Below are 225264 nucleotides of genomic sequence, written 5' to 3'. Positions count from 1 at the left end.
TTCGACAGCAGATAGCCGTTGCCCTCTTTGCGCCACTGCGGGTCGAGAAACAGCGTGCAAAGTTCGCTGCTGCCGGTGTGATCGTTGCTTAAAAAGAGCGTCGGCAGCGCGTTATAGACATTCAGCTCTTTTGAGGCGTGCACCAGCGTGCCGACGCGGTAGTTATACCAGGGATCGTTCAGCCCCACCGCCACTTCAATCGCGCAGATGCCCGCCACCGCGCCGCTTTGCGTATCCTCCAGCACGAACACATAGCCCTGGTCAGCTTTCGGCAGCGTGCCGCGCCAGGTTTGCAGCGAGCGCTCAATGCGGGCGCTAAGGGTCGCTTCATCGACCGGGAGCGAGGTAAGCCCCCCGCCCGTTTTCCCGGCAAGCGCCAGCAGCGCGCCGAGGTCGTTATGCTCAATAGGGCGAATCACCATCATGATGAACCCTCCGCAAGAAAGCGGCTGCACGCGCGGGCGAAGCGTTCAAGCCCGGCGGCGATCTCCGCTTCGCTGATATTAAGCGCGGGCGCGAAGCGCACCACGTTGCCGCCGGCAATCAGCACCATGACGCCTTCCTGCGCGGCAAGCGTGGAGATGGCTTTCGCTTTACCGGCATACTCATCGTGAAGCACGCACCCGAGCAGCAGCCCGAGACCGCGAACTTCTTTAAACAGCTTCAGACGGTCATTCAACGCAGTAAGCTGTTCAATAAAAGCGTGATGCCGCGCTTTCACGCCCTGCAGCGTTTCAGGGGTGTTAATAAGCTCCAGAACACGCCCCGCCACTGCGCCCGCCAGCGGGTTGCCGCCGTAGGTCGTGCCGTGGGTGCCAACGCCCATGACCTTTGAGAAACGCTCGGTGGTAAGAATGGCGCCAATCGGGAAACCACCGCCCAGCGCTTTGGCGGTGGAGAGCACATCCGGCGTTACCCCGTAGTGCATATAAGCGTAAAGCGAACCGGTGCGCCCTACGCCGGTCTGCACCTCGTCAAAAATCAGTACCGCGCTATGCGCGTCGCACAGTTCGCGCAACCCTTGCAGAAAAGCGGGGTCGGCTGGCACTACGCCGCCCTCGCCCTGCATCGGTTCGACTATCACCGCGCAGGTATCGTCATTGATAAGCGCGCGGGCGGAGGCGAGATCGTTATACACGGCGTGAGAAATCTGCGGCGGCAGCGGCGCGAAATCCTGAGAATAAGCCGGCTGGCCGCCCGCCGAGACGGTAAACAGGGTGCGACCATGAAACGCGTTTTTGAAAGCGACAATGCCGCTTTTCTGCGGACCGAAATTATCGTGGGCGTATTTGCGCGCCAGCTTCAGCGCCGCCTCGTTGGCCTCTGCCCCCGAGTTGCAGAAGAAAACGCGATCGGCGAACGTGGCGTCGATAAGCTGTTTAGCCAGCTTTAATACCGGCTCGTTGGTATAACCGTTACCGGTGTGCCACAGCTTCGCCGCTTGCGCCTCCAGCGCTTTGCGCAGCTCCGGGTTAGCGTGCCCCAGCGCGTTAACGGCGATGCCGCCAGCGAAATCGATATACTCCTTGCCTTCCTGATCCCACAGCGTCGAACCTTCAGCCCGTACCGGAATAAACGGCGCCGGCGCGTAAACCGGGATCATCCATTCATCAAAGTTTTGACGGGTAATTGACTGCGACATAGCGACCTCTTCCGGTAAATTAATGGTTGTCGATTTGTTAATAAATATGATGTGTTTGCGCTCTTACAATAGATTGCAGGCTTCGTGCCAGCCAGCGTCAAAAATGCATAAGAGATGACAGCACAATTAAAATCAACAACTTACGAACCAGAATTATTCACTATTATTGCATAAACAGTGCATACTAACGTGATGCGCTGCGGTTGCAGAAAAATAAATAAGCAATGTTATGCATAAACCGAATATCCTTCTGGATTTGTGATCGCAGGCAGGATTCAGAGGAAAAAAACGCCCTTTTTTAGGGCGCCATGCGCTGAAACAGGGCGCTGTGCGCCGAAACGGGGCGTAGCGGCGAAAGCGAGCCATTCATCCGCGCAAGTAAAAGGATGGCCTCAGGGGCAGCGATGCGGGGGCTTTTCTGATATTCTCTGGCGCCTGACTTTCCGCAATGTGGCAGCGACTATGAAATTTGTCTCTTTTAATATCAACGGCCTGCGCGCCCGCCCCCATCAGCTTGAAGCGCTGGTGGAGCAGCATCAGCCCGACGTCATCGGTCTTCAGGAAACAAAAGTGCATGACGATATGTTCCCGCTCGAAGAGGTAGCAAAACTCGGTTACAACGTTTTCTACCACGGCCAGAAAGGACATTACGGCGTGGCGCTGCTGACAAAAGAGACGCCGGTCGCCGTGCGTCGCGGCTTTCCGGGGGATAATGAAGAGGCGCAGCGCCGTCTGATTATGGCGGAGATCCCCTCTGAAATCGGCAACATTACGGTAATTAACGGTTATTTCCCTCAGGGCGAAAGCCGCGACCATCCGACAAAATTCCCGGCTAAAGCGGCGTTTTATCAAAACCTGCAGGATTATCTGGAAAGCGAGCTTAAGCGCGAGAACCCGGTGCTTATTATGGGTGATATGAATATCAGCCCAACGGATCTGGATATCGGCATCGGCGAAGAGAGCCGCAAACGCTGGCTGCGCACCGGCAAGTGCTCGTTCCTGCCGGAAGAGCGCGAATGGATGGGCCGCCTGCTGAACTGGGGGCTGGTAGATACCTACCGCCATGCTCACCCGGAATCGACCGACCGCTTCTCCTGGTTCGACTATCGTTCGCGCGGCTTTGACGATAATCGCGGGCTGCGCATCGACCTGCTGCTGGCAAGCTCGCCGCTAATGGAGCGTCTGGTGGAAACCGGTATCGACTACGATATTCGCGCCATGGAAAAACCGTCCGACCATGCGCCGGTGTGGGCGAAATTTAAGCTTTAAGCATCGTTATATGCGTGCTCGCCTTTTTTCTTTTCAGGGCGAGCGCAAAGCGAAATCCGCAGACGACTCTGTCCGTCCCGCTCGCCGCTTCTCTCCCCTGAGGGGAGCGGTAAGGCGAGCACGGACGTCTCTTTTTTCATCTTGAGCTTATGAAAACGATTGATGTTGTCGCCGCCATTATCGAAAAGCAGGGCAAGATCCTGCTGGCGCAGCGGCCAGCCAGCGGCGACCAGCCGGGACGCTGGGAGTTTCCCGGCGGCAAAGTGGAAGCGGGAGAAAGCCAGCCGCAGGCGCTGGCGCGCGAGTTGGCGGAGGAATTAGGCATTCAGGCGCACGTGGGCCGCTATGTCGCGAGCCACGAGCAGGAAGTCAGCGGCAGACGCATCCGTCTGCACGCCTGGCATGTGGCCGATTTCGCAGGCACGCTGAATGCTCACTGCCACAGCGCGCTGGTGTGGTGCTACCCCGCCGACGCGTCGCGTTATGATCTCGCTCCGGCGGATATCCCCCTGCTCGCCGCGTTTATGGCTGCACGCGACGCCAGACCAGAGGGTTCGTGCTAACCGTTTTTTCATCGCGCTGGCATTGCAGCATGACGCCCTGAGCATTGACGACCGCCCCTTCCGAATAGTTTTGATCCTGATAAATACAGCACTGGTTACAGGGCGGCGGGCGATGACCGCCGCTGCTGAACACTTCCGGCGGTACGGCAACGCCAATATCCGAGGGGTAGCGCTCTTCGGGATACCCGTCGGAACCCGAATGATAACGCTCTCCCGCTGCGCAAAAGCCCGACAGCAGCAGTAATCCTCCCGCCAGCACTACGTTAATCCTGAGCATGCATTTTCTCCTGATGGTTACGGTTACGCCGCGCCGTTAACCGCTACTGCGCCATATCTCACAAGCTTCGTCAATATATCGCTTCTTGTCATAAGTTTTCATGATGATAACGAAAAAAAGCCACCGGGCAGCCGACAAAATTTGCTTGCTTTATCGCCTTAACTGAATGATATAGTCGCCGGGTTGGCGCATTTTTATTCATAAATTTCACAAATAAAATCATTTATCTATAAAAGGAGCTTATACCTTATGGGACAACATCTTACTCTGGAGCAGTTTCTTTCCTCTGCGCAGCAGCGCGACCCGCACCAGCCGGAATTCGCCCAGGCGGTGCGCGAAGTAATGACCACCCTGTGGCCCTTTCTGGATACCCATCCTCACTACCGCGACCACGCTTTACTGGCGCGCCTTGTCGAGCCGGAGCGGGTTATTCAGTTTCGCGTCGTATGGGTAAACGATCGTAATGAAGTGCAGGTCAACCGCGCCTGGCGCGTGCAGTTCAACTCCGCCATCGGCCCCTACAAAGGCGGCATGCGCTTTCACCCGTCCGTGAACTTATCGATTCTGAAATTTCTCGGCTTTGAACAAACGTTTAAAAATGCACTGACGACGCTGCCCATGGGCGGCGGCAAAGGCGGCAGCGATTTCGACCCCAAAGGCAAGAGCGAAGGCGAAATTATGCGTTTTTGCCAGGCGCTGATGACCGAACTGTGGCGCCACCTCGGCCCGGATACCGACGTTCCGGCGGGCGACATCGGCGTGGGCGGACGCGAGGTCGGCTATATGGCGGGCATGATGAAAAAGCTCGGCAACCATAACGCCTGCGTCTTTACCGGCAAAGGGCTCTCTTTCGGCGGCAGTCTGATTCGCCCGGAAGCGACCGGCTATGGACTGATTTACTTCACCGACGCCATGCTCAAGCAGCACGGCATGGCGCTTGAAGGGATGCGCGTGGCGGTCTCCGGCTCCGGCAATGTCGCGCAATACGCTATTGAAAAAGCGATGCTTTACGGCGCGCGCGTCATCACCGCCTCCGATTCCAACGGCACGGTGGTGGATGAAAGCGGCTTCACGACGGAAAAGCTGGCGCGACTGGCGCAGATTAAGGCAAGCCGCGACGGCCGCGTAGCCGATTACGCGCGCGAGTTTAAGCTGACGTATCTGGAAGGCAAACAGCCCTGGAGCGTGCCGGTGGATATCGCCCTGCCCTGCGCTACGCAAAATGAACTGGATCTCGAGGCGGCATTAACGCTCATCGCCAATGGCGTAAAAGCCGTGGCGGAAGGCGCGAATATGCCCACCACGATTGAAGCTACCGACGCGTTTCTGGCAGCGGGCGTGCTCTTTGCCCCAGGAAAAGCGGCCAATGCGGGCGGCGTCGCCACTTCCGGGCTTGAGATGGCGCAAAACGCCGCGCGTATGGGGTGGAAAGCGGAGAAAGTGGACGCCCGCCTGCACCACATCATGCACGACATCCACCACGCCTGCGTGACCTATGGCGAAGGCGAGCGCCAGGTAAACTATGTGCGCGGCGCCAATATCGCGGGCTTTGTGAAAGTGGCGGACGCGATGCTGGCGCAGGGCGTTATCTGAACGGCGGAGAATAAAAAAGCCTGCGTCGGCGCGACGCAGGCTTATCAAGGTCAGTTAAGCGGGCTGCCATTTACAGCGAACCGGGGAGACAATGCGCCCCTGCGCTTTCAGGTTCTTAAACGCCTTATCGATGGCTTTGCGCTCGAGCTCGCAAACCTTTTCAATTTCACCCGCCGAAACCGGCTTGCCAGCCTCTTTCATCAGTTGCAGTACTTTCGTTTCATTGTCCATTGAAAACACCTGTCGCGTTATCCGTTACGCCGCACCCGCGGCGCCGACATGATAAAGCAAAACCACACCTAAACAAGGGGTTTACTCCATTGCGCCGCCCGACGCGGGCGCGCCGGTTTTTTTACTGCGTCCGCCGCCTTTTTTGCCGCCTTTGAATTTCCGCGCCCCTTTGGCCTGCGGCGCCGCGAGGCCGCGGAACTGGCGAACCGGCGCGCTGCGCGCCTGGTCTATCAGCGCGTAGAGGGTTTGCACCAGCGGCGTCATAAAGTCCTGATAACGGCACTGCTTCTCGCTGATTTGCGTCAGCGTCGATTCCCACTGCGCCGTCATGTCCGGACGCGCCGCCAGCTCCGGCAGCGCATGGATAAGCGCCCGGCCCGGCTCGGTCGAGCGAATATAACGCCCCTGCTTCTCCAGAAAGCCGCGCTTAAACAACAGCTCGATAATCCCCGCGCGGGTGGCCTCTGTTCCCAGCCCGTCGGTGGCGCGCAGGATTTTTTTGAGATCTTTATCCTGCACAAAGCGGGCGATGCCGGTCATTGCGGAAAGCAAGGTGGCGTCGGTGAAATGGCGCGGCGGCTGCGTCTGCCGCTCCACCACTTCGCCATGCTCGCACAGCAGTTCATCGTCTTTGGCGACCACCGGCAAAGGCGAGCCATCGTTTTCTTCATCCCGCTCTTTCGCCCCAAGCAGTGTGCGCCAGCCCGCTTCCGCCAGAAAGCGGGCTTTGGCGATAAACTTGCCGCCTGCGATATCAAGGTCGATAACGCATTTGCGAAATACCGCGTCAGCGCAGAATTGCATCAGGTACTGGCGGGCGATAAGCCCGTACACTTTCGCCTCGCCGTCGTTAAGCGAAACGGAAGAGCTGCGGGCTGTCGGAATGATGGCGTGGTGCGCATCGACCTTTTTATCATCCCAGCAGCGGTTACGGCGCTCCGGGTCCACCGCCGGTTGCGGCAGCAGATCGCTTGCGTGAACGCCAATCGCCTTTATTACCGCGTGCCGTCCGGCAAAATGCTCTTCCGGCAGATAGCGGCAGTCGGAACGCGGGTAGGTAATCAGCTTGTGGGTTTCATAGAGCTTCTGGCAGATATCCAGCACGTTCTGCGCCGAAAGACCAAAGCGCTTCGCCGCTTCAATCTGTAATGCCGAAAGGGAAAACGGCAGCGGCGCGGCTTCCGATTCGCGTTTATCGCTGTAGGCCGTGACCCTCGCGGGCTGCCCGGCGATACGCTTGACGACATGCTCAGCAAGCGCCCGGTTAAGCAGCCTGCCCTCTTCATCCTGGTGCGGCTCGCACGCCTCGCTGGGCTGCCAGGTGGCGACAAAGCGCTCATCCTTCGGCGTGACGATATGCGCTTTCACTTCGAAATAATCTTTGGGTATGAAGTTTTCTATCTCTTCATCGCGTCTGACCACCAGCCCCAGCACCGGCGTTTGCACGCGCCCGACCGACAATACCCCCTGATAGCCGGCATTTTGCCCAAGGAGGGTATACGCGCGGGTCATGTTGATGCCATACAACCAGTCAGCGCGGGCGCGGGCCAGCGCAGAAGTGCTGAGCGGCACAAACTCCCGGTTTTCACGCAGGCGGGAGATGGCGCGCTCCACTGCCTGCGGGTTGAGGTCGTTTATCAGGCAACGTTGTACCTGCTTGCGTTTTTCCGCAGGGAGCTGCAGGTAGTCCAGCACTTCGTCTACCAGCAACTGTCCTTCGCGGTCCGGGTCGCCCGCGTGCACCACTTCGCTCGCTTCGCGCAGCAGCTTTTTTATTACGTTGAGCTGTTTGGTCACTGAGGCGCGCGGCTGCAACTGCCATTTTTCCGGCACGATAGGCAGGTCCGCCAGGTTCCAGCGCCCATAGCGACTGTCATACGCATCGGGTTGCGCCTGCTCAAGCAGATGGCCTACGCACCAGGTTACCACCTGACCGTTGCCACATTCGATGAAACCATCGCCTTTGCGGTGCGGCTTAGGCAGCACGTCGGCGATGGCGCGCCCGAGGCTGGGCTTTTCGGCGATGAACAACCGCATGGCGTTAGCGGATCTCAATCATCGGACGGCCTGCGCGGGCGTCTCTCAGTTCGCCGATGGCGCTCAGCGTAATGCCGTGCTCCGCCGCGATGGCAGCGACCTCCGCTTCGGCTTGCGGCGTGACGGCCAGCAGCAGGCCGCCGGAGGTTTGCGGGTCGCACAGCAGGTTGCGCCAGGCTTCCGGCATCTCGCCCATCAGGTGGCCGTAGCTGGCGAAGTTGCGCGCCGAGCCGCCCGGCACCGCGCCCTGGGCAATATAGTCTTCCACACCCGGCAGCTTCGGCACCTCCTGATACCAGATTTCCGCCTGTACGCCCGCCCCCTGGCATACTTCGCTCAGGTGGCCGAGCAGGCCGAAGCCAGTCACGTCGGTCATTGCCTTCACGCCTTCAACCCTGGCGAAATCCGCCCCCGCTTTGTTCATACGGCACATCACTTCAGCGGCCAGACCTTTATGCTCATCGCGCAGCAGCGACTTTTTCTCGGCGGTGGTCAGCACGCCGATGCCGAGCGGCTTGGTGAGGAAGAGTTTGCAGCCCGCTTCAGCGGTGCTGTTTTTCTTCACCCGCTCGGTTGGCACAACGCCGGTCACCGCGAGGCCGAAAATAGGTTCAGGCGCGTCAATGGAGTGGCCGCCTGCGAGGCTGATGCCCGCCTGCTGGCAGGCGGCGCGGCCCCCTTCAATCACATCGCGGGCAATTTCCGGCGCCAGCGTGTTAACGGGCCAGCCGAGAATGGCTATCGCCATGATCGGTTTGCCGCCCATGGCGTAGATATCGCTGATGGCATTGGTGGCGGCGATGCGGCCGAAGTCAAACGGATCGTCAACGATAGGCATGAAGAAATCGGTGGTGCTGATGATGCAGGTGCCGTTGCCCAGATCGTAGACCGCGGCGTCGTCGCGGGTTTCGTTGCCCACAAGCAGGTTCGGGTCGACAAACTTCGCCTGCTCGCTGTGCAGGATGGTCTCCAGCACTTTCGGGGAAATTTTGCAACCGCAACCGGCTCCGTGGCTGTATTGCGTCAAACGAATAGCTTGCTCACTCATGGACCTCTCCTGTTGATGAACGGTGTCGCACCCTGCGGGCGGGACGACGCGCGCCTATGGTAGCGCCAGAAAGAGAGGGTGATAAGTACGGCTGTCTGAATTGCGCCGCTTTTGCTCACAATCCAGACAGCCAGAGGCGTTTTTATTAAAAATGGCGAACAAAAGGCGCGGTATCGGGCACGCTGATGGTCGTGGAGGCTTTTAACTGCGGGGTGCCGAGATAGAGAAAACCGACAATCCGATCCTGCTCGCGGCATTCGAACGCTTCGCGAACCTGCGGGCTTTCCGTTAGCGCGCCGCTGCGCCAGATGCCGTTGAAGCCCTGGGCCAGCGCCGCCATCTGCATCGCCATGACCGCGCAACTCGCAGAAGCCACCTGCTCCCACTGCGGCACTTTCGGGTGCGCTTCGCAGTGCGCGACCACGGTGATAATCATCGGCGCGCGAAACGGCGCGTTGCGCGCTTTCTCGATAGCCTTTTCATCCTGCCCGGTTTCCCGTGCGGCTTTTTCCAGCAGCTGACTAAAGCGCTCACGCCCTTCGCCTTCGATAATAAAGAATCGCCAGGGTTGCAGGGTGCCGTGATCGGGGGCGCGCATCGCGGCGCGCAGGATATTTTCCAGCGCTTCGCCCGCTGGCGCAGGTTCGGCCAGCCGGGAGGCGCTACGGCGGTTAACGAGCAGTTCAAGTGCGTCCATCAGGTCTCTCCTGTCATGCATTTTGTTTACAAAATTAACACAGCGCCCTCTTTTGTTACAGCATCGCCCCTCTTTCCTGCTGACAAGCCGCCTGCCTCTATTTACACTTTGAGCGCCCCCGCGTTTGAGGCGGGCGGCTTACGGGATACCCCCGTTCACACGATTAGGGAGAGGATATGCGAACCCTGTGGCGAATTATTGCCGGCTTTTTTAAGTGGACATGGCGTCTGCTCAATTTTATCCGCGAACTGGTGATGAACCTGTTCTTTATTTTGCTCATCCTGGCAGGCGTCGGCATCTGGATGCAGCTTGGCGGCGGCGAGTCATCGCAGCCGGGTCGCGGCGCGCTGCTGCTGGATATTACCGGCGTGGTGGTGGACAAACCATCCGTCAACAACAAGCTTGGCGCGCTGGGCCGCCAGCTGTTCGGCGCCAACTCCGACAGGCTTCAGGAAAACTCGCTGTTTGATATCGTGGCCGCGATTCGCCAGGCGAAAAACGACCGCAATATCACCGGCATCGTGCTGGATCTGAAAGATTTCGCCGGGGCCGACCAACCCTCTATGCAGTATATCGGCAAGGCGCTGCGCGAGTTTCGCGACAGCGGCAAGCCGGTGCTGGCGGTAGGCGACAGCTACACCCAGGGCCAGTATTACCTGGCGAGCTTCGCCAATAAGATCTGGCTGTCACCGCAGGGTGAAGTGGATCTGCACGGCTTCGCCACTAACGGGCTTTACTATAAGTCGTTGCTCGATAAGCTGAAGGTGAGCACCCACGTTTTCCGCGTCGGTACCTATAAATCCGCCGTGGAGCCGTTTATTCGTGACGATATGTCGCCGCAGGCGCGGGAAGCGGATAGCCGCTGGATTGGCGAACTCTGGCAAAATTATCTCAATACGCTGGCGGCCAACCGGCAAATTCCTGCCTCGCAAGTCTTCCCGGGCGCGCAGGGGCTGCTGGCCGGGCTGCAAAAAGCAGGCGGCGACACGGCGAAATATGCGCTCGACAATAAGCTTGTGGATGCGCTTGCCTCCAGCGCCGAGGTGGAAAAAGCGCTGGTTAAGCAATTTGGCTGGAGCAAAAAGGATAAAGACTTCAGCGCGGTAAGCCTTTACGACTACCCGGTGAATAAGCCGACACAGCAGGGCGCGTCCGTCGCCGTGATTTTTGCTAACGGCGCGATTATGGACGGCGAAGAGACGCAAGGTAATGTCGGCGGCGATACCACCGCCTCGCAGATCCGCGACGCGCGCCTCGACCCGCAGGTAAAAGCGATCGTGCTACGCGTAAACAGCCCTGGCGGCAGCGTGACCGCGTCGGAAGTCATCCGCGCTGAACTGGCGGCCGCCAAAGCGGCGGGCAAACCGGTGGTGGTTTCAATGGGCGGCATGGCGGCTTCCGGCGGCTACTGGATTTCGACCCCTGCGAATTACATTGTGGCGAACCCCAGCACGCTGACGGGCTCTATCGGCATCTTCGGCGTGATCAACACCATGGAAAACAGCCTTGATGCTATTGGCGTACACACTGATGGCGTGGCAACGTCCCCGCTGGCGGACGTGTCCGTCACTAAGGCGCTGCCGCCGGAAGTGCAGCAAATGATGCAGCTCACCATCGAAAACGGCTATCAGCGCTTTATCAACCTGGTGGCGCAGTCACGCAGCAAAACGCCGCAGCAGATTGATGAAATTGCCCAGGGCCACGTCTGGACCGGTCAGGATGCGAAAAACAACGGTCTGGTGGACAGCCTCGGCGACTTCGACGACGCGGTGGCGAAGGCGGCGGAGCTTGCGAAACTGAAAAGCTGGCACGTCGACTATTACCAGGACGAGCCCACCTTTATGGATATGGTGCTCAGCGGCGTAAGCGGCTCGGTACAGGCGATGCTGCCGCAAGCGTTGCAGGCTTATCTGCCGGCGCCGCTCAGCGAGGCGGCCAAAACCGCGAAGGCGGAAAGCGATAAACTCGCCGCCTTTAACGACCCGCAAAACCGTTACGCCTTCTGCCTGACCTGCGGCAACGTGCGTTAACGCTATCCCGGCCCGGCTTTTGCCGGGCTGTTTTTTTCTCCCCGCGCCACTATACTGCGCCTATTTATGCACAACCTAAGCGATACCATGCAAAAGAAATCGATTTACGTTGCCTACACCGGTGGCACCATCGGTATGCAACGCTCTGAACAGGGTTACATTCCGGTCTCCGGCCATCTGCAGCGCCAGCTCTCCCTGATGCCGGAGTTTCACCGCCCCGAAATGCCGGATTTCACCATTCATGAATACGCCCCGCTGATGGATTCCTCGGATATGACGCCGCAGGACTGGCAGCATATCGCCGATGACATTAAAGCCCACTACGATGATTACGACGGCTTTGTTATCCTTCACGGCACCGACACCATGGCCTTCACCGCCTCGGCCCTCTCCTTCATGCTGGAGAACCTCAGTAAACCGGTTATTGTCACCGGCTCGCAGATCCCCCTTGCGGAACTGCGCTCGGATGGGCAAATCAATCTGCTGAACTCGCTTTACGTCGCGGCGAACTATCCCATTAACGAAGTCACGCTCTTTTTCAACAATCGTCTCTATCGCGGCAACCGCACCACCAAGGCGCACGCGGATGGTTTTGACGCCTTCGCCTCCCCTAACCTGCCGCCGCTGTTAGAAGCAGGCATTCATATACGTCGCCTGAATACGCCGCCTGCGCCTCACGGACACGGTGAATTGCAGGTGCACCCGATTACGCCGCAGCCTATCGGCGTCGTCACCATCTATCCGGGCATTTCCGCGGATGTGGTGCGAAACTTCCTGCGTCAGCCGGTGCGCGCGCTTATCCTGCGATCGTATGGCGTGGGCAACGCGCCGCAGAACGGCGAATTCCTCAAAGAGCTGGGTGAAGCGTGCGCGCGCGGTATTGTGGTGGTCAACCTGACCCAATGCATGTCCGGTAAAGTCAACATGGGCGGTTACGCCACCGGCAACGCGCTGGCGCATGCGGGCGTTATCAGCGGCTTCGATATGACAGTGGAAGCGACGCTGACTAAACTCCATTACTTACTGAGCCAGGGGCTGGACGCCAGCGAAATTCGCGACGCGATGATGCGCAACCTGCGCGGTGAGCTGACCCCGGACGAATAAGGAGGCTTTCATGACTGCACGCGCCCTGCTGCTGGTGGACTTGCAAAATGACTTCTGCGCCGGCGGCGCGCTCTCCGTCCCGGAAGGCGACAGCACGGTGGACGTAGCGAACGCGCTGATTGAGTGGTGTCAGGCCCGTGACATCCGGATTGTGGCAAGCCAGGACTGGCATCCGGCGAACCATGGTAGCTTCGCCTCGGTGCAGGGAACCGAGCCCTTTACCCAGGGCACGCTTGACGGTCTGCCGCAAACCTGGTGGCCAGACCATTGCGTGCAACATACCGAAGGGGCGGAACTGCACCCGCTGTTAAATAAAAAAGCCATTGAAGCGGTGTTCTACAAAGGCGAGAACCCTACTATTGACAGCTACAGCGCTTTTTTCGATAACGGCCACCGCCAGAAAACGGCGCTGGACAGTTGGCTTCGTGAGCGCGGCGTCAGCGAGCTGATAGTGATGGGGCTTGCAACGGACTATTGTGTGAAATTCACCACCCTGGATGCGCTGAAGCTTGGCTATGACGTAAACGTTATCACCGACGGCTGTCGCGGCGTTAACTTACAGCCGCAGGATAGCGCCCGCGCGTTTATGGAGATGGCGACGGAAGGCGCAACGCTCTACACGCTCGATGACTGGCGGGAAATGCAGGGTTAACGACCCGCGCCGTCGCGCTTCCTTTCAGGCCAGTAAAAAAGCCCTCCATACGGAGGGCTTTTTCGTTCAGCAACGCGTTCAGCTTTGCGTTCAGCTTACTCGGGCTTCATCCTGGCAATAGCAGGCGGCACAATGCCGAACTCTTCTTTAAGCTGCTGTTTGCTCTTCATGACGATAGCGCCGTCCGTGCCGATGGTCATATGCTGCGGCGCCGTGTTATTGCGCATTTGCCACATCATCACCAGCTGCAAACTGTTCTCTTTTTGCTCCGGCGTCAGCGCCACGCCGTCAGGCCATTTTCCCAATTCCACCGCCGTGGCGAGGCGCTGATAAACTTCCGGCGTCATGCTGCTGATGAGGTCATCCAGGTTCATAAAAGCAAGTCTCCAGGAATAATTTGCTGAATCGATTCTTCAGCCTTTAATTTGCTCGCCGCCGTCGTCATCAGAAAAGCTCAGTGAGGCGGAGTTGACGCAATAACGTTCGCCTGTCGGCTGTGGGCCATCCGGGAAAACGTGACCTAAATGCGCATCGCAGGTGCCGCAACGGATCTCAATACGCTGCATGCCGTGCGAGTAATCATTGAGATAGCGGATAGCATTTTCGCTTACCGGCTCATAAAAACTCGGCCAGCCGCAGCCAGAGTCATATTTGGATTGCGAGTTAAACAAAGGCGCATCGCACACCAGGCAGTGGTAGACGCCTTCCCGCTTGTTATGCAGCAGACGACCGGTGAACGGCGGCTCGGTGCCGTGGTTCTGGGTGACATAAAACTGCATTTCCGTCAGGGTTTTCTTCAGTTCATCCTGGGAGTTTTGATTGGCCATAATTCACATCTCGGGGCAGGGTTAAGCAGTCACATTATCTGGCAGATTCTAACAAAACATTAACAGTGACGTGTCATCTTTTAGACTAAACTTAGCGCTGAAAGAAAGCCCAGGGGCTAAATGTGATGGCGTTCACGTTTTTGGTTTAATGGGCCTTTAAAATTCACCGCAACGTCCCAATGTGGTGCTGTAGCTCAAAAGGAAGAGTGAGCGAGTCAGTCGAGCAAAGGTTGTGCACAGGATTGATTTGTCGCAATGATTGACACGATTCCGCTTGACGCTGCGTAAGGTTTTTGTAATTTTACAGCCAACCTTTTATTCACTAACAAATAGCTGGTGGAATATATGACTATCAAAGTAGGTATCAACGGTTTTGGCCGTATCGGTCGCATTGTTTTCCGTGCTGCTCAGAAACGTTCTGACGTGGAAATCGTTGCAATCAACGATCTGTTAGACGCTGACTACATGGCTTACATGCTGAAGTATGACTCCACTCACGGCCGTTTCGACGGTACCGTTGAAGTGCAGGACGGTCACCTGATCGTTAACGGTAAAAAAATCCGCGTTACCGCTGAAAAAGACCCGGCTAACCTGAAATGGGATGAAGTGGGTGTTGACGTAGTCGCTGAAGCAACCGGTATCTTCCTGACCGACGAAACCGCTCGTAAGCATATCACCGCTGGCGCGAAAAAAGTGGTAATGACTGGCCCGTCCAAAGACAACACCCCGATGTTCGTACGTGGTGCTAACTTTGATAAATACGCAGGCCAGGACATCGTTTCCAACGCATCCTGCACCACCAACTGCCTGGCGCCGCTGGCTAAAGTTATCAACGACAACTTCGGCATCATCGAAGGTCTGATGACTACCGTTCACGCTACCACCGCTACGCAGAAAACCGTTGACGGCCCGTCTCACAAAGACTGGCGCGGCGGCCGTGGCGCGGCTCAGAATATCATCCCGTCCTCTACCGGCGCAGCTAAAGCGGTAGGTAAAGTGCTGCCGGAACTGAACGGCAAACTGACTGGTATGGCGTTCCGCGTTCCGACCCCGAACGTATCCGTTGTAGACCTGACCGTTCGTCTGGAAAAAGCAGCCACTTACGAGCAGATCAAAGACGCGATTAAGAAAGCGGCTGAAGGCGAAATGAAAGGCGTGCTGGGCTACACCGAAGATGACGTGGTTTCCACCGACTTCAACGGCGAAATCTGCACTTCTGTATTCGATGCCAAAGCAGGTATCGCGCTGAACGACAACTTCGTGAAACTGGTTTCCTGGTACGACAACGAAACCGGCTACTCCAACAAAGTTCTGGACCTGATCGCTCACATCTCCAAATAAGACGAGATGAGAATCTGATCCTAAGGGCGACTTCGGTCGCCCTTTTTTATGGCTTCGAGACAGAGGATTGCCCGAAATGATGAATAAGATTTTTGCGCTGCCGGTAGTTGAACAGATTACGCCTGTCCTTTCCCGCCGCCAGCAGGATGAGCTGGAACTGATCGTGGTGGATCACCCTCAGGTTCGTGCCTCATTTGCGCTGCAGGGCGCGCATTTGCTCTCCTGGAAACCGGCCGGCGAAGAAGAAGTGCTGTGGCTGAGCGACATTACGCCATTCAAAACTGGCGTGGCGCTGCGCGGCGGCGTGCCTGTCTGCTGGCCGTGGTTTGGCCCGGCGGCGCAGAAAGAACTGCCTTCTCACGGCTTCGCCCGCAACCTGCCCTGGTCCTTAAGCGCTCATAATGAAGACGAAAACGGCGTCGTGCTGACGTTTGAACTGCACAGCAGCGATGCCAGCCGTCAGTACTGGCCGCACGATTTCACGCTCTACGCCCGTTTCAAAGTAGGCAAAACGTGTGAAATGGAACTGGAAGCGCACGGCGATTTCGAAACTACCTCTGCGCTGCACACCTACTTCAACGTAGGCGACATCAGCGCGGTTAAGGTCAGCGGCCTTGGCGACACCTATATTGATAAAGTGAACGGCGGGGAACAGGGCAAACTTAGCGATGGCGTCCAGACCTTCCCGGACCGCACCGACCGCGTTTATCTGAACGCCGAAGCGTGCAGCCTGATTCACGACGCTGCGCTCAAGCGCTGTATTGAAGTGGTGCATCACCACCACAGCAATGTGGTGGGCTGGAACCCGGGCCCGGCGCTCTCTGTCAGCATGGCGGACGTACCGGATGAGGGCTATAAGAGCTTTGTTTGCGTGGAGACCGCCTGCGTGACGACGCCGCAGAAAACACGCGTTGAGAAACCTTCCCGCCTGGCGCAGACGCTGCGCGTAGTGAAAAAAGGGTAAGCCTCGCTCCCCTCGCCTCCCGGCGAGGGGAAAACGCGCTTACACCACATCCAGCCGCGTTTTTCCTTTTGGCGCCGGAAATGCGTTATCCAGCCGGGCCAGTTCGTCGTCGCTTAAGCTTATCTCCAGCGCGGCCGCGTTTTCTTTCACATGCATTACGCTGCCCGCTTTAGGAATAGCCATTACCCCCTGATGGCTGATAACCCACGCCAGCAGCAGTTGCGCTACCGAAATGCCGCGCTCGCGGGCAATATCATTTACCACCGGGTCATGCATCAACCCTTCGCGCAGCCTGCCCGCCTGCGCCAGCGGACAGTAAGCCATGACCGGCACCTGATGCTGCTGGCACCAGGGTAGCAGGTCATGTTCTATGCCGCGGGAGGCGAGATGGTACAGCACCTGATCGGTAACGCACTCGCTGCCACCGCCGATGCGCCAGAGCGCCTGCATATCGTCGTAATCCAGATTAGAGACGCCCCAGCGGCGGATTTTCCCCTGCTGCATCAGCGTCTGCATGACGTCGACCGTCTCTTCCAGCGGGATATCGCCACGCCAGTGCAGCAGGTAGAGATCGAGATAATCGGTGCCGAGTCGCTTCAGGCTCGCTTCGCAGGCGGCAATGGCTTTCGCTCCGCCCGCATTCCACGGGTAGACTTTGGAAACCAGAAACACGTTGTCGCGCAGCCCGCGTATCGCCTCGCCCACCACTTTTTCAGCGCCGCCTTCGGCATACATCTCAGCGGTATCGATAAGCGTTAAACCGAGGTCGACGCCCGCGCGCAGTGCATCCGCCTCGCTCTTGCGCTGGCTCGCCTTTTCCCCCATGTACCAGGTTCCCTGGCCAATAGCGGGCAGCGCCAGCGCTTCAGGAAAGATAACCTCTTTTTTCGCCATCACATCCTCCGTAACCGTTGCCTGTAAACATTGCACCACGGAAATGCAAACGGGGCGCGAACGCCCCGTTATTAAGCAATATATGCACTACACAGGATCAGAAGGTGTATGTCACACCCGCTGATAACAGACCCGCCCAGGATTTATCCACCATCGGGCTGTCTTTGATCTCGTCGCTAAGACGGGTATAGCGCCCGGAGCCGTAAACTGTCCAGTTGTCCGACATACGATAGCTGGCGGTCAACTCAACATACGGGTTCCAGCCATCTTCCGGATCGTAATCGTCAAGGCCGCTGCGGCGAGACTCGTTGCGGCTCACGCCGAAGTAGTACTCGTTCATGTTATCGCTGTTCCACTCCGCGCCGATGCCAGGCGTCAGCGTCAGGTTGCCGTTGGTATAGCGATAAAGCCAGGCGATATCCCAGAGGATGCCGTTATTGTTATCCAGCGTGTCGCCTGCAAGAGAGGTGCGCAGGAAACCGTACTGCGTGAAGTGCGTGTAGGAAAGGCCCGCCATTAAGGTGGACTTGCGTTTATCCAGACGGCGAAGCTGTTCGTCATCGCTGTCCTTCGGCTTGAACTGGAACGGAAGATAATAGGCCATGATGGAGAGCTTATCCGTCTGGTCGTTCCAGACGTAATAGCCCGCGCCGAGGCCACGAACCCAGAAGTTATCCCCTTCGTAATTGATGACCGGAATAGGCACAACTTTCTGGTCATACTCTTTGTAGGGGGTGTCCGCCCAGCCCGCCCCTACGCCAATTGACAGCGGGCCTTCAGCCAGCGCCGCAGCGCTCATTGACGCCATCGCGACGCCTAATGCCAGAAATTTGAATTTGCTCACAATCCATTACGTCCTTTCATCAAATAATCAGCGAAGTGAAGTGTAACCGCGCAACCCCCTCATCCCAAAATTTTTCATCACTCTTTACATCACGCTAAACCTGGCAGGTTTACAAAACATCGTGACAAACGACTTGCAGTTTTATGACTCGTTGATGAATCAGCGCTTTGCCGCTTAAGTTGATAATGAAATGCTAAGGATGAGTTATTGATATGTATTTGAAAATCGCGTAAAGCGCCAGGCAAGTTTTATAAATGCCATCTACGCTTTAACTTAAGAAGGTGCATTACCCTGACCGCAGTAGCACAGCGCAACGCGCAAAAACGCATCAGTTGGCATAAGGGTTGCTGTACTCAGAATACGTCTTCCGGGAGCCTCCACTATTCATATGAACGGCTCTTAAACCTGTGCTAAAACGAAAGGACGGCATGCCATGAATATATTCGATCATTATCGCCAGCGTTATGAGGCTGCCAAGGACGAAGAGTTCACACTGCAGGAGTTTCTTACCGTTTGCCGGCAAGATCGCAGTGCTTATGCCAACGCGGCAGAAAGGCTACTGATGGCCATAGGTGAGCCAGTGATGGTGGATACTGCCCAGGAACCACGGCTGTCCCGTCTCTTTTCGAACCGGGTGATTGCACGTTACCCGGCGTTTGAGGAGTTTTACGGCATGGAAGACGCCATTGAGCAGATTGTTTCATACCTGAAACATGCCGCTCAGGGGCTTGAAGAGAAGAAACAGATCCTTTATCTGCTCGGCCCGGTGGGCGGCGGTAAGTCGTCGCTGGCGGAGCGTCTGAAAGCGCTGATGCAGCGCGTACCGATTTATGTGCTGAGCGCCAACGGCGAACGCAGCCCGGTCAACGATCATCCGCTGTGCCTGTTCAACCCGCAGGAAGATGCGCAGATCCTGGAAAAAGAGTATTCGATCCCGCGTCGTTACCTCGGCACTATCATGTCGCCCTGGGCGGCGAAACGGCTGCATGAGTTTGGCGGCGACATCACGAAATTCCGCGTGGTAAAAGTCTGGCCTTCCATCCTTGAGCAAATCGCGATTGCGAAAACTGAACCGGGCGATGAGAACAACCAGGATATCTCCGCGCTGGTGGGGAAAGTGGATATCCGTAAACTGGAAAACCACGCCCAGAACGATCCGGACGCCTACGGTTACTCCGGCGCGCTCTGCCGCGCCAACCAGGGCATTATGGAGTTCGTGGAGATGTTTAAAGCGCCTATCAAGGTGCTGCACCCTCTGCTGACCGCGACGCAGGAAGGCAACTACAACGGCACCGAAGGGATCTCCGCCCTGCCGTTTAACGGCATTATCCTGGCGCACTCCAACGAATCGGAATGGGTGCAGTTCCGTAACAACAAAAACAACGAGGCGTTCCTTGACCGCGTTTACATCGTTAAGGTGCCTTATTGCCTGCGCATCTCTGAAGAGATCAAAATTTACGAAAAGCTGCTTAACCACAGCGAGCTGACCCACGCGCCTTGCGCGCCGGGCACCCTGGAAACGCTGGCCCGCTTCTCGATTCTTTCGCGCCTGAAAGAGCCGGAAAACTCCAGCATCTATTCCAAAATGCGCGTCTATGACGGCGAGAGCCTGAAAGATACCGACCCGAAAGCGAAATCCTACCAGGAGTATCGCGACTATGCGGGTGTGGATGAAGGGATGAACGGCCTCTCGACCCGTTTCGCCTTTAAAATTCTCTCACGCGTCTTTAACTTCGACCATACCGAAGTGGCGGCCAACCCGGTCCACCTCTTCTATGTGCTGGAGCAGCAAATCGAGCGCGAGCAGTTCCCGCAGGAGCTGGCGGAGCGTTACCTGGAATATTTAAAAGGCTATCTGATCCCGAAATATGCCGAGTTCATCGGCAAAGAGATCCAGACCGCCTATCTGGAATCCTATTCCGAATACGGGCAGAACATCTTCGATCGTTATGTCACTTATGCGGATTTCTGGATCCAGGATCAGGAGTATCGCGACCCGGATACCGGCCAGCTGTTCGACCGTGAATCCCTGAACGCGGAACTGGAAAAAATTGAGAAACCGGCGGGCATCAGCAACCCGAAAGATTTCCGCAACGAAATCGTTAACTTCGTGCTGCGCGCCCGGGCGAATAACAGCGGCCGCAATCCGAACTGGACCAGCTACGAGAAGCTGCGCACGGTTATTGAGAAGAAAATGTTCTCGAATACCGAGGAGCTGCTGCCGGTAATTTCATTTAACGCTAAGACCTCGACCGACGAGCAGAAAAAACATGACGATTTTGTCGATCGTATGATGGAGAAAGGCTATACGCGTAAGCAGGTTCGCCTGCTGTGCGAATGGTATCTGCGCGTACGTAAATCGTCATAACCACAGCGGTCCGACACAGGCCGCAGGCGTGACCTGCGGCTTTGCTGCGCTGGCATATATGCAGTCTGGGGGAGATATGGCCTATTTTATTGACCGGCGGCTTAACGGTAAAAACAAGAGCATGGTGAATCGCCAGCGCTTCTTGCGCCGTTATAAAGCGCAAATCAAGCAGTCGATTTCCGAGGCCATCAACAAGCGTTCGGTAACCGACGTGGAGAGCGGCGAGTCCGTCTCCATTCCTACGGAAGATATCAGCGAACCGATGTTCCATCAGGGGCGCGGCGGCCTGCGCCACCGCGTTCATCCTGGTAATGACCACTTTGTGCAGAATGACCGCGTGGAACGCCCGCAGGGCGGCGGCGGCGGTTCAGGCAGCGGCCAGGGCCAGGCGAGCCCCGATGGCGAAGGCCAGGATGAGTTTGTCTTTCAGATTTCGAAAGATGAATACCTCGATCTGCTGTTCGAAGACCTTGCCCTGCCTAACCTGAAGAAAAACCAACACCGACAGCTTAACGAGTACAAAACCCACCGCGCGGGGTATACCTCTAACGGCGTGCCGGCCAACATCAGCGTGGTCCGTTCGCTGCAAAACTCGCTGGCGCGCCGCACAGCGATGACCGCAGGCAAGCGCCGCGAACTGCGCGAGCTTGAAGAAAGTCTGGATGAAGTGGCGAAGAGCGAACCCGCACAACTGCTGGAAGAGGAACGTCTGCGCAAAGAGATTGCCGAGCTACGGGCGAAAATCGAGCGGGTGCCGTTTATCGACACCTTCGATTTACGCTACAAAAACTATGAGAAACGACCGGAGCCTTCCAGCCAGGCGGTCATGTTCTGCCTGATGGACGTTTCCGGCTCGATGGACCAGGCCACCAAAGACATGGCCAAGCGCTTTTATATCCTGCTCTATCTCTTCCTGAGCCGGACCTATAAAAACGTCGAAGTGGTCTATATCCGTCATCATACCCAGGCGAAAGAGGTGGATGAGCATGAGTTCTTCTACTCGCAGGAGACGGGGGGCACCATCGTTTCCAGCGCCCTGAAGTTAATGGATGAGGTCGTTAAGGAGCGTTACGATCCGGCGCAGTGGAATATTTACGCCGCGCAAGCTTCGGATGGCGATAACTGGGCTGACGATTCGCCGCTGTGTCACGAAATTCTGGCGAAGAAAATCCTGCCGGTGGTGCGTTATTACAGCTACATAGAGATTACCCGCCGGGCGCATCAGACTCTGTGGCGCGAGTACGAACATTTGCAGGCGACGTTCGAGAATTTCGCTATGCAGCATATTCGCGACCAGGAAGATATTTACCCGGTATTCCGCGAACTGTTCCATAAACAATCGAGCGAAGCCTATAATTAACATCCAAAGCCAGCGCCAACCCGCTGGCTTTTATTTATCAGCCATTTAAGCGTTGCTCTCTGGCTTATTTAAGCATCGCTAAATAAATGGCAATAATTGGCGTTAAGTTCACCCTGATAATTAATGTTAGTTCAATAACCTGCATAAATAATTGCACCGGTCATTTCATTCGTTATAGTGCTAATTTTTCAGGCTCCATCACGCTGCGCTTCAGGATGATATGCTTCATGCTTCGCCGGATTAATCTCACCTTCAGTCATATGCTGGTTACGCTTTTAGCCATTTTATCCAGTCTGGCGTTGATTCTGGTCGTCGCCCAGACGATCGCATGGCGCCTTAGCGAAGCGAAAGTGGAAGCGTTCAGCACGACCGTGCTTGAGCGTAGCGTTTACCTGTTGCGCCAGGCGCAGGGCATCGCGCAGCAGAACGCCCGTAACGACAATACGCCGCCGTGCAGCGAGGCCGATCTCAGTCGTCTGCGTTCCCTGCTGTGGAATTACCAGTTAATTAAAGATGTGGGGCGGGTGAATCAGCAGGGCCTCATTTGTTCTGTTTTATGGGGACGGGTCACTCCACCGTTACCACTTATGCAGAAAGGGGAACCGACAAAACAGCTTGCCGGCGCCACGTTTTTGCATTTGCCCGTGGCGAACGGCGTTGAAGCCACGGCGCTGCGCCGTCACGGGCTTATCGTTTTTCTCTCCCCCTTCGCTTTTTCGCGCTTTGAAAGCGACCCCGACACCGCGTTATTCAGCGCGCTGACCATGAATAAAACGGGCACTGAACGCTATTTTTCCGTCGGCAGGGGCGCAGATGAATTAAGCCAGGCGCTTAACGGGCAAAGCCGCTGGAATTACATCGTCAAAAAAAGCTGCAGCCCGCATTATGATCTCTGCGCCATCGCAGGCTCCCATGCCGCCGGTTTTTTTAACGAGTCGCCGATTATTATTGGCTTTATTCTGTTTATGTCGGTCTTTACCGGCACCCTTATTTCACTGTGCTGGCATTTCTGGCGCAGTAAGAAAACGTCACTCTCCGCGAGGTTACAGCGCGCACTGGCGCAAGGTCGGCTAAGCCTGGTGTACCAGCCGGTTTTTGAAATACAAAGCGGCACGATGAGCGGCGTGGAAGCGCTGCTGCGCTGGGAAGATGACGATATGGGCGCGATATCGCCCGAGGTGTTTATCCCGCTGGCGGAAGAAACCGGGTTGATGCGCCAGATAACCGAGTACGTCACCGCCAGGGCATTCAGCGAGATGCGCGAGCTAATGCAGCGCCACCCTTTTACGTTAAGTATCAACATAAGCCTGATGGACCTGTTGGCCGATGACTATCTGCATTTTCTTAGCGAACAAGCCCGCCTGCAGGGCGTAACGCCTGGCCGGGTAATTCTGGAAATAACCGAACGCCAGGGCGGGGATCTGGAGAATATGTCCTGCGCTATCGCCCGCTTTAAACGCGCGGGTTTTCTTATCGCGCTGGATGACTTTGGCACAGGGTACTCGACTATTTCCTGGCTCTCACAACTGGACGTGGATGAGATAAAAATAGATAAAAGCCTTAGCGACTCTATTACCACCCACTCGCTGAATAAAACATTGCTGGTCAATTTGATCTTGCTGCTTAAATCGATGCCGCAGAAAGTTGTCTTCGAGGGGCTCGAAGAAGCGGAACAGGTTAATTATTTACGTTCACATTTCCCTCAAAGCTACGGCCAGGGTTGGTGGTATTCCCGGCCGCTCGATAAAAGCTCGCTGCAACAATTTCTTATATCTGATAAATAAAAACAGCAGCCTGAAAGGCTGCTGTTGTTTTCCCACGCTTGAGGATTTACTTACGGTCCTTATCGTGGCTATGCTGCCCCCCTTTCTTGCCCGCTTCGGAAGCGCGCTCAGGGTCGTTTTTAAAGTTGCCGCCGCTGCGCTGGCCGCCCTTGCGGCCCGCTTCAGAAGCTTTTTCGCGGTCTTCGGCAAAGTTGCCCGAACCGCCACGATGTTCTGCCATATCCTACCTCCGGAAACCCGATTTTGTTACCTGGACAGATGACGCATCGATGAAGTCAATAAAGCTTTATTAACCGTCAGGCTGAAGCGTGAAATAAAAGCGCTCGCCGCCGCTCCTTTTTATTGCCGTCCTGCGCCGCTTGCTATAAATAAGAGAGAAACCCTCCTGATTTATTCCGTTACCGTTTTGAATGGCATGCCCGGCCTGCAAAAATAATGTTTGCCCATAGCAAAAGCGTTATTTTCGCCAGCCATTCCACGATAATACAGTTCGCTCAGGTAAGCCAAACGTGTCAGGTCATTTTCTTACGCTCATTTCGCCATCTCTTTTATTTTGGAAGGTATTTTCTTTTGCCCGTTACGGGAATATTGCAAACCTCAGGCGCGCTGCGTATCGTAAACAGCACAATAATCAGTCAGCAACGGACGGAAAAATAATGACAGACAGAGGCGTGGCGGTGCATGAACAACTGGTGGAGTTGCTAAAAGATAACGAAGCGCGTTATCGGGTAATGGAACATGAGCCAATGGGCAAATGCGAAGCGGTCTCTCTGCTTCGCGGCACCGCCCTGGGCCAGGGCGCTAAGGCGCTGGTATGCAAGATCAAGGGCAACGGCGTAAAGCAGCACGTGCTGGCGATTCTGGCAGCAGACCAGCAGGCGGACCTGACCTTGCTGGCGCAACATGTCGGCGGGCTGAAAGCCTCCCTCGCAAGCCCGGCAGAGGTGGATGCGCTAACGGGCTGCGTCTTTGGCGCCATTCCACCCTTCAGCTTCCACCCGAACCTGAAGCTGGTCGCCGACCCGCTTATTTTCGAGCGGTTTGATGAAATCGCTTTTAACGCCGGTCTGCTGGAAAAATCCATTGTCATGGATACCGCCGACTACCTGCGTATCGCCCGCCCGGAGCTGGTGGCATTTCGCCGCAGCTAATCCCTTAACGCTGCAGCGCGAATCGATAAAAACCCCCGCTGCGGCTTTTCTGTGTTTCTCTTAAAAAGGCTCAGCAAGGAGCTGGTATGTTTGACAGCACGCTGCTGATTTTGCTGGCGCTGGCGGCGCTCGGCTTTATCAGCCATAACACCACGGTTGCGATTTCCGTTCTGGTGTTGATAGTCATCCGCATGACGCCGCTGCAGCAGGCGTTTCCGTGGATCGAAAAACAGGGGCTCACCCTGGGCATTATCATTCTCACCGTCGCCGTGCTGGCCCCCATCGCCAGCGGCACATTACCCACCTCCACGCTGTTTCACGCTTTCCTGAACTGGAAGTCGCTGGTGGCTATCGCGGTGGGGATTTTTGTCTCCTGGCTTGGCGGGCGCGGCATCACGCTGATGAGCGGCCAGCCCACCATTGTCGCGGGTCTGCTGGTGGGCACCGTATTAGGCGTGGCCCTGTTCCGGGGGGTGCCGGTCGGGCCACTTATCGCTGCGGGGTTAGTCTCTTTACTGATTGGTCGCCAGTGATCGGCGCGAAAAGCGTCGTGAAACCAGCAGGCCGAGCGCGCTGCACAGCAGGTAATAGACCACGCCGGTAAAGATAAATAGCGCCGCCGGGTAGACCTGCACGCGGTTATTAACCTGCCCGGCGACGGTGGTGAGCTCCGGCACGTTGACGATAAAGGCGAGCGACGTGTCTTTCAGCAGCGCGATAAGCAGCCCGATATACGACGGCAATACATTGCGCAGCCCCTGCGGCAGCAAAACAAACCGCAGCATCTGCCCGCTGCTGAACCCGCCCGCCAGCGCCGCTTCGCGCTGGCCTTTCGGCAAGGCTTCCAGCCCGGCGAGCGTGGTATGCATCACCGAAGCGGAAGTAAACCAGGCCAGCGCCAGCGTTACCGTCACCGCCCCCGGCATCTCTCCCCCCGTCAGCATCGGCAGCAGAAACCAGAGCCAGAAGATAACGAAGATGAGCGGAATGCCGCGGATTAACTCTGCCCACACGAACAAACCTCGCCGCACCGCGCCGCCGTAGCGCCAGGCCAGACAGGCAAGCGCGATGCCGCCAGGAAAGGCCAATAGCGCCGCGCCGAGGGTCATCAGCAGCGTCAGCAGCACACCGCCCGGCTCCCCTTGCGCCATCCGGCCCCACAGCAGGTAGTCCAGGTTATCGGCGATTACCGTGATGTTTTCCATTATGCCGCCCTCCCTTGCTTACGTTCGCCGCCTGACGGGCCAAACCAGGCAAAAAGCCAGCCCATCGCCAGCCCGAGCAGCAGGTAGAGCGCCGTGCCGATGGCGAACGCCTCCAGCGCGTGGGCGTTGTAGCTTTCAATCTGCCGCACCTGGTAAGTGAGCTCGGCAAAGCCGATGCCGGTTGCCAGCGAAGAGAGCTTCATCAGGTTGAGGTATTGCCCCACCACCGGCTGCCAGGCGTTGCGCAGCCCCTGCGCCAGCAAAATCCAGCGAAAAATCGCCTGTTCGCTAAACCCCTGCGAGCGCGCCGCTTCAACCTGCCCTTTTGCGACGGCCTGAAGCCCCGCGCGGATCTCCTCTACCAGAAAAGCCGCGCTAAAGAGCCCCAGCGCCCAGACCGTGCAGAGAAACTCCGGCGTAAACCACCAGACATCGCCGGGCAAAATGCTCCACGCATGCTCATCGTTAACCACCCCGCGAAACGCCTGCGGAAGAAAATTCCAGGCGGCGAAATACCAGAACAGCAGTTGCACCAGCAGCGGCGTATTACGAAACAGCGAGACCCATGCCGCCACCAGCCCGCGTCCTGCCGCCCCGCCAGCCAGCCGCAGCGCCAGCAACAGCACGGTAAGCAGGGTGGCGAGCAGCATGCCCGCAAGCGTAACCCAGAGGGTGGTAAGAAAACCGGAAATAAGCCACTGCAACGGTTGCCCGCTCAGCACGCCATGCCAGTCAAGGTGCAGATTCATGCGAGGTCCTTACGCTCCAGGTGCAGCGGGTCGAGCACTTTTTGCAGGAAGCGCTGCGCGCGAGGATGCGCGGGAGCGGTGAAAAACTGCTGCGGCGGCGCCTGCTCCAGGATCTCCCCGCCATCAATAAACACCACCCGGTCAGCGATTTCCCGCGCAAACTGCATCTCGTGCGTTACCACAATCATGGTGATGCCGCTGTGGGCCAGCGTTTTCATCACAAAGAGCACCTCGCCTATCATCTCCGGGTCGAGCGCTGAGGTCGGCTCGTCGAAGAGAATAATTTGCGGCTCGCTGGCGAGCGCCCGCGCGATGGCCACACGCTGCTGCTGTCCGCCGGAGAGCTGTGCGGGCAACTCGCCGGCTTTATCCTGCAAGCCTACCTGCGCCAGCAGGCCAAGCGCTCTCGCTGTCGCTGCCTGCGGCTTCCAGCCATGGACATGGGTCAGCGCCAGCGTGACGTTCTCCAGCGCCGTCAAATGCGCGTAAAGGTTGAACTGCTGAAAAACAAAGCCGACGCGGCTTCGCAGCGCGCGCAGCGCCCGTCCGCTCAGCCCGCGCGTGGGTTTGCCGTCGATATAAATCTCCCCTTCGCTTAGCGGCTCAAGCTGATTAATCAGCCGGATGAGGGTCGATTTGCCGGAGCCGGAAGGGCCAAGTATCGCCACCACTTCGCCCGGATTAACCCTGAGGTTGATGCCGTTCAGCACCCGGTTGTCGCCGTATCGTTTAGTCGCGTCGCGAAACTCAACGCTTGCCTGCTGCAAATGCGAAAAATCCGCGGCTCGGGCCGCGGACTGAGAAAAAAACGCCATATTACTTCGCTTCTATTTTGAAATTACGCGGTTGCGGCGTTTTGGTCGCAGGGCCGAACCAGGTATCGTAAATCTTCGCCGCTTCGCCGCTCTGTTCAAGCTTCACCAGCTCGTCATTCACCGCTTTCAGCAGCGCCGGCTCGCCTTTTTTCACCCCTACGCCGATATCCTCTTTGCTGAGCAAATCCGGCAGGATTTTAAACTGCGCCTTGTCCGGCGCTTGCGCCAGCAGCCCCGCCAGAATGGTGCTGTCCTGGGTGATGGCCTGCACGTTGCCGTTGCGCAGCGCCGTCAGCGCCAGCGGGATGTCGTCATAAGAGAGGACGCGCGACTGCGGGAAGCGCTGATGCAACGCCTGCTCGCCCGTGGTTCCCTTCACAGCGCCGATACGCGCTTTGCTGTAGGCATCAAGCTTATTGGGCGACCGCGCCGGCACCAGGAACTGCTGACCGGTCACAAAATAGGGCGTAGAGAAATCGACCACCTGCGCCCGTTCCGGGGTAATGGTGATATCCGCGACGATGAGATCCGCCTTGCCGGACTGCAGCAGCGGGATACGGTTCGCCGGGTTGGTTGCCACCAGCTCCAGCTTCACGCCGAGGCTTTTCGCCAGCGCGTTCGCGAAATCGACATCGTAACCAACGATGTTATGGGTTTTGGGGTCAATCGAGCCAAACGGCGGGTTGGCGTCAAAGGTCGCCACTTTTACCACGCCCGCTTTTTTAATTTCGGCGAGCTGGTCGGCCTGCGCTGCGCCGGTGAAGCCCGCCAGCGCCAGCAGGGCCAGCGCCACGATCTTTTTCTGTGTGTTAAGTACGGCTGCCATAGGTTTTCCTTGATATCCCTGTAGTTATTACGTCCTCTCTACGTTCCCACAGCGCGCGGTATCCTGGAAATTCCTTAATCGGCAATAGATATGCGCAAATGTTATTAAGCGCAACGGCTTAAAAGGAAACGCTTATGGCATGGCGCAAAGCAGCATAACCCACTGCCAGACGGAGAAAACTTCCCCGGCTGGCAGTCGTTTTTTATGAAAAAGAGGACAGCGCCTGCGTGTCGCGCAGATAACGCCCCGGCGTCTGGCCCAGCGCTTTTTTAAACATAGTGATAAACGCAGTGGTGGAGTCATAGCCCAACGCCTGCGCCACCTGAGTGACCTGTTGACCATTAATCAGCAACCGCAGCGCGACGATGAGCTGTAGCTGCTGGCGCCAGCGGCGAAAGTTTAACCCGGTCTCTTTCACCACCAGACGGGCCAGATTACGCTCGCTCATGGCGAACTGCGCCGCCCATGCGGCAAGCGTACGCCGGTCGTCCGGCCGCGCCGCCAGCGCTTCGACCATGACGCGAATTTTAGGGTGTCGGGAAACCGGCAACTGGAGTTGCTCAACCGGCTGGCGGGGAAGCTCATCGAACAGCACCTGCACCAGCCGTGCGGTCTCTCCGGTATCGCTCTGTGTTTTACGACGCTCTGCAAGCGTCAGGATAAGCTCGCGCACCAGCGGGGACACTTTCAGAGTGCAGCAGGTTTCAGGCAGCTTAACCGCGCCCGGTTCGATAAACAAAAAGCAGAGCCGGGCCTGCGCCGTAGCCCGGTTGCTGTGGGCAAGGCCGCCCGGCAGCCAGACCGCGTACTGCGGCGGCACCATCCAGACGCCCTGCTCCACTTCGCAGGCGATGCCGCCGTGCAGCGCCAGGATAAGCTGCCCTTTACGGTGCTGGTGAAAGGGGATCTCTTGCTCGCTTTCTCCTACGCGTATGCGAAACGCCACCGCCGGGTCGTGGTGGAGGTCCGGGTTATACCCCTCAAGTTCTAATCCCTGTTCCATTGCGCTTGTCCGAATTTAGCGATTATCTGGCATTTTAGCTTGATTCCATTCAGGCGAAGAAGCGCTATGCTCTGCATCTCGTTTTTTTGCTGAGAAAGCCTGATGACTTCCACGACGCTTGCCCGTCCCCGCGCCCTGCTTTTACTGGCGGGCATTTTGACTCTCGCCACCACGCTTCGCGTGACGTTTACCGGCGCGGCGCCGCTGCTGGACGCCATTCGCGACACGTTTACGCTCTCTACCGCCAGCACGGGCGTGCTGACCACGCTGCCGCTGCTCGCCTTCGCCGTGGTTTCGCCGCTGGCGGCAGGCCTGGCGCGCCGCTTTGGCATGGAGCGCAGTTTATTTGGCGCGATGCTGCTGATTTGTGCCGGCATCGCGCTGCGCTCAACGGGCGGCGCGGCCGGGTTATTCCTTGGCACCGCCGTCATCGGCTGCGGCATTGCGATTGGCAACGTCCTGCTGCCGGGCATGATCAAGCGCGATTTTCCAGGCCAGGTGGCGCGGCTCACCGGCGCCTACTCCCTGACGATGGGCGCGGCGGCGGCACTGGGTTCGGCGCTGGTGGTGCCGGTGGCCGCGCTCGGTTTTGGCTGGCGCGGCGCGTTACTGGCGCTGATGGTCTTTCCGCTACTGGCGATGCTGCTGTGGCTGCCGCAGCTGCGGCAAAAAAGCGCCTCGACGGTGCGCGGCCCGGCGCCGCGTGAACAGCGCGCGCTCTGGCGCTCGCCGCTCGCCTGGCAGGTAACGCTCTTTCTCGGCCTTAACTCGCTTATTTATTACGTGGTGATAGGGTGGCTGCCCAGCATGCTGATAAGCCAGGGCTACAGCGAGGCGCAGGCCGGTTCGCTGCACGGCGTGTTACAGCTGGCGACGGCGGCGCCCGGTATCGCGGTGCCGATTATCCTCTCGCGTTTGCGAGACCCGCGAGGCCTCGCCGTTGGCGTATCGCTGCTTTGCGCGGTAAGCGCACTGGGGCTGTGGTTAATGCCGGGTCATGCCAGCCTGTGGGTTGTGCTGTTCGGGTTTGGCTCCGGCGCGACCATGATCCTGGGCCTGACATTCATCGGCCTGCGCGCCAGTTCAGCGCATCAGGCGGCGGCGCTTTCGGGTATGGCGCAATCGGTGGGCTATCTGCTGGCGGCGGGCGGCCCGCCAGTCATGGGGAAACTGCATGATTTACTGGCAAGCTGGAGCCTGCCGCTTATCCTCTGCGCGCTGCTGTCGATAATCATGGCGATCTTTGGCGCGTTAGCCGGACGCGACAGAGAGATTCACGTCGGCTAACCGGGCCAGGGGCGCGCCCCTGGCTTTACCGTCTTAACGCTGGGCGGCGCGTAAAAAGGCCTGCACCAGCGGCGCGGGACGCCCGGCCAGTGCCGCGCGTTCGTGCTGAAACAGCGTGGCGACGAAGAACGGGTGCGTCACCAGCTCAACTGCGCGAATCTCCCCTTCGCTGTCCCAGCCGGTGACCTTCAGCGGCTGTTGTTCGAGCGCCCCGGCAAACAGCGGCGCAATGCCGTAGTTACAGTGGTAGCCCTCTTCAATTTCCAGTCTGCCGTAAGCTTTCGCGATGAGCGTATTGGGGCGAAGCTCAATAGTGTCGCTTTTTTCCACCAGCGCGCAGGTCAGCGGCGCGATCACCAGCCGCCCTTCGCTGTGCGTTTCCCCATGCGCGGCGTCGTCCCAGCCCATGACGTTACGAGCGTACTCGATAATGGCGTGCTGAAAACCGCCGCAGGTGCCAAGAAGCGGCACGCTGTTTTCGCGGGCGTAGCGGATAGCGTGAAAAGCCCCCTCTTCGTTCTTATAAGGGCTTGCTGGCACTACCCAGATGGCGTCATAGCCAACCAAGTCTTCCGTGCTTGCGATATCCGGCGTGGCGAGCCAGTCGTAGTCGGCGTTCACCTCCAGCACCGCGGCGGCGTCGTCTATCGCCAGCGGGATAGCCTGATGCGCCAGCACGTCGGGGTTATAGTCGCCAACCAGAGCGATACGCAGGGTGGATTTCAGGGGAGAGCTTTCCATGAGGAGTTCCTTATGCAGAGATCGGTGATGCACAACATAAGGAACCTCAGCATACAGATCTGCGCGCAAGCTAACAACACCAAAAAATAGCAGGCTTATCAGGCAGATTGCCGTTTGTGCCCTGACGATGGCGGGGAGTAACATGGCGTGATGAAAAGTCACATTCTGGTAAGCGCCTGCCTGATGGGGTTTTGTGTCCGCTATGACAGTCTCGATAAACCCGTTGTTCTCGACACGCTTTCGCGCAGGCAGGAGGCGCAGCGGAGAAAAGGTAAATGATCGTAACAAAGCGAGTGTATGAAGCGCCGGACCCGCAGGACGGCTACCGCGTGCTGGTAGACCGGCTCTGGCCGCGCGGCGTAAAGAAAGCGGCGCTGAAGTGCGATGAATGGTGCAAAACGATCGCCCCTTCAGCCGAACTGCGCAAGGCGTTTCACGCCGAAGCCATTGATTTCGCCGCTTTCCGCGAAGCGTATCGCCGCGAACTTGAGGCTTCGCCAGAGGCGGCCCGGCGGCTTGCCGCCCTCGCCCGCAAGCAGAGGCTGACATTGCTTTATAGCGCGCGGGACACAACGCAAAATCACGCCCGGGTGCTGGCAGATTTTTTACGCGAACTGGCTTAGTCGCTGCGACAAAAGAATTAGCCTCACGCCGTGTTGGCGCTGCCATACTGAGAAAGGTTCGATGGAGGAGAAAGAGATGGCGGCGCGTTGGTGGCAAACCGGACTGGTGGTGCTGGGCGGACTTGTCTGCCTGAATTTATTGCAGAATGGCGTCTCAGCGGGGCTGTTTTTCCTGCTGGCGATGGGATTGATTTTTCCGCTGGCGGTCTCGATACGCCTGCACCAGCTCACCGAATCGGGACTGGTGCTGATCCCGCTTGAATATCTGGGCAGCCAGAGCGCGCAGGACGGCTCCCGCCAGGCGCGGTTTCGCCGCAGCCTGACTAATCCCTGTTTTTTCAGCCCCGACCGTGCAAGGCAGTTTTTCGCCAGCGCGTTGAGCGTACGGCTCGCGCTTCAGGTGGGCATTATGGCGATGTTGCTGGTGCAGTCGCGCATGCTGACGCCGTCGCTCGCGCTGCTGAGCGTAGGGCTGGGCGCCGGCTGGCTGCTGTATGGCATGGTGCGCTCCTGCGTCAGTCTGCATGCGGTGCTGAACCGCAGCTGGAGCGTGGAGCAGCTGGTTTCCGACAGCCAGAGCGAATGGTATCGCGCCTACCTCTGGTGGCAGAACGCGCGAATGCCGGCGCTGGATACGCTGCTCGGCCTTAGCTGAGGGAAAGCGTCTCTTCTTTCGCCGGGGAAAAATCGCCCTCCAGCGGCATCAAATGTTCGGCGCGCACAAAGGCAAAGCCGTGCTGCCGGTCAAACGCCACCACGTCGCCGGTCACCAGCCACAGCGCCCGCCCGCCCTGTTGCGGCATCTGGGTTGTTACGCCGTTTACGGGATTGATAAAGCGCTCGCCAGGCTGGCACAGCGCAAAAAGCTCAACGGATTTACCGATATTCACCCGCCCGGCGGCGGTGCGCGCGCCAATAATCATGGCAAGCGAGCCCGGTTTTAACTGGAACATTGCTTCACTCACAAGAACAGAAAAAGAACGCGACGATCAGAACATTCCTAAAGGCTCTTGTAAATAATGCGTGCGCCGCAGGCCGCATTTTTTTCACGCCCGGCGACAAAATTCACTATTTCTCCATTTTTGCAGAGGGTGGCTGTTTTACGCTCAACGGGTTCTGTCGTTGAACCACAGGACGCCATTCTCAAATTTACTGAGTTAACGTTGCCCCGCGCACCCTGCGGGGCATTTTTTTGGCAAGCAGCGGAAAGCAACGTTGAGCTTTCAGGCTTTATCCCAGCCCAGCCGCTCACGGATGACGCGCCGGTATGGCGTTTCAAGCTGCGCCGGAACCTGCTCGACATAGGCGCGGGCGTGCTCCCGCACTTCGCCCTGCAGGCTATCAAGATACGCGACAGCCTGTTCCGCCGTCGGGATTTGCCCTTCGTTGTGCCCCACCCGCGGCGGCAGCGCCGTCCAGATAAGCGCATCGATATTGCGCTCGCGCGCCCAGCTGGCAAGCTCACCTGCGCCTTCGTGATGAATGAGCAGCAGACCGGTGCCATCTTTTCGCTCTGGCGGAATGGCCTCCCTTTCTCGCAGCGCGAGAATCGCCTCCTCCTGAGAATTCAACGCAAGCTGCGCCCAAAAAACCTGTACCTGCGGCGCATTCAGGCAGATAGCGGTAGCCAGTTCGCCGCCGTCGCTCATGCGCGAGAACTCCACCGGCAACAGCGGCCCGTCCTGCCGCCACGCTCCCGCCACCGGCAGCGGGCCCGGCTTCCAGATAAGCGATCCCCATCCCAGACAAGCAATATTCATCGGTACCGCTCCTTACGACAAGTCATTAGCGTTCTCTCTATTTATAGCCGCCAGGGCGAAGCGCAGAGTAAGAAATGATAAAACAGGCGACGGCGCGCGCTTTAAAAAAGAGGTTGCATTCCCATCTTTACCTTTGCGATGCGCGCGTTTATAGTGCATTCCCGCTGTATATAAACCCAGTACCAGAGGTTCCCTTAATGTTTGTTGAACTTGTCTATGACAAACGTAACGTTGCCGGTCTGCCCGGCGCCCAGGAGATTATCCTGAACGAGCTGACCCGCCGCGTTCACCGCATATTTCCTGACGCAGACGTGCGCGTAAAGCCGATGCAGACTAACGGCCTGAACTCCGACGCCAGCAAAAATGACCGCGAAAAGCTCAACCGCATGCTGGAAGAGATGTTCGAGGAAGCGGATATGTGGCTGGTGAGCGAGTAATCTGCGCGCTTCGGCTTCTCTTCGCTGATAATCCAGGGCGGGCCTCGCTTTGCTCCCGCCTTTGCTGTTTGCCTCTGTTGATTCGCTTCCTGCAATTGCTGTTTCCCCTGCTGATTTGTTTATCGCGCGGCGAAAAACGTGCGCGGCAAGGCTATTCCTGCCCTTACGGGTTGCAGGGGTTTGTTCTTTAATGGCATAAAAGCGCCTCCTTTGGGTAAACAGAACAAGGAAGCATAAGAATGAGAAAGACAACGCTGATTTTGATTGTGGTGGCGGCTATCGCCTGGGCGGGCGTAGGACTCGGCTGGTGGTAACGGCAGCCTGCCATTTATGGTGGGCAGACAATCCTCACCCGGGCGCTATACTCCAGAGACAAACAAAAAAGACCCCGTGTATTCTCCCGGCCTGGCCGGGTTTTTTTTCGCTGTTGTTGGCCAGGCGTTACGCCTTTTCAAGCGCCGCCTGAATGGCATCTGCAAGCGTCGCTATCTCTGTGGCGACCGACTGCAAATCATATTCGGTTCGCGCGCCGGAGATGCCGTTTCCCGCGCCCACCGAAGATTTAGCGATCTCCAGCGCCGCCGCGACAGCCAGCAGCCGTTTTCTTTGCTCATCAGTGGCTCGTTCGCCGTAATAGTTTTCCAGCATCGTTTTCTCCCGCAGTCTGACTACCCTGGGCATTAACTTACAGCGTCTCGATAAGCGCAAACCTTTCAAAAACCAACTCCATGGCAGGCGCAAACGTCCCTTCACGCTCAAAGAACGCCCGGTGCGCATCCTGCCAGTAACGCAGGCTTAAATCGCCCTCGCCTTCCTGTTGCGCCAGCTCAGCCGTAACATCGCAAAAGCGGATAAGCTGCATAGCGACCGTACGAATTACGCATGCCGGCTGCCGCGCGCCATTGAGCACAATGTGATAGCTTCCCACCCACGGACGAAGTTGCTCCTGCTCAAAGGCAGCCAGCGAGCAGCAGGTCGCCTTTTTCTTACCGGAGATTACCAGTGCTGCCAGCTCATCGGCCATGGTGGCGGAGTCGCCAAACGACCACCAGAAAGCGTGAGGGTATTTCTGGCGCAGCGCGTCCTCTGTCATCTTATTTGTCATTCCCTGTGCCTGAACAAAACGTAAAACGCTCATTAAACCGCAGGCTGGTTGACTATTCACCTACGAAATATAAGGGCGTGAGCTATCGGATGCAGGCGCTCGCCGTCACTCGCGCGGCCGTGGGTTTTAACCGGGTCCTGTTAAGGCACAACACATTCAGGGGCATAAAAAGGTTTACAACGAAAATGAGAATGATTATATTTTGCGTATCGAGTAGTTGAGTGTTTCACTCAGGTATTCGATACGACATTGCTCACATTGCTTCCAGTATTTCTGGCCCGCCTCGTTATCTGTGCGGGCTTTTTTTTAATCTGCCGCCTGAAAGATTGCGCTAAAGCGTTACCGTTAAAAAGGAATGGGGCCGCGCTGGTTCTACCCTTATTAATAACAGGGACAAATAATCACCTGGAGTAATTTAAGGCACAACGGTAAATCGCACTTTCGTCTGAATAAAAGGTCTAATAAAACGCAATCCGCCTTAGCGCATAGCCGTAAAAAACACTGACTTTTCCTGACAAATTTATCCGAAACCGGTTGCAGAATATTTAAGGTGGGTAATTAAGAGATTACGCTCGCAAAATTGCATGTGCGACACGGCAAATAACAACCTAACGCAAATTAACCGGCTTTTAGCCTGTTAAATTGGTTCAAATTCAGCCAGACTAAGAGTTCTGGAATACTTCCTGTATTCCTCCTGACTAAGGTCTCTATGAAATATCTTAATACCGAAACGGTATGCGCCATGACAGGCGTATTGCCGACTACGCTTAAAAACTGGAAGCGTGCAGGTTTAATCACGCGCGCTGAAGATCTTAAGCGCGGATATAGCTGGAGCCAGTACATCAGAATCAACCATATCCTTGTCCTGACTTCTCGCGGCGATACCTTACGCGAAATTTATAATCTGATTTATGCCCCTCGCCGTTATCACCACAGCGGCTGGAGTTATCGGCAGGAAGAGTTGCTGATGCTGCTCAGCTTTGCTGATGATGTCGCGCTGGATAAATATTTACGGCGAATGATGCGTGATTACAGCAGCGAGGATTGCGTAAATTATTTGTTGAAACCACTCAACGTTCTGCTGCATGAAGAGCATTCTCCCGGCAGCGCGTTAAGAAAAGCCTTGTTTCATCGTGCTGTTATGCAGCAGGCGCTGCGCGACATACAGGCAATTGGCAGACAAAAAGCGGCCCCGCTTTTTCTGGAGGCCGTAAGCGTCAACGATGAAAACGAAATCTGGCTGGAAGCCATCCGACTGACGGGGCTCGGCTTCCGTGTCGAAATATCGCCTCAGCCGGCGGCCATGCCTGCTGTCGCGACCCGTCGCTATGAACATCATTTTATGTGGTGCGGCGCCGGGATTAGCAAAACGATGAAGCGTTATTTTCAGCAACGCCTTGCAGAGGGCGAACCCATTATGCTTTGCGGCCCCGATAAATCCGAGCATGCGTAAAAAACGGGTTATTGCGATACATCGAATGAAAATCGCCTTTGGGCGGTTTCGTTTTTTGCAACCCGCCATTTCTTGTAATGCCCGCTTGCTGGACACCCCTGCGCGAAAAGCGTAACGTCACATTTTTTAAGATGGCGAGCGAAAGATGATTTCTAAAGCAACGGCGGAGCATTATCACTGGGGAGAACAATGCGACGGCTGGCATCTGCTCAAACGATCGGATATGAGCATTATTCACGAGCGTATGCCGCCCGTGACAAAAGAGGTTCGTCATTATCATTGCCAGTCGCGGCAATTTTTTCTGGTGCTGAGCGGTGAGTTAACCATGGAGCTGGAGGGGGAACTTCATACCCTTAGCGCGCATCAGGGCATTGAAATTCCGCCGCAGGCAAAGCATCAGGCGCAAAATCTCAGCCAACATGCAGTGGAGTTTGTGGTTATTTCCCACCCGACGACGCGTGGCGATCGTATTGATATTGCATAACGGCGCCTGATGGCGCGTCGGCAAATTTTCCTCTCGCCCACGCGCCTGCAAAAAAATACCAACAGGTGGAAGAGAGACAAAGCGCATAGCCGAAAAATTCCACGCCTTCTTCCACCATATTTTTGACCAACCGGTCATACCCTTCCTGCATCAGCTGCTGCCAGAGAAAATGCATGCCGAAAAGACGGGAAAAAACCAGAATGCAGAGCAAGCCGGAAAACATCATGCCGTAGGCGGGATGGCGCATAAAGCGAGCCAGCTGGCGCACCGTATCAACAGGCTTCCTGGCGCAGTAACCGATGCTCAGAAGCGCGGTGAGAAGCGCGAACCAAACCCATGCGCCGTGCCGGATTTGGTCAAAGAGAAAATCCATTTCGCGAATCAGCATACAGCCAAAAAAACCGGCGATCAGCACGGCGCCTTGTCTGATTTCACCTGGGCGGGATCCATAACGGAGAAACAGCATCACCGTAGCCGCCAGCATGAGTTCCTGCACAATTTCAGTGGCGGACATTTCTTTAATCCCATCCTGTAACCAGGCGATATCGATATACAACGCGCTGAGGGTGATAACGACAAGAAAAGCAGAGGCGAAAAACGCGAGAATATTTTTTAAAACAAATGCCATAACTATTCGCAATTAAGTAAATGCTTAATTGTACTGATGTTGCTGCTCAGAGGTTCGCGATAAGTGCGTAATATAGAGCATAACTTTAATAAAATGCTGCTTAATGCCGCTTTTTGCCAAATAATATTATCGTATCGCGGCCATTTTTAGACTCAGCATTAAGCGGTAGCGACAATGCGGGAGCAACCGGCTGGCTTACCTGTCTGCTGGCGGCATCAGCGGGCCGCTCAACACGGTGGCTTCCTGACGGGTGGCAATAAAATCGGAAGCGCCCATAAAATGCCAGACGCCCCTGATGCGCTCCCCGGTCAAATAATCCAGCGTTTCTTCATCAGCGTACCAGGCAATCAGCTTGGTCCCGGCGTAAAGCACCCAGTAAAATCCTTCTTCCATACTTACCTCCGTTAGCGCAGGTTCTTTTTATCGGCAGTATAGAACTGCGTACAAGCACCGGGACGTGAGCAGGATCGACTCCTGTTCCAGCCATCTAAAAAGGTTCATAAATCCTGGTTTCCCTGGCTGCGTCTGTCCCTCTGCTACACTTAAAACTTACCGAGTAACGTTTCAGGAGGGAAAGATGTTTGGTAAAGCCGACGATAAATTGAAAGAAGTTTCAGGTCTGGCCCAGGAAGCTTACGGGCGCGCAACCAACAGCCATCATGATGAAGCAAAAGGCGCCGCGCGCCGGTATGCAAACCAGGCAAGCTACGCCGTGCGCGATGCGGCTGACACCGTACGCGATCAGGTGACGTCTAACCCGTTAAGCGGCCTGGCCATTGCAGCCGCCGCAGGTGTCGTATTGGGTTACCTGTTGGCGCGTAAATAATTTCTCAGGGCCGCCATGCGGCCCTGCTTCTTTTCCCGTCCCGCTGTCTTCTCTTTTCTTTCTTCCCGTCAATTCATAAGTTTTTGTTATCTGACGTCTTTCATGAACCCATGCCCTCTTACGTCGTTTTTAAGCGCGAAAAAGATATATTCTACAGCCTGCACCATCACGGCTATCTATTTGTATTTAAAAGAAAAACAAGATAATGGCCGATGCAGATTATTCTTACTTCCCTAAGCGCAATCAGCTTCTATATTTAATCGTGTAGCAACGATGCAGTAGCATTTAACGCTACTTTTACTTTCCTGGAAGAAAAGAAAATCTGGAGGTTTATATGGCCGAACATCGTGGTGGTTCTGGTAACTTCGCAGAAGATCGTCAGAAAGCTTCTGAAGCAGGTAAAAAAGGTGGTCAGCACAGCGGCGGTAACTTCGCTAATGACCGCGAAAAAGCCTCTGAAGCAGGTAAGAAAGGTGGACAGAATAGCCATGGCGGCGGACGTAAGTCTGACTAAGTGCGCTAAATAGCTACCTTTCAGGGAAAGAAAGTGTATAAAGCCTCTTCCTGGATAAAACCTCCAGGGAGAGGCTTTAACGTTATGGCCGCCTGCTTGTTCGATCCCCCTCTTCTCGCCGCCTCATCCATAACTTAATTTGATGCTTGCCATCGTACCGTACGCAAGCGCAGCTATTGTCGCCGCGCCGCGCCGGTCGCTATTGCCGATTATTCGTCCTCTGTACGCTGCGGTTTGCGGTGGTCGTCATGGCTTAGCGTGTCGTCTTCCTCATAAGCGTTGCCTCCCTTCGGCGCCGCCTCGGGCAAGCCTTTGCTCGCCTCGCCTTCCTCTTTACGATGCGTATTGGAATCTTTGTCGACCATATAAACCTCCTGGCATGTTGGAGAAATAAGTGTAGCTGAGAAGCTCGTTTTGCCCGCTAACGGGGCCTGGTAAAAAAGCCAGGCATCGCCTGGCTTGCGCAGTTATTCTGGCGCGTCGCCGCCGCCCTGCTGCGAAGGCCACTTCCAGCCGCGCACCTCCGGCAAGTCTTCGCCATATTCCCGAACATAACGATGGTGAGCGGCTATCTTTTCCTGCAACTCATCCAGGATCTCATCCGCCTGCCCCTGTAATTTGTCAACGCGCAGAATTGCCGCCTGGGCCAGATGGAAGCGGTCGAGCTCGTTCATCACGGTCATATCGAAAGGCGTGGTGGTCGTGCCTTCCTCCATAAAACCGCGAACGTGGAAGCTGCGATGGTTATTACGCAGGTAAGTCAGGCGGTGGATAAGGCTCGGGTAGCCGTGAAAAGCGAAAATAACCGGTTTATCTTTGGTAAAGATGGCATCAAACGCTTCTTCACTCAGGCCGTGCGGATGCTGCTCCTGGGTCTGTAGCGCCATCAAATCCACCACGTTAACCACCCGTACGCTCAGGTCCGGCAGATAGTGGCGCAGCAAATCGACGGCGGCCAGCGTCTCCATGGTCGGCACATCGCCTGCGCAGGCCATCACCACGTCCGGCTCTTTGCCTTGCTGCTCATTGCCCGCCCAGGGCCAGACGCCAAGCCCCACTTCACAGTGCTTCACCGCCTCTTCCATGGTCAGCCACTGCGGCTCAGGCTGCTTGCCGGCCACGATGACGTTAATGCGGTCCCAGGTTTTCAGGCAGTGGTCCGCCACCCACAGCAGCGTGTTAGCGTCGGGCGGCAGATAAATGCGCACAATATCCGCTTTCTTATTCGCGACATGATCCATAAAGCCCGGATCCTGATGGCTATAGCCGTTATGGTCCTGTCGCCAGACATGGGAGGAGAGCAGATAGTTAAGGGAAGAGACGGGCTCACGCCACGGCAGCTTGCGGGTCACCTTCAGCCATTTGGCGTGCTGGTTGAACATCGAATCGACAATATGGATAAAGGCTTCGTAGCAGTTAAACAGGCCGTGACGGCCCGTTAACAGATAGCCTTCGAGCCAGCCCTGACACTGGTGCTCGCTCAAAATTTCCATGACGCGGCCATCCGGCGCCAGCTGCTCGTCGTAAGGCTCAACCGGCTCCTGCCAGGTGCGGTTGGTCACTTCAAACACGTTGCTGAGGCGGTTGGAGGCAGTTTCATCCGGGCCGAAGAGGCGGAAGTTATCCTGGTTGCGCGTGAAGATATCGCGCAGGTAACTGCCCAGCACTTCGGTAGACTGAACCTGCGGCTCGCCCCGGGTCGTCACCTCAACGGCATAATCGCTGATAGCCGGGGTTTGCAGCTCGCGCCGCAGCCTGCCGCCATTGGCATAGGGCGTTGCGCCCATGCGTTTATCGCCCTCCGGCGCCAGCGCCCGCAGCTCGGGCTTAAGCCTGCCCTGCTCGTCAAAAAGATCTTCGGGATGATAGCTGCGCATCCACGTTTCCAGGATCTGGCGATGTTCGTCGTTCTCCCGGCAGGAGGCGACAGGCACCTGATGCGCGCGCCAGAAACCCTCCACTTTTTTGCCATCGACCGTTTGCGGTCCCGTCCAGCCTTTAGGGCTGCGCAGAATGATCATCGGCCAGCGCGGGATAGCCTGCGCCTCGCCGCCGCTGCGCGCCTGTTGCTGATAGCGGCGGATGTTGTCCAGCGCCTGGTCCAGCGTCTGCGCCATCTGCTGATGCATTTTTTCCGGCTCGTTGCCGCTGACAAAAAACGGCTCGTAACCATAGCCGCTGAAGAGTTGTTGCAGGTCGTCGTCGCTGGCGCGTCCGAGCAGGGTGGGATTGGCTATTTTGTAACCATTAAGGTGCAAAATGGGCAGCACCGCGCCGTCGCGCGCGGCATTGAGGAACTTAATGCCATGCCAGCCTGAAGCCAGCGGCCCGGTCTCGGCTTCGCCGTCGCCGATAACACAGGCGGCAATCAGATCCGGATAGTCAAATACCGCGCCAAAGGCGTGCGAAAGCGAATAGCCTAATTCGCCGCCTTCATTAATGGAGCCCGGGGTTTCCGGCGCTGCGTGGCTTGGGATGCCGCCGGGAAAGGAGAATTGCTTAAAAAGCTTTTGCATGCCCGCGGCATCTTCGCTGATGTGCGGGTAGATCTCGCTATAACTGCCTTCAAGCCAGGTGTTCGCCACCATTCCCGGCCCGCCGTGACCGGGTCCGCAGATGTAAATCATATCAAGAGAGCGGTGGCGAATGACCCGGTTGAGGTGCGCATAGATAAAGTTAAGCCCCGGCGTAGTACCCCAGTGGCCGAGCAGGCGGGGCTTGATGTGCTCGGGACGCAGCGGCTCGCGCAGCAGGGGGTTATCCATCAGGTAGATTTGCCCAACGGACAGATAATTGGCGGCACGCCAGTAACGGTCTAGCAACTGCAGTTCTTCATTAGCGGCTGACGGTGAAGATGGTTGCGTCATGCTTTCCCTCCGGTAGTGGTTATGCAGACGAGGGGCGCTCGCCCCTGCGCATTTAAATACTGCTTTAACCCTACTAGAAGAATGGCGGACTGGCGAAAAAATGGCGGCGATTCAACGGAGCGGATAAAACGTTCTCTTTTGCACGCTGCTGCGCAAGGGCGTCTGCCTGCGTGGCGAAGCGTCGCTAAAGGGGTCCGCCGGCGAGGACTCGAACCTCGTACCCCCTGCTCAGTTGACAGTTACTCTTACCTGGTGAGCTACCGGCGGAATAAATTTACCATTTCGGAATTAAGCATCATTAATCGATTTAATCATCACGCAAATAATCAGCTAACCCACTGTCGTTATAACGTTAACAGGGGGCTGGTTAATGAACAGATTGACTTCATATCGATAAGCATGTCTTAAGAAACAGCAAAGCGCAAATAGCCGCACTACTTTTTATTTTACCCCTGCCTGAAACTGTACATGAAATTATAATGCGTACAGGATTGCGCTTATTTATTGGTCAACGGTAAAGAAAAGCAAAAAAAAACCCGCCTGAGCAGGCGGGCAATATCAGGAATAACTCTAAACAAGAGAGGAAAACCGACAAATTAAACATAGAGGGTTACGCCAGATATTCAATACTTAACTCAAATTAATGTGTCGAATATTAATTTAATTAACCATTTTTACATTTTATTGCTTTCTACTAATGCATTTCTACTCCTCAGGGAGTAGTTTTGCTGCTTCATGGCGTATCGCACCCGATCCTCTACAGCGCCAATCCCGCACCGTCATTTCTGGCTGGTTTGCCCGCAGGCGAAAACAGGCGGCGACCGGCAGATGGCGTAACGGGCAGGCAACGTCTGCTGTCAGGTGTATTTGCTGGCGGGCTACTCTTTTGTACCGCCTTTTATTTGTTTCTCTATTAATGCGCCGTTTAGGATATGTTGAAATAAATGCATGCTAAAAAGGGTATTATCGGCGCGGGGATGTCGCCGAAAATAAAAACGCCATCGCGAATGCGTTATTTTCATGCACGCCTTCATGCAAAACCACACGTAAAATCCGCCGCATTCACAATGAAACCTAAAATTTAGTAATCCATTGTTTTCGCTGACTTAAAAAAAGAAAATGATTTAATCATCTTTGCCTGCCCGACCATTATCGCTATTTCTAAATAAACCCTAAACGGCCCCGCGGATTATTTACGGCTTCTGTTAAGCTATTAAATGGCTGTCCTTATAATCATCGCAAACCCAGAACGAGATGATTATTTTGACTGACAGCAACCTGCCTTTTGCCTGCGCGCCGCAGCCGGGCGAGCACCTCATTACCGCGCTCGTCACCGGGAAATGTATCCCCGGCCCGGTATGGAGCAAATGGGATTACCGACTGAAATTCTTGCTTCGCTCCCTGCTCTTCTACCCCTCTACGCGCCGGATGCTTTCCGGCCTCGCGCAGCGGGCCGATTTTGGGCAACTGCTCCAGTCGCAAATTACGCTGCCTGGCAAAACACACCGTCTTTATCTTGTTCGCGGTTTGTCGGCGGGCCAGCGAGCTGATGCTATTGTCAGCCATTACCAGTTTCTCAGCACATTGCCGGCGTCTCTCGCCAGCGCGTTTACGGCAATGTCAGAGACACCGCTGCTGCAATTCCTGGGCAAAGAAGAAACCGCCTTCACTCTTAGCGCCTCCTGCGCCAGAAAGGCGGAGCGCGAAGGCGAATGCACGCTCTGGCTGCGCGATGCAAACCAGACCCTGCTTGCCAGCCTGACGTTCAGCGTCACGCGTCGGCAAAAGCAGTGGCAGCTGGTTATCGGCGGCTTACAAGGGCCGCGCCGCAACGTTGCACATGAAATGATTAAACAAGCGACGCGCGCCTGCTATGGTTTGTTTCCTAAACGGCTGCTGCTGGAATTTCTCTGGCAACTGGCGGCGCTTACGGATATCCGCGCCATCTATGGCGTCAGCAACAACGGGCATGTGTTTCGCGCGCTGCGTTACCGGTTCAGCAAAGGCCGCCATTTCCATGCCAGCTACGACGAATTCTGGGAATCGGTGGAAGGCGTGCGTGAAGGCGCGTTTCGCTGGCGTCTGCCGCTGCAACTGGAGCGAAAAACGCTGGAGAGCATTCCCAGCAAAAAACGCGCGGAGTACCGTCGCCGCTTCCAGTTGCTGGATAGTATGAGCGCGCAGTTAAGCGCGCGGTTTGTTTCACGCGCCTGATAACGACAAGGCGTTCTCCAGCTTTGTCCTTCAAACAACGGGCCAGTTTCAACGGCCTGCTTCAGGCGGCGCGTCTTCCTGGGCGCTTTCATAAAGTAAATACTGACGTAACCATCTTCCCGCCACCCCGGGCGGCGTTCGCTTGTTCCATAACAGGTCAATGGATAACGCCCGCGGCCAGCCTGGCACCGGCAGCGTGACCAGGCTACCAGGCGCGGCGAATTCCGCCACCAGCGCGCAGGGCAAGGTGCACCAGCCAAAGCCTTGTACCGCCATGCTGAGCAGCATCAGATAGTTTGGCGCCGACCATACCGGCCCGCGGCAAAGGTTGTCAGGCCTTTCGAGATAGGTATTCAGCTGCAGTTCGCGCCAGGCATGAAGTTCATCAAAGGTAATTTGCCTGCGCTGCGCCAGCGGATGGCGCGCAGCGACATAGATAGCCATATGGGTCTGGCGCGGCAGGCGGCTAAAGCCGATGTCGACCGGATAACTCTCCCTTGCCTCAATTAAGCCTGTTTGCGCGCGCCCTTTCTGCAGCAGATCGATAACGTCCTCATCTTCCCCAATCAGACACTCGAATTCGGTATGGGGAAAGGCGCTGTCGAAACGGGCGAGTAAGTTTTCCAGTACTTTTGGATCGAGGGTGTCGGAAAGCACGAACGACAGGCGCGGTTCCGTCTCGCCGGCTAAGGAGATAGCCAGCTCGTCCAGCCTTTCGCTGGCGGCAAGAATCGCCTGAACGTAGCCAAATACCTGATGGCCCTGCTCGGTCAGCACCGGTTGCCTGGCAGAACGGTCAAACAGCGTCACGCCAAGGTCTGCCTCCAGATTGGCGATGGCTGTACTGATAGTGGACTGACTTTTACGCAGCCTTCGCGCCGCCGCAGAAAACGACCCGGCGGCAACCGTTTCTACAAAGGCGGTCAGGGCTTCAGGGGAGTAACGCATGAAGTATCGCTTTTATCGATGGATTCTATCTTTAAGTTATCATCATCATCGATAAAATCGGAAACCTTGTTGATTAATCCTGCACGAAAAGGCGAACGAAAATGCAAACTTCCGAACCCGAAAAACGCACCCTTGCGGAGCGCGTATTCCATGCCGTCTGCTTTGAAGGCATCGCCACCATCATACTTGCGCCCACCGCCGCCTGGCTGATGGGACGCAAGGTTATGGAAATGGGCGGGCTGACCGTTTTGCTGGCTACCGCCGCCATGATCTGGAACGTTATTTACAACGCGATATTCGACAGACTCTGGCCGGCGCACCGGGTCGCCCGCACGGCAAAAGTGCGCGCGCTGCATGCGGCAGGCTTTGAGAGCGGGTTTATCGTGATTGGCGTATCCATCGCCGCCGGTTTCCTGGGTATTTCCCTGACAGAAGCGTTCCTGCTGGAGATAGGTTTCATTCTCTTCTTCCTGCCCTATACCATGCTTTATAACTGGGTATACGACATCCTGCGAGCGCGGCTGATGCAACATCGCAGAAACAGAAGCCGCAAAGACGCGACCGCATGACGAAAATGAAGCGCAGAAATGTCCTTTTTATTCACCGCAATCGTCCTTTGCAATCAGAACACAGCAGGTGAAAGGCAACGGGGTGAGCGATGTAAAGACAAGGATGTCAACCGGCGCCCAGGCTCCCCGCACAATCATTTCACTTATTTCACAGCCGGATTAATGAAAAGACTGCCGTTTCATTCAGGCGAAGGGTAAGTGCAGGATAAACAGGCACTGCGCAATGAGAGCGTTTCCTCTGCTTCATTTAAATGCAACGCGGATCCTGTTTAAGACTTACTGATATTGCCTCTGACATTGAAAGGGTTAGTATGTCTAAAAAACAGGAGGCAGTGATGAAAAATGTAATTATTAGTATGATTGCAAAGATCTCCAAAATGGATGCGGAAGCCAAATTACTCACAGCACAAGTTGAAGCTCAATCCCTGCTCCTCAGCGCCATGCTTTTAACGTTGGGAAAACAGGGCGGCACCGACGAGATGATTGAAAGCGTAAAAAAAGCAATTAACGCAGCCCTGGACTCCTCAGACAGCCCCCTTAAAACAGACGCAGAACTCCTGCTCACCCAGTTTAATGAATTGCTGTCCATAACCACGCTGCTGGATACAAAAGACACCGAAATAAACCTTGAAGCGCTGCAAGAAATTCCTTCCTTACCGGGTGACAATAAAAGCTCTTAAATAACTCGCCATGCCTTTAAATTACCTCTGCTGATTTATGCCGGATGTTTTATCGCTAAGCACGCTTGCTTATACTTACGCTTACAGCTAACACTCATCTCAGGGGCGCTCATAATTATGCCTGATGATGCATATTATCCCGCTGCCGTTAACGTTATGTCTGGAGGAACGGGATGCTGTGGCTTATCACTAAATATGCAATTACGGCAGGGCTTGTGGTTTTAATCTCTGAGGTTGCTAAACGCAGCGATCGCCTCGGCGGCCTCATCGCTGCGCTGCCGCTGGTCACGGTTCTGGTCCTTGTCTGGATGAAACTTGAAGGGCAAAGCCAGCTAAAAATTGCCAACCATGCCTGGTACACGTTCTGGTATGTGGTGCCCACCCTACCCATGTTTATTCTGTTTCCTTTTCTTTACCAGCGGCTTGGGTTTTGGCTTACCCTGGCGGCCAGTTGTGCGACGACCATGCTGGTATTTATCGGCTGGGCAGCCTTGCTGAAAAGGTTTGGCATACACTTGCTATAAGCGCTGAGTTTTTTTGCCTCTATTGATTGGAGACATACGAACTTATTTATCGTGACGGTCATAAAAAAACCGCCCGTAGGCGGTTGGTATCATTTTTTTTCCAGAGATTCTGCTATCCGTCGCAAGTACTCATTGTTTTTAAATGTCACCATGATGCACTCAAAAAAGATACGGGCGAAGACAGCCATAATCAGCAACATGATACCGGCGGCGTTAAATCCACGAGTAAAAAAGGTTAATACCGCTGCAATCACTAAGAATGCAAGCGTGATTATGTAAAGCGCGCTGATAATTCTTGGGGTTATTAACTTATCAAAACTAAACACTCTGAAATCATCCTGATTTTAAAAAGAAAACATCGTATTGCTTCACGCCTGATCCTACAACCCTCAATTCCGGGGATTCACAAACGCGGAATAATATGTTTTGCCCGGTCTTATTATCCATGCGTGGAAAAAATATAAATGCGCACAACACGTTGATACAAAAGCCTCCTAAAATAAATGTCCTGCGCTGAAGTAGCGTATAAGCCTGACCGGAAACCCTTTTTTAATGACGAATAATGGCTCCAGGCCTGTTCTGGCGTTCCGCCAGCGGCCCAACAAAAGGGCTAATTTTCGATAATTAATGCACCGTATGATACCCGGCTTGCCGACGGCACTGACTCAGCCTTAGCGCGTGATGAGAGTGGCAGGCAAGCAACACGGTCATAAAAAAAAGCCAGCCCGTTGAGAGCTGGCGATTAACACACATGCAGCTTTATTCCGTGCCGGAAACCATACGATAGACCACAGCTGGTTGTAGTGGTCCGCATGCAACAGGAGACAAACTCGTGTCGATGCGTTCTGATACACGGGGTTTACCAGATTGCAGAATTATTAGCCTGATTTGGCTAATGTCAATCCTCAGCAACGGCGAAAAAGCATCCTGGTGACGATTCGTTTATAAAGAATGCCCGCCTGCGGTCAACGATAAACGAAGGAGCAACGCTATCCCCGGGCCCTTTTTCGAATGCAAATAAAAAAACGGGAGCGCAGTGGCTCCCGTTCTTCTTTAACCCGCCAGGCGGATTACATGTTCGCGATGATCGCGTCGCCAAACTCTGAACATTTCAGCAGCTTAGCGCCTTCCATCAGGCGTTCGAAGTCATAGGTCACGGTCTTGTTGTTGATAGCGCCTTCCATACCTTTCACGATAAGGTCAGCCGCTTCGAACCACTCCATATGACGCAGCAGTAGTTCATAGGAAACTGTATTGCTCGTTGATATAAAAAGATATTCTTTAAAAAATTTTAATTTAGCTCACCCTTTCATCGATATCTTAAGTCACTGATTTCTCGTAACCTCTTCTGTGTTTTGATAACCGTTTTTCGGCTCTTTCCAGACGTAGCAATGATGGTAAAAACCCTGTCGTTTTGTCCTCCAAAGGACGCGCGCGAGACCCACGATTTAGAAGAACGTAGGTCTATTTTTAACGTACTGTAACTACACTGTTTTTCCGCGTTCGCTTCGATCACTGTGTCGCTAATTGTCGTTATTTGTCTTTCCGGATCCGTTCGCGGCGGCCGGTCACGACACATTTACGACACAAAAGCGACACAGCCTTTTCCCTAATTAGCCCGGGCTACCGGCACATCAGCAAGGTGCGTCGTGTAGCACGGCGACAACATTTCCCTCCGCATCTGCCAGGACTGCGTTATCCCCTGACCGGCAAAATACAGCGTGCCCTTTCCGTCTTTCATGTTCAGCGTGTCCATTACTGACATCAGCGCGGCGCTGTTTGGCTTCGGTGCGTTATCGTCGAAAAGGTTAAGCTGCGCCACACCCTGGCTGAAGAAGTCGCCAAGCATCACGCCTGCTTTCTGGTACCGAAAACCGTCGCGCCAGATATGGTCGAGGCAGCGAACGGCGGCATTGATAATATCGCGGGTGACCATCCGCGTTTCTGTGACGGTGACTGGTTCGCCGCTCTCGCCTGTGGTTTCGACCTCGTATTGCTCCTCGACCTCTTCATACTGGTCATAATCATCGAACACGGCGCCGATTGCTTCAGGAAGCACCGGCATTAATTCCTGGGCGATGACACCTGCCGCTGGCATGCCTGATTCTTTGAGAACGTAAGTAACTCCACGCAATTCTCTGATTTTCGCTCTGGCATCCGGTATCGTTTCTATCTGGTCTTTTTTGTCTGCATCAGATGTCTGGGTCAGCGAGACGCAACTGATATTTCCCTGGGTATTAAAATTACCGTTCTGGCGCATTGAGAAGTATTTTTCAGTACCCACTAACGTCCCGGCCTGAGCTCAGCGGCATCATGCCGCAGACACCATCGAGGCCGAAACCGCGAATATGCATCAGGTTCTTTTCAGGAATGACGCGCGGCTTACCAGCCTCAGTGTATGTGTACTCAAGCCGCCCGGTATCCAGCCGCTTCACCACCATATTCTGAGGCAGCAACGGCACCAGTGATACCAGCTTATTGCCGATAAACAGCTTTTCCACATAGGCATTTCCGCGCAGGCAGATGCTGGCCACCACCATCAGCATGAAGCGGGATGGCGTCATTTCGAGATTCGGGCGGCGGCACAGTACCTGGTAAACCGGGTGATTCTGCGCCAGCTTGCGAGATCCGTCTGCCTGCCGGGAATAAATCTTAATCGGCAGCGTGGATACCGACTCGCTCAGCAGCCGGACGCATGCCCAGACCGCTGAAAGCTGCATAGCCTTATCCGCCGTCACCACCTTCCCGCTGCTGCTTGTGCCGTACCAATCCTGCCAGAACGTCCCGGTAGTCAGGCTGATGGGCACGCCCAGCCAGTTGAGCAAGGCGCTTTTCACCCTGCCCGGCTGCTTATTTTTCTTCATCAGAAACCTACCATGATGGGATTATCGAAAAAGCCGCTCAAATCCTGCTGGTCATTGCCACCATTAACGAGCAGGCGGCTCATCGCGGTAAACAGCGCAGCCGGACCGTCAATTTTGGCTTCGGGTGTCGATTTGTTAGGGAAGATGTTGTCATTGCGATCCGGTCTGACCGTCACGTTCGACATCATCCAGTTCATCACCGGGTGATTGCTGTGATGGAACCGACCACCGTAAACCAGCGCCTCGACTTCCTTCATGGCCTCGGAGAAATTGCGGACCGTCTGCGGTACTTCCACCAGCGGTAACCCTTCCTCGGCGAGCGCCAAGCTGAACTGGGTGGCGCTCCATGGGTCGAAGCCAATCTCTTTAAGGCTTTCGCCGGTCACCCACTCCTGCAGTTCCTCTTTAATCTGGGCATGGTCGATCACATCACCATCAGTCAGGATGAGTTTGCCCAGCTCTGCCCATTTACGGTATAGCTCCGCCATCTGCCGCGAGCATTTGTCCAGCCGCCCTTCGGGCAACCAGAACTTAAAGTCGGCGTGAACATGGCCATCAGGAGATCGCCAGGCTTTTACGGCCGCGCAAATGTCGATTTTGTTCGCAAGGTCGACGCCGACCCACAGCGGGTACGTTTTCAGCTCATGCGCCGGCGCGATGAATTCGCACTTATCCCACTTCAGCATGTCCATCCAGGAAGACTCGGCAGTAACCCAGATATTCATATGTTTGGTGAAAAAGTTAACCCGGGCGGACACCTGCTCTTTTGCTTTCTTCGCCAGGCGGCGCAGATCATCCCAGCGCTTACAGATACCAAGCCCGGGGTTAGCCTTCTGCCATACCGTTTCGTCGAAAGGGTCGTCGCCTTCGTCCAGGGTGTAGATGATGGCGAAGAAGGTGTCGTCTTTGACCGCACCCTCCACGTCACTGTTGAAACCGCGTAGCACCTTAATGGCGTAATCTCGCAGCTCATAGCAGATGCCTTCTTTGTTGAAGCCGGCGGTGGTAATGCCGAACAGCAGCGACTGAAGGCGCGCGCCGGTTGCCGTCTCCAGAACGTCCCAAACGTCGCGGGTTTTGTGAGCGTGCAGCTCGTCGACAATCCCGCAGTGGATGTTCAGACCATCCAGGTTGTTCGCGTCGCTGGAAAGCGGCTCGAATTTCGAGGCGCTCTGCTCCTGGTAAATCGCCAGCTTATTGAACTCGAACAGGCGGCCAAGCGTCGCTTTTGCTTTTTTCACCATGTTTTTGGCATCTTCGAAAACGATGCGCGCCTGGTCGCGAGTGGTTGCCGCAGAGTAGACCTCAGCGCCGCCCTCGCCATCCGCCCCTGTCATGTACAGACCAACCCCGGAAGACAGCGTGGATTTCGCGTTCTTACGCGCCACCTCGTTGTAAGCGGTGCGGAAGCGCCGCACCATCACCGGGCGCCCGCTGCCATCATTACGCAGCACCACTCCGCCGCTTTCCTCATCCACCAGCGGAATGACGAAGCCGTAAATGTTGATGAGGATGAAAACATGCCAGTCCATCAGGTCAATGGGCTGTCCGGCCTGCGCGCCCTTAACATGAGGAATAAATTTGTAGAAGTTAAGGATGTGCTGCGCCCGGGGCTCGCTGAAGAAGATGCCGCGCGCTTCGCCGTTTTTCAGATCGTCCAGAAAACGCTGGCAGGCCAGCCGGACAAACTCGCAAGCAATAATCTCTCCCGCCACGACGCGCTCGGCGTAGCGGATACCATCGGCAACCTTAGCCATTAATCCCTCGCTTTCATAAACTCAGCCAGCGGATCAACCGCATCCGGCGATTTGGCGCTGACCTTCGACCGGCTGGCGGGCGTCATGCCGAACTCTGCCAGCATTGCGCGAAGCCGCTTCCAGGCGTCCGCCTTCATGATTGCTGCGGGATGCGCCTTAATCAGCACATCACCAGTCTGCGTTTCAGTCCGGTACGTATACCCCTCAATCTCCAGCGTGTCGCAGTGGTGCCGGTACTCGGTGTAAGCCTCGACCAGCAATTCGAGCGCGCGGACATCCAACTGAGAAATGACGCCGATGGCATCAAGCTCTTCAGCCATTCGCTTAAACCAGTACTTCGCCTGCTTGTCGAAATGCTTCGGGGTTGGGGGTACCCCTGCAGGAGGTTGCGGCTCATCTTTATTGATCGGGCGTTTTGATGGGTTGCCCCTCACCAAACGTAGATGGGTCGGGGTTTTCGGTGGTCCTGACATAATCGAAAACTCCTATCAGTCGTCTGTTGGGGGACCCCATAAAAAAGTTTTCTAACCTGCGGCGGTGTGAAAAAGGGTTAGGCGGCGGTCCTTAGCAGGAAAGACCCTGAACTTTCGACCCGCCCTCCCCCAGCGATGAGAAGTGATATCGCTCCAGATGAAATGATTGCATTTGAAATCATTTCATACGTCCATTCACGAATCATTCTCACTTAGGTTTATTCTGACCGGATTTTCATTCGTCTCGGCGTCCAGCTCAAAGACGGCTGTGATGCCTGGCACAGTTCCCGGCTCGGTATTTATCGACGTACTCAGTTGTTGGCTGAGCAGCATGCCATCGACCGCGACGCCATATCCCATGAAGCACAGCCCCCGATAGATGTGAGCCAGCTGCACTTTCTTCTGTTTCATCTGTATCTCTCCGTTGCGGTCTTGCGCTTATGACATGGCCAGCACAGCGCTTCGAGGTTGCTGTAGTCGTCAGTGCCGCCGTGAGCTTTCGGAATAATGTGGTCGACCGTCTCAGCAGGACGCGGCCTGCCGTTGCGAAGGCACGCCTGGCAGATGTGCCGATCACGTTTTAGGATGCGGGCGCGGATGATTTCCCACTTGTTGCCGTAGCCGCGCTGGTGGCGGTTCAGCCCTCGCTGGTGCTGCTGCCAGCCTTCATTGCGGTGCGCCTTGCAATAACCCGAGCGGTCCGTAGTAGTGCCTGGGCAGCCGCGCTTTCGGCAGGCCCGAGGAACTGCTTTAGGCACTAGTATTTTCTCCATGTATGCCCCATATATAGAAGGCGGCTTAGTAAAACTGCGAGCCGTTAGGCAGTGAAGGCTGATTTTTATTTAAATTCAATAAGTTAAGTAAAAATTGTTATTAGCATGCATTGCCAAGTTGATCTTGGCTCACTCCTCAATTAGGAAAATGCCATGACTGAAGACAATGTTGTAAGCTTCTTAAAAGTTAAACAGCAGCAAATAGATTCCAACCTCGACCAGCTTGAGGTAGTTAAAAAGTTTACTGAAAAGCATGTGAAGCCCAAGTCATTGGTTGGAATTGTAAAGAAACAACTTAAGTTAAGAGGTATTAGTTATCGGGTGAGCTTTCCTTCATGTGATCTGACGGGCTTTGATAAGAAAGCTGTCGTCATCTTCCCTGAAGAGAGGCTCATATTTGCGTTTGTATCTAAGCCGATGACAGGCAAAGGGGTTGAAGGCTGGACAGTGGAACAGTGCATCTGTTCAGAAAAGCATCAACCTATTGATTACACTGGTTTTATTATCAATAAAATTTCGGAGGCAAAACATAATGGCCAGAAGACAGCAAAAACCCAACCCGTTAGCTGACTCTGCTCTTGACGCAGCCAGGGAGCACATTAACGGTTTTGAGCGAGGTATTGACCGTTTCAATGAAATTGGTGCAGAGCAATTTCGTGAAGGTGATCCTCGCGTAATTAACGAAATTCGCCAAGGTCGCCGGGACATTCGCAATGCTCGTAATGAGCTAGGTTTTGACGAAGAATAAAGATAATTCAGGGCTTGGCTATCAAGCCCTTTTTTTTTAAAAGAGCTACGTAATCCCTTAGCATTCGGCGTCAGGCCGGGCAACAGCGCGGCAGGCCCACATGCAGGCTTCCTGCATTTTGGTCCGAGCGATAGATATGCAGCGACCAGCTTCATGCGCTTCAGCTGAATGGTTGCCTGTCACAGACAATTCGTCCTGTACCCAGGCCTTCTGCTTTTTCAGCAACTGACAGAATTCACGGCTTACTTTCTTCAGGTCGTTCATGTCTTCGATTTCTTTCGGTCCCAACGTGCGGTAGCCCTTAACGGTGCTGCCGTCCTGCGGTTTTGCTTCGCTCATTGCTTTACCTTATGCGTTAATGGTGCGCTGCGATGCGCTTTAAATGACGTCAATTAACGAACATCAATATCAGGGATGATCGCCGACGGCTTGAAGGTGACGCGGTAATGATTAACGCTGGCGTTCGTGCCACTCAGGTCTTCCATAAACCAGGTCACGTTATCCGACAGGCCCAGTATGTGCTTTTTGTACGTGTCCGGCCCGGTCTTGCAGATAACGCCCAGCGTTCGCTCGGTGCTGGTACTGTCCTTTGAGCAAAGCCCGGTAATTTCCAGCATGAACTCGCCGGTAATCCCGTTATAAAAAACAAAGCGCCGTTGCGCCTCGAAGTTATCAGCGGCCTTGCTTACGTTACGGCTGGCTACATCGGCATCATTAATATCTCAGGCAGCAAGCACCAGCACCGCCAGGCAGAGAAGCGTCTTTCTCATCACGTTTTACCAGAGTAATTGATTGTCTCGTTGCTCAGGGAGAGCAGTGGGCCGGAGTAGCGGCGCTTCACAGCGTGGCTAACCGTGTTGTTGTGCAGCGGAGAGAACATCATCAGGCGCTCTGCTGTGAAAGCACCTTGTGATACTCACAAAAAACCGCCCGGAGGCGGCTTCTGTTCATTCTGGCTCTTTATCACCAGATTCTGGTGCTGAGCCAGGATCATCTTTTTTGGTTGTTTCTGACTGCTCCGGCTTATCGTCATCTACATTGTCCGGGATGGGGCTAAAGTCAGGATGGTCACCATTAACTGGACGGTCAGTCATATGAACCTCTCTTTTCACTTAAAGGATCTTAAGTCTAGTCAATTCAGGAGCCATGCCAAAATATGTCGGTGTAATCAGCATCGGTACGTTTGAAAACGCAACTGGCGGTGCTAGCTATAAGCCAAGCCAATTAATAAGAAGTCGTAAACTAACAAAAGCACGGAATGCCAACACTAAAGATGCATTTGATTTGTAATTTATCAGAGAGCTGTTATTGTTGCCCCGCTGTTAAAGCAAGAAGCACATAAAAAAGATTGACTCATAATTGCCTCCGCACCGGAGGCTTTTTTTTTGCCTGTTTTTTATCAGTAATTTTGAATTCATTATTCTCAGTTAGTGCATAAGGCCCTTACTGTTAGTCAACGAATTATCTAATAGTCCTTATCTGAGAATTAGCTGAAGCCGTTGATAATGCTTATACATAAAACAAATTTATCCCTCTGGAAACACTTCAAAAGATAGCGAATAGTTATAACGTTAGACTATGTGTGGCCATTGGCCCCCTTCTGGTGTTTCAACAGAGGTTTCACCAGAAGGGCTGTTTTTCTGCAATTACTTCACCGCGTTATACCAGACCTGCCAGCGGTATTTATCGAGCCGTAACTGGCGCAGGCACTCCATCGTTTCAACATCCGACCGCAGGTCTTCATCGCTGTTCCTGCCAGCGTCACTTGCCTTGCACGGCTCCTGCATCAAATCCGCTGATGGAGTTGGCAGCGTCGATAGCTCGTTGGCGCAGCCGGACAGACTCATTATCAAAATCACAGCGGGTACGATTCGGATTCTGAACATATTTCACCACGTCGCGGGTTATGGTTCTGTAAATGACTTTGCCCTCACTGGTTGCCTGCGCTGCTTTCTGCTCGCCCGACTGGACTGCTTTAGCCGCCTTGTCTTTCTTTTTAGCCGCCTGCGCATTGATATGGTCAGCATGCGTACTCCAGCCGGAACGCCAGGACAGTAATCCAGTAACTGCACATAGTGCGGCGCAAAGTATAAGCACATAGCGAAGCTTCATTTCTGGCTCCACGTGCAGACTTCCCGCTCTATCTCGCGGCGATTTACCAGCCCCTTCCACTGTTTACCGCCTGCATACGTCCACCGACGCAGCTGATCGCACGCACCCTTGTTGTCACCCTTGTTGATGAGGGTAAGCAGGGTGGATGTACGAAAACTGGTAGCACCGACGTTATAAGCAAAAGAGTAAAGCGCTGCGCGCATCGTTTCGGGAATTGGGCGCTGGATATAGGGATTAATCTGCCGTGCCACCTTATTAAGGTCAGTGCTCAGCAGCGCCCGGCATTCTGCCTCGGAATAAGTCTTACCGAGCATAATGTCCTTGCCGGTGTGCCCGTAACATACCGTCCAGACGCCTACGACATCCTGGTATGGCTTATGGCGCGCACCTTCCAGCCCATCATTACCGGACAGCATGGCTGTTGCTATCGCAACAGCGCCTCCACCACCAGCAATCGCGCCGATAATGCGGTTTCTCAGCGTGGGAGACATTGCCATGCTATTTCTCCTGCGGCTGCATTACCGCGTTGATGTCCTGAACTATCTTCGCGGCTTCCGGAATGCTGTTTACATCGCCCCGGGCATAAGCGGTTTTGAGTATGTCGGTGCGCTTGCGCTCCTCCTCAATAACCGCCAGGTTGCGCTTGTTGTTGGAGCGATACGTCAGCCAGGTAAATAACGCGGTGACAATTGCCCCCAGGGCGAAAAGCACATCCTGAAGAGTCAACATGGCGAAGAATCCTGTTATGGCTGACCAGAAATAAGACCAGAATCCGTTTTGGGTATTCATACGTAGCATTTCTCTCACCTCCGTTAAGGGTTCGGAAGTGCTGTGCGTAGTGGGGTATGGCCGCGAGGCATGCGGTTAAAGGGTGTCTGGTTGCTGATTGCCTGCGGCCAAAGAAAAGCCCGGATGAACCGGGCGGAAATCGGAAATAAAAAAAGCCAGCCCGGTCAGAGCTGGCGATTAACACACATGCAGTTTTTTTCCGTGCCGGAAACCATTCGATAACCACATCTGGCTTTAGTGGTTCGCATCAGATGCAATGAGTGAGTCTCTTGCTAACGCGTTCAGATACACGGGCTTTACCAGATGGCTAATTATTATCATGCAAATATTACCGTCAATAATACAAAGCCATTAAAAACGTAATGATTACTGCGCAGCGGATAAAAAAAGGCCAGTTCACAGAGAACTGGCCGAGTATCAGGATTAACTCAAGTAAGCTAATTATGACGTGGCGCCGGGGTTGGGCCGGGGAGATGTTGCCGCCACGGTTAAAATATAGATGCCCGGATAAGCGAAGGGGTGACTTCGCTCACAGAGCGAGTAAATCTTTATTCATGCTGGTGGCTGTAACGGGCCATCAAGAACCGAAGCCTCTTCTTTCATCGCTATCCAGCCGCTGGTTCCGGCAAAATGCCAGACGCCGTTAACCAGTTCACCTGTCTCATGGTGCCGCGTTTCTTCTTGCGAATAATACGCCACCAGCTTTTCGCCAGCGTAAAGCACCCAGTAAAAGCCCTCTTCCATCCCTGCCCCCTGTGATTGTTAAACTAAACAGCCAGACGGTGGAATTATAGAGCGGAGGGAAATCGGCACGCGGAAAGCGAATCGATTCTGTTGCCTGGTTCACATAGCCAGCAATGAAGCACTTGCAATACAAAGAACCTCCGAAGCGAGCCACTGAATCTTTTTGTGTCCCTAGTAGCCTGTCACATCGTCTGTTATCGTTGACTTGCAAATAACCATACAGACAAGGAGGCTAACATGTCTGAATACCACAACCTGTTGCATGTAATTAGATCGCGTGTGTGCGAAAACAGGAATATGTAACATTCAGCTTATTACCCGGGCAGCCAGCAGGACAATCAGATCAGGAACAGAACGGCACTGGTATATGTCCTCGAAATACTTCTCCATCAGCACAGACAAAAATATGCCACTATTTTCAATCCACTTGAGGGAAAAGCTGCTTTGCACCACCTCATCTTTATGAAAACAAAATGGCTGCCTTCAGAGATCAGGGATTTGAAACTGGAGGATGCTCTATTTGTTATTCAGGATGAACTGAGGGTAGAGAACATCAGCGACGAAGCTCGGGACGCTTTGAGCACGTTCAATCTGCCTTCTGTTGCTTTTCTGTTTGAGGATTTTCCAGAAGAGGACTGGAACTATAGGGAAAACTCAACATTCCTTCGAAGCCTGGCCCTGAAAGCAACTCAATAGTTTTACTGACTTCTTCCAGCCGTTCCTCCAGAGCGGCTTTTTCTTTCATCAAACGGTTGAAATGCGATACATGTAACCGCTGCTGATTAAGCCAGTCTTCAAGCTGCTCAGTTGTCAATCCAGGGTTGAAAAAATGGGGAACACTATCTTTAATGTTTTCCATACTGCCTCCGGAGATGAAAATACCGTCGAGCGGCCCTACTTCTCGTTTTGAATAATCGGCCAGAGCAGAGCAATCACCCCGGCCACCAGCACGCCATCCGCCAGGACAGACATCACTTTGCTGGTGAAGTCGATAGCGACAACCAGAAAGAGCAGCACCCCGGCGGCGGCGAAGCGGAGTTTTTTCATCAGAGGTGGTTTTCCAGACGCAGGCCCAGCGCGTTAGCAATCTCTTCCAGCACCTTGCGCTCTTCCGGCTCAACTTCACCGTCAGCTTCAGCAATGGCAACCGCCACATCGAGCACGTCTTCTGCTTCGCGGGTATCGTGCTTAACGTCTTCAATCTCGCGCAGCGCAGCACGGCGACCAATCTTGAAATTGGTATCGAGCTGGCCGACGATGGTCGCGCTGATGGAATTGATTTCAGAGGTGAACGCCGCCAGCGCAGGCTGGTTACGGAGTACCTGCTCAATCTTAGCCTTCTCTGACGCTTCACATTCACCATCGGCATCCCACACGTAGCCGGTTAACTTAGTGCTCATGCATCAACCCTTCTGAACTTCTCACGGAACCGCTCAACAGGCTGCATGCAGTCGTGCGGATAGCCGGCGCGCCGGAAGATAACCTTTCGTTTTTCACGGTCGTAACCAACGACGTGGACTTCAACGCCGCGCCAGTCGCGGTATCGTCTGTCGAGTTCTTGCACAGAAACGCCTCCGCCTGGCTGTTGAAATCGCCTACCACCCATTCAGCGAACTGGTAGCTGACACATTCACGCCCGCCAGGTATTCTCACTGCATACCGGTACTGCGCCGGACCGGCTCCACCCGGTACCGGCAGCGCAATAAGTTGCGACCTGCGGTACTGTGTTGTTAAACTGTTCATGCGTAGTTTCTCCACTATTGAAAAGACGCGCCCGACGCCTCGAGCTGCACACTCGGGGCGTCACCTTTTCTGGTGCTCATAAACACTTCTACTGCCTGGTCTGAAACCCCATACAGCGCCATAAATCCCATGAAGCCGTGAAACTGGTGTCGAATGGTTTTGCGAAACAGGTCGGAAAGCTTTTTCCGTTCGTGACGGTCAATCACCCCATCCCCTGCTGCTTCAATCTGCGCCTGCGCCAGCTGGCCTTTCGCCGCGTTCGCCTGCATATCGAGTGAAAACAGGTCCACGTTGTCGATTGATTCCGGCTTCGGTACATCCACCAGCAGTTTGCCGACACGCGCCGCGGCGTATTCCGCCAGCATCGAAACGCCGGACAGGTCTTCCATGCGCTCTAGTTCTGCCAGGGTAAAGAAGCGACTGCCGCACTTCTGGTACATGTGGTTGTGAAAGGTGTCGATGGACATGCCAAGATCGGCAGCCATACCAAGACGGCCTGCCGGGTGCGCTTTACACATGGCGCTGATTGCTGCTTTGATGCTGTCTACCATCTTGTTTTTCCTTTGGTAGTTACTGGTTAATTAATTTGCCGCTAAATTGGCGTTGCCTGGTTTAGCTGCTTCAGGTTCGGCTGACTGGTAACGACTGGGATAAAGAATCTGTAACTCGTCGATTTCCCCTTCGTAGAACTTCACCAGCCTTTCAGCTAACTCAACGGAAGGAACTTGTTCACAACGTTCGATGCGACTGAGGGTGGCTGGGTCAACCTGAACACCGCCAGCTACATGCGATAACGTATAGCCGTGCGAATTACGCAACTTTCTTAATGGTGATTGCATAACGCCTCCTGTATTTGCGTATTACGCATGTTATTGCATGTTATCAACTTGCGCAAGTTGCTTTGCATGACACGCAAAAAGGACATGTAATGTGCGCATGAACATAGGAAATCGAGTAAGACAGCTTCGCTTGGCGAAGAATATGAAAATTGCTGAATTAGCTGACGCCGTAGAGGTGGATGCAGCAAATATCTCTCGTCTTGAGACCGGTAAACAAAAGCAATTTACAGAACAGACACTTAACCGTTTAGCGCAAGCTTTAGGCGTTAATGTCGCAGACCTCTTTACCTCGACCGATAATGCGACTACTGTATGTAAAAACAGTAAAACAGATTCCGCAGTCGGAGAGGGTACCGATGTGTTTAGAGTCGAAGTTCTTGATGCCAGTGCAAGCGCTGGGATTGGTTATATACAAGGAAGTGATGTGATTGATGTCATACAGGCCATTGAATATAGCCATGAAAAAGCTTTAGCGATGTTTGGCGGCAGATCCGCTGGAAACGTTAAAGTAATTAATGTTCGTGGCGATAGCATGTCCCCCACCATTGAGCCTGGCGACTTGGTTTTCGTTGATGTCTCGGTTAACGAGTTTGACGGTGATGGCATCTACACTTTCGGGTTTGATGGAAAGATTTACGCCAAAAGACTCCAAATGATACCTGACCAGCTTCTTGTAATTTCCGACAATCCTAAGTATCGGGAATGGAGCATAGATAAGAGCAATGAGCATCGTTTTTACATCTATGGCAAGGTTTTGATTAGCCAATCGCAAGCCTTCAAACGGCATGGTTAACACGCAATAAAAAAACAGGTCGCTAGTGCGGCCTTTTTTTGGATTTGAAAATTGCGAATTGCGCAATTAATACTTGCGTTACTCGCAATTAGAGTATATTTTCAATTTATCGAAAGCGAACAGGCAGGACGCCCACGAAGTAGCCGCCGGTGGCGCATGAATGACCGGATGATTCGCTGAGACAAATTTAAGGAATGTTGGCGGGAGACATAAAAGCGCCATTACAACTCAGCGCCTTACTAAAGAATCGGATCAGGCCAGACGTTTTCAGTGCTTCTCTTGTTGAGAGTCACTTTGATCGGATTTCTGCAAATTCCGAAGATGCCTTTGCAGCTCTGAAATCAACGTTTCAACCATTTCTGGAGGAAACGCGAAAAATTGAGACCGGTGTTCAGTGTTAGTGCCGTCTGCGGAGTAAGTCAGGTAAGTGAGTTTGAGAGCAAGCGCTTGGTAACCGGGTAAAGGTCCAGCCTTCCAATCGGTAACCGGAAAGACAGATGTGCGATTCTTAATAGCCATGTGAAAACCTTGTATATGCAGAAGGAGAAACTAAATCCTTATAGTTAAAGCAACTACCGGATCATACAGCGGAACTAACAATTATTTAAGCTAGCAAAAACTGTAGGTAGTAAATCCTGTTTTGGTAGTTCGCCCTGTTACGTGCGGATACAGCTGCCAGCTTTTTCAGGGCTCAGCATTCTGGCTCCCTACGACCTGGTGCCAGAACCCTGAGGATGATGTTTGGTATCTTTCGGCGGTACAGGTTTCCCTTACTTTCCTGCTACCGCCACTTTTTTACGCAACATGTGAGCGCACCACCGGCCGGACGGCTCATAACCCAATCCGTGCCGGGCACCGTGATAGTCGGTAGCGCGTGCTGGTGCTCTCACATGTTGTGTGGAGAAACTAACTACCGGCGGTGGCAGCCGCCTTTCTGAGGGTAAAACCGATGAGTAATGAACGTTTGACCAAAGTGCCCGAATTCCTGGGCGAACTGGACGGCGGTGTGTTCGAAAACAAAGTCGCCGCTGCGCTGAGTGAAGTTGCGTTCGGCGTGCTGAACAACGGCACCAAGGGGAAAGTTACCGTGACCTTTGAGCTCGACCGCATGAGCAATTCCGTCGAAGAGAAGCGCGTAATGATTAAGCACAAGCTCGCTTATGTGCGCCCTACCCCGCGCGGCAAATCCTCGGAAGAGGACACCACCGAAACGCCGATGTATGTGAACCGCGGCGGCAAGCTTTCCATTCTGCAGGAAGACCAGGGGCAGCTCTTTACCCTGGCCGGCGATCCTGATGCGAAGCTGCGCGCCAAGCAGTAAACCCGACCATTCACCCAGTTAAGGAATAACCATGTCTCACTCTTTAGACGCAACCGCTATCGATAAAATTGCCGATCTGACCCTCTCCCGCTTCATGGAAGAAAAGCTTGAAGGCGTTGACTGCCCTGCCGCCGTTGTTCCGCAGAGCGCCCGAATCGACAGCCTCGAATCCCTTTGCCTGCAGCGCTTCCGTTTCCGCGGCAAAATGGTGACGGCCAGCATTGAAGACTTTGCCCGCTACTCTACCGGCTACGCTGCACAAGGCACCCGTTGCTTTATAAATGCCGATGATATGCGCGCCGTTGCGGTATTTAACCTCGGCACCCTGGATAAACCCGGCCACGCCGACAATACCGCGCTGCTGGCACTGAAGAAGACCGCACCCTTTTCCGCGCTGTTGTGCATCAATGGCGAACGGCATACACAAAAAGAGCTGGCCGAATGGCTGGAAGACTGGTCTGAAAACCTGCTCGGCTTTGACGCGGACGGCCAGCCGATTGATGCGAAGAAGTCGGCAGCGGCGATCCGCAAAATCTCCATCGAGTCTATTCAGAAAGCTGACTTTGAAGATGGCGACTTCAGCGGCAAGCGCTCGCTGATGGAAAGTGTGGAAGCCAGAACGCAGGACATCATGCCGGTAGCGTTTGAGTTTACCTGCGTGCCGTTCGAAGGTCTGGCTGAGCGTCGCTTTAAGCTGCGTCTGAGCATCATCGGCAGCGACCGCCCGGTTCTGGTGCTGCGCATCGTCCAGCTGGAAGCCCAACAGGAAGAAATGGCCGCCGAGTTCCGCGACCTGCTGGTTGAGAAATTCAAGGACAGCCAGGTAGAAACGTTTATCGGGCAGTTCTCAGCTTAATTCGCTGCCTTAAATGCCTCGCCTGAGGGGCATTTAGTGAAGCGTAATTCTTTTATTTATCCCCACCCGGCGAGGGATTCGCTCAACCAAAAATCAGCGCGGTGCAGCGCAAAGTTAAGTGGAGGAACACGCAGTGAATTACGAAATTACTCAGGAGCTAGCCGATGCCAAGCCCCAGGTGAAATACGTTTCATCAATCTGGCAGCGGTTGATTCCTGCCACCAGCAACGACATCTGATTTAATCCGGGTGCAGCCGGTAAAGTGGAGAATAAGCCATGAAGCAAATGCTCACGCTTGAGGAATGGGCAGCAGAGAAATACCGGAGCAGTCCACCAGCTTTGAATACTCTGCGCCGATACGCTAAGCAAAATATGTTTTCCCCACCAGCTATGAAACAGGGTCGCAAGTGGCGAGTAAGGGAAGATGCAGAACTTGTAGGCGAATTGGCTAAGCCGAATATCCGAAAGACTGACTCGCCAATACTTCAGAGGATTCTTGCTGATGGCAGCTCGACCACGTAAAAACAATGTTTTTGTTCCGAACCTTTACCCTCTCTACAGTAGAAAGGTGAACAAAGTTTACTGGCGCTATAAACATCCCGTCACAGGTAAGTTCCATGCGCTGGGTACCGATGAGGCAGAAGCTATAGCGATTGCTACAGAAGCTAACACGCGCCTGGCGGAACAGAGAACCCGGCAAATTCTGGCGATCAGCGACAGGATCGCCACCAGCAAAGGCAAAGCAATCACGGTTTCTACATGGCTGGATAGATACTGGAAGATTCAGGAAGAGCGGCTGGCGACGGGCGACATCAAACTGAACACATTCAAACAGAAAACCAAACCGGTTTCGTTATTGCGAGAGCGAGTCGGTATGAAGCTGCTCCCATCAGTGGATGTTCGCGATATTGCTCAGTTGCTCGATGAGTACGTCACTGCCGGTCAGCCGAGAATGGCTCAGGTCGTAAGAACTGTGCTGGTAGATATTTTTAAAGAAGCGCAGCATGCTGGTGAAGTTCCTCCGGGTTACGATCCAGCTTCAGCAACTAAAAAGCCCCGCCGAAAAATTACCCGCCAGCGCCTCAGCCTGGAGGAATGGCAGCGGATATTCGAAATTGCAGACGCCAACCACCAATATATGGGTAACGCTATGTTACTGGCTTTGGTAACTGGCCAGCGCCTGGGTGATATTTCGAGGATGAAGTTTAGCGATGTCTGGGATGATCAGTTACACGTTATTCAGGAGAAAACAGGAAGCAAAATAGCGATCCCATTATCGCTTCGCCTGAATGCCATTAACTGGAGTTTGCGAGATGTTATAGCGCGCTGTCGGGATTACGCGGTTAGCCCTTACCTCGTCCATTTTTTCAGGGCCACGTCGCAAGCAGAACGTGGCGCACAAGTTAAAGCGAACACGCTAACCATGAATTTTAGTAAGGCTCGGGATAAGGCAGAAATTGACTGGGGGGAAGGAACGCCAGCGACATTCCACGAGCAGCGCTCGCTATCTGAACGTCTTTATAAGGAGCAGGGGATTGACACTAAAAAGTTGCTCGGCCACAAGTCGCAGCAACAGACCGATCGTTACAACGACGACCGAGGGAAGGACTGGACGACGATTGCAATTTAGGTTTTTGGGGTGGGGTTTTGATAACTTGTTTTGATAAAATTTTGATAACCGTTCGAAAACTAATAATAAAAAACGGGAACCATCAGGCTCCCGTTCTTCTTTAACCCGCCAGGCGGATTACATGTTCGCGATGATCGCGTCGCCAAACTCTGAACATTTCAGCAGCTTAGCGCCTTCCATCAGGCGTTCGAAGTCATAGGTCACGGTCTTGTTGTTGATAGCGCCTTCCATACCTTTCACGATAAGGTCAGCCGCTTCGAACCACTCCATATGACGCAGCATCATTTCAGCGGAGAGAATGATGGAGCCCGGGTTCACTTTGTCCTGGCCTGCGTATTTCGGCGCGGTGCCATGGGTTGCTTCAAACAGCGCGCATTCGTCGCCGATGTTCGCGCCCGGCGCGATGCCGATGCCGCCAACCTGCGCCGCCAGGGCGTCGGAGATGTAGTCGCCGTTGAGGTTCATACAGGCGATAACGTCATACTCCGCCGGACGCAGCAGGATCTGCTGCAGGAAGGCGTCGGCGATAACGTCTTTCACCACAATCTCTTTGCCGGTGTTCGGGTTCTTGATTTTCACCCACGGGCCGCCGTCGATAAGCTCGCCGCCGAACTCTTCGCGAGCCAGCTGGTAGCCCCAGTCTTTGAAGGCGCCTTCGGTGAACTTCATGATGTTGCCTTTGTGCACCAGGGTAACGGAATCGCGATCGTTGGTGATAGCGTATTCAATCGCCGCGCGCACCAGGCGCTTGGTGCCTTCTTCGGAGCACGGCTTAATGCCGATGCCGCAATGTTCCGGGAAGCGAATTTTCTTCACGCCCATCTCATCACGCAGGAATTTGATAACTTTGTCCGCTTCAGCGCTGTCCGCTTTCCACTCGATGCCCGCGTAAATGTCTTCAGAGTTTTCACGGAAGATAACCATATCGGTCAGTTCCGGGTGTTTTACCGGGCTCGGGGTGCCCTGGTAGTAGCGCACCGGACGCAGGCAAACGTACAGATCCAGCTCCTGGCGCAGCGCCACGTTCAGAGAGCGGATGCCGCCACCGACCGGCGTGGTCAGCGGGCCTTTGATCGCTACGCGATATTCACGAATCAGATCGAGAGTTTCCTGCGGCAGCCAGACATCCTGGCCATAAACTTTGGTCGATTTCTCACCGGTGTAAATTTCCATCCAGGAAATTTTACGCTCGCCCTTGTAAGCCTTCTCAACCGCGGCGTCCACGACTTTCAGCATGGCCGGCGTCACGTCCACACCGATGCCATCCCCTTCGATAAAAGGAATAATCGGGTTATTGGGAACATTCAGCTTGCCGTTTTGCGCTGTGATCTTTTGACCTTCCGCCGGAACAACTACTTTGCTTTCCATTCACCTCTCCTTCGAGCGCTTCTGGTTGTGACTCATTTTGTTAATGATTTGTAATAGGCGTGTCAATACTAACTCAATGTCGTGCCCCATGCCACGCTATTGTGATTCAGCTATAATGCGGCAATCCATAACATCTGAAAATAGTATGCAAAAAACTTCTTCGAAAAATCACCAGCTTAAGCGTTTCAGCACACGTCAACGCGCCCGACAGCGCCCGTCTGAAGGGCCGAAGCGCCTGATTCTCTTTAACAAGCCCTACGATGTGCTGCCGCAGTTTACCGATGAGGCGGGCCGGCAAACGCTGAAAGATTTCATTCCCGTGCCAGGCGTATATGCCGCAGGCCGCCTCGATCGCGACAGCGAAGGGTTACTGGTGTTGACCAACGACGGTGCCCTGCAGGCAACGCTCACGCAGCCTGGCAAACGCACCGGCAAAATCTATTACGTGCAGGTGGAAGGCGAGCCGACCGATGAAGCGCTGAGCGCCCTCAGAAACGGCGTCACGCTCAACGATGGCCCTACCCTGCCCGCTGGCGTGGAGCTTGTCGACGCGCCACACTGGCTGTGGCCGCGCAACCCGCCGATACGCGAACGTAAGTCAATTCCCACATCGTGGCTTAAAATCACCCTTTATGAGGGGCGCAACCGGCAGGTCCGCCGGATGACCGCCCATGTCGGTTTTCCCACGCTGCGCCTGATCCGTTATGCGATGGGCGAATATACCCTGGATAACCTTGCCAACGGCGACTGGCGCGAAGTCGTGCTCTGAAAAATGGCGCTCTGAAAAAGGAAACGCGAATGTTTAAACCGCATGTTACGGTCGCCTGCATTGTGCACGCGAAGGGCAAATTTCTTGTTGTTGAGGAAACCATTAACGGCAAAGCGCTGTGGAACCAGCCGGCAGGCCATCTGGAAGCGGATGAAACGCTGCAGGAAGCGGCGCGCCGCGAACTGTGGGAAGAGACGGGCATTACAGCCGAACCGCAGCATTTTTTACGTCTGCATCAGTGGCTCGCGCCGGATAATACGCCGTTCCTGCGTTTTCTCTTCAGCATTGAGCTTGAGGATTGCGTGCCGACACAGCCGCACGACAGCGATATTGACTGCTGCCGCTGGGTCAGCGCCGATGAGATCCTGAACGCGGATAATCTGCGCTCGCCGCTGGTGGCGGAAAGCATCCGCACCTGGCAGCGCGGCGAGCGTTATCCGCTGTCGCTGATTGGCGCCTTTAACTGGCCGTTTCACTGAGCGCACATTATCCTTCCTCGCCCCGCCCGGGGCGTTAAACGCCGTTTCGTCCACTTTTTTATTTCTTTCCGAAATATTTAACGCCAGCTAAACGTGCTGCGTACCGGCGCTACAATCAGCACGTTCGTTCATCACGCGACCATCCCCTGTATTTGCCTGCTGCTTTGCCCGCTAAACGCCTCTTTATTACGCCACCCACCGCCGCTTTGCCGCTGCTAAAGGACAAAAAACAGCCGCCGATAGAACGGTAATAGGGAGGCGTTTATTGATAAGGAATGGCAATGACTTGATAAAGGTTTACCCTGAGGAGCCGTGATGGCCAGAGAATATGTTTCCAGGAAAATGAGTACCCGGGCGCAGATGTTGTTGACAGGCGCCTTAACCATCACGCTGGGCTTTGTGATGACTATCGGGGTACTGAGCTGGCAATCCAGTGCTGAGCAAAAATCGCTGGCGGAAAGTTATTTACAGCAGATAGCCCGCAGCGAAGCGCTCAAAATCCAGCAGGAGCTCAACTACGCCCGCGATGTGGCGCATAACCTCGGCCACAGCATCGCGGCGCTGCCCCGCGCCGGTATCACCGACCGCAACGTTGCCAACACACTGCTGGAATCCGCGCTGCGCGATAATCCTGACTACCTCTCCGTGTCAGTAATTTTTGAAGAAAACGCCTTTGACGGGCGCGATGCGGAATTCGCCGACAAGCCAGGTCAGGCGCCAAAAGGCCGCTACGCCTTCTTTGTGGATCACGACCAGGCGGGCCATTATCAGTTTCATCCTCTGCTCTCCTACTCAACGCCTGGCCAGGGGGATTATTACCTGATCCCGCAAAAAACGCAGAAGGATACCCTGATTGAACCCTACAGCTACGCCTATAACGGCGTGCCGACGCTGCTCACGTCGGTCGCGGCGCCGATTATGGTCGAAGGTAAATTACAGGCGGTGGTGACGTCCGATATTTCGCTGGCCTCGTTACAGCAACGAGTGAATCAGATTAAGCCGTGGGAAGGCGGCGGCTACGCCGTGCTGCTCTCAACTGCCGGTAAGGTTATCTCCTATCCCGATAAAAAGCTCACCAGCAAACCGTTTCCCGGCGATACCGCAGGTTTTAGCGCGAAAGTCGCCGAGCAGCGCGATCCTGTCCTTGGCGAAGATGCGTTAGTCACCTGGCAGCCGGTGAGCATCGGCAACAGCACCGATAACTGGTATCTGGGCGTCGTGGCGCCGGTAAGCCAGGTAATGGCCGCCGCCAATCAGCAGCTACGAAACGCCATTATCCTGATGGTGGTGAGCATTCTGCTGGTGAGCGCGCTGCTGGGGATAGTCTTCAGCCGCAAAGTGCTTAAACCGCTCGGCGGCGAACCGCGGGAAGCGGCCACCATCGCCCTGGCGGTGGCGGAAGGCAAACTTGATAACGCTATCGAAGTAAAAGCTGGCGATAGTGGCAGCCTGTTCTTCGCGCTGCACACCATGCAGGCGCAGCTGCGCCAGATGGTCGGGCAAATCAAAGCGGCCAGCAATTCAGTGCGTGAAGGCGCGGGCGAGATTGTCAGCGGCAACATTAACCTCTCCTCCCGCACCGAGCAGCAGGCGTCGGCGCTGGAGCAGACCGCCGCCAGCATGGAGCAGATCAGCGCCACCGTGAAGCACAACGCCGATAACGCGCATCAGGCTACGGCGTTGACAGCGAACGCCACCCAGATAGCCAGCCGGGGCGAAGCGCTGGTAGGTCAGGTCGTGCAGACCATGGCGCAGATAGACGACAGCGCGAAGAAAATCGGCGATATCACCACCATGATCAACAGCATCGCGTTTCAGACCAATATCCTCGCGCTTAACGCGGCGGTGGAAGCGGCGCGCGCCGGCGAACAGGGCCGCGGCTTCGCCGTGGTGGCCTCGGAAGTGCGCAATCTCGCGCAGCGCAGCGCCAGCGCGGTGAAAGAGATAGCCGCACTTATTGAAGAGTCCAGCCAGCGTGTGGAAAACGGCGTTCAGCTGGTTAACGACGCGGGCAAAACTATGCAGGAGATGACGCAGGCGGTGCATTCGGTGCAGACCATTATTGGCGAAATCGTCAGCGCCTCGGATGAGCAGTCTAAAGGCATAAGCCAGGTGACCATCGCCGTCAATGAAATGGATGGCGTCACCCAGCAAAACGCCGCGCTGGTGCAACAGATGGCGGCAGCGGCCAGCTCGCTTGAAGAACAGGCTCAGCAACTCGCGCAAACCGTCGAACAGTTCACGCTCGACGAACGCTTCGCGTAATACGACGCGGGGCCTTTTCAGGCCCCCGCCCCCTTCCCGTTCTCTTCACGCCTCTGCCGCCGCGCTATTCGCAATTATTGCCGCTAAGGGCTTTAATTTGGCCTGCGCGGGCACGGCGGTGCGCGCAGGGGGTGTCTGCGCGGTCAGTGCGTGCTAGAATACGCCGCCTTTGTTTTAAGTCGTGAGTGGTGCAATGTCTGATAACAGCCAGAAAAAAGTGATCGTCGGAATGTCCGGCGGCGTTGATTCCTCCGTTTCCGCCTACCTGTTGCAACAACAGGGCTATAAGGTGGAAGGCCTGTTCATGAAGAACTGGGAAGAGGATGATGGCGAGGAGTATTGCACCGCCGCCGCCGACCTGGCCGATGCGCAGGCGGTGTGCGACAAGCTCGGTATTGAACTGCACACGGTGAACTTCGCCGCAGAATACTGGGATAACGTGTTCGAACATTTCCTCGCGGAATATAAAGCGGGACGCACGCCGAACCCGGATATCCTCTGCAACAAAGAGATCAAATTCAAAGCGTTTCTGGAATTCGCCGCCGAAGATTTAGGCGCGGATTATATCGCCACCGGCCACTATGTGCGCCGGGCGGATGTTGACGGCAAAAGCCGCCTGCTGCGCGGTCTCGACGGCAACAAAGACCAGAGCTATTTCCTCTATACGCTGGGGCATGAACAAATTGCCCAAAGCCTGTTCCCGGTGGGCGAACTGGAAAAACCCGAAGTGCGCCAGATTGCCGAAGAGCTGGGTCTTGTAACGGCGAAGAAGAAAGACTCTACCGGCATCTGCTTTATCGGCGAACGTAAATTCCGCGAGTTCCTGGGCCGCTATCTGCCAGCGCAGCCGGGTAAAATCGTCAGCGTCGACGGCGATGAAATCGGCGAACATCAGGGACTGATGTATCACACCCTGGGCCAGCGTAAAGGGCTTGGCATTGGCGGTCTGAAAGATGGCGGCGAAGAGCCGTGGTACGTTGTAGATAAAGACGTTGAAAACAATATCCTGATCGTTGCGCAAGGCCATGACCACCCGCGCCTGATGTCGGTCGGGCTCATCGCCCAGCAACTGCACTGGGTGGACCGCGAGCCGCTGACGGCTGAGCTGAGCTGCACCGTGAAAACGCGCTACCGCCAGACGGATATTCCCTGCACTATTCGCCCGCTTGATGATGAGCGAATCGAAGTGCGCTTTGACGAACCGGTCGCCGCCGTGACGCCAGGCCAGTCCGCCGTCTTCTACCTGGGCGAAGTCTGCCTCGGCGGCGGCATCATCGAGCAGCGCCTGCCGCTGCCTGTGTAACGGGTAAACAGCGCACGTAAAGGAGGAAGTGTGGCGAAGAATTATTATGATATTACGCTGGCGCTGGCTGGCATCTGTCAGTCCGCCCGTCTGGTGCAACAGCTGGCGCATCAGGGACACTGCGACAGCGAAGCGATGCGTGTTTCGCTTAGCAGCGTTATCGATCTCAACCCCGCCTCCACGCTCGGCGTTTTTGGCGGCAACGAAGCGAACCTGCGCACTGGCCTCGAAACCCTTATCGGCGTGCTCAACGCCAGCAGCCGCCAGGGGCTCAGCGCCGAACTGACGCGCTACACCCTAAGCCTGATGGTGCTGGAACGTAAGCTTGAAAGCAGCAAAGGGGCGATGGAGACCCTTGGCGAACGCATCGCTGGCCTGCAGCGCCAGCTTGAACACTTCGACCTTGAATCCGAGACCCTGCTAAGCGCCATGGCGGGGATTTATGTTGATGTCGTAAGCCCGCTGGGCCCGCGTATTCAGGTGATGGGGTCGCCCGCCGTGCTGCAAAGCCCGCAGGTGCAGGCCAAAGTGCGCGCCTGCCTGCTGGCGGGCATTCGCGCCGCCGTGCTGTGGCGTCAGACAGGCGGTGGCCGCCTGCAGTTAATGTTTTCCCGTAATCGTCTGGTGACCCAGGCGAAACAGATTCTTGCTCATTGTTAACCTCCCGGAGTTGTGAATTATGGAATTATCCTCACTGACCGCCGTTTCCCCCGTTGATGGACGCTATGGCGATAAAGTCAGCGCGCTGCGCGCTATTTTCAGCGAATTTGGTTTGCTGAAATTTCGCGTACAGGTTGAAGTCCGCTGGCTGCAAAAGCTGGCCGCGCACGCAGCGATCAAGGAAGTTCCTGCTTTTGCCCGAGAAGCAAACGATTACCTTGATAAAATCGTTGCTCAATTCAGTGAAGAAGACGCCGCGCGCATCAAAACCATTGAGCGCACCACTAACCATGACGTTAAAGCGGTGGAATATTTTCTTAAAGAGAAAGTCGAGCAGGTGCCGGAGCTGCATGCGGTGTCGGAGTTTATTCACTTCGCCTGCACCTCAGAAGACATCAACAACCTCTCCCATGCGCTGATGCTGAAAACCGCCCGCGAAGAGGTAGTGCTGCCTTACTGGCGCAAAATCATCGATGCGGTGAAAGACCTGGCGCACCAGTATCGCGATATCCCGCTGCTTTCTCGCACTCACGGCCAGCCCGCCACCCCGTCCACCATGGGTAAAGAGATGGCGAACGTCGCTTACCGCATGGAACGCCAGTTCCGCCAGCTGGAACAGGTGGAGATCCTCGGTAAAATCAATGGCGCGGTAGGCAACTATAACGCCCATATCGCCGCTTACCCGGAAGTGGACTGGCATCAGTTCAGCGAAGAGTTTGTCACCTCGCTCGGCATTCAGTGGAACCCGTACACCACCCAGATTGAACCGCACGATTACATCGCCGAGCTGTTCGACTGCATCGCGCGCTTTAACACCATTCTTATCGATTTCGATCGCGACGTCTGGGGCTATATCGCGCTCAACCACTTTAAGCAGAAAACCATCGCGGGCGAGATAGGCTCTTCCACCATGCCGCACAAGGTTAACCCGATCGACTTCGAAAACTCTGAAGGCAACCTGGGGCTGGCCAACGCCGTGCTGCAACACCTGGCGAGCAAGCTGCCGGTTTCCCGCTGGCAGCGCGACCTCACGGACTCCACGGTGCTGCGCAACCTCGGCGTCGGCGTGGGTTACGCGCTCATCGCCTACCAGGCGACGCTCAAAGGCGTAAGCAAACTGGAAGTGAACCGCGATCGCCTGCTGGCAGAGCTGGATAGCAACTGGGAAGTGCTGGCGGAGCCTGTTCAGACCGTTATGCGCCGTTACGGCATCGAGAAGCCGTACGAGAAGCTTAAAGAGCTGACCCGCGGCAAACGCGTGGATGCCGAAGGTATGAAGCGGTTTATCGACAGCCTTGAGCTGCCGGAGGAAGAAAAAACCCGCCTGAAGGCGATGACCCCGGCCAACTATCTCGGCCGCGCCATTCAGATGGTGGACGACCTCAAGTAAGCCAGCATGCGCCACCTTCGCCACCTTCGGGTGGCGTTTTTTTTATCTGTCTGTCTAAAAGGAGAAGGATGATGAAACGCTATCTCGATCTCAGCGCCTCTGAACTGGCGAACATAGAAAAAGCAGAGCTGCTCTATGCTATTCGCGCCAGCGAGGGCCGCATTCTGGTCAGCGAGTGCATCGGGGCGACCCAGCCGCTGCTTAACACCATCACCAACGCCGAGCTGGCGGCGAGCCAGGGCGCCGATATTCTGCTGCTCAACCTTTTTGACGTACAGGCGCCGCATATCGCCGGGCTGCCGGAAGGCATCGCGCCGCAAGAGACGCTGCGCGAGCTTAAGCGCCTGACCGGCCGGGTGATTGGCGTTAACCTGGAAGCGGTAGACCCGGCTTACGCCACGGAGCATAACGATTTTTGGCAAATGACCGCCGGGCGCGCCGCAACGGTGGAAAACGCGCAAAAGCTGTATGAGATGGGCGCGCGCATCGTGGTGCTTACCGGCAACCCTAACAACGGCGTCAGCAACCAGGCCATCGCCGATGCGCTGAAAGCGATTCGCGATGCGGTGGGCGACAAGCTGGTGCTGATTACCGGGAAAATGCACGGCGCGGGGATTGTGCGCGAAAGCGGCAGCGCGCTTATCAGCGAGCGGGATATCGCGCTGTTTGTTGAAAATGGCGCCGACGTGGTGCTGCTTCCGGCTCCCGGCACGATCCCCGGCATGTCGCAGGAGAAAGTGGCGAAGCTCATTGATTTCACCCACCAGCAGGGGGCGCTGGCGATGACCGCCATCGGCACCTCGCAGGAAGGGGCCGAGCGCGAAACCATCCGCCAGATGGCGTTGATGAGCAAGATGGCAGGCGCGGATCTTCACCATATCGGCGATACCGGCTGGCTCGGACTCGCCCTGCCGGAAAACATTTTCACCTATAGCGTGGCAATACGCGGCGTACGCCACACTTACAGCCGTATCGCCCGCTCGGTGCTGCGCTAAGCCGCCCCGGCGGTTTAAAGAATGTTTATCACGCTGGCGGCATAATTAGCGTTACACTATTTATGCAATTGATATAAGAGGATTCACGATGCGCGTGCTGGTTGTGGAGGATAACGCCCTGCTGCGTCACCATCTTAAGGTGCAGCTGAGCGAACTGGGTCATCAGGTCGATGCCGCGGAAGACGCGAAAGAGGCGGATTATTTCCTCAACGAACACCTGCCCGATATCGCCATCGTGGATTTAGGGCTGCCTGACGAAGATGGCCTGAGCCTTATCAAACGCTGGCGCAACCACGATGTCACCCTGCCGGTGCTGGTGCTCACCGCCCGCGAAGGCTGGCAGGATAAAGTGGAGGTGCTGGGCGCCGGGGCGGATGATTACGTCACCAAACCGTTTCATATTGAAGAGGTGGTGGCGCGCATGCAGGCGCTGCTGCGCCGTAACAGCGGCCTTGCCTCGCAGATTATCTCCCTGCCGCCCTTTCAGCTCGATCTCTCCCGCCGTGAACTCGCCATCCATGATAACCCTGTCAAGCTCACTGCGTTTGAGTACACCATTATGGAAACGCTTATCCGCAACGTCGGCAAAGTGGTGAGCAAAGAGTCGCTGATGCTTCAGCTTTACCCGGACGCCGAGCTGCGTGAAAGCCATACTATCGACGTGCTGATGGGCCGCCTGCGTAAGAAGATTCAGGCAGAGCACGCCGGCGAGGTGATAACCACCGTACGCGGCCAAGGCTACCGCTTCGACCTGCTATAGATGAAAACGCTGCTGCGGCATATTCTGCCGCTCTCCTTGCGGGTCCGCTTTTTGCTGGCTACCGCCGCCGTGGTGCTGGTGCTCTCTCTTGCCTATGGCGCAGTAGCGCTGGTGGGCTACAGCGTGAGCTTCGACAAAACCACCTTTCGCCTGCTACGCGGCGAAAGCAACCTGTTCTATACCCTCGCCAGCTGGCAAAACAACCGGCTTAGCGTTGAGATCCCGGAAAATCTGGATATCCAGAGCCCGACGATAGCGCTGATTTACGATGAGAGAGGCCATCTGCTCTGGGCGCAGCGCAACCTGCCCTGGCTTATCAAGAAAATTCGCCCCGACTGGCTTACCGCCAACGGCTTCCACGAGCTGGAGGCCAACTTTCGCGCAAGTAGCGACCTGCTCGGCGCCAACCACTCCCTGCAAAAACAGCTCAGCGATTTTCGCCGCGAAGAAGATGATAACGAGATGACCCACTCGGTGGCGGTTAACCAGTACCCCGCTACGGCCAGAATGCCCGCGCTGACGGTGGTGGTGGTGGATACCATTCCGATGGAGCTCAAAGGCAGCTACACCGTCTGGAACTGGTTTATCTATGTGCTAATGGCCAACCTGCTGCTGGTGATTCCGCTGCTCTGGCTGGCGGCCTGGTGGAGCTTACGGCCTATCGAGGCGCTGGCGGGCGAGGTGCGCGAGCTGGAAGAGCATCACCGTGACCGACTCAACCCTGAAACGACGCGTGAACTGACAAGCCTTGTCAGCAACCTCAACCGGCTGCTGAAAAGCGAGCGCGAACGCTACGACAAATACCGTCATACGCTGACTGACCTGACGCACAGCCTGAAAACGCCGCTGGCGGTGCTGCAAAGCACGCTGCGTTCGCTGCGCACCGGCAAGCTGGATGTGGAAAAAGCGGAGCCGGTGATGCTTGAACAGATAAGCCGTATTTCACAGCAAATCGGTTATTACCTGCACCGCGCCAGTATGCGCAGCGACAGTCTGCTGCTGAGCCGCGAGCTGCATTCCGTCGCGCCGCTGCTGGACAACCTCACCTCCGCACTTAACAAGGTTTACCAGCGCAAAGGGGTCACTATCACGCTTGATATCTCGCCGGAGATAACCTTTATCGGCGAGCAGAACGACTTTATGGAAGTGATGGGCAATCTGCTGGATAACGCCTGCAAATACTGCCTGGAGTTCGTTGAAGTGAGCGCCCGTCAGAGCGATGACCAGCTGCGCCTGATAGTAGAGGATGACGGGCCGGGCATTCCGCACAGCAAACGGGCGCTGGTCTTTGACCGGGGACAACGCGTTGATACGCTGCGCCCAGGCCAGGGCGTGGGGCTGTCGGTCGCCCGCGAAATCGTTGAGCAGTACGACGGAGAGATCCTGACCGGCGACAGCGAGCTTGGCGGCGCGCGCATGGAGGTGATTTTCGCCCGTCAGCAGCCGATAGCTGGCGAAGCTTCCGCCAGTTCGCGAAAAAACAACCTAAACAGCCACGCAGAGTGAGCAGCGTCCGTTATAATCCGACTCATATTCTGAGCCTGCGGAACACAATATGGACTATCACGTAGAAATAAACTGGCCCGACTTTATTGAACGCTACTGGCAAAAACGCCCGGTAGTGCTCAAGCGCGGCATTAAAAACTTCATCGACCCCATTTCCCCGGACGAGCTGGCGGGGCTGGCGATGGAAAACGAAGTGGACAGCCGCCTGGTGAGCCATCTTGATGGCAAATGGCAGGTGAGCCACGGGCCGTTTGAAAGCTACGATCACTTAGGCGAAAACGACTGGTCGCTGCTGGTGCAGGCGGTGGATCACTGGCATGAACCCACGGCCGCGCTGATGCGCCCTTTCCGCGCCCTGCCCGACTGGCGCATCGATGATCTGATGATCTCTTTCTCTGTGCCGGGCGGCGGCGTCGGTCCGCATCTCGATCAGTACGACGTGTTTATCATTCAGGGCGCCGGCCGCCGCCGCTGGCGCGTGGGTGAAAAGACGCCGATGAAGCAGCATTGCCCGCACCCGGACCTGCTGCAGGTGGATCCGTTTGATGCAATCATCGATGAAGAGATGGAGCCAGGCGACATTCTTTATATTCCGCCGGGCTTTCCGCATGAAGGCTATTCGCTGGAAAACTCCCTCAACTACTCTGTTGGCTTTCGCGCGCCGAGCGGCCGGGAGCTTATCAGCGGCTTTGCGGATTACGTACTGCAGCGTGAACTGGGCGGCCAGCGTTACAGCGACCCGGATGTGCCGCTGCGCGCGCAGCCAGCGGATATCGTGCCGGCGGAGCTGGATAAACTGCGCGGCATGATGCTTGAGCTGATTGATCAGCCGGAGCATTTCAACGCCTGGTTTGGCGAGTTCATCACCCAGTCGCGTCACGAACTGGACGTTGCGCCGCCGGAACCGCCTTATCAGCCAGATGAGATTTACGATGCCCTGAAGCAGGGCGACAAGCTGGTGCGTCTGGGCGGCCTGCGCGTACTGCGCATCGGCGAAGAGGTGTTTGTTAACGGCGAGAAAATCGACAGCCCGCATCGCCCGGCGCTTAACGCGCTGGCAAACCATGTGGTGCTGAGCGACGCGCTGTTTGCCGACGCGCTGGAAGACCCATCCTTCCTCGCCACGCTGGCGGCGCTGGTTAACAGCGGCTACTGGTATTTCGAAGATTAAGCAGCTGGCTTTTGCCCCTTACCCTTTCCCGAAGATGTGAGGGGCACAGCCTTTACAGGGCGGTTAAGCAACGCGCCGCCCGTCGCGACTTCGGGAAACAGGTAAAGCTACGCGCGCTGCGCCGTTAACTCAGCAATGCGCACGATAACCGCTACCGCTTTCTCCATGCCTTCCAGCGACGCAAATTCATGCTTGCCGTGATAGTTATACCCACCGGTGAAAATATTCGGGCAGGGTAAGCCCATAAAAGAAAGCTGCGCGCCGTCGGTGCCGCCGCGAATCGGCTTCATTATCGGTTCAATATCGCAATCGCGCATCGCCTGCTCGGCAATGCTGATAATGTGCGGGTGTTCTGCGACCTTCTCGCGCATATTGTAGTAGCTGTCTTCTATCGCCAGTTCGATATAGCAATCCGGGTGCAACCCTTTGCCGACTTTTTTGGCGATCTCCATCATCTTGCGCTTACGCGCCTCGAAACCGCCACGCTCAAAGTCGCGAATGATGTAGTGCATCTCCGCCCGGTCGACGGTGCCTTTGATGCTCGTGAGATGATAAAAACCTTCATAGCCTTCAGTGCACTCAGGGCTTTCATCGGCAGGCACTTCGGCATGCAGGCGAGCGGCGAGCGACAACGCATTCACCATCACCCCTTTCGCGGTGCCGGGATGCACGTTGTTGCCGACAATTTTGATGGTAACCGAGGCGGCGTTAAAGTTTTCAAACTCCAGCTCGCCTATGCCACCGCCATCCATGGTGTAAGCCCAGCGGGCGTCAAACGCCTCAACGTCAAAATGTTTCGCCCCTTTACCCACCTCTTCATCCGGGGTGAACGCCACGCGGATATCGCCATGCGGCACATTTTTTTGCTTGAGGGTCGCCAGCGCGGTCATTATCTCCGCCACGCCCGCTTTATCATCCGCGCCCAGCAGCGTTTTGCCGTCGGTGGTAATCAGCGTATGCCCCAGCAGTTGATGAAGCACCGGGAACATCACCGGCGAGAGAATCTCTTCGCCTGTCCCTAACGCAATATCGCCGCCGCGGTAGTTTTCCACGATCTGCGGGTTAACGTTTTTGGCGGTGAAGTCAGGGGAGGTATCGACGTGGGAAATAAATCCAATCGGCGGCACCGGTTTCGCCACGTTGGAAGGCAGCGTTCCCATCACTGTGCCGTGCTCGCTGAGAGTGACGTTCACCAGTCCCAGCTCCTCAAGCTGGCTTTTCAGCAACCGCAGCAGCTTCCACTGCCCCTCTGTGCTCGGCACCTGACGCACGCCAGGCTTTGACTGGGTGTCCAGAGAGACATACTGCAGAAACCGCTCGAGTAATTTATCCATAGTGTCACCCTCTTGATTTTTGTGACCTCATTATCAATAACCCGCAACACAGAGTTATTGCGTCAGGTCACTTTTAGCAGGACGGCGGAGGAAATAATCCTCCGCTGAATCTGTTTCTCTTTAGCATCCAGAGCGGCGGCTACGCCACCTTTTTATTTCAGGCGGTTTCGCCTGCGGCTGCGCGCTCCTGCTCGCCAAAGCGCTGGCGCATCGCGGTTTCGATTTGCTCAAGGGATTTACCGCGGGTCTCCGGCAGCGCCATGGCGACAAAAATCAGCGAGCCGATATTAATCAGCGCAAAGATAAAGAAAGTGGTATTGCCCGCCACCGCCAGCAGTGGAGGAAAGGCGAAGGCCACAATGGCGTTGCAGATCCACTGGAAAGAGACCGCCGTGCCGGTGAGCGCGCCGCGGACCTTCATCGGGAATAGCTCAGACATCAGCAGCCAGTAAACCGGTGAGATACACATTTGCATAAAGAACAGGAAGACCAGGATGCAGCCGAGCGCCAGCAGGCTCTGCGTCATATCCTGCGGCATAAATACCAGTACGCAACCTAGCGCTATCTGCGCGCAGATAACGATTGTCAGACCAGTCATCAGCATGGGACGTCGGCCAAAACGGCTGACGCCCTTAATGCCCGCAATCGCCGCCAGCACTGAAACGATGCCATTGCCAATCGTCGCCGCGATGGATGCGCTGGTGCCCATGCCGGTGGTTTTAAGAATGATCGGCGTGTAATACATAAAGGCGTTGACGCCGGTGAACTGTAAAACAAACCCCATACCGGCGCCGGTCAACACCAGACGAAGCACCCATTTTTGTTTCAGCAATTCCTTTGTTGAAGGCCCCTGTTGCGATTCGCGGACCTGCTGCTTCATATCCGACATCTCTTTTTGCACTTCGCGCGGGTGTTCACGCAGGGTCTTTAATACGCGCAAGGCATCTTTGACCCGGCCTTCGGCAACCAGCCAGTGCGGCGAAGCAGGAACGAAAAAGGTGCCGATAAACAGTAACACGCCCGGCACCATCGCCAGCGCCAGCATATAGCGCCACAAATGCGGATCGTTTAAGAGATAGCTCATCAGCGCGCTAACGATATAGGCCACGAGCTGGCCTGAGACAATCATCAGTTCATTACGGCTGACCAGCGGCGCACGTTTGCGCGGCCCGGCTATCTCGGCGATAAAAACCGGTACGGTAGAGGAGCCGCCGCCTACCGCGACGCCAAGCAAAAAGCGCATCACGATCATGATATTGACCGTTGGCGCCAGCGCCGTGCCCAGCGCGCCTAACACAAAGAGCAGCGCAAGGCTGCGTAAGGTAATGCGTCTGCCGAAGCGGTCGGAGAGATAGCCGCTCAGAAACGCCCCCAGCGCGGCGCCGAAAATCAAAGAGGAGGTCACTAAACCTTCAGTAAACGGGTTCAGCCCCAGCCCGCCCTGCGGCGCCGGCAATGTCATAAACGGCAGCGCGCCGGAAATAATGCCCGTATCGTACCCGTATGCCAGCGAGCCCATTGTCGCCACCAGCACCACAAAAAAGAGGCGCTGGCGGACGCTGTCGCCTGAAGCCTGTTCAGGTGTTTCTTTGTCGTAATCGTTTTTTTCCATAGTATTCCTTCCCTGTTAAGGCTTTAGTCTGGCGAAACCCGAAGCGCAGGCGCCCGTATTATTTAACGTTCCTTATGAATTATAGGCAGCGCCTCGCTTTCAATAGATTTATGTGATGGATATCACTAAATCCCAGAATCCTCTTAGGTGCAGGACATACCAGACGAAAGCCGTTAAGCGTGCCAGGCTTTGAGCGAAAAGAAGAAGCGTAAGGGTGCTATCAGACGCTTTCTGGTTCTGTTTTTTGCGCCAGGCAAGCGTCGGGGAAAACGGAAAACGCCATTCTGTGCGGCGGCGCCCCGCTTTTGCGGCAGGTAACCGTCGCAAACCGTCACAACCATTGGCGATTTCAATGGTTTGCCGTAGAATGCCTGCCCTTAATTAAGTGCCAAACCCTAAGGTGGTTCATCACAAACCCCGCATCCGGTCAGCTTCCCGGTGCGTTCTTAACGGGACAGAGTTAAAAATTGAATACACAACCACGCGCGCTTTCCCCGCTGCTGCAACTGGCGGGCATTGAAAAAAGCTTTGATGGTAAGCACGTCATTTCTGATTTCTCCCTCACCATTAATCATGGCGAATTCCTGACACTCCTTGGGCCTTCCGGCTGCGGCAAAACCACCGTGTTACGGCTTATCGCCGGGCTGGAGAATGTCGACGCGGGCGAGATAACCCTCGAAGGCCAGTCCATTACTCAGGTGCCGGCGGAACACCGCCACGTCAATACCGTTTTCCAGAGCTACGCGCTCTTTCCGCATATGACGGTGTTTGAAAACGTCGCTTTCGGCCTGCGCATGCAGAAAACCCCGGCCAGCGAAATCGCCCCGCGCGTTACCGAAGCGCTGAAAATGGTGCAACTGGAAGCGTTCGCCGAACGTAAACCGCACCAGCTTTCCGGCGGCCAGCAGCAGCGCGTGGCGATTGCCCGCGCCGTGGTGAATAAACCTCGCCTGCTGCTGCTTGATGAATCGCTCTCCGCCCTCGACTATAAGCTGCGTAAACAGATGCAGAATGAGCTTAAGGCGCTGCAGCGTAAGCTCGGCATCACTTTTGTGTTCGTAACGCACGATCAGGAAGAGGCGCTGACCATGTCCGATCGCATCGTCGTGATGCGCGACGGGCGCATTGAGCAGGACGGCAGCCCGCGTGAAATTTACGAAGAGCCGAAGAACCTGTTCGTGGCGAGCTTTATCGGCGAGATTAATATCTTCGACGCCACCGTACTGGAGCCGCTCGCAGATCATCGCGTGCGGGCGGACGTGGAAGGGCGTGAATGTTTTATCACCGTGCCGTTCGCCGTCGAAAAAGGCCAGCGCCTGAAGGTGCTGCTGCGCCCGGAAGATTTGCGCGTTGAGGAGATTAACGGCGCCTGCGACGCGGAAGGGTTGATAGGTTACGTGCGCGAGCGCAACTACAAAGGCATGACGCTGGAATCCGTGCTGGAGCTGGAAAACGGCAAAATGGTGCAGGTGAGCGAATTCTTCAATGAAGACGACCCCGATGTTGACCATTCGCTAAACCAAAAAATGGCGGTCACCTGGGTCGAGAGCTGGGAGGTGGTGCTGGCCGATGAAGAGCTCGCGTAAATTCCAGAATGTGGTGATCGCCACGATCGTCGGCTGGCTGCTGCTGTTTGTTTTTCTGCCCAACCTGATGATCATCGCAACCAGTTTCCTGACCCGCGACGACGTGAATTTCGTCAAGCTGGTCTTTACGCTGGATAACTACGCGCGTCTGCTCGACCCGCTCTACTTTCAGGTGCTGCTGCACTCGCTGAATATGGCGCTGCTGGCAACGCTCGCCTGTCTGGCGCTCGGCTACCCCTTCGCCTGGTTTCTGGCGAAGCTGCCGGAAAAAGTGCGCCCGCTGCTGCTGTTTCTGCTGATTGTTCCTTTCTGGACGAACTCGCTTATTCGCATTTACGGGCTGAAGATATTTCTTAGCACCAAAGGCTATCTCAACACCTTTCTGCTCTGGCTCGGCGTGATTGATGAGCCGATGCGCATTATGTATACCCCCTCCGCCGTCATTATCGGCCTGGTCTATATTCTGCTGCCATTTATGGTGATGCCGCTCTACTCCAGCATTGAAAAGCTGGATAAGCCGCTGCTGGAGGCCGCGAGAGACCTCGGCGCCGGCAAGCTGCAAACTTTTATTCGCATCATCATTCCGTTGACCATGCCGGGCATTGTGGCCGGCTGCTTGCTGGTAATGCTCCCGGCAATGGGACTGTTTTACGTTTCGGACCTGATGGGCGGTGCGAAAAACTTGCTTATCGGCAACGTGATTAAGAGCCAGTTCCTGAATATCCGCGACTGGCCTTTTGGCTCGGCCACCAGCATTACGCTGACCGCAGTCATGGGGCTGATGCTGCTCTTTTACTGGCGCGCCGCGCGCCTGCTTAATAAGAAGGTGGAACTGGAATGATTGGCCGACTGCTCAAGGGCGGTTTTATGGCCGCCATTTATGCTTACCTTTATATCCCGATCATTATTCTGATCGTGAACTCATTCAACAGTTCGCGCTTCGGCATCAACTGGCAGGGGGTCACCACTCACTGGTACAGCCTGCTGATGAACAACGACAGCCTGCTGCAGGCGGCGCAACACTCATTCACCATGGCGGTGTTTTCGGCGACGTTCGCCACGCTTATCGGCTCGCTGACCGCTGTAGCGCTCTACCGCTACCGCTTTCGCGGCAAGCCGTTCGTCAGCGGCATGCTGTTTGTGGTGATGATGTCGCCGGATATCGTGATGGCAATTTCGCTGCTGGTGCTCTTTATGCTGCTGGGCGTTTCGCTGGGCTTCTGGTCCCTGCTCTTCTCGCACATCACCTTCTGTCTGCCTTTTGTGGTGGTGACGGTTTACTCGCGCCTGAAAGGGTTCGACGTGAAGATGCTGGAAGCGGCGAAAGATCTGGGCGCGAGCGAAGTGACTATTCTGCGCAAAATTATCCTGCCGCTGGCGATGCCCGCCGTGGCCGCAGGCTGGCTGCTGAGCTTTACCCTGTCGATGGACGACGTGGTGGTCTCCTCGTTCGTAACAGGTCCTGGCTATGAAATTTTACCGCTTAAGATCTATTCCATGGTGAAGGTTGGCGTGTCGCCGGAAGTCAACGCGCTCGCCACCATTTTGCTGGTACTCTCGCTGGCGCTTGTGCTTGCAAGCCAGCTCATCCTTCGTGATAAAACGAAAATTCAGGGGACGTTAAAATGATGAAATGGTCACGCCACCTGCTTGCGGCGGGCGCTCTGGCTCTCGGCATGAACGCCGCGCACGCTGATGACAGCAAAACGATTTATTTCTACAACTGGACCGAGTACGTGCCGCCGGGCCTGCTTGAACAGTTCACCAAAGAGACCGGCATTAAGGTTATCTATTCGACCTATGAATCGAATGAAACCATGTACGCCAAGCTGAAAACCTACAAAGAGGGTGCTTACGATCTGGTGGTGCCTTCCACCTATTTTGTCGACAAGATGCGCAAGGAAGGGATGATCCAGAAGATCGACAAAAGCAAACTCAGCAACTTCCATAACCTCGATCCGGCCATGCTGAACAAGCCGTTCGACCCGGCTAACGATTACTCTATCCCCTATATCTGGGGCGCGACGGCGATTGGCGTTAACAGCGACGCGGTCGATCCGAAAACCGTAACCAGCTGGGCTGATCTCTGGAAGCCGGAGTACAAAGGCAGCCTGCTTTTGACCGACGACGCCCGCGAAGTGTTCCAGATTGCGCTGCGCAAGCTGGGCCTTTCCGGCAACACGACCGACCCGAAAGAGATTGAAGCGGCTTACAAAGAGCTGCAAAAGCTGATGCCTAACGTGGCGGCGTTTAACTCCGATAACCCGGCCAACCCATACATGGAAGGCGAAGTCAACGTGGGGATGGTATGGAACGGCTCCGCCTTTGTGGCGCGCCAGGCCGGTACGCCGCTTGACGTTATCTGGCCGAAAGAAGGCGGCATCTTCTGGATGGACAGCCTCGCCATTCCCGCTAACGCGAAAAACGTCGACGGCGCGCTGAAGCTTATCAATTTCCTGCTGCGCCCGGACGTAGCGAAACAGGTAGCGGAAACCATCGGCTACCCGACGCCGAACCTGGAAGCGCGCAAGCTGCTGAATAAAGAGGTGGCGAACGATAAAACGCTCTATCCGGATGACGCGACTATCAAGAACGGCGAATGGCAGAATGACGTCGGCGACGCCAGCGCGATTTACGAATCGTATTACCAGAAGCTGAAGGCGGGTCGCTAAGCCTTAGCGGCGGCAACCGTGGCGGGTGGCGCGCTGCGCACCCGCCCTGCACTGCTGGCAACGCAGGATGTTTTGTCGGGTGGGCGCGCAGCGCCCCACCTTATTGCACGCCGCCGTTTAAAGCCCCTTTAGCAGCTTATCTACAAACTCCGGCACCACCTGGCTTGCCAGTCCGTAATGCTTCTCTTCAAACTCGCTGCCGACCTGGCTTGGCTCAAGGTTGAGTTCAACGGTATGCGCGCCCTGCAGCTTCGCTTCGTGAACAAAACCCGCCGCCGGGTAGACGTGGCCGGACGTGCCGATAGCGATAAAGACATCCGCCATCGCCAGCGCTTCATAAATGCGATCCATGCCGAGCGGCATTTCGCCAAACCAGACCACGTGCGGGCGCAGCGGCGAAGGAAACTGGCAGCAGTGACACTTATCCTGCGTCGTTACGTCGCCTGTCCACGCCAGCACCTGCCCGCTGCGCTCGCAGCGCACTTTCAGCAGCTCGCCGTGCATGTGCAGCACATTTTCGTTGCCCGCTCTTTCATGCAGGTTGTCGATATTCTGCGTTATCAGCAAAAAGCGGTCGCCCAGCGCCTGCTCAAGACGCGCCAGCGCCAGGTGCGCGGCGTTGGGCTGGACTTCCGCCTGCTGAAGCTGGCGGCGGCGCTCGTTGTAAAAGCGCTGAACCAGCGCCGGGTTACGGGCGAAACCTTCGGGCGTCGCCACATCCTCTACGTGATGCTCTTCCCACAGGCCATCCGCCGCACGGAAGGTTTTAATGCCCGATTCCGCTGAAATCCCCGCGCCTGTCAGCACCACCACTCTTGGTTTTTCCATCACTTCCGGCACCCCTGTGTCTCTGAAAAAAATACGCTGGCGCAACCGCTCGCGCAGCCGACGCTTATTCCTTCGAAACCGGCTGAGCCGGTGTTGACGACGCGATAGCATAACCACTCCGGATGTTAATCGGTCAGATGCAGGAAAGCCGCACCGCGCATGCCGCCGGCATCGCCGTGCCGGGCAGCTTCAATGCGCGGCGCTTTCGCCACCGGCAATAAATGCGGCGCCAGCCGTTGCGGCAGTTGCTCCACAAGGTAAGTAAAGTTCGACAGGCCGCCGCCCAGCACCAGCAGATCCGGGTCAATGGCGGTCAGCAGGTTGCCCAGGCAGACCGCCAGCAGGTCCACAAATCGCTCTACATGTTCGCGCGCCTGCGCATCGTGCTGTTGCCAGCGGTGGATAATGTCGGGCGCGCTTAATGATTGATGGTAGAAGTGTTGATGCAGCCATGCAAAGCCGCCGCCGGAAAGCAGCGTCTCCATGCAGCCGGTTTTACCGCAGCCGCAGCGTATAAGCGGCGTATCGCGCCCGATGACATCCAGCGCATCAACAGGCAACCGCATATGGCCAAACTCGCCGGTAATAAAGCGGCGTCCGCTTACCGCTTTGCCGTGATAAACAATGCCGCCGCCCACGCCGGTGCCGAGAATAAGCCCCATCACCAGCGGGTAGCGGCGGAATTCGTCGTCCCAGGCTTCCGACAGCGCAAAGCAGTTGGCGTCGTTCTCCATGCGTACTTCGCGCCCTAACAGCGAAGACAAATCTGCCTTCAGTGGCCTGCCGCTGGCGGCGGGGAGATTGGCGGCGTAGAGGGTGCCGTCATCGGTTACCGGCATGCCGGGAATGCCGATGCCGACGCGCCCGACAACAGCAAAGCGGCTGTCGGCCTCTGCCACCAGTTCCTGGAGAGCGGCGAGGAACTGCGCGTAGCCGTTATGCGGCGTGGCGACGCGCTTTTCCCACTGTAGCCGCCGGTTCTCGTCATAGACGCCAAGGGCTATTTTGCTGCCGCCTATATCGAAGCCGTAGTACATAGCCGCTCCTGAAAGTTATTGTCCGCTCAGCACGCGCGCCGGGTCGATGCGGCTTGCGCGCCGCGCCGGGTACCAGCTCGCCAGCAGGCTCAGCAAGAGCGCCGTCACCAGCACATAAACCACATCCAGCCAGTGCAGTTCCGACGGCAGGAAGTCGATAAAGTAAATATCGCCGGAGAGGAAATGATGGCCGAGCAACGTTTCAAGAAAACGAATAATGCCCGTGAGCTGCCAGGAGGCGAGCACGCCTACGACCACGCCGCTTACCGAGCCAAGCAGACCCGCCAGCAGTCCGTACCAGACGAAAATGGCGCGGATCAGGCCATCCTTTGCACCTAATGTACGCAGCACCGCAATATCGCTGCTCTTGTCTTTTACCGCCATCACCAGCGTAGAGACAATATTGAAGCAGGCGACGCCTATCACCAGCACCATCGCCAGATACATAATGGCGCGGATCATCTGGATGTCGCGGTACATATAGCCGTAGGTGCCAATCCAGCTTTTGATGTAAACGTAAGCGTTGGTCACTTCCCCTGCATCACGCACCAGCTTGTTAGCGTTAAACACATCGTTAACTTTAATGGCGATGCCCGTGACACTGTCACCCATTTCCCGATACTGCTGCGCGTCCTGCATCGGGATCATGGCGAAGCTGTGATCAAGCTGGCCGCTCAGTTGCAGAATGCCGGCCACGTGCAGGCGGACTCGCTTTGGCTGCAGAAGCTTATGCGCAGCGTCAGCGTTGGGAATCATGATGGAGATCCAGTCGCCCTGCTTCACCTTCAGCGCATCGGCGACGCCTTTGCCGAGAATTATCTGCTGCTCGCCCGCTTTAAAGCTCTGCCAGGCATTGTTCTGCACGAAATTCGGCAGCGCGCTAAGGCGCTTCTCCTGCTGCGGATCCACCCCTTTCACCTGGATAGCGCGCAGATTCACCCCGCTTTCCACCAGCCCGGTAAAGTTGATATAGGGCGCGGCGGCGGCGACGCCTTTTACCTTCTCGACCCGTTGCAGCACGTCGCCCCAGCCGTTCCACGGCTGATTCACCGGCTCAATCTCGCCATGCGGCACAACCGCCAGAATGCGGTTATTCAGCTCGCGCTCAAAGCCGTTCATGGCGCTCAGGCCCACTATCAGCACCGCCACGCCAAGCGCGATGCCGATAGTGGAGATAATGGAAATCAGCGACACCATGCCGCTACGACGGCGGCCGCGGCTAAAGCGCAGGCCGATTAACAGCGATAAGGGCGACATGCTTAATCCGCCCCCATCAGGGTCAGTTCTGTGTTCAGATGGCCGTCGCGCATCTCAAGACGGCGCGACATGCGTTTCGCCAGCTGAAGGTCATGGGTCACCACCAGAAAAGCGGTGCCCTGCGTTTTATTCAGCTCGCCGAGCAGGGCGAAAATGGCGTCCGCGTTGCGGGCGTCCAGGTTGCCCGTCGGCTCATCTGCCAGCACAAGGCGCGGGTTATTGACCAGCGCGCGCGCGATGGCCACACGCTGACGCTCGCCGCCGGAAAGTTCGGAAGGACGATGGCCGGCGCGGTGGTCGAGGCCGACGGCTTTTAGCATCTCAAGCGCCCGCGATTCGGTCTCCGCGCCTTTCTTTTTACCGATAAGCAGCGGCATGGCTACGTTTTCCAGGGCGGTGAAGTCCGGCAACAAATGGTGGAACTGGTAGATAAAGCCCAGCTCGCGATTGCGCAGTTCCGCTTTCGCCGCCGAAGAGAGCTTGCTCATCGACTGGCCGTTGAAAATCACATCGCCGGAGGTGGGCGTGTCGAGCCCGCCCAGCAGGTGCAACAGGGTGCTTTTGCCGGAGCCGGAGCTGCCGACAATCGCCATCGTCTCGCCCGCATTCATGCTGAAGCTGACATTGTGCAACACGTCCGTTTGCACTTTGCCTTCCTGGTAGCGTTTGCACAGATTGTCGCACTGTAACAGCACAGTCTTACTCATAACGTAAAGCCTCAGCGGGTTGGGTGGCGGCCGCGCGCCAGGAGGGGTAAAGCGTGGATAACAACGCAATCGCCATCGCCAGCAGAGCAATGCCAATCACCTGTAAAGGTTCGATAACGACAGGCAGCGCCGCGCCGTCAAGAAACGCGCCGATAATCGGCATTAAATTATTAAGCTGGCTGGCCAGTAGCGCGCCAAGCACGGCGCCGAGCAGCGCGCCGATAATCCCGGCGCTCGCCCCCTGCACCATAAACACCGCCATTATCTGGCGGCGCGTCAGCCCCTGGGTTTGCAGTATCGCGACTTCGCCCTGCTTTTCCATCACCATCAGGCCAAGCGACGTGATGATGTTAAACGCTGCGACGGCGACGATAAGACTCAGCAGCAGCCCCATCATGTTTTTTTCCATGCGTACCGCCTGGAAAAGCTCACCCTTACGTTCGCGCCAGTCTTTCCACGCCGTGCCCTGAGGCAGCGCCTGCTGGCTCAACTCGTCGACTTTCAGCGGTTCATCGAGCCACAAGCGCCAGCCGGTGATGTTGCCTGCCGGGTAGCGCATCAGTCTTGATGCGTCCTGAATGTTCGTCAGCATCTGGTAGCCGTCCACTTCACTGTTGGCGGCGAAGGTGCCGATAACGGTAAAGAGACGCTGGCTGGGCACGCGGCCCATCGGCGTAAACTGGCTGGCGGAAGGCACCATCACGCGAATCTGATCGCCGCGGTTAACGCCAAGCTGCCCGGCCAGCTGTTCACCCAGAATGACGTTATATTTGCCCGGCGCTAAGTCGCTTTGCTTAACGTTGACCAGCCAGGGCGTCAGCGGATCCTGCTGCTGCGGGTCGATGCCCAGCATGACGCCCACCGACACGCTGCGGGCGCTTTGCAGCACCACGTCGCCGGTGGTTAACGGCGCAACGCGATTGACGCCCTGCAGCTTCAGACCGTTCGCCGGAAGTTCGTCAGGCTTGATGGAGCCTTTTTGAGAGGTGATAAGCGCCTGCGGCATCAGCCCCAGGATGTTGTTTTGCAGCTCGCGCTCAAAGCCGTTCATCACGGAAAGCACCGTGACCAGCGCCAGCACGCCAAGCGTAATGCCGATGGTGGACAGCCAGGAGACAAAACGACCGAAACGGTCCGCTGCACGCCCGCGCATATACCGCAGGCCTATAAATAACGCGACAGGTTGATACATGAAATCCGTCTTGTACGGTTGCTAATGCAAAGTGATCAACGATAATAAAGCCCAGATCCGATTTATGGAACCACTAACCCACTCTGTCGCCGGGTTTTTATCCCGGCCTTACGGCACAACCGGAGCGCGTTTCGTCTTCTATGCCTGAACAATATCGTTATTCTCTGCCCGCCAAAGCGGGCGAACAGCGTCAACTGGGTGAGCTGACCGGGTCAGCCGCCGCCTGCGAAGTGGCGGAAATCGCCGAGCGTCATACCGGGCCGGTCGTGCTTGTGGCGCCGGATATGCAAAGCGCCCTGCGTCTGCACGATGAAATTCAGCAGTTTACCGACAGTCTGGTGATGAATCTCGCCGACTGGGAAACCCTGCCTTACGACAGCTTCTCGCCCCATCAGGACATCATTTCCTCCCGGCTCTCCACGCTTTATCAGCTTCCCGCCATGCAGCGCGGCGTGCTGATTATGCCGGTGAATACGCTAATGCAGCGGGTCTGCCCGCACAGTTTTCTGCACGGCCATGCGCTGGTGATGCGCAAAGGCCAGGCGCTTTCGCGCGATACGCTGCGCAGCCAGCTTGATCAGGCGGGCTACCGCAACGTTGACCAGGTGATGGAACATGGCGAATACGCCACCCGCGGCGCACTGCTTGATCTTTACCCAATGGGCAGCACTCAGCCTTACCGTATCGATTTTTTTGATGACGAAATCGACAGCCTGCGCCTGTTTGATGTTGATACCCAGCGCACGCTGGAAGAGGTGGAAGCGATTAATCTACTGCCCGCGCATGAATTCCCCACGGATAAAGCGGCCATTGAACTGTTCCGCAGCCAGTGGCGCGACCGCTTTGAGGTAAAACGCGACGCCGAGCATATCTATCAGCAGGTGAGCAAAGGCACCCTGCCGGCAGGGATTGAATACTGGCAACCGCTCTTTTTCAATGAGCCGCTGCCGCCGCTGTTTAGTTATTTCCCGAAAAATACGCTGGTGATTAACACCGGCGAGCTGGAAAGCAGCGCCGACCGCTTCTGGGCCGATACGGTTGCGCGTTTTGAGAACCGCGGCGTCGATCCGATGCGCCCGCTGCTACCGCCGGAAACGCTATGGCTAAAAACTGACGAACTGTTTGGCGAGCTGAAACAGTGGCCGCGGGTGCAGTTGAAAAGCGATAAGCTCGCTGACAAAGCCGCGCATACGAATCTCGGCTATCAGGGGCTGCCGGATATCGCAGTCCAGGCGCAGCAGAAAGCGCCGCTCGATAGCCTTCGCCAGTTTCTGGAAAGTTTCGGCGGCCCGGTGGTGTTTTCGGTCGAGAGCGAAGGCCGCCGCGAGGCGCTGGGCGAACTGCTCGCCCGCATTAAAGTGGCGCCGAAGCGCATCTACCGGCTTGATGAAGCCGCGAATGCCGGACGTTATCTGATGATTGGCGCGGCGGAACGTGGTTTTATCGACACATTGCGTAACCGCGCGCTGATTTGCGAAGGCGACCTGCTGGGCGAGCGCGTTACCCGTCGGCGCCAGGATAACCGCCGCACCATCAACCCCGATACCCTTATCCGCAACCTGGCGGAGCTGCATCCGGGCCAGCCGGTGGTGCATTTCGAACATGGCGTTGGCCGCTATGCGGGCATGACCACCCTTGAAGCGGGCGGCATTAAGGGCGAATACCTGATGCTCACCTACGCTAATGACGCGAAGCTTTACGTGCCGGTTTCATCCCTGCACCTGATTAGCCGCTACGCCGGCGGCGCGGAAGAGAACGCGCCGCTGCATAAGCTTGGCGGCGACGCCTGGTCTAAAGCGCGGCAAAAAGCGGCGGAAAAAGTGCGCGACGTGGCGGCGGAGTTGCTCGATATTTACGCCCAGCGCGCGGCGAAGCAAGGTTTTGCGTTTAAACACGACCGCGAGCAGTATCAGCTTTTCTGCGAAGGCTTCCCGTTTGAAACCACCCCAGACCAGGCGCAGGCGATCAACGCCGTACTGAGCGACATGTGCCAGCCGCTGGCGATGGACCGTCTGGTGTGCGGCGACGTAGGCTTCGGCAAAACCGAAGTGGCGATGCGCGCAGCGTTTCTGGCGGTGGAAAACAACAAGCAGGTGGCAGTGCTGGTGCCCACTACCCTGCTTGCCCAGCAACATTATGATAATTTCCGCGACCGCTTCGCCAACTGGCCGGTGCGCATTGAAATGCTTTCTCGCTTTCGCAGCGCCAAAGAGCAAGCGCAGGTGCTGGAACAGGCCGCCGAAGGCAAAGTTGATATCCTCATCGGCACTCATAAACTGCTACAAAGCGATGTGAAGATGAAGGATCTCGGCCTGCTGATTGTCGATGAAGAGCACCGCTTCGGCGTTCGTCACAAAGAGCGCATTAAAGCGATGCGTGCGGATGTCGATATCCTGACGCTCACCGCCACGCCGATTCCGCGAACGCTAAATATGGCGATGAGCGGCATGCGCGATCTCTCTATCATCGCCACCCCGCCTGCCCGGCGCCTGGCGGTGAAAACGTTCGTTCGTGAGTACGACAACCTGGTGGTGCGCGAAGCCATCCTGCGTGAAATCCTGCGCGGCGGCCAGGTTTACTATCTCTACAACGATGTGGAAAACATCCAGAAGGCGGCGGAGCGGCTGGCGAACCTGGTGCCGGAAGCGCGTATTGCGGTAGGTCACGGCCAGATGCGCGAGCGCGAGCTTGAGCGGGTGATGAATGATTTCCATCATCAGCGCTTCAACGTGCTGGTCTGCACCACCATTATCGAAACCGGCATCGATATTCCAACGGCGAACACCATTATTATTGAGCGCGCCGACCATTTCGGCCTGGCGCAGCTGCACCAGCTTCGCGGCCGCGTTGGTCGTTCTCATCATCAGGCTTACGCCTGGCTGCTGACGCCGCATCCGAAAGCGATGACCACCGACGCGCAGAAGCGTCTGGAAGCTATCGCTTCGCTGGAAGATCTCGGCGCCGGTTTCGCACTCGCTACCCATGACCTTGAAATTCGCGGCGCGGGCGAACTGCTTGGCGAAGATCAGAGCGGACAGATGGAAAGCATTGGCTTCTCGCTTTATATGGAACTGTTGGAAAATGCCGTGGATGCGCTCAAGGCGGGCCGCGAGCCGTCGCTTGAGGATTTAACCAGCCAGCAGACGGAAGTGGAGCTTCGCATGCCATCGCTGTTGCCGGAGGACTTCATTCCGGATGTGAACACTCGCCTTTCGTTCTATAAGCGCATCGCCAGCGCGAAGAAAGAGCGCGAGCTGGAAGAGCTGAAGGTTGAATTGATAGACCGCTTCGGCCTGCTGCCGGACCCGGCGCGCAATTTGCTGGATATCGCAAGGTTGCGCCAGCAGGCGCAGAAGCTCGGCATCCGTAAGATTGAAGCCAACGACAAAGGCGGCATGCTGGAATTTGCCGAGAAAAACCATGTCGATCCGGGCTGGCTGATAGGTCTGCTGCAAAAGGAACCACAGCACTACCGGCTTGATGGTCCGACCCGGCTAAAATTCACCCGCGAGCTGGCGGAGCGCAAGATTCGCCTGGAATGGGTACAGAAGTTTATGCAGCAGCTGGCGGAAAACGCCCTCGTCTGATCGCCAAACCTTACGCGGCGCGTTTTCTCCTGACGCGCCGCGTAACTTTACACTCTTTTGCACTCGCCAGGATTTCCTACGCGCTATACCCGCCATACTTCCGGTTAACAACTTAATAATGCTGGATTTAACGCACAGGATAGCTGCGATGACACACTTTACCGCCTCGCTTTACCGCTGGATAACGCTTATACCCTTTGCTGCGCTCGCGCTTTATGCAAGCGAAGCCAGCGCCAATACCTACCCTTTACCTGCGCCGGACAGCCGCCTGGTGGGGGAGACGCTTTATCATACCGTTGCCGATGACGGCGGCTCGCTGGAGGCTATCGCCAAACGCTATAACGTCGGTTTCCTGGCGCTGTTGCAGGCGAACCCGGGCGTCGACCCTTACGTGCCGCGCGCAGGCAGCGTGCTGACCATCCCGCGGCAAATGCTGCTGCCGGATGCGCCGCGTGAAGGCATCATTATCAATCTTGCCGAGCTGCGGCTTTATTATTACGCGCCCGGGGAAAACAGCGTCACCGTTTATCCGGTAGGAATAGGCCAACTGGGCGGCGATACGCTGACGCCTACCATGGTGACGCGCATCTCTCAAAAACGTGAAAATCCGACATGGACTCCGACTGCGGCTATTCGCGCCCGTTATCTCGCTCAGGGCGTTGAACTGCCGCCTGTCGTCCCTGCCGGGCCGGAAAACCCGATGGGGCATCATGCCATTCGCCTCGCAGCGTATGGCGGGGTATACCTGCTGCATGGCACAAACGCGGATTTCGGCATCGGCATGCGCGTAAGCTCCGGCTGTATCCGCCTGCGGGATGACGACATCAAACACCTCTTCAGCACCGTGCCGGTGGGGACAAAAGTCACCATTATTAACGAACCGGTGAAAGCCTCGATAGAGCCGGATGGCCGTCGCTGGATTGAGGTGCATCAGCCGCTTTCTAAGCGCATTGATGACGATCCTAAAACGCAGCCTATTGTGCTGAATGACAAGCTCAAGGCTTTCGAAGCGGCGGCGCAAACGCACAACGAATTCGTCAATAAGGCGCTTACACTGCGCGCGGGCGTCCCTGTCGAGGTGAGCTCGCCGCCAGAAAATGGTGCTATCGACAAGACATAAAAAAAGGCCCTGCCAGAAAGCAGGGCCTTTTTCATTAGAGGGTACAGATTATTTATAAATTACTGCGGTGCCGTGCAGCGTGTTATCACCGGTTACAGAAGTGATGCGCCAGGATTTTGCGCCCATGGCTTCTGCTTTTTGCGATAACGCCTGTTCAACCGAGCCCAGGTTGCTGCCGCCCATGGCGGAGATTGAACCCGCTTTATGCTGATCGGCCGGGGCAGACTGCACCTGAACCGCAGCGACGCTTGCGAAAGAAAGTGAACTCAGTACGGCGATAGCGAGCAGGTTTTTCATATTTTTCATGGTTGTTGTCCTGAAATAGAGGAATAAGAGGTCGTTAAACTGATTAAGTTAACGATCGATAGTTAAATGTTAGGCGTGATCCTCATCACAGTCAACAAGATTTTATAATGATCATTAATTAATAATTAAACGCTATTATTTTCATATAGATAGATAAATAAAATTTAATCCCAACCTCTTATGGCACCTGAGAAGTTTTATTTTTATAATGGGTATTCAGAAAACAGACAGAGGTAAACGGCACCATGACAACTGATGCATCGGGTTGCGCAAAAAAAAGCCGTGGCCGACCAAAAGTGTTCGACAGGGAAGCGGCGCTGGATAAGGCCATGGCGCTGTTCTGGCAGCATGGTTATGAAGCGACCTCCCTCGCCCACCTCGTGGAAGCGACCGGAGCGAAAGCACCTACGCTGTATGCAGAATTTACAAATAAAGAGGGGCTATTCAGGGCGGTGCTGGACCGTTACATCTCGCGTTTTGCGGAAAAACAGGAAGCCCTCCTTTTTGACGACAGTAAGCGCGTTGAAGAGGCGTTAGAATCTTATTGCGCGGAAGTCGCCGCCTGTTTTACCAGCGCAGACACGCCAGCGGGCTGCTTTATCGTTACCACCTCCGCCGCACTAGCCGCCTCTTCGGAAGAGATTGCCAGCGCTATCAAAGCCCGGCACGCGCAACGTGAAGAAACGCTTTTGCGCTTTTTTGAGCAACGGCAGGCTCGGGGCGAAATCCCTGCGTCGTGTAATATTTCCATGCTGGTGCGTTTTGTTTCCTGCATGCTACATGGAATGTCCGTAAGCGCGCGCGAAGGCGCTAAGTGCAATGAACTGAAAGAGATTATTCAGACGCTAATGCGGCTATGGCCGCACCTGGTCAAAGCCTGAACGGAGCGGCGTCAGCGCCGCTCTTTGTCCCTTACCGCATCATCTCCTCTCATACGATAGGCTTAGCCTATCTCAACAATCGGCCGCACTTATCAGCCAAAAGTGTGAGATTGACTAAAATTTTAAGCACACGAATGATTGTTCGTACGCTAATGATTAGCACCATTCAGACTTTGTTCTGGGCGGTATTACACATCGTCATCAAGACGAGGTCAGGGATGGAAATTAAGTTTTTGCGAGAGTTACTACAAGGATAACAAGAGACGCAATTTGGCTATGCACATTCAGAAGGAAAATGAACATGATTTTGCTATTACCATTACTTAAGGTGTTAATAGTAATCACAGTGTTATTTAGCCTTTGGTTGTTGTGTGGTGGCTCTATTCTCTTTGCTTTTGTTTCGATATTGATCACAGGTTTTATGGTGATCAAGGAACATAACACCATTTAACGCCAAGGATTGCTCGCTTACTCGTTACGGGTAAGCGAGCAATATCGCTGCTTTCCTGGTTTCCTGCTGCAAAAAAAGAACCCCTCTGCCTGAGTACAAGAGGGGTTAAACGCAGAGATCTGCTTCTTACGCTTTATTGTTCAGTACCAGTTGCCCGTTACTGTCGAGCGGGATACGCGTTCCCGGGTCGTTATCCATACGGACTTTGCCCTGCTGGTCGCCTATTTTGTAGGTCACATCGTAGCCGAGCATTTTTTCTGATTTTTCATAAACCGTTTTGCAACGTTGCTGCGTAGTGGTGTAGGTGTCTCGCTCCTGCATGGCGCCCTGCACCTGATTGCCAGCATAACCACCGCCCAGCGCACCGACTACCGTGGCGACATCTTTACCGCGCCCGCCGCCAAACTGATGGCCGATGACGCCGCCTGCTACCGCGCCCAGTACTGAACCGGCTATACGGTTCTCATCCTGCACGGGACGACGATGGGTGACGGTGACATTGCGGCATTCCTGGCGCGGCGTTTTAACGGTTTCTTTAATAGGCGTGGCGGAGACCACCTGCGCGTATTCCGGCCCGCGATTAAAGACATTCATACTGGCAACCGCCGCGACGCCAAGTGCTGCGGCCATGCCAATCCCTATACCCGCTAACATTGATTTATTCACAGGAATATCCTCCCGGCTTTGTTACTGCTATCTATTTTGCAACCGGATGTGACGAAAGCCACCAGGAAAAAGGCTAAAAACCGCCAGTTTATTGGGTACTTTCAAGGGATTGAGAGAAGTCTGAAGGGAAAATTGTGATTAAGGTAAAATTTTTGACACGTCCCCCTTCACCTGAGCGAAGGGGGAGCTTTCGGTTATTAATGCAGCTTGAGGCGAGGTCGAATTACGCGGTTAATACTGCCTACCAGCATCATGAGCCCTGTTCTAAAGTAGCCGTGCAGCGCTATCTGATGCATACGATAAAGCGAAATATAAACAAAGCGCGCAATACGTCCTTCCACCATCATTGAGCCGCGCATCAGGTTGCCCATCAGGCTGCCTACGGTCGAGTAGTTGGAAAGCGAAACCAGCGAACCGTGATCTTTATAAACGTAGGCCTTGAGCGGTTTGCCTTTGATCTGCGCCAGAATGTTATCCAGCGCGCAGTCAGCCATCTGGTGGGCAGCCTGAGCGCGCGGCGGTACAAACCCGCCTTCCGGACGCGGGCAAGAAGCGCAGTCGCCAATAGCGAAAATATCCGCATCGCGCGTAGTCTGCAGGGTAGGCTCCACCACCAGCTGATTGATACGGTTTGTTTCCAGGCCGCCAATCTCTTTCATGAAGTCAGGGGCTTTAATACCTGCCGCCCAGACCATCAGATCCGCCTCAATGAACTCGCCGCTTTTGGTATGAAGACCATTCGCTTGCGCGCTGGTCACCATGGTATTGGTCAGCACGCGTACGCCCATTTTCGTCAGTTCGTTATGCGCCGCACCAGAAATACGCGGCGGCAGCGCAGGCAGGATGCGTTCGCCCGCTTCCACCAGCGTCACGTTCAGTGCTTCGTTGGTCAGACCCTTATAGCCGTAGCTGTGCAGCTGTTTTACTGCATTATGCAGCTCTGCGGAAAGTTCTACGCCCGTCGCGCCGCCGCCCACGATAGCGATGTTAACTTTGCCGCTGGCGCCCAGATTGGCAGAGTGCTTCAGGAACAGGTTGAGCATTTCCTGATGGAAACGGCGCGCCTGATGCGGATTATCAAGGAATATGCAGTTCTCTTTTACGCCCGGCGTATTGAAGTCGTTTGAAGTACTGCCCAGCGCCATCACCAGCGTGTCATAAGCCAGCTTGCGCTCTGGTACCAGAAGTTCGCCCTTCTCATCGCGAACTTCAGCAAGCGTAATGGTTTTCTGCTCGCGGTTGATATCCATAACCGAGCCCAACTGGAACTGGAAATGGTGATTGCGCGCGTGTGCCAGATAGCTCAACGCATCGACGCCTTCATCCAGTGAACCGGTAGCCACTTCGTGCAGCAGCGGTTTCCACAAGTGGCTGTGGTTGCGATCGACCAGGGTGATTTTGGCTTTTTTACTGCGGCCCAGTTTGTGACCGAGCTGCGTCGCCAGCTCAAGCCCACCAGCACCCCCGCCGACAATCACAATCTTTCTTAATGGCGTAGTCAACATGACCCCCTTAAAACATTAACCAATTGTTAAGTTAAAGTTATGAAAATAACTTTTAATTAACAACAGGTTAGCCGACTGAAACGTTACAACACGTCTGAGAATATCATGAACGGTGCATTGGTCATACCAAAATTGATATGCATCAATTTTTTCTGCCGAAATGATAAACAAAAGGGTCAGCCGAAGCTGACCCTTTCAGTATGGGATGATAATGACGCCTTAGCCTAAGGTTTTAAACGCCTTGATGCGCTGTAAGTGCGGAGAAATGTTTTTAAACTTGTGGGTTTGCTCTTCGTCCCAGACGATTTCGTAATAGTGGTGCAGCAAATCCGCCGAGCGCTGACTGTCCAGCGCCTCATCCTGACGGGAGAGGATAACCAGGCAGCGGTCGCGGTTTTTCTCCCGAAAGTTCTCTACGCATTTGGTGGCGATATCCACATACTCTTCCGGACGATCTATCTTGCCTTCCATATTTTCATAAGGAAACAGGTTCGGGTTGAAAATAACCTGCCGCATGTCGCACAGAAAACCAATCCGCTCGGCCCAGTAGCCACCAAGCCCTACGCCACAGATGAGCGGGCGGTCGTCGACGTTCAACTGCAGCATTTTATCGACTTCTTTGAGTAGATGTTGCATATCGTGTTTCGGATGACGCGTGCTGTAGCTAATCAAGCGTACGTCCGAATCGATAAACTGCAGTTGCAGCACTTTTTCATGATTGCCCGGGCTATTCGAATCAAAACCGTGTAAGTAGATAATCATCGCATCCTCACCACAGTAAGCGTAAGCGGCCAGCGGCGCGTTATTGCCCCGCTTTATGCGCCTGCCAGCGTGCGTTCAGCGCTTCAAGCTGATTGTGTATCGTTTTCCAGCGCGTTGACGACGTCAATTCCTGACGCGTAAATGAACCTTTATGATACAAATTCGTAACACGCTCTGCTTTGATCGGCGACAGGTTCTCCAGCACGCTCACTGCGCCTTTACGATTATTACAGACGAGGATCATATCGCAACCCGCATCCAGCGAGGCTTGCCCACGTTCGGCATAGCTGCCCATAATCGCTGCGCCTTCCATTGACAAATCGTCAGAGAAAATCACGCCGTCAAAGCCCAGTTCCTGCCGCAAAATCTTTTTCAGCCAGTAAGGCGAACCGCTGGCAGGCCTTGGGTCGATTTCGCTGTAGATAACGTGAGCCGGCATAATTGCGTCAAGCATGTTGTAACTAATTAGTTCACGGAAGATAGTCATGTCATGCTGGCGGATGACTTCCGCCGGACGCGTGTCGCGCGGCGTCTCTTTGTGTGAATCCGCCGTCACCGCGCCATGCCCCGGGAAATGCTTGCCTGTGCTCTTCATTCCCGCTTCCCGCATCCCTTCAATAAAGCGGGCGGCAAGCGCACGCGCTTTTTGCGGCTCGGCATGAAACGAGCGCTCGCCGATAGCCGCGCTGATATGGCCGATATCCAGCACCGGAGCGAAGCTGATATCAATATCCATCGCTATCATTTCGCACGCCATCAGCCATCCAGCCTCACGCGCCAGAGCGCCGCCCTCTTCCTGCCCAAGCAGCGCGCCGTAAGCTTGCGCAGCAGGAAGCGCGGTAAACCCTTCGCGAAAACGCTGCACGCGGCCGCCTTCCTGATCGACCGCCACAACCAGATGATTGCGCGAAGCGGCGCGAATTTGCCTGACCAGCTCGCGCAATTGCTCCGGATCGTGGTAGTTGCGCGTAAAGAGAATGAGCCCTCCTACCAGCGGATGCTGAAGAATCTCACGCTCCTCGCCATCCAGCTCAAAACCTGCCACATCCAACATTACCGGACCCACATTAACCTCTCTTTCTTCCTGATACACCGCACTGACGCCATGTGTCGTCCGCCAGTGCGATAAATTGTCGATTGTTCGTTTCCCGCCAGCGCCGTTCATACCAACCCGCCATCAGCAGACAGACCCAGGGCCGCCAGCGCTTTACCTGACGTTGCAGGGCTGTCACGCTGATGGCAGCCAGTTGTGCATAGCTGGCAACCAGCGCCTCTCGTTCTCGCTCCTCAAGCCAGACCGAAGCCAGCTCAAGGGCAATATCGCCGTCGCCTGCATATTCCCAGTCGATCAGTTTTATTCCCCCGGCCTGATGCACCAGGTTGCCCGGGTGAACATCCATATGCAACGGCGCAAGCCGCAGCGGCCGTGGCTCCCCCTGGCGACGCAACCTTTTTAGCAAGCGCAGCCAGCCTGCGGTTCTCCTCGCGGGATCGCACGCCTGCCAGTCATGTTCCAGCAAGGGAAGGAGTTGGACGCGCCAGCCGAAACGAGGCTGTTGATGCAAATGATACAGCAGAGAAGCAAGTTGTGGGACTGGCGGCATAACAGGGTTTATCGCGCCAGGCAGATAATCGGCGACCAGCCATCCTTCGGCTAAAAAATGGGGTTGCGGCGCAAGGCTTGCCGGCATCTGGCGCAGCACTCTGTACAGGCGGGAAAACGTTACGCCGTTTTGCTGAGCGTCGGATCGCGCACGCGCAATGAACTCGCGTTCGCCAAGCGTAACGCGCCAGGCGCCGCCGCTCAGTCCGTCAAGCTCAGATAAAACACCGGCGGCCGAAGCCGCCGGGAAATGTCGGGAAAGAAGCGACTGCAGCGTCGCTTTACTGGGTTTGCTGTACCGCACCTTTGCCTGACCAGATAATTTCGCCGGTTTGCACCAGCATCAACTGCATTTGCAATGTCGGCGCGCCGACGCTGCCGCTGGCATTGCTGTAAAGCACATACTGTGCGCCGACGTTACGGGCGATGCCAATCGCTTTGCTGCGCGAGCCAAGGCTGTCCTGCGGGGAAAGCCGCAGTTGCTGCTTCGCCATCGCCAGTTGTTGGGCGGAAACGAGAGTAAATTTATTGTTGTTGGCCAGCGCCCCGCGCAGCGCTTCGGTTGCCGCTGAAGTCTGCAGCGAGCCGTTGGTGCGGTTGTTAACGCTGTCCACCAGCAGCACGCTACCGGCATTCACACCCTGGGCCTGCAGCATTTTGCCGACCATCGGCTGCATCGCGCCGCTCCAGTCGTAAGTGCGCACTTTCGGCTCTGCCGGTGCAGTTTCCGCCGGATGTTCAATCGGGCCCGGCTGCGTGGGAACGCTCGGGACGGAAGGCACCGTCGGTACCGGCTGCGTTGGCGGCAGCGGTTGAGTCGGCTGCTGGGGCGTCGGCTGAGCCTCTTCCACCGGCGCGGGCTGCTGCTCGCCGCGCATAATACATCCAGAAAGCAGCATGGCTATGATGCCAGGCAGCACATAGCGATAAAATCTGATCAAGGTTCACCCCTTACAAATAAAGATACAGACGCACCTTACGCGCGCCGTAGAACGACGAAATGGCAGTGACGGTCACTTGCCCTTTCGCAGGCACAATAATGGTTTTAGGTACTTCCAGCGGCTGCACTTCCAGCCCCTTTTCGTCATACCAGTAGTAACGATAATGAACGGCGACAGCGCTGTCTCTTTCATTGTAAATCGTTGACGAAGCCGTGGGCCGCCCTTCTGGCAAAGAAAAGTCTGGTTTTTCGGCGGTTATACCGGCAGCCAACATGCTGGATTCCATTACCAGCGCCTGTTTTTCATTGACCGGAATGGCAGGACGCGAGCTGCACCCCGTCACCACTAAGGTTGCTGCAAGCATCCAGGCAAGGCGAGAAAACCGCATTTTATGCATCCCGGCGCGTAAGCATCGGCCCCAGCGGACGGCCCCCGAGCAGGTGCATATGAATGTGGTAAACCTCCTGCCCGCCATGACGATTACAATTCATGATCAGGCGATAGCCATCCTCGGCAATGCCTTCCTGACGGGCGATTTTCGCCGCTACGGTTACCATGCGTCCGAGCGCCTGCTCGTGCGCTTCCGTTACATCATTTACAGTAGGAATCAGGATATTAGGGATAATAAGAATGTGGGTAGGAGCTTGCGGTGAAATATCCCTGAAAGCGGTAACCAGCTCATCCTGCCAGACGATATCGGAGGGAATTTCCCGGCGAATAATTTTGCTGAAAATGGTTTCTTCGGCCATGACACTATCCTTCTACATTACCTGTGAAGGGAGTATGAGCGAGATATTCCTTATCTTTCAACCTCAACGGACGTTTTCTTTTTTAACTGCTGCCCTTTAAAACAAAAAAGGAGGCTTTCGCCTCCTTTTGTCTCCCCGGATTTTATTAGCTGTTGCGGATGTAATCATCCATTTCGGTTTTCAGGTTATCGGACTTGGTGCCGAAAATAGCCTGAACGCCGGAACCTGCAACAACTACGCCTGCCGCGCCCAATTTCTTCAGGCCAGCCTGGTCGACTTTCGCTACGTCGGCCACGCTAACACGCAGACGGGTAATACAAGCGTCCAGGTTAGTGATGTTCTCTTTACCACCGAAAGCCGCCACCAGCGCTGGCGCCATTTCGCTGGATGCGCCAGCTTTAGTTTCTTCAGTTGCGTCTTCACGACCCGGGGTTTTCAGGTCAAGCGCTTTGATCAACACGCGGAACACAGTGTAGTAAACCGCGGCATAACACAGGCCAACAATCGGGAACAGCCACAGCTTGCTACCGTTGCCGCTCAGTACGATAAAGTCGATCAGACCGTGCGAGAAGCTGGTGCCGTCACGCATACCCAGAAGGATACAGATCGGGAATGCCAGACCCGCCAGCACCGCGTGAATAGCGTACAGAATCGGCGCAACGAACATGAAGGAGAACTCGATCGGCTCGGTAATGCCCGTCAGGAACGAGGTCAGCGCAGCGGAGATCATGATGCCGCCCACTTTCGCGCGGTTTTCCGGCTTAGCGGAATGCCAGATAGCGATAGCAGCAGCCGGCAGACCATACATCTTGAACAGGAAGCCACCGGAGAGTTTGCCCGCCGTCGGGTCGCCCGCCATATAACGCGGAATATCGCCGTGGAATACCTGACCAGCAGCGTTGGTGAATTCGCCAATCTGCATCTGGAAAGGAACGTTCCAGATGTGATGCAGACCAAACGGCACCAGGCAGCGTTCAACGAAACCGTAGATGCCGAATGCGACAACCGGGTTCTGGTAAGCAGCCCATTGAGAGAAGGTCTGAATAGCAGAGCCAATCGGCGGCCAAATAAAGGAAAGGATCACGCCGAAGATAATCGCGGTCAGACCGGAGATAATCGGAACAAAACGCTTGCCGGCGAAGAAGCCCAGATACTCAGGAAGCTTGATACGATAGAAGCGGTTGAACATATAAGCTGCAATCGCACCTGCGATGATACCGCCAAGAACGCCGGTATCCGCGAGGTGTTGCGCCGCAATTTGTTCAGCAGGCAAGTGCAGCACCAGCGGCGCGACCACAGCCATGGTTTTAACCATGATGCCATACGCGACCACCGCAGCCAGACCCGATACGCCATCATTATTAGTGAAGCCCAGCGCCACACCGATAGCAAAAATAAGCGGCATGTTGGCGAAAACGGAACCACCCGCTTCAGCCATCACATGAGAAACCACTGCCGGCAGCCAGCTGAAGTTTGCGGAACCGACGCCCAGCAGGATACCTGCGATAGGCAGTACGGATACCGGCAGCATCAGCGATTTACCTACCTTTTGCAGGTTAGCAAATGCATTCTTAAACATAATTGAGAGTGCTCCTGAGTATTTGTGCTTTTATACGCGATTCACGCATCAGCCTGTGGGGAGAAACAGGCCATAAACAGGGCATCTGAGTGCCCTTTTATTTATTACACAGAGTAAAATAAATCCCTCTGTGGTTGTTTGACGGTTATCACGTTTCAGAAAATGACGAAGCGAAAACTTGCATATCTTTACAATAAGGGTATCTGAATGTTTCCAGACGAGCGCTCACCGCCTTTTTCGAGGCGGTGAACTTTACTCGTTTTGCTTATTAATTACGAGCTTTAAAATAACTGCTAATTTTCAGGCAGATTGCAGGCGGGCAGCGTCGATATGGAACAGTTGAGAAAAATTCTGTGTGGTGGCTTTCGCCAACTCATCGACGGAAACGCCTTTCAAAACAGCCATATATTCAGCGACGTCCCTGACGAGTGCGGGTTGATTTTCCTTACCACGATGCGGTACAGGCGCAAGATAAGGCGAATCCGTTTCAATCAATAAGCGATCCAACGGTACGTAACGTGCGGCTTCGCGCAACTGCTCCGCATTACGGAAAGTCACAATGCCGGAAAACGAAATATAGAAGCCAAGATCGAGTAGCTTACCCGCCGTTTCACGATCCTCTGTAAAACAGTGTAGTACGCCTGCGCAGTCCATCGCTTTTTCTTCACGCAAGATAGCTAATGTATCTTCGCGCGCATCGCGAGTGTGTACGATGACCGGCTTGTTGAGCTCGCGACCAATGCGGATATGGTTGCGAAATGATTCCTGCTGGCGTGCTTTAGTTTCCGGGGTGTAGTAGTAATCGAGACCAGTTTCCCCCATGGCCACGACACCCGGCTCAGCGGCCAGCGTCCGCAGCGTTTCTACATCGTACTCTTCATCCTGATTTAAAGGGTGAACGCCGCAGGAGAACACGACGTTGTCACGCTCTCCCACTAATTCCCGCATTGACTGGTAGCCCGGCAGCGTAGTGGCGACCGCAAGGAAAAACTTTACGTCCCGCGCTGCGGCTTTCGCCAGAACATCATCAACGTCTTTATGCAGGCTTTCATAATTCAGGCCATCAAGATGGCAATGGGAGTCGACTAAAAACATAACGTCTCTCAGATAGCAGATGAAGGGAGAAGCGCGCCGGGGCGCAAGTACCGCTCCCAGGTTAATAACATTTCACTCAACACCAGTTCGCGGTTAAGACCCGCTACGGTTGTCAGTTGCTCCCGACAGTGGAATATATCGCTCAGCATCGCCTGTAGCACGGCGGCAGAAAGTTGGCTGGAAAGTTGGGAAATGAGCGGCTGACAGTCGGTATTCGTTAACCATTGACCTGCTCCCTGCTGAATTTTGCGCGCATCCAACAGGAGCGCCGCCAGCCAGAACAGACGCTGGTTTGCTTGCTCATGATTCAGCACCGTCAGCAAGGCGAGCCAGTCGCGACTGTTCAGCGTCTGAGCCAGTTTCTCAATCAACGCATGGCGCTGTTGCCACTGTTCAGGCTGTAACAATGCCAGCGCGGCGGCGGGCGCGCCGCTGCTTAAGCGCAGCGCGGCATTTTGCTCTTCAACCGCGGCCGGAATTTCACGCGCAAGCCAGGCAAGGGCATAGCGCGTTTCAGGCGGTGCGAGATAATAGTAGAAGCAGCGGCTTCGCAGCGTGGCGAGAAGGCGTTCAGGCTCACGGCAACCGAGAAAGAACCAGGTATTCTCTGGCGGCTCTTCCAGCGTCTTGAGCAGCGCGTTAGCCGCCGCCTCGGTAAGTTGCGCCGCGTCTTTCAGCCAGACCACTTTTGCCCCGCCCTGCCGCGCCCGCTCATAAAGCTTTTCGGTGATGGCGCGCACGGCGTCAATACCGAGCGTGGTTTTGCCCTTTTCCGGCTCAGCCACGTAATAATCGGGATGGGTACCCGCCTGCATCAGTTGGCAACCGCGGCAGTGTCCGCAGCTTTTTTGTCCCTGCGGTTGCTGGCACAGCAGCCAGCGGTTAAGCGCATAGATCAGCGCATCTTCGCCCATACCGGGAAGCGCATGAATCAGCAGCGCATGGTGTCCCCGTCCGGCCTGATAAGCGGAAATTAATTGCTCAAAAGAGGGACGTAACCAGGGATACCATTTCATTACGCCTGCCCCTTCACCCACCGGGTTACGGTTTCACGTACGGCGGCGGTCACCTGTTCCAGCGGCTGGCTGGCGTTGATGGTTTTAATACGGCTGTCCGCCGCCGCCAGTTCAAGGTAACGGGCGCGCGTGCGGTTAAAGAAATCGACAGATTCCTGTTCGATACGATCCAGTTCGCCACGCGCTCTGGCTCGCTCAAGCCCAATTCGCGGATCAACATCCAGATAAAGCGTTAAATCGGGGGCAAAATCACCCAAAACCGCATCACGCAAGGTTGTCAGCAGGTGGCGATCGATGCAGCGCCCGCCTCCCTGGTAGGCCTGGGTGGAGAGATCGTGGCGGTCGCCAATCACCCATGCGCCACGAGCAAGCGCGGGTTTGATAACCGTCTCCACCAGCTGTACGCGCGCGGCATAAAACATCAGCAGTTCTGCTTTATCTGTAATCACTTCATCGCCGACCGATTTAATATCCAGAATCAGGCTGCGCAGTTTTTCAGCAAGCAGGGTGCCGCCGGGCTCGCGTGTAAAGACAATATCTGTTACGCCTGATTCGCCAAGGGCCTCCACAACGGTATTGCGGGCCGTGGTTTTGCCGGCCCCTTCCAGCCCTTCGATGACGATATATTTACTGCGCATTTTTATCCTTAAGTACTTTCAGGTAATCCTGCACGGCCTTGTTGTGGCTCGCGAGATTAGTCGTGAAGGTGTGGCCGCCTTTCCCGTCAGCGACAAAGTAAAGGTAAGGCGTTTTAGCTGGATGAGCCGCCGCTTTCAGGGAAGCCTCGCCAGGAATAGCGATAGGCCCTGGCGGTAATCCACTGATGACATACGTGTTATAGGGCGTCGGGGTTTCCAGGTCGTTACGCGTCAGTTTGCCGTTATAGCTCGCGCCCATACCGTAAATAACCGTTGGGTCGGTTTGCAAACGCATGCCAACGCGCAGACGGTTGATGAAAACCGAGGCCACCTGGTCGCGTTCGCTGGCGACCGCCGTCTCTTTTTCAATAATAGAAGCCATCGTAACGAGCTGATTAGGGTCTTTATAAGGCAAGTTCTCTACCCTGCCCTGCCAAATGGCGTCTACCGCTTTGGCCATTTTCTGATGGGCGCGTTTTAATATCGCCACGTCAGAGGTATTAGCCGTATAAAGCCAGGTATCAGGCCAGAACCACCCCTCCACCCACTGTGGATTTTCAAGCGCGACAGCCTTAGCAACCGTAGCGTAGTCATCATCTTTCAGCGTGTGTTTAACGTAAGGCGCGTCGCGCAGCTGTTTGAGCCAGTCGCTTAAACGCATGCCCTCGACAAACCGCAGCGGAAACTGCGCCTCTTTGCCGCTTGCCAGTAAGGCCAGCATCTCCCGCACGGTCATGCCCGGCGTAAAGCGGTACGTTCCTGCTTTAAAATGGGAAAGCTCGGGCTCTACGCGCAGAAGCCACTGAAAGACACGTGGACGATTGATAATGCGCTCATTATAAAGCTGCTGCCCCAGCGCCAGCCTGCCGGTGCCAGCTTTAAGCGTGAAAATTTTTTCTTCTTTGAGAGTAAGCGGGCTTCGCGCCAGCTGGCGCACTTTCCAGTACCCTACGCCAGCGGCTATCCCCAGAATAACCAGTAGCAGGATCACTAAGCGCAACAATTTTTTCATCGGATCAAATTACTCACAGTGGGGAGCCAAAAATTCATATAACTCACGTGAAGCATATTCAACGCCCTCTGCTCGCCGCACGGGCGCAACAGGCAACAACGCGTTGCAGATAAGAAGCTCATCGGCCTCTTTCAGCGCTTCGGGTGTTTCGCGCGCTTCCTTTACCTCCCAGCGGGAAGCATGCAACAGCGTCAGGATATGCTGGCGCATAATGCCATTAACGCCAGCCTGATCGACATAAGGCGTAAATACCCGATTTCCTTTACGCCAGAATAAATTAGCCGCACAGCATTCCGTAAGCCACCCTTCGCTGTCAAGCACCAGCGCCTCATGGGCAGGCGTCTGTTCAAGATGCGCGCGGATAAGTACCTGCTCCAGACGATTTAAGTGTTTAATGCCAGCGAGAGCAGGGTTTCGCCCAAGCCTGACGGGGCTAAGCGTAAGGTCGACTCCTTCCTCTCGCCACTGCGAATAAAAACCGGGAAAAGCGGAAAGGGAAAGTATGCGAGCAGGTTGCTGACAGCCGGCCGCGCTATAGCCGCGCCCGCCAGCGCCACGGGTAAGGATAACCTTCAGCACGCCCAGCGGACTCGTCTGAGCCAGCCTCTTCATCTCTCCGGCGAGACAAGACCAGTCGGGCTGAGTGAGCGCCAGTCTTTCACAGTCCTGACGCAATCGTTGCAGGTGCGCGTCGAGCATCTGAACCTGGCCATTAACAACGCGAGCGGTAGTGAAACAACCGTCACCAAATTGAATAGCGCGATCGTTTGCAGGCAATGAATCCTGCCAGGTTCCGTTAATTAAGAACATATCGGCTCCTTTATCGGGTCGCCGGGTAGTGTGGCAGGATGACCAGGGCGGGGCAAGCGGAGAACTCTCAGGAAAAAGGCCCGGATAACCGGGCCTTAAAAGCGGGATTAAATCTTTTTGAAGATCAAAGAACCGTTAGTACCGCCGAAGCCGAAGGAGTTACACAACGTGTATTCCATGCCGGAAACCTGACGCGCCTCATGAGGAACGAAGTCAAGGTCGCAACCCTCGTCAGGATTGTCCAGGTTGATGGTCGGCGGAATAGCCTGGTCGCGCAGTGCAAGGATGGAGTAGATGGATTCTACCGCCCCTGCCGCGCCTAACAGGTGGCCCGTCATCGATTTCGTGGAGCTAACCATAACGCTTTTCGCCGCATCGCCGAAGACCGATTTCACCGCCTGCGCTTCCGCTACGTCGCCTGCCGGAGTGGAGGTGCCGTGAGCATTCACGTAGCCAATCTGGCCTGGTTCGATGGCCGCGTCGCGCAGTGCGTTGGTCATCGCCAGCGCCGCCCCTGCGCCATTTTCTGGCGGTGAGGTCATATGGTAAGCATCGCTGCTCATACCAAAGCCGACGATTTCGCAGTAAATTTTCGCGCCGCGTTTTTTCGCGTGTTCGTACTCTTCGAGCACGATAATGCCAGCGCCGTCGCCCAGCACAAAACCGTCGCGGTCTTTATCCCATGGACGACTTGCAGCCTGCGGATTGTCGTTGCGCGTAGACAGCGCGCGCGCCGCGCCAAAACCACCCACGCCAAGCGGAGTGCTGGCTTTTTCCGCGCCACCTGCCAGCATCACGTCCGCATCGCCATAAGCGATGATACGCGCCGCGTGACCGATGTTGTGCACGCCAGAAGTACAGGCCGTGGCGATAGAGATGCTCGGGCCGCGCAGGCCATACATGATGGTCAAATGTCCGGCCACCATGTTAACAATGGTTGAAGGTACAAAGAACGGACTTATTTTGCGCGGACCGCCTTGCACCATCGAGCTGTGGTTCTCTTCGATAAGGCCAAGGCCACCGATACCGGAACCAATCGCTGCACCCATGCGGGTAGCATTTTCTTCCGTCACCACCAGACCAGAATCCTGCATGGCCTGTACGCCGGCAACAATTCCATATTGAATGAAGGCATCCATCTTGCGCTGTTCTTTGCGCGAGATAATGTCTTCGCAGTTAAAATCCTTTACTAAGCCAGCAAATTTCGTTGCATAGGCGCTAGTATCGAAATGGTCGATCAGGCTGATGCCACTCTGACCGGCAAGGAGAGCTTTCCAGGTAGACTCTACGGTATTGCCGACAGGAGACAACATGCCCAGTCCGGTCACAACTACACGACGCTTAGACACGTTTGTCCTCCAGGGAGGGAAAAAATAAGATACTTGTGGGACAAATAGATAAAACTCAGGCGGTCGAGTGACCGCCTGGAGATGTTCACTTACGCCTGGTGACCGTTGATGTAATCAATGGCAGCCTGAACGGTGGTGATTTTCTCAGCTTCTTCGTCCGGAATCTCAGTATCAAACTCTTCTTCCAGAGCCATTACCAGCTCAACGGTGTCAAGAGAATCAGCGCCCAGGTCTTCAACGAAGGAAGCATTGTTGGTAACTTCTTCCTGCTTAACGCCCAGCTGTTCGCCGATAATTTTCTTAACGCGTTCTTCGATAGTGCTCATACTCTTAAATTTCCTATCAAAACTCGCTTTCGCGATGGTTTTCGTAGTGTATAAAATGTTGAAAAAGATGCAACTAAATCCCGGCAGGTCTTACCACGATTTTACGCTATTTTGAGGGTTTTTGCCCTGATAACGCAAATAATTTTAATCGTGGTTAAACCATGTACATTCCGCCGTTGACGTGCAGGGTCTCACCAGTGATGTAACCTGCTTCGTCAGAGGCTAAAAATGCAACCGCGCTGGCGATTTCTTTTGCGTCGCCTAAACGACCCGCAGGAACCTGCGCCAGAATACCCGCACGCTGATCGTCAGACAGCGCACGCGTCATGTCCGTTTCAATAAAGCCCGGAGCAACAACGTTTACAGTAATACCGCGGGACGCGACTTCGCGCGCCAGCGATTTACTGAAACCGATAAGACCCGCTTTCGCCGCAGCGTAGTTGGCCTGACCGGCATTTCCCATGGTACCGACCACAGAACCGATAGTGATAATGCGACCGTGACGCTTCTTCATCATAGCTCGCATTACCGCTTTTGACAGACGGAAAACCGATGACAAGTTAGTTTCCAGAATATCGTCCCACTCGTCATCTTTCATGCGCATCAACAGGTTATCGCGAGTGATCCCGGCATTATTAACCAGGATGTCCACTTCGCCAAATTCTGCGCGAATATTTTCCAGAACGGATTCAATAGATGCCGGATCGGTCACATTCAACATCAGACCTTTACCCTGTGCGCCCAGATATTCGCTAATGGCTTTGGCTCCGCTCTCGCTGGTTGCGGTGCCGATAACTTTCGCGCCGCGAGCGACGAGTGTTTCAGCAATAGCGCGGCCGATACCGCGGCTTGCACCAGTGACCAGCGCGACTTTTCCTTCAAAACTCATGGTTTTCCTCGTTTTATTGCGCAAGTGCCGCTGACAGGCTTGCAGGCTCGTTAATCGCCGCCGCCGTCAGGGTGTCAACAATACGTTTCGTCAGACCGGTTAATACTTTACCCGGACCGACTTCATAAAGCTGCGTTACGCCCTGAGACGCCATAAATTCAACGCTCTTTGTCCACTGGACAGGGCTGTAAAGCTGGCGAATCAGCGCATCGCGAATCGCTTCCGGCGCCGTTTCACATTTCACGTCCACATTATTCACAACCGGAATCTGCGGCGCGTTAAACGTCATTTTTTCTAATTCAGCGGCAAGTTTCTCAGCCGCAGGCTTCATCAGCGCGCAGTGGGAAGGCACGCTTACCGGCAACGGCAGCGCGCGCTTGGCGCCTGCGGCTTTGCAGGCGGCGCCTGCACGTTCAACCGCCTCTTTTTGACCGGCGATAACCACCTGGCCTGGCGAGTTGAAGTTAACCGGAGAAACTACCTGCCCTTGCGCCGCTTCTTCGCACGCTTTAGCGATGGATTCGTCATCCAGACCGATAATCGCAGACATGGCGCCGGTGCCTTCCGGCACCGCTTCCTGCATGAATTTACCGCGCAGCTCTACCAGGCGAACCGCATCGGCAAAACCCAGCACGCCAGCGCATACCAGTGCTGAATATTCGCCAAGGCTGTGTCCCGCCATCATGGCAGGCGTTTTACCGCCCTGCTGCTGCCATACGCGCCAGAGCGCTACGGATGCAGTAAGCAACGCCGGCTGGGTCTGCCAGGTTTTGTTCAACTCTTCAGCCGGACCGTTTTGGGTCAGCGCCCATAAATCGTATCCCAGCGCGGCAGAGGCTTCACGAAAAGTCTCTTCAATGACCGGAAATTCAGCCGCCAGTTCAGAGAGCATGCCAACGGCCTGCGACCCCTGGCCTGGAAACACAAATGCAAATTGCGTCATGTTTTTAATCCTTATTAATCAAAAACGAACCAGCGCGGAACCCCACGTAAAGCCGCCGCCGAAGGCCTCAAGCAGCACCAGGTGGCCTGGTTTGATGCGCCCGTCGCGGACCGCTTCGTCCAGCGCGCTTGGCACAGAGGCGGCAGAAGTGTTGCCGTGTCTGTCGAGCGTAACCACAACGTTATCCATCGACATGCCAAGCTTTCTCGCGGTAGCGCTGATAATGCGCAGGTTCGCCTGGTGCGGCACCAGCCAGTCCAGCGCAGCGCGGTCGAGTTGGTTGGCTTCGAGCGTCTCATCCACAATGTGGGCAAGCTCAGTCACCGCAACTTTAAACACCTCGTTGCCCGCCATTGTCAGATAGGTAGCGCTGTCCGGGTTCAGACGATCCTGGTTTGGCAGCGTAAGCAGCTCACCGTAGCTGCCATCTGCATGAAGATGCGTGGACAGAATGCCCGGCTCTTCGGAGGCGCCGAGAACCACCGCGCCCGCGCCGTCGCCAAAAAGAATAATCGTACCGCGATCGTTAGGATCGAGCGTACGCGCCAGCACGTCAGAACCAATCACCAGCGCGTTTTTCGCAGCGCCTGATTTCACGTACTGATCGGCAATACTTAAGCCGTAAGTAAAACCTGCACAGGCCGCAGCGACGTCAAACGCCGGGCAGCCTTTAATGCCGAGCAGCGCCTGGACCTGACAGGCCGCGCTTGGAAAAGCGTGAGTCGCGGAAGTGGTGGCGACAATAATCAAGTCGATCTGATCTTTATCGATTTCCGCCATTTCCAGCGCTTTCAGTGCCGCCTGGGCACCCATGGTAGCAACCGTTTCGCCTGGCGCCGCAATGCGACGTTCACGGATACCCGTACGTGTGACGATCCATTCGTCAGAGGTATCCACCATTTTTTCCAGATCGGCGTTAGTCCGCACTTGTTGGGGCAGATAGCTGCCTGTACCAATAATCTTTGTATACATGTACGCTCAGTCACTCTTGGGTAATATACCCGCCTTGTTCAGGCCGTTTACGAAAAGCTGCGCCTGCCGGTATAGATAATTATTTCTTTTCCGGCGTAATTTCAGGCTTCTCGGCTTCCCGCAGCGCAAAACCGGCAGGGTATAAAGATTCCAGGCGAGCGGCAATCCGCTGAGGGACTTGTCGCTGCACCGCCTGCACTGCCTGTTCAATAGCGACAGCAAACGCTCGCTGATTGGCGGCTCCGTGGCTCTTAATTACGGTGCCGCGCAATCCTAACAGACAGGCGCCATTATACTGGTCGGGGTTGAGGTGACTGAATCGCCTGGAAAGGCTTTTTTGTAACCAATGCTTTAATAAAAGCCACCACCACGACCGTTTTTTCCCTTCGCCCTGCGATTTCAGCAGCGAAAGGAACATTCTTACCACCCCTTCCATCGTTTTAAGGGTGACGTTGCCGACAAAACCGTCGCACACCAGCACATCGGTTTTGCCGGTCAGTAATTCATTGGCCTCAAGATAGCCTATGTAATTAATTTCCGGCACTGATTTCAGCAACGTTGCCGCATCACGGATGCTGTCGAGCCCTTTGCTCTCTTCTTCGCCGATATTAAGCAGCGCGACGCGGGGCCGTTTAATGTCGAGCACTTCTTCCGCCATTACCGACCCCATGATAGCGAATTGCGCCAGCATCGTACTGTCACAATCCACATTGGCGCCCAGATCCAGCACCACCGTTTTACCTTGCTGCTGATGCGGCAGAACGGTCATGAGCGCGGGCCGCTCAATACCTTCAAGCGGTTTGAGCAACAGTTTTGCAAGCCCCATCAACGCGCCAGTATTCCCTGCGCTTATACAGGCCTGGGCGCGGCCCTCTTTAACCAGTTCCAGCGCAACGCGCATGGAAGTGCCGCGACTATTGCGCACGGCTTGCGAAGGACGGACATCACTGGCAATAACCGATTCCGCAGGGATAATCTGCAACCTTGAACGCTGCTCGAAATCAGCTTTGGCGAGTAATGGCGTGATGGCGTCGGGATGACCGACAAGAAGGAGGTGCAATTGCGAATTCGCGTCCAGTGCCTGCAATGCTGCAGGCACTGTCACGGAGGGACCGAAGTCCCCACCCATGGCATCTAACGCAAGGGTTAGACGTGTCAAGGTATCGCCTGGTGACGTTAATCCCCCGTTTGCACGGGGAACTGACACTAAGCAGAATCACGCTTGCGCGTGATTACTTAGCGATAACCTTGCGGCCGCGGTAGTAACCATCGGCGGTGACGTGGTGACGCAGATGGGTTTCACCAGAAGTCTTATCTACAGACAGGCTGGTAACAGCGGTCAGCGCGTCATGGGAACGACGCATGCCACGTTTGGAACGGGTTGGTTTATTCTGTTGTACGGCCATGGACCTTACTCCTCAATTACTTACGCTTTAAACTGGCTAATACGGCAAATGGATTTGGTTTTTGTGCCTCTTCAGGCAGTTCGCCAAAGACCATGTCCGCCTCGGACACTTCACAGTGTTCAGAATCATGCACCGGAACTACCGGCAGGGCGAGGATGATTTCATCTTCCACCATTGCCAGCAGGTCGATTTCACCGAATTCGTTAACCTCAATCGGCTCATACGCTTCCGGGAGTGCTTCAGCCTGTTCGTTTGTAGCGACCGGGCTGAAACAATACGTTGTATGGACATCGTGGCTAAACGGTTTACCGCAACGCTGACATTCGAGCGTTACCGTCACCTTCGCATCGCCTTTTAAAACAGCGAGACGTTGGTTATCGATAGCAAACGACATGACGCATTCCACATCGCTGTCCACACTGACCACAGATTCGGCGACACGCTCAACCTGTTCAGGAGTATAGATACCCTGGTAATCAAGGCGTTTTTGAGCCGTACGAACCGGATCAAGAGTCAGGGGTAATTTTACCTTTTGCATAGGGCGCGCATATTAACTTTGTAACGTCATAGAGTCAAAGAAAAAGGCAGCTTTCACTATCCTTTTGCCATTTATTCGCACACAGGGCGGTCCTCAGTTTAAAATAGCGAATCACGAACCGCTATTTTGGCCGTAAAACTATGCTCCCTGTCGTACTTGCATCCACCTCCCCTTTTCGCCGCCAGTTGCTCGAAAAGTTGGGCCTGCCGTTTGTCACCGCCGCCCCTGAAGTGGATGAAACACCATTGCCGGGAGAAAATGCCCGTCAATTAGTATTAAGACTTGCCAGCGCAAAAGCGCAAGCTTTGGCGAAACAATTTCCTGCACATTTGATCATCGGCTCCGATCAAGTTTGCGTGCTGGACGGGCAGATAACGGGTAAACCGCACAATGAAGACAACGCGATTGCCCAGCTTCGCAAAGCGCGCGGCAATATCATTTCTTTCTATACAGGGCTTGCCTTATACAACTCTGCTAACGGCCATCTGCAGCGCGAGTGCGAACCATTCGATGTGCATTTTCGCCATCTCAGCGATGCGGAGATTGCCGGTTATGTTCGCATTGAGCGCCCTTTCCAGTGCGCCGGAAGTTTTAAAAGCGAGGGGCTGGGCATTGCGCTGTTCGACCGGCTTGAAGGGCGCGATCCTAATACGCTGGTAGGGCTGCCGCTTATTGCGCTCTGCGCTATGCTGCGTCACGAAGGTTGCAACCCTTTGCTGTAAACAACTCCGCCGCTGCCCAGTTGGATTACATGGCTTCGCGTAACACCTTCAGGCAGTGGCGCAGTTGAGCATCCAGCGGCGCCTCGACCCGCATCGTTTCGCCGGTATGCGGATGTTCAAAGCGCAGCGCCGCCGCATGAAGGAACAGGCGGTTCAGTCCGGTGCCCGCCAGTTGACGGTCAAATTCGCGATCGCCATACCGATCGTCGAAAGCGATAGGATGCCCGGCATGCTGCGTGTGCACGCGAATTTGATGCGTGCGCCCTGTCACCGGACTGCAGCGCACCAGCGTAGCATTGGCGTAGCGTTCTTCAACTTTAAAGCGCGTTTCGGAGGGCTTACCCTCCTGACTGACGCGCACGATACGTTCGCCGCTCTGCAAAATATTTTTCAGCAATGGCGCTTGCACCACTTTGACATGAGACTGCCATTGCCCACGCACCAGCGCGAGATAGTCTTTCTGCATCCCTTTTTCACGCAGTTGCTCATGCAATGAGCGCAGCGCAGAACGTTTTTTGGCTACCAGCAACACGCCGGAAGTATCACGATCGAGGCGATGCACCAGTTCAAGAAAACGGGCTTCCGGGCGCAACGCGCGCAGCCCTTCGATAACGCCGAAGCTCAACCCGCTGCCGCCATGCACGGCCGTGCCGGAAGGCTTATTCAGCACCAGAATATAATCATCTTCATAAATAATGACGTCGCTTAACGCCGCCACTTTTTGCAAATGCGGCGACACCGCTTCTTCTTCGCGCTCGGCCACGCGCACAGGCGGAATACGCACCTCGTCGCCCGCTTCTAGCTTATATTCCGGCTTAATGCGCTTTTTATTCACACGCACTTCGCCTTTTCGCAAAATGCGATAAATCATGCTTTTTGGCACGCCTTTCAGCTGAGTGCGCAAAAAGTTATCGATACGTTGCCCGGCTTCGTCAGCCGAAACCGCAACAATTTTTACGGATGGAGTCTCTGTTTTCATGGGTGGCGATTCTAAATAGAGCACGCTGATAGCGCCACACATTTTTATGTGCTTATACTTACTGGCAAACCGATTCTCACAGCTTATGTTTTCCGTGCTGGCGGTTAAAACGCCAGCAGGAAATCAGAAAGTTAAAAAACTGTGAGTAACCCGGTGATAAATGGCAAAAGTCAGCTTGCTATAACAAGCCTGCCAATGGAATAATGTTGCCGTTTTCCGTGTTGAGACTTGTTAAGACAAGGAATTTTGCGGAATTACCAGTTTTGCCTGAATGTCCATCCACGCAGCAATGGCGTAAGACGTATTGAACTTTCAGGCAGTTAGCGGGCTGCGGGTTGCAGCCTGGCCGGTAAATGGAAGCTTCTCTGGAGAGTTACTCCCAGGCTGTTCCTTTTTGATAATTGCGCTGTATTTCCAGTTGAAATACAGGCTACCGACACTCTGCGCCTCCTAAGCGTACGACAGCCGTGAGGTTGACGGCGTGAACAGTCACGAGGCCATCGGTTCACTCCCGGTCAACGTCACCATGCCCGCAGCTTTATCGTCAATGTAAGAATAACGAGTAAGTTACGATGAAAAGAATGCTAATTAACGCAACTCAGCAGGAAGAGTTGCGTGTCGCCCTTGTTGATGGGCAACGCCTGTACGACCTGGATATCGAAAGCCCAGGACACGAACAGAAAAAAGCGAACATCTACAAAGGCAAAATCACCCGCATTGAACCCAGTCTGGAAGCCGCATTTGTTGATTACGGCGCTGAAAGACACGGTTTCCTCCCGTTAAAAGAAATCGCCCGCGAATATTTCCCTGCCAACTACTCCGCCCATGGCCGCCCTAACATCAAAGATGTACTGCGTGAAGGTCAGGAAGTTATTGTTCAGATCGATAAAGAAGAGCGCGGCAACAAAGGCGCGGCGCTGACCACCTTTATCAGCCTGGCGGGAAGTTATCTGGTGCTGATGCCGAACAACCCGCGCGCGGGCGGTATTTCACGCCGGATTGAAGGCGACGATCGCACCGAGCTGAAAGAAGCGCTCTCAAGCCTTGAACTGCCTGACGGCATGGGTCTTATCGTGCGCACCGCAGGCGTCGGTAAATCCGCCGAAGCGCTGCAGTGGGATTTAAGCTTCCGCCTGAAGCACTGGGAAGCGATTCAGAAAGCCGCGGAGAGCCGCCCGGCGCCTTTCCTTATCCATCAGGAAAGCAACGTTATCGTTCGCGCTTTCCGCGACTACCTGCGCCAGGACATCGGCGAAATCCTTATCGACAACCCGAAAGTGCTTGAGCTTGCGCGCCAGCATATCGCCGCGCTGGGTCGTCCGGATTTCAGCAGCAAAATTAAGCTCTACACCGGTGAAATTCCGCTGTTCAGCCATTACCAGATTGAGTCGCAGATTGAGTCCGCCTTCCAGCGCGAAGTGCGTCTGCCTTCCGGCGGTTCGATCGTTATCGACACCACCGAAGCGCTGACCGCCATCGATATCAACTCCGCCCGCGCCACCCGCGGCGGCGATATCGAAGAGACCGCGTTTAACACCAACCTTGAAGCGGCAGATGAGATTGCGCGCCAGCTGCGCCTGCGCGACCTCGGCGGTCTTATCGTTATCGACTTTATCGATATGACCCCGGTGCGCCATCAGCGCGCGGTGGAAAATCGCCTGCGTGAAGCGGTGCGCCAGGACCGTGCGCGCATCCAGATTAGCCACATCTCGCGCTTCGGCCTGCTGGAGATGTCCCGTCAGCGTCTGAGCCCGTCGCTTGGCGAATCCAGCCATCACGTTTGCCCGCGCTGTAGCGGCACCGGTACCATTCGCGACAATGAATCACTCTCGCTCTCCATTCTGCGCCTGATTGAAGAAGAAGCGCTGAAAGAGAACACCAAAGAGGTGCATGCCATTGTGCCTGTGCCTATCGCCTCTTACCTGCTGAACGAAAAACGCGAAGCGGTAAACGCGATTGAAAAACGCCAGGGCGGCGTACGCTGCGTGATTGTGCCTAACGATCAGATGGAAACTCCGCACTACTCTGTTTTGCGCGTACGTAAAGGCGAAGAGACGCCAACCCTGAGCTATCTGCTGCCGAAGCTGCATGAAGAAGCCATGGCGCTGCCTTCTGATGAAGAGTACGCCGAGCGTAAACGTCCTGAACAGCCAGCGCTTGCTACCTTTGTGATGCCGGATGTGCCGCCGATGCCGCAGGAAAGCGCCGCTGCCGAGAAACCTGTCGCGCCGGGCGTCGCCGTAGCCCAGCCGCCGGCGCAACCCGCGCAGCCTGGTTTTATGAGCCGTCTGATTGGCGCGTTTAAAAATCTGTTCGCCGGTGAGACCGCCAGCGAAACGCCTGTTCAGCCGCAAGAGCAGAAAGCGCCTGCGCAGGAGAAACCGCAGGAGCGTCGCAACAACCGCCGTCAGGGACCGCGTCGCGATCGCAACGAGCGCCCCAACCGTGAAACCCGCGCTGAAAATGGCGAAGTGCGTGAAGCGGCTCGCGAAGAGAACCGCCGCAACCGCCGTCAGGCTCAGCAACAGAATGCCGAAGCGCGTGAAGCCCGGCAGCCGGTTGTGGAAGAGACGGAGAAAGCCAAACCGCGTGAGGAGCAGCAGCCGCGTCGCGAACGTAACCGTCGCCGTGCGGAAGAGAAACGTCAGGCGCAGCAGGAAGTGAAAGCGCTGACCCGCGAAGAAGCGCCGGAGCAGGAAGCCGCCGAGCAGGAAGAGCGCGTACAGGTGATGCCGCGTCGTAAACCGCGCCAGCTTACGCAGAAGATCCGCATTGAGTCCGCCGAATCCGCACCGGTTGTTGAAGAAGAAGCGGTTGAAGCGGCACCGTCCGCCAGCACCGAAGTCGCCACCATTCCTCTGCCAGCGGTCGTAGAAAACGCAGCCGAGCAGGAAGAAGCGGGCGAAGGCCGTGCGGATAACGCCGGTATGCCGCGTCGCTCCCGTCGTTCTCCGCGCCATCTGCGCGTGAGCGGCCAGCGCCGTCGCCGCTATCGTGACGAGCGTTACCCGACGCAGTCGCCAATGCCGCTGACCGTCGCCTGCGCCTCGCCAGAAATGGCCTCCGGCAAAGTCTGGATCCGCTATCCAGTCGCTCGTCCGCAGGATGAAGTGATGGAGGAGCAGTTCGAACAGGCTGCGCCGGACGTTGTTGAGACCCCGGCTGACGTCGCTGCCCCTGCCGCCGCCGCACAGCCAGCGCCGACGAGCGAGCCGGTGGTGGTTGAACCGGTTGCCGACGCGCAAGCCGAGGCACCGCAGGAACCTGCAATTGAAACGTCTCACCCGGAAGTTATCGAAAGCCCGGTTGATGCTCAACCGCAGCTTATCGAGCCGCGGGAAGAAGCCGTTGCAGAGCGCGTGATTGAAGAAGCGCAGCTGGCAAGCGAAGCAGAACACGTTCGCGAAGCCCAGGCGGCAGAAATGGCGGAAACCGCCCCAGTCGCCGAGCCGCAGGCGGAGCCGCAAGCAGAGGTGCAGCCGCGCGAAGCGAAGCCGCAAGAGCAGGCGAAGCCGGTTGAAGCAGCGCCTGTCGCGGCGAAACCGAGCGTAGCGGTTGAACGCAACCACGCCGCTGCGCCGATGACCCGCGCTCCGGCGCCGGAATACATCCCGGAGCCGCCGCGTCATAGCGACTGGGTTCGCCCGGCCTTCGACTTCAGCGGCAAAGGCGCTGCGGGCGGCCATAGCGCCACCCATCACGCCTCTGCGCCAGCGGGTCGTCCGCAGGCAGCGGAATAAGCCGTAAACCTGAAAAAGCCGGTCACTGACCGGCTTTTTTATTGCCTTCAATCCGCCGCATGCCTGCCAGTTCCGGCATCGCTTCGCGCATCAGCGACAGAAACTTTCGCAGCCTCGCCGGGTAATAGCGGGCATAGGGATAAACCAGATACATCGGCAGTGGCGAAACCTGCCATTCAGGCAGTAAATGCACCAGCCGCCCCTGCGCCAGATCCTCCAGCACAACCCAGGCCGACACAATCCCCGCGCCAATCCCGTTCAGCACCGTCCGGCGTACCGCATAAAGGCTGTCCGAACTCAAGCGCGGACTGATAGTAAAGGAGACGGGCTCACGGGTTTGTCCATGGGTCAGCGTCACTTCCCGCCGATAAAAAGTGCTTAGCGCAACCCACGGCAGCGAAGCAAGCTGGCTCGGGTGCGTCATGTCCGGATGGTGGTTCAGCAATTCCGGCGTGGCCACGACAATGCGCGGCACCTCAGCAAGCGGCACGGCGATGCAGGTCGGATCGATGTCTGGCCCCACATGAATGGCGCAGTCAATATTTTCACCAATAAAGTCTGGCGATTTATCATTGAGCGTCCACTCTATCGCCAGCTTCGGGTGATGGTTAAGAAAGCTAGTCAACGGCGCGATAAGCTGATCCTGGCCGAAGGCGTGAGGCGCTCGCACGCGTAAAATGCCGACAGGATCGTCCTCCGCATTTTTCAGCTCGTCCTCCAGCGCCGCCCAGTTGCCGATAATGCCCCTCGCATGCTGATAGCAGCGCTCGCCGTCGTCGGTCAGCTTCATAGCGTGGGTGGTACGCAGCAGCAGCCTGGCCCCCAGCAGATCCTCCAGCGTTTTCAGCCTGCGGCTCACGGTCGCCTGTGTTGTGCCAAGCTGCAAAGCCGCAGCGGAAAGCGATCCGCTCTCGATAATACGCACAAAAGTATGCATCAATTCCAGCCGATCTATACGTTCTGACGGCACATTTTTTCTCCTGGTCATACGGCTGACGTATAACTGTTTTATCATGCCCTGCTCTACCACGCTACCCGATACGGGCCGACAATAAGCATACATACCCCATGTTAAGGAACTCATTGTGAAACCTGCACACACCGCGCCGCAAACGGCCGCCGCTTCTCTGCCCGCCGGGCTTATCCTGGTGCTGGCGTTCGCCACAGGGTTAAGCGTGGCCTCTATTTATTACGCTCAGCCGATTCTGCCGCTGATGGGCGCCGCGCTTAAGCTTGACGTTAACGGGATGGGGCTTATCCCAACGCTTACGCAACTGGGTTACGCGCTGGGCATTTTCTTCTTGCTGCCGCTTGGCGACCGCTACGACCGCCGCCATCTTATTTTGCTGAAATGCGCCTTGCTTGCCGTGTTGCTGGCGCTCTATAGCTTTTCAGCAAGCCTTACAGGGCTGCTCGGCTTAAGCTTGCTGGTCGGTATGGCCGCCACGGTGGCGCAGGATATTGTCCCCGCCGCCGCTATCCTCGCTCCTGCCGGCAAACAGGGCAAAATGGTCGGCACGGTCATGACCGGCTTGCTGCTTGGCATTCTGCTCTCCCGCTCGGTCAGCGGTCTGGTGGGCGCGGCGTTTGGCTGGCGTGTCATGTATCAGCTGGCGGCCGTCAGCATCGCCTTCATCGGCCTGCTGCTCTGGCGCGTACTGCCGCGCTTCGCCGCGCATTCTGAACTTGGCTATCCGGCACTGATGAAATCGCTGGTAACGCTGTGGCGCCGCTACCCGGCGCTGCGTCAGGCGGCGTTTGCCCAGGGCTTTCTGTCGATTGGTTTTAGCGCGTTCTGGTCAATGCTGGCGGTCATGCTGCATAACAGTTACCACGTCGGCAGCGCCGCTGCGGGCGCCTTTGGTCTGGCGGGCGCGGCGGGCGCGCTGGCGGCTCCGCTCTCCGGTACGCTTTCAGACCGCTTCGGTCCGCAAAGAGTCACGCAGCTTGGCGCCGCGCTGGTAAGCCTCTCTTTCGCCCTGATGTTTACACTGCCGTTCTTTGGCCCTGGCATGCAGCTCGCCATTATTGCGATTGCCGCCATCGGTTTTGATTTAGGATTGCAGTCAACGCTGGTCGCGCACCAGACGCTGGTTTATAGCCTGGAGCCCGCCGCACGCGGTCGCCTTAACGCCCTGCTCTTTACGGTGGTGTTTATCGGTATGGCGCTGGGTTCAATACTTGGCAGTAAAGCCTATACGCTTGCAGGCTGGCCTGCTGTGGTCGCGCTCGCCACGGTGGTAAGCCTGATAAGCCTTGCGATTCGCCTTGCGGGAAAACACGCGCCGCTTAGCGCTGCGGCCACGCGCTGAAGATAAAAAAAGGCCCGCTCCGGGGTGCGGAAGCGGGCATATAAAGCATGCCCAGTTTCATGACATGCTCCAAACTTTTTATTTTTATTTATTTAACTGGAACAGCGACATGCCCTGCATGTCGCTGAACGTTTTATAGGAAGCCTGAAGCGCCGCCTGCTGCATGGTGTACGAAGAGATAACCGCGTTATAGTCAACGTTTACCAGATCGCTCATTTGTTGAGTCAGCGTCAGTGTTCGGTCATCGCCTGAAGCATCAAGCGCCGTCAGTTCAGTAAGTTGCGTTCCCAGTTCCGCGCGCACAGTCAACACATTATTGTAGGAATTTCGCATTCCGCGGTTAGCGCTATCGATTGCCGCTGTGAAGGCTTCACGCGCCGTATCGTCACCATCTTCAATAGGTGTTTTGAGCGCAGCAATTGCTTTATCAAGCGTTGCAAACATATCGCTCTGTACAGAACCATCTGGCTCTTTTACTGCGTTGCTGGTCACGGTTTGAAATACTTGCTTCCCGGTATGGCCGATGATCATGCTCCGCGCTGTATCGACAGTTTGCGTGATTGCCTCTTCCCCACCAGCATAAGTCACACCGCTTGCACCCTCGACAAAAGGCGCTGATTCGGTTTTATAGCCTGCAAAAATATAGCGACCATTGCCATCCGTACTGTTTGCCAGATTTAGCAGTTGATCCCGCAACCCTTGCAGGTCAGTCGCCAGTGAAGCGCGGTCGTCATTGCTTAGCGTACCGTTACCTGCATTAACCAGCTTTTCCTGTACGCCCTGAACTGCTGTAGTTACCTGCCCCAGAATATTCTCTTCTAACGAAACTTTCTGTGTAGCGAAAGTACGCGAAAGCTCATACTGACTGTTTTGCGCCTGCGCCTGTGAGACCACTACCGCCTGAGATGCAGCGATAGGATCGTCGGAAGGCCTGTTCACACGCTTGCCTGTGGACATCTGCTCGCCATAGCCAAGCCATGCGCTTTGGCTATCGGTAATGCCGCGCATGTTTTGCTGATACATCATCTGGGTGCTGATACGCATCGCGTTATTCTCCGTTAGCGAATCGACAGCAGAGCGTCGAACAGGGTGGAAGCGGTTTGTAACACTTGCGCATTAGCCAGGTAGTATTGCTGGAAACGCTGCAGGTTACCGTATTCTTCATCGAGGTTAACCCCCGAAATAGATTGCTGCTGGTTGCTAAGCTGCGTGACCACATTGCTTTGCGTTGTGCTGGTGATTTTCAGTGTGTTGGTCTTGTTTCCCACGTCACTGACCAGTGCGGCATAGGCGTCGTTAAACGTTTTATTGCCACCCACCGCTTTGCTGCTTTGCAGATTGAGTAATGCCTGGCCGTTACGATTATCGCTTTCGCCCGTGCCCGCCTCGCCTGCAAGAGCAATTTTTGACTCATCTTTAATAGCGACGCTCATATTCACAATGGCGTTAACAACCGGTTTCACCGTAAAGGTATCATTCGTCGCCGCGCTGCCGCTGATATCAACCTTCAGGCCATCAAACTCAAGGCCCGTAAAAGGACCGCCAGCCGGCGTCTGGGTTGCGGTTACGGTGGTATTGTCGGACAGACGCGTTACCTGCCAGTCGTTACCATCAAATACAACCTTGTAGTCGGTCGCCTGAACCTGGGAGCCGTCAGTGATGGAAGCCGTCAGCGTAGCGCCTGGCGTCTTGCTGTTTTTACTGTTGCTCAGTACCGCAGGGCTACCAATTTCAAAGAAATCACCGCCATCTGCACCGCTGGGATCAACACCTTTCTTATGCTGATTGTTAAACGCATCAGCAAAAGAGAGCGCCAGTTGGTTGAGAGAGTTACGCGTCTGATCGAGATCCTGAGAACGGAATGTCAGCATGCCGCCCAGCGTACCTGTGGTAAGTAATTTCTCTGGAATCTCAATGTTGCCTGCGGTTTTGTCGACATAAGCAACCGTAACGCGAGACGGATCGTTGCTGGAAGAGACGGCGGCAAGTTGATTCGCAGTGCTGCCCTGCACCAGTGAGTAGCCGTTACCGATAGAAATGTTATAAGTGCCGCTATCCTGCACGCTAACTTCTACGCCCACGACTTTATTGAGTTCGCTAACCAGTTGATCGCGCTGGTCAAGTAAAGCATTTGGCGAAGCGCCTGCTCCCGCTGCGGTCAGCTTAGAAATCTGATCGTTCAGATTCGCTATCTGTTTAGCGTAGCTATTCACCTGACTTACACTTGAGGAAACGGCTGTATTAACCTGGCTATTCTGATCGCGCAGATATTGATCTGCCACTTTAAACTGGTTAACGAGGCCTTCCGCTTTACCCAGCAGAGTTTGACGTGCAGCCGGGTCCTCAGCGTTGCTTACCAGCGTTTGTAAGCTGGTGAAAAAGCCCTGCAAAGAGGTTGAAACCGTATTGGTGCTGCCAGAGAACATATTGTCAATTTTTGACATCTGCTCATAACGTGACGTTAATCCGCTTCCCTGGTTTTCAGCACTGCGCAACTGATTAGTAATAAACGCATCGTACTCACGCTGAACACCGGAGACATAAACGCCATTGCCAGTATATCCCCCTGCACCCAGCGTACTGTTGGCCGACGCTAAAATGGTGTTCTGACGGGTGTATCCCGCCACGTTATAGCTGGAAATATTGTTGCTGACAGTATTCAGCGCAGCCTGGGCTGCGCCAAGGCCACTCATGGCGCTATTAATTAAGCTACTGGACATGGGGGTTCCTTATGAACATTCTGACTCAGGGTCCTGTCGAGAAGTATCGGCAGCCTGCGACATAACTTGAGCGTTTTCAGAAAAGCGTCGACAAATCGTTGTTGTAAGCTTTGCTCACTTTCTCGGACATCGATTTAAGCTGCTGAATCATCGACGTCAGCTTGCGCGCGTAGTTCGGATCGGTCGCGTAGCCAGCGTTCTGCAACGCCTGCGCGCCCTGCTCCGCCGTCGCGGCATTGGTCACCGCTTCGTAGCGCGGGTTGCGGGTCAGCAGCCCGACATAATCGGAAAGCGCTTCGAGATAAGAGCTGTAAACGCGAAACTTCGCTTTTACCTTTTTCGCTTCGCCGTTTTCATACTCGGTGGTCGTAATTTCCGTCACCGGCCCTTTCCAGCTCGACGTGGCTTTCACGCCAAAAAGGTTAAAGCTTGGCTCGCCGCTTTCGGTGCGAATTTGACGCTGGCCCCAGCCCGACTCCAGCGCCGCCTGGGCGAGGATAAGGTGATGGGGAATGCCGCTTTTCTCGGCGGCGAGACGCGCAGGCAGCGCGAGCTGGGCGAGGAAGTCTTTGCTGTCGCCGGAGAGCGGCTCGTCATTAGATGGCGCTTTCGGCACGGCGCTGCGCACGATTTGCGTCAGCGTCTGGTTGCGGTACGTATTTACGGTGTCGATATCAAACTTCATCGGCGCCGTCTGCACAGAGGCCTCTTCCGGCGCGCTTGCCTGCTGCTCGCCGCCCATCTGTTTCACCATCATGTCCGCAAGCCCAAGTCCTTTGCCCGACGTCATCTGTTGAGCAATCTGTTGGTCATACAGGCTGGTATAAAGCCGCGTCTGGTCGCTGCTGAACAACCCATCTTTCGGCAGTGCTTCACGCATGCTTTTTAGCATCATCTGCACGAACATCCCTTCCATCTGGCGGGCCACATCTTTGATATTGGCTTTTGGATCCTGGCCCGCTTTGGCTTTTAGTTCGTTTAATGACTGCGCGTCCCAGGCCGCGCTGGTCATCAGTCGGGTGTCGTTCAGCATGAGACTGTCCTTTAAAAGTTAACCCGCTCTCGCGCTTTTACTGCCGCTCAGGCGGGAAGAACATAAAACTGCGGCCTTCACCCCAGAGGCGAAGGCCGTTATATCGCTTAGATGATTTCCAGTTTGGCGCGCAGGCAGCCAGCGCTTTGCATCGACTGGAGAATCGACATCAGGTCGATAGGCGTCGCGCCCAGCGCATTAAGCGCCCGTACAACATTGTTGAGGCTCGCGCTCTCGCGTACCGTCTGCAGCGACCCGCCGCTCTGGCGCATATCGATTTGCGTCTGCGGCGTCACGACGGTCTGCCCGCCGCCAAACGGCGTATCCGGCTGGCTAACGTTCGCCTGACGGTTAACCGTGACGGAAAGATTGCCCTGCGCCACGGCGCAGGAATCGAGCATCACTTCGCGATTCATCACCACCGAGCCGGTGCGGGAGTTGATAATGACTTTCGCATCCTGCACCGCCACGTTCACTTCCAGGTTCTGGATATCCGCCAGCATGCGGACCTGCGAGCTGCCGCCCGTCGGCACGCGAACCTGCACGGTACGGGCATCCAGCGCAGTGGCGCTGCCGTAGCCGCGGGCGCGGTTGATGGTGTCGGAGATCTGCTGCGCCAGGGTGAAGTCTTCATTATTAAGCTGCAGGTTAATGGTGTTGCCATTACCGAACTGACTTGGCAGCTCGCGCTCAATGATAGCGCCGTTGGTGATGCGCCCGCCGTTGACCTGGTTGACCTGCACGCTGCTGCCGCCTGCGGAGGCGCTCGCGCCGCCGATCAGAATGTTGCCCTGCGCCAGCGCATAAACCTGGTTATCAACCCCTTTTAACGGGGTCATCAGCAGCGTACCGCCGCGCAGGCTTTTGGCGTTGCCCATCGAGGAAACCACCACATCGATGGTCTGCCCCTGGCGCGCAAAAGCCGGGAAGCTTGCGGTGACCATTACCGCCGCCACGTTTTTCAACTGCATGTTGGTGCCCGCCGGCACGGTGATGCCGAGCTGGGAGAGCATGTTGTTTAAGCTCTGGGTGGTGAACGGCGTCTGGGTCGTCTGGTCGCCCGTCCCGTCAAGGCCGACCACCAGGCCGTAGCCAATCAGGGAGTTTTCACGCACGCCCTGCACGCTTGTCAGGTCACGAATGCGGTCTGCCTGCGCAAGCGTCGCGACCAGCAGAAGCATGACCCCGAATAGGGATTTAACCATGTGTCACCTCGTTACATCGGCGATAAGTTGAGGAAGAAGCGCTGCAGCCAGCCCATATTCTGCGCTTCGTTGATATAGCCGTTGCCGACATATTCGATTCTTGCGTCCGCCACCTGCGTGGACGGTACGGTGTTGTTGCCGCTAATGGTGCGGGGGTTGACCACACCGGAGAAGCGGATAAATTCTGTGCCCTGGTTGATGGCTATCTGTTTCTCGCCCACCACGTGCAGGTTGCCGTTGGCCAGCACCTGATCGACCGTGACCGTCAGCGTGCCGCTGAAGGTGTTGCTGGCGTTGGCGCCGCCTTTGCCGTTAAAAGCGTTAGAGCCTGAGGAGTCGACGTCGGCGCGCGCATTGCCGAACAGGCCTTGCAGGTAGCGCGGAACGGTATCTAAACCAAAGCTGGTTTTGCCGTCGCGGCTGGCATTCGCCGACGAGCTTTTGCTGGCGCTGACGTTTTCCTGCAACTGGATAGTCAGCGTGTCGCCGATATTGCGCGGACGACGGTCTTCAAACAGCGGCTGGTAGCCGTAGTTAATCGGCTGAACGGACTGGAAAATCGACCCGTTAACCACCGGCGCGGGCGCGGGCGCGGGCTGCGCGGTGGTAGCCCCCTGAACCAACGGGGTGGAAGGCACCCAGGCGCAGCCTGAAAGGGTCAGCGCGAGCGCAATCGCGTAAGGATAAAGTGGCGCACCGGTTTTTTGCATGGCATTCATCTTGAGTTCGGGTATCCGGCGCGGCTTACGCCGCGCCGAAGGGACCTTAGAGTTGCGTCAGTTTTTGCAGCATCTGGTCGGTCGTGGAGACCGCTTTACTGTTGATCTCGTAAGCGCGCTGCACCTGGATCATGTTTACCAGCTCTTCCGCCACGTTCACGTTAGAGGTTTCAACATAACCCTGATACAGCAGACCGGCGCCGTTAAGGCCCGGGGTGCTCTCGTTCGGCGCGCCGGAAGCCTGAGTTTCGGTATAAAGGTTTTCACCGATGCTCTCGAGACCGCTGTCGTTCATAAAGGTGGTCAGGTTGAGCTGGCCTACCTGCACCGGGTTGGCCTGGCCCTGCTGAGTGGCGCTCACCACGCCATCACGACCAATGGTAATGCTCAGCGTATTCGCCGGAATGGTAATGGCAGGCTGAACCTGGAACCCCCCCGCCGTCACCAGCTGGCCGTTCTGGTCAACCTGGAAAGAACCATCGCGGGTGTAAGCCGACGTTCCGTCCGGTAACAGCACCTGGAAAAAGCCCTGGCCTTTAATTGCAACATCTTTGCTGTTGTTAGTCTGGGAAAGGTTGCCCTGGCTGTGCAGACGCTCGGTAGCCACCGGGCGTACGCCGGTGCCTATCTGCAGGCCGGAAGGCAGCGTAGTCTGCTCGGAAGACTGCGCGCCGGGCTGGCGAATCGTCTGGTAGAGCAAATCTTCAAAAACCGCGCGCTGGCGCTTAAAACCATTGGTGCTGACGTTCGCCAGGTTGTTGGCGATAACGTCCATATTGGTTTGCTGGGCGTCCAGACCGGTTTTGGCGATCCATAATGAACTGATCATAGTGGCGTCCTGTTTCTTAACTGTTTGACAGCAGCTGGTTAGCGCGCTGTTCGTTATCATTGACGCTGGAGATGACTTTCATCTGCATCTCGAAGCGGCGGGCGTTGGCTATCATGTCGGTCATCGCTTCAACCGGCTTGACGTTGCTGCCTTCCAGCACGCCAGGCATTACGCGTACCGTAGCGTCGGCCTGCAGCGCCGCGCCGCGCTGGGCCTGCGCCTGCGGGCTGACGCGAAACAGGCCGTCATCGCCGCGCACCACGTCACGCGCTTCGGCTTTCACCAGCTTCAGGCGGCCGACGGGCGCCACGGTATTCGCCGGATCGCCGGGGTTAAGCGCGGAAATCGTGCCGTCCGCCGCGATAGTGATTTGCGAGCCTTCCGGCACGGCAATCGGACCGCCCTCGCCCATGACCGGGTTGCCCTGAATGGTCAACTGCCCCGTCGGCCCAACCTGGATGTTGCCATTGCGGGTATAGGCTTCGCTGCCGTCAGCGGCCTGCACGGCAAGCCAGCCATCCTGCTGCACCGCCACGTCCAGCGGACGCGAGGTGTAGTTGAATTCGCCCTGGCTCATATTCGCGCCGGGCGTCGAGGCCGTCACAAGCGTTCGGGTATTGAGCGAAAGCCCTTCCACCGGCACGGCGCGCAGCGCGTTAAGCTGAGCGCGAAAGCCTGGCGTAGAGGCGTTGGCGAGGTTGCTCGCCGTTACCGCCTGTTGGTTCAGCGTCTGGCTTGCCGCGCCCATCGCGGTATAGATTGCGTGATCCATTAAGCCCTTCCTTCACTCACTTAGCGCAGGTTAACCAGCGTGTTGAGGATCTGATCCTGCGTTTTGATTGTCTGCGCGTTGGACTGGTAGTTACGCTGCGCAACGATCATATTGACCAGTTCTTTACTCAGATCGACGTTGGAAGCTTCCAGCGCGCCGTTGGTCAGAGAGCCGAAGTTGCCGGTGCCCGCCGTGCCGAGCAGCGCCACGCCAGAGGCGTTGGAAGAAGCCCAGACGTTATCGCCCTGCGAGGACAGCCCTTCCGGGTTCGCGAAGTTCGCCAGCACGATCTGACCCAGCAGCTGCTGCTGTTCGTTAGAGTAAGTGCCGACGAGGGTGCCGTCGTCGTTAATCTGGTAGCTCACCAGGTCGCCCGGCTTATAGCCGTTCTGGGTGGTGGAAACGATGCTGCTGGTGCCGGTGTTCTGCTGCATGGAACCAAAGAAGTTCAGCGCGAAAGTCGCAGGCGTCGCACCGTTGATGGGGCCAGTGGTGACGTTGAAAGACGGCGGATTGGTGACGGTGCCTGCGGCGGCGTCAGCGGCAGTCGCGGCAAGACCGGTCAGGGTGCCGTTCTCATCAAACTTCATGTAGGTGTTTGCCGGCGTGTTGGCAACCCACGGGGTGTTAACGCTGGAGTCCTGCGTGTAAACGGCCCAGGTGTTGGCGTCAGTTTTCACGTAGAAGACGTTCATGTCATGCGCGTTACCCTGGCTGTCGAATACGGTAACGGAACCTTTTTTGTTATAGGTATCGGAATCAGTCGGATTGAACGGGGTTTTGGTCGGCAGTTTGTCGGTGGAGTTCAGGTTAACGACCATTTCCGCCGTGGTGGTGGTTTTCGCCGCCATCAGGGTGTTCGGAACGGTCAGTCCTACCGGGTTTGCGCCCTGCTGAATGGTCGGCGGCGTGCCGGTTGCCGGGTAGCCGGTTAACTGCAGGCCCTGCATGTTCACCAGGTTACGGTTTTCGTCCATCTTGAACTGGCCGTTACGGCTGTAATAGACCGAACCGTTGCTGTCTACCAGACGGAAAAAGCCGTTCTGGCTGATAGCCACGTCCAGGGCGCGACCGGTATTGGTGGTCGTACCGTCGCTGAAATCCTGGGTAATGCCCGCCACTTTCACGCCGAGACCCGCTTTTGAGCCTGCGAACATGTCGGCGAAGGAGACAGAACCCGATTTAAAACCGTAGGTCGCGGAGTTGGCAATGTTGTTGCCAATTACGTCCAGGTTGGTGGCCGCGGCATTCAGGCCGCTGACCGCTTGAGAAAACGCCATGTCTTACTCCTGATAATGGTTGAATCAGATGATTTGTCTGACTTCGTCGAGGGTGGTGGTGCCGTAAGTACCTAAATCCAGCAGGCTGCCGTTGGCGCTCTTCGTTACGCCGTTGACCAGCGCGAAGTTGAGCGGCTGGGCGACCAGCTGCGTGCCGTTGCTGCTGGCGGAAATGGAGACGTTGTAAGCGTTATCCGGCGCGGTAGTGCCGTCGTTTAGCTTGCCGTCCCAGCTAAAGGTATGGACGCCCGCGCTCAGCCCGCCGAGTTCAATCGTGCGTACGACTACGCCGCTCTTATCCGTAATGGTGGCGGTCACTTTATCGGCAGCCTGCGCCAGCTCTACGCCAAACGGCGTAGTGGTTTGGTTACCGGCAAGAATGGTCGTGCCCGGAACCATGACGCCATGGCCGATAAGGGTGCTCGCCTGCAGCGACTGGTTGTTGTTAAGCTGACCGGAAACGGCGCCGAGCGTGGTGTTGAGTTTTTCAATACCGCTCACGGTGCTGATTTGCGCAAGCTGAGTGGTCAGCTCGTTGTTCTGCAGCGGGTTGGTCGGGTCCTGGTTTTTCAACTGGGCGACCAGCAGCGTCAGGAAGCTGCTCTGCAGGTCCGAGGCGCTGCTGCCGGAGAGACCGTTGGCGCTGCTGGTGCTGGTGCCGGTCGCGCTGCTGACGCCGCTGTTAGTCGGGTCGTTAACGTTTACGGAAATCGACATGCCCTTCTCCTTTATTGACCGAGGGTGAGCGTTTTGAGCATCAGGGATTTCGTGGCGTTAAGCACTTCCACGTTAGCCTGATAGCTGCGGGAGGCGGACATGGTGTTCACCATCTCGCCAACCACATCCACATTGGGCATGCGCACGTAACCCTTGGCGTCCGCCAGCGGATTGCCTGGCTCATAGACCAGTTTGTCCGGCGCCTGGCTTTCCAGGACGTTAGTCACCTTCACGCCGCCTGTCGGCGAGCCTGGCTGGGCATCAACCTGAAACACGACCTGTTTCGCGCGATACGGTTGACCATCCGGTCCGGTAACGCTGTCGGCGTTTGCCAGGTTACTGGCCGCCACGTTCAGGCGCTTGGACTGCGCGGTCATCGCGGAGCCGGCAATATCAAAAATATTCAGCAAAGCCATCCGTTATCCTCCCGATTGCAGCACTGACATCATGCTTTTGATTTGACCGCCCAGCACCTGCAGGTCGGACTGGTATTTCAGGCTATTGTCCGCAAACTGCGTGCGCTCGCGGTCCATATCCACGGTGTTGCCGTCCATTGCGGGCTGATCGGGGATACGGTAGAGCAAATCAACATTCGGCGCGGTATTCGTCTGGGCAGGGATATGACGGGCGGAGGTCATCGACAGTGCAATGGAACTTCCTTCCGTGCGGCCCCGCTCCATCACTTTTTTGAGTTCACTGGCGAAATCAATATCCCGCGCCTGATAACCTGGGGTGTCGGCGTTGGCGATATTGGAGGCCAGAATCTCCTGACGCTGGGCGCGCAAATTAAGCGCTTCTTGCTGAAAGCGCAGCGCGGCGTCGAGTTTGTCGAGCATGATTCCTCCGCATAGCATGGTGATGATGCACAGCTTACTGGGTGAGCGCCCTCCCTTATCGTTGGAATAAGCGCAAAATGCGTCGCTATTTGTTGCCTTGAAGGAAAACGAGTGCGGGTAAAATCATCGCCATTCCGCTAACGGAGACGCGCCATGAAACGCCTGAAACTCTGCTGCGCAGCGCTAATGTTGCTAAGCTCGCCCCTGTTCGCCGGGACGCTTGAAGCCCAGCTGATTCCCTTTTTCGCCGCAAGGCTTGCCGGGATAAGCGATGACGTCAGCGTAACGGTTAAAACCCCGGCCAATTTATGGCCTGCCTGCGAGCAGCCGCAGTTCAGCCTGCCGGGCAATGCGCGGCTGTGGGGCAACCTGAGCGTGCAGGCGCGCTGCGGCGGCGATAAACGGTATTTGCAGGTGTTGGTTCAGGCGACAGGCGAGTATGTAGTGGCGGCGCAGCCGGTGGCGCGCGGCAGTCGGCTCGACAGCACGTCAGTGCGTTTAATGCGCGGTCGCCTTGATCAACTCCCTCCCCGGGCGATGCTGGAGTTGAATCAGGCGCAGGATGCGGTTACGCTTCGCGACCTCGCGCCAGGACAACCGGTATTGCTTTCCATGGTGCGCCAGGCATGGCGAATCAAAGCGGGCCAGCGTGTGCAGGTTATCGCGCAAGGCGAAGGCTTTAGCATTAACAGTGAAGGTCAGGCGTTAAACAATGCGGCGGTTGCCCAGAATGCCCGGGTGCGTATGGCTTCGGGCCAGGTGGTGAGCGGCACGGTCGGCTCTGATGGGAATATTCTGATTAGTCTATAATCTTCATAAAGATTCGCTGTCCACTGCCGATAAATAAGCAACACCTAAATGACAGGCTCTGCGCCGCGAGCCACCTCAATGAGGACTTAACAATGAGCAGCATTGAACGCACTTCGCCTTCTAAACCGATCAGCGCCGTACAGGCACGTGAAACCAACGAGGCCGCGCCACAGAAAACCCGTACCGAAAAAGCGACTGCCGCTAACAGCGCCAGCGTAACCTTAAGCGATGCGCAGGCGGCGCTGACGCAGCCTGGCGCAAGCGACATCAACGTAGAGCGCGTGGAAGCGCTGAAAACCGCTATCCGTAACGGCGAGCTGAAAATGGACACCGGCAAAATCGCTGACGCGCTGATTCAGGAAGCGCGGAGTTACCTGCAGAGTAAGTAACGATATGAGTCGTCTGTCAGAAGTGTTAGACCAAATGACCGTTGTCCTGACCAGCCTTAAAGAGGTCATGGACGCGGAACAGCAGCAATTGTCAGCGGGCTATGTGAATGGCAGCGCGCTGCAGCGTATTACAGAAGAAAAAAGCTCCCTGCTCGCCACGCTCGACTATCTTGAGCAGCAGCGGCGCTTGCAGCAGGCTTCCGCTAATGACGCTGACGCTGACGCTCAACGCTGGCAGACGATTACGCAGAAAACGCGTCACCTGCGCGACCTTAATCAGCACAACGGCTGGTTGCTTGAAGGGCAACTGGCGCGCAATAGCCAGGCGCTGGCAATCCTGAAGCCACATCAGGAACCGGGCCTGTACGGTGCCAACGGCCAGACCGCCAGCGCCCAGCGCAGCGGCAAAAAGATTTCGATTTAACGTTGCTTATCAATGCGAAAGGCGCCTGAAAGGCGCCTTTTTTATTGGGCGAAACAGCGGGGGTGACGAAAAAAACCCGCGACGCTTACCCGCGCTGCGCAGCGCGGGTAAGAAAGCGTCATTCGCTGTCGGCGCGCCTTACGCCGTGCGCCGTGCGAAATCCCTCACCCGGAAGCCCAGCAGCCCCAGCGTGATGAAGTAGGCCGCCACCCCGGCTACCACCACTGCCATCAGCCGCAGCAGGCGCCAGGGCATCGAGCCCAGCGCCCAGTCCGGCATGAACTGCATCATGCCGAGCAGCGCTGCGGACATGACGAGCACGGCAATCACCAGCCGCGTCAAAAATGCGCCCCAGCCAGGCAGCGGCGTGAAGATGCTGCGCTTGCGCAGCTGCCAGTAAAGCAGCGACGCGTTCAGACAGGCCGCAAGGCCTATCGAGAGTGAAAGCCCGGCGTGCTTCAGCGGGCCGATAAACGCCAGGTTCATCAACTGCGTCATAATCAGCGTCACGATGGCGATTTTCACCGGCGTCTTAATGTCCTGACGCGAATAGAAGCCTGGCGCCAGCACTTTCACCACAATCAACCCAATCAGCCCTACAGAGTAGGCGATCAGCGCCCGCTGGGTCATGGCGGCGTCAAAAGCGGTGAATTTGCCGTACTGAAACAGTGAAACGGTGAGCGGTTTGGCGAGGATGCCCAGCGCCACGGCGCTTGGCAGCGCCAGCAGAAAGCAAAGCCGCAGGCCCCAGTCCATCAGGCGGTTATATTCGTCATGGTTGCCGCTGGCGAAGCTTTTCGACAGCGAAGGCAACAGGATAGTGCCGAGCGCCACGCCGAGCACGCCCGACGGAAACTCCATCAGACGGTCGGCGTAATACATCCAGGAGACGGAGCCGGAAACCAGAAACGAAGCGAAAATCGTATTGATAATAAGCGAGATCTGGCTGACGGAGACGCCGAGGATGGCGGGCCCCATCTGGCGCAGCACGCGGCGCGCGCCCGCGTCGCGCAGGTTAATGCGCGGCATCACCAGCATGCCGATTTTCTTCAGATGCGGCAGCTGATAGACCAGTTGTAACACGCCGCCGACGGTGACCGCCCAGGCCAGCGCCAGCACCGGCGGGTGAAAATATGGCGCGGCGAAAAGCGCAAAGCCTATCATGCTGACGTTCAGGAAGGTCGGCGCAAAGGCGGGTACCGAGAAGCGGTTCCAGGTGTTAAGGATGGCGCCGGCAAGCGAGGCCAGCGAAATCAGCAAAATATAGGGAAACGTAATGCGCAGCAGCTGCGAAGTCAGCGCGAATTTATCCGCCGTATCAGCAAAACCTGGCGCAGTGACCAGAATGACCCACGGGGCGGCCAGCATTCCTGCGACGGTCACGATGGCCAGCGCCAGCGTCAGCAACCCGCTGACGTAAGCGACAAACACCCGCGTGGCGTCTTCGCCCTGCTTGCTTTTGTACTCGGCGAGAATAGGCACAAAGGCCTGTGAAAACGCCCCTTCGGCAAAAATACGGCGCAACAGGTTAGGCAGCTTGAACGCCACAAAAAAGGCGTCGGTGGCCATACCGGCGCCAAACACCCTCGCCACAATGGCGTCGCGCGCAAAGCCAAGCACGCGGGAAAACATGGTCATTGAGCTGACGGCGGCCAGCGATTTTAATAAATTCATCGGGTTGGTGGTCCACAAACACTAACGCCTGCAAAGCAGGCGTCGGGGCGTTGAGCGAAGCGCTTAGTCTACTCAACTGCCGGGGAAATACTACCGGCAGTTGTTACGAGGGATTATTCGCTTATCGCCTCCCGCCAGAGTTTCTCAATGATCCGCTGGGCAAGTAGCGCCTGGTCGCCTGCCGTTTCCGGAACAGTCTGATTCGTCACGCAGTCGATGAAGTGACGCGCGCAGCCGGCAAACCCGCGCTGCTCCAGGGTGCTCTGCCAGCCCGGCACCGGGCTTGTCACGACGCCTGCGCCGCGCTCTTCGCGCCATTCACGCATATCGGTGACTTCATAAAGGCCGCCGTCGGTCACCGCCTGCACCCATTCGCGCTGGCTTCCGGCCCGCCGGTGCATGCTGGTGGTGATTTGCAGACGGTCCCGGGCGAAGTGATGTTCAGCATACAGCATTTCGCCCTGCTCATTGGCCATCAGCGCGCCGCTCTGAAGCGTTCCCTCGCCGCCTGCCAGCCACAGCGCGGTATCCACCACATGCAGATAGTCGTCAAGCAAAGTAAAACGCAAATCATGCGGGCCGACGCTGTCGGCGCGGTGTTTATCCATACGCAGCGAGGCGGCGTCTGTGAGGCGCGCTTTCAGCGCCTGATAGCGTGGGGCGAAGCGTCGGTTGAAGCCCACCATCAGCGTCAGCTTCTTACGGGCGGCCAGCGCCACCAGCCGTTCGGCGTCCGCCAGATTTTCCGCGAGCGGCTTATCCACGCAGACATGCACGCCCGCATTCAACAATTCGCTCACTACCTGATAGTGGCTGCTGGTGGCGCTGTGCACGAACACGGCGTCGCACTGCGCGGCGAGCGCCTGCAGCGAGTCGACATAAGGCAGGCGATACGCCTCGCAAACGGGCAGCGCTTTCGCTTTATTCGGCGAAAAAGCGCCGGTTAACCGCCACTCTGTGGCGTGAGAAAGCACCGGCAGCCACGCTTTTTGCGCAATGCCGCCAAGCCCTACCACGCCGATGCGAAGTTTGCTCATATCAGTCTCCCAGGTGGCCCAGCAGCGCTTCGAGGCGGGATTTCAACTCCGCCACTTCCGCTTCCAGCGCCTCGACGCGCTGCGTCAGATCGTCCGCAGGCGCGCTGACCGCCTCTACGGCCGCGGCCAGCGTTTCCGTTTCGCCGCTAAAAAGGTGCATATAGCGGCTTTCACGCTTGCCCGGCTCGCGCGGCAGACGCGCGACAAAGGGACCGTCTTCGCGGTTCGCCAGCCCGTCCAGCGCACTTTCCACTTCAGCCATGTCGGCGAACTCATACATGCGCCCTACCCGGCTGCGCAGTTCGCCCGGCGTTTGTGGTCCGCGCAGCATCAGCGTGGCGACCAGCGCCACCTCCGGCGGCGAAAGCTTCAGCGCGCCGAATTCAGAATTACAAAAGCGCTGCTCATATTTGGTGACGCGGTTGCCAAAACCGCTGACGGTGCGCAGATAATGACGCTTGACCAGCTCATCCAGCGCATCCTGCACCTCGCGCTCTGAAAGGTTCATTACCGGCTCGCGGTTGGTTTTTTGGTTGCAGGCGGTGACCACGCCGTTAACCGAAAGCGGATACTGCTCGGGCGTGGTGACCTGCTTTTCCAGCAGGCTGCCGATGACGCGAGCTTCCACCGCGCTTAACTGATGTTTCATCTTTGCTCCTTAACGACCCGGGGTCCATTCTCTGGCGGTAAGCGCGGTTAATACATGGTCGCGCCACACGCCGTCAATCAGCAGATAATCTTTGGCATAGCCCTCTTTTTCAAAGCCGAGGCGGGCGAGCAGATCGCCGCTGCGCTTATTGTGCGGCATGTAATTAGCCATAATGCGGTGCATATGCTGGGTGCGCTGCATGTAACGAATGGCGGAGGTGAGCGCTTCAAACATCAGCCCCTGTCCCTGCCACTTTTCCCCCAGCGAATACCCGAGGTAGCAGGCGTGAAACGAGCCGCGTACCACATTGGAAAAATTGGCCACGCCGCGGATCGCTTTTTCATCCGGATCGAGCAGCGCGAAATAAAAAGCGCTGCCTTGCTTGTGCAGTTCGTTGATCATGCCAAGGCGGGCCTGCCAGCCGGAGGGGTAGCAGTGGCTGTCGTCACGCACCGGCTCCCAGGGTTTTAAAAACTGGCGGTTTTCAGCGTAATAATCCGCGAGCCGCCAGGCGTCACGGTCATGCACCAGCCGCACCACCAGGCGATCGGTCGTTAATCGTACTTTCGGCACGTTACTGCGGTAGCCAAACATTTATCACCCACTCCTTCGTCCACAATAAGCCACACGGCGCGAGCGGCGATACGCCGCTGTCTCATGCGCGGTAAGTTAACTATACCTGTGCGAGACAAAACAGGGAAAACAACAACATACCATTTTCCGCACCCCGCGGCGCTATTTCGATTAACGTCATCAATTAAACATCTGGATCGATAAAAAAATATTGTTGTTTTGAATATAGGAAAGTCTGAGACGCGCCCGCAAAATAGAAGTTTATCTTTGCGTTTTCCCAGGAGGGGAAATGGCCAGCGTGTCGCAGGCAAGGAGCCTGGGTAAATATTTCCTGCTGATTGACAACATGCTCGTGGTGCTGGGCTTTTTTGTCGTCTTTCCCCTGATTTCTATTCGCTTTGTCGATCAACTGGGCTGGGCCGCGCTGATGGTCGGTATCGCCCTCGGCCTGCGTCAGTTTATTCAGCAGGGGCTTGGGATCTTCGGCGGCGCGATAGCCGACCGTCTTGGCGCCCGGCCGATGATCGTCACCGGCATGCTGATGCGTGCGGCGGGTTTTGCGACGATGGCGGTCGCTCAGGAGCCCTGGATGCTCTGGCTCTCCTGTATTCTCTCCGGCCTTGGCGGCACCCTGTTTGACCCGCCGCGCTCGGCGCTGGTGGTAAAATTGGTGCGTCCGCACCAGCGCGGGCGCTTTTTTTCTCTGCTGATGATGCAGGACAGCGCAGGCGCGGTGATTGGCGCACTGCTCGGCAGCTGGCTGCTGCAGTATGATTTTCGCCTCGTCTGCGGCGCAGGTGCGCTGCTGTTTGTGATTTGCGCAGGTTTCAACGCCTGGCTGTTGCCGGACTGGAAGCTTTCGACCATTCGCACCCCTATGCGCGAAGGGATGAGCCGCGTGCTGCGCGACAAGCGGTTTGTCACTTACGTGCTGACGCTTACCGGCTACTACATGCTGGCGGTGCAGGTCATGCTTATGTTGCCGATTATGGTCAATGACATCGCCGGCACGCCCGCCGCCGTGAAATGGATGTACGCCATCGAAGCGACGCTGTCGCTCACCCTGCTCTACCCTGTCGCTCGCTGGAGCGAAAAGCGCTATCGCCTGGAGCACCGCCTGATGGCGGGCCTGCTGCTGATGACGCTGAGCCTGCTGCCGATAGGCCTGGTGGGCACGTTGCAGCAGCTATTTACCCTGATTTGTCTGTTTTACATCGGCTCGATTATCGCGGAGCCGGCACGGGAGACGCTCAGCGCTTCGCTCGCCGATTCCCGCGCCCGCGGCAGCTATATGGGCTTCAGCCGCCTTGGCCTCGCCTTTGGCGGCGCGCTCGGCTATGCGGGCGGCGGCTGGCTGTTTGACGCCGGCAAAACGTTTCAGCAGCCAGAGCTGCCCTGGATGATGCTTGGCGTTATCGGCGTGGCGACATGCTTTGCTCTGTGGTGGCAGTTCAGCCAGAAGCGCCTCGAGCCGAGCATGCTTGAACCGGGCAGCTAATTTGCCCCGCCCTGGCTTCTCTTCCATACTGAAGGCACGGACGCCATAACAGGAGGAGAAACGTGAAGCTATATATTTACGATCACTGCCCGTTTTGCGTGAAAGCGCGCATGATATTTGGGCTGAAAAATATCCCGGTTGAGCTGAACGTGCTGCTCAACGATGATGAAGAAACGCCCACCCGGATGATTGGTCAGAAGATGGCCCCGATTCTGCAAAAAGATGACAGCCGCTATCTGCCGGAAAGCCTCGATATTGTCTACTACGTCGATAAGCTCGACGGCAAACCGCTGCTCACCGGGAAGCGTAATCCGGCCATTGAAACCTGGCTTCGCAAAGTAAACGGCTACGTCAACCGCCTGCTGCTGCCGCGCATCGCCAAAGCGCCTTTTGATGAATTCGCCACCCCGCAGGCGCGGGCTTACTTTGTGAAAAAGAAAGAGGCGGCGATTGGCGATTTCGACGAGCATCTTGCCCACTCGGCAGGGCTTATCAAGAACATCAACGATGATTTGCGCGATCTCGATAAGCTGATTAAGCAGCCTAACGCCGTCAATGGCGAGCTCTCAGAGGATGATATTCATCTCTTCCCGCTGCTGCGTAACCTGACGCTGGTGGCAGGCGTAGAGTACCCGACCCGCGTGGCGGATTACCGGGACAATATGGCCAAACAAACCCAGGTCAACCTTCTCTCCTCAATCTCTATTTAATCCTTATGCCGGTGGCCGCCACCGGCTTTTTCAGCCTTTTCCGCTGGCGACACTTACTCTGGCGCGACATGCTGCTTTGTGTCAGGATCCCCTGACACGGACTTTGTGCACATGTCGAGGAATGAGATGAAGAGCTTTATTGTCGCCGCCGCGCTGGTTGTCAGCGGTCTGCTGGCAGGGTGTAACCAGCTAACCCAGTACACGGTTACCGAGCAGGAAATTAACCAGGCGCTGCAAAAACGGAATAATTTCTCGCGTGATATCGGCGTGCCGGGCGTGGCGGATGCCCACATCGTGCTGAGCAATCTGGCAAGCCAGATTGGGCGTGAAGAGCCAAACAAAGTCACCCTGACCGGCGATGCCAGTCTGGATATGACCTCCCTTTTCGGCAATCAAAAAGCGAACATGAAGCTGACGCTGAAAGCGCTGCCGGTCTTTAACAAAGAGAAGGGGGCGATTTATCTTCAGGAAATGGAGGTGGTTAACGCGACGGTTCAGCCGCAAAAAATGCAGGCGTTGCTGGAAACCCTGACTCCTTACCTTAATCAGTCGCTGCGCAGCTATTTCAATCAGCACCCCGCTTATGTGCTGAGCGAAGATGGCAGCGAAGGCGAAAAGCTGGCCAAACGCTATGCCAAAGGGCTGGAAGTGAAGCCGGGTGAAATCGTGATCCCCTTTATAGACTGAGTTTCGGCGTCGGGGTGATAGCCCCGGCGCGAAGCACGAAAAGGGTGCAAACGAAAACGTTTCCGCTTATCCTTAGTGCCCGGCGCAAATCCAGCCATTTTTGTCCTTCTAGCCGGAGCATTTCATGACTGAACAACCCCAGGTGTTAACCATCCGCCGTCCTGACGACTGGCATCTCCATCTGCGCGATGGCGAGATGTTGCAAACCGTTCTGCCTTATACCAGCGAGACCTATGCGCGCGCCATCGTCATGCCGAACCTGGCTCCTCCGGTAACTACCGTGGCGGCGGCTGTCGCTTATCGCCAGCGTATTCTGGATGCCGTCCCCGCAGGCCATACGTTTGAACCGCTGATGACCTGCTACCTGACCGACACGCTGGATGCCGACGAGCTGGCGCGCGGCTTCGAGGAAGGGGTCTTTACGGCCGCCAAGCTCTATCCGGCGAACGCCACCACTAACTCAAGCCACGGCGTCACCAGCATTGACGCGATTATGCCCGTGCTGGAGCGTATGGAGCGTCTGGGCATGCCGCTGCTGGTGCATGGCGAAGTCACTCACGCAGATATCGATATTTTCGATCGCGAAGCGCGGTTTATCGAAACGGTAATGGAACCGCTGCGCCGCCGCCTGCCAGGGCTGAAAGTGGTGTTTGAACATATCACGACCAAAGACGCCGCCCAGTATGTGCGTGAAGGCAATGAGCTTCTTGCCGCCACCATTACGCCGCAGCATTTGATGTTCAACCGCAACCATATGCTGGTTGGCGGCGTGCGCCCTCACCTCTATTGCCTGCCCATCCTTAAACGCAGCGTTCACCAGCAGGCGCTGCGCGAACTGGTGGCGAGCGGCTTTGAGCGCGCTTTCCTGGGTACCGACTCTGCACCGCACGCTCGCCATCGCAAAGAAGCCAGCTGCGGCTGCGCCGGCTGTTTTAACGCCCCTTCCGCCCTGGGCGCTTACGCCACGGTGTTTGAAGAGATGAATGCACTGGCGCATTTTGAAGCGTTCTGTTCGCTCAACGGCCCGCGCTTCTACGGCCTGCCGGTAAACGAAGAGGTTATTGAGCTGGTGCGTGAAGAGGTAGAGATGCCGCAAAGCATCAGCCTTAGCGACGATAGCATCGTGCCGTTCCTGGCCGGTGAAAAAGTGCGCTGGTCCGTGAAACGCCAGGCATAAGCTGCAGCATTTACATTGCCCCCTGTTGCAAGCCACCGCAATTATCTGTATAAATATACAGTATCGTTAACAGGGGGTGTTTATGCGTGTAGAAGTGACTATCGCCAGAACCACAACGCTGCCGCCTGGCGCTATCGACGCCCTGGCCTGCGAGCTTAGCCGCCGAATTGAACAACAGTTCCCCGACTTTCCTAACCGCGTCCAGGTGCGCTATGCCGCCACCAATAATCTTTCGGTACTGGGCGCAGGCAAAGAAGCGAAAGATCGCGTCAGCGAAATTCTTCAGGAAACCTGGGAAAGCGCTGAGGATTGGTTTAGCGAACCCTGACTTAACCTAAATTTCTCTTATGGTGTCGTTTCCGGGCTTCGCCGCCCGGCTTTTTTTATTTCTGCTATTATTAATAAAATGCTTTTCAGCATATCCTTATTGATCCTTCTTTTTCGCGTCTGCTATTGAATAATTTGCCGTTTTATTGTTCAAATAAATCAATTATTTCAAAAAATGTGTTGCAGGGTATTTATTTTTGCCTCTTTTTAGCATATTGATTGATATACTTAGACAGCTTCAATAAAACACGCATTGAAACCTCATGAGCCGTTGTCTTTAAACACGTATTAAGGGGGTTATAATGGAAAAAATTAATGAAGTTATTCAGACACATCCCCTTGTTGGATGGGATATCAGCACCGTAGACAGCTACGATGCCATGATGCTAAGGCTGCATTACTTGACATCCAATCCGTCTGACCATGAAGAGACGGAAATAGGCCAGACGTTGTGGCTAACTACCGATGTAGCCAGACAATTTATTTCCATTTTAGAAGCTGGCATTGCAAAAATTGAATCCAGCGAATACCAGGAAAATGATTATCGCAAGCATTAGTCTGATGCTTCCCTTATAACCATCGGGCGCTCTTCGGAGCGCCATTATTATTTTTAGTCTTGTGCAACTTTCCCGCCTTAATTACTCTGCTAAGTAACAACCTATGCGGAGCACCTCCATGCAATACGATTTGATTATCATTGGCAGCGGTTCGGTTGGCGCAGCGGCAGGGTATTACGCCACCCGGGCAGGGCTGAATGTCCTGATGACGGACAGTGGTCATCCGCCGCACCAGCAAGGCAGCCATCATGGCGAAACACGGCTTATCCGCCACGCTTATGGCGAAGGTGAAATCTATGTCCCGCTGGTACTGCGCGCCCAGGCGTTATGGGATGAGCTTCAGTCCCTTACCGAAGCGCGTATTTTTCAGCGCAGCGGCGTCATTAACCTGGGCCCCGCCCATTCTGAATTTTTGCGCAACGTAGCGCAAAGCGCTCAGCGCTGGCAGTTGCCGCTTGAGACCTTCAATGCCGACCAACTCATGGCGCGCTGGCCGGAATTTCGCGTGCCGGATGATTATATCGGCTTGTTCGAACCCAATTCCGGCGTGCTCTACAGCGAAGTCGCTATCGCTAACTATATTCGCCTCGCTGAAGAAGCGGGCTGCGCCCAGCTCTTTAACTGCGCGGTCACCGCAATAGAGCCTCAGGCGCAGGGAGTGCGCGTGGTTACCGAGGATGGCGAATATGAAGGGCGCAAGGTGCTGATTAGCGCTGGTACGTGGGTTAAGCGTCTGGTGCCGCACCTGCCGATTACGCCGGTGCGCAAGGTGTTCGCCTGGTATCAGGCTGACGGGCGCTACAGCGTGAATAATCGCTTTCCCGCCTTTACTGGCGAGACGGCGAATGGCGACCAGTATTACGGCTTCCCGGCGGAAGATAACGCGCTGAAAATCGGCAAGCACAACGGCGGTCAGCCGATCAATTCCGCGCAAGAGCGCAAACCTTTCGGCGCAGTGGCGACCGACGGCGCCGAGGCGTTTCCTTTCCTGCGCCAGCATCTGCCTGGCATCGGCGGCTGTCTGCATGGCGCGTCCTGCACCTACGATAATTCCCCGGATGAAGATTTTATCGTCGATACCCTGCCTGATTTGCCGCAGGCGATGATAGTGACCGGCCTCAGCGGTCACGGCTTTAAATTCGCGTCGGTGTTGGGCGAGATAGCGAGCCAGTTTGCCGCTGATAAACCTGTTGAGTTTGATCTCGCCCCTTTTAGTCTGTCGCGCTTCAAATAAACGCAGCGGCCTGCGGGCCGCATAAGGTGCTACTGGTTAAAAGGACAGGTATGCAGCGGCTGATTCGTTTTCTGGTAAACAATGTTCGGGAACATCTGCTGGTTTATCTGGCGCTTTCTGCTCTGTTGGCGCTGCTGGATCTGTTCTGGATTTACGCCAGTTAGCGCCATTAACCATTCAAAATAACTGACACATGACTTACAAAAACTGACAACACACATGATTATTCTGCCGCTATTTTCTTTTTATTATATCTAAATAACCGTATTTTACTGTTATCAAACTCAGTTTCTGACCTTTTTTACCGTTATTCCGTCTTTCAATAGCCCAAACTTATCAATCAAATTTACTGAATAAGATTGTTGATTTTTTTGGTTTGCTTTTAGGACCTTCAACGGTCACTGTGGCTGCATCTTATTTATTAACGGATGCGTAACAATGCAGTGGCGTAACACACCGTCGCAATATGGACATTTCTCAGTACTGCTTCACTGGCTAATGGCGCTTGCCGTTTATGGCATGTTTGCGCTTGGGCTGTGGATGGTGACGCTTGGCTATTATGATGTCTGGTATCACCGGGCCCCGGAACTGCACAAAAGTATCGGCATCGTTATTTTTCTCTTTTTACTGATGCGGGTTATCTGGCGCTTTGTTTCGCCGCCGCCTCCCCCGCTCGCCTCTTATTCCCGCCTGACGCGTGTGAGCGCCGTTGCCGTTCATGTACTGCTCTATCTATTGCTGTTCGCGATTTTGCTGAGCGGTTATCTGATTTCGACCGCCGAAGGCAAACCCATCAGCGTGTTTGGGCTTGTTGAAATCCCGGCTATCTTCAGCGGCGCGGGCGAACAAGCCGATACGGCAGGCGATATTCATCTCTGGCTCGCCTGGAGCGTAGTGCTGCTCTCGGTGCTCCACGCTTTCGCCGCGCTGAAGCACCATTTCATCGATAAAGACGTTACCCTCAAGCGCATGCTCGGGAAATCGTCGCATTAACCAAGGAGTGATAAATGAAAAAAAGCCTGATGGGGTTAACGCTCGCCGCCCTGTTCTTTACTACCGGCTCCGCTGTCGCGGCCGATTATAAGATTGATAAAGAGGGCCAGCACGCCTTCGTTAACTTCCGGATTAAACACCTTGGCTACAGCTGGCTCTACGGCACCTTCCGCGATTTCGACGGCACCTTTACTTTTGATGAGAAAAACCCGTCAGCGGATAAAGTCAACGTCACTATCAACACGACCAGCATCGATACCAACCACGCCGAGCGTGATAAACATCTGCGCAGCGCGGAATTCCTGAACGTAGCCAAATTCCCGAAAGCGACCTTCACCTCCACGTCCGTGAAGCAGGATGGCGATGAGCTGGACATCACCGGTAACTTTACGCTTAACGGCGTGACCAAACCGCTGACGCTTGAAGCCAAACTGATTGGCCAGGGCGACGATCCGTGGGGCGGCGTTCGCGCAGGCTTTGAAGCGGAAGGGAAAATTAAACTCAAAGATTACAACATTACTACCGATCTCGGCCCCGCTTCTCAGGAAGTTGACCTGATTATTTCGGTCGAAGGCGTGCGCCAGAAGTAATCCCGTCTGGATTGCGCTAAAAAAAAGCCTCCCTGCGGAGGCTTTTTTTATTGCGGATCGGGAATGCCGAGCACGGTATTCAAGCGGCCACGGGATTTGTTAAAGATTTTATTGCCGTTTTCGCGGCCGGCGCGGCGGCGGCGCTGCTCTTCTTCCGGCAACGCGCTCTCGTCGCGGCAAAGCTCACTGCAGCAGCCCTGAAACTTCTCTGCGCAGGTCGGACACTGGATAAACAGCAGATGGCAGCCGTCATTCTTGCAATTGGTGTGGCTGTCGCAAGGCGCGCCGCACTGATGGCAATGCGCAATTACATCATCAGAGATGCGCTCGCCCATACGCTCGTCAAAAACAAAGTTTTTCCCAACGAAACGCACCGGCAGCCCCTGCTCGCGGGCTTTGCGGGCGTACTCAATGATGCCGCCTTCGATGTGCCAGACTTTATTAAAACCGTTGTGACGCATCCACGCGCTCGCTTTTTCGCAGCGAATACCGCCGGTGCAGTACATAACAATTTTCTTGTCTTTATGCTCCTGCATCATCTCCACCGCTTTCGGCAGCTGCTCGCGGAACGTGTCCGCCGGGATTTCCAGCGCGTTTTCGAAATGCCCCACTTCATATTCATAGTGGTTGCGCATATCGATAAACACCGCGTCCGGGTCATCCAGCATGGCGTTCACTTCCGCCGCCTTCAGGTACTCGCCAACGTCGCTGGCGTTGAAGGTTGGGTCATCGATGCCGTCCGCCACAATGCGGTCGCGCACTTTCATGCGCAGCACCCAGAACGATTTACCGTCATCGTCCAGCGCAATGTTCAATCGCAGGCCGTCCAGCGCCGGGTCAAAGCCGTACAGCAGCGTGCGAAACGCTTCTACCTTGCTTTGCGGCACGCTGATTTGGGCGTTGATCCCTTCATGGGCAAGATAGACGCGACCGAAAACGTTAAGTTCGGTAAACGCTTTATAGAGGTTATCGCGAGTCGCTTTCGGGTCGGCGATGGTGAAATATTTATAGAATGAGATAGTGGTGCGCGGCTCGGTTTCCGCCAGCATGCGCGCCCTCAGCTCCTCATTCGAAATGCGGTTGTGTAACACTGGCATGGTGTACGTATCCTGCAATCGTTAGGGGAATGAAAATCGGCGGGCATGATATAGCAATTACCGCTAATTTACATCCATGAATTTTGCGCTACATTTCCATCACTTTGTTTCTGCAGATTTCTCTAAACTGGCGTGAAAACCACCGCCTGTCGTCCATGAATTTTGGCAGGACGGAAAATAATGTCACAATGTCTGCGACAAGTGGACTTGCCTGCAACCTAATGGAATTTTCATGACGACCCATTTACCCCAATTCAACCGCGCTCTGCTGCATCCTCGCTACTGGCTGACATGGCTTGGCATTGGCCTGCTTTATCTCGTCGTGCTGCTGCCTTATCCGGTGATTTACCGCCTTGGCTGCGGCATGGGCCGTCTGGCGATGCGAGTAATGAAGCGCCGCGCCCGTATCGCCCACCGCAACCTTGAGCTTTGCTTTCCCGAAATGAGCGAAGCGGAACGCCAGAAGCTGGTGGAGAAGAATTTTGAATCCGTCGGCATGGGCCTGATGGAAACCGGCATGGCCTGGTTCTGGCCGAACTGGCGCGTGGAACGCTGGTTTGATGTCTCCGGCGTGGAGCCAGTGAAAGCGCTTCTGGCGCAGAAACAGGGGATTTTGCTCATCGGCGTGCACTTTCTGACGCTTGAACTCGGCGCGCGCATCTTTGGCATGCATACGCCAGGCATCGGCGTTTATCGTCCTAATGACAATCCGCTGCTTGACTGGCTGCAAACCTGGGGACGCCTGCGCTCCAATAAAACCATGCTCGATCGTAAAGATCTCAAAGGCATGATCAAGGCGCTGAAAAGCGGCGAAATTATCTGGTATGCGCCGGACCACGACTACGGCCCGCGCAACAGCGTTTTCGTTCCCCTTTTCGCTGTCGAACAAGCCGCCACTACGTCGGGCACCTGGATGCTGGCAAAGATGTCCAAAGCCTGCATTGTGCCTTTTGTACCGCGCCGCAAGCCTGGCGGCAAAGGTTACGAGCTGATAGCCCTTGAACCGGAATGCCAGCCGCCGCTGGGCGATGCTGAAGAAACGGCAGCCTGGATGAACAAAGTGGTGGAGAAATGTATTCTCATGGCGCCGGATCAGTACATGTGGCTGCATCGCCGTTTTAAAACCCGCCCGCAAGGGGTGCCTTCCCGCTATTAATTCCGCAGCCCCGGCCAAATCCAGGCCGGGGCTGCGTTTCCCCGCTCACGCGCAGCGTTTCTCTCTAAGACGCTGATGTTGCGCATGATATTTCCCCCCCTTTTTTTCGCTTTCTTATTTGCAATTATGGATCTTCGTCTATCCTTTCCTGAAACAACCATGTCTGTTCAGGGAGAAAATTATGTCCATGTTTGCAACGCTTGAAGAAGCCATCGACGCTGCACGCGAAGAGTTCCTCGCCGACAATCCGGGGATGGACGAAGAAGATGCGGTTGTCCAGCAACTCAATATCCAGAAATATGTTCTGCAGGACGGCGAGATAATGTGGCAGGTCGAGTTCTTCGCCACCGATGAAGAGCAAGGCGAGTGCCTGCCGGTACTGAGCGGGGAAGCGGCGCAGAGCGTCTTTGACGGCGACTACGACGAGATTGAGCTTCGTCAGGAGTGGCTGGAAGAGAACACGTTGCATGAATGGGATGAAGGGGAATTTCAGCTTGAACCGCCGCTGGATACGGAAGAAGGTCGCACCGCGGCGGATGAATGGGATGAACGCTAAGCGTTATTCATACGGGCCGTGATGCATGTCTATCGGCAGCAATAGCGTGTCGAAGACCAGCGAAAACGGCAGATCCAGTACCGTGACATAACGCCACGCGGAATCTCTTACGTCCCACTGCACGCCGGGGTAATACTGGTTGCCATGTCCCTGCCCCGGCACCGCGCGACTGATTATGCTGCCGCATCCGCTCAGCAGGCAGGCCGCCAGAACAAGCGCCACTGCTTTCAAACCACACCTCATCATTCTTCGTTTCCGCTAAGTATACGTCGTAACCCGTCAGGTGAAAAAAATGCCGGCCACTGAGGCCGGCATTTTCACACGAGGTTTTGCTTATCCGCGCGACTTCAGCGCATGCGGGTTAAGCTGTAACGCTTTGTAATGGCTCACCCAGGAGGAATAGCGTTCCGGCGCCGACCAGACGCGATAGTGCAGCCGCGCCATGGTCACCGGGTCGCTCAGCAGCACCAGGCGACGGTCACGGTTGAGTTTATCCGGCGTTTCATTCAGCGCCTGCTCAACATGACGGTCACGGGCAATTTCCAGCACATGGCTTGCACGGTGACGCGCGGTGGCCATCGCTGTCGCCAGCGCGTTGAAGGAAGGATGGAATACGGCGTGCATAAAGCCATCTTCCAGCGAACGACCGCGGTTCTGCTCCAGATACTTATCGGTATCCACCAGCACCTGCGGCGGCGAATACTCTTCCGGGATCAGGAACAGTTTCCAGCGTTTTGTACGCAGTCCCACCGTTGAACGGCTTGAAATAACCGACACAAACGGCGACAGGATCAGCGAGAAAACGATAGGCGCCAGCCAGAAGAGGAAGCGCAGATCGAGCCACGCCATCCCCACCGCCCAGACCAGGCCCAGCAGCAGTTGAGAACCATGTCGCATGAAGGCTTCGCCCCACGGAGTGGAGTCATCATCACGCTGCGGCGAGTTCCATACCACTTCCCAGCCAAGGAACGCGCTGACCACGAACACAGTGTGGAACAGCATGCGAACCGGCGCCAGCAGTACCGAGAAAAGCACTTCCAGCAGCAGCGAAAGCGTTACGCGCAAGAAGCCGCCATACTCTTTCGAGCCTTTGCACCAGATAAGCACCACGCTCAACAGCTTCGGCAGGAACAGCAGCACCATGGTCGAGGCAAACAGCGCAATCGCCAGTTCAGGACGCCATTGCGGCCAGACCGGAAAGAGCTGACGCGGCTGGAGGAAGTACTGCGGCTCAGTGAGCGCATGCACCACCTGAAGCGCCGTGGAAAGCGCCAGGAACAAGAACCAGAGCGGCGCTGAGAGATAAGACATGACGCCGGTCAGGAACACCGCACGGTGAACCGGGTGCATCCCTTTCACCAAAAACAGGCGGAAGTTCATCAGGTTGCCATGGCACCAGCGGCGGTCGCGTTTGAGCTCGTCGAGCAGGTTCGGCGGCAGCTCTTCATAGGAGCCTGGCAGGTCATAGGCAATCCAGACGCCCCAGCCTGCGCGGCGCATCAGCGCGGCTTCCACGAAGTCGTGCGACAGAATGGAACCGGCAAAGGAGCCCTCGCCCGGCAGTGGCGCCAGCGCGCAGTGCTCGATAAACGGCTTCACGCGGATAATGGCGTTGTGACCCCAGTAGTGCGATTCGCCAAGCTGCCAGAAATGAAGACCGGCGGTAAAGAGCGGGCCGTAAACGCGGGTCGCGAACTGCTGGCAGCGCGCATAGAGCGTGTCCATGCCGGAAGCCTTCGGCGAAGACTGGATGATCCCGGCGTTCGGGTTCGCTTCCATCAGGCGCACAAGGCCGGTCAGACAGTCGCCGGTCATCACCGAGTCCGCATCCAGCACGACCATGTAGCTGTACTGGCTGCCCCAGCGGCGGCAGAAGTCATCAATGTTGCCGCTTTTACGCTTCACACGACGACGACGGCGGCGATAGAAGATTTGCCCTTCGCCTTGCACTTCGGCAATCAACTCCATCCAGGCTTTTTGCTCAGCCACGCAAATATCGGGGTTGTAGCTGTCGCTCAGAATGTAAACGTCGAAGTGCTGCTGTTGACCTGTCGCTTTTACCGATTCCCACGTCGCGCGCAGCCCCGCGAAAACGCGATCCACGTCTTCGTTGCAGATAGGCATAATCAGCGCGGTGCGGTGCGCCGGGTTGATCGGCTCATCGCCCACCGTTGAGGCGGAGATGCTGTATTTATCGCGCCCAATCAGCAGTTGCAAAAAGCCCATCAGCGCGGTCCAGAAACCGGCGGAGACCCAGCAGAAAAGTATAGCGAAGAGGATAAGGATGCCGCTTTGCAGCACATAAGGCAGCAGCTGCATAAAAGAGACCCAGATATCCTGGCCAATCATATCCGCCGGATTGATGAGCGCCCAGCCCTGGTATGGAAGGATAGTCTTCATATACCAGGTGGCGACCACGGTCTGGGAGAGCGTCAGCAGCAGCAGGATGTAACGGCGGATGGTGCCGACGGTACGCCATTTCTGCTCAGCGACTTGCTCCTCTTTTGAGAGGCGCGACATGTAGCGCGGCAGCACTTCGCGTCCGCGCAGACGATCCCAGAAGCGTCCAATTGGGTTGGTGCGCCACGGATCGGGGAACATAGAAGAGCGTTTTGCTTTCGGCATCGCCTCCAGCTGAGTACGCCCCTCGTCATCCTTAATAAGCTGCCCTTGCGCCAGCGACTCGGGCCAGCTGTGCTCAAGGCGCGCCTTTACCGAACCCAGCGGCGTATCATCGTCCCGTTCGTAAACGCGACCTTCGCCGCCAAGCGCCTCGTGGACGCCGCGAAGGCTGGCGTCCGGCAGCGCCGCTTTCTCAGCGGCGGAAAGCGGCAGCAGGTTAATATACTCAGTCAACTTATTCATTGGCAGGTAGCTGATAGCTCCAGGTTTCACTCAGCGTCTGGTCGCCGTTCATCAGCGCAGCACGCATATCAGTGGTTTTCTTCGCGTCTTTGATCTTCACGCGCAGCGTCATGCGCCAGCCCTGAGTGACCGGGTTATAACGCACGTTGCTGTCAACGATCTCGCCGTTATCGCCAATGCTGGTCTGCGCGGCGACAGGGGTTTCCGGCGGCAACGCTTTCATATCTGCGCCTGCGAAATCCACAATAAACGCGATAGTGCCGTCCGGCTGGCGGATAAGGTTGGACTGCTTCACATCGCCCGTGGAGCGACGCGTCTGCAGAACATAAGCATTATCGGCGGCATGGAGTTTATCTTCATCGCGGCTGAAGGTGATGGTGTACTTAAAGTTCATCTCCTTGCCCGGTTCCGGCAGTTGATCCGGCGTCCAGTACGTCACGATGTTGTCGTTGGTTTCGTCGTTAGTGGGAATTTCCACCAGCTCGACTTTACCCTTGCCCCACTGCCCCTGCGGCGTGACCCAGGCGCTCGGGCGCTGATCGTAACGATCGTCCAGATCCTCAAAGCGGTTAAACTCACGGCCGCGCTGCAGCAAACCGAAGCCCTGCGGGTTTTCGGTGCTGTAGCTGCTCACCGCCAGATGACGCGGGTTGTTCAACGGACGCCAGATCCACTCATTATTGCCAGCATGAATGGAAAGACCGTTGGAATCATGCAGTTCCGGACGGAAATTGGTATTTGGCGACGGTTGGTTCGGCCCAAACAGGAACATGCTGGTCAGCGGCGCGACCCCAAGCTTGCCGACTTTGTCGCGCAGGTAGACTTTCGACTGCACGTCCACCACCGTATCGCGGCCAGGCTGAATAACAAAACGGTAGGCGCCGGTCGCGCGCGGAGAGTCCAGCAGCGCATAAATGGTCAGGCGCTTGTCGTTGGGTTTCGGACGCTCAATCCAGTACTCGCGAAAGCGCGGAAACTCTTCGCCAGAAGGCAAGGCGGTGTCGATAGCCAGACCGCGCGCGGAGAGGCCATAAACCTGGCCCTGCCCTATCACGCGGAAGTAGCTTGCACCAAGCATGCTGACAATCTCGTCGTTCTTATCTTTGCTGTTGATGGGATAAAGCACTTTAAAGCCCGCAAAGCCTAAATCTTTTACGGTCTCTTTATCATGCTGCACATTGCCGAAATTAAAATAATCCGGGCTGTACTTGATTTTGTGCACCGCGTTGGCGGTCACTTCGTTCAGAGTGACAGGCACGTCGAAGTACATACCCTGATGGTAGAATTCGAGTTTGAACGGAGTCTTTACCTTGCTCCAGTAGGCTTTGTCGTGATTGAACTGGATCTGTTGATAGTCCGCATACTTCATATCGCGGAAGACGGAGGGCAGGTTGCTTTTAGGTGCTTCGTAGCTTTTACCCGCTAATGATTTCGCTTGTTTTGCGACATCATCGATAGTGAAGGCCCAAACCGAAGTGGTATAAAGGGACAACATCACTGCCGCACCCAACCAGCGCATTTTCATCATTTGTGGTTTATGTTTCATATTAACCAGCACATCCCCCTTTGTGTGCTTCAATCAATCCGATCCATTTTAATGGAAACTTCAGCTTTCCGACAACACAATCACCGCTTTGTTCAGCCGCTGGCTCAGGTATTAAGCAAATGAAAGCGCGTGACTTTCGCTTTTGGATTTTGTCCTGGAGACAGGTTGTCGTCGTTGGTGTAGGGTTGCCGCCGAATCTAAACATAAACCGTCCCTGGGATAAGACGAATAGTCCGAGAATTACCGGAGTTATATGACTAACACATCCGCACAGCGCGAGTTTTTCCTCGATTCCATCCGCGCATGGTTAATGCTATTGGGGATCCCGTTTCATATCTCGCTTATCTATTCGAGTCACCAGTGGCACGTTAACAGCGTCGCGCCATCCGCCTGGCTGACGCTGTTTAATGATTTTATTCACGCCTTCCGCATGCAGGTTTTCTTTGTTATCTCAGGTTATTTTTCTTACATGCTGTTTTTACGCTATCCGCTTAAGCGCTGGTGGAAAGTCCGCGTAGAACGCGTTGGCATCCCGATGCTGACCGCCATCCCGCTTCTTACTCTTCCGCAGTTTCTTATGCTGCAGCATGTGAAGGGAACGGCGGGAAACTGGCATTCGCTGTCGTGGTATGAAAAATACAACACGCTGGTCTGGGATCTTATTTCCCACCTCTGGTTTTTACTGGTCTTGATAATATTGACCACGCTGGGGCTGGTGCTTTTTAAAACATTCAACAAACAGAAGGAAAAGCCGCAGAGCGATTTCTTTGCGCGGTTAACGTTAGGCAAGCTGTCGTTTATTTTTCTGCTGCTGGGCGTGCTCTACGCCGCGCTGCGCCGCACTATCTTTATGATTTATCCGCCGCTGCTGAGCGACGGGCTGTTTAATTTCGCGTTTATGCAAACCGTTTTTTACCTGCCTTTTTTCCTGCTTGGCGCGCTGGCGTTTAAGCATGAAAAAATCAAAGCGATGTTTACTACCCCTTCGCTGGGGTGCGCCATCGCGGCGGCCATCGCCTTCGGCGCTTATCTGCTGAATCAGCGCTTTGGTAACGGCGACGCCTGGCTGTATGAAACGGAAAGCGTGATTACAATGCTGATGGGCTTGTGGATGGTGAACGTCGTGTTCGCGCTGGGGCATCGGTTATTGAACTTTAAGTCCTCCCGCGTCACCTATTTCGTTAACGCTTCACTGTTTATTTATCTGGTGCATCATCCGCTGACGCTCTTTTTCGGCGCGTATATCACGCCGCATATCGCCTCAAACACGCTGGGCTTTATTACTGGCCTCATCTTCGTGATAGGCATTGCGCTCATCTTGTATGAACTGCATCTGCGGGTAACGCTGCTGCGTTTCCTCTTCTCCGGCAAACCGCAAAACAAAGCGGTGAGCCTTACTTCTGCCACAAGTGATTGATGTTCTGGCGGGCCTGTTAACGTTGCAGGCCCGCTTAAAGTAACCACTCCACCGGCAACCAGGAGGCCAGGCGCACCAGCAGACGCTGGCTGAAGCGGGTTTTCGGCTCCTTTTTCAGCACTTTTTCCTCTCCATCCTGTTGCTCAATCCAGTTAATGCGCCCCCAGCGGTCAAGGCGCAGCTGCCAGGCCGCCTCCCGCTGGTTGCGGATAAAACGCTGGTGAAACAGCTTCGCCAGCGGCTCGCTCTGGATGACAAAACCCATCTCGGTATTGAGCATGGCCGACCGGGGGTCGAAGTTAAAAGAGCCGATAAAAACGTGGTTATCGTCCACGCTGAAGGTTTTAGCGTGCAGACTGGCGCCGGAATTCCCGGTCAGCCCGCGGTCGCGCTGCACCGGTCCGGTTTCACGCGTAGGTTTAAGCTCATAAAGCTCAACGCCGTGGCGTAATAATTTTTTGCGCCAGCGGGCATAGCCGGCATGCACCACCGCCACGTCATTGGCGGCCAGCGAGTTGGTTAATACAGCGACTTTCACCCCCTTGCGCCGCAGCGTCAGCAGCAACGCCACGCCCGAACGGGTCGGGACAAAATAGGAGGAGATGATGTCGATCGATTTTTCCGGCTGGCCGATAAGATTCATCATGCGCTGCGGCAGCAACGTGTGTTCTCGGGCTTTGCCCTGCCCTTTGCGCGGATCGTCGCTGACCAGACGGGTTTTCGCCCAGATAAGCGGCAGCGTGCGCGATTCAAGATGCGTTGCGAAACGGGTGCTGGAGAGCCGGTCCAGGTAGCGTTTGGCAATGGGATCGGTTTTCCAGTCTTCCGGCAACTGAACCCGGGCGTCCAGCTGCTCGTCATTCACATCCAGCACTTTCTGCAACGTGGAGACGGAACCGCTGCGCCAGTAGCGCTCGAAATCCTGTTCCACATCGGCCACCACTGGCCCGATGGCCAGCACGTCGAGGTCGGAGAAAAGCGGCTGCTCCCCGGCGCCAAAATAGGCGTCCCCCACGTTGCGCCCGCCGATAATGGTCACTTCGCCATCCACCGTAAAGCTTTTATTATGCATACGGCGATTAAGCCGCGCGAAGTCGGTGATATAACCTAACGCGCGCAGCGTGCGGAATGAAAACGGGTTAAAGAGGCGCACTTCAATAAGCGGGTGCGCATCCAGCATGCGCAGCGTGCTGTCGAGGCCCAGCGTATTGTTATCATCCAGCAGGATGCGAACCTTTACGCCGCGCCGGGCGGCGGCAAGCAGCGCGCTGAAGAGCAGCCGTCCCGACATATCATCTTCCCAGATGTAGTACTGGACATTAATTGTCTGCTCCGCCATGCCCGCGAGCAGATAACGGGCGGCGAAAGCATCCAGGCTGTCATCAAGCGGATGCAAGCCGCTGTTATGGGGATGCTGCGCCGTCGCAGGCGCAATCGCACGCCCAAGGCGTGTGCCATGCGGCTCAGACCGGGAAGCGTTGGGTAAGTAACCTTTGGTAAAGTCGGGCGTTTTCTTCGTCATAGCAGACAAAGTATACCTGCTCCGGTAACGGGTGCCTGGTGAGATAATCCGAAACGGTGTCCATGGCGATTTGTGCAGCCGCCGCTTTCGGATAACCATAAATGCCTGTACTGATAGCCGGGAACGCCACGCTGCGATATCCATTTGCGCTTACCAGTTGCAGACTGTTTCGATAAGCATCGCCGAGCAGCTGCGCCTCGTTGTCGCTTCCGCCCCGCCATATTGGCCCGACGGTATGTATCACGGCTTTTGCGCGAAGCTGCCCCGCCTCGGTAATCACCGCGTGACCAGGCGCGCACTCGCCCTGCTGCTGGCGAACCACTTTACAGGCAGCGAGCAGCGCCGGCCCCGCTGCGCGGTGAATGGCGCCATCGACGCCGCCACCGCCCAGTAATGAAGGATTAGCGGCGTTGACAATGACGTCCACTTCCATTGCCGTAATGTCGCCTTCCTGTATATGTATGCGGTTTTGCATAGTGACCTCCTCACTTGAAGTGATGATGTTAGTGTAGATCACCCATTGGGCCTGCCGAAGTCGATAAGCGAAACCGTAAATTGTTACTGGTAGGTTATTTGCAACACGCCCAGACGGCGTGAAGCATCCAGCCATTTCATCCGCACAGAGGCATTAGCCTGTTTGAGGCTTGCCTCGGTCAACTGATGAAGCGCCAGCGTTTGCCGCTGCATTTTTCCATCCTTAAAGCAGCTAAATATCGCCTTCTGCGCCTGTTTTTCCACCTGACACCCCGCCTCGACGATGGCCCCTCTAAAATGAATAGTCCCATCATTTGCCGCAGCCGCAGTGACAACAGAAGAGAGGATAAGCAGCGCGCCAGAGGTATTTTTAACGAGAGATAACGTTTTCATTTGCAGGGCTCCACGTCGGTTTTGCCGTTTGGCTGTTTTACTTAACCGTAGACGTAAACTGGCTTTAACGCGTTGAGCTGATTTTTCATTTTCTGGCGCTGCGCGCATTTTCTGTTGATGAATTTAGCAAGGGCGACAGGCTTTTCGTCGTGATAAAGGTGTTCAGACTCTGCCTGGCGGCGACCACTGGCGAGAAAGGTGCAGCGCTTGCCCATCGGTGATTGTCACTGTCACCACGACCTCATCGCCCTGCCCGGCGGAAAAGCTAATCTGTGAAAGCGCGTAAGGTTCTCCGGCTCTGATATTCACCCAACTGTTTTGTCGAGTGGTGCTATTGCCTGCCGCACCGTGGCGGGATGTCTCCATCTGTACGCGGCACTGGCAATCCTGCGTGAGCGTAACCTGAGGTATGACAGTCCATGTGTCGCCCTGTTGATGGGCATCAAAGCCAATCTGGCTGGTAAGCGCAGCCAGGAGTATCAGCGTATGCATTTTCTTCCCCCGAAAAAAAACAGGGCGCAGGCCCTGTTTTTTTACATGTGTTTCTACAGGTACGATTAGTACTGCGAAGCGCTAGCCGAGTTGAAAGCGCCCACCTGAGTCACGTAAACCTGAGAAGAAGAAGCAGTCTGGTTGACGGTCGCGTTGTTGAAGTGGCCATCCTGGTTAACGGTGGTGGCAGAGTTACGGCTGCTCCACTGGTCAACCGTCGCGTTGTTGTGGAAACCATTCTGGGTGACGGTTACGCCGGAGTCAGAGCCGCCCCACTGGTCGATAGAGGCGTTCTGAGCATAGCCATTCTGGGTCAGCTTGATGTAGCTGTTGTCAGAACCCTGACCGGTTTCAGCGTTGTGGTTACCGCCGCGCTGTTTGATTTCAGTAGTTGAGTGATACGCGTCAGACTGCAGCGCATTAGCATGGTTGCTGGTGCCGTACTGATAAATTTTCAGGCTTGAATCTTCACCATACTGATGAAAAGGCACTGCCAGTGCGCTACCAGAAACTACCATTGCTGCCAGTGCTGCGACTTTGAAAAATTTCATGGTTTCTTCCCCATAGGATTGACGTTAAATAAGCCTAAAACGACATTCAGCGCTGAATTACGCGAACTGCCATTTGCGACTGCTTTTGCACTACAACTGCGGATTTTTGCGTACCTGACTGGATAATATCCGCACGGTTAGCCGTGCCTTTTTGAATAACCAACGCGGAATTATCGTAACCCTCTTGTTTAAGGTTCACTTCATTGCCGTAGCCCTGTTGTGAAACGTAAGCAAGATTGTAATACCCTGATTGATCAACCTTTGCGCGGTTGGCGACGCCGGTCTGGCTAATCACCGCCTGCAATTTATTGCCGTCCTGGCGAACCCAGGCGTCATTATTTCTGCCTGTCTGACCAATTATCGCGGCCTGATTTAACGAGCCTTTGCTTATTTCATTCACGGCAAAGTTATATTCCGAAGCTGCAAGATCAAAATGACTTGCATGAGCCAAACCAGGCACACCCAGTATTGTTAACATCGTAAACAGCAATTTGTTTTTCATGTCTCCACCCTGGACCTGGTTGTTTATTTCGCGAAATAAACAACATGCCAACGACTAATAAGTAATCACAACAATTCATTTGATATTGCTGCGCTACGGAAATGAGTATGTCCGCCGACGCGTTTTTTATATCTCACCTGCGAGTGGTATTTTTATCGCAGCCGTCATACCAAAGCATGAGATTGTTTTTTAAGCGGTTTCTTTCAGGCGCATCCATATAGAGCCAAACGCTGTTTTTGTTTTGTCACTTTGTCTTCATAAAGATGACAACTCCGTGGTGTTAGCAAACATCAGCAAAAATTAAAACAATTTTGGACAGTCACGTGACACACATCCTTTTTTTCTTAAGGTAAACTCCCTACAAAACCATCATAAGAATGAGGGGTATATTTTTTGAGAATTACCACTTTCATATAATTATTAAAACACATACAAATCAATAACTTAATAATATCCAATATGTTAACAAAGTGATGCAATCATTAAAAAATGTACAACTTTAACATCAAAAAACAATATCTGAACATTGCGCATTTTTACATTTTAATATCTTGGTTTACATTTGCTTACATCTTTAACACTTGCTTTAAGATTGGCAATGACTAGATTGAACTCATCAGAAGAACTTTCTTGGTTTTAAAATTTATCACGCCCTCCCAGGGCCTGACGTTTTGTTATTAACACACGCAGCAGTGCATTTTTCCAGTAACCTCTGGCGGATTGCTTTTATTTGCAATCTATTGCCGGGAACCAAATATAAAGCGCGGAGTTTTTATCATGTTTAATGAAGTCCATAGTTTACCTGTTCAGACTTTAATGCTGATCACTAAACCATCGTTACAGGCGACAGCCTTATTACAGCACCTTAAGACTTCTTTAATGCTTAATGGCAAGTTACATAATATTCAGCGTTCACTGGATGAAATACCAGTAAATAGTCTCATTCTGCTGGATATGATGGAAGCAGATAAGAAGTTGATTAACTACTGGCAGGAAAATCTGGGTCGCCGGAACAACGTTAAAGTGTTGCTGCTCAACACGCCGGAAGAATACCCCTTCCGCGATATTGAAAACTGGCCGCACATCAACGGGGTTTTCTACTCAAACGAAGATCAGACGCGCGTAATCGAAGGGATGCAGGGCGTGATGCGCGGCGAATGCTACTTTAGCCAGAAGCTGGCGAGCTATCTTATCACCCGCTCCGGCCATTATCGCTTTAAGAGCGCGGAGTCGGCGCTGTTGACGCACCGTGAAAAAGAGATCCTCAATAAATTGCGTGTCGGCGCCTCGAATAATGAGATAGCCCAGTCGCTGTTTATTAGCGAAAACACGGTCAAAACCCACCTCTACAATCTTTTCAAAAAGATTTCGGTGAAAAACCGCACCCAGGCCGTCTCCTGGGCCAATGACAATCTCAGACGCTAACATCATGAACAAGTTAACTGGCTGGTTATTGGCCGCAGGGATCCTGTGCGCCACCGGCGGCGCGCGGGCGCTTGAAGTGGAAGTGCCCGGTCTGTTAACCGATCACACCGTTTCGTCTGTCGGCCACGATTTTTATCGCGCTTTCAGCGATAAATGGGAAAGCAGTTACAGCGGGAACTTAACGATTAATGAGCGACCCAGCGCCCGGTGGGGCAGCTGGATCACTATTACCGTTGAGCAGGATGTAATTTACCAGGTTTTCTTATTCCCGACGAAGCGTGACTTTGACAAGAACGTTGACTTCGCACTGGACCAGACTCATGAAGCGTTGCAGCGTCGACAAATTGATAAAGCATTATTAAGCACCGGCGATTTAACAAAAGATGAATTCTAACGTTTCTTTCACTTCAGGAGGCTGTCATGCGGGTCGCATACGCGGTTATTACCTTGCTGTTAGTATCACCGCTGTCGTGGGGCGGGAATATGGTTTTTCAGTTTCGCAACCCTAATTTCGGTGGTAACCCCAATAACGGCGCTTTTCTTCTTAATGAAGCTCAGGCGCAAAACTCTTATAAAGATCCCAGCTATGACGATTATGCAATCGAAACGCCGTCAGCGCTGGACAACTTTACCTCAGCAATTCAGTCGCAGGTGTTGGGCGGCCTGTTAACCAATATTAATACCGGGCAGCCGGGAAGAATGGTGACTAACGATTACATCGTCGATATTGCTAACAGAGACGGACAGCTGCAGCTCAATGTCACCGATCGTAAAACAGGTAAAACCTCCACCATTCAAGTTTCGGGCCTGCAAACGGGAACCACTGATTTTTAGGCCCTGTTAATTTTTAAAGGATGACTATCATGCAGCGCTTATTATTACTTCTTGCCGTCATGTTGTTAAGTGGATGCCTGACCGCTCCGCCAAAAGAAGCGGCAAAGCCCACCTTAATGCCCCGGGCGCAAAGCTACCGTGACTTAACGAACTTACCCGACCCCAAAGGTAAGCTTTTTGTCTCGGTTTATAATATTCAGGACGAAACTGGCCAGTTTAAGCCTTATCCAGCCAGTAACTTTTCAACCGCCGTACCGCAAAGCGCCACATCTATGCTGGTTACGGCGTTGAAAGATTCCCGCTGGTTTATTCCGCTGGAGCGTCAGGGGTTACAAAACCTGCTTAACGAACGCAAAATTATCCGTGCAGCCCAGGAGAACGGCACCGTTGCGGAAAACAACCGCATGCCGCTGCAATCGCTGGTGGCCGCCAACGTCATGATCGAAGGCTCGATTATCGGTTATGAAAGCAATGTGAAATCGGGCGGCGTCGGCGCGCGTTATTTCGGCATTGGCGGCGACACGCAATATCAGCTTGATCAAATTGCCGTTAACCTGCGTGTGGTTAATGTCAGCACAGGCGAAGTGCTTTCGTCGGTGAATACCAGTAAAACCATTCTCTCTTATGAAGTGCAGGCGGGCGTATTCCGCTTCATCGATTACCAGCGGTTGCTGGAAGGAGAAATTGGTTATACCGCGAATGAACCCGTCATGCTCTGCCTGATGTCAGCGATTGAAACCGGGGTAATCCATTTGATAAACGACGGTATTAACCGCGGCCTGTGGGAGCTGAAAAATAAGGGCGATGCGAAAAATACCATTCTTGCGAAATACCGCAGCATGGCGGTGCCGCCAGAGTCCTGAAAACGTCCTGACAAAATTAAAAAACCAGCGCAAGCTGGTTTTTTTATGCCTTATACGGCTTGCGTGCTTTTAGCGGCAAGCCGCGCCGCCAGCCAGTTACCGCTGCTTTTCATTGCAAACCCAAACAGCAAACCCAGCAGTAAAGCGGGCGCCACGCTCTTCCATTCCCCCTGCGCGGCAAACGTGGCGCAGGCGCCAATGAAGGTTCCCGGCACAAAAGAGAGAAGCATGTGTCTTGCTTGCATGCACATTAAAAAAGCGACGATGCCCGTCATGGCGTAGCCGAACAGCTCCGCATGCGGCACCAGTGCGCCACCCTGAATAATGACCTGCGCCCAGGCAACACCGCTCAGTAAGGTGCAAAGCGTAGTGAAAAAGCCCGGGAGGCCGGGTTTCGGACAGGCAAACCATGCGGTGCAGCCAAGGAAGCCTGCCCAGCCGGGCAGACCAAAACTCACCGCCGCCCAGCCCCAGAGGGCGGAAAGCAGGCCGGTCGTCAATGCGAGAGGGAAGAGTCTGTTCATGGCGGCGTATACTAGCAGAAGGCCGCCGCACCAATGCGAAGCAACGCACAAAAATTGTAAATCGAAATTGTTAATTACATTTTATTTGTGACTTTAATCACAAAAACCGGGCATCCGCCCGGCTCTCTTATTCTTCCTCTTCCTGCAACTCTTCCCACATCGCCTGAATAGCATCGCGGGTTAACTGCGCGAAAGTTCGCCAGAACGCGCTGGCCGCATGCGCTTCCACCTTGCCCAGGAAAGCGCCGCACCAGGGCAGCAGATAGTTATCGAATAAGGTTTCCAGCGCCTCGCTTTCATCATCCTGCGCCTGATCTTCAAGCCAGGAAGCCGCCAGCAGCAGCATGCCAAAGTGGTCTGCCGGCGCGTCGGAAAGCGGCATGCCACGCTCGCGCAGAAACGCCCTCACCTCTTCTTCCTTCGCCCCCTCTTGCCATGCGGAACGCAGCGGCGATACGCGGCGATCATCACCGGTAAAGAGCGTACGGTAATCCGCCGCCACCTCTTGCGCGTTATAGCTTTTTTGTAGACGCGCCAGCAGCTCATCCTGCTCAAGCGGCCAGCTCTGGGCGAGCTTGCCTTCGGCAATCAGTGACCAGACCGGGGCAAGCACCGCGTCCTGCGGTTCACGGTACCAGAGGGAGCCAAGCAGGCGGCAGATAATTGAAAATTCATTCATGAAACAGATCCATTGGGTTTATTAAAAGGCGGCAAATTCGACGATGGGCGCCATACCGCGGGATTCGAGGAAATTAAGCAAACGGCGCGGCGTGACGTTAAGAATGCGATCTTCGGGAAACGCCACCTCGTCGAGGATTTTGCGGCACTCATGAAAATCGCCCAGCGTAAAGGCGGTATGAGAATCAGAACCCAGCGCCAGCCAGCCGCCTGCGTCGCGCACCGCTTCGGCAATGGCGCGGCAATTCGGTCCGCTACCCTTGCGCGAATGCGTAAAGGAGGAGTTATTCAGCTCCAGCGCCACCTGATATTTCGCGGCGGCGGCAGCTATCGCCGGAATATCGACCGGGAACTTCGGGTTGCCCGGGTGGCTGATGATATGCACATTGCCGCTCGCCATAGCGGCGATCATCGCCTCGGTGTGAGCGGCTTTATCCTGCGGTGGAAACACCGGCTCGTGGAAGCCCGCCACGATCAGATCAAGCGCATCCAGCATCGGGCCGGTGCAGTCTATCTCGCCTGCGGTATTTTTAATATTGGCTTCGATGCCGCGCAGAATGCCAACGCCATCCACCACGCGCGGCCAGATGCGCATGTTGATAAAGTGCCAGTAGTGCGGCGCGTCGGCCATATCAGGGCCGTGATCGGTAATAGCGAACAGCTGAATGTTTTTTTGCTTTGCCGCAGCGATATAGTCGTGAAGGTTACTGTAAGCGTGGGTACTGGCGACGGTATGCATGTGCAGGTCAACGGGATACATGGCGCTCTCCTTTCAGTTTTGCGCAAGGATAGCAGGTATCGGCGTTGAGGTTTAGCCTGAAAGCCCGGCAGGAAGGCCGGGCACGGGTTCAGTAGCCGCGTTGGAGGTCGACCTGGCCTGTGGGATGCTGGCCTTTATCAAGCTGAATAATCGTTGACGAAATAAACTCCACCGCCTGCGCCGGGCGGGTTACCGCCGCAACGTGCGGCGTGATCGCCACGCGCGGGTGACGCCACAGCGGGCTTTCGGCCGGCAGCGGTTCGCGGGAGAAAACATCCAGCATTGCGCCCTTAAGCTTGCCGCTATCCAGCGCCGTCAGCAGATCGTCTTCTACCAGATGGATGCCGCGGGCAAGGTTAAGTACGTAAGCGTTATCCGCCAGCTGGTTTACTAATTCGCTGTTGATAATGCCCACCGTTTCCGGCGTATTGGGCAGCAGGTTGATTAACACGCGCGTATTATTCGCAAACGCGCTCAGCTCTTCCCTTCCGGCAAAGCTTTTTACACCGGAATAATCTTTATGGCTGCGGCTCCAGCAGCGAACCGGGAAACCCCAACCGACCAGGCTTTCCGCAACCTTCCCTCCCAGCACGCCGGCGCCCAGAATGCCGATAGTGAAATCTTCACGTTCATAGTCAGCCAGCGGTTCCCATTTCGCCTGCAGCTTCAACGCCTGGTAATCATCAAAGCGGCGGAACCAGTGCAGCACCTGGCTTACTGCATATTCCTGCATTTGCTCCGCCATGCCGGTATCTTCGAGCCGGAACAGCGGCACGCCTGCGGGCAACAAGTCTGGATCCTTTTTTAATTTGCTGAGGATGGAGTCTACCCCGGCGCCCAGCGCAAAAACCGCTTTCAGCCCGGTGCGCCCGCGTAACATTTCTACCGGCGGATGCCAGACCAGCGCGTAATCTGCCGGGCCGTTATCGCCGGAGCGCCATTCACGTATCCGGGCCTGAGGAAGCTGTCGTTGCAGCAGAGATATCCAGTGGTTAGCGTCAAAAGTGGGATGGTAAAAAATGATGTCCATGGCTTCTCCTTTTTCTCCAGGATTACGCGAAAGCGTTGTAGTTGCAAGACTATTGCCATAAAAACAGGCAATTTGTCTTTTTAAGAAGCATGTTGCTGGAAGTTTGAGTAAACGCGCCGGAAATTCCGAAAAGTGTATTGACTGGCGTTAGCCTTTTCCCTACATTAGCGCCCGTCCCGAGCACATCGGGAAGACAATATGGTGAGGTGTCCGAGTGGCTGAAGGAGCACGCCTGGAAAGTGTGTATACGGCAACGTATCGGGGGTTCGAATCCCCCCCTCACCGCCATATTTAAAGAAGAAGCCTGGGTTAACGCCCAGGCTTCTTTGCTTTTATATCGCGCCAACCCGGGGGGATGAGAAAGGTTCACGGCCTGCCCTTAAATCTGTAGGCGATATGAAACGGTGTGAATCGTTCCGTTCGCTTATGCCCGGGCTTTTTATGGCACGCTTTCTCACGCGAACGTGCAAAGGGGGCGGCGGCGAGCCCCCTTAACACGTTCGCAGGATAGAAACTGACATATGAGCGCAGCGCGTTGGCGAACGGAACATACCGCGGTGCTCACATATGCCCCTCACCCCGCAGAAAGGGTAAAAACACCTGCGCAACGGAAGAGACTACGCTTAGCGCTGCGCGCCTGAGGTTTCCACAGGCACGGCGGCTTTCTCCATCGCAATCGGAATACTTTTATAAGCCGGAATACCGCTCCGGGTATCGTGGCTGTCCAGCGGCACCAGCACGTTCGCTTCCGGGTAGTAAGCGCCAACAGAGCCGGGAGCCATATCAATGACCACAATGGTAAGGTTCTGCATCCGGCGCGACGTAGGGTTGCCTTCAGGATCGAGAGCGACGATATTGACCTGATCGCCAACGCGTAGCTGCCGTTTCTCGGCTTCATCCGGGTTAATAAACAACACGTCCCGCCGCCCTGTCACACCGCGGTAGCGATCGTTGAGACCGTAAAGCGTTGTGTTGTATTGATCGTGACTACGAAGCGTCGTGAGCACCAGGTCATGGCACTTCAGCGAGCGCGGATCTTCATTAATCCCCTGCATCACTTTGAACTGCGCTTTCCCGGTTGGCGTATTCCAGACACGCTCCGAAGCGGCATTGCGCAGCCGGAAACCGCCTGGCTTTTTCACGCGTTCGTTATAGTTAGCGAACGCCGGGAACACCGCCTCTATCTTTTCGCGAATAAAGCTGTAATCCCCCACCAGCCTGTCCCAGTTGACCACGCTGTCAGGCAGCGTCGCTTTCGCAATACCCGCCACCAGCGCGGGTTCAGATTTCAGGTGCGGCGAAGCGGGCTTCAGCGAACCGCGCGACGCGTGCACCATCGACATGGAATCTTCTACCGTAATGCTCTGCGCGCCGGAGGCCTGCTCGTCAATCTCGGTGCGGCCAAGCACGGGCAGCAGATAGTTATGCTTACCGAGCAGCAAATGCGACCGATTAAGCTTAGTCGCCATATGTACGACCAGGTCAAGGTTGCGCATGGCGGGAAAGGTAACCTGCGGGTCAGAAATGGCTTCGGCAAGGTTGCCGCCCAGGCACAGTAACGCTTTGGCTTTGCCATCGCGCATCGCCTGGATAGCCGCTACCGCGCCGTGTCCATGTTTTTGGGGCGGCTTAAAGCCAAAGACGCGCTCAATGCTGTCGAGCAACTCTTGTGACGGAATTTCAGTGATCCCTACCGTGCGATCGCCCTGCACATTAGAGTGACCGCGCAGCGGACAAATGCCGGCGCCTTTTTTACCGATATTGCCGCGCAGCAGCAGTAAGTTAGCGATTTGCTGAACATTCTGGGTGCCATACTGATGCTGCGTTATCCCCATCCCGTAACAGACGATTGTGCGCTGGGCATTGGCATACAGACGAGCGACATGCTGGATCTCTTTACGCTCCATGCCGGAGACCTTCAGAATATGATCCCACTCGGTCGCATCGAGATCCGCCTTCAACGCCTCGAACCCTTCGGTGTGCTCGCGGATAAAGGTTTCATCCAGCACCCCCGGCTGGCCTTTTGCCAGGCGTTCTTCATGCATCGACAGCAAAATTTTCATTACGCCTTTCAGCATGGCTGCATCACCGCCGACGCGGACTTTGTAATAAGTCGAGGCGAGTTCCGTGGAGCTTAGCGACAGCATTTCGATAGGGCTTTGCGGCGAGGTAAAGCGCTCAAGGCCGCGTTCGCGAAGCGGGTTGATGGCGACGATAGTCGCGCCGCGTTTTGACACTTCACGCAGGGTGCCAAGCATGCGCGGATGATTGGTGCCCGGATTATGTCCGATGCAAAGCACTAAATCGCAGTGATTGAAATCTTCCAGCTCCACCGTGCCTTTACCCACGCCGATGGATTCCGGCAAACCGACGCTGGTCGGCTCGTGGCACATGTTCGAGCAGTCCGGGAAGTTATTAGTGCCGTACTCTCGGGCGAAGAGCTGCCAGAGAAAAGCCGCTTCGTTCGATGCGCGCCCGGATGTGTAAAACTCCACGCTGTCTGGATCGTCATAGCGTCGTAGATGTTCGCCAATCTCTGTGAAGGCGGTTTCCCACTCGATGGGCTGGTAGGTGTCGCTTGCCGGATCATATTTCATCGGGTGCGTCAGGCGTCCCTCGCCTTCCAGCTCAAAGGCGTTACGCTCCCACAGTTCGCTTACGGTGTGCGCGGCGAAAAATTCCGGGGTGGTGCGTTTACTGGTCGCTTCCCAGGTAACCGCCTTGGCGCCGTTTTCACAAAACTCAAATGAGGAGCCGTGTTGCGGGTCCGGCCAGGCGCAGCCGGGGCAGTCAAACCCCTGCGGCTGGTTAACCTTGAATAAGGCAATGACGTCTTGCTTCACCGACATCTGACCGCGTATGGCGTCAGCGACCGCCTTCAATGCTCCCCAACCGCCTGCTGAGCCGCCATAAGGCGCAATACCGATAGTGCGATTTTGCTCTTTCATAATGCTCCACATCGTCCGTCTAATAGTTTGGTCTTAAGCCTGGTACAGAAAACACGATAAGCGAAGCACAGGCTTGCTTATCCGCCGCTGATTTACGCAGGCTGACGTGAACAGGCGCGCTGCGCTTACTTGCTCTACGAGGATGTTTGTGAATGTTTCTGTCCGGCGCGCTCACGGGCATTGCTGGCAAAGGGCCATTTCGTTTAACCCTTAACCGAACGATTAGGAAAGAAAAAATTCTGCTTGACCGATTTTATGCTCCCCCCTATAGTAGCGCCCCGTTGCCCCCGACGAGTGGGCAGCAGACAATATGGTGAGGTGTCCGAGTGGCTGAAGGAGCACGCCTGGAAAGTGTGTATACGGCAACGTATCGGGGGTTCGAATCCCCCCCTCACCGCCATATTTAAAGAAGAAGCCTGGGTTAACGCCCAGGCTTCTTTGCTTTTATATCCCGCCGAGCCGGGGGGATGAGAAGCCCCGACCGGGGGTCGACAGGCGGTTTACCGCCTGGGCGGCAGGACCGCTTGCGGGCATGCCGCCCGTAGGGCGAGCGCCAGCGAGTCAATCCCCCCCTCACCGCCATATTTAAAGAAGAAGCCTGAGTTACGCCCAAGCTTCTTTGCTTTTATATCGGCCTCGGTTTTTTGGCGGTGACGCTGCGCTTACCCGCCTTGCCTGATGAGCATGCTGTATTGAACTTATCCCCTCACCGGCCGCTGAAACGAAAAAGGCCCAACAGCGTTGGGCCTTCATTTTCATTTTTCACCAGCAATGTTAATCGTAGGCGTTGAGCGTACGCTGGCAGAGTGCGGAGCGGACACAATCGTCTTTGGTGAAGCGCACCACGCCGATCATGTCATCCTCTTTGAAACGCGCCAGCGCATCGCTCAGGCCGGACTGCACGCCGGCGGGCAAATCGCACTGGGTAATATCGCCATTGACGATAACGGTCACGTTCTCCCCGAGGCGGGTCAAAAACATTTTCATCTGCGCAGCGGTAACGTTCTGAGCCTCGTCCAGAATCACTACCGCATTTTCAAATGTACGTCCGCGCATATAGGCGAACGGCGCAATCTCTACTTTGCCAATTTCCGGTCGCAGGCAGTACTGCATGAACGAGGCGCCAAGGCGGCGCACCAGAACATCGTAGACCGGACGGAAATAAGGCGCGAACTTCTCAGAAATATCGCCGGGCAGGAAGCCGAGGTCTTCATCGGCCTGCAGTACCGGGCGAGTAACAATGATCCTGTCGACATCCTTGTGAATCAGGGCCTCAGCCGCCTTCGCCGCGCTGATAAACGTTTTGCCGCAACCGGCTTCGCCGGTGGCGAATATCAGCTGTTTACTCTCAATAGCTTCGAGATACTGCGCCTGAGCTTCACTGCGCGCCGCTATTGGTGATGTATCGCGACTGTCCCTTGCCATGCCAATAGCTTCAACGCCGCTCATCTGCACAAGCGAAGTGACCGACTCCTCTTCACGCTGCTTGTGGCTGCGTGAATCCCGTCTTAACACCCGTTTTGCTTCACGACGAGCTTTGATCACTGCTTTCTGTCTTCCCATGGATGGCACCTTGTTAAGTAGGTTTACATTGCCCGCGTCGTCACTGCCGACGCGATTATGCGCACGAACAACGTAGGTTTGGCTTCCTTGTAAGCCATGATTGCCGGAAAAAGACGCAGTAGTACGGCTACGCGCACCGCTTACTGCGTCGGTTGAATGTGAGGAGGAAGTGGAATGTCTGGATGAAGAAGTGAAGACGATTTTGCCGGAGGTAGTATCTCCGCGCCGGGCTTTGCGGGGGGTTTTATGTTTTAGTCCATCACGGGACACTACCATTCGCGATCTCCATAGTGAAAAATCTGTTCACAACCGGGAACTACCGCATCTGCTCTAAGTACATCAAATTTTTTCATAAACGCAACATAGATTTTACTTATTTTTAACTTTTTAAGGCTTTTCTGACGATGCATTTTTTATGACACAGAAATATTACAGAAAAGTATCAATACTATAGTCATAGTAAAATTCTTATCCCGGCTGCGCCAGTAAAGTGTTAACAAATGAAACAGAAGATGTAAGAAGGTGTCCCCGCCTGACACGGCGGGGAGAAAGGTCAGGCCTGCAGCAGCCCTTCGGCAAGATAATGCGCGTTATTGCTCACGCCCGGAAGGGCAAAGAAATAACCGCCGCCGATGGGTTTCACATACTCTTCCAGCGCTTCGCCGTTTAGCCGTTTCTGGACGCTTAAAAAGCCTTTTTCCAGGTCATGCTGATAGCAGACAAACAGCAGCCCCATATCAAGCTGACCGGAATTGGTGACGCCGAGCGAGTAGCTGTAGCCCCGGCGCAGCATCAGGCTGGACTGGGTTTCCGGCGTGCGCGGGTTGGCCAGCCTGATATGGCTATCCAGCGCGATAACCTCGCCGTCCGGGTCGCTCGCGTAGTCCGGCACGTCGTGCTCATGCTGCATGCCAAGCGGCGCGCCGCTGTGCTTTTCGCGCCCAAAGATGGTTTGCTGCTCCTTAAGCGGCGTGCGGTCCCAGAACTCGACATGAAACTGAATGATGCGCACCGCCTGATAGCTGCCGCCTGTCGCCCAGGCGGGTTCGCCCTGTTCCGGCGTCACCCACAGGATGCTCTCCATCAGTCTGGCATTCTGCGTATCCGGATTGGCCGTGCCATCCTTGAAGCCGAGCAGATTAATTGGCGTTTCTTTACCCCGGCTGCGCGCCGCGTGATCGGAGATAAACCCTTCCCGCTTCCAGCGCACGCTCAGGAGATCCGGCGTGTGCTTGATAATATCGCGCAGCGCGTGAATAACCGTATCCTGCGTGTTGGCGCAAATTTGCAGCAGCAGATCGCCGTGGCACAGCGCCGCGTCCAGCGAATCGTTCGGAAAACGCGTCATCTTTTGCAGCTTTTTCGGCATCTGCGCCGCCAGCCCGAAGCGTTCGTCAAACAGAGAATGACCGACTGAAACGGTAATCGTCAGGTTATCCGGCGCGATAACATCGCCAAGAATACCGGAATCCATGGGCGGCATACGCGGGTTGGGCGTTTGCGGCGCCGGACCGCCTTCGGTTAAGAAAGCGATACGCTTCGTCAGCAGACGAAACAGGCGCTCCAGATCGGCCTTATCCGCGGCCAGCACATCGAAAGCCACCAGCATCATGGCGGCTTGCTGCGGCGTGACGATGCCCGCCTGATGCGGGCCGTAAAAAGGCTGCTTTTCCTGACGGCCATCCGGCGAGAGCGTGCCCGGCGGCGCTGAAGGCTTAGCGCCGTGTGCCACCGGGCAGCCGCCCGTAACGGCCAGCGCCCCGCCAAGCAGTCCGAGCCCTTTCAACAGTCGACGACGCGCCGGCTCTGGCGCGTTCGGGTGTTTTGTCGCTTCGCTCATGCTTTAGTCCAGACCGAGCACGCCACGCAGCAGAGAGAGGTCTTCAGCCAGCGCCGTCACCGGCCCTTTCAGCGCGTTACGATCGGCGTCGGTCAGCTTGTCGTAAGTTTCAAACCCTTCTTTGGTGCGGTACTTCGTAAGGATGGTATTGACCTTTTTAAAGTTGGCGTCCACTTTCGCCAGCAGTTCCGCGTTGTCTTTTTGCAACTGCGGACGCAGCAGCTCGACAATTTTCTGCGAACCTTCCACATTCGCCTGGAAGTCCCACAGATCGGTGTGGCTGTAACGATCTTCTTCGCCGCTGATTTTGCTCGCCGCCACTTCTTCAATCAGCCCGGCCGCGCCGCCTACGACTTTACCCGGTGGGAAAGCGAGCTCGCTGATGCGTTTTTGCAGATCCTGAACGTCGCGGTAAAGCTGGTCGGCGTAGGTATCCATTCCCTTCACGCTGTTATCGCCAAACAACGCTTTCTCCAGACGGTGGAAACCGGTGAATTTCGGGTCTGCCGCTTTCTGCTCATAATCGTCCTCACGGGCGTCGATGCTGCCGTCAAGGTCAGAGAAAAGCTCGGCGATGGGCTCAATGCGCTCGTAATGCTGGCGCGTCGGGGCATAAAGCGATTTCGCCTTTTCGATGTCGCCCGCTTTCACCGCGTCGGTAAAGGCTTTGGTGCCTTTTACCAGCGCGGCGGTTTCGGCGGTCACATACGCTTTATACTGGGTGATGGCGCCTTCAAGCGACATCAAATCGCTTTTCGCCGCCGGCTGCGCCCCGCCCGCCGCTTTCACGATGAGCTTGCCTTTAGGGTTGCTCAGCAGGCCGCAGGTCATGTCGTATTCGCCTGGCTCCAGGTTCGCCGTCATTTTCTGGCTGAAGCCTGGCGCAATGTTCTCGCGCTCTTCCACGACCATCACCCCTTTGAGGATCTCCCACTCCAGCGCTTTCTGGCTGTGGTTGAGGATCAGGAACTGGGTTTTGCCCGCGTTGACGGTAAGCGTCATCGGCTCGCACTGCTTGTCGTTTACCGTAACCTTAACCTGTGGAACATCAGCCGCGTTGGCGGCAAAGGCGGAAGATAAGAGCGCAAGCGTTGTTAACTGCAGCGCACTGCGGCGAAAGTGTCTCGTCATGACCATTCCCTATAAAAGTATGTTGTAACTAAAAAGGCGCGGCGCGCCTGTTATAATCAGTTTGCGCTGCCGGAAGGCTGCGCCACCACGCGGGTCGGCATAAAGAAAATAGCCAGTGCGGGCAGCAGGTAAATCAGCCAGACCGCCACTTCGCTCACCGTTGGCGCTTCCTGGTAGCCGAATACCGACTCCAGCAGCGTGCCGAAGAGCGAATGGGTGCTCAGCACCTGGCTTAAGTCGAAAGCCACCTCCTGAAAGCGGTTCCACAGCCCCGCCTCGTGAAACGCGCGAATGGCGCCCGCCGCCAGACCCGCCGCCACCAGCAGAATGAAGAGACTCGTCCACCTGAAAAAGGCGCCAAGATTGAGCCGGATGCCGCCCCAGTAAAGCAGAAAACCCAGCACCACTGCCGTCGCCAGCCCTAACATGGCGCCAAGCGGCGGCCAGACGCCGAGATCCTGGCCAAAGGCCGCCAGCAGAAAAAAGACCGACTCCAGCCCTTCGCGCGCGACGGCGAAAAAGACCATCAGGATCAGCGCCCAGCTTTGGTTGCCGCCGCGCTTGAGCGCCTTGTCTACCGCCTGCTCCAGCTCCCCTTTTACGTTGCGCGCCACTTTGCGCATCCAGAAAACCATATACGTGAGGATCAGTACCGCAATCACCGCCACGATGCCTTCAAACAGCTCCTGCTCTTTTTGCGGGAACTCGCCAGTGGTTTCGTTGATGAAAATACCCAGCCCAAGGCAGAGCGCGGCGGCAAGAAACACGCCTGTCCACATAACGCCAAGCCATTGCCCGCGCTGCGTGCGCTTCAGGTAACTGGCGATGAGGCTGACAATGAGCGCAGCTTCCAGCCCTTCGCGCAGCATAATTAGAAATGGAACAAACATCCCGGCACCCTTAAGTGTGAAATCAGGTCAACTGTTGCAAAGAAAGGTAAATGTGAGTGAAAGTGATTATCATTAGCAAAAGAAGAAATACAAGAAAAATGTGCCGGGAATTATGACGAAGTGTAAAAGTTGCGAAGTTGAGTAATCACTCTGCTTAACCATACGGCTGTCAGAAGGGTTTAACCTCGTACAAACCCTGTGCCGCCAGCGCGAATTTACCCTCCCGGATATGGCTATCTCTCGCCCCCTCTTATTCCGTTTGCCAGATAACGATGCGGGAAATTATGCTTAGCGCGCTGTTTACCGGCCGTTTTATCTGTGGCTAACTATTTTTCTTTCAATCACCTGCGTAATCATGACAACTCTACTGCACTTTATTTTCGCCGCGGCGGCTATCCTGGCGCTTGCCTGGCTTACAAGCTTTGACCGTAAAAACATCCGCGTTCGTTATATTCTTCAGCTTATGCTTATCGAAGCGGCATTCGCCTGGTTCTTTTTGCATGCACAAGCGGGGCTATGGCTGATCCAAAGCGTCGCGGGCGGCTTCTCTTCCCTGCTGCATTTTGCAGCTGAAGGCACCGATTTCGTCTTTGGCGGCATGAGCCAGAAAGGCCTCGCCTTTGTGTTTCTTGGCGTGCTCTGCCCTATCGTCTTTATCTCGGCGCTGATTGGCATTTTGCAACACTGGCGCATCCTGCCGGTGTTCATTCGCGTTATCGGCACCTTGCTTTCAAAAATCAACGGCATGGGCAAGCTGGAATCGTTCAATGCGGTGAGTTCGCTGGTGCTCGGCCAGTCGGAAAACTTTATCGCTTATAAAGGCGTACTGGCGGATCTCTCTTCACGCCGTCTGTTTACGATGGCGGCGACAGCCATGTCGACCGTTTCGCTCTCTATCGTTGGCGCCTACATGACGATGATCGAGGCGAAATATGTGGTCGCGGCATTGGTGCTTAACCTCTTTAGCACGTTTATTATTCTTTCCGTCATCAATCCGGCGCGCCCGCACGATGAACCGGAAGTGAGACTTGAGAAGCTGCATGAATCCCAGAGCTTTTTTGAAATGCTCGGCGAGTACATTCTGGCGGGCTTTAAGGTGGCGATGATTATTCTGGCGATGCTGATTGGTTTTATCGCCATTATCAGCGCCGTGAACGCGCTATTCCTGGCGCTGTTCGGCCAGAGCTTCCAGCAACTGCTTGGCTATGTGTTCTACCCGTTAGCCTGGCTCGTTGGCATTCCGGCGGCAGACGCCCTGAAGGCGGGCGGCATTATGGCCACCAAGCTTGTGGCGAATGAGTTTGTCGCCATGATTGAACTGCAAAAAATCGCCGCCACCCTGTCGGCGCGCGGTCTTGGCATTCTCTCGGTGTTTCTGGTGTCGTTTGCCAATTTTGCCTCTATCGGCATCGTCGCTGGCGCCATAAAAGGGCTAAACGAGCCGCAGGGCAACGTGGTTTCGCGCTTTGGCTTGCGCCTGGTGTATGGCGCAACGCTGGTCAGCCTGCTTTCCGCCGCGTTCGCAGGTCTGGTGCTATAAGCAAAAAGGCGGGCTCTCCCCGCCTTTATCTCAAAACTGAACGCAGACGTTCTGATCCACCCGCATAACGGACTCCTGCGCAAAACGGGTTTTATATATCGCGCGCAGGGCTTCTATCTCCCGCTCGCTTGTGTCGTTGCGGTCATGAATGAGCACCAGCGCCTTGCTCGGCTCGCGCGCCACGTTGCCATCGCTGCCCAGCCACTGGCCGCGCGCGTCAAACACCGTCAGGCCATCGCGAAAGCGCGGAGTGACGTCGGTATCGACAAAACCCTGCCACTCCTTGCTGGTGATAGCCGGGCCAGCGGGCCGGCTGAGGCCAAAATAGAGCGTGGTCTGTATCATGCGATTTTGCGCCGCGCACGCCTGCTCCGGCTCCGCTACGCCTGAATGCGCCGTGCAGCCTGTCAGCAACGCCGCAAGCGTAAGGCCCAACAACGCTTTGCCAGTCATCTTTTCCCTGCCTTTTAGTGATGGGTGGAAAACGGGATGAAATAACACTTTGCCGCGCCAGGCAAGGGATGCCTTAGACTATTTTTTTGATTACAAAGAAAAAACCCGCCTTTCGGCGGGTTTGCATGCGAAGGCTTAATCAGCCTGCAGTTTAGAAGGCGGCGCGGTGTGGTACTCCGCGTCCGCTTTTTCAAAGCGGGACTGCATTGTGGCGGACGGCGCTTTGTCCAGCAGACTAAAGACCACGATGCCAAGGCTTGCGAAAACAAAGCCCGGAATGATTTCATACAGGTTCAGCCAGGCGAACTGCTTCCAGACGATAACGGTCACCGCGCCGATAATCATGCCGGCCAGCGCGCCGTTGCGAGTCATGCGCGACCACATGACCGAGAACAGCACTACCGGACCGAATGCGGCGCCGAAGCCCGCCCAGGCGTAGCTCACCAGCCCAAGCACGCGGTTTTCCGGGTTCGCCGCCAGCGCAATGGCGACCAGCGCCACCACCAGCACCATCAGGCGCCCCACCCATACCAGCTCTTTTTGCGTCGCGTTTTTACGCAGGAAGGCTTTGTAGAGATCTTCGGTAATCGCGCTTGAGCAGACCAGCAGCTGGCAGCTCAGGGTGGACATCACCGCCGCGAGGATAGCGGAGAGCAGAATACCGGCGATCCACGGGTTAAAGAGAATTTGCGCCAGCTCGATAAAGACGCGCTCGCCGTTCTGGTTCACCGCCGCCGCCTGCTCCGGGTGGTTGTTAAAGTAGGCGATGCCGAAGAAGCCCACCGCTACGGCGCCTGCAAGGCAGAGGATCATCCAGGTCATGGAGATGCGACGCGCGTTAACAATGGTGTGATGAGAGTCCGCCGCCATAAAGCGCGCCAGAATGTGCGGCTGGCCGAAGTAGCCAAGCCCCCAGCCCATCAGCGAGATAATCGCCACCAGGTTTAAGCCCTTAAGCATATCGACGTTTTCGATGCTCTTTTGCTTGATAACCATCAGCGAGTCGTCCAGGCCGCCGACGGCGAGGATAACAAACACCGGAGTCAGGATCAGAGCGAAAATCATCAGGCTCGCCTGCACCGTGTCAGTCCAGCTTACCGCGAGGAAGCCGCCGATAAAGGTATAGAGAATGGTCGCCGCAGCGCCTGCCCACAGCGCGGTTTCATAGCTCATGCCGAAGGTGCTTTCAAACAGGCGCGCACCTGCCACGATGCCGGAGGCGCAGTAGATGGTGAAGAACAGCAGGATAACCAGCGCGGAAATGATGCGCAGCACGCGGCTTTTATCTTCGAAACGGCCAGTGAAATAATCCGGTAACGTTAGCGCGTTATTGTTCGCCTCGGTGTGCACGCGCAACCGCCCCGCCACCAGCTTCCAGTTGATCCAGGCGCCCAGCGTCAGGCCGATGGCAATCCAGCTTTCTGAAATCCCGGAGAGGAAAATGGCGCCAGGCAGGCCCATCAACAGCCAGCCGGACATATCAGACGCCCCTGCCGACAGCGCCGTCACCACGCTGCCAAGGCTGCGCCCGCCAAGGATGTAATCGTCAAAGTTTTTGGTCGAACGCCACGCAATAAACCCTATTAATATCATCCCAAAGATATAAACAAGGAAAGTCACCAGCATAGGTGTACTCGCTGTCATCTCACTTCTCCGTCTAATCTGGCCAGTTTCGGCTTGTCACCGCCGGAACGCAGCGGTGCTGTTATCGTCGTTTTCGTTTCGCGGCAGTATCCTGCCGGAAGCGGTTTTCATTCACAATCGATTTAACACACCATTTACAACAATTACATCTCTGCTAAAAATGCCATTTTGCAGGAGGTTGCACTCGCTCACGCTTTTAGCGGTTGCACCACGAAAAAATGTTAACCAGGCCCGGAATATCAGCTTATAGCGGGGTGACGTCTGAGCGGTCATAGCAATTTCATATTTAACATTTCATTCATTTTTGAGCTTGCTGGCGAAGTCACATTTAACATGGTTGCACAAAGTTGCAACATGATGGATAGTGCCGGATAACGTTAACCGCAGAGAAAAACGCGAAGAAAACAGGAGCTAAAGGCATGGGCACCACTACCATGGGGGTCAAGCTGGATGATGCCACCCGTGAGCGCATCAAAGCCGCCGCAACCAAAATAGACCGCACGCCGCACTGGCTGATTAAGCAGGCTATTTTCAATTATCTTGAACGACTCGAAAGCGACGATACGCTGCCGGAGCTGCCTGCCCTGCTGGCGGGGGCGGCCAATGAGAGCGAAGAAAACATCGTCCAACCGGAAGAGACGCATCAGCCCTTCCTGGAATTCGCCGAGCAGATCCTGCCGCAGTCGGTCAACCGCGCCGCCATCACCGGCGCTTACCGCCGTGCGGAAACGGACGCCGTGCCAATGCTGCTTGAACAAGCGCGCCTGCCTGCGCCGGTGGCGGAGCAAACGCATCAACTCGCTTATAAGCTTGCAGAGAAGCTGCGCAACCAGAAGACCGCTTCCGGGCGCGCGGGCATGGTGCAGAGCCTGCTGCAGGAGTTCTCGCTCTCTTCTCAGGAAGGGGTGGCGCTGATGTGCCTTGCCGAGGCGCTGCTGCGTATTCCTGATAAAGCGACCCGCGACGCGCTGATCCGCGACAAAATCAGCAACGGCAACTGGCAGTCTCACATTGGCCGCAGCCCTTCGCTGTTTGTTAACGCCGCCACCTGGGGGCTGCTCTTTACGGGTCGTCTGGTCTCCACCCATAACGAAGCCAGCCTGTCGCGCTCGCTCAACCGCATCATCGGCAAGAGCGGCGAGCCGCTTATCCGCAAAGGCGTGGACATGGCGATGCGCCTGATGGGCGAGCAGTTCGTGACCGGCGAAACCATCGCCGAGGCGCTGGCCAACGCCCGCAAGCTCGAAGAAAAAGGATTCCGCTACTCTTACGATATGCTCGGCGAAGCGGCGCTGACCGCCGCCGATGCGCAGGCTTACATGGTCTCTTACCAGCAGGCGATCCACGCCATCGGTAAAGCCTCTAACGGCCGCGGCATTTATGAAGGCCCGGGCATCTCCATTAAGCTTTCGGCGCTGCACCCGCGCTACAGCCGCGCGCAGTATGACCGCGTCATGGAAGAACTTTACCCGCGCCTGAAGTCGCTTACCCTGCTGGCGCGCCAGTATGACATCGGCATTAACATCGACGCCGAAGAGGCGGACCGCCTGGAGATCTCCCTCGACCTGCTGGAAAAACTCTGCTTCGAGCCGGAGCTGGCGGGCTGGAACGGCATCGGGTTCGTTATTCAGGCGTACCAGAAGCGCTGCCCGTTTGTGATTGATTACTTAATCGATCTCGCTACCCGCAGCCGCCGTCGCCTGATGATCCGTCTGGTGAAAGGCGCTTACTGGGACAGCGAAATCAAACGCGCCCAGATGGAAGGCCTTGAAGGCTACCCGGTTTACACCCGCAAGGTTTACACCGATATCTCCTACCTCGCCTGCGCGAAAAAGCTGCTGGCGGTGCCGAACCTTATTTATCCGCAGTTCGCGACCCATAATGCCCATACGCTGGCGGCGATTTATAACCTGGCGGGCCAGAACTACTACCCCGGCCAGTATGAATTCCAGTGCCTGCACGGCATGGGCGAGCCGCTCTACGAGCAGGTGGTGGGGAAAGTGGCGGACGGCAAGCTGAACCGGCCGTGCCGTATTTATGCTCCGGTAGGCACGCATGAAACCCTGCTCGCCTATCTGGTGCGTCGTCTGCTGGAAAACGGCGCCAACACTTCGTTCGTCAACCGCATCGCCGATACCACGCTGCCGCTGGATGAGCTGGTGGCGGACCCGGTCGCCGCGGTGGAAAAACTGGCAGCGCAGGAAGGGAAAGCGGGCCTGCCGCACCCGAAAATCCCGCTGCCGCACAATCTCTACGGCGAAGGCCGCATTAACTCGACGGGGCTTGATCTCTCAAACGAACACCGTCTGGCTTCGCTCTCCTCCGCGCTGCTTAACAGCGCCGCGCACAAATGGCAGGCGCTGCCGGTACTGGAAACCGCGGTGGAAGCAGGCGAACTGACGCCGGTGATTAACCCGGCGGAGCCGAAAGATATCGTCGGCTACGTGCGTGAAGCCACCGACGCGGAAGTCTCGCAGGCGCTGGACAACGCCGTGAACAGCGCGCCAATCTGGTTCGCCACCCCGCCGCAAGAGCGCGCCGCCATTCTTGAGCGCGCCGCCGTGCTGATGGAAGACCAGATGCAGACGCTTATCGGCATCCTGGTGCGCGAAGCGGGCAAAACCTTCAGCAACGCCATCGCGGAAGTGCGCGAGGCGGTGGATTTCCTCTATTACTACGCAGGCCAGGTGCGCGACGATTTCGATAACGAAACCCATCGCCCGCTCGGCCCGGTGGTCTGCATCAGCCCATGGAACTTCCCGCTCGCTATCTTTACCGGCCAGATTGCCGCCGCCCTCGCCGCTGGCAACAGCGTGCTGGCGAAACCGGCGGAGCAAACGCCGCTGATTGCCGCTCAGGGCGTGAATATCTTGCTGGAAGCGGGCGTACCGGCGGGCGTGCTGCAACTGCTGCCTGGGCGCGGCGAAACGGTCGGTGCGAAGCTGACTGGCGATGAGCGCGTGCGCGCCGTGATGTTTACCGGCTCAACGGAAGTGGCAACCCTTCTGCAACGCAACATCGCCACCCGCCTTGACCCGCAGGGCCGTCCGACGCCGCTGATTGCGGAAACCGGCGGACTGAACGCGATGATTGTCGACTCCTCCGCCCTGACCGAACAGGTGGTGGTGGATGTGGTCGCTTCCGCGTTCGACAGCGCCGGCCAGCGCTGCTCCGCCCTGCGCGTGCTCTGTCTGCAGGAAGATATTGCCGATCACACGCTGACGATGCTCAAAGGCGCCATGGCGGAGTGCCGCATGGGCAACCCAGGCCGCCTCTCCACCGACGTCGGCCCGGTTATCGACGCTGAAGCGAAAGCCAATATCGACCGCCATATCCAGGCGATGCGCGCCAAAGGCCGCAACGTCTTCCAGGCGGTGCGTGAAAACAGCGTTGATGCGCGCGAATGGCAGGCCGGCACGTTTGTTATGCCGACGCTTATCGAACTGGAAAGCTTTGACGAGCTGCAAAAAGAGATTTTCGGCCCGGTGCTGCACGTGGTGCGCTACAACCGCAACAATCTCGACGGGCTGATTGAGCAGATCAACCGCGCAGGTTACGGCCTGACGCTCGGCGTGCATACCCGCATTGATGAAACTATCGCCCAGGTGACGGGCGCGGCGAAAGTCGGCAACCTCTACGTTAACCGCAATATGGTTGGCGCGGTGGTGGGCGTGCAGCCGTTCGGCGGCGAGGGGCTTTCCGGCACCGGCCCGAAAGCGGGCGGTCCGCTTTACCTCTACCGCCTGCTGGCGAACCGTCCGCCGCACGCGGCGCTGACCACCTTCAACCGTCAGGATGCGGTGTATCCGGTAGATACACAGCTTAAAAACGCGCTGACGCAGCCGCATCAGGCGCTCACCCAGTGGGCGGCGGGACGCCCGGACTTTAAAGCACTGTGCGAGAAGTACGCCGAGCTTTCGCAGACCGGCGCGCAGCGCGTACTGCCGGGGCCGACAGGCGAGCGCAATACCTGGACGCTGTTGCCGCGCGAGCGCGTGCTGTGCGTGGCGGATAACGAGCAGGACGCGCTTGTCCAGCTGGCAGCGGCGACCAGCGCAGGCAGCCGTGCTCTGTGGCCGGACGACAAGCTGCATCGCGAACTCGCGAAACAGCTGCCCGGCGCGGTGCAGCAGGTTATCGACTTTGCGAAGCCGGACCAGCTGATGGGCCAGCGTTTCGACGCGGTTATCTACCATGGCGATTCCGACCAGCTGCGTACGCTGTGCGAACAGGTAGCGGGCCGCGAGGGGGCGATTGTGTCGGTGCAGGGCTTCGAGCGCGGGGAAACTAACCTGCTGCTGGAGCGGCTGTGGGTGGAACGCTCGCTTAGCGTCAACACCGCGGCGGCGGGCGGCAACGCCAGCCTGATGACAATCGGCTAAGAACTGGCTACGCTAGCAAGGCTCCTGTTTCAGGAGCCTTTTTTTATGGAGAGACCCCATGAAACGACTCCCGCTCTACCTGCTTGCCTTGCTGAGCGCCCCGGCGCTTGCCGACAATTGCGAAAAGGCGACCACCCAGACGGATCTCAACGTTTGCGCCGCTGCGGACTACCAGCAAGCGGATACCGCCATGAACGCCAGCTATAAGAAAGTGATGGACCGCGCAAGCGTTGCGCAGCGCGACTTGCTGAAAAAAGCGCAGAGCGCCTGGCTTAATGTGCGCGACGCCGACTGCGCCTTTGTCAGCTCGGGCGCCAATGGCGGCAACGTGCAGCCGATGATAGAGAGCCAGTGCCTGGCGGATAAAACCCGCGAGCGCGCCGCGTTTCTCGAGTCGTTAACCCAGTGCGAAGAAGGCGACGTGAGTTGCCCGCTGCCGCCAGCCCCTTAACGCGGACGGATGCCTTCTATCACCATTCGCTGTACGTTTTTCACGGTCTGGCGAAAGAAGGCCTCATCCTGTAACGTCTTTCCCGTCACCGCTTCCACCTGGGTGGCGAAATCGGCGTAGTGCTGCGTGCTGGCCCAGATCATAAAGATCAGATGATGCGGGTCCACCGGGCCGATTTTGCCGCTCGCCACCCAGCCTGCGATAATCGCCGATTTCTCATCCACCAGGCTTTTCAGGTCGCCGGAAAGCTCCGCCATTAAAAGCGGCGCGCCCTGCAGCATTTCCAGGCAAAACAGCTTCGAGGCCTGCGGGTGATCCCGGGAGACTTCAAGCTTCAGGCGAATGTACTCGCCTATCGCCGCCAGCGGTTGCAGGTCGGCGCGAAACGCCTTCAGCGGCGCCAGCCAGATATCCAGGATCTGTTTAAGCACCGCGACGTAGAGCGCCTCTTTCGACGGGTAGTAATAGAGAAGATTGGTTTTAGAAACGTCCGCTTTTTCAGCCACCTGCTCAAGGCTGGTGCCATGAATGCCGAACCGTGAGAAATAGTCGAGCCCTGCGGCCAGAATCGCCTGCTTTTTCGCCGCTACCGCTTTTGAGCGCCTGCCCACCTCTTTAACCGCGCCTTGCGCCATGCGCTCTCTCCTTTGCGTTTTGCCTCAAGCATAGCAAAAGCCCCCCGCCGCCTGCACCCTCATCGCGCAGCGCTGCCTGTTTTCTGTGCAGCCTTTTTGACCATTTAGTCCACTTTTTAGCGGTTAAATTTTCAACAAATGAGCAACGTATTGATAACAATGAAGCTTTTAAAGCTGGCATACCCCTTGCACTACCTCTTTCGAGCGAGGCTTAACGGAAAATGCAGGACGCAGCGCCGCGCGAGATCCCTTTCCGACTTTGATGAGGTTCGCGATGAAAATTGGTGTGTTTGTTCCTATCGGCAACAACGGCTGGCTGATTTCCACCCACGCTCCCCAGTACATGCCGACGTTTGAGTTAAACAAGGCGATTGTGCAAAAAGCGGAGCAGTACCATTTCGATTTCGCCTTGTCGATGATTAAGCTGCGCGGCTTTGGCGGCAAAACCGAGTTCTGGGATCATAACCTGGAGTCCTTCACCCTGATGGCCGGGCTTGCGGCGGTCACCTCGCGCATTGAGATTTACGCCACCGCCGCCACCCTTACCCTGCCGCCCGCCATCGTGGCGCGCATGGCCTCGACTATCGACTCTATCTCCGGCGGGCGCTTCGGCGTGAACCTCGTCACCGGCTGGCAAAAACCAGAGTATGAGCAAATGGGCCTCTGGCCGGGGGATGACTACTTCTCCCGCCGCTACGACTACCTCACCGAATATGTGCAGGTGCTTCGCGACCTGTGGGGCACGGGCAAAAGCGATTTCAAAGGCGATTTTTTCACCATGAACGACTGCCGCGTCAGCCCGCAGCCGCAAAAACCGATGAAGGTGATTTGCGCCGGTCAGAGCGATGCGGGCATGGCGTTCTCCGCTGCGCACGCCGATTACAACTTTTGCTTCGGCAAAGGGGTTAACACCCCCACCGCGTTCGCGCCAACGGCGGCGCGGATGAAAGCGGCGGCGGAAAAAGCCGGGCGCGAGGTCGGCTCTTACGTGCTGTTTATGGTGATTGCCGACGAAACCGACGAGGCGGCGCGCGCCAAATGGGAGCATTACAAAGCGGGCGCGGATGAAGAGGCGCTGGCGTGGCTTACCGAGCAGAGCCAGAAAGATACCCGCTCCGGCGCCGATACCAATGTGCGCCAGATGGCGGACCCGACGTCGGCCGTCAATATCAACATGGGCACGCTGGTGGGCTCTTACGCAACCGTAGCGCAGCTGCTGGATGAAGTGGCGACGGTGCCGGGCGCGCAAGGCGTGCTGCTGACGTTTGATGATTTCCTGACCGGCGTGGAGACCTTCGGCGAACGCATCCAGCCGCTGATGCAATGCCGCGCCCATATTCCGCAAATCACCAGGGAGGTGGCGTAATGAAAAGCCTGACGCTGAAAGCTCGCCCGGAAGCTATCGAATTCACGCCGGAACAGAGCGCGCTGATTGTGGTGGATATGCAAAACGCCTACGCAAGCCAGGGCGGTTATCTGGATCTCGCCGGGTTTGACGTTTCCGCCACGCAACCGGTTATCGAAAAAATCAACGTCGCGGTGGCCGCTGCGCGCAAGGCGGGCATGACCATCATCTGGTTCCAGAACGGCTGGGACAGCGACTATGTAGAAGCAGGCGGCCCCGGCTCGCCCAACTGGCACAAGTCTAACGCGCTGAAAACGATGCGCAGCCGCCCGGAACTGCAGGGCAAGCTGCTCGCAAAAGGCGGCTGGGATTATGAACTTGTGGACGAGCTGCAGCCGCAGCCGGGCGACATCGTGCTGCCGAAACCGCGCTACAGCGGCTTTTTCAACACGCCGCTCGACAGCATCCTGCGCAGCCGGGGGATCCGCCACCTGGTGTTTACCGGCATCGCCACCAACGTGTGCGTGGAATCGACGCTGCGCGACGGCTTTTTCCTGGAGTACTTCGGCGTGGTGCTGAGCGACGCCACCCACCAGGCGGGCCCGGCGTTCGCCCAGCAGGCGGCGCTGTTCAACATTGAAACGTTTTTTGGCTGGGTCAGCGACGTCGCTACCTTCTGCGACGCGCTCGCCCCCGCTGCCCTCGCCCGTATCGCATAAGGAGCCATCATGCCAAAACAGGTCATTATTCCGCCGGGCACGACAACGCCCATCGCCCCTTTTGTGCCAGGCACGCTGGCTGACGGCGTGGTTTATGTCTCCGGCACGCTGCCGTTCGACAAGCTCAATAACGTGGTTTATCCCGGCGACCCAAAGGCGCAAACCCGTCACGTGCTGGAGACGATACGGAGCGTTATCGAAACCGCGGGCGGGACGATGGAGGACGTGACATTCAACTCGATCTTTATTACCGACTGGAAAAACTACGCCGCGATTAACGAGGTTTACGCCGAGTTTTTCCCGGGCGATAAGCCTGCGCGCTTCTGCATTCAGTGCGGGCTGGTGAAACCCGACGCGCTGGTGGAGATAGCGACGGTTGCGCACATCGGTAAGCAGGGGTAAGCCATGAACCTGACCCTTACCCCGGCGCCTTATCCCGACGCGCCGGTGCTGGTTCTGATAGCGGGACTGGGCGGCGCGGGTGGCTACTGGCTGCCCCAGCGCGCCGCGCTTGAGCCGCACTATCAGCTGGTGCTGTACGATCAGCGCGGCACCGGCAATAACCCGGCAACACTACCGGAAGGCTACAGCATGGCGGATATGGCGCGCGAGCTGCATAACGCGCTGCTCGCCCATGGCATTACCCGCTTTGGGGTCATGGGCCATGCGCTTGGCGGGCATATTTGCATGCAGCTCGCCCTGGATTATCCGCAGGCCGTCACGACGCTTGTCATCATCAACGGCTGGCTGCGTCTTAATCCGCATACCCGCCGCTGTTTTGCGGTGCGTGAACGGCTTTTACGGGAGTGCGGCGCGGCGGCGTACCTTGAGGCGCAGCCGCTGTTTCTCTACCCGGCTGACTGGATGGCGGCCAACCAGCCGCGCCTGGAAGCGGAAGAAGCGCTGCATAACGCCCATTTTCAGGGCGCGGAAAACCTGCAACGCAGGCTGGCGGCGCTGAAAGCCGCCGACTTCAGCCAGACGGCGCAGGCGATTGCCCAGCCCGTGCTGCTTATCTGCGCCCGCGATGACCTGCTGGTGCCCTGGAACTGCTCGGCGGCGCTGCATGACGCGCTGCCCGACAGCCGCCTGGAGGTGCTGCCCTGGGGAGCGCACGCCTGCAACGTCACCGCCAGCGGCGCGTTTAACGAGCTGGTAAAAACCTTTCTGGCGGCGACCCTGACGATGCCGCCTGTCGCTAAGGAAACTGTATGAGTGAAGCCGTAAACCTGAGCGCGCTGGATACCCTGTTTACCGAGGCGCGTACCCATAACGCCTGGCTGGAGAGGCGGGTCAGCGACGAACAATTGCAGGAGATTTATGCGCTGGCGCGGATGGCGCCCACCTCCGCGAACTGCTCGCCGGGGCGGTTTCTGTTTATCCGTACCCCGGAAGGCAAGGCCCGGCTTAAGCCGGCGCTCTCTTCCGGCAACCTTGAGAAAACGCTGTCTGCTCCGGTCACCGTTGTGGTTGCCTGGGATACGCAGTTTTACGACAAACTGCCTGAGCTTTTCCCCCATGGCGACGCCCGCTCGTGGTTTACCTCAAGCACGGCGCTTGCCGAAGAGACGGCGTTTCGCAACAGCTCGCTGCAGGCGGCTTATCTGATAATGGCCTGCCGGGCGCTGGGGCTGGACTGCGGGCCAATGTCCGGCTTTGATCGCGATAAGGTAGACGCGGAGTTTTTCGCAGGCATGACCTGGAAAAGCAATCTGCTGATCAATATTGGCTACGGCGATGCCAGCCGGGTTTACCCGCGCCTGCCGCGCCTCGCTTTCAACGATGCCTGCGCGCTTTTATAGGAGAACGTCATGTCGGTGCCAAGCCAACAACAGTTTCGCGATGCCATGGCGCGCCTCGGCGCCGCCGTCAACATCATTACTACCGATGGTCCGGCGGGCATGGCGGGCTTTACCGCCTCCGCCGTTTGCAGCGTAACGGACAGCCCTCCGACGCTGCTGGTCTGCCTGAACCGCGCCGCCTCGGTATGGCCTGTCTTTAGCGAAAACCGCCAGCTTTGCGTTAATACCCTCGCCGCCGGACACGAGTCGCTCTCCAACCTTTTCGGCGGCAAAACGCCGATGGCGGAGCGCTTTACCGCCGCCGAGTGGCGCTATGGCGTCACCGGCTGCCCGCGGCTTGAAGGCGCCGTGGTCTCCTTTGACTGCCGGATAAGCCAGACCGTCAGCGTCGGCACACACGACATTCTGTTTTGCGAAGTGATGGAAATAGCACGTAACGACGACACCCACGGCCTGGTGTGGTTTGACCGGGGTTACCACCAACTGATGCGGCCCGCCTGTTAGCCGCCCTCTTCTGCGCAGGAGTTTCACATGTCACACACCTGGTTTCCTCAATGGCGTAAACATACAGCGGGTGAAGTGGTGGCCCCGGACGAAACGCTCCCACTCGGTCAGACGGTGGTCATGGGCGTTCAGCATGCGGTGGCGATGTTCGGCGCCACGGTGCTGATGCCGCTGCTGATGGGGCTTGACCCGAACCTCGCCATCCTGCTTTCCGGCATCGGCACGCTGCTTTTCTTTCTGGTGACCGGCGGTCGCGTGCCAAGCTACCTTGGTTCGAGCGCTGCGTTTGTCGGTGTGGTGATTGCCGTGACCGGCTTTAGCGGCCAGGGGCTGAACCCCAACCTCAGCGTGGCGCTGGGCGGGGTTATCGCCTGCGGCCTGCTTTATACGCTGATTGGTTTTGTGGTGATGAAATCGGGCACCCGCTGGATTGAACGGCTGATGCCGCCGGTGGTGACCGGCGCCGTGGTGATGGCGATTGGCTTAAATCTCGCCCCCATCGCGGTGAAAAGCGTCTCCGCCAGCAGCTTCGACAGTTGGATGGCGGTGATGACCGTGCTCTGTATTGGTCTGGTGGCGGTTTTTACCCGGGGCATGGTGCAACGTCTGCTGATTTTAATCGGCCTGATTCTGGCCTGGACCCTTTACGCCGTGCTGACCAACGGTCTCGGACTCGGCAAACCGGTGGATTTTTCACCGGTCGCGCAGGCCGCGTGGTTTGGCCTTCCGCATTTTACCGCCCCCACGTTTAGCGGCCAGGCGGTAATGCTTATCGCGCCCGTTGCCGTGATCCTGGTGGCGGAAAACCTCGGCCACCTGAAAGCGGTAGCGGGAATGACCGGGCGGAATATGGACCCGTACATTGGACGGGCGTTTGTCGGCGACGGGCTGGCGACAATGCTTTCCGGTGCAGTGGGCGGCAGCGGCGTGACCACCTATGCGGAAAATATCGGCGTGATGGCGGTGACAAAAGTTTACTCGACGCTGGTGTTTGTCGCCGCTTCCGTCATCGCCATGCTGCTGGGCTTTTCGCCTAAATTCGGCGCGCTGATTCATACCATTCCCGGTCCGGTGATTGGCGGCGCGTCGATAGTGGTGTTTGGGTTGATTGCCGTCGCGGGCGCGCGCATCTGGGTGCAGCATCGCGTGGATTTAAGCCAGAACGGCAATTTGATTATGGTGGCGGTCACGCTGGTGCTGGGCGCCGGGGATTTTGCGCTGAGGGTAGGCGACTTTACGCTTGGCGGCATTGGAACGGCGACGTTCGGGGCGATTTTACTTAACGCGATTTTAAGCCGGCGCCCGCCGACTGTCCTCGCAGCGGATATCACGCCGCAGGAACCCACCGTGAGCCAGACATTCCCAAAATAAGCGATAAATAAAAAAACAGCCGCCGGGCGAACCCGGCGGCGTTGGGGCAGCTATCAACCATTAATCGTCAGATATCGCGGCTAATTGCTTGAATAGTCATTAGCTGTTGCTGCTGCGGCCACCGCCATGACTATTTTTGCCCCCTTTTTTCCCAGCTTCAGATGCGCGCTGCGGGTCATTTTTGAAGTTCCCGCCGCTGTGCTGGCCACCTTTACGACCTGCTTCTGATGCTCTTTCACGATCTTCTGCGAAATTACCTGAACCACCACGATGGTTTGCCATTTCTGACCTCCAGATATGTGAAATCATTAGACATCATACTGCATTCAGTAAAAGAGGATCCTTTCACCTGGCGGCAACAGGTCGAAACCTTTTATCATTGCCGCGTGATCTGAAGCTTAGTGCAGCAGTCGCGTTTGGTCGGGAAACGGTAATATTCTGCAACATCAAATTGACCAAACGGCGGAATTTTTGCCGCTTCCATCTATAAGCCATTCTTATGATTAACAAAACGTAATTATTTTGACATGTTTCTAAATATAACAAAGCAAACAAACGTTATATTTTCTTAAAAATCAATTAATTGGTTTGCTACCTTGGCACTCCGCCCATCAGCGCTTATCTTTACTAGAGCGCAGCGATAACGCTGCTGACGGTTCCCCGTAAAAAAAGCCTTAAAACTTAAGGAGTCAGGTCAATGGTTAAAGTACTGGTGCTTTATTACTCAATGTACGGACACATTGAGACCATGGCGCATGCGGTAGCGGAAGGCGCAGAAAAAGTGGAAGGCGTGGAAGTGACCATCAAGCGCGTGCCGGAGACCATGCCGCCAGACCTGTTCGCGAAAGCGGGTGGGAAAGCGCAGAACGCACCGGTAGCCACGCCGCAGGAGCTGGCGGATTACGACGCCATTATCATCGGCACGCCTACCCGTTTCGGCAATATGTCCGGCCAGATGCGCACCTTCTTTGACCAGACCGGCGGGCTTTGGGCTTCTGGCGCGCTCTACGGCAAGGTAGCCAGCGTGTTTAGCTCCACCGGCACCGGCGGCGGCCAGGAACAGACGATTACCTCCACATGGACTACGCTTGCACATCATGGGATGGTAATTGTGCCCATCGGTTACGGGGCCCAGGAACTGTTTGATATTTCCGCGGTGCGCGGCGGCACGCCTTATGGCGCCACGACTATCGCAGGCGGCGACGGTTCGCGTCAGCCAAGCCCGGAAGAGCTGGCCATCGCCCGCTATCAGGGCGAGTATGTGGCCGGCGTTACCGTAAAACTGAAAAGCTGATTCAGCACAGGAGGAAACTATGCCAACACAAGAGTCGAAAGCTCACCACGTAGGAGAATGGGCCAGCCTGCGTAATACCTCCCCGGAAATCGCCGAGGCGATCTTTGAGGTAGCGGATTACGATGAAAAAATGGCCGAGAAAATCTGGGAAGAAGGCAGCGATGAAGTGCTGATTCGGGCTTTCAAAAAAACCGACGCCGACGCGCTCTTCTGGGGCGAACAGACTATCGAGCGTAAAAACGTGTAATGCGCCCTTTTGCTGGTATGGCAAAAGGTTAAGCCACACTATGCGCCGGATGCGACACGGCTGGCGCAGAGAAAAACGGGGCCCGACGGCCCCGTTTTCTGTTTTATAAACGCATTCCTTTCTTATTTTTAGCCAAACAGCGGCAATTTATAGGCGCGGAAACAGGTAATGTTGTAACGGTACATTGAGGGATCGTCCTCTCTGCGTCTGGCAAGGCCCGAGCCGATGGTTATCTCAAGCAAGACCTCGCCCTGCGCGGTAAGCTCGCGTAAAGGCAGCTTGCCTTCCGCGCTTCCATCCCAGCTCTGGTAATCGACATCGCTATAGCCCGGATCGCAGGTTAAGGTCAAACCGGTGGCGTCGAACGTCGCCCCGCCGTAACAAACGACCAGGTTGCCATTAGGCATCAGCTGTTTCGCGCCGCATAAGCTGCTGTAGCCTTCCGGACCGGAAAAATATTCGTTGAGCTTCTGAACCGTCATCTTTATTAAATCGATACGGTAATGCCCTACCCGGCTTTGGTTATTCCATGGCGCAATGCTCTGTGCATCATCTCTTGAAAGGTAATTGCCATTATTAAAAATGGAGATATCGATAATGCCAGGCGTGTCGTTAGGGATCTCCAGCACGTTGTGCTGTCCCCAGTTCCAGAATTCCAGATTCGCTTTTTTAATCTCTTCCGGCTGGCTGAAATCGTAAAGCGGCGCCCCTGATGCATCGACGGGCGTCAGCAAGTAAGGCTGATAATCCGCAGACCAGGCCTCATGGGTGGACATAATAAAACGCAGTTGACCGGTTTCCACTTCGACGCCAAAGATGGCGCTTTGATTACGTCCTGAGGTGACCAGAATATTGTTGGTCTCATTGATATAGCACTGATTCACATGCAGCCAGTCTACGCTTCCGTCCGCTGAAGGCGGGTTAGAAGGACGGCATGGACGGGTGCGATCGAGGACTTTCGTCATGTCGTAATAGTGTGTTTCAAGACCGGTGCGCAGATCGATTATCGACACGCCATCTTCAATAGTGGTATCGCCATCCGGCCGCGTGCCCGGGGCATATTCAGACGCGCCCACCAGCGAACCGTCAGACCGTTGCCATAATGAATGATGCAGCGCATTATCAAGCACATACATGGTATGCACGCGGCCCATCATATCGAACTCATACATTTGCAAATAGTTATCCTGCGCGATAGCGGAAGATAAAAAATTACCGTTAGCGATGCGCAGCAAATTATTTGACGGCATATCCTTGGTCGTAAACCAGCGAACATTCGCCTGGTAATCGAGTGCGATATTATTACGATCAAAACACGAAATAAAATACAGCCCCTGCGCAAGCGTGGCGGGATCGCTCGCCGGGACTTTCAGCGTAACCTGAGGAAAGAGGTTATGCCCGGCGGGATCCTGCGCATCTGTCGGCGGCAACGGTTCGGTAAGCACTCGCCATGTGGTGGAGCCAGCCGAAGAAACCAGCGTGATGAGATTAATGTTATCCGCCAGCAGACCGGCGACAGGGATAAGGTTCGCTCCCACCGCCACCTGCTGCGTAAAAGTCAGCACGGGCGCGCGCTCGTTTTGGTCAGTCACGGAAATATATAGCGTTTCTGCCTTTTCTGACCATAAGCCAATATAAAGGCTTAATGGCGCGGTGCCGTAGGGGTTCAGGGTGAGGATGGCATTACTCTGAGTATGGGTCGCGTTAATTTCAGTGAATAGCGAAGAATAAATTTCGTTATGCTTCATCACAATACTGTTAGTGGTATCAATGCCCTGATTAATGGGCGGGCGAGGAAGCGGCAAAGCGGTGCTGTGTAGCGTCATAATACGATCCTTAATAAAGAATATATACGGCATAGTTGTCTTTTCATAGAAACCAGACCAGCTGGCCCCGGTGTTGGCTTTTTATTTTCAACATGAGCGAATCAATATTTTTCCCTCTCCTCTCAACGCTTATTAAAAATTGCTTTTAAAAGCACCTGCAAAAATATTACGTCACCCAATAAGTCAAACTGTTAATCCCCCCGCAAAACGCACCGTCGAAGATGGCAAAATAAACCTCATTCGCGGCTATAAAATGCCCGCACGGTGAAAATTTAACGCTGATTTATATTTACTGTTCTTAATAACTCAATGAGATAGAAGTGGAATATCCACACTTTTTGTCACTCTGTCGCTTATACGTCGGCGCCCCTTTTAGCGTGTGATTATTATCACAAACGGAGCCAGAACCGCTCTATATTATCAACGCGGCCAGAACCACTATAATAAGGAAATTATCTATGAGTTTGACAAACGCGCAGTACAAGCGCGCCGGCGTTCTTTCGCTTATTACCTCTGCAGTGACTTTACTGTTCAGCGCGCAAACGCAGGCGCTGGATCTGGAGCTTAAAAATGCTTATGGCTCGGCGAATGCGGGATATGCGAACTGGAACAGCGGCTTTGAAAATACACACCGGGGCGAAGTCTGGAAATTAACCGCCGATTTCGGCGCTATCTTTAATAAAGGCGAATTTTATTCCTTTTACGAAAATAACGTCCTTAATCATAATATCGCCGGACAGAACTATGTTTTATCGGCGCAAACGCATATTCGTCTGTTCAATTCTGACTATAGCCTGATGGGGAAAGTTTACGGCCAGTTTGATAATACCTGGGGAGACGATCTCGACATGATGTACGGGCTGGGTTATCTGGGCTGGAGCGGCAAATGGGGGTTCTTTAAACCTTATATCGCTTTCCATAACCAGTCTTCAGATTATAAATCACAGCGGCTCGGCGGCCGCAGCGCCAGCGGCCGCAATGGCTACGTGGCAGGCTGGACCACCGCTTATTTTTTCAAACTCTGGGATCAATCTTTTGTTTTGTCTGACTGGCATGAATTTGAGTTCGATCGCAATGACGCCTATGCCGAACAGCAGCACGGCGCGAACGGCATTAACGGCGGCCTGACTCTGGCCTGGAAATTTTATCCGCACCTTAAGGCCAGCGTGACCTGGCGCTATTTCAAAAACAAATTGGGCTACGACGGTTTTGGCGATCAGATGATCTACATGCTGGGTTACGAGTTTTGATTTTTCCACAATAAGGACATCAACATGCAAAAGCGAATGCTGGCAAGCCTGGTCAGCCTGTTACTGGCGAGCAGCGCGATGGCGCAAACCTCTCCGGCCACGTTATCTGACAAACCGGCTAAACAACCTAACGTTATTATCATCATGGCGGACGACCTCGGTTATGGCGACCTGGGCGCTTATGGTCACCCCATCGTGAAAACGCCTAATATTGACAGGCTGGCGCAGGAAGGGATGCGCTTTACGGAATATTATGCTCCGGCGCCGCTCTGCTCCCCCTCGCGCGCGGGCTTATTAACAGGACGCACGCCGTTTCGTACCGGCATACGCTCCTGGATCCCCTCGGGCGGTAAAAACGTGGCGCTGGGCCGTAATGAAAAAACCATCGCCAGTTATTTAAAAGAGCAGGGTTACGACACGGCGATGATGGGCAAGCTCCATCTCAATGCGGGCGCCAACCGCACCGATCAGCCGCAGGCCAAAGATATGGGCTTTGATTATTCGCTGGTGAACGCCGCCGGTTTCGTCACAAGCGATCTGGATAAAGTAAAAGAGCGTCCGCGTTATGGCGTGGTTTATCCCAACGGTTTTTACCGTAATGGCAAACCCATCGGCACGGTAAACCAGATTAGCGGCGAGCTGGTCAGCAGCGAGGCCATTCACTGGCTCGACAACCGCAAAGAGAAGAAACCGTTTTTCTTATACGTCGCTTTTACCGAGGTGCATACCCCCCTCGCCTCGCCGCAAAAGTACCTTGATATGTATAAAGACTACATGTCGGATTATGAACGGCAGCACCAGGATCTGTTCTATGCCGACTGGGCGGATAAACCCTGGCGCGGCGCAGGCGAATATTACGCCAATATCAGTTACCTCGACGAACAGGTCGGCAAAGTGCTGGATAAAGTGAAAGCCATGGGCGAAGAGGACAACACCATTATTCTCTTTACCAGCGACAATGGCCCGGTCACCCGCGAAGCGCGTAAGTGGTATGAGCTGAATATGGCGGGCGAAACTAACGGACTGCGTGGTCGGAAAGATAATCTCTGGGAAGGCGGCATCCGGGTTCCGGCCATTATCAAATATGGCACTCATATCAAAGCGGGTGCGGTCTCAGATACGCCGGTAACCGGGCTGGATATTCTGCCGACGCTTGCGGATATGCTGCACTTCTCGCTGCCCACCGACCGCGCTATCGACGGGGAGTCCATCAAGCCGGTGCTGGAGGAGAAGCCGCTCACCCGTCACAAGCCGCTTATCTGGACCATCGACATGCCCTATCAGGATGACCCGACCGATATGTGGGCGATACGTGAAGGCGACTGGAAGATGATCTTCGACCGTAACGCTAAGCCCAAATATCTTTATAACCTGAAAGCCGATGCCGGTGAGGTAAACAACCAGCTTGGCAAACAGCCGGCGCTTGAGAAACAGCTGGTGGCTGACTTCACGCGCTATAAAAATGACATCGATAACGATTCGTTAATGCGCGCCCGTGGCGAAAAACCGGAACCCGTAGACTGGAACTGATACCCCATCTGTTCACGTAGCGCCTGCTCTGCGGCTTTATGGCTGTGGAAAAGGCGCTGATTATTTCTTGCGATGGATGAATATCGTGATAAAGAAAAGCTGTCATGTTATGGCCAAACCGACGGGCGCGGCCTGTAATCTTGGATGCGACTACTGCTTTTATCTGGAAAAGGCGCAGCTTTACCCTGGCCGTCAACAAAAGCGGATGGACGACGCTACGCTTGAAATATTTATCGAACAGCATATTAAAGCGCAGCAGACGGAAGAAGTCGTCTTTGCCTGGCAAGGCGGCGAACCGACGCTTGCCGGCATCGACTTCTATCAACGCGCCGTGGCCTTACAGGAAAAATACGCCTGCGGAAAGCGAATCATTAATACCCTGCAGACTAACGGCATGTTGATAAATGAAGCGTGGTGCCGTTTTTTACACAAACATCAATTTCTTATCGGTATTTCAATTGATGGCGATGCTGAACTGCACGACGCCTGGCGAAAAACCCGCGCAGGAAAACCGACGCATGAGCAGGTGGAAAACGCCATTCGCCTGCTGGCGAAACATGACATCGAATTTAATACTTTGACTGTCGTAAACAATATCAATGTGCATCATCCGCTGCGCGTTTATGACTACCTCAAACAGGTAGGCAGCCGCGATATGCAATTCATCCCCTTACTGGAGCGCCACTACCCCGCCGGGGAAGATGAGGGGCTGGTTCCGCCCGATTACCAGGGCGAAGCGGTTATCGCGCCCTGGTCGGTTCCCGGCGCTGAATTCGGCGTTTTTTTAAAAACGATCTTTTACAGCTGGATCCGTCGGGATATCGGCGAGATAAGCATTCAGCTTTTTGATCAGGCCTTCGCCGCCTGGTGCGGTCTGCCTGCGCAGATTTGCGTCTTTGCCGAGCGTTGCGGCAGCGCGCTGGCGATGGAAATGAACGGCGACGTTTATCAATGCGACCATTATGTCTGGCCGCGCTACAAGCTTGGCAATATCCACACCGCTTCCATAGCGGAAATGCGCGACAGTAGCGCGAATCAGGACTTTGCCCGCGCGAAAAGCCTGACTATGGCCAGCGGCTGCCGTGATTGCCCTTTCACGTTTGCCTGCTATGGCGGTTGCCCGAAACATCGCATCCTGCGCTCTGCTGCGGGCGAACAGAATATCAACTATTTCTGCGCCGGTTATAAAGCCTTTTTCCACTACATCACGCCCTATATGCTGATGCTGAAATCCCTGTGGGAAAACGGACGCTCGCCGGCTGAATTGAAAACGCTGATTACCTGAGTGAGTAAACGATGACCGCCGCCGCCGATATCTTTCGCTATACCGACGTTAACTCCTGCAAAACTTTTGGCTGTCGGAATTTTGGCGTACTGAACAGCCCCTCTTATGCGCAGCGCGGAGAGAATATTCTTTGTCAGGCCTGCGGATTTCATTTTCCTGTTATCAGCGCAGCGGCTTTTAATGCTTTTAAAGCCCAGACTAACCGGGGCTATCACGGCGTGGTATGGGCTTGTCCATACTGCGGTAAACGCGACGGATTAGCCCGCAACGGCTATGCGGGAAACGGTCAACAGCGCGTGCGCTGCGCAGGCTGCCGCAAAACCTTTGTCTTTTATGAACGCCTTCGCGTTGCGCCTCACCTTTCGCAACTCGCCGATATGATTCGCGCCGGTCAGCCGCTGCATGAACGCCCCGGGTTTAGCCCTAAAGCCACAGGACGGGATTTACAGCAGCTGGCTTTTACTGCCCGGGTCAGCCCCTTCCTGGCGCGCCCTTTTACGCTGGAGGCGACGTTTGCCACCGCGACCTTCAGCATTAATTTTAACGGCTCGCCAAATCGTCTTTACGTCATCGTGACCGTGGAGAAAAAAAGCGACAGAGTGATAGCCCTCACGACCAATTATGCGCTGCGCTCCGCCCCCATCCCTTTCGAGTACCGCTACAGCGCCAATGAGGAAGAGTTGCTGGTTTCGCAAGAGCCGGTTGCGAGGATCTTCGCAAAAGATCGTCTAATGGGCCGGCGCGCCCTTTTTTTCGATGCCCGCTATGGCGCTGCGCGGCTAAAAAGTAACGATGCGGGGGCTATCGTAAAACCCGTGCTGGCCGCTTATCGCCACTTTGAAATAGTAAAGTCGTTAACGCAAAACGCCGTTTTGTATGTTCAGCATTATATAGAGCATGAGTGTTTTCTTTATGGCGGCTGCCTGATGGCGAACCGGGATGACGTCACCAGCGGACATTGCCACATCGCTTTTGTGCATGAAAAGGGAACAAGAGCGCCGCAGCGGCCTTTTCGCTCCGACATCGTCACCTCCAGCATTATCTGGAACGATGTCTGGCGCTGCTTTTCCCAGCCCGATTATCAAATGGCGGTGTGTAGCCTGACAGGGCCGCAACGCATTAGCGAATTACGCGAAGCCACGCTACAACCCGCGCATCGCTTTATCGATTTTATTCGCCGCCACCCCTTTTATCCGCAGCTGCTTCGCCTGTCGCCAGCGAACGTCGGCGCGGTACTGGAGTTTCTGGCGACGGATTACAACTGCGGCGTGCTAAAACCTGAGGCGCGGCGCTGAGACAATTCTTAAAGATGATTTGCGCGCTAAGAGAAAAACTACACTCCTTTTGTGTACTTACTACTCCCGGTACGCATGACATAAGTGGATTCCCTGATAATGTTAACCTGCCTGCGGGCAGGTTTTTTTTCGCCCAGGGTTCTATAAGCCCTTTCCCGGTTTTATAATAAAACCATCATTTTTCCCCAGGGTCTGTTTATGAAACGTAAAAGCTTAGAGGACAGCCGGTGTCCGGTAGCGCGTTCGCTCGACATCATTGGCGACTGGTGGTCGTTGTTAATTGTTCGCGACGCCCTGCGCGGCCTGACCCGCTTTGGCGAATTTCAGAAAAGCCTCGGTATCGCGAAAAATATGCTGACGGTGCGCCTGCGCCAGCTTGTCGAGGAAGGCATACTTGAAATGCGCCCCGCTTCAGACGGCTCCGCCTGGCAAGAGTATGTGCTTACCGAAAGAGGCCGGGCGCTGCAAACCGTGCTGGTGGCGCTTTCGCAATGGGGCAATGAGTTTCTGTTTGAGGGGTGCGAAAAAGGCAGCGTACTGGTAGACAGCACTCACCAGCGCCCGCTGCGCCCCCTGCAACTGCTGGCCGAAGATGGCCGGGAGCTTACCCCCGACGAGGTGCAGCCGCTGCTTCCTGACGCCACGACCATCGCCTGAATTTTCAGGCGATACCTTTCCCCTGTCTCTCTTCAGGCAAAACACAAAAATATCGCTCAATTTGGTTGCATTATTAAACCTATTAAGCCAGGATGCATTTAGTTTTATAATGAAACCTATTTCAGGAGAGTATCATGACAGCATCCCGTCCCACCGCACTGATTACCGGCGCCTCTTCGGGCATTGGCGCCGTTTATGCCGACCGCCTTGCCGCCCGGGGTTATGATTTACTGCTGGTCGCACGTCGGGAAGAACGCCTGCACGAGCTGGCCGCGCGGCTACAGCAAACCTATGGCGTAGAGGTTAAAACGCTTCGCGCAGACCTGACGCAGGAAAGCGATATTCAAACGGTGGAAGCGACGCTGCGCGACACCCCGGCGATTTCTTTGCTGGTGAACAACGCCGGAACCGCGCAGATGGGCTCTTTTCTCGCCAGCAGCGCGCAGACGCACCAGGACATTATTACGCTGAATATTACTGCTCTGACCCGGCTGACGCTGGCGGCGCTGACGCGCTTTAACGCGCAGGATCGCGGCGCCATTATTAATATCGCCTCGGTGCTGGCGCTCCATGCTCGCGACACCAGCGCGCTTTACAGCGGCACCAAAGGTTATGTGCTTAATTTCACCCGTGGCTTGCAGGCTGAATTTGCAGGTACCGGCGTGCGCCTGCAGGCGGTGTTGCCTGCGGCTACGGCCACGGAAATCTGGGAGATTTCCGGCGTTTCGGTAGACCACCTGCCCGCGGGTTCGGTGATGAAAACAGAAGATCTGGTGGATGCGGCGCTGGCGGGGTTCGACGCTGGCGAAGCGATTACCATTCCGCCGCTGCATGACGAAGCGTTGTGGCAGCGTTACGAAGAAGCGCGCCTGGCGGTTTTTTCCGCCGTTGGTACCGGCATACCCGCGCCACGCTATGTACGTTAATCAGGACCGCCACCGGGATCACCGGTGGCGTAATTTTGGCGGTTAATCTTCTGCGGCGTGAACTGGCGTTTCCAGTTCATTCACCCAGATAACCAGCAAACGCCATGAAACCGCCAGCACCGCCGGGCCAATAAACAGACCAACGATGCCGAAAGTGAGCAACCCGCCAATAACGCCGCCGAGAATCAGCATCATCGGCACATCGGCGCCGCGACGAATCAACAGTGGACGCAAGATATTATCCATACTGCCTACCGCAAGGCTCCAGACCAGCAGTAGCGTCGCCCAGCCTGCTTCACCCTGCCAGTAGAGCCAGGCTGTTGCCGGCAGCATGATGATTATCGGGCCTAACTGCGCAAGGCAAAGAATAAAAATCACGACGGTGAATAGCAGCGCGCCAGGAATGCCGCACAGCGCCAGCCCGACGCCGCCAAGCACTGACTGGCAAACCGCCGTTACGACAATGCCGGAAGCCACCGCCCGAATGGTCTGCCCAGCCAGCGTCACCGCGATATCACCGCGCTGGCCTGCGAGGCGGCGGGCAAAACGGCTCATTGCTCCCGCCGCCGTCTCTCCATTCATATAAAGCAAGGCGCTGAGCGCCAGCATGATAATGCCGTTAATAATAAGTTGCCCGAGATGGCCCAGTTGCGTAAGCAATACGAGCGCCGCATGGCGCAGCCATGGCTGAAGCTGGGTAATAAGCGAATGTCCGCGATCGGCCACCACCGCCTGCCAGCGCGCGTAAAGCCTCGCGCCGATAAACGGCACGTTGTGCAGAAAATCGCCACTTATTAACAAGGGAAGCTTATCTGAGTCGAGCCACTGGCTGAGCCGGGCGCTGATATCCATCAGGCTGCTCGCCATAAACAGCAGCGGTATAACAAACAGCGCAACCAGCAGTAGCGACATCACCAGCACGGCAAGCGAACGACGACGCCCGAGCCATGCCTGAATACGAAGCATCACAGGCCAGGTAGCGATAACCACCAGCCCCGCCCAGACCAGGCTGATTAAAAAAGGGTGCAGCAGCCAGAGGCTGGCCGCCAGCATGCAAAGCACCGCAAGGCAGCCGAAAATAATGCGTGGGAGGTCGTACTTAGGTAATACCAGCGACATGTTAGTTCAATCCTTAATAAAAACGCGGCGCTGTAGGCCGTGAATTACCCTGCCAGACTGACAAGATTTAATAGCAGCGGATTAAATCACTTTACTAATGACAGAGGCTAAACATAACGGGCGAACCTGCCCTCAGCGAAGGGATTTATCGGAATAGGTTAATTATTTATTCGCTACACTTATGTTTATTTATTATTTATATAAATAATAAATCGTTCTCTTTTTTTATTACAAAAACAGAGTTTGTACACAGAGAAATAAGCGCTAGTATTCGCAGCGCCTGAAGACGACGAAGAGCGCTTCAGGTAAACCCACTGGCAAAATAGATATTTTCAGGGACGTCCATGAGTAATTTTATTCTATTCCCACAGATTCACGCCGCGCTGGAATGGCTTAAAGGCCACAGCAATGTACTTTTCCAGTTTGGCTGGAACATTATCGCTGCTTTTATTTTACTTTTTATCGGGAAAATGCTTTCCCGATTACTGGCCAGCGGGCTGGAAAAGCTATTAGTCCGCCGCCGGGTTGATATTACCGTCGTCCATTTTTTTACCGCGCTGGTTCGCTACATTACCCTCGCATTCGCGGTGGTGGCAGCGCTGGGCCGCCTGGGCATTGAAACCTCATCGATTATCGCCGTGATTGGCGCAGCTGGCCTGGCGGTGGGGCTAGCGCTTCAGGGGTCGCTTTCCAACTTTGCTGCCGGAGTGCTGCTGGTTTCGCTACGTCCCTTCCGCGCCGGCGAACATGTGCAGATTGGCTCGGTAGCAGGGGCGGTTGAAAAAGTGCATATTTTCTCCACCACGTTGCTGACTGCCGACAGTAAAGAAGTGGTCATCCCCAACGGCAAGATCATCGCTGACAGCATTGTTAACTATTCCCGGCATCCCTTCCGTCGTATCGATTTAGTCATTGGCGTGGGCTATCAGAATCGTATCGCCGATGTGAAGTCTGTTATTACGGCAGTGATTAAAGCCGATACGCGCGTGGATAAAAACCGGGATGTCACTGTGCGACTGGGTGAATTAGGCGCCTCGTCGCTAAACTTTTTTGTTCGCGTCTGGGTGCGGAACGGCGATTACTGGAGCACCTATTACGATTTGCTGGAAAACATTAAAGAAGCGCTGGACGAAAATAATATTGATATTCCGTACCCGCAGATGGATATCCGTATGGTTAACAGCGTGACAGAATCACAAACGTTAAGTCTGGTGAAACAGCAGGCCAGCTTATAAATCAAAATGATTTTCTGTTATGAATGCCGGTAACGCTCTCGCATAAGCTTACCGGCATTTTTACAGAGAGCTAAAAACATCGGGCTTTTGTTTATAAGGCCCGTTTTTAAGACGGCCGATTTGTCGCACGCAGCGCCAGCGCCACGGGAAACGACAATACAGCGGGGAGGCAATGGATACACAGTCTCCATAACGAAAAAGGGGATGCCTTTCGGCATCCCCTTAAATTTGATGGCGGAAGCGCAGAGATTCGAACTCTGGAACCCTTTCGGGTCGCCGGTTTTCAAGACCGGTGCCTTCAACCGCTCGGCCACACTTCCGCAATGACGCGAACTATAAACATCCCCATGCGGCCTGTAAAGCCCGAATGCGTTCGTTTGCCGCAAAAACAGACAAAAAAACCTTATTCGCCTGAAATAACAACAAAGTGAACAACTTTACAGCAAAAAAATCAGGCCCCGTGACGAGGCCTGCAGCCTTAATGCTTCAGGATGTACATGTCTTTGGTATAGAAATACCCAAGGTTGTTCGAGTAAAACCCACCGACCCAGGGTTTGACCAGATGCGTGCGCACATAGTGGTAGAGCGGAATGGCGGGCGCTTCCTCAGCCAGAATGGTTTCCGCCTGCTGATAGTATTTGCCGCGCTCTGCCGCATCGGCCGCTTTCGCCGCATTCGCGAGCGCGTTGTCATAATCCGCGTTGCTAAAGCGGGAGGTATTCTGACTATCGCCGGTGCGGAAGTTATTCAGAAAGGTGGAGGCATCATCGTAATCCGCGTTCCAGGAGTAGCGCACCACCTCAAAATTACCGGTGTGCTTGGTATCGAGCATGGTTTTCCACTCCTGGTTTTGCAGCTTCACCTTCACGCCCAGGTTTTTCTGCCACATAGAGCTTGCGGCGATGGCGATGCGCTGGTGCGATTCCATCGTGTTATAGAGCAGGTTGAACTGTAACGGGTGCTGAGCGTTGAAGCCCGCCGCCTCCAGCAGCTTTTTCGCCTCGGCAATGCGTTTCTCTCGCGGCCAACTGGCGTAGTCCGGCGGTGCGATTTTGGCGCCGCCGATCTCCGGCTGGCTCAGCACCCAGGCGGGACGCTGTCCCTGGGCCAGCACCTTATCGGCGATAATGTCTTTATCCAGCGCCATATTGAGCGCGCGGCGTACGCGGGCGTCGTTAAACGGCGGGCGCGAAGTGTTGAATTCGTAATAGTAGGTAGCGAGCAGCGGCGAGACGTGCACCTCTTCCGGCAGCGTTTTCTTTAGCTGGGCGAACTGGTTAATGGGAATGGTGTTGGTGATATCAATTTCACCCGCTTTATAGCGGTTAACGTCGGCGGTTTCCGAAGAGATGGGCAACCAGGTGACTTTATTGATGACGGTGTGGGCATCATCCCAGTAGCGCTTGTTACGCTCCCCTACCACTTTTTCATTGACGACCCAGTCAACCACTTTATAAGCGCCGCTGCCGACAAAATGCTCCGGCCGCGCCCATTTATCGCCGAAGCGCTGTACCGCAGTTTTATCAATCGGCACCAGCGAGGGGTGAGCAAGCATGGAAAGAAACGCCGCGGTGGGCTGGGTCAGCGTCACCTGCACGGTGTTATCATCCAGCGCCTTTACGCCAAGCGACGACGGAGGCTTTTTGCCATTAGCGATATCCGCCGCGTTTTCAATATTCATATTCGCCGGATAGCTGGCATAAGGAGAGACCGTTTTCGGGTCAACGAGTCGTTGCCAGCTCCAGACGATATCCTCCGCCGTCATCGGCTCACCGTCAGACCAGGTAATGCCTTTTCGCAGATGAAATGTCCAGACGGTGTTGTTCTGGTTGTCCCACTTTTCCGCTAGCCGCGGTTCAATAGAACCGTCGCGCTTTACCGCCACCAGCCCTTCAAATACATCGCTGATGATATTGAACTCCACATCGCTTTCCACTTTATGCGGATCCAGCGAGGCGGGTTCACTACCATTATTACGCACCAGCTCCTGCTTTTGCGCCAGCGCAGCGCCCTGCGGCACGGTGGCGGCATAAGCGCCGGAACAGGCAGCGGCGATCCCCGCCGCAAGTAAAGCCATCAATCGTGAGTGTTGATTCATTATCTTTTACGCACCTTTTGTTTGAATAAGGGGTCGTTAACACTCTTAGTTGCGCATAGCAGCGAAAGCAATAATTTTCAGTCACCTATAAGAGGGAGATCTGATTATTTATTGGTAGTTGACTTCCGCCAGGCGTAAGCGTTTTTGCGGCTGTAAAATGCTTGTTTTTATTCGGATAAAACTGAGTAAAGATGGGTAAAACCGCTTTTGCCGCCGGGCCTTCTGGCTCTATGCTCAACCACTGATTCCCTGCAATGTGAGAATGACTCATGGATCGCATAATTACCTCTGCTCGCGACAGACAGTCGCTGCTCAGTACTCATAAAGTGCTGCGCAATACTTATTTCCTTTTAAGCCTGACGCTGGCGTTCTCCGCCATTACCGCCACCGCCAGTACGGTGCTGATGCTGCCCTCGCCAGGGCTTATCCTGACGCTGGTCGGGATGTATGGTTTGATGTTCCTGACTTACCGCCTGGCGAATAAACCCACCGGCATTCTGGCCGCGTTCGCCTTCACCGGCTTCCTCGGTTATATCCTCGGTCCTGTGCTGAATACTTATCTTTCAGCAGGTATGGGGGATGTGATTGCCCTGGCGCTGGGCGGCACCGCGCTGGTGTTTTTCGCCTGCTCGGCTTACGTACTGACCACGCGCAAGGATATGTCCTTCCTCGGCGGCATGCTGATGGCGGGCGTGGTGGTGGTGCTTATCGGCATGCTGGCGAATATTTTCCTGCAGCTGCCGGCGCTGCATCTGGCTATCAGCGCGGTGTTTATTCTGATCTCATCTGGCGCCATCTTGTTTGAGACCAGCAATATCATTCATGGCGGCGAAACCAACTATATCCGCGCAACGGTCAGCCTGTACGTTTCGCTGTATAACATTTTCGTCAGCCTGCTCAGCATTCTGGGCTTCGCCAGCCGCGATTAAGCGTCACTGACTCTCTAACCTGGCCCCGCACTTCGCGGGGCTTTGTTTTTGGCGGGCGGAAAATTTGCTACACTGCACGCCGTTTGACGAACGGGTCCGGAATGTATGTTGACGTTTGAAGGCAAAGAAATAGAGACCGATAGCGAAGGCTATCTGAAAGAGACCAGTCACTGGAGCGAAGGGCTGGCGGAAGTCATCGCCGAAAAAGAGGGCATCGCCCTGTCGCCAGAGCACTGGGAAGTGGTGCGCTTCGTGCGCGAATTTTATCTGGAGTTTAATACTTCACCGGCTATCCGCATGCTGGTAAAGGCGATGGCCAATAAGTTTGGCGAAGAGAAAGGCAACAGCCGCTACCTTTACCGTCTGTTCCCGAAAGGCCCGGCTAAGCAGGCGACCAAAATCGCCGGCCTGCCTAAACCCGTGAAGTGTATTTAATAGCGAATGCCGAAGTTGGTCCATTCGCGGCCGGGCTGATGCGGCTCGGTCAACACTTTTTCCACCCGGGCGCTGCGCGGCCCGCCCGCCTTCAGCCAGGCGATGAGTTGTTCCACTTTTTCCGCTTCGCCGCAGGCGACCACCTCAACGGTGCCGTCGTCCAGATTACGGGCATAACCGGTCAACCCCAGCCGCTGCGCCTCATGCTGCGTGCTGTAGCGAAAGCCAACGCCCTGAACGAGGCCGTGAACCCAGGCAATAGTGCATACTGTCGACATATCCTCTCTCCTTAAACTGGCGGGCTTAATTGCATTTCCCGGCCAGAGTCAGGAGAATGTCGCCCATTTTCTTTACAGAGCAGCATAGCAAATTATGAGTGTACGTTTAGTGTTAGCCAAAGGGCGCGAGAAATCTCTGCTGCGCCGCCACCCCTGGGTCTTTTCCGGCGCCGTCGCGCGTCTTGAAGGCAAAGCCTCTGCCGGTGAAACGGTCGATATCGTCGACCATCAGGGTAAATGGCTGGCGCGCGGCGCCTTGTCCCCGGCTTCGCAGATCCGCGCCCGCGTCTGGACGTTCGATCGCGACGAAACTATCGATATCGCCTTCTTTACCCGTCGCCTTCAGCAGGCGCAGCAGTGGCGCGACTGGCTGGCGGAGCGCGATGGTCTCGACAGCTATCGCCTGATTGCCGGCGAATCGGACGGCATGCCAGGCGTCACTATTGACCGTTTTGGCAACTTCCTGGTGCTGCAGTTGCTTTCCGCCGGCGCCGAATATCAACGCCCGGCGCTGGTTTCCGCGCTGCAGGCGCTCTATCCTCAGTGTTCAATTTACGATCGCTCCGATGTGGCGGTACGTAAAAAAGAGGGGCTGGAATTAGCGCAAGGCCCGGTCAGCGGCGACCTGCCGCCAGCGCTGTTGCCGATTGAGGAGCATGGCATGAAGTTGCTGGTGGACATCCAGCGCGGACACAAGACGGGGTATTATCTTGACCAGCGCGACAGCCGCTTTGCGACCCGCCGCTACGTGGCCGATAAGCGCGTGCTGAACTGTTTCTCTTATACCGGCGGCTTTGCGGTGTCCGCGCTAATGGGCGGCTGCAGCCAGGTAATAAGCGTAGATACTTCGCAAGAGGCGCTGGATGTCGCCCGGCAAAACGTTGAACTGAATGGCCTTGACCTCAGCAAAGCGGAGTTCCAGCGTGACGATGTTTTCAAACTGCTGCGCAAATATCGCGACCAGGGCGAGAAATTCGACGTTATTGTTATGGACCCGCCTAAGTTTGTGGAAAACAAGAGCCAGCTGATGGGCGCCTGCCGCGGCTATAAAGATATTAATATGCTGGCTATTCAACTGCTTAACCCGGGTGGCGTGCTGCTGACTTTCTCTTGCTCAGGCCTGATGACCACCGATTTATTTCAGAAAATCATCGCCGATGCCGCAACAGATGCTGGTCGTGATGTACAATTTATAGAGCAGTTCCGTCAGGCCGCTGACCATCCCGTGTTGGCGAGCTACCCGGAAGGGCTTTATCTGAAAGGGTTTGCCTGTCGCGTCATGTAACTTGAAAGAGAAAAAGTTGCCCGCATATCTGTGCGGAGTAACGTTTTCCGGGAGGGGACTATGATAGCCAGCAAATTCGGTATCGGTCAGCAGGTCCGTCATTCTCTGCTGGGTTATCTCGGGGTAGTGGTGGATATTGATCCTGAATACTCTCTTGATGAACCCACAGCGGATGAACTGGCCGTTAACGCCGACCTTCGCGCCGCCCCCTGGTACCATGTGGTAATGGAAGATGATGACGGCCAGCCCGTTCATACTTATCTTGCCGAAGCCCAGTTAAGCAGCGAAACTCAGGCTGAACATCCCGAGCAGCCTTCGCTGGATGAACTGGCGCGAACCATACGCCAGCAGCTTCAGGCGCCGCGATTGCGCAACTAAGTAAAAACCCGGCAAAGCCGGGTTTTTTGTTATTTCGCCAGCCCCAGACGGGGAATTTCAATCGCCGGGCAGCGGTCCATCACGACATTAAGCCCGGCGTCGCGCGCCAGCACCGCCGCCTGTTCGTTAATCACGCCAAGCTGGAGCCAGAGGGTTTTCGCCCCTATCGCTATCGCCTCTTGCGCAACCCCCCATGCTGCTTCCGAATTACGGAATACGTCCACCATATCGACCTTTTCCGGGATCTCCGCCAGCGTGCCGTAGCCTTGCTGGCCCAGCAGCGTCTTGCCCGCCACTTTCGGCGAAACCGGGATGACGTGATAACCCTGGTCAAGCAGGTAGGCCATGACGCGATAGCTTGGACGGTCGGGTTTGTCGCTCGCCCCCACCAGCGCGATGGTCTGGGTGTTTTTCAAAATACCTGCAATATCAGCCTCTTTCATATTCCCCTCCCCCTCGGATAATAGAGCAAGTGTATGCCAAAGACGCCCTTCTCTCCATCATTCCCATACGGATGCATGAGGGCTTTTTCTCTTCAGGCTGTATAGGTTATGAAGCGTTATTTCTGTAAAAATTTGACACATCTTAAGGCAACAAAGGCACGGGTATGAACAGGAGTTAACCATGAGATTTGGCCTGATCGCGGCATTCCTTTTTACGGTGTGGATACCGGCTTCAGGCTATGCCACCACGCTTCACCTTTCAGGCGATGTGGATCTGCTGGTACTGGACGGCAAGAAAGTCTCAGGCTCGCTTTTGCGAGGCGCCGACAGCCTTGAACTGGATAACGGGCCGCACCAGCTGGTGTTTCGCCTGGAAAAAACGGTGCATACCTCTTCTCATGAACAGCGACTGTGGATTTCTCCCGCTCTGATTGTCAGTTTCGATACGCGCGACGTAAGCCAGGTTAACTTTAGCCTGCCGCGAATTGAAACCGAACGGGAGAGCCAGCGTTTTGATACAGCGCCGCAGCTGCAACTTCTGGACGGCTCGGCTAATGATATCCCCATTAAGCTTGATGTTCTGCCGGTTACCGATTCCGCTAACGGGCTCAATTATGAACGTGATGTCCGCCGTTATAACCGCTCCGGTAAAGCCGCCGCCATGCCGCGCTTCGTCAGTATGGTTGCGGACGACAGTACGCTGCTTTCAGGCGTCTCTGAGCTTGACGCGCCGGTTTCGCATTCGCAAACGCTGACCGAGCAGCGCCTGAAATACTGGTATCAGCAGGCGGACGCGACCACCCGCTCCCGCTTTATGGAGTGGGCGAAACAGCAACCCTCCTCCTGATTTCCTCATATAGCAGCGGCTTTTTGCTGCGCTTCGCTTGCAGCCCTGGCCACTTTCAGTAAGCTGTAGCCATTCTTACTTTCTGGAAACTGCTATGGAATTAACCACACGCACTATTGCCGCCGAGAAGCACATTGCGCTGGTGGCGCACGATCACTGTAAATCGACGCTGATGAAGTGGGTTGAGCAACACAAAGCGATCCTCGAACATCACACGCTCTATGCGACAGGCACTACCGGCAACCTTATCCAGCGCGCTACCGCGCTTAATGTGAACGCCATGTTGAGCGGCCCGATGGGCGGCGACCAGCAGGTCGGGGCCATGATTTCCGAAGGGAAAATCGACGTACTGATTTTCTTCTGGGACCCGCTTAACGCCGTACCGCACGACCCGGACGTCAAAGCGCTGCTGCGGCTGGCCACCGTCTGGAATATCCCGGTCGCCACTAACGTCTCTACGGCCGATTTTATTATTCAGTCGCCCGACTTTCGCAATAGCGTGGCGATCCAGATTCCGGATTACGCGCGCTACCTCGCCGAGCGCCTGAAATAAATTACGGTTTTCGCGCCATCGGTACGCCGAGCTGATGCAATTCGTCGACGAAACAAGATGGCGCCTCTTTATCATAAAGCAGCCAGACGCGATGACGCGCCCGGGTTAACGCAACATAAAGCAGGCGCCGCTCCTCGGCATCAGGGAAATCTTCCGGCTGCGGCAACAACGCCTGTTCCATGACTGATTCGCGCGCAGGCGCCGGGAACCCCTCTCGCCCTTCCTGCAAACCAACGATAATCACGTAATCCGCCTGTTGGCCTTTGCTGGCGTGAATCGTCATAAACTCAAGCGGCAGCTTAGGCCAGCGCGTCGCCGCTTTATCCAGCTCCGCCGGGCGCAGATGGTGATAGCGCGCCAGCACCAGCACCCGCTCGTGCGGTTTCACAAAACCGCTCAGCTTATCCAGCAGCGCTTCGAGCATATTTTGCGCCAGTAGCGTTACCGCTTTTTTATCTCCCGGGGTCAGGCTGTTCAGTGGTTTCGCCAGTTGATGTGGGTTTTGCTGCACAAAACGATTGGCGATTTCGCCAATACGCTGGTTGAAGCGATAGGTGGTGTCGAGAGCGCAATTGTCCCCTTCGCCAAAATGATGAGCGAAAGATGTCGTCAGCAGCAACTCCGCTCCGCTGAAGCGGTAAATAGCCTGCCAGTCATCGCCTACGGCGAAAAGCGAGGTGCCGGAATTTTGACGACGCAACGCCGCCAGCAGCGCCGCACGCTGGGGAGAGATATCCTGAAACTCATCCACCAGGATGTGCTTCCATGGGCTAATAAAGCGGCCTTTCTCCAGCACGTTGATAGCCTGATGAACCAGCCCTGAGAAGTCGACTGCGCCCTCGGCTTTCAGCGCGGCTTTCCACGCCTTTAGCAGTGGCGCCATCAGTTTTACGCGCTTCTGGAAGCCATCGCGCACCGCTTCGTCGGCATCTGCGATCATTTCCGCCTGCGAGCCGCCATGCATACGCATTAACCCAAGCCAACGATCAAGCCTGCCCGCGAGCCGCCTTGCGAGACGATCGTCCTGCCAGAAATCGCCCTCCGGCAGTTCCCACTCCAGCTCCTCTTCAAGCCATAGCCGCCAGCCTTTCGCCTGCGCTTTTTTCTGCTGGCACTGCTCACGCCAGGCGTCAATCAACAGCGCATGACGCGCTTCAGCGTCATTCTCAAGCTCGCTGACCTTTGGCGCTTTTTTACTCCCCTGCTGAATAATGTGCAACGCCAGCGCGTGGAAGGTACGGGCGCTAATCTCTTCGGTATGCAGCCGCTCCCGGATGCGCTCATCCATCTCCTGCGCCGCTTTACGCCCGAACGCCAGCAGCAAAATCTGCTCAGGCAGCGCTTCGCCGCGCGCCATCAGCCAGCCTGCCCGGGCCACCAGCACCGAAGTTTTACCGCTGCCAGCGCCTGCCAGCACAAGCAGCGACGTTTCGCCATTCACTACCGCGCGCGCCTGTGAAGGGTTAAGCGGCGCGCTTTCGACGCTTGCGAAGAAATCAGCGTATTTTTCAAGCATCTTTTCCGTATAAGACTGGTTATGCGCCAGCCGCGCGGCGTCTATATTTGTTAACCAGGCCTGGCACTGACGCCAGAGATCGCGGCAGTTATCGAACTCTTCCAGACGCGACAGCGGCAATGGCAAAGCGCTAAAAGCGTCGCGAATGCGTTGTTGCACGCCTTCCAGTTCCTTGCGCCGCAGCCATTTTTCTTCACCCGTCTGCGCTGCGATGCGCGTAAGCTCTGCCTGAAGCACGCCCGCCGCCACTTCGCTCATCTCGTCGCTCCACTGTTGCCAGAGCGCTTGTAAATGATGATAAAAGCGCTGCGTATCGCTCCACTCGGTGCCATGCAATCGCACCACTTTATTGTCCGGCAATACGAACTCCAGCTCGCCCCATACCAGACCGCGCTTGCAGTTAATGGCTAATAGCTGGTTAAAAGGCAGCAAGTATTCATGCCGATCGCCGGAAACTTTGACCCCTGCGGAGAGAATTTCCACCCGATCGTAAGGGTGCTGAGCGAGACGTTTTCCCAGAGAAGTTGCTTTCAGTTCCATGAGGCTGCCAGAGAGACTTTTAGAGTGCATGCAGTTTACCCTCCGCGGATATGACGCTCCAGACCCAAAACGCGTTACAATTGCTGTGGTTATTGATTTTCTTTCGGCACGCACACAGAGGTCCTATGCGTACTGTTCTTAATATTCTTAATTTTGTATTGGGTGGTTTTCTCACAACGCTCTCCTGGCTGCTGGCGACGGTGGTAAGCATGGTGCTGGTTATTACGCTGCCGCTTACTCGCTCCTGTTGGGAAATAACCAAGCTGTCGCTGGTGCCTTACGGTAATGAAGCGATTCATGTGGATGAACTGCGTCCGGAGGGTAAAAGCGCCGTGCTGAATGCAGGTGGTACGCTGCTGAACGTTGTCTGGCTGGTGCTGTTTGGCTGGTGGCTCTGCCTGCTGCATATCACGACCGGCATCGCCCAGTGCCTTACGGTGATTGGCATTCCGGTGGGCATTGCGAATTTCAAAATTGCCGCCATTGCGCTCTGGCCGGTCGGGCGTCGCGTGGTTTCCGTAGAAACGGCTCAGGCGGCCCGTGAAACTAACGCTTATCGCCATTTTCAGTCGAAGTAAGGATCGGTTGCCATTATGTTGAGCCCCCTGCTTCGCCGCTATACCTGGAATAGCGTCTGGCTTTATAACATGCGCATCTTTATTGCGCTTAGCGGTACGGCGGCCCTGCCGTGGTGGCTGGGCGAGGTTAAGCTGACGATTCCGCTAACGCTTGGCGTGGTGGCCGCTGCGCTCACCGATCTCGACGATCGGCTGACCGGTCGCTTGCGCAATTTGATTATTACGCTGATTAGCTTTTTTATCGCCTCCGCTTCAGTGGAACTGCTTTTTCCCTGGCCATGGCTGTTCGCGTTGGGGCTAACGCTCTCTACCAGTGGTTTTATTTTGCTGGGGGGCCTTGGTCAACGCTACGCCACTATCGCTTTTGGGGCACTGCTTACCGCCGTTTATACCATGCTCGGCGTTTCGCTTTATGAGCACTGGTACCAACAGCCGCTGCTGCTGTTGGCCGGAGCAGTCTGGTATAACCTGTTAACGCTGGCAGGCCATCTGATTTTCCCTATCCGTCCCCTGCAGGATAACCTTGCGCGTTGCTATGAACAGCTGGCGCACTATCTGGATATCAAATCCCGCTTCTTTGATCCGGATATTGAAAATGAAAGCCAGGTGCCGATGCTTGACCTCGCCATGGCGAATAGCCAGCTTGTGGGTACGCTGAACCAGACCAAAGCCTCGCTGCTTACCCGCCTGCGAGGCGATCGCGGACAACGTGGAACGCGCCGCACGCTTCATTACTATTTTGCGGCGCAGGATATCCACGAACGGGCCAGCTCATCTCATATTCAGTATCAGGCGCTGCGTGATAAGTTTCGTTACAGCGATATCATGTTTCGCTTCCAGCGTTTGCTTTCAATGCAGTCCCGCGCCTGCCAGCAACTGGCGCAATCCATTCTGTTGCGTACCCATTATCAGCACGACGTTCGCTTTGAGCGGGCTTTTACTCATCTGGAGGCAGCGCTTGACCGCGTCCAGGCGTCCGGGACTTCTGCCGCTGAAATGAAGGCGCTGGGTTTTCTTCTCACTAACCTCAGGGCTATCGATGCGCAACTTGCCTCTATTGAATCGGAGCAGTGGCTGGAAACACCTGGTAGCGAGAATGAAAACCGTCTGGCGGATGACAGTCTGCACGGGTTCAGCGATATTCGCGAACGCCTGAGCCGCAACCTTACGCCGGAATCGGCGCTGTTTCGACACGCAGTGCGTATGTCTGTTGTGCTCTGCGTGGGTTACGCCTTTATTCAACTGACCGGTCTGCACCATGGCTACTGGATCCTCCTTACCAGTCTGTTTGTTTGCCAGCCCAACTACAACGCCACCCGGCACCGTCTGGCATTACGCGTCATCGGTACGTTGATTGGCGTCGCCCTGGGCCTGCCCATTCTCTATTTTGTGCCTTCGCTTGAAGGACAATTAGTGCTGATTGTGGTGACAGGGGTGCTGTTTTTTGTTTTCCGCACCGTGCAATACGCTCATGCCACCATGTTTATTACGCTGCTGGTGCTGCTCTGTTTTAACCTGCTCGGTGAGGGATTCGAGGTCGCGCTTCCGCGTATTGTAGATACATTGATCGGCTGCGCTATCGCCTGGGCGGCAGTGACGTTTATCTGGCCTGACTGGCGCTTCCGCCGTCTCCCGCTGGTGCTGGAGCGCGCCCTGAATGCTAACTGCCGTTACCTGGACGCCATTCTTGAACAATATCACCAGGGACGTGACAACCGCCTGGAATACCGTATCGCACGCCGTGATGCGCACAACCGCGATGCTGAACTGGCTTCGGTGGTATCAAACATGTCGAGCGAACCGAAAGCGACTCCTGAACTCCGGGATGCCGCGTTTCGTTTACTCTGTCTGAACCATACCTTTACCAGTTATATTTCAGCCCTCGGGGCGCATCGTGAGAAGCTTGAACGGACGGAAGTCCTGACCCTGATTGATGATGCCGTTTGCTATGTGGATGATGCGCTGCACCATCAGCCTGCCGATGAAGTAAAAGTCCAGCACGCGCTTAATGACCTGGCGCAGCGCATCAATCAGATTGAACCCCGTCCAGACAGCAAAGAACCGCTGGTATTGCAGCAAATAGGTCTGCTTATTTCACTGCTGCCGGAAATAAGCCGACTTCAGCAGCAGATACCTCAGGAGTGAAGCGGTTTCGAGTAACGCTGAAACCACTCGTTAAGTTCCCGGCGAATATCCGCCGGGAGCGCCGCTTCATGCGTTTCGGATAGGGCGCCTTCAAGCGCATACAGTATTTTCAGTCCCAGGTTCTTATTAATTTTCCGTAGCCTTAACCAGCTCTCTTTAGCTCCGCAGGCGCGCAGCATTTCAACGTTTTTGATGCCAGCCTCCCACAGCAGCGTTTCCATTTGCAGCGTGAGATTAGGTAAATCCTTCAATCGCCTCTCTGTCTCTCGCTGCGCCCGTTCATGCTGTGCTCCTACAAGAGAAATCCAGGCTTGTTCTCGCAGTTGGATGGGGTTATTCCATAACGTGTCCCCGACAAGATAATAATTTAATGCTATTGAACGGCCGCGACGCGTGAATGTCAGCTGTTCAGCATTGCGCATCCAGCTTTGTTCTGCACAAAGGACACTCATTCTTAGGTAAAAGCCCCCATCGGCTACCATGCCAAACATGGTGTTTTCGATCGATAAGCCATAGCCGCCAAACAAGGCACGGCTGCGGATCTGGCCCAGAGATGAAAGCGCACGCTGTACGTTACAGATAGTATCTTTAGAAATTTTATTCATGATTATCCCTTTCATATCAAACACTAATGAAAAAATTCCCTCTTAGTTCTTCCGCTAACTGGAACATATGCAACTTATCTCTCTTCGGCAATCCTAAAGTCACCATTACATTCGATTGCAAATCAAAATTGCGAGGCGCTTTCAGAAATTTAGGTTGATCTTTGTCCCTTCCGGCAGTACTGTATATGCATACAGTAACCTGCGGAGCTGGATCTCTTATGTACTTTTCTCAACATCAACATCGCGCAGTAAATGGTCGCCAGATGGCTGCTAACACGGCAAACACAACGGCAGACGTAGAAATGAAAGGGTTGATAAGTGAAGTGATGTATCGAGAAGACCAGCCGTGGATGACACAACTGGTTTTATTGCCGCTGCTTCAGCAGTTAGGCCAGCAGTCTCGCTGGCAGTTGTGGCTGACGCCGCAACAGCGCCTGAGCCGTCAGTGGGTTCAGGCATCGGGTTTGCCTTTAACAAAAGTAATGCAGGTCAGCCAGATGGATCCCCATTTGACGATTAGTTCGATGATTCGCGCGCTCGAAACGGGAAACTATAGCGTGGTGATAGGCTGGCTATCACGCGATCTTAGCGATGATGAATATCGCCGCCTGACAGAAGCGGCGGAAAAGGGAAACGCAATGGGCTTTCTGATGCGCCCTACCCTGGCGACTCACGAGGGTCATCGACCTCGCTCAGGGTTAAAAATTCACTCAAGTTTGTATCATTAAGTTAATTTAAGACTAATCTTAGCATCATTTTTTGCCCCTTACAGAGGCCTTGCCAGGTCATTAGCATGAAGCGAAATTAGCGGGCTGGACGGGTTTTAGCCGTGTTTTCAACGGCTAAATAAGTTCCTAAAATGTTAAAAAATGTGTTCGCAAGCGCTTTTTTTCATGTGTCTGACGGAGTTCACACTTGTAAGTTTTCAACTACGTTGTAGACTTTACCTCGCCAGGGTTGCTCTCATAAACCGAAAATATCGGTAGAGTTACATATTGAGCAATAACCCCGGTGAAGGATTTAACCGTGAACTTTTCGATCTGTTCATGGCCTGCACCGAAAGATAACACCTGGTATGCGGGTGGTAAGCTGGGTTGGTCCCAGTTCCACGATACCGGTTGGTATAACAGCTCCCTGAACAACGACGGCCCGACTCATGAGAGCCAGCTCGGTGCAGGTGCGTTCGGTGGTTACCAGGTTAACCCGTACGTTGGTTTCGAAATGGGTTACGACTGGCTGGGCCGTATGCCGTACAAAGGCGACACCATCAACGGCGCATTCAAAGCTCAGGGCGTACAGCTGACCGCGAAACTGGGTTACCCGGTAGCTGATAACCTGGACGTATACACTCGTCTGGGCGGCATGGTATGGCGCGCTGACTCCAGCAACAGCATTGCTGGCGACGACCACGACACCGGCGTTTCTCCGGTCTTCGCTGGCGGCGTAGAATGGGCGATGACCCGCGATATCGCTACCCGTCTGGAATACCAGTGGGTTAACAACATCGGCGACGGCAACACCGTTGGCGTTCGTCCGGACAACGGCATGCTGAGCGTAGGTGTTTCCTACCGTTTCGGCCAGCAGGAAGAAGCTGCTCCGGTAGTTGCTCCGGCTCCGGCTCCGGCTCCGGAAGTACAGACCAAACACTTCACCCTGAAGTCTGACGTTCTGTTCAACTTCAACAAATCTACTCTGAAACCGGAAGGTCAGCAGGCGCTGGATCAGCTGTACAGCCAGCTGAGCAACCTGGATCCGAAAGACGGTTCTGTAGTGGTTCTGGGCTTCACCGACCGTATCGGTTCTGACGCTTACAACCAGGGTCTGTCCGAGAAACGTGCTCAGTCTGTTGTTGACTACCTGATCTCTAAAGGTATCCCGTCCAACAAGATCTCCGCACGTGGTATGGGCGAATCCAACCCGGTTACCGGCAACACCTGTGACAACGTGAAAGCGCGTGCAGCTCTGATCGACTGCCTGGCGCCAGATCGTCGCGTTGAAATCGAAGTTAAAGGTATCAAAGACGTTGTAACTCAGCCGCAGGCTTAAGTTATACGTTAAAAAAACCCCGCTCCGGCGGGGTTTTTTATTATCAGCACTCGGCTTTTTTTAATCTTCCGATTTCTTACCTAACAACGCCTGTAAGTCTTGCTTCAGATTCGACATCTGACTTTCATATTTTTCTTTGCGTTCTGCATCTTCAATTAGCTGTACGATGGTTTCAGAAAGCGTAATGCCGCGACGCTGCGCAAGGCCTGCCAGACGTTGCCAGACCATAAACTCCAGATCGATTGATTTCTTACGGGTGTGCTGATGTTCGGCATTAAAATGACGCTTACGGCGTGCGCGTATAGTCTGCTTCATTCGGTTAAGCAGCGCCGGATTAATATGTTCATCTATCCAGCCAAGGACGCGCACAGGGTCGTTTTCCATCGCCAGTAAAAGGTTTACCGCTTCTTGAGCCGCGCTGGCTTCCTGGTAACGAGTGATAAGTTCCCCTTCCCGGTGTTTCTTTACCAGGTATTTCCACTTCCAGCCGCTTTCAAGATTTTCCAGTTGTTGATATTTCATTGCGATCTCAGGGTGACCGTGTAACTTGTTTCAGGATAACAGTTTTTCTTCGTTTCGCTGAAATGAATTGAACTACCGTGAACCTGTCACCGTTTATGGTGAGGCAGTGGGGGATTAACCGTGTGCAGGCGGAGCCATTGCGGTATAATCGCGCTTTTGACCATCAACCCAAAAAAGTAAACTTTGACCATAAATCGACTTTCATGGCGTGCGCTGGTTCCTGATACTGAACAATATCAGACACTATTTGCACAGCCCTTATCCGACACGGAAAATACACTGGAATTCGACACCCTACAGTCTCGTCTCTGTTATGGCCTGTCGCAACTCTGTCATCCTCGTTCTGCTTCTTCTTTTATGCTGGTTAAAGCGCCGGAAGAGCATGATTACCTTAAAATTATCGCCGCTGCGGCACGTAGTCAGTTTACCTTGCCGGAACAGCACTTTGGCGGTCATTATCAGATTGAAAGCAATAAGATTGCCTTTCTGCCAGCCAATAACCAGACAGGTGACTTTTGTACCACCGGCGAAGTGATAACTGCCGATTGGGTCGAAACCGAACAGCTGTTTGGTTGCGTCCGCCTGTTTAATGGCGAGATTACGCTGGAACCGGGGCTTGTCCATAAGGCGAACGGCGGCATTCTGGTTATTTCGCTTAAGACTCTGCTGTTACAGCCCCTTCTCTGGCTTCGTCTTAAGCAGATAGTCACCCACTCGCGCTTTGACTGGCTCTCGCCGGATGAGACACGCCCGTTGCCTGTTTCAGTGCCTTCGCTGCCGCTGCAGTTAAAAGTCATTCTGGTAGGCGAGCGCGACTCCCTTGCTGATTTTCAGGAGATGGAGCCCGAACTCGCCTCTCTGGCCGTTTATAGCGAGTTCGAAGAGAACCTGCAACTTACTGATGAAGAGTGCATGGCGAACTGGTGTCAATGGGTGCGCAGCGTAGCGCACGACGCCGCTCTTCCTTCGCCAGCGCCTGATGCATGGGAAGCGCTTATCCGTGAAGCGGTTCGCTATACAGGCGATCAGGAGACGTTGCCGCTCTGTCCTCTATGGCTTACCCGTCAATTGAAAGAAGTTGCGCCCTATTGCGAAGGCGACCAATTCTCCGGCGATGAGATGGTGCAAATGCTTGAGCAACGCGCCTGGCGTGAAGGCTTCCTGCCGGAGCGTATGCAGGATGAGCTCCTGCTTGAGCAAATTCTGGTTGAAACGGAAGGCGAGCGGGTTGGTCAGATTAACGCGCTCCGGGGAATTTATTGATGTGGAGCGCAAGGCGGAGCTTGGCGGCAACATCCACGCCAAGGGTATGATGATCATGCAGGCGTTTTTAATGGCGGAGCTGCAGCTTGAACAGCAAATGCCCTTCTCCGCCTCTTTGACCTTCGAACAGTCCTACAATGAAGTAGATGGCGACAGTGCCTCTATGGCTGAACTCTGTGCGCTGATAAGCGCGCTGGCGGACGTTCCGTTACATCAGCATATCGCGATTACCGGCTCGGTAGATCAGTTTGGTCGCGCGCAGCCTGTTGGCGGGTTAAATGAAAAGATTGAAGGTTTCTTTAATCTGTGCCAGCAGCGTGGGCTTACCGGCAAGCAGGGCGCTATTATTCCGCTTGCCAACGTACGTCACCTTTGCCTCAACAGTGAAGTGCTGGAAGCGGTCAAGAACGAGCAATTTTCGCTATGGGCTATTGATGATGTTACTGATGCGCTGCCGCTGCTTACCACCCTGCCGTGGGACGGTGAAGGTAAGACGACATTAATACAGACGATTCAGGAGCGGATTGCTCAGGCTACACAACTGGAAGCACGCCACCGTTTTCCGTGGCCGCTGCGCTGGTTAGGCTGGTTCAGCCGTAACTGATCGGACTTGTTCAGCGTACACATGTTAGCTAACCTGCGTCCCTCACTAAAATAAGGCTGATTTAAGACATGGTAGACAAACGCGATTCCTATACGAAAGAAGATCTTCTTGCCTCTGGTCGCGGTGAACTGTTTGGCGCTAAAGGCCCGCAGTTGCCGGCTCCGAATATGCTGATGATGGACCGCGTGGTCAAAATGACCGAAACCGGTGGCAACTATGATAAAGGCTATGTTGAAGCCGAACTCGATATCAATCCGGATATGTGGTTCTTCGGTTGCCATTTCATCGGCGATCCGGTGATGCCAGGCTGCCTCGGTCTCGACGCGATGTGGCAGTTAGTCGGTTTCTATCTGGGCTGGCTCGGCGGCGAAGGTAAAGGTCGCGCGCTGGGCGTGGGTGAAGTGAAATTTACCGGTCAGGTACTGCCTAGTGCGAAAAAAGTTACCTACCGCATCCACTTCAAACGCGTTGTAAACCGCCGTCTGGTAATGGGTATTGCTGATGGCGAAGTGCTGGTTGATGGTCATCTGATCTACAACGCAACCGATCTGAAAGTCGGTCTGTTCCAGGATACTTCTTCGTTCTGATAATCCCCCAGAACAGCGAAACCTCCGCAATGCGGAGGTTTCTTCCTTCTAAAGAGACAGGATCAGGCAATTACGGCCCTGTCCTCCATGGCTTCTCGCCAGCCTCCCAGCCAATGAGACTTTTGATTCAAAGCCTGATAAGGACACATTTCTTTTGATCGTCCGGTCATACCGGCTTGATAACCGCGTTGATGAGCCCGTTCCAGGCGATCTCGTTTTTGTCTCTTCATGCCTCGTTTCCCTCATTTTCAGTCTGGTGGAAAGAAAACAGTGATTACAAAATGTGCAACCACCCCTTACCAATACCTGCAAAAGCATGAGTCGTCAACGCGCAAAATTCACGCCAATGTCATATTTGTGAGCTATCAGAAAAATGCTTTGTACAAAGCGCGGCGGGATGTTCAGGTATCCTGTTAAGGGCAAAAGAAAAGCCGCTGCCAGATAAGTCGTTCCCGCAGCGGCTTGAGACCAGATTAAATATTCTTATGGCAGGCGAGATACTTCGCTGGCAATACTTTGTGCTGCCTGTTGCCAGCCGACCCCCAGTGCTTTAACCATAGCGTCATACCCGTCCTGTTGCTGCTTGAGCTCAATATGGAAAGGCCGCTTCAGCAGTTGCCCCTGATGGTTGAGCAACCATTCGCCGCTAACGATAACGCGTCCGTCGTAACGTCCATGGAAGCCCGTCACATTGACGTTAAGCGTATCCTGTTCGCTGCCGAGCGGTTGAGCGGAGACTACCCAGCCAGGCAGCTGCCCGGTCAGGTTAGTCACCAGCGTGTTGCGCAGTTGCTGGTCGAGCGGGCTGGCCCAAAGATTGCTGTTGGCAATATTATATTGAACCTCGGTCGTCTGGTACGCTACGCCGTTACCAGCCAGGTAATCAGGAACGGCGACCTGTTCTACCCACAGCAGACGATTACTGTCGGTTGCGGCGCGCTGCGTGACCGTCTGCGAGGCGGCAGGCAGTTGATACCAGATCGTTTCATCCGTGCTGCTGCACGCACTCAGCGCAACAGCCATGATGACCGGGAGCCACTTTTTCATTCTTTTGCCCTCTTCGGCTGCGGATCTTTTTTATTCTTCGCTTCAAATACCAGCGCGTTGCTCTTCTCATTAAGGGTTCGCAGAACCGGCTGCAGCTCGCGCAATACCTGATCGAGGCGCTGCATATCGGCCACCATCTTGTTATAGGCAGCAGAACCCGGCTGGAAGCCCTGCATGCTGCGGTTAAGCTCGCGCAGAGTACGTTGCATATCCGCAGGCAGATTCTGCGTCGATTCGCTGGCGGTCAGCTTGTTGAGGTTATCAAGCGTAGTCTGGAGGCGACGCATGGTACGCTGGCTTTCACTTAGCGTATTGGTAGCCTGTTGGATCATTGGATTGAGCGGCAGATTGTTAATCTTGTCCAGCGTATCCATCAGGCGCTGCTGGATTTGCGCCAGCCCACCGCTGACGGTTGGAATAACCAGATAATTGTTAAACGACGGCATCTGGGTTACTGGCGGCGCTTTCGGATAGAAATCCAGATCGATATAAAGCTGTCCCGTTACGAGGTTGCCGGTTTTCAGCGAGGCGCGCAGACCGTTTTTAACCACGTCCGGCAGATGCTTGCCAATTTCTGGATCTTCACCAAATTGATTAGCCAGCCGCTCCGGCTCAATGCGGATTAAGACAGGAATACGATAATCTTTCCTGACAGCTTGTTTCATACCGGGAACAAAGTAGGGCACCTGGGCGACCGTCCCCAGACGAATGCCGCGGAACTCGACCGGCGCCCCGGCCTGCAGACCACGTATGCTGTCGTCAAAGAACAACAGGTAGTCGATATGATCGGTATAGAGCGACTCCTGGATGCTTCGCTGATCGTCGAATAATTTGAACTCTGACTTCTCAGCCACCACCTGACCAGGCTCCCATCCCTCCGGCACGTCGAAGCTGACGCCGCCGCCAAAGAGTGTTGTCAGGGAACCCATCTCAACACGCATACCTGAAGCGCTGAGATCAACCGCAATGCCGCTGTCTTTCCAGAAACGCACGTTGCTGGTCACCAGCCGATCGTTTGGCGCATTGATGAACAACTGATAGCTAATGCTGCGCTTTTGCGGATCAAAGGTGCTGGTTTCTACTGAACCTACACGATAACCGCGGAACAGTACCGGGTCCCCGGGCGTTAATTGTCCCGCTTTGTTGCTGTCGAGAATGACACGGATCCCTTTTGCATCTGGCGGCGCCAACGGCGGCGAGTCCAGCAGCTGATAATTATCCGGCTGCGCGCCCTTAGTGCCAGGCTGCAGTTCGATATAGGCGCCTGAAAGCAGCGTCCCAAGCCCACTGATGCCCTCACGGCCTACTTGCGGTTTTACTACCCAAAAGACAGAGTCTTTATGCAGCAGCTTTTCCATATCAGGGTTCAGGCGCGCTTTGATTTCCACATGGTGAAGGTCATCGGTCAGCACGGCGCTTTCCACTATCCCAACATCCACGCTGCGGCTCTTAATCGCCGTTTTTCCGCCTTCGATCCCTTCCGCGTTGGTGGTAATAAGTGTGACTTCCGGCCCCTGATGGCTGTAGTGATAGAACAGAATCCAGGCGCCAATCAACGCCGTTACGATGGGGAATATCCAGACCGGCGACCAGTTTTTCACCTTCTGCACTTTGGCTTCCCCGCTAGTTTTTTCCATGTTCCGAAGACTCCTCATGGTTTACATCTGGTTCGCGATCCCAGGACAGACGCGGATCGAAGGTCATGGCGGCAAACATCGTGATGATAACCACCATAGCGAACAACACTGCGCCCCAGGCAGGATAGATATTCATTAGCGCACCCATGCGCACCAGCGCAGAAAGCACGGCGATAACAAACACGTCTATCATTGACCAGCGACCAACGAATTCGACAATTTCATAAATCAAATGCATTCTCTCGCTATCGCGCCGCTTGCCATGCCCTTTGGCATCCCAGCATAGCCAGGCGATGGCGATCATCTTTAAAGTAGGCACCATGATGCTGGCGATGAAAATCACCAGCGCGACGGGATAGGAGCCATCGCTCCAGAGCAATATTACCCCGGCCATAATGGTGGATGGCATTTCATCGCCCAGCAGGCTGGTTATCATAATCGGCAGGATATTGGCAGGCAGATAGAGCAAAATGGCGGTGATAAGCAGCGCCATTGTCCATTGCAGACTGTTTTTACGACGCACATAGCCTACCGTATGGCAGCGCGGGCAGCGCTTTTGCTCAGCAGGCAGAATGGCGGTACAGCAAGGGCAAGAGCGCAGCCCCTGACGAATACCGGGCACGCCAGTCTGAAACGCTCGTTCAATACGCGGCGCCGGCGCGATGTCGTCCCACAGCCATCGCCGGTCAACGCACTGAAAAGCGCGTAATTGCAGCAGGCAAAAGAAGCACCAGGCAGGGAAACTTGTGCCGACACCGATATCGCCATAAGCCATGAGTTTAACGAAACTCACCAGCACGCCTGCCAGAAAAATTTCCGCCATGCCCCAGCTTTTTAAGTCGAATAAGACTCGCGCCATGCCGCGCTTCAGCGCGGCAGGAAGCGGCACCCGGTTCACCAGCAGCAGAACAGCTATCAGGCAAAATGTCGGCACGCATTGCACAAACACCAGAAAAAACGTGCCGAGGCTTGCGTAATCTTCAGAGAACATGACGCCGGGGATTTCCAGCAAGTCCACTTCACTGGTCACCCCCGCCACTTTCATATTAACGAACGGAAAAAGGTTGGAGAGCAGCAGCATAAAGAGCGCGACCAACGCATAGGCTGAAGGGCGCTGGCGCGGCTCATCCCATTGCGTGGTGAGCGTTGTGCCGCAGCGCGGACACGCCGCCTTGCGTCCATTCTCCAGCGTCGGTATCTTCACCAGAAGATCGCACTGTGGGCAGAGTATATGCGCTGAAGCGTGATGGTGCTCATGCATGCCGGGGCTTCCTTATTTACTCACCGTTTTTCAGAGACTCCAGGTATTCCCAGCGTTCAAACGCTTCCTCCAGCGCTTTTTCCGCCGCCGCCAGCTCCTCCAGCACGCGCTGCGTGACATCGTGCGGCTGGTTAAAGAACGCCGCGTCGCTAACCTGCGCCTGCAGAGCTTCCATCTCCGCCTCCAGCTTTTCCAGCCGCTCAGGCAATTGTTCCAGTTCACGCTGCAAGTTATAGCTTAGTTTGTTAGCGGCGCGTTTGACAGTTTCCGGCTTTGCGGCGGGCGCTGGCGTTGTTTTTTTCTGCGTCGGCTCACGCAGTGCAGCGCTTGCAGCCTGCTGACCACGCGCATCATGATAGCCGCCGACATACTGGCCGATGCGGCCTTCACCCTCAAAAATCCAGCATTCAGTCACCGTATTGTCGACAAACTGGCGGTCATGGCTAACCAGCAGCACGGTGCCCTGATAACTGTCGATGAGCTCTTCAAGCAGCTCCAGCGTTTCCACGTCGAGATCGTTGGTGGGTTCGTCGAGGATAAGCAGGTTGCTGGGCTTGAGGAACAGGCGCGCCAGCAGCAGGCGGTTACGCTCGCCGCCAGAGAGCGCCCGGACCGGCGTCATGGCGCGTTTCGGGTGGAACAGAAAGTCCTGCAGGTAGCCCAGTACATGACGCGGCTTGCCGTTGACCATGACTTCCTGTTTGCCTTCAGCCAGGTTGTCCATCACGGTTCTTTCCGGGTCCAGCTCTGCGCGATGCTGGTCGAAATAGGCGACTTCAAGTTTGGTGCCCACGTGCACGCGGCCGCTGTCCGCGTTAAGCTGGCCGAGCATCAGCTTAAGCAGCGTGGTTTTGCCGCAGCCGTTAGGGCCAATCAGCGCGATTTTGTCGCTGCGCTGCACCTGGGCGCTGAAATCTTTCACCAGCACCCGGTCGGCCAGGCGGTAGCTGACCTCTTCCAGTTCGAAAACAATTTTGCCTGAACGGGTCGCCTCTTCCACCTGCATCTTCGCGCTGCCCATCACGTCGCGGCGTTCGCTGCGTTCACGGCGCATCGCTTTTAGCGCACGGACGCGCCCTTCGTTACGGGTGCGGCGAGCTTTAATGCCCTGGCGGATCCACACCTCTTCCTGCGCCAGCTTGCGATCGAATTCTGCGTTTTGCAGCTCTTCCACCCGCAGCGCTTCTTCTTTAGCGAGCAGATATTTATCGTAATCGCCAGGATAAGAGACCAGCTTGCCGCGATCCAGGTCAACGATGCGCGTCGCCATGTTGCGAATAAAGGAGCGGTCGTGAGAGATGAAAACAATGCTGCCGGAGAAGGTTTTCAGGAATCCCTCCAGCCAGTCGATAGTTTCAATATCCAGATGGTTAGTCGGTTCGTCGAGCAGCAGCACGCGCGGCCCGCTGACCAGCGCGCGACCAAGCGCGGCTTTGCGCAGCCAGCCGCCGGAAAGCGAGGCGAGCGGCGCATCGGCGTCCAGACCAAGCTGCGCCAGCACTTCGGTGATGCGGCTGTCTAGCTGCCACAGGCCGTGATGATCGAGCATTTCCTGCACCTGTGCCAGTTCAGCCAGGTTTTTCTCGCTTGGATCGCTCATCACTTTATGGGAGAGCTCGTGGTAGCGCTTGAGGTATTCCGCCTGCGCTTCCACCCCTTCGGCAACAAAGTCGTATACGCTGCCGACGACATCGCGCGGAGGATCTTGTTGCAGACGAGCCACAATCAGATCCTGTTCGTAGATAATTCGGCCATCGTCCAGCGGCACTTCACGGTTCAAAATTTTCATCAGGGTCGATTTGCCGGCCCCGTTGCGCCCGACCAGACAGACACGTTCATTTTCCTCGATATGCAGTTCAGCGTTATCGAGAAGCGGCGCATCGCTGAAGGAGAGCCAGGCGCCATGCATACTGATTAAAGACATACTTCGTTATTCCTTACCGGCGTGGGTGACCAGCCAGCAATTGTGAATGTGACGGTTACGGGCAAAATCCTGCGACTGGGTTTTCTGCGTAATTTCCTGCGCCTGAAGTCCCAGCGCCGCTATACCCTCGTGGTCCATGCGAAAGCCGCGCTTATTGTTGGAGAACATAATGGTGCCGCCTTTTCTTAACATCCGCTTGAGATCCTTCATCAGTTGCAGATGGTCGCGCTGCACGTCAAATGCCTCATCCATACGTTTTGAGTTAGAAAACGTCGGCGGGTCGATAAAAATCAGATCGAACTGTTCATTCGCTTCGCGCAGCCAGCTCAGGCAATCTGCCTGAATAAGCCGGTGAGCCCGCCCGCTTAACCCATTAAGGCGCAAGTTTCGCTCTGCCCACTCCAGATAAGTGCGCGACATATCGACTGTAGTCGTAGACCGGGCGCCGCCCAGGCCCGCATGAACGCTGGCGCTGCCGGTATAAGAAAAAAGATTCAGGAAATCTTTGCCTTTGCTCATCTCACCCAGCATACGGCGGGCAATGCGATGGTCGAGAAACAGGCCCGTATCGAGATAATCCGTCAGGTTTACCCACAGGCGCGCGTTATATTCCCGCACCTCCATAAATTCGCCCTTCTCCGCCATCTTCTGATACTGGTTCTTGCCTTTCTGACGCTCGCGGGTTTTCAGCACCAGTTTATTCGGCGCCAGGCCCAGCACGGAAATTGTCGCGGCGATCACGTCGAACAGGCGCTGGCGCGCTTTCGCCGGGTCGATGGTCTTTGGCGGCGCATACTCCTGAATCACCACCCAGTCGGCATAGCGGTCTACCGCCACGTTGTAGTCCGGCAGGTCGGCATCATAAATGCGATAGCACTCGATTCCCTCCTGCTTTGCCCATTTATCCAGCTTTTTAAGATTTTTGCGTAGGCGATTGGCATAATCCTCGGCCAGTTGCGCAGGCTCCGCGCCTGCCGCTGTTTCCGCCAGCTGATAGTTTTTCTGTACGCAGTCGAGCGGGCCGTTTTTCGCTTTAAACTGGCGGTCGGCACGCAATTGCAGGCAACTTAATAACTCCGGCGAGGCGCTGAAGAGGGAAAGCTTCCAGCCGCCGAACTGACTTTTCATGGTTCGGCCAAGCAGGCTGTGCAGCGCGATCAGCGCGGGTTCGCTTTCCAGGCGTTCGCCGTAAGGCGGGTTGCTGATAACGGCGCCGTGCGGCCCCTCCGGCTGCGGGTTTTTCAACTGCGCGACATCCTGCACGGAGAAAGCAATAAGATCCGCAAGACCGGCGCGACGGGCGTTAGTGCGGGCGCGCTCAATGACGCGCGGGTCGTTATCCGATCCATAAAAGCGCGACGCGTATTCGCTAAGCCCGCGGCGGGCGCGGACTTGCGCTTCGGTTTTTACCGCTTTCCACGTGTTTTCGTCGTGCTGCGACCAGCCGGTAAAGCCCCAGCGGGTGCGATGCAGGCCCGGCGCGCGATCGGTGGCGATCATGGCCGCCTCAATCAGCAACGTGCCGGAACCGCACATCGGGTCCAGCAGCGGCGTGCCCGGCTGCCAGCCGGA

Annotated in this window: 233 protein-coding genes, 4 tRNA genes and 6 pseudogenes (2 of these 243 only partly in view); 106 read left to right on the top strand and 137 right to left on the bottom strand. The window is 55.5% G+C overall.

Going from position 1 to position 225264, the window contains the following annotated elements; genetic code table 11:
• Together astA and IEX01_RS04680 are read right to left on the bottom strand one after the other, a co-directional pair.
• Positions 1-425, bottom strand: the 5' end (the start) of a protein-coding gene (astA, locus tag IEX01_RS04685; RefSeq protein WP_024558053.1) for an arginine N-succinyltransferase. 613 nt of this gene lie to the left of the window's left edge; the window shows 425 of its 1038 coding nt (coding positions 1-425); it begins with the start codon at positions 423-425; its stop codon lies off the left edge, out of view.
• Positions 422-1642, bottom strand: a complete 1221-nt coding sequence (locus tag IEX01_RS04680; RefSeq protein ID WP_188723337.1) for an aspartate aminotransferase family protein — start codon at positions 1640-1642, stop codon at positions 422-424. The genes astA and IEX01_RS04680 overlap by 4 nt, the downstream gene beginning before the upstream one ends.
• Before the next feature lie 462 nt (positions 1643-2104).
• Between IEX01_RS04680 and xthA the strand changes: the two genes are divergently transcribed.
• The gene (gene xthA, locus IEX01_RS04675) at positions 2105-2911 is read left to right on the top strand and encodes an exodeoxyribonuclease III (RefSeq protein WP_188723336.1); all 807 of its coding nucleotides are present in this window, start codon (positions 2105-2107) and stop codon (positions 2909-2911) included.
• Between the two features lie 149 nt (positions 2912-3060).
• Entirely contained in the window at positions 3061-3474 is a 414-nt protein-coding gene (locus IEX01_RS04670) for a pyrimidine (deoxy)nucleoside triphosphate diphosphatase (protein WP_048888234.1), read from the top strand.
• Here IEX01_RS04670 and IEX01_RS04665 read toward each other — a convergent pair.
• On the bottom strand, positions 3434-3742 hold the full coding sequence (locus IEX01_RS04665; RefSeq protein WP_229701828.1) for a DUF1496 domain-containing protein: 309 nt from the start codon (positions 3740-3742) through the stop codon (positions 3434-3436). The genes IEX01_RS04670 and IEX01_RS04665 overlap by 41 nt on opposite strands.
• A gap of 258 nt (positions 3743-4000) precedes the next feature.
• Here IEX01_RS04665 and gdhA point away from each other — a divergent pair, with 258 nt between their 5' ends.
• Complete coding sequence (gdhA, locus tag IEX01_RS04660; RefSeq protein WP_188723335.1) at positions 4001-5344, top strand: NADP-specific glutamate dehydrogenase; 1344 nt, start codon at positions 4001-4003, stop codon at positions 5342-5344.
• A 54-nt stretch (positions 5345-5398) separates the two neighbouring features.
• On the opposite strand, the gene IEX01_RS04655 is transcribed toward gdhA, so the two are convergent.
• From IEX01_RS04655 to IEX01_RS04640, 4 genes are all read right to left on the bottom strand, one after another.
• Complete coding sequence (locus tag IEX01_RS04655; protein WP_024558047.1) at positions 5399-5575, bottom strand: HTH domain-containing protein; 177 nt, start codon at positions 5573-5575, stop codon at positions 5399-5401.
• An 81-nt stretch (positions 5576-5656) separates the two neighbouring features.
• Entirely contained in the window at positions 5657-7612 is a 1956-nt protein-coding gene (locus IEX01_RS04650; protein ID WP_188723334.1) for a DNA topoisomerase III, read from the bottom strand.
• 4 nt (positions 7613-7616) lie between these two features.
• On the bottom strand, positions 7617-8660 hold the full coding sequence (selD, locus tag IEX01_RS04645; RefSeq protein WP_024558045.1) for a selenide, water dikinase SelD: 1044 nt from the start codon (positions 8658-8660) through the stop codon (positions 7617-7619).
• Between the two features lie 145 nt (positions 8661-8805).
• On the bottom strand, positions 8806-9357 hold the full coding sequence (locus tag IEX01_RS04640) for an NAD(P)H nitroreductase (protein ID WP_024559603.1): 552 nt from the start codon (positions 9355-9357) through the stop codon (positions 8806-8808).
• Positions 9358-9533: 176 nt separating this feature from the next.
• Between IEX01_RS04640 and sppA the strand changes: the two genes are divergently transcribed.
• From sppA to pncA, 3 genes are all read left to right on the top strand, one after another.
• The gene (sppA, locus tag IEX01_RS04635; RefSeq protein WP_024558043.1) at positions 9534-11387 is read left to right on the top strand and encodes a signal peptide peptidase SppA; all 1854 of its coding nucleotides are present in this window, start codon (positions 9534-9536) and stop codon (positions 11385-11387) included.
• An 87-nt stretch (positions 11388-11474) separates the two neighbouring features.
• Entirely contained in the window at positions 11475-12491 is a 1017-nt protein-coding gene (gene ansA / locus IEX01_RS04630; RefSeq protein ID WP_188723333.1) for an asparaginase, read from the top strand.
• Between the two features lie 10 nt (positions 12492-12501).
• On the top strand, positions 12502-13143 hold the full coding sequence (pncA, locus tag IEX01_RS04625) for a bifunctional nicotinamidase/pyrazinamidase (protein ID WP_024558041.1): 642 nt from the start codon (positions 12502-12504) through the stop codon (positions 13141-13143).
• A 95-nt stretch (positions 13144-13238) separates the two neighbouring features.
• Here pncA and IEX01_RS04620 read toward each other — a convergent pair whose 3' ends face one another.
• Positions 13239-13517 (bottom strand): YeaC family protein, encoded by a 279-nt coding sequence (locus IEX01_RS04620; protein WP_024558040.1) that lies wholly within the window; start codon positions 13515-13517, stop codon positions 13239-13241.
• Between the two features lie 39 nt (positions 13518-13556).
• Positions 13557-13970, bottom strand: a complete 414-nt coding sequence (msrB, locus tag IEX01_RS04615; RefSeq protein WP_024558039.1) for a peptide-methionine (R)-S-oxide reductase MsrB — start codon at positions 13968-13970, stop codon at positions 13557-13559.
• Between the two features lie 345 nt (positions 13971-14315).
• Here msrB and gapA point away from each other — a divergent pair, with 345 nt between their 5' ends.
• Together gapA and IEX01_RS04605 are read left to right on the top strand one after the other, a co-directional pair.
• Positions 14316-15311, top strand: a complete 996-nt coding sequence (gene gapA, locus IEX01_RS04610; RefSeq protein WP_024558038.1) for a glyceraldehyde-3-phosphate dehydrogenase — start codon at positions 14316-14318, stop codon at positions 15309-15311.
• Between the two features lie 76 nt (positions 15312-15387).
• Positions 15388-16275, top strand: coding sequence for a D-hexose-6-phosphate mutarotase (locus IEX01_RS04605; protein WP_024558037.1), 888 nt, complete (start codon positions 15388-15390; stop codon positions 16273-16275).
• A 39-nt stretch (positions 16276-16314) separates the two neighbouring features.
• Here IEX01_RS04605 and IEX01_RS04600 read toward each other — a convergent pair whose 3' ends face one another.
• Together IEX01_RS04600 and IEX01_RS04595 are read right to left on the bottom strand one after the other, a co-directional pair.
• Positions 16315-17169 carry an aldo/keto reductase gene (locus IEX01_RS04600; protein WP_188723332.1) on the bottom strand — a complete coding sequence of 285 codons (855 nt, stop codon included), beginning with the start codon at positions 17167-17169 and terminating at the stop codon, positions 16315-16317.
• A gap of 97 nt (positions 17170-17266) precedes the next feature.
• Entirely contained in the window at positions 17267-18013 is a 747-nt protein-coding gene (locus tag IEX01_RS04595; protein WP_024558035.1) for a MipA/OmpV family protein, read from the bottom strand.
• A gap of 433 nt (positions 18014-18446) precedes the next feature.
• On the opposite strand from IEX01_RS04595, the gene yeaG reads away from it, so the two are divergent.
• The 3 genes from yeaG (at position 18447) to IEX01_RS04580 (ending at position 23525) form a co-directional block, all read left to right on the top strand.
• A complete protein-coding gene (gene yeaG / locus IEX01_RS04590) occupies positions 18447-20381 on the top strand; it encodes a protein kinase YeaG (RefSeq protein WP_024558034.1) in 1935 nt (644 codons plus the stop codon).
• Positions 20382-20439: 58 nt separating this feature from the next.
• The gene (locus tag IEX01_RS04585; RefSeq protein WP_071788488.1) at positions 20440-21741 is read left to right on the top strand and encodes a YeaH/YhbH family protein; all 1302 of its coding nucleotides are present in this window, start codon (positions 20440-20442) and stop codon (positions 21739-21741) included.
• Between the two features lie 227 nt (positions 21742-21968).
• Positions 21969-23525 carry an EAL domain-containing protein gene (locus IEX01_RS04580; protein WP_188723331.1) on the top strand — a complete coding sequence of 519 codons (1557 nt, stop codon included), beginning with the start codon at positions 21969-21971 and terminating at the stop codon, positions 23523-23525.
• 46 nt (positions 23526-23571) lie between these two features.
• Here IEX01_RS04580 and IEX01_RS04575 read toward each other — a convergent pair whose 3' ends face one another.
• Positions 23572-23745 (bottom strand): con-10 family general stress protein, encoded by a 174-nt coding sequence (locus IEX01_RS04575; RefSeq protein WP_024551796.1) that lies wholly within the window; start codon positions 23743-23745, stop codon positions 23572-23574.
• Positions 23746-24181: 436 nt separating this feature from the next.
• Here IEX01_RS04575 and IEX01_RS04570 point away from each other — a divergent pair, with 436 nt between their 5' ends.
• Positions 24182-24676 (top strand): YbaK/prolyl-tRNA synthetase associated domain-containing protein, encoded by a 495-nt coding sequence (locus tag IEX01_RS04570; protein WP_024558032.1) that lies wholly within the window; start codon positions 24182-24184, stop codon positions 24674-24676.
• A gap of 86 nt (positions 24677-24762) precedes the next feature.
• Complete coding sequence (locus IEX01_RS04565; RefSeq protein ID WP_188723330.1) at positions 24763-25209, top strand: DUF441 domain-containing protein; 447 nt, start codon at positions 24763-24765, stop codon at positions 25207-25209.
• Here IEX01_RS04565 and IEX01_RS04560 read toward each other — a convergent pair.
• From IEX01_RS04560 to IEX01_RS04540, 5 genes are all read right to left on the bottom strand, one after another.
• Positions 25189-25881 (bottom strand): amino acid ABC transporter permease, encoded by a 693-nt coding sequence (locus tag IEX01_RS04560; protein ID WP_373289653.1) that lies wholly within the window; start codon positions 25879-25881, stop codon positions 25189-25191. The genes IEX01_RS04565 and IEX01_RS04560 overlap by 21 nt on opposite strands.
• Positions 25881-26630 (bottom strand): amino acid ABC transporter permease, encoded by a 750-nt coding sequence (locus IEX01_RS04555; RefSeq protein ID WP_188723329.1) that lies wholly within the window; start codon positions 26628-26630, stop codon positions 25881-25883. The genes IEX01_RS04560 and IEX01_RS04555 overlap by 1 nt, the downstream gene beginning before the upstream one ends.
• Complete coding sequence (locus tag IEX01_RS04550) at positions 26627-27445, bottom strand: amino acid ABC transporter ATP-binding protein (protein WP_188723328.1); 819 nt, start codon at positions 27443-27445, stop codon at positions 26627-26629. The genes IEX01_RS04555 and IEX01_RS04550 overlap by 4 nt, the downstream gene beginning before the upstream one ends.
• A gap of 1 nt (position 27446) precedes the next feature.
• Positions 27447-28271 (bottom strand): ABC transporter substrate-binding protein, encoded by an 825-nt coding sequence (locus IEX01_RS04545; RefSeq protein ID WP_188723327.1) that lies wholly within the window; start codon positions 28269-28271, stop codon positions 27447-27449.
• 202 nt (positions 28272-28473) lie between these two features.
• Positions 28474-29274, bottom strand: a complete 801-nt coding sequence (locus IEX01_RS04540; protein ID WP_024559593.1) for an AraC family transcriptional regulator — start codon at positions 29272-29274, stop codon at positions 28474-28476.
• A 102-nt stretch (positions 29275-29376) separates the two neighbouring features.
• On the opposite strand from IEX01_RS04540, the gene IEX01_RS04535 reads away from it, so the two are divergent.
• A complete protein-coding gene (locus tag IEX01_RS04535) occupies positions 29377-30561 on the top strand; it encodes a CynX/NimT family MFS transporter (protein WP_024558025.1) in 1185 nt (394 codons plus the stop codon).
• Positions 30562-30594: 33 nt separating this feature from the next.
• On the opposite strand, the gene IEX01_RS04530 is transcribed toward IEX01_RS04535, so the two are convergent.
• Positions 30595-31302: a CTP synthase C-terminal region-related (seleno)protein gene (locus IEX01_RS04530; RefSeq protein ID WP_188723326.1), complete on the bottom strand. Its 708-nt coding sequence runs from the start codon at positions 31300-31302 to the stop codon at positions 30595-30597.
• A gap of 275 nt (positions 31303-31577) precedes the next feature.
• On the opposite strand from IEX01_RS04530, the gene IEX01_RS04525 reads away from it, so the two are divergent.
• Both IEX01_RS04525 and IEX01_RS04520 read left to right on the top strand, forming a co-directional pair.
• Positions 31578-31925 (top strand): DUF488 domain-containing protein, encoded by a 348-nt coding sequence (locus IEX01_RS04525; RefSeq protein ID WP_188723325.1) that lies wholly within the window; start codon positions 31578-31580, stop codon positions 31923-31925.
• A gap of 76 nt (positions 31926-32001) precedes the next feature.
• Complete coding sequence (locus IEX01_RS04520) at positions 32002-32580, top strand: hypothetical protein (RefSeq protein ID WP_125454254.1); 579 nt, start codon at positions 32002-32004, stop codon at positions 32578-32580.
• Here IEX01_RS04520 and IEX01_RS04515 read toward each other — a convergent pair.
• Positions 32573-32878, bottom strand: coding sequence for a hypothetical protein (locus tag IEX01_RS04515; RefSeq protein ID WP_024558021.1), 306 nt, complete (start codon positions 32876-32878; stop codon positions 32573-32575). The two genes, IEX01_RS04520 and IEX01_RS04515, sit on opposite strands and share 8 nt — an antisense overlap.
• A 270-nt stretch (positions 32879-33148) precedes the next feature.
• Complete coding sequence (locus tag IEX01_RS04510) at positions 33149-33685, bottom strand: hypothetical protein (protein WP_188723324.1); 537 nt, start codon at positions 33683-33685, stop codon at positions 33149-33151.
• A gap of 197 nt (positions 33686-33882) precedes the next feature.
• Here IEX01_RS04510 and IEX01_RS04505 point away from each other — a divergent pair, with 197 nt between their 5' ends.
• On the top strand, positions 33883-34122 hold the full coding sequence (locus IEX01_RS04505; protein ID WP_024551786.1) for a DinI family protein: 240 nt from the start codon (positions 33883-33885) through the stop codon (positions 34120-34122).
• A 441-nt stretch (positions 34123-34563) separates the two neighbouring features.
• Here the strand turns inward: IEX01_RS04505 and IEX01_RS04500 are convergent, their stop codons facing one another.
• A complete protein-coding gene (locus IEX01_RS04500) occupies positions 34564-34770 on the bottom strand; it encodes a hypothetical protein (RefSeq protein ID WP_024558019.1) in 207 nt (68 codons plus the stop codon).
• Positions 34771-34807: 37 nt separating this feature from the next.
• On the bottom strand, positions 34808-35227 hold the full coding sequence (locus IEX01_RS04495) for an ASCH domain-containing protein (RefSeq protein ID WP_373289651.1): 420 nt from the start codon (positions 35225-35227) through the stop codon (positions 34808-34810).
• A 967-nt stretch (positions 35228-36194) separates the two neighbouring features.
• On the opposite strand from IEX01_RS04495, the gene IEX01_RS04490 reads away from it, so the two are divergent.
• Positions 36195-36680 (top strand): hypothetical protein, encoded by a 486-nt coding sequence (locus IEX01_RS04490; RefSeq protein ID WP_373289679.1) that lies wholly within the window; start codon positions 36195-36197, stop codon positions 36678-36680.
• A gap of 145 nt (positions 36681-36825) precedes the next feature.
• Positions 36826-37164, top strand: coding sequence for a cupin domain-containing protein (locus tag IEX01_RS04485; RefSeq protein WP_024558016.1), 339 nt, complete (start codon positions 36826-36828; stop codon positions 37162-37164).
• Here the strand turns inward: IEX01_RS04485 and IEX01_RS04480 are convergent.
• Entirely contained in the window at positions 37118-37792 is a 675-nt protein-coding gene (locus tag IEX01_RS04480; RefSeq protein ID WP_071788486.1) for a hypothetical protein, read from the bottom strand. The two genes, IEX01_RS04485 and IEX01_RS04480, sit on opposite strands and share 47 nt — an antisense overlap.
• Positions 37793-37987: 195 nt before the next feature.
• Positions 37988-38185, bottom strand: coding sequence for a hypothetical protein (locus IEX01_RS04475; RefSeq protein ID WP_024559586.1), 198 nt, complete (start codon positions 38183-38185; stop codon positions 37988-37990).
• Positions 38186-38369: 184 nt separating this feature from the next.
• Here IEX01_RS04475 and IEX01_RS04470 point away from each other — a divergent pair, with 184 nt between their 5' ends.
• Entirely contained in the window at positions 38370-38618 is a 249-nt protein-coding gene (locus IEX01_RS04470) for a glycine zipper domain-containing protein (protein WP_024558013.1), read from the top strand.
• A 334-nt stretch (positions 38619-38952) separates the two neighbouring features.
• A complete protein-coding gene (locus IEX01_RS04465; RefSeq protein ID WP_024558012.1) occupies positions 38953-39132 on the top strand; it encodes a con-10 family general stress protein in 180 nt (59 codons plus the stop codon).
• Positions 39133-39341: 209 nt separating this feature from the next.
• On the opposite strand, the gene IEX01_RS04460 is transcribed toward IEX01_RS04465, so the two are convergent.
• From IEX01_RS04460 to IEX01_RS04450, 3 genes are all read right to left on the bottom strand, one after another.
• Positions 39342-39497 (bottom strand): hypothetical protein, encoded by a 156-nt coding sequence (locus IEX01_RS04460; protein ID WP_167541496.1) that lies wholly within the window; start codon positions 39495-39497, stop codon positions 39342-39344.
• A gap of 102 nt (positions 39498-39599) precedes the next feature.
• Positions 39600-41999, bottom strand: a complete 2400-nt coding sequence (locus IEX01_RS04455) for a phosphoketolase family protein (RefSeq protein ID WP_188723322.1) — start codon at positions 41997-41999, stop codon at positions 39600-39602.
• 193 nt (positions 42000-42192) lie between these two features.
• A tRNA-Ser gene (locus IEX01_RS04450) sits at positions 42193-42266 on the bottom strand.
• Positions 42267-43253: 987 nt separating this feature from the next.
• On the opposite strand from IEX01_RS04450, the gene IEX01_RS04445 reads away from it, so the two are divergent.
• Positions 43254-44213, top strand: a complete 960-nt coding sequence (locus IEX01_RS04445) for a VirK/YbjX family protein (protein ID WP_188723321.1) — start codon at positions 43254-43256, stop codon at positions 44211-44213.
• Positions 44214-44261: 48 nt separating this feature from the next.
• On the opposite strand, the gene IEX01_RS04440 is transcribed toward IEX01_RS04445, so the two are convergent.
• Positions 44262-45161, bottom strand: coding sequence for a LysR family transcriptional regulator (locus tag IEX01_RS04440; protein ID WP_024558009.1), 900 nt, complete (start codon positions 45159-45161; stop codon positions 44262-44264).
• Positions 45162-45262: 101 nt separating this feature from the next.
• Here IEX01_RS04440 and IEX01_RS04435 point away from each other — a divergent pair, with 101 nt between their 5' ends.
• The 3 genes from IEX01_RS04435 to IEX01_RS04425 all read left to right on the top strand — a co-directional run bounded on the left by IEX01_RS04435 (position 45263) and on the right by IEX01_RS04425 (position 46934).
• Positions 45263-45730 carry a multidrug/biocide efflux PACE transporter gene (locus IEX01_RS04435; RefSeq protein WP_188723320.1) on the top strand — a complete coding sequence of 156 codons (468 nt, stop codon included), beginning with the start codon at positions 45263-45265 and terminating at the stop codon, positions 45728-45730.
• A 335-nt stretch (positions 45731-46065) separates the two neighbouring features.
• On the top strand, positions 46066-46410 hold the full coding sequence (gene iraP / locus IEX01_RS04430; protein ID WP_188723731.1) for an anti-adapter protein IraP: 345 nt from the start codon (positions 46066-46068) through the stop codon (positions 46408-46410).
• Between the two features lie 173 nt (positions 46411-46583).
• Complete coding sequence (locus IEX01_RS04425) at positions 46584-46934, top strand: DUF3147 family protein (RefSeq protein WP_024558006.1); 351 nt, start codon at positions 46584-46586, stop codon at positions 46932-46934.
• 89 nt (positions 46935-47023) lie between these two features.
• Here IEX01_RS04425 and IEX01_RS04420 read toward each other — a convergent pair whose 3' ends face one another.
• The 9 genes and pseudogenes from IEX01_RS04420 to IEX01_RS04385 form a co-directional block, all read right to left on the bottom strand.
• Positions 47024-47260, bottom strand: a complete 237-nt coding sequence (locus IEX01_RS04420) for a DUF4282 domain-containing protein (protein ID WP_024558005.1) — start codon at positions 47258-47260, stop codon at positions 47024-47026.
• 744 nt (positions 47261-48004) lie between these two features.
• Positions 48005-48184, bottom strand: a pseudogene (locus IEX01_RS04415) (isocitrate/isopropylmalate family dehydrogenase); the annotation flags it as partial.
• A 359-nt stretch (positions 48185-48543) separates the two neighbouring features.
• Positions 48544-48864, bottom strand: a pseudogene (locus IEX01_RS04410) (DUF4113 domain-containing protein); the annotation flags it as partial.
• 126 nt (positions 48865-48990) lie between these two features.
• Positions 48991-49194, bottom strand: a pseudogene (locus IEX01_RS21495) (tail fiber domain-containing protein); the annotation flags it as partial.
• A gap of 19 nt (positions 49195-49213) precedes the next feature.
• A pseudogene (locus IEX01_RS04405) lies at positions 49214-49798 on the bottom strand (phage portal protein); the annotation flags it as partial.
• Entirely contained in the window at positions 49798-51555 is a 1758-nt protein-coding gene (locus IEX01_RS04400; protein WP_024559416.1) for a terminase large subunit, read from the bottom strand. The pseudogene IEX01_RS04405 and the gene IEX01_RS04400, both read right to left, overlap by 1 nt.
• A complete protein-coding gene (locus IEX01_RS04395; protein ID WP_188723319.1) occupies positions 51555-52028 on the bottom strand; it encodes a phage terminase small subunit P27 family in 474 nt (157 codons plus the stop codon). Before IEX01_RS04395 ends, IEX01_RS04400 begins: the two co-directional genes overlap by 1 nt.
• A 195-nt stretch (positions 52029-52223) precedes the next feature.
• Positions 52224-52439, bottom strand: a complete 216-nt coding sequence (locus tag IEX01_RS04390) for a hypothetical protein (protein ID WP_029592001.1) — start codon at positions 52437-52439, stop codon at positions 52224-52226.
• Positions 52436-52786, bottom strand: coding sequence for an HNH endonuclease (locus IEX01_RS04385; protein WP_029592002.1), 351 nt, complete (start codon positions 52784-52786; stop codon positions 52436-52438). Before IEX01_RS04385 ends, IEX01_RS04390 begins: the two co-directional genes overlap by 4 nt.
• A gap of 168 nt (positions 52787-52954) precedes the next feature.
• On the opposite strand from IEX01_RS04385, the gene IEX01_RS04380 reads away from it, so the two are divergent.
• Together IEX01_RS04380 and IEX01_RS04375 are read left to right on the top strand one after the other, a co-directional pair.
• Positions 52955-53371 (top strand): hypothetical protein, encoded by a 417-nt coding sequence (locus IEX01_RS04380; protein ID WP_029592003.1) that lies wholly within the window; start codon positions 52955-52957, stop codon positions 53369-53371.
• On the top strand, positions 53334-53549 hold the full coding sequence (locus tag IEX01_RS04375; RefSeq protein ID WP_152977119.1) for a hypothetical protein: 216 nt from the start codon (positions 53334-53336) through the stop codon (positions 53547-53549). The genes IEX01_RS04380 and IEX01_RS04375 overlap by 38 nt, the downstream gene beginning before the upstream one ends.
• A gap of 57 nt (positions 53550-53606) precedes the next feature.
• Here the strand turns inward: IEX01_RS04375 and IEX01_RS04370 are convergent, their stop codons facing one another.
• The 7 genes from IEX01_RS04370 to IEX01_RS04340 all read right to left on the bottom strand — a co-directional run bounded on the left by IEX01_RS04370 (position 53607) and on the right by IEX01_RS04340 (position 57194).
• Positions 53607-53888: an Acb2/Tad1 domain-containing protein gene (locus IEX01_RS04370; RefSeq protein ID WP_029592004.1), complete on the bottom strand. Its 282-nt coding sequence runs from the start codon at positions 53886-53888 to the stop codon at positions 53607-53609.
• A gap of 53 nt (positions 53889-53941) precedes the next feature.
• Entirely contained in the window at positions 53942-54268 is a 327-nt protein-coding gene (locus IEX01_RS21490; protein WP_444542682.1) for a beta-sandwich lipoprotein, read from the bottom strand.
• A 228-nt stretch (positions 54269-54496) separates the two neighbouring features.
• Positions 54497-54643 carry a hypothetical protein gene (locus tag IEX01_RS04360; protein WP_167541497.1) on the bottom strand — a complete coding sequence of 49 codons (147 nt, stop codon included), beginning with the start codon at positions 54641-54643 and terminating at the stop codon, positions 54497-54499.
• Between the two features lie 667 nt (positions 54644-55310).
• On the bottom strand, positions 55311-55661 hold the full coding sequence (locus IEX01_RS04355; protein WP_188723318.1) for a hypothetical protein: 351 nt from the start codon (positions 55659-55661) through the stop codon (positions 55311-55313).
• Positions 55658-56152: a lysozyme gene (locus IEX01_RS04350; RefSeq protein WP_188723728.1), complete on the bottom strand. Its 495-nt coding sequence runs from the start codon at positions 56150-56152 to the stop codon at positions 55658-55660. The genes IEX01_RS04355 and IEX01_RS04350 overlap by 4 nt, the downstream gene beginning before the upstream one ends.
• 7 nt (positions 56153-56159) lie before the next feature.
• Positions 56160-56390 carry an SHOCT domain-containing protein gene (locus IEX01_RS04345; protein WP_051373948.1) on the bottom strand — a complete coding sequence of 77 codons (231 nt, stop codon included), beginning with the start codon at positions 56388-56390 and terminating at the stop codon, positions 56160-56162.
• Positions 56391-57002: 612 nt separating this feature from the next.
• Positions 57003-57194 (bottom strand): hypothetical protein, encoded by a 192-nt coding sequence (locus IEX01_RS04340; RefSeq protein WP_048888288.1) that lies wholly within the window; start codon positions 57192-57194, stop codon positions 57003-57005.
• A 342-nt stretch (positions 57195-57536) separates the two neighbouring features.
• On the opposite strand from IEX01_RS04340, the gene IEX01_RS21785 reads away from it, so the two are divergent.
• Entirely contained in the window at positions 57537-57890 is a 354-nt protein-coding gene (locus IEX01_RS21785; RefSeq protein WP_188723727.1) for an ECs1072 family phage-associated protein, read from the top strand.
• On the opposite strand, the gene IEX01_RS04330 is transcribed toward IEX01_RS21785, so the two are convergent.
• The 6 genes and pseudogenes from IEX01_RS04330 to IEX01_RS04305 all read right to left on the bottom strand — a co-directional run bounded on the left by IEX01_RS04330 (position 57781) and on the right by IEX01_RS04305 (position 59776).
• Positions 57781-58053 carry a hypothetical protein gene (locus IEX01_RS04330; protein WP_071789725.1) on the bottom strand — a complete coding sequence of 91 codons (273 nt, stop codon included), beginning with the start codon at positions 58051-58053 and terminating at the stop codon, positions 57781-57783. The genes IEX01_RS21785 and IEX01_RS04330 overlap by 110 nt on opposite strands.
• A gap of 35 nt (positions 58054-58088) precedes the next feature.
• Entirely contained in the window at positions 58089-58244 is a 156-nt protein-coding gene (locus IEX01_RS04325) for a DUF3927 family protein (protein WP_188723726.1), read from the bottom strand.
• A pseudogene (locus IEX01_RS04320) lies at positions 58241-58561 on the bottom strand (tellurite resistance TerB family protein); the annotation flags it as partial. The gene IEX01_RS04325 and the pseudogene IEX01_RS04320, both read right to left, overlap by 4 nt.
• Positions 58562-58590: 29 nt before the next feature.
• Positions 58591-58758 (bottom strand): DUF4222 domain-containing protein, encoded by a 168-nt coding sequence (locus IEX01_RS04315; protein ID WP_188723317.1) that lies wholly within the window; start codon positions 58756-58758, stop codon positions 58591-58593.
• Between the two features lie 193 nt (positions 58759-58951).
• On the bottom strand, positions 58952-59488 hold the full coding sequence (locus IEX01_RS04310; protein WP_188723316.1) for a YmfL family putative regulatory protein: 537 nt from the start codon (positions 59486-59488) through the stop codon (positions 58952-58954).
• Positions 59489-59518: 30 nt separating this feature from the next.
• The gene (locus IEX01_RS04305; protein WP_110877009.1) at positions 59519-59776 is read right to left on the bottom strand and encodes a helix-turn-helix transcriptional regulator; all 258 of its coding nucleotides are present in this window, start codon (positions 59774-59776) and stop codon (positions 59519-59521) included.
• 97 nt (positions 59777-59873) lie between these two features.
• Here IEX01_RS04305 and IEX01_RS04300 point away from each other — a divergent pair, with 97 nt between their 5' ends.
• A complete protein-coding gene (locus IEX01_RS04300; protein ID WP_188723725.1) occupies positions 59874-60569 on the top strand; it encodes an XRE family transcriptional regulator in 696 nt (231 codons plus the stop codon).
• Positions 60570-60836: 267 nt separating this feature from the next.
• Here IEX01_RS04300 and IEX01_RS04295 read toward each other — a convergent pair whose 3' ends face one another.
• A complete protein-coding gene (locus IEX01_RS04295; RefSeq protein ID WP_188723315.1) occupies positions 60837-61088 on the bottom strand; it encodes a BssS family protein in 252 nt (83 codons plus the stop codon).
• A gap of 430 nt (positions 61089-61518) precedes the next feature.
• Here IEX01_RS04295 and IEX01_RS04290 point away from each other — a divergent pair, with 430 nt between their 5' ends.
• The 4 genes from IEX01_RS04290 (at position 61519) to IEX01_RS04270 (ending at position 64376) form a co-directional block, all read left to right on the top strand.
• Complete coding sequence (locus IEX01_RS04290) at positions 61519-61890, top strand: YfdP family phage-associated protein (RefSeq protein ID WP_024559521.1); 372 nt, start codon at positions 61519-61521, stop codon at positions 61888-61890.
• A gap of 31 nt (positions 61891-61921) precedes the next feature.
• A complete protein-coding gene (locus tag IEX01_RS04285; protein WP_024559538.1) occupies positions 61922-62746 on the top strand; it encodes a YfdQ family protein in 825 nt (274 codons plus the stop codon).
• A 276-nt stretch (positions 62747-63022) separates the two neighbouring features.
• Complete coding sequence (locus tag IEX01_RS04275) at positions 63023-63268, top strand: excisionase (protein WP_024555881.1); 246 nt, start codon at positions 63023-63025, stop codon at positions 63266-63268.
• The gene (locus tag IEX01_RS04270; protein WP_024555882.1) at positions 63249-64376 is read left to right on the top strand and encodes a site-specific integrase; all 1128 of its coding nucleotides are present in this window, start codon (positions 63249-63251) and stop codon (positions 64374-64376) included. Before IEX01_RS04275 ends, IEX01_RS04270 begins: the two co-directional genes overlap by 20 nt.
• A gap of 117 nt (positions 64377-64493) precedes the next feature.
• On the opposite strand, the gene icd is transcribed toward IEX01_RS04270, so the two are convergent.
• Complete coding sequence (icd, locus tag IEX01_RS04265) at positions 64494-65744, bottom strand: NADP-dependent isocitrate dehydrogenase (protein WP_024555883.1); 1251 nt, start codon at positions 65742-65744, stop codon at positions 64494-64496.
• 115 nt (positions 65745-65859) lie between these two features.
• Between icd and rluE the strand changes: the two genes are divergently transcribed.
• The 10 genes from rluE (at position 65860) to IEX01_RS04215 (ending at position 77042) form a co-directional block, all read left to right on the top strand.
• The gene (gene rluE, locus IEX01_RS04260) at positions 65860-66513 is read left to right on the top strand and encodes a 23S rRNA pseudouridine(2457) synthase RluE (protein WP_071788420.1); all 654 of its coding nucleotides are present in this window, start codon (positions 65860-65862) and stop codon (positions 66511-66513) included.
• A gap of 29 nt (positions 66514-66542) precedes the next feature.
• The gene (locus IEX01_RS04255; RefSeq protein WP_024555885.1) at positions 66543-66992 is read left to right on the top strand and encodes an NUDIX hydrolase; all 450 of its coding nucleotides are present in this window, start codon (positions 66543-66545) and stop codon (positions 66990-66992) included.
• Positions 66993-67307: 315 nt separating this feature from the next.
• Positions 67308-69257 carry a methyl-accepting chemotaxis protein gene (locus tag IEX01_RS04250; RefSeq protein WP_024555886.1) on the top strand — a complete coding sequence of 650 codons (1950 nt, stop codon included), beginning with the start codon at positions 67308-67310 and terminating at the stop codon, positions 69255-69257.
• Positions 69258-69450: 193 nt separating this feature from the next.
• A complete protein-coding gene (gene mnmA / locus IEX01_RS04245) occupies positions 69451-70560 on the top strand; it encodes a tRNA 2-thiouridine(34) synthase MnmA (protein WP_188723314.1) in 1110 nt (369 codons plus the stop codon).
• Positions 70561-70590: 30 nt separating this feature from the next.
• Complete coding sequence (hflD, locus tag IEX01_RS04240; RefSeq protein ID WP_024561530.1) at positions 70591-71220, top strand: high frequency lysogenization protein HflD; 630 nt, start codon at positions 70591-70593, stop codon at positions 71218-71220.
• Between the two features lie 19 nt (positions 71221-71239).
• Positions 71240-72610: an adenylosuccinate lyase gene (gene purB, locus IEX01_RS04235; protein WP_188723313.1), complete on the top strand. Its 1371-nt coding sequence runs from the start codon at positions 71240-71242 to the stop codon at positions 72608-72610.
• A 71-nt stretch (positions 72611-72681) separates the two neighbouring features.
• The gene (locus IEX01_RS04230) at positions 72682-73605 is read left to right on the top strand and encodes a DUF7916 family protein (protein ID WP_024561528.1); all 924 of its coding nucleotides are present in this window, start codon (positions 72682-72684) and stop codon (positions 73603-73605) included.
• Positions 73606-73693: 88 nt separating this feature from the next.
• A complete protein-coding gene (gene phoP, locus IEX01_RS04225; RefSeq protein ID WP_188723312.1) occupies positions 73694-74365 on the top strand; it encodes a two-component system response regulator PhoP in 672 nt (223 codons plus the stop codon).
• Positions 74366-75871, top strand: coding sequence for a two-component system sensor histidine kinase PhoQ (gene phoQ, locus IEX01_RS04220; protein WP_024555892.1), 1506 nt, complete (start codon positions 74366-74368; stop codon positions 75869-75871).
• Positions 75872-75920: 49 nt separating this feature from the next.
• The gene (locus IEX01_RS04215) at positions 75921-77042 is read left to right on the top strand and encodes a ribosomal protein uL16 3-hydroxylase (RefSeq protein WP_188723311.1); all 1122 of its coding nucleotides are present in this window, start codon (positions 75921-75923) and stop codon (positions 77040-77042) included.
• Positions 77043-77149: 107 nt separating this feature from the next.
• Here the strand turns inward: IEX01_RS04215 and pepT are convergent, their stop codons facing one another.
• Both pepT and IEX01_RS04205 read right to left on the bottom strand, forming a co-directional pair.
• A complete protein-coding gene (gene pepT / locus IEX01_RS04210; RefSeq protein WP_024555894.1) occupies positions 77150-78376 on the bottom strand; it encodes a peptidase T in 1227 nt (408 codons plus the stop codon).
• 157 nt (positions 78377-78533) lie between these two features.
• A complete protein-coding gene (locus IEX01_RS04205) occupies positions 78534-79988 on the bottom strand; it encodes a sugar porter family MFS transporter (protein ID WP_188723310.1) in 1455 nt (484 codons plus the stop codon).
• A 467-nt stretch (positions 79989-80455) separates the two neighbouring features.
• On the opposite strand from IEX01_RS04205, the gene potA reads away from it, so the two are divergent.
• The 4 genes from potA to potD are packed head-to-tail and all read left to right on the top strand — an operon-like array spanning position 80456 to position 84246.
• Positions 80456-81574 carry a spermidine/putrescine ABC transporter ATP-binding protein PotA gene (gene potA / locus IEX01_RS04200; RefSeq protein ID WP_024555896.1) on the top strand — a complete coding sequence of 373 codons (1119 nt, stop codon included), beginning with the start codon at positions 80456-80458 and terminating at the stop codon, positions 81572-81574.
• Positions 81558-82415 (top strand): spermidine/putrescine ABC transporter permease PotB, encoded by an 858-nt coding sequence (gene potB, locus IEX01_RS04195; protein ID WP_188723309.1) that lies wholly within the window; start codon positions 81558-81560, stop codon positions 82413-82415. The genes potA and potB overlap by 17 nt, the downstream gene beginning before the upstream one ends.
• Positions 82412-83203, top strand: a complete 792-nt coding sequence (gene potC, locus IEX01_RS04190; protein WP_188723308.1) for a spermidine/putrescine ABC transporter permease PotC — start codon at positions 82412-82414, stop codon at positions 83201-83203. The genes potB and potC overlap by 4 nt, the downstream gene beginning before the upstream one ends.
• Entirely contained in the window at positions 83200-84246 is a 1047-nt protein-coding gene (gene potD / locus IEX01_RS04185; protein WP_024555899.1) for a spermidine/putrescine ABC transporter substrate-binding protein PotD, read from the top strand. Before potC ends, potD begins: the two co-directional genes overlap by 4 nt.
• A gap of 117 nt (positions 84247-84363) precedes the next feature.
• On the opposite strand, the gene cobB is transcribed toward potD, so the two are convergent.
• The 5 genes from cobB to lolC are packed head-to-tail and all read right to left on the bottom strand — an operon-like array spanning position 84364 to position 89267.
• Positions 84364-85185, bottom strand: a complete 822-nt coding sequence (gene cobB / locus IEX01_RS04180; RefSeq protein WP_048888305.1) for a Sir2 family NAD+-dependent deacetylase — start codon at positions 85183-85185, stop codon at positions 84364-84366.
• 14 nt (positions 85186-85199) lie between these two features.
• Positions 85200-86111 carry an N-acetylglucosamine kinase gene (nagK, locus tag IEX01_RS04175; protein ID WP_188723307.1) on the bottom strand — a complete coding sequence of 304 codons (912 nt, stop codon included), beginning with the start codon at positions 86109-86111 and terminating at the stop codon, positions 85200-85202.
• A gap of 15 nt (positions 86112-86126) precedes the next feature.
• Positions 86127-87368 carry a lipoprotein-releasing ABC transporter permease subunit LolE gene (gene lolE, locus IEX01_RS04170; RefSeq protein ID WP_188723306.1) on the bottom strand — a complete coding sequence of 414 codons (1242 nt, stop codon included), beginning with the start codon at positions 87366-87368 and terminating at the stop codon, positions 86127-86129.
• 2 nt (positions 87369-87370) lie between these two features.
• The gene (lolD, locus tag IEX01_RS04165) at positions 87371-88075 is read right to left on the bottom strand and encodes a lipoprotein-releasing ABC transporter ATP-binding protein LolD (protein ID WP_024556726.1); all 705 of its coding nucleotides are present in this window, start codon (positions 88073-88075) and stop codon (positions 87371-87373) included.
• Positions 88068-89267 carry a lipoprotein-releasing ABC transporter permease subunit LolC gene (gene lolC, locus IEX01_RS04160; protein ID WP_188723305.1) on the bottom strand — a complete coding sequence of 400 codons (1200 nt, stop codon included), beginning with the start codon at positions 89265-89267 and terminating at the stop codon, positions 88068-88070. Before lolC ends, lolD begins: the two co-directional genes overlap by 8 nt.
• A 140-nt stretch (positions 89268-89407) precedes the next feature.
• Here lolC and mfd point away from each other — a divergent pair, with 140 nt between their 5' ends.
• Together mfd and ldtC are read left to right on the top strand one after the other, a co-directional pair.
• Positions 89408-92854: a transcription-repair coupling factor gene (gene mfd / locus IEX01_RS04155; protein ID WP_188723304.1), complete on the top strand. Its 3447-nt coding sequence runs from the start codon at positions 89408-89410 to the stop codon at positions 92852-92854.
• Positions 92855-93002: 148 nt separating this feature from the next.
• Positions 93003-93974: a L,D-transpeptidase LdtC gene (gene ldtC / locus IEX01_RS04150; RefSeq protein ID WP_024561230.1), complete on the top strand. Its 972-nt coding sequence runs from the start codon at positions 93003-93005 to the stop codon at positions 93972-93974.
• Positions 93975-94022: 48 nt separating this feature from the next.
• Here the strand turns inward: ldtC and bhsA are convergent, their stop codons facing one another.
• Positions 94023-94280 carry a multiple stress resistance protein BhsA gene (bhsA, locus tag IEX01_RS04145; RefSeq protein WP_024556722.1) on the bottom strand — a complete coding sequence of 86 codons (258 nt, stop codon included), beginning with the start codon at positions 94278-94280 and terminating at the stop codon, positions 94023-94025.
• Positions 94281-94525: 245 nt separating this feature from the next.
• Between bhsA and IEX01_RS04140 the strand changes: the two genes are divergently transcribed.
• Complete coding sequence (locus tag IEX01_RS04140; RefSeq protein ID WP_034882016.1) at positions 94526-95161, top strand: TetR/AcrR family transcriptional regulator; 636 nt, start codon at positions 94526-94528, stop codon at positions 95159-95161.
• Between the two features lie 577 nt (positions 95162-95738).
• On the opposite strand, the gene IEX01_RS04135 is transcribed toward IEX01_RS04140, so the two are convergent.
• The 22 genes from IEX01_RS04135 to yceD form a co-directional block, all read right to left on the bottom strand.
• Positions 95739-96278 carry a glycine zipper 2TM domain-containing protein gene (locus IEX01_RS04135; protein ID WP_024556720.1) on the bottom strand — a complete coding sequence of 180 codons (540 nt, stop codon included), beginning with the start codon at positions 96276-96278 and terminating at the stop codon, positions 95739-95741.
• A gap of 197 nt (positions 96279-96475) precedes the next feature.
• On the bottom strand, positions 96476-97780 hold the full coding sequence (locus IEX01_RS04130) for an NAD(P)/FAD-dependent oxidoreductase (RefSeq protein ID WP_024556719.1): 1305 nt from the start codon (positions 97778-97780) through the stop codon (positions 96476-96478).
• Between the two features lie 222 nt (positions 97781-98002).
• Complete coding sequence (gene ycfP, locus IEX01_RS04125) at positions 98003-98545, bottom strand: alpha/beta hydrolase YcfP (protein WP_024556718.1); 543 nt, start codon at positions 98543-98545, stop codon at positions 98003-98005.
• A gap of 40 nt (positions 98546-98585) precedes the next feature.
• Positions 98586-99611, bottom strand: a complete 1026-nt coding sequence (gene nagZ, locus IEX01_RS04120) for a beta-N-acetylhexosaminidase (protein ID WP_024561231.1) — start codon at positions 99609-99611, stop codon at positions 98586-98588.
• Position 99612: 1 nt separating this feature from the next.
• On the bottom strand, positions 99613-100452 hold the full coding sequence (gene thiK / locus IEX01_RS04115; protein WP_188723303.1) for a thiamine kinase: 840 nt from the start codon (positions 100450-100452) through the stop codon (positions 99613-99615).
• A complete protein-coding gene (lpoB, locus tag IEX01_RS04110; RefSeq protein WP_188723724.1) occupies positions 100430-101047 on the bottom strand; it encodes a penicillin-binding protein activator LpoB in 618 nt (205 codons plus the stop codon). Before lpoB ends, thiK begins: the two co-directional genes overlap by 23 nt.
• A gap of 52 nt (positions 101048-101099) precedes the next feature.
• The gene (locus IEX01_RS04105) at positions 101100-101477 is read right to left on the bottom strand and encodes a YcfL family putative periplasmic lipoprotein (RefSeq protein ID WP_024556714.1); all 378 of its coding nucleotides are present in this window, start codon (positions 101475-101477) and stop codon (positions 101100-101102) included.
• Between the two features lies 1 nt (position 101478).
• Positions 101479-101838, bottom strand: a complete 360-nt coding sequence (gene hinT, locus IEX01_RS04100; protein WP_024556713.1) for a purine nucleoside phosphoramidase — start codon at positions 101836-101838, stop codon at positions 101479-101481.
• 145 nt (positions 101839-101983) lie between these two features.
• Positions 101984-103417 carry a PTS glucose transporter subunit IIBC gene (ptsG, locus tag IEX01_RS04095; RefSeq protein ID WP_024556712.1) on the bottom strand — a complete coding sequence of 478 codons (1434 nt, stop codon included), beginning with the start codon at positions 103415-103417 and terminating at the stop codon, positions 101984-101986.
• Between the two features lie 300 nt (positions 103418-103717).
• Positions 103718-104512: a metal-dependent hydrolase gene (locus tag IEX01_RS04090; protein WP_024556711.1), complete on the bottom strand. Its 795-nt coding sequence runs from the start codon at positions 104510-104512 to the stop codon at positions 103718-103720.
• Between the two features lie 8 nt (positions 104513-104520).
• On the bottom strand, positions 104521-105528 hold the full coding sequence (gene holB / locus IEX01_RS04085) for a DNA polymerase III subunit delta' (protein WP_048888312.1): 1008 nt from the start codon (positions 105526-105528) through the stop codon (positions 104521-104523).
• Entirely contained in the window at positions 105528-106166 is a 639-nt protein-coding gene (tmk, locus tag IEX01_RS04080; RefSeq protein ID WP_188723302.1) for a dTMP kinase, read from the bottom strand. The genes holB and tmk overlap by 1 nt, the downstream gene beginning before the upstream one ends.
• Positions 106156-107178, bottom strand: a complete 1023-nt coding sequence (yceG, locus tag IEX01_RS04075; protein ID WP_188723301.1) for a cell division protein YceG — start codon at positions 107176-107178, stop codon at positions 106156-106158. The genes tmk and yceG overlap by 11 nt, the downstream gene beginning before the upstream one ends.
• Before the next feature lie 9 nt (positions 107179-107187).
• Entirely contained in the window at positions 107188-107988 is an 801-nt protein-coding gene (gene pabC / locus IEX01_RS04070) for an aminodeoxychorismate lyase (RefSeq protein WP_188723300.1), read from the bottom strand.
• A gap of 107 nt (positions 107989-108095) precedes the next feature.
• Entirely contained in the window at positions 108096-109337 is a 1242-nt protein-coding gene (fabF, locus tag IEX01_RS04065; protein WP_024556706.1) for a beta-ketoacyl-ACP synthase II, read from the bottom strand.
• A gap of 89 nt (positions 109338-109426) precedes the next feature.
• Positions 109427-109663, bottom strand: a complete 237-nt coding sequence (gene acpP, locus IEX01_RS04060) for an acyl carrier protein (protein WP_000103754.1) — start codon at positions 109661-109663, stop codon at positions 109427-109429.
• A 154-nt stretch (positions 109664-109817) separates the two neighbouring features.
• On the bottom strand, positions 109818-110552 hold the full coding sequence (fabG, locus tag IEX01_RS04055; protein ID WP_188723299.1) for a 3-oxoacyl-ACP reductase FabG: 735 nt from the start codon (positions 110550-110552) through the stop codon (positions 109818-109820).
• 13 nt (positions 110553-110565) lie between these two features.
• Positions 110566-111495 carry an ACP S-malonyltransferase gene (fabD, locus tag IEX01_RS04050; RefSeq protein ID WP_024561236.1) on the bottom strand — a complete coding sequence of 310 codons (930 nt, stop codon included), beginning with the start codon at positions 111493-111495 and terminating at the stop codon, positions 110566-110568.
• Between the two features lie 18 nt (positions 111496-111513).
• Positions 111514-112467: a beta-ketoacyl-ACP synthase III gene (locus tag IEX01_RS04045; protein ID WP_029592515.1), complete on the bottom strand. Its 954-nt coding sequence runs from the start codon at positions 112465-112467 to the stop codon at positions 111514-111516.
• 79 nt (positions 112468-112546) lie between these two features.
• Positions 112547-113626 (bottom strand): phosphate acyltransferase PlsX, encoded by a 1080-nt coding sequence (gene plsX / locus IEX01_RS04040; protein WP_071788455.1) that lies wholly within the window; start codon positions 113624-113626, stop codon positions 112547-112549.
• Between the two features lie 73 nt (positions 113627-113699).
• Positions 113700-113873 carry a 50S ribosomal protein L32 gene (gene rpmF / locus IEX01_RS04035; RefSeq protein WP_024551727.1) on the bottom strand — a complete coding sequence of 58 codons (174 nt, stop codon included), beginning with the start codon at positions 113871-113873 and terminating at the stop codon, positions 113700-113702.
• A 16-nt stretch (positions 113874-113889) separates the two neighbouring features.
• Complete coding sequence (gene yceD, locus IEX01_RS04030; RefSeq protein WP_024556701.1) at positions 113890-114411, bottom strand: 23S rRNA accumulation protein YceD; 522 nt, start codon at positions 114409-114411, stop codon at positions 113890-113892.
• 140 nt (positions 114412-114551) lie between these two features.
• Here yceD and IEX01_RS04025 point away from each other — a divergent pair, with 140 nt between their 5' ends.
• Complete coding sequence (locus IEX01_RS04025; RefSeq protein ID WP_024561237.1) at positions 114552-115133, top strand: Maf family protein; 582 nt, start codon at positions 114552-114554, stop codon at positions 115131-115133.
• Positions 115134-115158: 25 nt separating this feature from the next.
• Here IEX01_RS04025 and rluC read toward each other — a convergent pair whose 3' ends face one another.
• Positions 115159-116112 (bottom strand): 23S rRNA pseudouridine(955/2504/2580) synthase RluC, encoded by a 954-nt coding sequence (gene rluC / locus IEX01_RS04020; RefSeq protein WP_034882058.1) that lies wholly within the window; start codon positions 116110-116112, stop codon positions 115159-115161.
• Positions 116113-116684: 572 nt separating this feature from the next.
• Here rluC and rne point away from each other — a divergent pair.
• Positions 116685-119852 carry a ribonuclease E gene (gene rne, locus IEX01_RS04015; RefSeq protein WP_188723298.1) on the top strand — a complete coding sequence of 1056 codons (3168 nt, stop codon included), beginning with the start codon at positions 116685-116687 and terminating at the stop codon, positions 119850-119852.
• 22 nt (positions 119853-119874) lie between these two features.
• Here rne and IEX01_RS04010 read toward each other — a convergent pair whose 3' ends face one another.
• Positions 119875-120867 (bottom strand): LysR family transcriptional regulator, encoded by a 993-nt coding sequence (locus tag IEX01_RS04010; protein WP_373289645.1) that lies wholly within the window; start codon positions 120865-120867, stop codon positions 119875-119877.
• Positions 120868-120937: 70 nt separating this feature from the next.
• On the opposite strand from IEX01_RS04010, the gene IEX01_RS04005 reads away from it, so the two are divergent.
• Positions 120938-122164 carry an MFS transporter gene (locus tag IEX01_RS04005; protein ID WP_024561240.1) on the top strand — a complete coding sequence of 409 codons (1227 nt, stop codon included), beginning with the start codon at positions 120938-120940 and terminating at the stop codon, positions 122162-122164.
• Positions 122165-122248: 84 nt separating this feature from the next.
• Here IEX01_RS04005 and flgL read toward each other — a convergent pair whose 3' ends face one another.
• From flgL to flgB, 11 genes are all read right to left on the bottom strand, one after another.
• Positions 122249-123208 carry a flagellar hook-associated protein FlgL gene (gene flgL / locus IEX01_RS04000; protein WP_024556696.1) on the bottom strand — a complete coding sequence of 320 codons (960 nt, stop codon included), beginning with the start codon at positions 123206-123208 and terminating at the stop codon, positions 122249-122251.
• Between the two features lie 14 nt (positions 123209-123222).
• The gene (flgK, locus tag IEX01_RS03995; RefSeq protein ID WP_024556695.1) at positions 123223-124884 is read right to left on the bottom strand and encodes a flagellar hook-associated protein FlgK; all 1662 of its coding nucleotides are present in this window, start codon (positions 124882-124884) and stop codon (positions 123223-123225) included.
• A gap of 76 nt (positions 124885-124960) precedes the next feature.
• Positions 124961-125917: a flagellar assembly peptidoglycan hydrolase FlgJ gene (gene flgJ / locus IEX01_RS03990; RefSeq protein ID WP_188723297.1), complete on the bottom strand. Its 957-nt coding sequence runs from the start codon at positions 125915-125917 to the stop codon at positions 124961-124963.
• 107 nt (positions 125918-126024) lie between these two features.
• A complete protein-coding gene (locus tag IEX01_RS03985; protein WP_024556693.1) occupies positions 126025-127122 on the bottom strand; it encodes a flagellar basal body P-ring protein FlgI in 1098 nt (365 codons plus the stop codon).
• Between the two features lie 11 nt (positions 127123-127133).
• A complete protein-coding gene (flgH, locus tag IEX01_RS03980; protein ID WP_024556692.1) occupies positions 127134-127832 on the bottom strand; it encodes a flagellar basal body L-ring protein FlgH in 699 nt (232 codons plus the stop codon).
• Between the two features lie 55 nt (positions 127833-127887).
• Positions 127888-128670 carry a flagellar basal-body rod protein FlgG gene (gene flgG / locus IEX01_RS03975; protein WP_024556691.1) on the bottom strand — a complete coding sequence of 261 codons (783 nt, stop codon included), beginning with the start codon at positions 128668-128670 and terminating at the stop codon, positions 127888-127890.
• A 16-nt stretch (positions 128671-128686) separates the two neighbouring features.
• Entirely contained in the window at positions 128687-129442 is a 756-nt protein-coding gene (locus tag IEX01_RS03970) for a flagellar basal body rod protein FlgF (protein WP_024556690.1), read from the bottom strand.
• Between the two features lie 20 nt (positions 129443-129462).
• Positions 129463-130722: a flagellar hook protein FlgE gene (gene flgE, locus IEX01_RS03965; RefSeq protein ID WP_024556689.1), complete on the bottom strand. Its 1260-nt coding sequence runs from the start codon at positions 130720-130722 to the stop codon at positions 129463-129465.
• 24 nt (positions 130723-130746) lie between these two features.
• Positions 130747-131439 carry a flagellar hook assembly protein FlgD gene (flgD, locus tag IEX01_RS03960; protein ID WP_024556688.1) on the bottom strand — a complete coding sequence of 231 codons (693 nt, stop codon included), beginning with the start codon at positions 131437-131439 and terminating at the stop codon, positions 130747-130749.
• An 11-nt stretch (positions 131440-131450) separates the two neighbouring features.
• Entirely contained in the window at positions 131451-131855 is a 405-nt protein-coding gene (gene flgC, locus IEX01_RS03955; RefSeq protein ID WP_024556687.1) for a flagellar basal body rod protein FlgC, read from the bottom strand.
• A 3-nt stretch (positions 131856-131858) separates the two neighbouring features.
• Positions 131859-132275, bottom strand: a complete 417-nt coding sequence (gene flgB, locus IEX01_RS03950) for a flagellar basal body rod protein FlgB (RefSeq protein ID WP_024556686.1) — start codon at positions 132273-132275, stop codon at positions 131859-131861.
• Positions 132276-132428: 153 nt separating this feature from the next.
• Here flgB and flgA point away from each other — a divergent pair, with 153 nt between their 5' ends.
• From flgA to flgN, 3 genes are all read left to right on the top strand, one after another.
• Complete coding sequence (gene flgA, locus IEX01_RS03945; RefSeq protein ID WP_024556685.1) at positions 132429-133085, top strand: flagellar basal body P-ring formation chaperone FlgA; 657 nt, start codon at positions 132429-132431, stop codon at positions 133083-133085.
• Positions 133086-133177: 92 nt separating this feature from the next.
• A complete protein-coding gene (gene flgM, locus IEX01_RS03940; RefSeq protein WP_024556684.1) occupies positions 133178-133474 on the top strand; it encodes a flagellar biosynthesis anti-sigma factor FlgM in 297 nt (98 codons plus the stop codon).
• Positions 133475-133478: 4 nt separating this feature from the next.
• Positions 133479-133898 carry a flagella biosynthesis chaperone FlgN gene (flgN, locus tag IEX01_RS03935; protein WP_024556683.1) on the top strand — a complete coding sequence of 140 codons (420 nt, stop codon included), beginning with the start codon at positions 133479-133481 and terminating at the stop codon, positions 133896-133898.
• 138 nt (positions 133899-134036) lie between these two features.
• Here the strand turns inward: flgN and murJ are convergent, their stop codons facing one another.
• The 4 genes from murJ to rimJ all read right to left on the bottom strand — a co-directional run bounded on the left by murJ (position 134037) and on the right by rimJ (position 137852).
• Positions 134037-135572, bottom strand: a complete 1536-nt coding sequence (gene murJ / locus IEX01_RS03930; RefSeq protein WP_188723296.1) for a murein biosynthesis integral membrane protein MurJ — start codon at positions 135570-135572, stop codon at positions 134037-134039.
• 113 nt (positions 135573-135685) lie between these two features.
• Positions 135686-136609: a Gfo/Idh/MocA family protein gene (locus IEX01_RS03925; protein WP_188723295.1), complete on the bottom strand. Its 924-nt coding sequence runs from the start codon at positions 136607-136609 to the stop codon at positions 135686-135688.
• A gap of 1 nt (position 136610) precedes the next feature.
• On the bottom strand, positions 136611-137258 hold the full coding sequence (locus tag IEX01_RS03920; RefSeq protein ID WP_024556680.1) for a YceH family protein: 648 nt from the start codon (positions 137256-137258) through the stop codon (positions 136611-136613).
• Positions 137259-137267: 9 nt separating this feature from the next.
• Positions 137268-137852 (bottom strand): ribosomal protein S5-alanine N-acetyltransferase, encoded by a 585-nt coding sequence (rimJ, locus tag IEX01_RS03915; protein ID WP_024556679.1) that lies wholly within the window; start codon positions 137850-137852, stop codon positions 137268-137270.
• Positions 137853-138120: 268 nt separating this feature from the next.
• Between rimJ and mdtH the strand changes: the two genes are divergently transcribed.
• The 10 genes from mdtH (at position 138121) to IEX01_RS03865 (ending at position 145604) form a co-directional block, all read left to right on the top strand.
• Positions 138121-139329: a multidrug efflux MFS transporter MdtH gene (gene mdtH, locus IEX01_RS03910; protein ID WP_188723294.1), complete on the top strand. Its 1209-nt coding sequence runs from the start codon at positions 138121-138123 to the stop codon at positions 139327-139329.
• Positions 139330-139391: 62 nt separating this feature from the next.
• Positions 139392-140039, top strand: coding sequence for a glutaredoxin 2 (grxB, locus tag IEX01_RS03905; protein ID WP_188723293.1), 648 nt, complete (start codon positions 139392-139394; stop codon positions 140037-140039).
• Between the two features lie 126 nt (positions 140040-140165).
• Positions 140166-140726, top strand: a complete 561-nt coding sequence (locus IEX01_RS03900) for a lipoprotein (RefSeq protein ID WP_024556676.1) — start codon at positions 140166-140168, stop codon at positions 140724-140726.
• A gap of 124 nt (positions 140727-140850) precedes the next feature.
• Positions 140851-141903, top strand: a complete 1053-nt coding sequence (pyrC, locus tag IEX01_RS03895; RefSeq protein WP_024556675.1) for a dihydroorotase — start codon at positions 140851-140853, stop codon at positions 141901-141903.
• An 82-nt stretch (positions 141904-141985) separates the two neighbouring features.
• Positions 141986-142231 (top strand): DNA damage-inducible protein I, encoded by a 246-nt coding sequence (gene dinI, locus IEX01_RS03890; protein WP_024560177.1) that lies wholly within the window; start codon positions 141986-141988, stop codon positions 142229-142231.
• Positions 142232-142532: 301 nt separating this feature from the next.
• Positions 142533-142787 (top strand): biofilm formation regulator BssS, encoded by a 255-nt coding sequence (gene bssS, locus IEX01_RS03885; RefSeq protein WP_034882020.1) that lies wholly within the window; start codon positions 142533-142535, stop codon positions 142785-142787.
• Positions 142788-142905: 118 nt separating this feature from the next.
• A complete protein-coding gene (gene solA, locus IEX01_RS03880) occupies positions 142906-144021 on the top strand; it encodes an N-methyl-L-tryptophan oxidase (protein ID WP_188723292.1) in 1116 nt (371 codons plus the stop codon).
• Positions 144022-144071: 50 nt separating this feature from the next.
• Positions 144072-144185: a DUF2770 family protein gene (locus IEX01_RS03875; protein WP_071788452.1), complete on the top strand. Its 114-nt coding sequence runs from the start codon at positions 144072-144074 to the stop codon at positions 144183-144185.
• A gap of 274 nt (positions 144186-144459) precedes the next feature.
• Positions 144460-145014: a cytochrome b gene (locus IEX01_RS03870; protein ID WP_024556672.1), complete on the top strand. Its 555-nt coding sequence runs from the start codon at positions 144460-144462 to the stop codon at positions 145012-145014.
• 14 nt (positions 145015-145028) lie between these two features.
• Entirely contained in the window at positions 145029-145604 is a 576-nt protein-coding gene (locus IEX01_RS03865) for a YceI family protein (RefSeq protein ID WP_188723291.1), read from the top strand.
• A 47-nt stretch (positions 145605-145651) separates the two neighbouring features.
• Here IEX01_RS03865 and trhO read toward each other — a convergent pair whose 3' ends face one another.
• Positions 145652-146701, bottom strand: a complete 1050-nt coding sequence (gene trhO / locus IEX01_RS03860; protein ID WP_024556670.1) for an oxygen-dependent tRNA uridine(34) hydroxylase TrhO — start codon at positions 146699-146701, stop codon at positions 145652-145654.
• Positions 146702-146933: 232 nt separating this feature from the next.
• On the opposite strand from trhO, the gene IEX01_RS03855 reads away from it, so the two are divergent.
• Positions 146934-147857 (top strand): Kdo(2)-lipid IV(A) acyltransferase, encoded by a 924-nt coding sequence (locus IEX01_RS03855; protein WP_024556669.1) that lies wholly within the window; start codon positions 146934-146936, stop codon positions 147855-147857.
• 181 nt (positions 147858-148038) lie between these two features.
• Positions 148039-148413 carry a MysB family protein gene (locus IEX01_RS03850; protein ID WP_024556668.1) on the top strand — a complete coding sequence of 125 codons (375 nt, stop codon included), beginning with the start codon at positions 148039-148041 and terminating at the stop codon, positions 148411-148413.
• Positions 148414-148416: 3 nt separating this feature from the next.
• On the opposite strand, the gene IEX01_RS03845 is transcribed toward IEX01_RS03850, so the two are convergent.
• From IEX01_RS03845 to mdoG, 3 genes are all read right to left on the bottom strand, one after another.
• Positions 148417-148656: a YceK/YidQ family lipoprotein gene (locus IEX01_RS03845; protein WP_125454260.1), complete on the bottom strand. Its 240-nt coding sequence runs from the start codon at positions 148654-148656 to the stop codon at positions 148417-148419.
• 90 nt (positions 148657-148746) lie between these two features.
• Positions 148747-151278 carry a glucans biosynthesis glucosyltransferase MdoH gene (gene mdoH, locus IEX01_RS03840; protein WP_024556666.1) on the bottom strand — a complete coding sequence of 844 codons (2532 nt, stop codon included), beginning with the start codon at positions 151276-151278 and terminating at the stop codon, positions 148747-148749.
• Positions 151271-152824: a glucans biosynthesis protein MdoG gene (gene mdoG / locus IEX01_RS03835; RefSeq protein ID WP_024556665.1), complete on the bottom strand. Its 1554-nt coding sequence runs from the start codon at positions 152822-152824 to the stop codon at positions 151271-151273. The genes mdoH and mdoG overlap by 8 nt, the downstream gene beginning before the upstream one ends.
• Before the next feature lie 253 nt (positions 152825-153077).
• Between mdoG and mdoC the strand changes: the two genes are divergently transcribed.
• Positions 153078-154241, top strand: coding sequence for a glucans biosynthesis protein MdoC (gene mdoC, locus IEX01_RS03830; protein WP_188723290.1), 1164 nt, complete (start codon positions 153078-153080; stop codon positions 154239-154241).
• Positions 154242-154275: 34 nt separating this feature from the next.
• Here the strand turns inward: mdoC and IEX01_RS03825 are convergent, their stop codons facing one another.
• The 6 genes from IEX01_RS03825 to csgB all read right to left on the bottom strand — a co-directional run bounded on the left by IEX01_RS03825 (position 154276) and on the right by csgB (position 158175).
• Positions 154276-155763, bottom strand: coding sequence for a phospholipase D family protein (locus tag IEX01_RS03825; RefSeq protein ID WP_188723289.1), 1488 nt, complete (start codon positions 155761-155763; stop codon positions 154276-154278).
• Positions 155705-156238, bottom strand: coding sequence for an O-acetyl-ADP-ribose deacetylase (gene ymdB, locus IEX01_RS03820; protein ID WP_024556662.1), 534 nt, complete (start codon positions 156236-156238; stop codon positions 155705-155707). The genes IEX01_RS03825 and ymdB overlap by 59 nt, the downstream gene beginning before the upstream one ends.
• An 83-nt stretch (positions 156239-156321) precedes the next feature.
• Positions 156322-156738 (bottom strand): YmdA family protein, encoded by a 417-nt coding sequence (locus IEX01_RS03815; RefSeq protein ID WP_188723288.1) that lies wholly within the window; start codon positions 156736-156738, stop codon positions 156322-156324.
• A gap of 54 nt (positions 156739-156792) precedes the next feature.
• Positions 156793-157122, bottom strand: a complete 330-nt coding sequence (csgC, locus tag IEX01_RS03810; RefSeq protein ID WP_024560172.1) for a curli assembly chaperone CsgC — start codon at positions 157120-157122, stop codon at positions 156793-156795.
• Between the two features lie 65 nt (positions 157123-157187).
• Positions 157188-157673 (bottom strand): curli major subunit CsgA, encoded by a 486-nt coding sequence (gene csgA, locus IEX01_RS03805; RefSeq protein ID WP_024556659.1) that lies wholly within the window; start codon positions 157671-157673, stop codon positions 157188-157190.
• Positions 157674-157719: 46 nt separating this feature from the next.
• Positions 157720-158175 carry a curli minor subunit CsgB gene (csgB, locus tag IEX01_RS03800; RefSeq protein WP_024556658.1) on the bottom strand — a complete coding sequence of 152 codons (456 nt, stop codon included), beginning with the start codon at positions 158173-158175 and terminating at the stop codon, positions 157720-157722.
• Positions 158176-158952: 777 nt separating this feature from the next.
• On the opposite strand from csgB, the gene csgD reads away from it, so the two are divergent.
• The 4 genes from csgD to csgG are packed head-to-tail and all read left to right on the top strand — an operon-like array spanning position 158953 to position 161297.
• Entirely contained in the window at positions 158953-159600 is a 648-nt protein-coding gene (gene csgD / locus IEX01_RS03795) for a biofilm master transcriptional regulator CsgD (RefSeq protein WP_188723287.1), read from the top strand.
• Positions 159601-159604: 4 nt separating this feature from the next.
• Positions 159605-159994, top strand: a complete 390-nt coding sequence (gene csgE, locus IEX01_RS03790; RefSeq protein ID WP_024556656.1) for a curli production assembly/transport protein CsgE — start codon at positions 159605-159607, stop codon at positions 159992-159994.
• A 26-nt stretch (positions 159995-160020) separates the two neighbouring features.
• Entirely contained in the window at positions 160021-160434 is a 414-nt protein-coding gene (gene csgF / locus IEX01_RS03785) for a curli production assembly/transport protein CsgF (protein ID WP_024556655.1), read from the top strand.
• 29 nt (positions 160435-160463) lie between these two features.
• Positions 160464-161297 carry a curli production assembly/transport protein CsgG gene (gene csgG / locus IEX01_RS03780; protein ID WP_024556654.1) on the top strand — a complete coding sequence of 278 codons (834 nt, stop codon included), beginning with the start codon at positions 160464-160466 and terminating at the stop codon, positions 161295-161297.
• Between the two features lie 50 nt (positions 161298-161347).
• Here the strand turns inward: csgG and IEX01_RS03775 are convergent, their stop codons facing one another.
• The 4 genes from IEX01_RS03775 to ghrA form a co-directional block, all read right to left on the bottom strand.
• The gene (locus tag IEX01_RS03775; protein ID WP_024556653.1) at positions 161348-161821 is read right to left on the bottom strand and encodes a DUF1097 domain-containing protein; all 474 of its coding nucleotides are present in this window, start codon (positions 161819-161821) and stop codon (positions 161348-161350) included.
• 127 nt (positions 161822-161948) lie between these two features.
• Entirely contained in the window at positions 161949-162500 is a 552-nt protein-coding gene (locus IEX01_RS03770) for a TorD/DmsD family molecular chaperone (RefSeq protein WP_024556652.1), read from the bottom strand.
• A gap of 21 nt (positions 162501-162521) precedes the next feature.
• Positions 162522-163259, bottom strand: coding sequence for a phosphatase (locus IEX01_RS03765; RefSeq protein ID WP_188723286.1), 738 nt, complete (start codon positions 163257-163259; stop codon positions 162522-162524).
• Between the two features lie 88 nt (positions 163260-163347).
• The gene (ghrA, locus tag IEX01_RS03760) at positions 163348-164289 is read right to left on the bottom strand and encodes a glyoxylate/hydroxypyruvate reductase GhrA (RefSeq protein ID WP_188723285.1); all 942 of its coding nucleotides are present in this window, start codon (positions 164287-164289) and stop codon (positions 163348-163350) included.
• Between the two features lie 200 nt (positions 164290-164489).
• Between ghrA and IEX01_RS03755 the strand changes: the two genes are divergently transcribed.
• Positions 164490-164577, top strand: a tRNA-Ser gene (locus tag IEX01_RS03755).
• A gap of 335 nt (positions 164578-164912) precedes the next feature.
• Here the strand turns inward: IEX01_RS03755 and IEX01_RS03750 are convergent.
• Positions 164913-167237, bottom strand: a complete 2325-nt coding sequence (locus IEX01_RS03750; protein ID WP_188723284.1) for an FdhF/YdeP family oxidoreductase — start codon at positions 167235-167237, stop codon at positions 164913-164915.
• 312 nt (positions 167238-167549) lie between these two features.
• Between IEX01_RS03750 and IEX01_RS03745 the strand changes: the two genes are divergently transcribed.
• Positions 167550-167637 (top strand) — tRNA-Ser (locus tag IEX01_RS03745).
• 374 nt (positions 167638-168011) lie between these two features.
• On the opposite strand, the gene phoH is transcribed toward IEX01_RS03745, so the two are convergent.
• From phoH to efeU, 4 genes are all read right to left on the bottom strand, one after another.
• Positions 168012-168800: a phosphate starvation-inducible protein PhoH gene (gene phoH, locus IEX01_RS03740; protein WP_024559459.1), complete on the bottom strand. Its 789-nt coding sequence runs from the start codon at positions 168798-168800 to the stop codon at positions 168012-168014.
• A 553-nt stretch (positions 168801-169353) separates the two neighbouring features.
• Positions 169354-170640 carry an iron uptake transporter deferrochelatase/peroxidase subunit gene (gene efeB / locus IEX01_RS03735; protein WP_188723283.1) on the bottom strand — a complete coding sequence of 429 codons (1287 nt, stop codon included), beginning with the start codon at positions 170638-170640 and terminating at the stop codon, positions 169354-169356.
• 3 nt (positions 170641-170643) lie between these two features.
• Positions 170644-171771: an iron uptake system protein EfeO gene (gene efeO, locus IEX01_RS03730; protein WP_188723282.1), complete on the bottom strand. Its 1128-nt coding sequence runs from the start codon at positions 171769-171771 to the stop codon at positions 170644-170646.
• Between the two features lie 56 nt (positions 171772-171827).
• Complete coding sequence (gene efeU, locus IEX01_RS03725) at positions 171828-172661, bottom strand: iron uptake transporter permease EfeU (protein ID WP_024559456.1); 834 nt, start codon at positions 172659-172661, stop codon at positions 171828-171830.
• A gap of 355 nt (positions 172662-173016) precedes the next feature.
• Between efeU and IEX01_RS03720 the strand changes: the two genes are divergently transcribed.
• Entirely contained in the window at positions 173017-174201 is a 1185-nt protein-coding gene (locus tag IEX01_RS03720; protein ID WP_024559455.1) for a NupC/NupG family nucleoside CNT transporter, read from the top strand.
• Positions 174202-174231: 30 nt separating this feature from the next.
• Here the strand turns inward: IEX01_RS03720 and IEX01_RS03715 are convergent, their stop codons facing one another.
• Both IEX01_RS03715 and putP read right to left on the bottom strand, forming a co-directional pair.
• Complete coding sequence (locus IEX01_RS03715; protein WP_024559454.1) at positions 174232-174654, bottom strand: DUF3574 domain-containing protein; 423 nt, start codon at positions 174652-174654, stop codon at positions 174232-174234.
• A gap of 135 nt (positions 174655-174789) precedes the next feature.
• Positions 174790-176298 carry a sodium/proline symporter PutP gene (putP, locus tag IEX01_RS03710; protein ID WP_024559453.1) on the bottom strand — a complete coding sequence of 503 codons (1509 nt, stop codon included), beginning with the start codon at positions 176296-176298 and terminating at the stop codon, positions 174790-174792.
• A gap of 419 nt (positions 176299-176717) precedes the next feature.
• On the opposite strand from putP, the gene putA reads away from it, so the two are divergent.
• Entirely contained in the window at positions 176718-180680 is a 3963-nt protein-coding gene (gene putA, locus IEX01_RS03705; protein ID WP_188723281.1) for a trifunctional transcriptional regulator/proline dehydrogenase/L-glutamate gamma-semialdehyde dehydrogenase, read from the top strand.
• A 58-nt stretch (positions 180681-180738) separates the two neighbouring features.
• Positions 180739-181131 carry a lysozyme inhibitor LprI family protein gene (locus tag IEX01_RS03700; protein ID WP_024556925.1) on the top strand — a complete coding sequence of 131 codons (393 nt, stop codon included), beginning with the start codon at positions 180739-180741 and terminating at the stop codon, positions 181129-181131.
• Here IEX01_RS03700 and rutR read toward each other — a convergent pair.
• Entirely contained in the window at positions 181128-181766 is a 639-nt protein-coding gene (gene rutR, locus IEX01_RS03695; protein ID WP_188723280.1) for an HTH-type transcriptional regulator RutR, read from the bottom strand. The genes IEX01_RS03700 and rutR overlap by 4 nt on opposite strands.
• A gap of 274 nt (positions 181767-182040) precedes the next feature.
• Here rutR and rutA point away from each other — a divergent pair, with 274 nt between their 5' ends.
• The 7 genes from rutA to rutG are packed head-to-tail and all read left to right on the top strand — an operon-like array spanning position 182041 to position 187507.
• Entirely contained in the window at positions 182041-183132 is a 1092-nt protein-coding gene (gene rutA, locus IEX01_RS03690; protein WP_188723279.1) for a pyrimidine utilization protein A, read from the top strand.
• Positions 183132-183830: a pyrimidine utilization protein B gene (rutB, locus tag IEX01_RS03685; protein WP_188723278.1), complete on the top strand. Its 699-nt coding sequence runs from the start codon at positions 183132-183134 to the stop codon at positions 183828-183830. Before rutA ends, rutB begins: the two co-directional genes overlap by 1 nt.
• A gap of 9 nt (positions 183831-183839) precedes the next feature.
• Positions 183840-184232 carry a pyrimidine utilization protein C gene (gene rutC / locus IEX01_RS03680; RefSeq protein ID WP_024556929.1) on the top strand — a complete coding sequence of 131 codons (393 nt, stop codon included), beginning with the start codon at positions 183840-183842 and terminating at the stop codon, positions 184230-184232.
• 3 nt (positions 184233-184235) lie between these two features.
• Positions 184236-185045, top strand: coding sequence for a pyrimidine utilization protein D (gene rutD, locus IEX01_RS03675; protein ID WP_048888438.1), 810 nt, complete (start codon positions 184236-184238; stop codon positions 185043-185045).
• Positions 185042-185632: a malonic semialdehyde reductase gene (locus IEX01_RS03670; protein ID WP_024556931.1), complete on the top strand. Its 591-nt coding sequence runs from the start codon at positions 185042-185044 to the stop codon at positions 185630-185632. Before rutD ends, IEX01_RS03670 begins: the two co-directional genes overlap by 4 nt.
• Before the next feature lie 9 nt (positions 185633-185641).
• Entirely contained in the window at positions 185642-186136 is a 495-nt protein-coding gene (gene rutF, locus IEX01_RS03665) for an NADH-dependent FMN reductase RutF (protein ID WP_024561844.1), read from the top strand.
• A 27-nt stretch (positions 186137-186163) separates the two neighbouring features.
• Positions 186164-187507, top strand: a complete 1344-nt coding sequence (gene rutG, locus IEX01_RS03660) for a pyrimidine utilization transport protein G (protein ID WP_188723277.1) — start codon at positions 186164-186166, stop codon at positions 187505-187507.
• A gap of 99 nt (positions 187508-187606) precedes the next feature.
• Here the strand turns inward: rutG and IEX01_RS03655 are convergent, their stop codons facing one another.
• The gene (locus tag IEX01_RS03655) at positions 187607-187789 is read right to left on the bottom strand and encodes a con-10 family general stress protein (protein ID WP_049294239.1); all 183 of its coding nucleotides are present in this window, start codon (positions 187787-187789) and stop codon (positions 187607-187609) included.
• A 415-nt stretch (positions 187790-188204) separates the two neighbouring features.
• On the opposite strand from IEX01_RS03655, the gene wrbA reads away from it, so the two are divergent.
• Both wrbA and IEX01_RS03645 read left to right on the top strand, forming a co-directional pair.
• The gene (gene wrbA, locus IEX01_RS03650) at positions 188205-188801 is read left to right on the top strand and encodes an NAD(P)H:quinone oxidoreductase (RefSeq protein WP_024556935.1); all 597 of its coding nucleotides are present in this window, start codon (positions 188205-188207) and stop codon (positions 188799-188801) included.
• A 19-nt stretch (positions 188802-188820) separates the two neighbouring features.
• Positions 188821-189048 carry a YccJ family protein gene (locus tag IEX01_RS03645; RefSeq protein ID WP_024556936.1) on the top strand — a complete coding sequence of 76 codons (228 nt, stop codon included), beginning with the start codon at positions 188821-188823 and terminating at the stop codon, positions 189046-189048.
• 128 nt (positions 189049-189176) lie between these two features.
• Here IEX01_RS03645 and IEX01_RS03640 read toward each other — a convergent pair whose 3' ends face one another.
• Positions 189177-190874: an aryl-sulfate sulfotransferase gene (locus IEX01_RS03640; RefSeq protein WP_188723276.1), complete on the bottom strand. Its 1698-nt coding sequence runs from the start codon at positions 190872-190874 to the stop codon at positions 189177-189179.
• 458 nt (positions 190875-191332) lie between these two features.
• Between IEX01_RS03640 and IEX01_RS03635 the strand changes: the two genes are divergently transcribed.
• From IEX01_RS03635 to IEX01_RS03610, 6 genes are all read left to right on the top strand, one after another.
• Positions 191333-192124, top strand: coding sequence for an outer membrane protein OmpK (locus tag IEX01_RS03635; RefSeq protein ID WP_024556938.1), 792 nt, complete (start codon positions 191333-191335; stop codon positions 192122-192124).
• A gap of 78 nt (positions 192125-192202) precedes the next feature.
• Entirely contained in the window at positions 192203-193654 is a 1452-nt protein-coding gene (locus IEX01_RS03630; RefSeq protein ID WP_373289678.1) for a sulfatase family protein, read from the top strand.
• A 109-nt stretch (positions 193655-193763) separates the two neighbouring features.
• Positions 193764-194939, top strand: coding sequence for an anaerobic sulfatase maturase (locus IEX01_RS03625; protein ID WP_081708454.1), 1176 nt, complete (start codon positions 193764-193766; stop codon positions 194937-194939).
• Positions 194940-194950: 11 nt separating this feature from the next.
• Positions 194951-196234, top strand: a complete 1284-nt coding sequence (locus IEX01_RS03620; RefSeq protein WP_188723274.1) for an IS1 family transposase — start codon at positions 194951-194953, stop codon at positions 196232-196234.
• A 198-nt stretch (positions 196235-196432) separates the two neighbouring features.
• Positions 196433-196891, top strand: coding sequence for a winged helix-turn-helix transcriptional regulator (locus tag IEX01_RS03615; RefSeq protein WP_024560843.1), 459 nt, complete (start codon positions 196433-196435; stop codon positions 196889-196891).
• Positions 196892-197025: 134 nt separating this feature from the next.
• Positions 197026-197817: an SDR family NAD(P)-dependent oxidoreductase gene (locus IEX01_RS03610; protein WP_188723273.1), complete on the top strand. Its 792-nt coding sequence runs from the start codon at positions 197026-197028 to the stop codon at positions 197815-197817.
• 42 nt (positions 197818-197859) lie between these two features.
• Here IEX01_RS03610 and ydiK read toward each other — a convergent pair whose 3' ends face one another.
• Positions 197860-198936: an AI-2E family transporter YdiK gene (gene ydiK, locus IEX01_RS03605; protein WP_024556944.1), complete on the bottom strand. Its 1077-nt coding sequence runs from the start codon at positions 198934-198936 to the stop codon at positions 197860-197862.
• Positions 198937-199280: 344 nt separating this feature from the next.
• On the opposite strand from ydiK, the gene mscS reads away from it, so the two are divergent.
• Positions 199281-200171 (top strand): small-conductance mechanosensitive channel MscS, encoded by an 891-nt coding sequence (gene mscS, locus IEX01_RS03600; protein WP_188723272.1) that lies wholly within the window; start codon positions 199281-199283, stop codon positions 200169-200171.
• 232 nt (positions 200172-200403) lie between these two features.
• Here mscS and IEX01_RS03595 read toward each other — a convergent pair.
• Together IEX01_RS03595 and IEX01_RS03590 are read right to left on the bottom strand one after the other, a co-directional pair.
• Positions 200404-200491, bottom strand: a tRNA-Ser gene (locus tag IEX01_RS03595).
• 158 nt (positions 200492-200649) lie between these two features.
• Positions 200650-202269, bottom strand: coding sequence for an ABC transporter substrate-binding protein (locus tag IEX01_RS03590; protein ID WP_024560847.1), 1620 nt, complete (start codon positions 202267-202269; stop codon positions 200650-200652).
• Positions 202270-202538: 269 nt separating this feature from the next.
• On the opposite strand from IEX01_RS03590, the gene yccA reads away from it, so the two are divergent.
• A complete protein-coding gene (yccA, locus tag IEX01_RS03585; RefSeq protein WP_024556948.1) occupies positions 202539-203198 on the top strand; it encodes an FtsH protease modulator YccA in 660 nt (219 codons plus the stop codon).
• Positions 203199-203303: 105 nt separating this feature from the next.
• The gene (gene tusE / locus IEX01_RS03580; RefSeq protein ID WP_188723271.1) at positions 203304-203633 is read left to right on the top strand and encodes a sulfurtransferase TusE; all 330 of its coding nucleotides are present in this window, start codon (positions 203304-203306) and stop codon (positions 203631-203633) included.
• Here the strand turns inward: tusE and yccX are convergent.
• A complete protein-coding gene (yccX, locus tag IEX01_RS03575) occupies positions 203630-203911 on the bottom strand; it encodes an acylphosphatase (protein ID WP_024556950.1) in 282 nt (93 codons plus the stop codon). The genes tusE and yccX overlap by 4 nt on opposite strands.
• A 94-nt stretch (positions 203912-204005) precedes the next feature.
• Here yccX and rlmI point away from each other — a divergent pair, with 94 nt between their 5' ends.
• Positions 204006-205196 (top strand): 23S rRNA (cytosine(1962)-C(5))-methyltransferase RlmI, encoded by a 1191-nt coding sequence (rlmI, locus tag IEX01_RS03570; protein ID WP_024560848.1) that lies wholly within the window; start codon positions 204006-204008, stop codon positions 205194-205196.
• Positions 205197-205256: 60 nt separating this feature from the next.
• On the top strand, positions 205257-205574 hold the full coding sequence (gene hspQ, locus IEX01_RS03565) for a heat shock protein HspQ (RefSeq protein WP_024556952.1): 318 nt from the start codon (positions 205257-205259) through the stop codon (positions 205572-205574).
• Positions 205575-205603: 29 nt separating this feature from the next.
• Here the strand turns inward: hspQ and IEX01_RS03560 are convergent, their stop codons facing one another.
• Positions 205604-206017, bottom strand: a complete 414-nt coding sequence (locus tag IEX01_RS03560) for a CoA-binding protein (RefSeq protein ID WP_024556953.1) — start codon at positions 206015-206017, stop codon at positions 205604-205606.
• A gap of 181 nt (positions 206018-206198) precedes the next feature.
• Between IEX01_RS03560 and csgI the strand changes: the two genes are divergently transcribed.
• A complete protein-coding gene (gene csgI / locus IEX01_RS03555; RefSeq protein WP_048888427.1) occupies positions 206199-206864 on the top strand; it encodes a curli synthesis inhibitor in 666 nt (221 codons plus the stop codon).
• Between the two features lie 94 nt (positions 206865-206958).
• Positions 206959-207417 (top strand): methylglyoxal synthase, encoded by a 459-nt coding sequence (mgsA, locus tag IEX01_RS03550; protein ID WP_188723270.1) that lies wholly within the window; start codon positions 206959-206961, stop codon positions 207415-207417.
• 1 nt (position 207418) lies between these two features.
• Here mgsA and helD read toward each other — a convergent pair whose 3' ends face one another.
• Positions 207419-209473: a DNA helicase IV gene (gene helD, locus IEX01_RS03545; protein WP_188723269.1), complete on the bottom strand. Its 2055-nt coding sequence runs from the start codon at positions 209471-209473 to the stop codon at positions 207419-207421.
• Between the two features lie 125 nt (positions 209474-209598).
• On the opposite strand from helD, the gene IEX01_RS03540 reads away from it, so the two are divergent.
• Together IEX01_RS03540 and yccS are read left to right on the top strand one after the other, a co-directional pair.
• Positions 209599-210051 (top strand): YccF domain-containing protein, encoded by a 453-nt coding sequence (locus IEX01_RS03540; protein WP_024556957.1) that lies wholly within the window; start codon positions 209599-209601, stop codon positions 210049-210051.
• A gap of 12 nt (positions 210052-210063) precedes the next feature.
• The gene (yccS, locus tag IEX01_RS03535; RefSeq protein WP_024556958.1) at positions 210064-212196 is read left to right on the top strand and encodes a YccS family putative transporter; all 2133 of its coding nucleotides are present in this window, start codon (positions 210064-210066) and stop codon (positions 212194-212196) included.
• Here the strand turns inward: yccS and IEX01_RS03530 are convergent.
• On the bottom strand, positions 212187-212801 hold the full coding sequence (locus IEX01_RS03530) for a TfoX/Sxy family DNA transformation protein (protein ID WP_024556959.1): 615 nt from the start codon (positions 212799-212801) through the stop codon (positions 212187-212189). The two genes, yccS and IEX01_RS03530, sit on opposite strands and share 10 nt — an antisense overlap.
• A 218-nt stretch (positions 212802-213019) precedes the next feature.
• Here IEX01_RS03530 and sulA point away from each other — a divergent pair, with 218 nt between their 5' ends.
• On the top strand, positions 213020-213529 hold the full coding sequence (gene sulA / locus IEX01_RS03525; RefSeq protein WP_024556960.1) for an SOS-induced cell division inhibitor SulA: 510 nt from the start codon (positions 213020-213022) through the stop codon (positions 213527-213529).
• A 298-nt stretch (positions 213530-213827) separates the two neighbouring features.
• Positions 213828-214847, top strand: a complete 1020-nt coding sequence (gene ompA / locus IEX01_RS03520) for a porin OmpA (protein ID WP_373289641.1) — start codon at positions 213828-213830, stop codon at positions 214845-214847.
• 60 nt (positions 214848-214907) lie between these two features.
• On the opposite strand, the gene matP is transcribed toward ompA, so the two are convergent.
• Entirely contained in the window at positions 214908-215369 is a 462-nt protein-coding gene (gene matP, locus IEX01_RS03515) for a macrodomain Ter protein MatP (RefSeq protein ID WP_024556962.1), read from the bottom strand.
• 183 nt (positions 215370-215552) lie between these two features.
• On the opposite strand from matP, the pseudogene IEX01_RS03510 reads away from it, so the two are divergent.
• A pseudogene (locus IEX01_RS03510) lies at positions 215553-217236 on the top strand (AAA family ATPase).
• Positions 217237-217304: 68 nt separating this feature from the next.
• Positions 217305-217823 carry a bifunctional 3-hydroxydecanoyl-ACP dehydratase/trans-2-decenoyl-ACP isomerase gene (gene fabA, locus IEX01_RS03505; protein WP_024556964.1) on the top strand — a complete coding sequence of 173 codons (519 nt, stop codon included), beginning with the start codon at positions 217305-217307 and terminating at the stop codon, positions 217821-217823.
• A 62-nt stretch (positions 217824-217885) separates the two neighbouring features.
• On the opposite strand, the gene rmf is transcribed toward fabA, so the two are convergent.
• The 6 genes from rmf to rlmKL form a co-directional block, all read right to left on the bottom strand.
• Positions 217886-218053, bottom strand: a complete 168-nt coding sequence (gene rmf, locus IEX01_RS03500; protein WP_049294256.1) for a ribosome modulation factor — start codon at positions 218051-218053, stop codon at positions 217886-217888.
• Positions 218054-218306: 253 nt separating this feature from the next.
• Positions 218307-218870, bottom strand: a complete 564-nt coding sequence (gene pqiC / locus IEX01_RS03495) for a membrane integrity-associated transporter subunit PqiC (protein WP_048888423.1) — start codon at positions 218868-218870, stop codon at positions 218307-218309.
• A complete protein-coding gene (pqiB, locus tag IEX01_RS03490) occupies positions 218867-220507 on the bottom strand; it encodes an intermembrane transport protein PqiB (protein WP_034882028.1) in 1641 nt (546 codons plus the stop codon). The genes pqiC and pqiB overlap by 4 nt, the downstream gene beginning before the upstream one ends.
• The gene (gene pqiA, locus IEX01_RS03485; protein ID WP_024556967.1) at positions 220494-221768 is read right to left on the bottom strand and encodes a membrane integrity-associated transporter subunit PqiA; all 1275 of its coding nucleotides are present in this window, start codon (positions 221766-221768) and stop codon (positions 220494-220496) included. The genes pqiB and pqiA overlap by 14 nt, the downstream gene beginning before the upstream one ends.
• A 16-nt stretch (positions 221769-221784) precedes the next feature.
• Positions 221785-223692 (bottom strand): ABC transporter ATP-binding protein, encoded by a 1908-nt coding sequence (locus tag IEX01_RS03480; RefSeq protein WP_024556968.1) that lies wholly within the window; start codon positions 223690-223692, stop codon positions 221785-221787.
• Positions 223693-223698: 6 nt separating this feature from the next.
• Positions 223699-225264: the 3' portion of a bifunctional 23S rRNA (guanine(2069)-N(7))-methyltransferase RlmK/23S rRNA (guanine(2445)-N(2))-methyltransferase RlmL gene (gene rlmKL, locus IEX01_RS03475; protein WP_024560855.1), read on the bottom strand. The gene runs 552 nt beyond the window's last position; only the last 1566 of its 2118 coding nucleotides appear in the window; the start codon falls outside the window, past its right edge — the gene reads right to left on this strand; it ends in the stop codon at positions 223699-223701.

Origin of the sequence: Franconibacter daqui, from assembly GCF_014644275.1 — a bacterium.
GTDB lineage: Bacteria > Pseudomonadota > Gammaproteobacteria > Enterobacterales > Enterobacteriaceae > Franconibacter > Franconibacter pulveris.
Note: the sequence above shows the minus strand (reverse complement) of the source record. Positions and strands in the feature narration are given on the sequence as shown.

Coding starts and splice junctions, on each gene's coding strand:
- fabD (WP_024561236.1), bottom strand. CDS start 111,495: ATGACGCAATTTGCATTTGTGTTTCCAGGCCAGGGGTCGCAGGCCGTT.
- rutC (WP_024556929.1), top strand. CDS start 183,840: ATGCCAAAACAGGTCATTATTCCGCCGGGCACGACAACGCCCATCGCC.
- IEX01_RS04555 (WP_188723329.1), bottom strand. CDS start 26,630: ATGAATCTGCACCTTGACTGGCATGGCGTGCTGAGCGGGCAACCGTTG.
- ycfP (WP_024556718.1), bottom strand. CDS start 98,545: ATGATTATCTACTTACACGGTTTTGATTCGAATAGCCCGGGCAATCAT.
- sppA (WP_024558043.1), top strand. CDS start 9,534: ATGCGAACCCTGTGGCGAATTATTGCCGGCTTTTTTAAGTGGACATGG.
- IEX01_RS03770 (WP_024556652.1), bottom strand. CDS start 162,500: ATGAATGAATTTTCAATTATCTGCCGCCTGCTTGGCTCCCTCTGGTAC.
- IEX01_RS03970 (WP_024556690.1), bottom strand. CDS start 129,442: ATGGATCACGCAATCTATACCGCGATGGGCGCGGCAAGCCAGACGCTG.
- IEX01_RS04565 (WP_188723330.1), top strand. CDS start 24,763: ATGTTTGACAGCACGCTGCTGATTTTGCTGGCGCTGGCGGCGCTCGGC.
- IEX01_RS04575 (WP_024551796.1), bottom strand. CDS start 23,745: ATGGCAGAACATCGTGGCGGTTCGGGCAACTTTGCCGAAGACCGCGAA.
- IEX01_RS03530 (WP_024556959.1), bottom strand. CDS start 212,801: ATGAATAAAATTTCTAAAGATACTATCTGTAACGTACAGCGTGCGCTT.
- csgF (WP_024556655.1), top strand. CDS start 160,021: ATGCGGGTCGCATACGCGGTTATTACCTTGCTGTTAGTATCACCGCTG.
- IEX01_RS03870 (WP_024556672.1), top strand. CDS start 144,460: ATGCAGTGGCGTAACACACCGTCGCAATATGGACATTTCTCAGTACTG.
- IEX01_RS04285 (WP_024559538.1), top strand. CDS start 61,922: ATGTCTCACTCTTTAGACGCAACCGCTATCGATAAAATTGCCGATCTG.
- IEX01_RS04465 (WP_024558012.1), top strand. CDS start 38,953: ATGGCCGAACATCGTGGTGGTTCTGGTAACTTCGCAGAAGATCGTCAG.
- dinI (WP_024560177.1), top strand. CDS start 141,986: ATGCGTGTAGAAGTGACTATCGCCAGAACCACAACGCTGCCGCCTGGC.
- solA (WP_188723292.1), top strand. CDS start 142,906: ATGCAATACGATTTGATTATCATTGGCAGCGGTTCGGTTGGCGCAGCG.
- wrbA (WP_024556935.1), top strand. CDS start 188,205: ATGGTTAAAGTACTGGTGCTTTATTACTCAATGTACGGACACATTGAG.
- IEX01_RS03815 (WP_188723288.1), bottom strand. CDS start 156,738: ATGCGCGCAGCGCCAGAAAATGAAAAATCAGCTCAACGCGTTAAAGCC.
- acpP (WP_000103754.1), bottom strand. CDS start 109,663: ATGAGCACTATCGAAGAACGCGTTAAGAAAATTATCGGCGAACAGCTG.
- flgG (WP_024556691.1), bottom strand. CDS start 128,670: ATGATCAGTTCATTATGGATCGCCAAAACCGGTCTGGACGCCCAGCAA.
- IEX01_RS04480 (WP_071788486.1), bottom strand. CDS start 37,792: ATGGCATTTGTTTTAAAAAATATTCTCGCGTTTTTCGCCTCTGCTTTT.
- IEX01_RS04105 (WP_024556714.1), bottom strand. CDS start 101,477: ATGCGGTTTTCTCGCCTTGCCTGGATGCTTGCAGCAACCTTAGTGGTG.
- rutR (WP_188723280.1), bottom strand. CDS start 181,766: ATGGCGCAAGGCGCGGTTAAAGAGGTGGGCAGGCGCTCAAAAGCGGTA.
- IEX01_RS04250 (WP_024555886.1), top strand. CDS start 67,308: ATGGCCAGAGAATATGTTTCCAGGAAAATGAGTACCCGGGCGCAGATG.
- IEX01_RS03590 (WP_024560847.1), bottom strand. CDS start 202,269: ATGAATCAACACTCACGATTGATGGCTTTACTTGCGGCGGGGATCGCC.
- IEX01_RS04370 (WP_029592004.1), bottom strand. CDS start 53,888: ATGAGCGAAGCAAAACCGCAGGACGGCAGCACCGTTAAGGGCTACCGC.
- IEX01_RS03845 (WP_125454260.1), bottom strand. CDS start 148,656: ATGAGGTGTGGTTTGAAAGCAGTGGCGCTTGTTCTGGCGGCCTGCCTG.
- lpoB (WP_188723724.1), bottom strand. CDS start 101,047: ATGCTGCTTTCTGGATGTATTATGCGCGGCGAGCAGCAGCCCGCGCCG.
- IEX01_RS04400 (WP_024559416.1), bottom strand. CDS start 51,555: ATGGCTAAGGTTGCCGATGGTATCCGCTACGCCGAGCGCGTCGTGGCG.
- ansA (WP_188723333.1), top strand. CDS start 11,475: ATGCAAAAGAAATCGATTTACGTTGCCTACACCGGTGGCACCATCGGT.
- IEX01_RS03855 (WP_024556669.1), top strand. CDS start 146,934: ATGACGACCCATTTACCCCAATTCAACCGCGCTCTGCTGCATCCTCGC.
- purB (WP_188723313.1), top strand. CDS start 71,240: ATGGAATTATCCTCACTGACCGCCGTTTCCCCCGTTGATGGACGCTAT.
- IEX01_RS04640 (WP_024559603.1), bottom strand. CDS start 9,357: ATGGACGCACTTGAACTGCTCGTTAACCGCCGTAGCGCCTCCCGGCTG.
- IEX01_RS03655 (WP_049294239.1), bottom strand. CDS start 187,789: ATGGCAAACCATCGTGGTGGTTCAGGTAATTTCGCAGAAGATCGTGAA.
- IEX01_RS03540 (WP_024556957.1), top strand. CDS start 209,599: ATGCGTACTGTTCTTAATATTCTTAATTTTGTATTGGGTGGTTTTCTC.
- IEX01_RS03920 (WP_024556680.1), bottom strand. CDS start 137,258: ATGAAACATCAGTTAAGCGCGGTGGAAGCTCGCGTCATCGGCAGCCTG.
- cobB (WP_048888305.1), bottom strand. CDS start 85,185: ATGCTATCGCGTCGTCAACACCGGCTCAGCCGGTTTCGAAGGAATAAG.
- IEX01_RS03670 (WP_024556931.1), top strand. CDS start 185,042: ATGAGTGAAGCCGTAAACCTGAGCGCGCTGGATACCCTGTTTACCGAG.
- IEX01_RS04520 (WP_125454254.1), top strand. CDS start 32,002: ATGGCGGCGCGTTGGTGGCAAACCGGACTGGTGGTGCTGGGCGGACTT.
- IEX01_RS03480 (WP_024556968.1), bottom strand. CDS start 223,692: ATGTCTTTAATCAGTATGCATGGCGCCTGGCTCTCCTTCAGCGATGCG.
- IEX01_RS03750 (WP_188723284.1), bottom strand. CDS start 167,237: ATGAAAGAGCAAAATCGCACTATCGGTATTGCGCCTTATGGCGGCTCA.
- iraP (WP_188723731.1), top strand. CDS start 46,066: ATGAAAAATGTAATTATTAGTATGATTGCAAAGATCTCCAAAATGGAT.
- mnmA (WP_188723314.1), top strand. CDS start 69,451: ATGTCTGATAACAGCCAGAAAAAAGTGATCGTCGGAATGTCCGGCGGC.
- fabA (WP_024556964.1), top strand. CDS start 217,305: ATGGTAGACAAACGCGATTCCTATACGAAAGAAGATCTTCTTGCCTCT.
- mdtH (WP_188723294.1), top strand. CDS start 138,121: ATGGCCAGCGTGTCGCAGGCAAGGAGCCTGGGTAAATATTTCCTGCTG.
- csgA (WP_024556659.1), bottom strand. CDS start 157,673: ATGAAATTTTTCAAAGTCGCAGCACTGGCAGCAATGGTAGTTTCTGGT.
- IEX01_RS04025 (WP_024561237.1), top strand. CDS start 114,552: ATGCTCCCTGTCGTACTTGCATCCACCTCCCCTTTTCGCCGCCAGTTG.
- putA (WP_188723281.1), top strand. CDS start 176,718: ATGGGCACCACTACCATGGGGGTCAAGCTGGATGATGCCACCCGTGAG.
- ghrA (WP_188723285.1), bottom strand. CDS start 164,289: ATGGACATCATTTTTTACCATCCCACTTTTGACGCTAACCACTGGATA.
- csgC (WP_024560172.1), bottom strand. CDS start 157,122: ATGCATACGCTGATACTCCTGGCTGCGCTTACCAGCCAGATTGGCTTT.
- IEX01_RS03865 (WP_188723291.1), top strand. CDS start 145,029: ATGAAAAAAAGCCTGATGGGGTTAACGCTCGCCGCCCTGTTCTTTACT.
- IEX01_RS04205 (WP_188723310.1), bottom strand. CDS start 79,988: ATGGAAAAAAACGATTACGACAAAGAAACACCTGAACAGGCTTCAGGC.
- rutG (WP_188723277.1), top strand. CDS start 186,164: ATGTCACACACCTGGTTTCCTCAATGGCGTAAACATACAGCGGGTGAA.
- rne (WP_188723298.1), top strand. CDS start 116,685: ATGAAAAGAATGCTAATTAACGCAACTCAGCAGGAAGAGTTGCGTGTC.
- pncA (WP_024558041.1), top strand. CDS start 12,502: ATGACTGCACGCGCCCTGCTGCTGGTGGACTTGCAAAATGACTTCTGC.
- yceG (WP_188723301.1), bottom strand. CDS start 107,178: ATGAAAAAATTGTTGCGCTTAGTGATCCTGCTACTGGTTATTCTGGGG.
- IEX01_RS03900 (WP_024556676.1), top strand. CDS start 140,166: ATGAAGAGCTTTATTGTCGCCGCCGCGCTGGTTGTCAGCGGTCTGCTG.
- IEX01_RS04360 (WP_167541497.1), bottom strand. CDS start 54,643: ATGACTGACCGTCCAGTTAATGGTGACCATCCTGACTTTAGCCCCATC.
- IEX01_RS04605 (WP_024558037.1), top strand. CDS start 15,388: ATGATGAATAAGATTTTTGCGCTGCCGGTAGTTGAACAGATTACGCCT.
- pabC (WP_188723300.1), bottom strand. CDS start 107,988: ATGTTCTTAATTAACGGAACCTGGCAGGATTCATTGCCTGCAAACGAT.
- IEX01_RS04580 (WP_188723331.1), top strand. CDS start 21,969: ATGCTTCGCCGGATTAATCTCACCTTCAGTCATATGCTGGTTACGCTT.
- potB (WP_188723309.1), top strand. CDS start 81,558: ATGAAGAGCTCGCGTAAATTCCAGAATGTGGTGATCGCCACGATCGTC.
- yeaG (WP_024558034.1), top strand. CDS start 18,447: ATGAATATATTCGATCATTATCGCCAGCGTTATGAGGCTGCCAAGGAC.
- efeU (WP_024559456.1), bottom strand. CDS start 172,661: ATGTTTGTTCCATTTCTAATTATGCTGCGCGAAGGGCTGGAAGCTGCG.
- gdhA (WP_188723335.1), top strand. CDS start 4,001: ATGGGACAACATCTTACTCTGGAGCAGTTTCTTTCCTCTGCGCAGCAG.
- IEX01_RS04560 (WP_373289653.1), bottom strand. CDS start 25,881: ATGGAAAACATCACGGTAATCGCCGATAACCTGGACTACCTGCTGTGG.
- lolC (WP_188723305.1), bottom strand. CDS start 89,267: ATGTATCAACCTGTCGCGTTATTTATAGGCCTGCGGTATATGCGCGGG.
- IEX01_RS04655 (WP_024558047.1), bottom strand. CDS start 5,575: ATGGACAATGAAACGAAAGTACTGCAACTGATGAAAGAGGCTGGCAAG.
- IEX01_RS04505 (WP_024551786.1), top strand. CDS start 33,883: ATGTTTGTTGAACTTGTCTATGACAAACGTAACGTTGCCGGTCTGCCC.
- icd (WP_024555883.1), bottom strand. CDS start 65,744: ATGGAAAGCAAAGTAGTTGTTCCGGCGGAAGGTCAAAAGATCACAGCG.
- selD (WP_024558045.1), bottom strand. CDS start 8,660: ATGAGTGAGCAAGCTATTCGTTTGACGCAATACAGCCACGGAGCCGGT.
- IEX01_RS03985 (WP_024556693.1), bottom strand. CDS start 127,122: ATGGTTAAATCCCTATTCGGGGTCATGCTTCTGCTGGTCGCGACGCTT.
- IEX01_RS04295 (WP_188723315.1), bottom strand. CDS start 61,088: ATGGCTATTAAGAATCGCACATCTGTCTTTCCGGTTACCGATTGGAAG.
- IEX01_RS03610 (WP_188723273.1), top strand. CDS start 197,026: ATGACAGCATCCCGTCCCACCGCACTGATTACCGGCGCCTCTTCGGGC.
- flgM (WP_024556684.1), top strand. CDS start 133,178: ATGAGCAGCATTGAACGCACTTCGCCTTCTAAACCGATCAGCGCCGTA.
- IEX01_RS04045 (WP_029592515.1), bottom strand. CDS start 112,467: ATGTATACAAAGATTATTGGTACAGGCAGCTATCTGCCCCAACAAGTG.
- murJ (WP_188723296.1), bottom strand. CDS start 135,572: ATGAATTTATTAAAATCGCTGGCCGCCGTCAGCTCAATGACCATGTTT.
- mscS (WP_188723272.1), top strand. CDS start 199,281: ATGAGTAATTTTATTCTATTCCCACAGATTCACGCCGCGCTGGAATGG.
- IEX01_RS03875 (WP_071788452.1), top strand. CDS start 144,072: ATGCAGCGGCTGATTCGTTTTCTGGTAAACAATGTTCGGGAACATCTG.
- IEX01_RS03775 (WP_024556653.1), bottom strand. CDS start 161,821: ATGAACAGACTCTTCCCTCTCGCATTGACGACCGGCCTGCTTTCCGCC.
- yccX (WP_024556950.1), bottom strand. CDS start 203,911: ATGTCGACAGTATGCACTATTGCCTGGGTTCACGGCCTCGTTCAGGGC.
- IEX01_RS03560 (WP_024556953.1), bottom strand. CDS start 206,017: ATGAAAGAGGCTGATATTGCAGGTATTTTGAAAAACACCCAGACCATC.
- IEX01_RS03720 (WP_024559455.1), top strand. CDS start 173,017: ATGACAACTCTACTGCACTTTATTTTCGCCGCGGCGGCTATCCTGGCG.
- flgB (WP_024556686.1), bottom strand. CDS start 132,275: ATGCTCGACAAACTCGACGCCGCGCTGCGCTTTCAGCAAGAAGCGCTT.
- IEX01_RS04300 (WP_188723725.1), top strand. CDS start 59,874: ATGAACATAGGAAATCGAGTAAGACAGCTTCGCTTGGCGAAGAATATG.
- mdoH (WP_024556666.1), bottom strand. CDS start 151,278: ATGAATAAGTTGACTGAGTATATTAACCTGCTGCCGCTTTCCGCCGCT.
- rmf (WP_049294256.1), bottom strand. CDS start 218,053: ATGAAGAGACAAAAACGAGATCGCCTGGAACGGGCTCATCAACGCGGT.
- csgD (WP_188723287.1), top strand. CDS start 158,953: ATGTTTAATGAAGTCCATAGTTTACCTGTTCAGACTTTAATGCTGATC.
- rutD (WP_048888438.1), top strand. CDS start 184,236: ATGAACCTGACCCTTACCCCGGCGCCTTATCCCGACGCGCCGGTGCTG.
- IEX01_RS04500 (WP_024558019.1), bottom strand. CDS start 34,770: ATGCTGGAAAACTATTACGGCGAACGAGCCACTGATGAGCAAAGAAAA.
- flgD (WP_024556688.1), bottom strand. CDS start 131,439: ATGTCGATTTCCGTAAACGTTAACGACCCGACTAACAGCGGCGTCAGC.
- IEX01_RS04090 (WP_024556711.1), bottom strand. CDS start 104,512: ATGTTTTTAGTCGACTCCCATTGCCATCTTGATGGCCTGAATTATGAA.
- flgJ (WP_188723297.1), bottom strand. CDS start 125,917: ATGCTGAACGACACCCGACTGATGACCAGCGCGGCCTGGGACGCGCAG.
- nagK (WP_188723307.1), bottom strand. CDS start 86,111: ATGTACTACGGCTTCGATATAGGCGGCAGCAAAATAGCCCTTGGCGTC.
- flgE (WP_024556689.1), bottom strand. CDS start 130,722: ATGGCGTTTTCTCAAGCGGTCAGCGGCCTGAATGCCGCGGCCACCAAC.
- flgH (WP_024556692.1), bottom strand. CDS start 127,832: ATGCAAAAAACCGGTGCGCCACTTTATCCTTACGCGATTGCGCTCGCG.
- bssS (WP_034882020.1), top strand. CDS start 142,533: ATGGAAAAAATTAATGAAGTTATTCAGACACATCCCCTTGTTGGATGG.
- IEX01_RS03645 (WP_024556936.1), top strand. CDS start 188,821: ATGCCAACACAAGAGTCGAAAGCTCACCACGTAGGAGAATGGGCCAGC.
- csgB (WP_024556658.1), bottom strand. CDS start 158,175: ATGAAAAACAAATTGCTGTTTACGATGTTAACAATACTGGGTGTGCCT.
- IEX01_RS04620 (WP_024558040.1), bottom strand. CDS start 13,517: ATGAACCTGGATGACCTCATCAGCAGCATGACGCCGGAAGTTTATCAG.
- sulA (WP_024556960.1), top strand. CDS start 213,020: ATGTACTTTTCTCAACATCAACATCGCGCAGTAAATGGTCGCCAGATG.
- phoH (WP_024559459.1), bottom strand. CDS start 168,800: ATGGGAAGACAGAAAGCAGTGATCAAAGCTCGTCGTGAAGCAAAACGG.
- IEX01_RS04345 (WP_051373948.1), bottom strand. CDS start 56,390: ATGTTGACTCTTCAGGATGTGCTTTTCGCCCTGGGGGCAATTGTCACC.
- IEX01_RS04330 (WP_071789725.1), bottom strand. CDS start 58,053: ATGGAAAACATTAAAGATAGTGTTCCCCATTTTTTCAACCCTGGATTG.
- IEX01_RS04455 (WP_188723322.1), bottom strand. CDS start 41,999: ATGACGCAACCATCTTCACCGTCAGCCGCTAATGAAGAACTGCAGTTG.
- IEX01_RS04600 (WP_188723332.1), bottom strand. CDS start 17,169: ATGGCGAAAAAAGAGGTTATCTTTCCTGAAGCGCTGGCGCTGCCCGCT.
- pqiC (WP_048888423.1), bottom strand. CDS start 218,870: ATGAAAAAGTGGCTCCCGGTCATCATGGCTGTTGCGCTGAGTGCGTGC.
- IEX01_RS03635 (WP_024556938.1), top strand. CDS start 191,333: ATGAGTTTGACAAACGCGCAGTACAAGCGCGCCGGCGTTCTTTCGCTT.
- IEX01_RS04515 (WP_024558021.1), bottom strand. CDS start 32,878: ATGTTCCAGTTAAAACCGGGCTCGCTTGCCATGATTATTGGCGCGCGC.
- IEX01_RS03715 (WP_024559454.1), bottom strand. CDS start 174,654: ATGACTGGCAAAGCGTTGTTGGGCCTTACGCTTGCGGCGTTGCTGACA.
- flgN (WP_024556683.1), top strand. CDS start 133,479: ATGAGTCGTCTGTCAGAAGTGTTAGACCAAATGACCGTTGTCCTGACC.
- ldtC (WP_024561230.1), top strand. CDS start 93,003: ATGACACACTTTACCGCCTCGCTTTACCGCTGGATAACGCTTATACCC.
- IEX01_RS04680 (WP_188723337.1), bottom strand. CDS start 1,642: ATGTCGCAGTCAATTACCCGTCAAAACTTTGATGAATGGATGATCCCG.
- IEX01_RS04255 (WP_024555885.1), top strand. CDS start 66,543: ATGTTTAAACCGCATGTTACGGTCGCCTGCATTGTGCACGCGAAGGGC.
- mdoC (WP_188723290.1), top strand. CDS start 153,078: ATGACTAACACATCCGCACAGCGCGAGTTTTTCCTCGATTCCATCCGC.
- IEX01_RS04570 (WP_024558032.1), top strand. CDS start 24,182: ATGACAGACAGAGGCGTGGCGGTGCATGAACAACTGGTGGAGTTGCTA.
- mdoG (WP_024556665.1), bottom strand. CDS start 152,824: ATGAAACATAAACCACAAATGATGAAAATGCGCTGGTTGGGTGCGGCA.
- IEX01_RS04425 (WP_024558006.1), top strand. CDS start 46,584: ATGCTGTGGCTTATCACTAAATATGCAATTACGGCAGGGCTTGTGGTT.
- IEX01_RS04270 (WP_024555882.1), top strand. CDS start 63,249: ATGGCAGCTCGACCACGTAAAAACAATGTTTTTGTTCCGAACCTTTAC.
- rutA (WP_188723279.1), top strand. CDS start 182,041: ATGAAAATTGGTGTGTTTGTTCCTATCGGCAACAACGGCTGGCTGATT.
- IEX01_RS04340 (WP_048888288.1), bottom strand. CDS start 57,194: ATGGAAGAGGGCTTTTACTGGGTGCTTTACGCTGGCGAAAAGCTGGTG.
- IEX01_RS04475 (WP_024559586.1), bottom strand. CDS start 38,185: ATGGAAGAAGGATTTTACTGGGTGCTTTACGCCGGGACCAAGCTGATT.
- pyrC (WP_024556675.1), top strand. CDS start 140,851: ATGACTGAACAACCCCAGGTGTTAACCATCCGCCGTCCTGACGACTGG.
- pqiA (WP_024556967.1), bottom strand. CDS start 221,768: ATGCATGAGCACCATCACGCTTCAGCGCATATACTCTGCCCACAGTGC.
- IEX01_RS04540 (WP_024559593.1), bottom strand. CDS start 29,274: ATGGAACAGGGATTAGAACTTGAGGGGTATAACCCGGACCTCCACCAC.
- efeO (WP_188723282.1), bottom strand. CDS start 171,771: ATGACGAGACACTTTCGCCGCAGTGCGCTGCAGTTAACAACGCTTGCG.
- IEX01_RS03700 (WP_024556925.1), top strand. CDS start 180,739: ATGAAACGACTCCCGCTCTACCTGCTTGCCTTGCTGAGCGCCCCGGCG.
- IEX01_RS04650 (WP_188723334.1), bottom strand. CDS start 7,612: ATGCGGTTGTTCATCGCCGAAAAGCCCAGCCTCGGGCGCGCCATCGCC.
- IEX01_RS04535 (WP_024558025.1), top strand. CDS start 29,377: ATGACTTCCACGACGCTTGCCCGTCCCCGCGCCCTGCTTTTACTGGCG.
- tmk (WP_188723302.1), bottom strand. CDS start 106,166: ATGCGCAGTAAATATATCGTCATCGAAGGGCTGGAAGGGGCCGGCAAA.
- csgI (WP_048888427.1), top strand. CDS start 206,199: ATGAGATTTGGCCTGATCGCGGCATTCCTTTTTACGGTGTGGATACCG.
- IEX01_RS03640 (WP_188723276.1), bottom strand. CDS start 190,874: ATGACGCTACACAGCACCGCTTTGCCGCTTCCTCGCCCGCCCATTAAT.
- msrB (WP_024558039.1), bottom strand. CDS start 13,970: ATGGCCAATCAAAACTCCCAGGATGAACTGAAGAAAACCCTGACGGAA.
- IEX01_RS03615 (WP_024560843.1), top strand. CDS start 196,433: ATGAAACGTAAAAGCTTAGAGGACAGCCGGTGTCCGGTAGCGCGTTCG.
- IEX01_RS04305 (WP_110877009.1), bottom strand. CDS start 59,776: ATGCAATCACCATTAAGAAAGTTGCGTAATTCGCACGGCTATACGTTA.
- lolE (WP_188723306.1), bottom strand. CDS start 87,368: ATGTCGCCCTTATCGCTGTTAATCGGCCTGCGCTTTAGCCGCGGCCGC.
- csgG (WP_024556654.1), top strand. CDS start 160,464: ATGCAGCGCTTATTATTACTTCTTGCCGTCATGTTGTTAAGTGGATGC.
- mfd (WP_188723304.1), top strand. CDS start 89,408: ATGCCTGAACAATATCGTTATTCTCTGCCCGCCAAAGCGGGCGAACAG.
- rutF (WP_024561844.1), top strand. CDS start 185,642: ATGTCGGTGCCAAGCCAACAACAGTTTCGCGATGCCATGGCGCGCCTC.
- IEX01_RS04550 (WP_188723328.1), bottom strand. CDS start 27,445: ATGGCGTTTTTTTCTCAGTCCGCGGCCCGAGCCGCGGATTTTTCGCAT.
- IEX01_RS04380 (WP_029592003.1), top strand. CDS start 52,955: ATGACTGAAGACAATGTTGTAAGCTTCTTAAAAGTTAAACAGCAGCAA.
- hspQ (WP_024556952.1), top strand. CDS start 205,257: ATGATAGCCAGCAAATTCGGTATCGGTCAGCAGGTCCGTCATTCTCTG.
- flgL (WP_024556696.1), bottom strand. CDS start 123,208: ATGCGTATCAGCACCCAGATGATGTATCAGCAAAACATGCGCGGCATT.
- IEX01_RS04495 (WP_373289651.1), bottom strand. CDS start 35,227: ATGACAAATAAGATGACAGAGGACGCGCTGCGCCAGAAATACCCTCAC.
- IEX01_RS03765 (WP_188723286.1), bottom strand. CDS start 163,259: ATGTATCCCGTTGACCTGCACATGCATACCGTCGCCAGTACCCACGCT.
- flgA (WP_024556685.1), top strand. CDS start 132,429: ATGAAACGCCTGAAACTCTGCTGCGCAGCGCTAATGTTGCTAAGCTCG.
- pepT (WP_024555894.1), bottom strand. CDS start 78,376: ATGGATAAATTACTCGAGCGGTTTCTGCAGTATGTCTCTCTGGACACC.
- IEX01_RS04510 (WP_188723324.1), bottom strand. CDS start 33,685: ATGAATATTGCTTGTCTGGGATGGGGATCGCTTATCTGGAAGCCGGGC.
- IEX01_RS04525 (WP_188723325.1), top strand. CDS start 31,578: ATGATCGTAACAAAGCGAGTGTATGAAGCGCCGGACCCGCAGGACGGC.
- pqiB (WP_034882028.1), bottom strand. CDS start 220,507: ATGGAAAAAACTAGCGGGGAAGCCAAAGTGCAGAAGGTGAAAAACTGG.
- IEX01_RS04530 (WP_188723326.1), bottom strand. CDS start 31,302: ATGGAAAGCTCTCCCCTGAAATCCACCCTGCGTATCGCTCTGGTTGGC.
- trhO (WP_024556670.1), bottom strand. CDS start 146,701: ATGCCAGTGTTACACAACCGCATTTCGAATGAGGAGCTGAGGGCGCGC.
- mgsA (WP_188723270.1), top strand. CDS start 206,959: ATGGAATTAACCACACGCACTATTGCCGCCGAGAAGCACATTGCGCTG.
- IEX01_RS04390 (WP_029592001.1), bottom strand. CDS start 52,439: ATGAAACAGAAGAAAGTGCAGCTGGCTCACATCTATCGGGGGCTGTGC.
- IEX01_RS04010 (WP_373289645.1), bottom strand. CDS start 120,867: ATGATAAAACAGTTATACGTCAGCCGTATGACCAGGAGAAAAAATGTG.
- rluE (WP_071788420.1), top strand. CDS start 65,860: ATGCGGCAATCCATAACATCTGAAAATAGTATGCAAAAAACTTCTTCG.
- IEX01_RS04290 (WP_024559521.1), top strand. CDS start 61,519: ATGAGTAATGAACGTTTGACCAAAGTGCCCGAATTCCTGGGCGAACTG.
- IEX01_RS04435 (WP_188723320.1), top strand. CDS start 45,263: ATGCAAACTTCCGAACCCGAAAAACGCACCCTTGCGGAGCGCGTATTC.
- IEX01_RS04215 (WP_188723311.1), top strand. CDS start 75,921: ATGGACTATCACGTAGAAATAAACTGGCCCGACTTTATTGAACGCTAC.
- rutB (WP_188723278.1), top strand. CDS start 183,132: ATGAAAAGCCTGACGCTGAAAGCTCGCCCGGAAGCTATCGAATTCACG.
- phoP (WP_188723312.1), top strand. CDS start 73,694: ATGCGCGTGCTGGTTGTGGAGGATAACGCCCTGCTGCGTCACCATCTT.
- rimJ (WP_024556679.1), bottom strand. CDS start 137,852: ATGTTTGGCTACCGCAGTAACGTGCCGAAAGTACGATTAACGACCGAT.
- IEX01_RS03620 (WP_188723274.1), top strand. CDS start 194,951: ATGACCGCCGCCGCCGATATCTTTCGCTATACCGACGTTAACTCCTGC.
- ptsG (WP_024556712.1), bottom strand. CDS start 103,417: ATGTTTAAGAATGCATTTGCTAACCTGCAAAAGGTAGGTAAATCGCTG.
- flgK (WP_024556695.1), bottom strand. CDS start 124,884: ATGTCCAGTAGCTTAATTAATAGCGCCATGAGTGGCCTTGGCGCAGCC.
- lolD (WP_024556726.1), bottom strand. CDS start 88,075: ATGAGTAAGACTGTGCTGTTACAGTGCGACAATCTGTGCAAACGCTAC.
- ydiK (WP_024556944.1), bottom strand. CDS start 198,936: ATGTCGCTGGTATTACCTAAGTACGACCTCCCACGCATTATTTTCGGC.
- IEX01_RS04395 (WP_188723319.1), bottom strand. CDS start 52,028: ATGTCAGGACCACCGAAAACCCCGACCCATCTACGTTTGGTGAGGGGC.
- rluC (WP_034882058.1), bottom strand. CDS start 116,112: ATGAAAACAGAGACTCCATCCGTAAAAATTGTTGCGGTTTCGGCTGAC.
- IEX01_RS04445 (WP_188723321.1), top strand. CDS start 43,254: ATGATTATTTTGACTGACAGCAACCTGCCTTTTGCCTGCGCGCCGCAG.
- gapA (WP_024558038.1), top strand. CDS start 14,316: ATGACTATCAAAGTAGGTATCAACGGTTTTGGCCGTATCGGTCGCATT.
- IEX01_RS04375 (WP_152977119.1), top strand. CDS start 53,334: ATGGCCAGAAGACAGCAAAAACCCAACCCGTTAGCTGACTCTGCTCTT.
- helD (WP_188723269.1), bottom strand. CDS start 209,473: ATGGAACTGAAAGCAACTTCTCTGGGAAAACGTCTCGCTCAGCACCCT.
- IEX01_RS04585 (WP_071788488.1), top strand. CDS start 20,440: ATGCAGTCTGGGGGAGATATGGCCTATTTTATTGACCGGCGGCTTAAC.
- matP (WP_024556962.1), bottom strand. CDS start 215,369: ATGAAATATCAACAACTGGAAAATCTTGAAAGCGGCTGGAAGTGGAAA.
- IEX01_RS04460 (WP_167541496.1), bottom strand. CDS start 39,497: ATGGTCGACAAAGATTCCAATACGCATCGTAAAGAGGAAGGCGAGGCG.
- csgE (WP_024556656.1), top strand. CDS start 159,605: ATGAACAAGTTAACTGGCTGGTTATTGGCCGCAGGGATCCTGTGCGCC.
- holB (WP_048888312.1), bottom strand. CDS start 105,528: ATGAAATGGTATCCCTGGTTACGTCCCTCTTTTGAGCAATTAATTTCC.
- rpmF (WP_024551727.1), bottom strand. CDS start 113,873: ATGGCCGTACAACAGAATAAACCAACCCGTTCCAAACGTGGCATGCGT.
- IEX01_RS03850 (WP_024556668.1), top strand. CDS start 148,039: ATGTCCATGTTTGCAACGCTTGAAGAAGCCATCGACGCTGCACGCGAA.
- ymdB (WP_024556662.1), bottom strand. CDS start 156,238: ATGCAAAACCGCATACATATACAGGAAGGCGACATTACGGCAATGGAA.
- IEX01_RS03625 (WP_081708454.1), top strand. CDS start 193,764: ATGGCCAAACCGACGGGCGCGGCCTGTAATCTTGGATGCGACTACTGC.
- xthA (WP_188723336.1), top strand. CDS start 2,105: ATGAAATTTGTCTCTTTTAATATCAACGGCCTGCGCGCCCGCCCCCAT.
- IEX01_RS04470 (WP_024558013.1), top strand. CDS start 38,370: ATGTTTGGTAAAGCCGACGATAAATTGAAAGAAGTTTCAGGTCTGGCC.
- IEX01_RS04230 (WP_024561528.1), top strand. CDS start 72,682: ATGAAACGCTATCTCGATCTCAGCGCCTCTGAACTGGCGAACATAGAA.
- IEX01_RS04310 (WP_188723316.1), bottom strand. CDS start 59,488: ATGGTAGACAGCATCAAAGCAGCAATCAGCGCCATGTGTAAAGCGCAC.
- IEX01_RS04140 (WP_034882016.1), top strand. CDS start 94,526: ATGACAACTGATGCATCGGGTTGCGCAAAAAAAAGCCGTGGCCGACCA.
- potD (WP_024555899.1), top strand. CDS start 83,200: ATGATGAAATGGTCACGCCACCTGCTTGCGGCGGGCGCTCTGGCTCTC.
- IEX01_RS03925 (WP_188723295.1), bottom strand. CDS start 136,609: ATGAGCAAACTTCGCATCGGCGTGGTAGGGCTTGGCGGCATTGCGCAA.
- hinT (WP_024556713.1), bottom strand. CDS start 101,838: ATGGCCGAAGAAACCATTTTCAGCAAAATTATTCGCCGGGAAATTCCC.
- tusE (WP_188723271.1), top strand. CDS start 203,304: ATGTTGACGTTTGAAGGCAAAGAAATAGAGACCGATAGCGAAGGCTAT.
- potC (WP_188723308.1), top strand. CDS start 82,412: ATGATTGGCCGACTGCTCAAGGGCGGTTTTATGGCCGCCATTTATGCT.
- IEX01_RS04440 (WP_024558009.1), bottom strand. CDS start 45,161: ATGCGTTACTCCCCTGAAGCCCTGACCGCCTTTGTAGAAACGGTTGCC.
- IEX01_RS04355 (WP_188723318.1), bottom strand. CDS start 55,661: ATGAAGCTTCGCTATGTGCTTATACTTTGCGCCGCACTATGTGCAGTT.
- bhsA (WP_024556722.1), bottom strand. CDS start 94,280: ATGAAAAATATGAAAAACCTGCTCGCTATCGCCGTACTGAGTTCACTT.
- IEX01_RS04670 (WP_048888234.1), top strand. CDS start 3,061: ATGAAAACGATTGATGTTGTCGCCGCCATTATCGAAAAGCAGGGCAAG.
- rlmI (WP_024560848.1), top strand. CDS start 204,006: ATGAGTGTACGTTTAGTGTTAGCCAAAGGGCGCGAGAAATCTCTGCTG.
- yceD (WP_024556701.1), bottom strand. CDS start 114,411: ATGCAAAAGGTAAAATTACCCCTGACTCTTGATCCGGTTCGTACGGCT.
- phoQ (WP_024555892.1), top strand. CDS start 74,366: ATGAAAACGCTGCTGCGGCATATTCTGCCGCTCTCCTTGCGGGTCCGC.
- IEX01_RS03825 (WP_188723289.1), bottom strand. CDS start 155,763: ATGACGAAGAAAACGCCCGACTTTACCAAAGGTTACTTACCCAACGCT.
- putP (WP_024559453.1), bottom strand. CDS start 176,298: ATGACAGCGAGTACACCTATGCTGGTGACTTTCCTTGTTTATATCTTT.
- IEX01_RS04275 (WP_024555881.1), top strand. CDS start 63,023: ATGAAGCAAATGCTCACGCTTGAGGAATGGGCAGCAGAGAAATACCGG.
- IEX01_RS04490 (WP_373289679.1), top strand. CDS start 36,195: ATGCTGCTCAGCTTTGCTGATGATGTCGCGCTGGATAAATATTTACGG.
- flgC (WP_024556687.1), bottom strand. CDS start 131,855: ATGGCTTTGCTGAATATTTTTGATATTGCCGGCTCCGCGATGACCGCG.
- yccA (WP_024556948.1), top strand. CDS start 202,539: ATGGATCGCATAATTACCTCTGCTCGCGACAGACAGTCGCTGCTCAGT.
- IEX01_RS04545 (WP_188723327.1), bottom strand. CDS start 28,271: ATGGCAGCCGTACTTAACACACAGAAAAAGATCGTGGCGCTGGCCCTG.
- IEX01_RS04485 (WP_024558016.1), top strand. CDS start 36,826: ATGATTTCTAAAGCAACGGCGGAGCATTATCACTGGGGAGAACAATGC.
- IEX01_RS03630 (WP_373289678.1), top strand. CDS start 192,203: ATGGCGCAAACCTCTCCGGCCACGTTATCTGACAAACCGGCTAAACAA.
- efeB (WP_188723283.1), bottom strand. CDS start 170,640: ATGAGCGAAGCGACAAAACACCCGAACGCGCCAGAGCCGGCGCGTCGT.
- IEX01_RS04350 (WP_188723728.1), bottom strand. CDS start 56,152: ATGTCTCCCACGCTGAGAAACCGCATTATCGGCGCGATTGCTGGTGGT.
- fabG (WP_188723299.1), bottom strand. CDS start 110,552: ATGAGTTTTGAAGGAAAAGTCGCGCTGGTCACTGGTGCAAGCCGCGGT.